Annotated in this window: 165 protein-coding genes, 2 tRNA genes and 1 pseudogene (1 of these 168 only partly in view); 49 read left to right on the plus strand and 119 right to left on the minus strand. The window is 53.7% G+C overall.

What is annotated here, in order from left to right; genetic code table 11:
• A protein-coding gene (yejF, locus tag ABIB59_RS03450; RefSeq protein ID WP_354034019.1) for a microcin C ABC transporter ATP-binding protein YejF crosses the window boundary here: on the plus strand, nt 1-24 show its final stretch. Its footprint begins 1,566 nt before the window's first position; the window shows 24 of its 1,590 coding nt (coding positions 1,567-1,590); its start codon lies off the left edge, out of view; its stop codon occupies nt 22-24.
• Between the two features lie 3 nt (nt 25-27).
• Here yejF and ABIB59_RS03455 read toward each other — a convergent pair whose 3' ends face one another.
• The 3 genes from ABIB59_RS03455 to rsuA all read right to left on the minus strand — a co-directional run bounded on the left by ABIB59_RS03455 (nt 28) and on the right by rsuA (nt 2,626).
• Nucleotides 28-372, minus strand: a complete 345-nt coding sequence (locus ABIB59_RS03455; protein WP_039079943.1) for a YejG family protein — start codon at nt 370-372, stop codon at nt 28-30.
• Between the two features lie 336 nt (nt 373-708).
• Nucleotides 709-1,902 (minus strand): Bcr/CflA family multidrug efflux MFS transporter, encoded by a 1,194-nt coding sequence (locus ABIB59_RS03460; RefSeq protein ID WP_071195672.1) that lies wholly within the window; start codon nt 1,900-1,902, stop codon nt 709-711.
• A gap of 16 nt (nt 1,903-1,918) precedes the next feature.
• Nucleotides 1,919-2,626 carry a 16S rRNA pseudouridine(516) synthase RsuA gene (rsuA, locus tag ABIB59_RS03465; protein WP_039079941.1) on the minus strand — a complete coding sequence of 236 codons (708 nt, stop codon included), beginning with the start codon at nt 2,624-2,626 and terminating at the stop codon, nt 1,919-1,921.
• A 154-nt stretch (nt 2,627-2,780) separates the two neighbouring features.
• On the opposite strand from rsuA, the gene radD reads away from it, so the two are divergent.
• On the plus strand, nt 2,781-4,541 hold the full coding sequence (gene radD, locus ABIB59_RS03470) for a DNA repair helicase RadD (protein WP_108700937.1): 1,761 nt from the start codon (nt 2,781-2,783) through the stop codon (nt 4,539-4,541).
• 127 nt (nt 4,542-4,668) lie between these two features.
• Nucleotides 4,669-4,953, plus strand: coding sequence for a 50S ribosomal protein L25 (rplY, locus tag ABIB59_RS03475; protein WP_039079939.1), 285 nt, complete (start codon nt 4,669-4,671; stop codon nt 4,951-4,953).
• A 266-nt stretch (nt 4,954-5,219) separates the two neighbouring features.
• Here rplY and yejK read toward each other — a convergent pair whose 3' ends face one another.
• Nucleotides 5,220-6,224 (minus strand): nucleoid-associated protein YejK, encoded by a 1,005-nt coding sequence (gene yejK / locus ABIB59_RS03485; protein WP_039079938.1) that lies wholly within the window; start codon nt 6,222-6,224, stop codon nt 5,220-5,222.
• A gap of 132 nt (nt 6,225-6,356) precedes the next feature.
• Here yejK and ABIB59_RS03490 point away from each other — a divergent pair, with 132 nt between their 5' ends.
• From ABIB59_RS03490 to iraP, 4 genes are all read left to right on the plus strand, one after another.
• Nucleotides 6,357-6,584, plus strand: a complete 228-nt coding sequence (locus ABIB59_RS03490) for a YejL family protein (RefSeq protein ID WP_039079937.1) — start codon at nt 6,357-6,359, stop codon at nt 6,582-6,584.
• An 18-nt stretch (nt 6,585-6,602) separates the two neighbouring features.
• Nucleotides 6,603-8,363, plus strand: a complete 1,761-nt coding sequence (yejM, locus tag ABIB59_RS03495) for an LPS biosynthesis-modulating metalloenzyme YejM (protein WP_039079936.1) — start codon at nt 6,603-6,605, stop codon at nt 8,361-8,363.
• 76 nt (nt 8,364-8,439) lie between these two features.
• Nucleotides 8,440-8,516: transfer RNA gene (locus tag ABIB59_RS03500), tRNA-Pro, on the plus strand.
• Nucleotides 8,517-8,842: 326 nt separating this feature from the next.
• Nucleotides 8,843-9,190 (plus strand): anti-adapter protein IraP, encoded by a 348-nt coding sequence (gene iraP, locus ABIB59_RS03505; RefSeq protein WP_079496271.1) that lies wholly within the window; start codon nt 8,843-8,845, stop codon nt 9,188-9,190.
• A 21-nt stretch (nt 9,191-9,211) separates the two neighbouring features.
• Here iraP and ABIB59_RS03510 read toward each other — a convergent pair whose 3' ends face one another.
• The 4 genes from ABIB59_RS03510 to mqo all read right to left on the minus strand — a co-directional run bounded on the left by ABIB59_RS03510 (nt 9,212) and on the right by mqo (nt 13,012).
• Nucleotides 9,212-9,775: a hypothetical protein gene (locus ABIB59_RS03510; RefSeq protein ID WP_071195668.1), complete on the minus strand. Its 564-nt coding sequence runs from the start codon at nt 9,773-9,775 to the stop codon at nt 9,212-9,214.
• The gene (locus ABIB59_RS03515; RefSeq protein ID WP_079496270.1) at nt 9,772-10,173 is read right to left on the minus strand and encodes a septal ring lytic transglycosylase RlpA family protein; all 402 of its coding nucleotides are present in this window, start codon (nt 10,171-10,173) and stop codon (nt 9,772-9,774) included. The genes ABIB59_RS03510 and ABIB59_RS03515 overlap by 4 nt, the downstream gene beginning before the upstream one ends.
• Before the next feature lie 416 nt (nt 10,174-10,589).
• The gene (locus ABIB59_RS03520; protein ID WP_296429407.1) at nt 10,590-11,057 is read right to left on the minus strand and encodes a hypothetical protein; all 468 of its coding nucleotides are present in this window, start codon (nt 11,055-11,057) and stop codon (nt 10,590-10,592) included.
• A gap of 296 nt (nt 11,058-11,353) precedes the next feature.
• A complete protein-coding gene (gene mqo / locus ABIB59_RS03525) occupies nt 11,354-13,012 on the minus strand; it encodes a malate dehydrogenase (quinone) (protein WP_039079932.1) in 1,659 nt (552 codons plus the stop codon).
• Between the two features lie 278 nt (nt 13,013-13,290).
• Between mqo and ABIB59_RS03530 the strand changes: the two genes are divergently transcribed.
• The gene (locus ABIB59_RS03530) at nt 13,291-14,526 is read left to right on the plus strand and encodes a SulP family inorganic anion transporter (protein ID WP_354034024.1); all 1,236 of its coding nucleotides are present in this window, start codon (nt 13,291-13,293) and stop codon (nt 14,524-14,526) included.
• Here ABIB59_RS03530 and mgtE read toward each other — a convergent pair.
• The 6 genes from mgtE to ABIB59_RS03560 form a co-directional block, all read right to left on the minus strand.
• Nucleotides 14,489-15,925 (minus strand): magnesium transporter, encoded by a 1,437-nt coding sequence (mgtE, locus tag ABIB59_RS03535; RefSeq protein ID WP_039079930.1) that lies wholly within the window; start codon nt 15,923-15,925, stop codon nt 14,489-14,491. The genes ABIB59_RS03530 and mgtE overlap by 38 nt on opposite strands.
• A 158-nt stretch (nt 15,926-16,083) precedes the next feature.
• Entirely contained in the window at nt 16,084-17,727 is a 1,644-nt protein-coding gene (locus ABIB59_RS03540) for a multidrug ABC transporter permease/ATP-binding protein (RefSeq protein WP_354034026.1), read from the minus strand.
• Between the two features lie 73 nt (nt 17,728-17,800).
• Nucleotides 17,801-18,451, minus strand: a complete 651-nt coding sequence (gene alkB, locus ABIB59_RS03545) for a DNA oxidative demethylase AlkB (RefSeq protein WP_354034028.1) — start codon at nt 18,449-18,451, stop codon at nt 17,801-17,803.
• Complete coding sequence (gene ada, locus ABIB59_RS03550; RefSeq protein WP_317077051.1) at nt 18,451-19,530, minus strand: bifunctional DNA-binding transcriptional regulator/O6-methylguanine-DNA methyltransferase Ada; 1,080 nt, start codon at nt 19,528-19,530, stop codon at nt 18,451-18,453. Before ada ends, alkB begins: the two co-directional genes overlap by 1 nt.
• Before the next feature lie 72 nt (nt 19,531-19,602).
• Nucleotides 19,603-20,646, minus strand: coding sequence for an FAD:protein FMN transferase ApbE (gene apbE, locus ABIB59_RS03555; RefSeq protein WP_317077052.1), 1,044 nt, complete (start codon nt 20,644-20,646; stop codon nt 19,603-19,605).
• Nucleotides 20,647-20,759: 113 nt separating this feature from the next.
• Nucleotides 20,760-21,881 (minus strand): porin OmpC, encoded by a 1,122-nt coding sequence (locus ABIB59_RS03560; RefSeq protein WP_039079925.1) that lies wholly within the window; start codon nt 21,879-21,881, stop codon nt 20,760-20,762.
• Nucleotides 21,882-22,724: 843 nt separating this feature from the next.
• On the opposite strand from ABIB59_RS03560, the gene rcsD reads away from it, so the two are divergent.
• A complete protein-coding gene (gene rcsD / locus ABIB59_RS03565) occupies nt 22,725-25,394 on the plus strand; it encodes a phosphotransferase RcsD (RefSeq protein WP_079496264.1) in 2,670 nt (889 codons plus the stop codon).
• Between the two features lie 16 nt (nt 25,395-25,410).
• Nucleotides 25,411-26,061 (plus strand): response regulator transcription factor RcsB, encoded by a 651-nt coding sequence (gene rcsB / locus ABIB59_RS03570; RefSeq protein WP_039079923.1) that lies wholly within the window; start codon nt 25,411-25,413, stop codon nt 26,059-26,061.
• A 34-nt stretch (nt 26,062-26,095) separates the two neighbouring features.
• Here rcsB and rcsC read toward each other — a convergent pair whose 3' ends face one another.
• Together rcsC and gyrA are read right to left on the minus strand one after the other, a co-directional pair.
• Complete coding sequence (gene rcsC / locus ABIB59_RS03575) at nt 26,096-28,942, minus strand: two-component system sensor histidine kinase RcsC (protein WP_110294551.1); 2,847 nt, start codon at nt 28,940-28,942, stop codon at nt 26,096-26,098.
• Between the two features lie 113 nt (nt 28,943-29,055).
• Nucleotides 29,056-31,689: a DNA topoisomerase (ATP-hydrolyzing) subunit A gene (gene gyrA / locus ABIB59_RS03580; protein ID WP_079496262.1), complete on the minus strand. Its 2,634-nt coding sequence runs from the start codon at nt 31,687-31,689 to the stop codon at nt 29,056-29,058.
• A 158-nt stretch (nt 31,690-31,847) separates the two neighbouring features.
• On the opposite strand from gyrA, the gene ubiG reads away from it, so the two are divergent.
• The 4 genes from ubiG (at nt 31,848) to yfaE (ending at nt 36,674) form a co-directional block, all read left to right on the plus strand.
• Complete coding sequence (gene ubiG / locus ABIB59_RS03585; RefSeq protein ID WP_039079920.1) at nt 31,848-32,576, plus strand: bifunctional 2-polyprenyl-6-hydroxyphenol methylase/3-demethylubiquinol 3-O-methyltransferase UbiG; 729 nt, start codon at nt 31,848-31,850, stop codon at nt 32,574-32,576.
• Nucleotides 32,577-32,922: 346 nt separating this feature from the next.
• Nucleotides 32,923-35,208 (plus strand): class 1a ribonucleoside-diphosphate reductase subunit alpha, encoded by a 2,286-nt coding sequence (gene nrdA / locus ABIB59_RS03590; RefSeq protein ID WP_071195659.1) that lies wholly within the window; start codon nt 32,923-32,925, stop codon nt 35,206-35,208.
• Nucleotides 35,209-35,289: 81 nt separating this feature from the next.
• Entirely contained in the window at nt 35,290-36,420 is a 1,131-nt protein-coding gene (gene nrdB / locus ABIB59_RS03595; RefSeq protein ID WP_039079918.1) for a class Ia ribonucleoside-diphosphate reductase subunit beta, read from the plus strand.
• Entirely contained in the window at nt 36,420-36,674 is a 255-nt protein-coding gene (yfaE, locus tag ABIB59_RS03600; RefSeq protein WP_039079917.1) for a class I ribonucleotide reductase maintenance protein YfaE, read from the plus strand. Before nrdB ends, yfaE begins: the two co-directional genes overlap by 1 nt.
• Before the next feature lie 29 nt (nt 36,675-36,703).
• On the opposite strand, the gene glpT is transcribed toward yfaE, so the two are convergent.
• Nucleotides 36,704-38,056, minus strand: coding sequence for a glycerol-3-phosphate transporter (glpT, locus tag ABIB59_RS03605; protein ID WP_071195658.1), 1,353 nt, complete (start codon nt 38,054-38,056; stop codon nt 36,704-36,706).
• Between the two features lie 274 nt (nt 38,057-38,330).
• On the opposite strand from glpT, the gene glpA reads away from it, so the two are divergent.
• Genes glpA through glpC form a run of 3 tightly spaced genes read left to right on the plus strand, consistent with a single transcriptional unit; the run spans nt 38,331 to nt 42,385 of the window.
• On the plus strand, nt 38,331-39,953 hold the full coding sequence (gene glpA / locus ABIB59_RS03610) for an anaerobic glycerol-3-phosphate dehydrogenase subunit A (protein ID WP_354034033.1): 1,623 nt from the start codon (nt 38,331-38,333) through the stop codon (nt 39,951-39,953).
• Complete coding sequence (glpB, locus tag ABIB59_RS03615; RefSeq protein ID WP_354034035.1) at nt 39,943-41,193, plus strand: glycerol-3-phosphate dehydrogenase subunit GlpB; 1,251 nt, start codon at nt 39,943-39,945, stop codon at nt 41,191-41,193. Before glpA ends, glpB begins: the two co-directional genes overlap by 11 nt.
• Nucleotide 41,194: 1 nt before the next feature.
• Nucleotides 41,195-42,385, plus strand: a complete 1,191-nt coding sequence (gene glpC / locus ABIB59_RS03620) for an anaerobic glycerol-3-phosphate dehydrogenase subunit GlpC (protein WP_354034037.1) — start codon at nt 41,195-41,197, stop codon at nt 42,383-42,385.
• A gap of 38 nt (nt 42,386-42,423) precedes the next feature.
• On the opposite strand, the gene yfaU is transcribed toward glpC, so the two are convergent.
• The 6 genes from yfaU to ABIB59_RS03650 all read right to left on the minus strand — a co-directional run bounded on the left by yfaU (nt 42,424) and on the right by ABIB59_RS03650 (nt 48,639).
• Nucleotides 42,424-43,230, minus strand: a complete 807-nt coding sequence (gene yfaU / locus ABIB59_RS03625; protein WP_039079978.1) for a 2-keto-3-deoxy-L-rhamnonate aldolase — start codon at nt 43,228-43,230, stop codon at nt 42,424-42,426.
• 21 nt (nt 43,231-43,251) lie between these two features.
• The gene (locus ABIB59_RS03630) at nt 43,252-44,541 is read right to left on the minus strand and encodes an MFS transporter (protein WP_071195656.1); all 1,290 of its coding nucleotides are present in this window, start codon (nt 44,539-44,541) and stop codon (nt 43,252-43,254) included.
• Nucleotides 44,542-44,595: 54 nt separating this feature from the next.
• A complete protein-coding gene (gene rhmD, locus ABIB59_RS03635) occupies nt 44,596-45,801 on the minus strand; it encodes an L-rhamnonate dehydratase (protein ID WP_039079913.1) in 1,206 nt (401 codons plus the stop codon).
• Nucleotides 45,802-45,814: 13 nt separating this feature from the next.
• Nucleotides 45,815-46,597: an IclR family transcriptional regulator gene (locus ABIB59_RS03640; RefSeq protein WP_354034040.1), complete on the minus strand. Its 783-nt coding sequence runs from the start codon at nt 46,595-46,597 to the stop codon at nt 45,815-45,817.
• A 206-nt stretch (nt 46,598-46,803) separates the two neighbouring features.
• A complete protein-coding gene (locus ABIB59_RS03645) occupies nt 46,804-48,003 on the minus strand; it encodes a nicotinamide mononucleotide deamidase-related protein YfaY (protein ID WP_107223779.1) in 1,200 nt (399 codons plus the stop codon).
• Between the two features lie 93 nt (nt 48,004-48,096).
• Complete coding sequence (locus tag ABIB59_RS03650) at nt 48,097-48,639, minus strand: YfaZ family outer membrane protein (protein WP_039079910.1); 543 nt, start codon at nt 48,637-48,639, stop codon at nt 48,097-48,099.
• A 233-nt stretch (nt 48,640-48,872) separates the two neighbouring features.
• On the opposite strand from ABIB59_RS03650, the gene nudI reads away from it, so the two are divergent.
• Nucleotides 48,873-49,298, plus strand: a complete 426-nt coding sequence (gene nudI / locus ABIB59_RS03655; protein WP_039079909.1) for a nucleoside triphosphatase NudI — start codon at nt 48,873-48,875, stop codon at nt 49,296-49,298.
• A gap of 18 nt (nt 49,299-49,316) precedes the next feature.
• On the opposite strand, the gene ABIB59_RS03660 is transcribed toward nudI, so the two are convergent.
• The 9 genes from ABIB59_RS03660 to ABIB59_RS03700 all read right to left on the minus strand — a co-directional run bounded on the left by ABIB59_RS03660 (nt 49,317) and on the right by ABIB59_RS03700 (nt 58,231).
• Nucleotides 49,317-50,243 carry an Rpn family recombination-promoting nuclease/putative transposase gene (locus ABIB59_RS03660; protein ID WP_110294558.1) on the minus strand — a complete coding sequence of 309 codons (927 nt, stop codon included), beginning with the start codon at nt 50,241-50,243 and terminating at the stop codon, nt 49,317-49,319.
• A 98-nt stretch (nt 50,244-50,341) separates the two neighbouring features.
• Nucleotides 50,342-51,697, minus strand: a complete 1,356-nt coding sequence (gene menE, locus ABIB59_RS03665) for an o-succinylbenzoate--CoA ligase (RefSeq protein ID WP_354034043.1) — start codon at nt 51,695-51,697, stop codon at nt 50,342-50,344.
• Nucleotides 51,694-52,659 (minus strand): o-succinylbenzoate synthase, encoded by a 966-nt coding sequence (menC, locus tag ABIB59_RS03670; RefSeq protein ID WP_039079906.1) that lies wholly within the window; start codon nt 52,657-52,659, stop codon nt 51,694-51,696. Before menC ends, menE begins: the two co-directional genes overlap by 4 nt.
• Nucleotides 52,659-53,516 (minus strand): 1,4-dihydroxy-2-naphthoyl-CoA synthase, encoded by an 858-nt coding sequence (gene menB / locus ABIB59_RS03675; RefSeq protein WP_039079905.1) that lies wholly within the window; start codon nt 53,514-53,516, stop codon nt 52,659-52,661. The genes menC and menB overlap by 1 nt, the downstream gene beginning before the upstream one ends.
• Nucleotides 53,513-54,289: a 2-succinyl-6-hydroxy-2,4-cyclohexadiene-1-carboxylate synthase gene (gene menH / locus ABIB59_RS03680; protein ID WP_354034045.1), complete on the minus strand. Its 777-nt coding sequence runs from the start codon at nt 54,287-54,289 to the stop codon at nt 53,513-53,515. The genes menB and menH overlap by 4 nt, the downstream gene beginning before the upstream one ends.
• Nucleotides 54,286-55,956 (minus strand): 2-succinyl-5-enolpyruvyl-6-hydroxy-3-cyclohexene-1-carboxylic-acid synthase, encoded by a 1,671-nt coding sequence (menD, locus tag ABIB59_RS03685; RefSeq protein ID WP_108700924.1) that lies wholly within the window; start codon nt 55,954-55,956, stop codon nt 54,286-54,288. The genes menH and menD overlap by 4 nt, the downstream gene beginning before the upstream one ends.
• Nucleotides 55,957-56,027: 71 nt before the next feature.
• Complete coding sequence (gene menF, locus ABIB59_RS03690; RefSeq protein ID WP_107223775.1) at nt 56,028-57,326, minus strand: isochorismate synthase MenF; 1,299 nt, start codon at nt 57,324-57,326, stop codon at nt 56,028-56,030.
• Nucleotides 57,327-57,410: 84 nt separating this feature from the next.
• A complete protein-coding gene (gene elaB, locus ABIB59_RS03695; protein WP_079496251.1) occupies nt 57,411-57,716 on the minus strand; it encodes a stress response protein ElaB in 306 nt (101 codons plus the stop codon).
• 53 nt (nt 57,717-57,769) lie between these two features.
• Nucleotides 57,770-58,231, minus strand: a complete 462-nt coding sequence (locus tag ABIB59_RS03700) for a GNAT family N-acetyltransferase (RefSeq protein WP_354034048.1) — start codon at nt 58,229-58,231, stop codon at nt 57,770-57,772.
• A 72-nt stretch (nt 58,232-58,303) separates the two neighbouring features.
• Here ABIB59_RS03700 and rbn point away from each other — a divergent pair, with 72 nt between their 5' ends.
• Together rbn and ABIB59_RS03710 are read left to right on the plus strand one after the other, a co-directional pair.
• The gene (rbn, locus tag ABIB59_RS03705; RefSeq protein ID WP_108700922.1) at nt 58,304-59,221 is read left to right on the plus strand and encodes a ribonuclease BN; all 918 of its coding nucleotides are present in this window, start codon (nt 58,304-58,306) and stop codon (nt 59,219-59,221) included.
• Nucleotides 59,222-59,298: 77 nt separating this feature from the next.
• Complete coding sequence (locus tag ABIB59_RS03710; RefSeq protein WP_039079898.1) at nt 59,299-60,324, plus strand: chemotaxis protein; 1,026 nt, start codon at nt 59,299-59,301, stop codon at nt 60,322-60,324.
• Nucleotides 60,325-60,390: 66 nt separating this feature from the next.
• On the opposite strand, the gene nuoN is transcribed toward ABIB59_RS03710, so the two are convergent.
• The 14 genes from nuoN to lrhA all read right to left on the minus strand — a co-directional run bounded on the left by nuoN (nt 60,391) and on the right by lrhA (nt 76,963).
• A complete protein-coding gene (gene nuoN, locus ABIB59_RS03715; protein ID WP_039079890.1) occupies nt 60,391-61,848 on the minus strand; it encodes an NADH-quinone oxidoreductase subunit NuoN in 1,458 nt (485 codons plus the stop codon).
• Nucleotides 61,849-61,855: 7 nt separating this feature from the next.
• Entirely contained in the window at nt 61,856-63,385 is a 1,530-nt protein-coding gene (gene nuoM / locus ABIB59_RS03720) for an NADH-quinone oxidoreductase subunit M (RefSeq protein WP_039079889.1), read from the minus strand.
• Nucleotides 63,386-63,559: 174 nt separating this feature from the next.
• Complete coding sequence (nuoL, locus tag ABIB59_RS03725) at nt 63,560-65,401, minus strand: NADH-quinone oxidoreductase subunit L (RefSeq protein ID WP_354034051.1); 1,842 nt, start codon at nt 65,399-65,401, stop codon at nt 63,560-63,562.
• Complete coding sequence (nuoK, locus tag ABIB59_RS03730) at nt 65,398-65,700, minus strand: NADH-quinone oxidoreductase subunit NuoK (RefSeq protein ID WP_004388260.1); 303 nt, start codon at nt 65,698-65,700, stop codon at nt 65,398-65,400. The genes nuoL and nuoK overlap by 4 nt, the downstream gene beginning before the upstream one ends.
• A complete protein-coding gene (gene nuoJ / locus ABIB59_RS03735; protein ID WP_039079886.1) occupies nt 65,697-66,251 on the minus strand; it encodes an NADH-quinone oxidoreductase subunit J in 555 nt (184 codons plus the stop codon). The genes nuoK and nuoJ overlap by 4 nt, the downstream gene beginning before the upstream one ends.
• Nucleotides 66,252-66,262: 11 nt before the next feature.
• The gene (gene nuoI / locus ABIB59_RS03740) at nt 66,263-66,805 is read right to left on the minus strand and encodes an NADH-quinone oxidoreductase subunit NuoI (protein ID WP_039079885.1); all 543 of its coding nucleotides are present in this window, start codon (nt 66,803-66,805) and stop codon (nt 66,263-66,265) included.
• Between the two features lie 14 nt (nt 66,806-66,819).
• Nucleotides 66,820-67,797, minus strand: a complete 978-nt coding sequence (gene nuoH, locus ABIB59_RS03745) for an NADH-quinone oxidoreductase subunit NuoH (RefSeq protein ID WP_039079884.1) — start codon at nt 67,795-67,797, stop codon at nt 66,820-66,822.
• A complete protein-coding gene (gene nuoG, locus ABIB59_RS03750) occupies nt 67,794-70,520 on the minus strand; it encodes an NADH-quinone oxidoreductase subunit NuoG (protein ID WP_039079883.1) in 2,727 nt (908 codons plus the stop codon). Before nuoG ends, nuoH begins: the two co-directional genes overlap by 4 nt.
• Nucleotides 70,521-70,548: 28 nt before the next feature.
• Nucleotides 70,549-71,886 carry an NADH-quinone oxidoreductase subunit NuoF gene (nuoF, locus tag ABIB59_RS03755; protein WP_354034055.1) on the minus strand — a complete coding sequence of 446 codons (1,338 nt, stop codon included), beginning with the start codon at nt 71,884-71,886 and terminating at the stop codon, nt 70,549-70,551.
• Nucleotides 71,883-72,383: an NADH-quinone oxidoreductase subunit NuoE gene (nuoE, locus tag ABIB59_RS03760; protein WP_039079881.1), complete on the minus strand. Its 501-nt coding sequence runs from the start codon at nt 72,381-72,383 to the stop codon at nt 71,883-71,885. Before nuoE ends, nuoF begins: the two co-directional genes overlap by 4 nt.
• Nucleotides 72,384-72,385: 2 nt before the next feature.
• Nucleotides 72,386-74,188, minus strand: coding sequence for an NADH-quinone oxidoreductase subunit C/D (gene nuoC, locus ABIB59_RS03765; RefSeq protein ID WP_075203679.1), 1,803 nt, complete (start codon nt 74,186-74,188; stop codon nt 72,386-72,388).
• Nucleotides 74,189-74,277: 89 nt separating this feature from the next.
• Nucleotides 74,278-74,940: an NADH-quinone oxidoreductase subunit NuoB gene (nuoB, locus tag ABIB59_RS03770; protein ID WP_039079880.1), complete on the minus strand. Its 663-nt coding sequence runs from the start codon at nt 74,938-74,940 to the stop codon at nt 74,278-74,280.
• A gap of 15 nt (nt 74,941-74,955) precedes the next feature.
• The gene (gene nuoA, locus ABIB59_RS03775) at nt 74,956-75,399 is read right to left on the minus strand and encodes an NADH-quinone oxidoreductase subunit NuoA (protein ID WP_039079879.1); all 444 of its coding nucleotides are present in this window, start codon (nt 75,397-75,399) and stop codon (nt 74,956-74,958) included.
• 625 nt (nt 75,400-76,024) lie between these two features.
• Nucleotides 76,025-76,963 carry a transcriptional regulator LrhA gene (gene lrhA, locus ABIB59_RS03780; RefSeq protein WP_039079878.1) on the minus strand — a complete coding sequence of 313 codons (939 nt, stop codon included), beginning with the start codon at nt 76,961-76,963 and terminating at the stop codon, nt 76,025-76,027.
• A 948-nt stretch (nt 76,964-77,911) separates the two neighbouring features.
• Between lrhA and alaA the strand changes: the two genes are divergently transcribed.
• Nucleotides 77,912-79,126, plus strand: a complete 1,215-nt coding sequence (alaA, locus tag ABIB59_RS03785; RefSeq protein ID WP_039079877.1) for an alanine transaminase AlaA — start codon at nt 77,912-77,914, stop codon at nt 79,124-79,126.
• A gap of 81 nt (nt 79,127-79,207) precedes the next feature.
• Nucleotides 79,208-79,807, plus strand: a complete 600-nt coding sequence (yfbR, locus tag ABIB59_RS03790) for a 5'-deoxynucleotidase (protein ID WP_079496248.1) — start codon at nt 79,208-79,210, stop codon at nt 79,805-79,807.
• A gap of 79 nt (nt 79,808-79,886) precedes the next feature.
• Here yfbR and ABIB59_RS03795 read toward each other — a convergent pair whose 3' ends face one another.
• The 4 genes from ABIB59_RS03795 to yfbV all read right to left on the minus strand — a co-directional run bounded on the left by ABIB59_RS03795 (nt 79,887) and on the right by yfbV (nt 83,509).
• Nucleotides 79,887-81,719 (minus strand): SLC13 family permease, encoded by a 1,833-nt coding sequence (locus ABIB59_RS03795; protein ID WP_079496247.1) that lies wholly within the window; start codon nt 81,717-81,719, stop codon nt 79,887-79,889.
• Between the two features lie 75 nt (nt 81,720-81,794).
• Nucleotides 81,795-82,472 carry a sugar phosphatase gene (locus tag ABIB59_RS03800; protein ID WP_103245446.1) on the minus strand — a complete coding sequence of 226 codons (678 nt, stop codon included), beginning with the start codon at nt 82,470-82,472 and terminating at the stop codon, nt 81,795-81,797.
• Complete coding sequence (locus tag ABIB59_RS03805) at nt 82,465-82,959, minus strand: YfbU family protein (protein WP_039079873.1); 495 nt, start codon at nt 82,957-82,959, stop codon at nt 82,465-82,467. The genes ABIB59_RS03800 and ABIB59_RS03805 overlap by 8 nt, the downstream gene beginning before the upstream one ends.
• 94 nt (nt 82,960-83,053) lie before the next feature.
• Complete coding sequence (yfbV, locus tag ABIB59_RS03810; RefSeq protein WP_039079872.1) at nt 83,054-83,509, minus strand: terminus macrodomain insulation protein YfbV; 456 nt, start codon at nt 83,507-83,509, stop codon at nt 83,054-83,056.
• A gap of 337 nt (nt 83,510-83,846) precedes the next feature.
• Between yfbV and ackA the strand changes: the two genes are divergently transcribed.
• Together ackA and pta are read left to right on the plus strand one after the other, a co-directional pair.
• Nucleotides 83,847-85,049, plus strand: coding sequence for an acetate kinase (gene ackA / locus ABIB59_RS03815; RefSeq protein WP_039079871.1), 1,203 nt, complete (start codon nt 83,847-83,849; stop codon nt 85,047-85,049).
• A 76-nt stretch (nt 85,050-85,125) separates the two neighbouring features.
• Nucleotides 85,126-87,267 carry a phosphate acetyltransferase gene (gene pta / locus ABIB59_RS03820; RefSeq protein ID WP_039079870.1) on the plus strand — a complete coding sequence of 714 codons (2,142 nt, stop codon included), beginning with the start codon at nt 85,126-85,128 and terminating at the stop codon, nt 87,265-87,267.
• Nucleotides 87,268-87,310: 43 nt separating this feature from the next.
• Here pta and ABIB59_RS03825 read toward each other — a convergent pair whose 3' ends face one another.
• The 5 genes from ABIB59_RS03825 to yfcF all read right to left on the minus strand — a co-directional run bounded on the left by ABIB59_RS03825 (nt 87,311) and on the right by yfcF (nt 92,224).
• On the minus strand, nt 87,311-89,113 hold the full coding sequence (locus ABIB59_RS03825; RefSeq protein ID WP_354034061.1) for a vWA domain-containing protein: 1,803 nt from the start codon (nt 89,111-89,113) through the stop codon (nt 87,311-87,313).
• A gap of 5 nt (nt 89,114-89,118) precedes the next feature.
• On the minus strand, nt 89,119-90,177 hold the full coding sequence (locus ABIB59_RS03830; protein ID WP_079496244.1) for an AAA family ATPase: 1,059 nt from the start codon (nt 90,175-90,177) through the stop codon (nt 89,119-89,121).
• 197 nt (nt 90,178-90,374) lie between these two features.
• On the minus strand, nt 90,375-90,920 hold the full coding sequence (gene yfcD, locus ABIB59_RS03835; RefSeq protein WP_039079867.1) for an NUDIX hydrolase YfcD: 546 nt from the start codon (nt 90,918-90,920) through the stop codon (nt 90,375-90,377).
• A gap of 52 nt (nt 90,921-90,972) precedes the next feature.
• Nucleotides 90,973-91,524 (minus strand): phosphodiesterase, encoded by a 552-nt coding sequence (yfcE, locus tag ABIB59_RS03840; protein WP_169039043.1) that lies wholly within the window; start codon nt 91,522-91,524, stop codon nt 90,973-90,975.
• A gap of 55 nt (nt 91,525-91,579) precedes the next feature.
• Nucleotides 91,580-92,224, minus strand: a complete 645-nt coding sequence (yfcF, locus tag ABIB59_RS03845; RefSeq protein WP_169039042.1) for a glutathione transferase — start codon at nt 92,222-92,224, stop codon at nt 91,580-91,582.
• A 128-nt stretch (nt 92,225-92,352) separates the two neighbouring features.
• Here yfcF and ABIB59_RS03850 point away from each other — a divergent pair.
• From ABIB59_RS03850 to ABIB59_RS03865, 4 genes and pseudogenes are all read left to right on the plus strand, one after another.
• A pseudogene (locus ABIB59_RS03850) lies at nt 92,353-92,469 on the plus strand (thioredoxin domain-containing protein); the annotation flags it as partial.
• A gap of 194 nt (nt 92,470-92,663) precedes the next feature.
• The gene (gene folX, locus ABIB59_RS03855; protein WP_039079864.1) at nt 92,664-93,032 is read left to right on the plus strand and encodes a dihydroneopterin triphosphate 2'-epimerase; all 369 of its coding nucleotides are present in this window, start codon (nt 92,664-92,666) and stop codon (nt 93,030-93,032) included.
• Nucleotides 93,033-93,045: 13 nt separating this feature from the next.
• Entirely contained in the window at nt 93,046-93,951 is a 906-nt protein-coding gene (locus ABIB59_RS03860; RefSeq protein WP_169039041.1) for a TIGR01777 family oxidoreductase, read from the plus strand.
• Nucleotides 93,952-94,013: 62 nt separating this feature from the next.
• Nucleotides 94,014-94,514, plus strand: coding sequence for a GNAT family N-acetyltransferase (locus tag ABIB59_RS03865; protein ID WP_169039040.1), 501 nt, complete (start codon nt 94,014-94,016; stop codon nt 94,512-94,514).
• Between the two features lie 29 nt (nt 94,515-94,543).
• Here ABIB59_RS03865 and ABIB59_RS03870 read toward each other — a convergent pair whose 3' ends face one another.
• The 3 genes from ABIB59_RS03870 to dalD all read right to left on the minus strand — a co-directional run bounded on the left by ABIB59_RS03870 (nt 94,544) and on the right by dalD (nt 98,751).
• Nucleotides 94,544-95,818, minus strand: a complete 1,275-nt coding sequence (locus ABIB59_RS03870; RefSeq protein ID WP_039079861.1) for an MFS transporter — start codon at nt 95,816-95,818, stop codon at nt 94,544-94,546.
• Between the two features lie 65 nt (nt 95,819-95,883).
• Nucleotides 95,884-97,344: a xylulokinase gene (gene xylB, locus ABIB59_RS03875; RefSeq protein ID WP_108700913.1), complete on the minus strand. Its 1,461-nt coding sequence runs from the start codon at nt 97,342-97,344 to the stop codon at nt 95,884-95,886.
• A 9-nt stretch (nt 97,345-97,353) separates the two neighbouring features.
• Nucleotides 97,354-98,751, minus strand: coding sequence for a D-arabinitol 4-dehydrogenase (dalD, locus tag ABIB59_RS03880; RefSeq protein WP_354034066.1), 1,398 nt, complete (start codon nt 98,749-98,751; stop codon nt 97,354-97,356).
• Nucleotides 98,752-98,951: 200 nt separating this feature from the next.
• On the opposite strand from dalD, the gene ABIB59_RS03885 reads away from it, so the two are divergent.
• Nucleotides 98,952-99,899: a sugar-binding transcriptional regulator gene (locus ABIB59_RS03885; protein WP_169039039.1), complete on the plus strand. Its 948-nt coding sequence runs from the start codon at nt 98,952-98,954 to the stop codon at nt 99,897-99,899.
• A 32-nt stretch (nt 99,900-99,931) separates the two neighbouring features.
• On the opposite strand, the gene hisP is transcribed toward ABIB59_RS03885, so the two are convergent.
• The 15 genes from hisP to pdxB all read right to left on the minus strand — a co-directional run bounded on the left by hisP (nt 99,932) and on the right by pdxB (nt 114,026).
• Nucleotides 99,932-100,705, minus strand: coding sequence for a histidine ABC transporter ATP-binding protein HisP (hisP, locus tag ABIB59_RS03890; RefSeq protein WP_039079858.1), 774 nt, complete (start codon nt 100,703-100,705; stop codon nt 99,932-99,934).
• Between the two features lie 7 nt (nt 100,706-100,712).
• Complete coding sequence (locus tag ABIB59_RS03895) at nt 100,713-101,429, minus strand: ABC transporter permease (RefSeq protein WP_039079857.1); 717 nt, start codon at nt 101,427-101,429, stop codon at nt 100,713-100,715.
• A complete protein-coding gene (locus ABIB59_RS03900; RefSeq protein WP_039079856.1) occupies nt 101,426-102,112 on the minus strand; it encodes a histidine ABC transporter permease HisQ in 687 nt (228 codons plus the stop codon). The genes ABIB59_RS03895 and ABIB59_RS03900 overlap by 4 nt, the downstream gene beginning before the upstream one ends.
• An 82-nt stretch (nt 102,113-102,194) precedes the next feature.
• A complete protein-coding gene (gene hisJ, locus ABIB59_RS03905) occupies nt 102,195-102,977 on the minus strand; it encodes a histidine ABC transporter substrate-binding protein HisJ (RefSeq protein ID WP_039079855.1) in 783 nt (260 codons plus the stop codon).
• A gap of 251 nt (nt 102,978-103,228) precedes the next feature.
• A complete protein-coding gene (gene argT, locus ABIB59_RS03910; protein WP_039079854.1) occupies nt 103,229-104,011 on the minus strand; it encodes a lysine/arginine/ornithine ABC transporter substrate-binding protein ArgT in 783 nt (260 codons plus the stop codon).
• Between the two features lie 273 nt (nt 104,012-104,284).
• The gene (locus ABIB59_RS03915) at nt 104,285-104,866 is read right to left on the minus strand and encodes a UbiX family flavin prenyltransferase (protein ID WP_165158234.1); all 582 of its coding nucleotides are present in this window, start codon (nt 104,864-104,866) and stop codon (nt 104,285-104,287) included.
• A 102-nt stretch (nt 104,867-104,968) separates the two neighbouring features.
• Complete coding sequence (gene purF, locus ABIB59_RS03920) at nt 104,969-106,486, minus strand: amidophosphoribosyltransferase (RefSeq protein WP_039079852.1); 1,518 nt, start codon at nt 106,484-106,486, stop codon at nt 104,969-104,971.
• Between the two features lie 35 nt (nt 106,487-106,521).
• Nucleotides 106,522-107,010 carry a colicin V production protein gene (cvpA, locus tag ABIB59_RS03925; protein WP_039079851.1) on the minus strand — a complete coding sequence of 163 codons (489 nt, stop codon included), beginning with the start codon at nt 107,008-107,010 and terminating at the stop codon, nt 106,522-106,524.
• 269 nt (nt 107,011-107,279) lie between these two features.
• A complete protein-coding gene (gene dedD / locus ABIB59_RS03930) occupies nt 107,280-107,966 on the minus strand; it encodes a cell division protein DedD (protein ID WP_271850108.1) in 687 nt (228 codons plus the stop codon).
• Nucleotides 107,956-109,224 carry a bifunctional tetrahydrofolate synthase/dihydrofolate synthase gene (folC, locus tag ABIB59_RS03935; protein WP_354034071.1) on the minus strand — a complete coding sequence of 423 codons (1,269 nt, stop codon included), beginning with the start codon at nt 109,222-109,224 and terminating at the stop codon, nt 107,956-107,958. Before folC ends, dedD begins: the two co-directional genes overlap by 11 nt.
• Before the next feature lie 72 nt (nt 109,225-109,296).
• A complete protein-coding gene (gene accD / locus ABIB59_RS03940; RefSeq protein WP_039079848.1) occupies nt 109,297-110,211 on the minus strand; it encodes an acetyl-CoA carboxylase, carboxyltransferase subunit beta in 915 nt (304 codons plus the stop codon).
• 103 nt (nt 110,212-110,314) lie between these two features.
• Nucleotides 110,315-110,974: a DedA family protein gene (locus ABIB59_RS03945; protein ID WP_354034073.1), complete on the minus strand. Its 660-nt coding sequence runs from the start codon at nt 110,972-110,974 to the stop codon at nt 110,315-110,317.
• A 26-nt stretch (nt 110,975-111,000) separates the two neighbouring features.
• Nucleotides 111,001-111,813, minus strand: a complete 813-nt coding sequence (gene truA / locus ABIB59_RS03950) for a tRNA pseudouridine(38-40) synthase TruA (protein WP_039079846.1) — start codon at nt 111,811-111,813, stop codon at nt 111,001-111,003.
• Nucleotides 111,813-112,826: an aspartate-semialdehyde dehydrogenase gene (locus tag ABIB59_RS03955; RefSeq protein ID WP_071196201.1), complete on the minus strand. Its 1,014-nt coding sequence runs from the start codon at nt 112,824-112,826 to the stop codon at nt 111,813-111,815. Before ABIB59_RS03955 ends, truA begins: the two co-directional genes overlap by 1 nt.
• Nucleotides 112,827-112,889: 63 nt before the next feature.
• Nucleotides 112,890-114,026, minus strand: coding sequence for a 4-phosphoerythronate dehydrogenase PdxB (gene pdxB, locus ABIB59_RS03960; protein WP_354034076.1), 1,137 nt, complete (start codon nt 114,024-114,026; stop codon nt 112,890-112,892).
• Nucleotides 114,027-114,139: 113 nt separating this feature from the next.
• Between pdxB and flk the strand changes: the two genes are divergently transcribed.
• The gene (gene flk / locus ABIB59_RS03965) at nt 114,140-115,147 is read left to right on the plus strand and encodes a flagella biosynthesis regulator Flk (RefSeq protein ID WP_039079843.1); all 1,008 of its coding nucleotides are present in this window, start codon (nt 114,140-114,142) and stop codon (nt 115,145-115,147) included.
• A 31-nt stretch (nt 115,148-115,178) separates the two neighbouring features.
• Here flk and ABIB59_RS03970 read toward each other — a convergent pair whose 3' ends face one another.
• The 3 genes from ABIB59_RS03970 to fabB form a co-directional block, all read right to left on the minus strand.
• Entirely contained in the window at nt 115,179-116,609 is a 1,431-nt protein-coding gene (locus ABIB59_RS03970) for a 6-phospho-beta-glucosidase (protein WP_354034078.1), read from the minus strand.
• A gap of 260 nt (nt 116,610-116,869) precedes the next feature.
• Complete coding sequence (locus tag ABIB59_RS03975) at nt 116,870-118,051, minus strand: MFS transporter (RefSeq protein WP_039079841.1); 1,182 nt, start codon at nt 118,049-118,051, stop codon at nt 116,870-116,872.
• A 218-nt stretch (nt 118,052-118,269) separates the two neighbouring features.
• Nucleotides 118,270-119,484 (minus strand): beta-ketoacyl-ACP synthase I, encoded by a 1,215-nt coding sequence (gene fabB / locus ABIB59_RS03980; RefSeq protein WP_039079840.1) that lies wholly within the window; start codon nt 119,482-119,484, stop codon nt 118,270-118,272.
• Nucleotides 119,485-119,643: 159 nt separating this feature from the next.
• On the opposite strand from fabB, the gene mnmC reads away from it, so the two are divergent.
• Nucleotides 119,644-121,644 carry a bifunctional tRNA (5-methylaminomethyl-2-thiouridine)(34)-methyltransferase MnmC2/FAD-dependent 5-carboxymethylaminomethyl-2-thiouridine(34) oxidoreductase MnmC1 gene (mnmC, locus tag ABIB59_RS03985; RefSeq protein WP_317077068.1) on the plus strand — a complete coding sequence of 667 codons (2,001 nt, stop codon included), beginning with the start codon at nt 119,644-119,646 and terminating at the stop codon, nt 121,642-121,644.
• 219 nt (nt 121,645-121,863) lie between these two features.
• On the opposite strand, the gene ABIB59_RS03990 is transcribed toward mnmC, so the two are convergent.
• Genes ABIB59_RS03990 through prmB form a run of 6 tightly spaced genes read right to left on the minus strand, consistent with a single transcriptional unit; the run spans nt 121,864 to nt 126,391 of the window.
• Nucleotides 121,864-122,142 (minus strand): YfcL family protein, encoded by a 279-nt coding sequence (locus ABIB59_RS03990; protein WP_039079838.1) that lies wholly within the window; start codon nt 122,140-122,142, stop codon nt 121,864-121,866.
• A 13-nt stretch (nt 122,143-122,155) separates the two neighbouring features.
• On the minus strand, nt 122,156-122,704 hold the full coding sequence (locus ABIB59_RS03995; protein ID WP_039079837.1) for an elongation factor P hydroxylase: 549 nt from the start codon (nt 122,702-122,704) through the stop codon (nt 122,156-122,158).
• On the minus strand, nt 122,701-123,513 hold the full coding sequence (locus ABIB59_RS04000; protein ID WP_071196195.1) for a sulfite exporter TauE/SafE family protein: 813 nt from the start codon (nt 123,511-123,513) through the stop codon (nt 122,701-122,703). The genes ABIB59_RS03995 and ABIB59_RS04000 overlap by 4 nt, the downstream gene beginning before the upstream one ends.
• Nucleotides 123,513-124,334, minus strand: coding sequence for a penicillin-insensitive murein endopeptidase (gene mepA / locus ABIB59_RS04005; protein WP_071196194.1), 822 nt, complete (start codon nt 124,332-124,334; stop codon nt 123,513-123,515). Before mepA ends, ABIB59_RS04000 begins: the two co-directional genes overlap by 1 nt.
• A 3-nt stretch (nt 124,335-124,337) precedes the next feature.
• The gene (aroC, locus tag ABIB59_RS04010) at nt 124,338-125,423 is read right to left on the minus strand and encodes a chorismate synthase (RefSeq protein ID WP_354034082.1); all 1,086 of its coding nucleotides are present in this window, start codon (nt 125,421-125,423) and stop codon (nt 124,338-124,340) included.
• Between the two features lie 35 nt (nt 125,424-125,458).
• Nucleotides 125,459-126,391 (minus strand): 50S ribosomal protein L3 N(5)-glutamine methyltransferase, encoded by a 933-nt coding sequence (gene prmB, locus ABIB59_RS04015; protein WP_039079833.1) that lies wholly within the window; start codon nt 126,389-126,391, stop codon nt 125,459-125,461.
• Between the two features lie 163 nt (nt 126,392-126,554).
• On the opposite strand from prmB, the gene smrB reads away from it, so the two are divergent.
• The gene (gene smrB, locus ABIB59_RS04020) at nt 126,555-127,106 is read left to right on the plus strand and encodes an endonuclease SmrB (RefSeq protein WP_039079832.1); all 552 of its coding nucleotides are present in this window, start codon (nt 126,555-126,557) and stop codon (nt 127,104-127,106) included.
• Between the two features lie 65 nt (nt 127,107-127,171).
• Here the strand turns inward: smrB and sixA are convergent, their stop codons facing one another.
• The 4 genes from sixA to ABIB59_RS04040 form a co-directional block, all read right to left on the minus strand.
• Nucleotides 127,172-127,657, minus strand: coding sequence for a phosphohistidine phosphatase SixA (gene sixA / locus ABIB59_RS04025; RefSeq protein ID WP_039079831.1), 486 nt, complete (start codon nt 127,655-127,657; stop codon nt 127,172-127,174).
• Between the two features lie 209 nt (nt 127,658-127,866).
• Nucleotides 127,867-130,014, minus strand: coding sequence for a fatty acid oxidation complex subunit alpha FadJ (fadJ, locus tag ABIB59_RS04030; protein WP_354034085.1), 2,148 nt, complete (start codon nt 130,012-130,014; stop codon nt 127,867-127,869).
• Nucleotides 130,014-131,324 (minus strand): acetyl-CoA C-acyltransferase FadI, encoded by a 1,311-nt coding sequence (fadI, locus tag ABIB59_RS04035; protein ID WP_071196191.1) that lies wholly within the window; start codon nt 131,322-131,324, stop codon nt 130,014-130,016. Before fadI ends, fadJ begins: the two co-directional genes overlap by 1 nt.
• A gap of 162 nt (nt 131,325-131,486) precedes the next feature.
• Nucleotides 131,487-131,771, minus strand: coding sequence for a YfcZ/YiiS family protein (locus ABIB59_RS04040; RefSeq protein WP_039079828.1), 285 nt, complete (start codon nt 131,769-131,771; stop codon nt 131,487-131,489).
• 370 nt (nt 131,772-132,141) lie between these two features.
• On the opposite strand from ABIB59_RS04040, the gene fadL reads away from it, so the two are divergent.
• Nucleotides 132,142-133,470: a long-chain fatty acid transporter FadL gene (gene fadL / locus ABIB59_RS04045; protein ID WP_039079827.1), complete on the plus strand. Its 1,329-nt coding sequence runs from the start codon at nt 132,142-132,144 to the stop codon at nt 133,468-133,470.
• Nucleotides 133,471-133,518: 48 nt separating this feature from the next.
• Here the strand turns inward: fadL and mlaA are convergent, their stop codons facing one another.
• Nucleotides 133,519-134,271 (minus strand): phospholipid-binding lipoprotein MlaA, encoded by a 753-nt coding sequence (gene mlaA, locus ABIB59_RS04050; protein ID WP_039079826.1) that lies wholly within the window; start codon nt 134,269-134,271, stop codon nt 133,519-133,521.
• A 309-nt stretch (nt 134,272-134,580) separates the two neighbouring features.
• On the opposite strand from mlaA, the gene ABIB59_RS04055 reads away from it, so the two are divergent.
• From ABIB59_RS04055 to ABIB59_RS04070, 4 genes are all read left to right on the plus strand, one after another.
• Complete coding sequence (locus ABIB59_RS04055) at nt 134,581-135,507, plus strand: formate/nitrite transporter family protein (RefSeq protein WP_079496233.1); 927 nt, start codon at nt 134,581-134,583, stop codon at nt 135,505-135,507.
• Nucleotides 135,508-135,581: 74 nt separating this feature from the next.
• Nucleotides 135,582-135,656: transfer RNA gene (locus ABIB59_RS04060), tRNA-Arg, on the plus strand.
• Between the two features lie 603 nt (nt 135,657-136,259).
• Complete coding sequence (locus ABIB59_RS04065; RefSeq protein WP_039079824.1) at nt 136,260-136,835, plus strand: phage tail protein; 576 nt, start codon at nt 136,260-136,262, stop codon at nt 136,833-136,835.
• Nucleotides 136,836-136,852: 17 nt separating this feature from the next.
• A complete protein-coding gene (locus ABIB59_RS04070) occupies nt 136,853-137,188 on the plus strand; it encodes a hypothetical protein (protein ID WP_039079823.1) in 336 nt (111 codons plus the stop codon).
• 36 nt (nt 137,189-137,224) lie between these two features.
• On the opposite strand, the gene ABIB59_RS04075 is transcribed toward ABIB59_RS04070, so the two are convergent.
• The 9 genes from ABIB59_RS04075 to ttrB form a co-directional block, all read right to left on the minus strand.
• On the minus strand, nt 137,225-137,734 hold the full coding sequence (locus ABIB59_RS04075) for a GNAT family N-acetyltransferase (protein WP_354034089.1): 510 nt from the start codon (nt 137,732-137,734) through the stop codon (nt 137,225-137,227).
• 38 nt (nt 137,735-137,772) lie between these two features.
• Nucleotides 137,773-139,872, minus strand: a complete 2,100-nt coding sequence (locus tag ABIB59_RS04080) for a site-2 protease family protein (protein WP_354034091.1) — start codon at nt 139,870-139,872, stop codon at nt 137,773-137,775.
• Nucleotide 139,873: 1 nt separating this feature from the next.
• A complete protein-coding gene (locus ABIB59_RS04085) occupies nt 139,874-141,199 on the minus strand; it encodes an efflux RND transporter periplasmic adaptor subunit (protein WP_039079822.1) in 1,326 nt (441 codons plus the stop codon).
• Between the two features lie 7 nt (nt 141,200-141,206).
• Nucleotides 141,207-141,968 carry an efflux RND transporter periplasmic adaptor subunit gene (locus ABIB59_RS04090; RefSeq protein WP_039079821.1) on the minus strand — a complete coding sequence of 254 codons (762 nt, stop codon included), beginning with the start codon at nt 141,966-141,968 and terminating at the stop codon, nt 141,207-141,209.
• A complete protein-coding gene (locus ABIB59_RS04095) occupies nt 141,965-143,485 on the minus strand; it encodes a TolC family protein (protein WP_079496230.1) in 1,521 nt (506 codons plus the stop codon). Before ABIB59_RS04095 ends, ABIB59_RS04090 begins: the two co-directional genes overlap by 4 nt.
• Nucleotides 143,486-143,552: 67 nt before the next feature.
• Entirely contained in the window at nt 143,553-149,762 is a 6,210-nt protein-coding gene (locus ABIB59_RS04100) for an Ig-like domain-containing protein (RefSeq protein ID WP_354034094.1), read from the minus strand.
• Nucleotides 149,763-150,126: 364 nt separating this feature from the next.
• Nucleotides 150,127-153,198: a tetrathionate reductase subunit TtrA gene (gene ttrA, locus ABIB59_RS04105; RefSeq protein ID WP_354034096.1), complete on the minus strand. Its 3,072-nt coding sequence runs from the start codon at nt 153,196-153,198 to the stop codon at nt 150,127-150,129.
• Nucleotides 153,191-154,204, minus strand: a complete 1,014-nt coding sequence (ttrC, locus tag ABIB59_RS04110) for a tetrathionate reductase subunit TtrC (RefSeq protein WP_502910476.1) — start codon at nt 154,202-154,204, stop codon at nt 153,191-153,193. The genes ttrA and ttrC overlap by 8 nt, the downstream gene beginning before the upstream one ends.
• The gene (gene ttrB / locus ABIB59_RS04115; RefSeq protein WP_079496228.1) at nt 154,201-154,950 is read right to left on the minus strand and encodes a tetrathionate reductase subunit TtrB; all 750 of its coding nucleotides are present in this window, start codon (nt 154,948-154,950) and stop codon (nt 154,201-154,203) included. The genes ttrC and ttrB overlap by 4 nt, the downstream gene beginning before the upstream one ends.
• 167 nt (nt 154,951-155,117) lie before the next feature.
• Between ttrB and ttrS the strand changes: the two genes are divergently transcribed.
• Together ttrS and ttrR are read left to right on the plus strand one after the other, a co-directional pair.
• Complete coding sequence (ttrS, locus tag ABIB59_RS04120) at nt 155,118-156,842, plus strand: tetrathionate respiration histidine kinase TtrS (protein ID WP_354034098.1); 1,725 nt, start codon at nt 155,118-155,120, stop codon at nt 156,840-156,842.
• 14 nt (nt 156,843-156,856) lie between these two features.
• Nucleotides 156,857-157,462 (plus strand): tetrathionate respiration response regulator TtrR, encoded by a 606-nt coding sequence (gene ttrR, locus ABIB59_RS04125; protein WP_354034100.1) that lies wholly within the window; start codon nt 156,857-156,859, stop codon nt 157,460-157,462.
• A 156-nt stretch (nt 157,463-157,618) separates the two neighbouring features.
• Here ttrR and ABIB59_RS04130 read toward each other — a convergent pair whose 3' ends face one another.
• The 9 genes from ABIB59_RS04130 to ABIB59_RS04170 form a co-directional block, all read right to left on the minus strand.
• A complete protein-coding gene (locus ABIB59_RS04130) occupies nt 157,619-158,005 on the minus strand; it encodes a RidA family protein (protein ID WP_079496225.1) in 387 nt (128 codons plus the stop codon).
• Nucleotides 158,006-158,075: 70 nt separating this feature from the next.
• Nucleotides 158,076-159,281 carry a cystathionine beta-lyase gene (metC, locus tag ABIB59_RS04135; protein WP_125124126.1) on the minus strand — a complete coding sequence of 402 codons (1,206 nt, stop codon included), beginning with the start codon at nt 159,279-159,281 and terminating at the stop codon, nt 158,076-158,078.
• Between the two features lie 286 nt (nt 159,282-159,567).
• Nucleotides 159,568-160,845, minus strand: a complete 1,278-nt coding sequence (locus ABIB59_RS04140; RefSeq protein ID WP_354034102.1) for an amino acid permease — start codon at nt 160,843-160,845, stop codon at nt 159,568-159,570.
• A 372-nt stretch (nt 160,846-161,217) separates the two neighbouring features.
• Entirely contained in the window at nt 161,218-162,153 is a 936-nt protein-coding gene (locus ABIB59_RS04145) for a LysR family transcriptional regulator (protein ID WP_071196184.1), read from the minus strand.
• Nucleotides 162,154-162,423: 270 nt separating this feature from the next.
• Nucleotides 162,424-163,443 carry an alcohol dehydrogenase gene (locus ABIB59_RS04150; RefSeq protein WP_354034105.1) on the minus strand — a complete coding sequence of 340 codons (1,020 nt, stop codon included), beginning with the start codon at nt 163,441-163,443 and terminating at the stop codon, nt 162,424-162,426.
• Nucleotides 163,427-164,554, minus strand: a complete 1,128-nt coding sequence (locus tag ABIB59_RS04155) for a flavin monoamine oxidase family protein (RefSeq protein ID WP_079496221.1) — start codon at nt 164,552-164,554, stop codon at nt 163,427-163,429. Before ABIB59_RS04155 ends, ABIB59_RS04150 begins: the two co-directional genes overlap by 17 nt.
• Entirely contained in the window at nt 164,548-165,225 is a 678-nt protein-coding gene (locus ABIB59_RS04160) for a cupin domain-containing protein (RefSeq protein WP_079496220.1), read from the minus strand. Before ABIB59_RS04160 ends, ABIB59_RS04155 begins: the two co-directional genes overlap by 7 nt.
• Nucleotides 165,226-165,286: 61 nt before the next feature.
• Nucleotides 165,287-165,628 carry a carboxymuconolactone decarboxylase family protein gene (locus tag ABIB59_RS04165; RefSeq protein ID WP_071196180.1) on the minus strand — a complete coding sequence of 114 codons (342 nt, stop codon included), beginning with the start codon at nt 165,626-165,628 and terminating at the stop codon, nt 165,287-165,289.
• Between the two features lie 24 nt (nt 165,629-165,652).
• Entirely contained in the window at nt 165,653-165,934 is a 282-nt protein-coding gene (locus ABIB59_RS04170) for a hypothetical protein (protein WP_071196179.1), read from the minus strand.
• 258 nt (nt 165,935-166,192) lie between these two features.
• On the opposite strand from ABIB59_RS04170, the gene gcvA reads away from it, so the two are divergent.
• A complete protein-coding gene (gcvA, locus tag ABIB59_RS04175; protein ID WP_071196178.1) occupies nt 166,193-167,131 on the plus strand; it encodes a transcriptional regulator GcvA in 939 nt (312 codons plus the stop codon).
• Between the two features lie 154 nt (nt 167,132-167,285).
• On the opposite strand, the gene ABIB59_RS04180 is transcribed toward gcvA, so the two are convergent.
• The 3 genes from ABIB59_RS04180 to ABIB59_RS04190 form a co-directional block, all read right to left on the minus strand.
• Nucleotides 167,286-168,482, minus strand: coding sequence for an MFS transporter (locus ABIB59_RS04180; RefSeq protein WP_108700878.1), 1,197 nt, complete (start codon nt 168,480-168,482; stop codon nt 167,286-167,288).
• Between the two features lie 87 nt (nt 168,483-168,569).
• On the minus strand, nt 168,570-168,857 hold the full coding sequence (locus tag ABIB59_RS04185; RefSeq protein ID WP_354034108.1) for a hypothetical protein: 288 nt from the start codon (nt 168,855-168,857) through the stop codon (nt 168,570-168,572).
• Nucleotides 168,826-169,602 (minus strand): SDR family NAD(P)-dependent oxidoreductase, encoded by a 777-nt coding sequence (locus ABIB59_RS04190; protein WP_354034110.1) that lies wholly within the window; start codon nt 169,600-169,602, stop codon nt 168,826-168,828. The genes ABIB59_RS04185 and ABIB59_RS04190 overlap by 32 nt, the downstream gene beginning before the upstream one ends.
• A 177-nt stretch (nt 169,603-169,779) precedes the next feature.
• Here ABIB59_RS04190 and ABIB59_RS04195 point away from each other — a divergent pair, with 177 nt between their 5' ends.
• A complete protein-coding gene (locus ABIB59_RS04195) occupies nt 169,780-170,694 on the plus strand; it encodes a LysR substrate-binding domain-containing protein (protein WP_125125640.1) in 915 nt (304 codons plus the stop codon).
• An 8-nt stretch (nt 170,695-170,702) separates the two neighbouring features.
• On the opposite strand, the gene ABIB59_RS04200 is transcribed toward ABIB59_RS04195, so the two are convergent.
• From ABIB59_RS04200 to cspE, 3 genes are read right to left on the minus strand one after another with little or no spacing between them, the layout of a single operon-like run.
• On the minus strand, nt 170,703-170,933 hold the full coding sequence (locus tag ABIB59_RS04200; RefSeq protein ID WP_039079816.1) for a hypothetical protein: 231 nt from the start codon (nt 170,931-170,933) through the stop codon (nt 170,703-170,705).
• Nucleotides 170,934-170,973: 40 nt separating this feature from the next.
• The gene (gene ymcF / locus ABIB59_RS04205) at nt 170,974-171,174 is read right to left on the minus strand and encodes a cold shock small protein YmcF (RefSeq protein ID WP_072039759.1); all 201 of its coding nucleotides are present in this window, start codon (nt 171,172-171,174) and stop codon (nt 170,974-170,976) included.
• Nucleotides 171,175-171,187: 13 nt separating this feature from the next.
• Nucleotides 171,188-171,400, minus strand: coding sequence for a transcription antiterminator/RNA stability regulator CspE (gene cspE, locus ABIB59_RS04210; protein WP_039079815.1), 213 nt, complete (start codon nt 171,398-171,400; stop codon nt 171,188-171,190).
• 466 nt (nt 171,401-171,866) lie between these two features.
• Between cspE and ABIB59_RS04215 the strand changes: the two genes are divergently transcribed.
• On the plus strand, nt 171,867-172,037 hold the full coding sequence (locus tag ABIB59_RS04215; RefSeq protein WP_222556294.1) for a YnfU family zinc-binding protein: 171 nt from the start codon (nt 171,867-171,869) through the stop codon (nt 172,035-172,037).
• 285 nt (nt 172,038-172,322) lie between these two features.
• A complete protein-coding gene (locus ABIB59_RS04220; protein WP_039079814.1) occupies nt 172,323-172,589 on the plus strand; it encodes a hypothetical protein in 267 nt (88 codons plus the stop codon).
• 244 nt (nt 172,590-172,833) lie between these two features.
• On the opposite strand, the gene ABIB59_RS04225 is transcribed toward ABIB59_RS04220, so the two are convergent.
• Nucleotides 172,834-173,094, minus strand: coding sequence for a hypothetical protein (locus ABIB59_RS04225; RefSeq protein WP_039079813.1), 261 nt, complete (start codon nt 173,092-173,094; stop codon nt 172,834-172,836).
• A gap of 539 nt (nt 173,095-173,633) precedes the next feature.
• Here ABIB59_RS04225 and ABIB59_RS04230 point away from each other — a divergent pair.
• Entirely contained in the window at nt 173,634-175,538 is a 1,905-nt protein-coding gene (locus ABIB59_RS04230; protein WP_354034114.1) for a methyl-accepting chemotaxis protein, read from the plus strand.
• 73 nt (nt 175,539-175,611) lie between these two features.
• Here ABIB59_RS04230 and manA read toward each other — a convergent pair whose 3' ends face one another.
• The 5 genes from manA to ABIB59_RS04255 form a co-directional block, all read right to left on the minus strand.
• Nucleotides 175,612-176,787 (minus strand): mannose-6-phosphate isomerase, class I, encoded by a 1,176-nt coding sequence (gene manA, locus ABIB59_RS04235; RefSeq protein WP_039079811.1) that lies wholly within the window; start codon nt 176,785-176,787, stop codon nt 175,612-175,614.
• 5 nt (nt 176,788-176,792) lie between these two features.
• Complete coding sequence (locus ABIB59_RS04240) at nt 176,793-178,193, minus strand: glycoside hydrolase family 1 protein (protein ID WP_039079810.1); 1,401 nt, start codon at nt 178,191-178,193, stop codon at nt 176,793-176,795.
• Between the two features lie 51 nt (nt 178,194-178,244).
• Complete coding sequence (locus tag ABIB59_RS04245) at nt 178,245-180,440, minus strand: CBM35 domain-containing protein (RefSeq protein ID WP_354034116.1); 2,196 nt, start codon at nt 180,438-180,440, stop codon at nt 178,245-178,247.
• A 12-nt stretch (nt 180,441-180,452) separates the two neighbouring features.
• Nucleotides 180,453-181,796, minus strand: coding sequence for a maltoporin (locus tag ABIB59_RS04250; protein WP_335257135.1), 1,344 nt, complete (start codon nt 181,794-181,796; stop codon nt 180,453-180,455).
• 233 nt (nt 181,797-182,029) lie between these two features.
• The gene (locus ABIB59_RS04255) at nt 182,030-183,304 is read right to left on the minus strand and encodes a PTS sugar transporter subunit IIC (RefSeq protein ID WP_079496212.1); all 1,275 of its coding nucleotides are present in this window, start codon (nt 183,302-183,304) and stop codon (nt 182,030-182,032) included.
• Between the two features lie 179 nt (nt 183,305-183,483).
• On the opposite strand from ABIB59_RS04255, the gene ABIB59_RS04260 reads away from it, so the two are divergent.
• The 5 genes from ABIB59_RS04260 to ABIB59_RS04280 all read left to right on the plus strand — a co-directional run bounded on the left by ABIB59_RS04260 (nt 183,484) and on the right by ABIB59_RS04280 (nt 187,490).
• Nucleotides 183,484-183,798, plus strand: a complete 315-nt coding sequence (locus ABIB59_RS04260) for a PTS sugar transporter subunit IIB (protein WP_039079806.1) — start codon at nt 183,484-183,486, stop codon at nt 183,796-183,798.
• A 10-nt stretch (nt 183,799-183,808) separates the two neighbouring features.
• Nucleotides 183,809-185,134: a PTS sugar transporter subunit IIC gene (locus tag ABIB59_RS04265; protein WP_354034119.1), complete on the plus strand. Its 1,326-nt coding sequence runs from the start codon at nt 183,809-183,811 to the stop codon at nt 185,132-185,134.
• Between the two features lie 27 nt (nt 185,135-185,161).
• Nucleotides 185,162-185,467, plus strand: a complete 306-nt coding sequence (chbA, locus tag ABIB59_RS04270; protein ID WP_039079804.1) for a PTS N,N'-diacetylchitobiose transporter subunit IIA — start codon at nt 185,162-185,164, stop codon at nt 185,465-185,467.
• A gap of 53 nt (nt 185,468-185,520) precedes the next feature.
• Nucleotides 185,521-186,459 (plus strand): ROK family protein, encoded by a 939-nt coding sequence (locus tag ABIB59_RS04275; protein WP_354034121.1) that lies wholly within the window; start codon nt 185,521-185,523, stop codon nt 186,457-186,459.
• Between the two features lie 62 nt (nt 186,460-186,521).
• Entirely contained in the window at nt 186,522-187,490 is a 969-nt protein-coding gene (locus ABIB59_RS04280; protein ID WP_354034123.1) for a LacI family DNA-binding transcriptional regulator, read from the plus strand.
• A gap of 165 nt (nt 187,491-187,655) precedes the next feature.
• Here the strand turns inward: ABIB59_RS04280 and ABIB59_RS04285 are convergent, their stop codons facing one another.
• Entirely contained in the window at nt 187,656-190,346 is a 2,691-nt protein-coding gene (locus ABIB59_RS04285) for a sulfotransferase (protein ID WP_354034125.1), read from the minus strand.
• The gene (locus ABIB59_RS04290; RefSeq protein ID WP_354034127.1) at nt 190,343-196,525 is read right to left on the minus strand and encodes a cadherin domain-containing protein; all 6,183 of its coding nucleotides are present in this window, start codon (nt 196,523-196,525) and stop codon (nt 190,343-190,345) included. The genes ABIB59_RS04285 and ABIB59_RS04290 overlap by 4 nt, the downstream gene beginning before the upstream one ends.
• Nucleotides 196,526-196,552 lie beyond the last annotated feature (27 nt).

Below are 196,552 nucleotides of genomic sequence, written 5' to 3' on the forward strand. Positions count from 1 at the left end.
CGTCAGCTTTTATCATTAAGCTGACGCTCAGAAAGGGTTCTGAGTGGTGAAGGGTTCAGCGATCGCGACGCCAAAGTTTTTCAGGCGGCAGGTCGCTGCAAACTCATCCTGACAGTTCACGAACAGACAAGGTTCACCTTCGCATTCCACAACGGAACAATCTACTGCGATGTCACTCAGTGCCTGACTCAGCTTGTGCATAACCGGCCAGGCGCTATCGCCATCCGGACTCAATAACTTCAGCGCCACAAGACTCCCTTCCGCGTCATCGTCATTTTGCGGAATCGGTTCAACCCTGGCGCCTGCAAAACCGTCAAGCCAGCGATAGCTCTGGGGTAAACGGTGGATGATGGAGAGTTGTAATGTATTCACTTTCTGTCCCCGGAAGTACCAATTACTTCACAAATATTTCACATTCATATTAACACATTATTGACAAACCGTCTCGTCAGCGACACATAAAACGTAAGACGCCGCGATCTGTGCGGGTTAGCGGTTCATTTATCAGGTTTTTATTGATGAACCCCGGCCCTTTTTTCGGCTATATGTACCCGTTTATGAGATCTAACTCAACTTATTTTACTACAAGGATGTGACTTTTTACACAAACGGATTTTACATAAAATAAACAAACACGTCCGAATGTATGTCAGGTTTGGTTGATGTGCATCAAAAAAGGGAGCGTTTCTGCCCCCTTCTGTTGAAAGGTTACGCCTGTTTTTTGCCGCGACTGGCGTAGAGATAGAAGAGAATGGAACTGGTTGCGCAAAAGGTGATGGACCAAATCATTGGCCATGCGGAGTTGAACGCCGACATAGAAAGCAGCGTGCCGACAATTGCGCCAATACCAAAGCGGAACGTACCGGCCAGCGAGGAGGCGGTGCCTGCCATATGGGGAAACTCATCAAGAATAACCGCCATCGCGTTTGACGACACCAGCGAAACACAGCCGACAAAGGCGGCCACGCCCACCACCAGTGACCAGAAACCTACGCCAAGCAGTGCCGTGATAACCATCCATAGCGCCATCACAAACTGAACCCACAACCCACCACGGAACATCTTTAATGCGCCCACACGGCGGACGAAACGTCCATTGATGATGGTCATCAGGAACAGGAAAACAATATTTAGCGCGAAGTAGTAGCCAAAATCCTGTGGCGAAACATGGTTGATTTCAATATAGACAAACGGCCCGGCGCTTAGAAAAGAGAACATTCCGGCAAAGCTAAAACCGCTTGCCAGCATATAGCTGAGCACGCGTTTATGACGAAACAGAGAGGCAAAATTGCCGACGGTCGTGCGCAGATGGAACGGCTGCCGACGTTCTGGCGGAAGCGTTTCACGTATAAAGAACGCAATCATCACCGAGACCAGCAAGCCCGCTACCGCCAGGATCCAGAAGATCATATGCCAGCTAAACCAAACCAGCACCGCGCCGCCGATCATCGGGGCAAGCAACGGCGCAATGGTGGTCACCAGCATGACAAACGACATCATCCGCGAAAACTCTTCGCGCGGATAAATATCGCGCATCAGGGCATTAATCACCACGCTGGCTGCGGCTGCCGCGAGACCATGAAAGAAGCGCATGGTAATCAGTTGATCGATACTCTGTGCCAGCGCGCAGGCCACGGCCGCCGCGGCGAAAATCAGCGTACCGCCAAGAATAACCGGCTTACGCCCGATGCTGTCCGCCATAGGGCCATAAAGCAGTTGCCCCAACGCAAAGCCCAGAATGTAGGTGCTTAGCGTCATTTGCGCGCTGCCCGCCGGTACGCCAAACTGCCCGGCAATTACCGGGAGCGCGGGCAGATACATATCAATAGATAACGGCATCAACATGGCCAGCAGGCCAAGAATAATCACAATGCTCAGTGATGAGTGTGGCCTGTTGGTCACGAAAAGCTCCTCTACGTTAACGCGCAGGCAAACCGACGCTGGCAATCTCTTCTTCTGTCAGTGCGCGGTACTCTCCCGGCGCCAGATCGTCGTCGAGGGTAATCGCGCCGATACGCTCACGATGCAGCCCGACAACGTGGTTGCCCACGGCGGCAAACATACGTTTTACCTGATGATAGCGCCCCTCGCTGATAGTTAAGCGTACCTGCGTCGGCGTGATCACCTCGAGCTGAGCCGGTTGGGTCAGGTCTTTCTCGTTATGTAACTGGACACCTTTGGCAAAGCGTTCCGCAGTGTCTTGCGCCACTGGCGATTCCAGGTCGACCAGATAGGTTTTCTCGCAGTGATGGCGCGGTGAGGTGATACGGTGCGACCACTGCCCATCGTCGGTCATCAGCACCAGCCCGGTAGTATCGATATCCAGGCGCCCCGCAGCATGGAGTTTGTGCGCTACAGGCTCATCCAGAAAATAGAGTACCGTCGGATGGTCGGGATCGTCCGTTGAGCAAACATAGCCCTGCGGTTTATTGAGCATGAAATAGCGAGGGCCGGTTTGTTGAACCAGCGCGTTGCCCTCATACTCCACCTCGTGTTGCGGGAGCAATTTGAACGCGGCATCTCTGACAATTTCGCCGTCTACGGTAATGTGGCTGGCGCGGATTTGACGTCCGGCAATAGCACGGCTTACGCCGAGTTGCTGAGCGATAAACTTATCAAGTCGCATGAAGTTGTTTTGCCTGTATGGTGCTGGAAGCAGGACTTTCGTCCTTAAGAAGACTCAGGTGATTTACGCCTGTCAGTATAGCGGTCATTCTACGCCGCTCAAGGGAAAGATTCGTGGCATACTTGTGACATGATGTTGTCACACCATGAAGAGCATGACTTTTACCTTACGCCCTTATCAACGCGAAGCGGTAGACGCTACCCTCGCCCACTTTCGCCATCACGATGAACCTGCGGTGATTGTCCTGCCTACAGGCGCAGGCAAAAGCCTGGTCATTGCCGAACTGGCAAGGGTGGCGCGCGGGCGCGTACTGGTGCTCGCACACGTTAAAGAACTGGTCGCGCAAAACCATGCGAAATACCTCGCTCTGGGTCTGGAGGCGGATATCTACGCTGCGGGCCTCAAGAGTAAACAGAGTGAGGGCAAAGTGGTTTTCGGCAGCGTACAGTCCGTTGCCCGTAACCTTGACCATTTTCAGGGTGAGTTTTCACTGCTGATTGTCGATGAGTGCCACCGCATCAGCGACGATGGCGAAAGCCAGTACCAGCAAATTTTACAGCACTTGCGCAAAGTGAATCCCCGCGTACGTTTGCTGGGACTCACCGCGACCCCTTTTCGTCTGGGGAAAGGCTGGATCTACCGTTTTCATTATCACGGTATGGTCCGGGGCGATGAAAAAGCGCTGTTCCGCGACTGCATTTATGAGTTGCCGCTGCGTTACATGATCAAGCATGGCTATCTGACCCCCCCGGAACGGCTGGATATGCCCGTGGTGCAGTACGATTTCAGCCGCCTGCAGGCGCAGAGTAATGGCCTGTTCAGCGAAGCGGATCTGAACCGTGAACTGAAAAAACAGCAGCGCGTCACGCCGCACATCATCAGCCAGATTGTTGAGTTCTCAGAAAGCCGCAAAGGCGTGATGATTTTTGCCGCGACCGTAGAACATGCCCATGAAATTACCGGGCTGTTGCCTGCGGGCGAAGCAGCGCTGATTACCGGCGAAACGCCAGGTCCACAGCGTGATGAGTTGATTGAGGCGTTTAAAGCGCAACGCTTTCGCTACCTGGTGAACGTGTCGGTGCTCACGACTGGCTTTGACGCGCCGCATGTGGATTTGATTGCCATCCTGCGCCCGACGGAATCCGTCAGCCTGTATCAGCAAATCGTCGGGCGCGGCCTGCGGCTGTTTCCCGGCAAGACCGATTGCCTGATCCTCGACTACGCCGGAAATCCGCACGATCTTTACGCGCCGGAGGTCGGTGCGCCGAAAGGAAAAAGCGATAACGTACCTGTGCAGGTGTTTTGCCCGGCCTGCGGCTTTGCCAATACCTTCTGGGGGAAAACCACGGCGGATGGCACCTTAATCGAACATTTTGGCCGCCGCTGTCAGGGCTGGTTTGAGGACGATGACGGCCAGCGGGAACAGTGTGACTATCGTTTCCGTTTTAAAAATTGCCCCCAGTGTAATGCGGAAAACGACATTGCTGCCCGTCGTTGCCGGACCTGCGACACCATTCTGGTCGATCCGGACGATATGCTTAAAGCGGCGCTGAAACTCAAAGACGCGCTGGTCCTTCGCTGTAGCGGAATGGACTTACAGCACGGCGCGGATGACAAAGGCGAGTGGTTAAAAATTACCTACTACGATGAAGATGGCGCAGATGTCAGCGAACGCTACCGCCTGCATACCCCTGCTCAGCGTACCGCTTTTGAGCAGCTCTTTATCCGCCCGCACACCCGTACGCCCGGCGTGCCATTACGCTGGATTGTCGCCGCCGATATCCTCGCCCGGCAGGCGCTGTTACGCCACCCCGATTTTGTCGTGGCGCGCAAAAAAGGCCAGTACTGGCAGGTGCGGGAAAAGGTGTTTGATTATGAAGGGCGCTTTCGCCGCGCCAATGAGTTACGCGGCTAAGCCATAGCGGTCCGACTTGTAACAGAGGGGGGATACGGGTATAATCCGCCCGCTTTTGCATCCGCAAAGCAGATCACTTGCCTGTTGCTGGGTCGCCTGTAGCAGGAACTATTTAAGAGAAATTGACATGTTTACTATCAACGCAGAAGTACGTAAAGAGCAGGGTAAGGGTGCGAGCCGCCGCCTGCGCGCAGCTAACAAATTCCCGGCTATCGTTTACGGTGGGAAAGAAGCTCCGGTTGCTATCGAACTGGACCACGACCAGCTGTGGAACATCCAGTCTAAAGCTGAATTCTATGATGAAGTTCAGACTCTGGTTATCGATGGCAAAGAAGTAAAAGTGAAAGTTCAGGCTGTACAGCGTCACGCTTACAAACCGAAACTGTCTCACATCGACTTCGTTCGCGCGTAATCGCTGACAAGTTGAAAAACCCCGCTCTGCGGGGTTTTTTTATGTCTCAGCAAACTCGATTAACGGTCTACCCGTTCGCGGCAAAATGCGTATCGGGATGATTTGCCCCTCACTCAAGGCATCAAGCACCTTTTCGGTGCTCATCAGATCCGTACCCTGCCTGGTCTGGCCATCAAACTGTAAAGTCGAACCAGCCCTTGAGGCCCGTCGCAGCAATGCAACATCGACGGGGAATTTCTGGCGTATTCCTTTATGCCACAGTGCGGTCAGTTGCCACCGGTTCTGCGTTGCAGTTGATCGCGCAGATTCGGCGGTGTGCCCTTAATGGTCAACGTATCCGTGGCCGGATCCCAAAAAATACGCTCGCCCAACAGCAAGGCATCAAAGTTAATGGTTAACCCGCCGCCGCTACCCGCATATTTAGTTAACTGGCGCAATGTACTGCGATCCGCCGGAAAGCTCTCTTCCAGCTCATAGCCCTGCCCGGCAGTAAACTCTTCAAAGCTCACTTCGCTCACGCCCGCCAGCTCTTTTGAAAGTGACGCCAGTTCAATCTCTTCGCCTGCCTGCAACTGTTCATTACAGTAGGTGTAGACCTGCTGGCGAACATCCTGGCGCTCTGATTTATCGAGCTGCGCCTGGGCGGTAAAGTCATCCACCGCCTGCAACAATCCGCGGTTCTGCGCTTTGGCGTTTAATCCTTCGGTTGCACCGAGGAAATCCATGAAAAAGTCAGAGACCTTACGCCCAACGCGCCCTCTGAGGAAGGTTAAATAACGCGTCGATTCCGGGTTGGTTTCCCACTCGGTTAAATCCACACGCGCCACGATATCCGCATGGTTAATGTCGAGATAATGCGTCGCGCTGATGTCCAGTTGCTCATTAACACGCATACTGCTTAAGTTATTGAGCACCGCGACCAGCAGGTATTCCACTGCCAGATAGCGATAGTGGCAGAACAGCACAATGCCGCCGTCCGCAAAGGGATATTTTGCCAGTTCATCACGTAAGCGCCCCGTTGCCGCACGGCTGAACGCGAGAAAATCTTCCTCGCCCTGACGCTGGAGGCGTAATGCCTGCGCCAGTTCGCTGTCGTCGTTAAACAGGCCGTAGGCTTTACTTTTCGCGCTGTAAACCCGGTGTAACTCGGCGACCATCTCCTCAACGGGAGCAGTCGGTTCCAGCAAAGATTCGCGCAACACCAGCTCAAGGTTTTGCTCATCGCGTTTGATAAGCTGGTGCAGGGCAATCTGGTTGATGTCCAGACTCATGATAAACTCTCCTTTTAGACCGGGCGGTATTCAACCACCACGCAAGCAACTGTGCAACTGCTGATAAAAAAGCAGAAAAAAAGCTGTTGCTACGGTAATATGTTGCCCTTTATGAATAACTGATTTCGATTTATGCCACAAATTTCCCGCTATAGTGATGAACACGTTGAACAACTGCTAAGTGAGCTGGCCAACGTGCTGGAAAAACACAAGTCTCCGACCGACCTTTCCCTGATGGTTCTGGGGAACATGGTGACGAACTTGATCAATACCAGCATCGCCCCTGCTCAACGCCAGGCCATCGCAAAATCTTTCGCCCAGGCATTGCAGTCGTCCGTTAATGACGATAAAGCGCATTAAGGTAAACAGCGACAAGTTATGGTGACTCATCGTCAGCCCTACCGTGAAAAAGTCTCCCAGATGGTAAGCTGGGGGCACTGGTTCGCCCTGTTCAATATTTTATTGTCCATTGTGGTCGGTAGTCGCTACCTGTTTGTCGCCGACTGGCCGACAACGCTTGCCGGGCGGATTTACTCTTACCTGAGCGTGGTCGGTCATTTCAGCTTTCTGGTGTTCGCCACCTACCTGCTGATTTTATTCCCCCTCACCTTTGTGGTGATGTCCCAACGCCTGATGCGGTCTCTGTCCGTTATTCTGGCGACCACGGGCATGACGCTGTTACTTATCGACAGCGAAGTTTTTACCCGTTTTCACCTGCATCTCAATCCCATCGTCTGGGAACTGGTGATCAACCCCGATCAGAATGAGACGGCGCGTGACTGGCAGCTCATGTTTATCGGTGTGCCGGTTATCCTGCTCATTGAGATGCTGTTCGCCACCTGGAGCTGGCAAAAACTTCGCAGTCTGACCCGGCGGCGGCGCTTTGCAAAACCCGTGGCAGGGTTCTTTTTCGTAGCCTTTATTGCCACCCACGTTATGTATATCTGGGCGGATGCCAACTTCTATCGCCCTATCACCATGCAGCGGGCGAACCTGCCTCTCTCCTACCCGATGACGGCACGCCGCTTCCTGGAGAAACATGGCCTGCTGGATGCGCAGGATTATCAGCGTCGCCTGATTGAACAGGGTAGCCCGGAAGCCGTTTCGGTACAGTATCCATTGAGCGATCTGCGCTATCTGGATATGGGGCCCGGGCAAAACGTTCTGCTGATTACCGTTGATGGCCTGAATTATTCAGGTTACGAGAAACAGATGCCGGCACTTGCCGCGTTTGCGCAACAGAACGTGACCTTCACGCAGCACATGAGTTCTGGCAACACGGCGGACAGCGGCTATTTTGGCCTGTTTTACGGTATTTCGCCGAGCTATATGGACGGGGTACTGTCGGCACGCGTTCCTGCTGCGCTGATCTCTGCGCTCAATCAGCAAGGTTATCAGTTAGGTTTGTTCTCTTCCGACGGGTTCAGTAGCGCGTTGTATCGTCAGGCATTGCTTTCGGATTTCTCACTGCCTGCGGCAAAAACGCAGACAGACGCGCAGACCGCCGATCAATGGATTGACTGGCTGGGTCATTATGCTCAGGACGATAACCGCTGGTTCTCCTGGGTGGCGTTGAACGGCACCAACCTGCCAGACAGCAATCAGCAGAATTTTGCCCGTCGCTATGGTCGCGCCGTTACCGATGTCGATACGCAGATCAACCGTTTATTGGATGCGCTGCGCGAATCGGGCAAGCTGGATGATACGGTTGTGATCATCACCGCGGGTCACGGCATGCCTGCCGATCGGTCAGCCACTGACTTTGCCTGGTCGCGCGATAATCTGCATGTGCCGCTGGTGATTCACTGGCCGGGCACACCTGCACAGCGCATCAACAAGCTGACCGACCACAAAGACGTAATGACGACGCTGATGCAGCGCCTGTTGCATGTCAGTACGCCAGCAAACGAGTATTCGCAGGGCCAGGATCTGTTTAACGCAACGCGACGCCATACCTGGGTCACCGCAGCAAGCGGCGATGCGCTGGCGATTACGACGCCACAGATGACGCTGGTGCTCAATCAGAACGGCAGCTATCAGACCTGGAATCCGCAGGGTGAAAAGGTTCAGGATCAGAAACCGCAATTGAGTTTGCTGCTACAGGTCCTGACAGATGAAAAACGGTTTATCGCTAACTGATTGATTATTTATGAATCAGTTAGCTCTCCCCTCACTTGCAATCAGCGGTGAAAAGGGTACTATTATCGCCACAAATCGGCACGTAGCGCAGCCTGGTAGCGCACTGTCATGGGGTGTCAGGGGTCGGAGGTTCAAATCCTCTCGTGCCGACCAAATATTTCACCGGTAAGCTTTTACGCGATCGGTTACCCCTTAAGAACCCGCAATCTCTCTGAGTTTGCGGGTTTTTTAATGCCCGCAATACTCTCACGCCTTTAGCGTGCTCTCCCCTTATCGATGAAAAACAGTGCGGATAACGCGTTTGTGATCAGATGCCAGAGTGGTTTTCGCCTGATTCCTGACACAGATCTTTTCACATCTGTGTCCAGCTCAGCATTTTTCAACGCGTGAAATATCCTAAGCTCATTTAGGCTTACATAACGCCATGCTTACTTCTTGTAGATAGCCAAGACTCATGCGGATCAAAGGCAGGGAATCACATGAAAAACGTCATTATCAGTATGATCGCAAAGATTTCAAAGATGGATGCGGAGGCGAAACAGTTGACTGCTCGCGTAGAGGCACAGTCACTGTTACTTAGCGCCCTGGTGCTGACGTTGGGGAAAAACGGCGGCGTCCGCGAGATTATTGAAAACGTAAAGAAAGCCATCAACACGGCGGTGGATGTCTCCGACACGCCGCTTAAATCCGACGCCGAAATGCTGCTCAGTGAATTTACCGATCTGCTTTCCGTCACCCAGTTGCTGGATGACGCTGAATCAGAAATTGATTTCGAAACACTGAATGATCTTTTATCGAATACCGACGATAACCCCGAGCATAAATGAGTACCGAAAGACCTGTCCCTGTCAATTACAAGACTGAGGCATCAATTTGTTGGTGTTTTCCCGCCAGCCATAACAGCTCGCTTTGAGCGCTGTCGGTTTAGGTTCATAAAGGACTAACAATCGCTGACCGGATTCATTGATTTTCCAACTGACGCTGGCTGCCGTCTTTTCTGCCAGTTTTATTGGTCGGTTTTGTGTATCCAGTCCATACAGTTCAACTTGCCCGGCTGCGGCACCAAATTGAAGCGTCACGGCCACAAGAGCATTTCCTTGCCAGCGCCATTCAGGCAGAGGTTGCAGCGCAGGTGACCAGGCGTCCGGCCAGCTTGTTGACCACACCGATGAGGCAGCCCCTTTATCCTGCTTGAATAACGCCAGGTACGAAACGCTGGAATCTGCCCGCCCTTCCTGCCAGACGACCCAGCGCAATGCCCCCTGAGGATCGGCATCCATGAGACTCAAATTACGTACCGGTTCCGCCATGATGCGATTAATCGCATCAGGCGTTTTGTTTTCCGCTGCCTGCACGGCAACACTGGTGATAAAACCCAGGGCAAAAAAAGGAATAGCAAATAGAGTCTTCATGGGGTTACAGGTCCCTGTAGCGTACTGGCTGGCACAACGATGATGGATTGTAAGGTAATCAAGCCTGCCGTTTTATCGGTAATAGCATTGATCGGCCGGCCACTCAGATAAGCAAACGCAGCTCGACTTAAATCAAGGACACGCGCCATTGAACCATCGCCAGCCCCACGATCATTCACTTTGACGATGACTGACCGCCCCTGGTATGTCAGTTTTAGTTTTGTGCCAAGCGGTACGGCATGCCAGCGTTCACGTGGCAATAAAGCGGCGGTATACGCCGTATGGGTGTAAAGATCGCCGCTCGCAGTCATTTTATTGAGAAAGAAATCTGAATAAGTCGAAGCCACACCAGATACCGGAAGTCCCATTCTTTGCTCCGCAATGATGTTAATAAACATGCGCCCTTATTAAGGAAGAAGCTAATAATAAACCTAACTTTTTAGCCGCGTAACAATAGAAACAAACATTCAGCAATGACTCAGATTAATCTTAACTACATGCCGTTCAGATATTTTATGGCAGAAAAAGAAGGCGGCTGACGCGTTATTTTTGCGCCCGGAAGGTCAGCAAAATATCGACCTATCAACACCGCCATCCGCACACTTAACGACTTCCTTAAAATAACACTCCGCCGAGCGTGGCCAGGCATCGTCGAAAAGATACATCCCATCTGAACCGGATTTAAGGTGGCACGATAACCCGTGATCGCCCCCACTGCTCCAGCGCATGTAAACGACGATGGCAGGATGCTGGCAAATCAGATTATCCACCGATAAGGTATTGGGTATTCCTTTGCCCGGCGCTACTGGCGAAATCAGTAGGTGTTGCACACCGTTTGCCAGCCAATTTTATTGCAGTAGGTGGTTTTCGGCATCGAGTTCTGGAGGGTTTGCAAAGACTGACTGAGCGCCTGTTGTTGCTGTGCGGCAAGCTGTTGCTGCTGATAATTATGCTGTTCTTGCTGCTGACGTTGGACAATGGCGACGGCAAAGCTATCGCACTGTGCTTTTGTAGGTGGCGTTTTTTCTGCCGCTGCTGACATTTCATTGAATGTGGTCTGATAAAACACCGGGTCATAAGTCCAGCTATTTAAATCGCGCGCTGCGTAATTTTTCGCTGCTGCAGCAATCTGATAATCCAGAAAGCCAAGCGAGACACATTTGTTTGCTGCGACATCGGCAAGAGCAATACGTTGGTAATTGACATAAGGGATGGTAGGTTTTGGCGTAGCGCAGCCAACAAGCACAGCGGCAAACGTTGCAGTAAGAAGAAAACGTGTCAAAAGAGGATCCTTAGAGACGAAAAATGATATTTACCGCAAATAAGCATCCTCTACCTATACAAAAAAGTAAATAAATCATGAGGGTGCTAAAGAGGATAAATCGTCTCTAAGAGACCGTTCCGACCCGACGCTACCTAGCGCAACGTGCTACTGCAAGGGCCGCCGTAAGACTGAGGGCAGTTGCCGTGGCAATGAAGAGCGCACCAATGGGCCTTTGAAAAACATCAACGGTAACGAAACACATTTAAGTCGCTTGAACGTTGCGACAAAAAAACCTGCCGAAGCAGGTTTTTCGATTAGAGCGCAATATCCGCCGCGGGTTCATTCTCCGCCGGCACAACATGCGAGGGTTTTCGTACCGGGGGCGTAGCATCCGCCAGCGGCGATTCGTCGCATTTCAGCCCCAGCACGCGACTGGTGTAATGCAACTCTTCATCCGAGGCTTCAACGTTGCCGTCAAGCTTCACGCCGAGGAACGGAATGATCTCTTTGAGTTTCGCCTGCCACTCAGGAGAAGCGACTTTTTCCGGGAAGACCTTCTGCATCAGTTCCAGCATGATCGGCGCGGCGGTGGACGCGCCCGGCGATGCGCCCAACAATGCAGCGATAGTGCCCTCTTTGTCGCTCACCACTTCGGTGCCCAGACGAAGTTCGCCCAATTTCTTCGCATTGCGTTTGATGATCTGCACGCGCTGCCCGGCCTGCCACAAACGCCAGTCCTCTTTTTTAGCCAGCGGATAGTACTCGCACAGGGCATCAAAACGATCGTCGTCGTTTTGCAGCACCTGGTTCATCAGGTATTTCACCAGGCTGAAATTGGTCATCCCGACGCTTAACATAGGCAGGAAGTTAGAACTGTTAGTTGAGCGCAGCAGATCCCACAGCGAGCCATTTTTCAAAAAGCGCGTTGAGAAGGTGGCGAACGGTCCAAACAGCAGCACGCGTTTGCCATCAATGATACGCGTATCGATATGCGGTACCGACATCGGCGGCGCGCCCACTGTCGCCTGACCGTAGACCTTCGCCAGATGGCTATTCACCACGTCAGGGTTTTCGGAGACCAGGAACTGGCCGCCGACCGGGAAGCCCGCGTATTCCGCCGCTTCCGGGATACCGGATTCCTGCAATAGTTTCAGCGCGGCACCACCGGCGCCAATAAAGATAAATTTGGCCTTGATAACCTGATCGACGCCGCTGTTTTTCAGGCTGGCAATGGTCACATTCCAGGTGTTATCCGCATTGCGTTTGATGCTGCGGACTTCACTGCCCAGTTTCAGCGAGAAGTTGTCTTTACGCTGTAAGGAGTGAATCAGTTGGCGGGTAATCTCGCCGAAATTCACATCGGTACCGATTTCCGTCCGCGTCGCCGCCACTTTCTGCTGCGGGTCGCGCCCTTCCATTACCAGCGGCGCCCACGCGCGGATCTGCTCGTGGTTTTCCGTATAGCGCATGCCACGGAATAACGTACTTTGCTGCAACGCTTTGTAGCGGGCACGCAGGAAGTTAACGTTGTCATCGCCCCACACCAGACTCATGTGCGGGACGGTATTAATGAATGAGCGCGGTTCGCTCAGCACACCGGTTTCCACCTGATGCGCCCAGAACTGACGAGAGATACGAAACGCTTCGTTAATCTCAATCGCCTTTTTGATGCTGATTGTTCCATCCTGGTTTTGCGGGGTGTAGTTCAGTTCCATCAAGGCGGCGTGCCCCGTACCGGCATTATTCCAGCCGTTGGAGCTCTCTTGCGCCAGCGCGTCCAGCCGTTCCACCATGGTGATCGACCAGTTGGGCTCCAGCTCCTGGAGGTAGGTTCCCAACGTGGCGCTCATGATCCCACCACCGATTAAAAGCACATCCGTTTCCTGCTCTTTCGATGCGTTAGCTTTTGCTGCCGCGGAGACAGCATTAAGCCCGACAGCCATCGAAAACAGTCTGGCAGTCATTCTTTTCATAATGTTAATGCCTTACTTTTAGTGCTGCTTTATTAGCAGTTATCGCGGGTAACTTCGTTAGCGCATCTAACCTAGCACGGGGGAAAGAGGATTTAAATAATGTTTAAACATTAAATAGTCATTGCATAAATGTTATTAATAAGTTTAATAATTGCATTAAAAATAACCATGTTTACTGGCAACTTTTGCAAAGAAACAGTAGTATTCTTCGCGTTGTCAAACACATGACATCCCATCCATTTATTGATGCCTGTCGTTAATCACCCCTGCAAAAAGTTATGACTGAAAAATTATTCTCCCCAACGGGTCGGGTTAGCCATGTGCTGCGCTCCCCTCAATTGATAACACGCGAAGCGCTGGCGGGTGTGATTACCGCGCTGGCGTTGATTCCGGAGGTGATCTCCTTCTCGGTGATCGCGGGTGTCGATCCCAAAGTCAGCCTGCTGGCCTCCGTGGTGCTGTGCATCAGCATGTCGTTGCTGGGCGGGCGACCGGCGATGGTAACCGCAGCGGCCGGTTCAGTTGCGCTGGTGATTGGCCCGATGGTGCACCAACACGGCGTGGAATACATTCTGCCCGCTGTCGTGCTTGCAGGCGTTATACAAATTATCTTTGGCTTAACGCGAATGGCGCGTCTGATGCGCTTCGTGCCACAAGCAGTGATGACAGGCTTTGTGAATGCGCTGGGTATTTTGATTTTTTTCGCCCAGGTGCCCCATTTCTGGAGCCGCGAACCGCTGATCCTCGCGCTCTTCGTCCTGACAGTGCTGATTGTCCTGTGGTGGCCACGCTGGGTGAAAAGCGTGCCCGCACCGCTGGTGGCCATCGTGGTGCTGACGTTATTTACCGTCCTCACCGGACAAACGCTACCTACCGTGGGCGACGAAGGTCCTATGCAAGGCGGCCTGCCTGGCTTCACCGAATGGCGGGTACCTTTTAACCTCGCCACCCTCGACATTATCTGGCCCTGCGCGCTCAGTATCGCCTTTGTTGGCCTGTTGGAATCATTGTTGACCGCACGTCTGGTGGATGATTTAACCCATACGCCATCCAGCAAAAGCCGGGAAAGCGCCGGGCTGGGGATCGCCAATATCCTCGCGGGTTTTTACGGCGGTATCGCAGGTTGCGCAATGATTGGGCAGACCATCGTCAATGTGGAAATGGGCAAAGGACGCAGCCGCGTATCCACCATCGTGGCGGGGCTGGTGCTCTTATTGCTGGTGACGGCACTGAGCGAGGTAATGGCGGAAATTCCGATGGTGGTCCTGGCGGGCATTATGACCATTGTCGCCTGTAAAACCTTTAGCTGGCATAGCCTCTATCCGGCAACGCTGCAACGCGCGCCGATTGCCGAAACCGTGGTGATGATCGTCACCGTTGCGGCAACCATCAGTACCGGCAATCTGGCGATTGGCGTACTGGCAGGGATGATTGCGATGGCTCTCCTTCCTGCACGTTTACATAACGCGCGTGGCGCTACAGCAGAAAAATCGTCGCCAGCCCAAGAAAAATAAAAAAGCCCCCGGTATCGGTAATCGCCGTGATCATCACGCTCGAGCCGACCGCCGGGTCACGCCCGAAACGCACCATTGTCATTGGGATAAGCACGCCCATCAATGCCGCCATCAGCAAGTTGAGCACCATCGCCAGCGTCATCACGCCACCCAGCGCAGCATCATCATAGAGTAGCCAGGTAACGGCCCCCATGATCCCTCCCCACACCAGACCATTCACCAACGCCACACCCATTTCACGCAAGACTAAAAAGCGAAAATTGCCCGGCTGAATGGTCTGCAACGCCAGGGCGCGAACAATCATTGTGATGGTCTGATTACCGGTGTTTCCGCCGATACCGGCAACAATAGGCATCAACGCGGCCAGCGCTACCAACTGTGAAATGGTGTGTTCAAAACCGTCAATCACCCGTGAAGCAATAAATGCCGTGCACAGATTAATCGCCAGCCATGCCCAGCGGTTTTTCACCGCACGGGTCACCGGCGCAAAGACATCCTCTTCGGCACTCAGACCGCCCATCTGACGCAAATCGTTGTCAGTCTCTTCGTAGACCACATCCACGATGTCGTCGATGGTAAGGCGGCCAATTAATTTGCCGTCGGTATCGGTAACAGCCGCGCTAATTAAGTCATCGCGTTCAAAGGTATGCGCCGCGTCTTGCGCCTGCTCATCAGGCGAAAAGGTGACCGGATCGTCATTCATCACCTCACCTACCCGGCAGGCACTGCCTTTCAGTAAGATGGTTTGCAGCGCCAGCTCGCCAAGCAGTATGCCGTCACGTCCGGTGACAAAGAGTTTGTCGGTGTTTTCCGGCATTTTGCCCAGCCTGCGTAAATAGCGCTGTACGGTGGCCAGCGTCAAATTCGGACGCACGGTGATCACTTCAAATTCCATGATCGCCGCAACGCAGTCTTTGCCGTAGCGCATCACCTGGCGTACCCGGGCGCGATCGGTTGCCGGCAGTGTTGCCAGCAGACGCCCGGTCAGATTACGCGGCAGATGCTGCACCAGCCAGATTTGGTCGTCGATATCCAGCGTTTGCAATGCATCCAGCAACGCTTTATCACTCATTCCATCAATCAGGTCTTCCCAGACGTTTTCCGACGCTTCCAGCAAGACTTTGCCACGTTTGTCATCTTCTACCAGCCGCCACAGGGCAAGACGCCCGTCGATCGGCAACCCTTCGAGGGTATCGGCTAAATCCGGCGCCGGTAAATGCGCCACCAATGCGTTGACCTCAGCCATGTCACTGCTGAGCTTATCGGCGTCAAACTGTTCCGCCAGAGTTAACTCGCCAAGCAACGTTGCGGTGAGTGATTTTTCGGTGGTGAGAAGCCAGATTAAACGCGCACGTTCCTGATCGCGTAATCTGCTACTGCTTTTTTTGCTGACAGACATTGGACGTTCCCTGCGTAGTAACTCACCTTTATGAGATGAAGGCGTACAGGTCTAAGCATAGCGGCAGGTGATGTAAATATTAATAAGCCGCGCGTACAGATGGGTAAAAGAGAGATATTTTGCTGATTTTCCGGGCGTTTCCGCCCGAAAATTAACCATCAAGCCGTGCGGGCAACCGCATCGCGGGAGGCGAGCTCACGCTCCTCCCCGGTCAGTTCGCTTAATTGACCGTTACGCATTTCCAGCAAACGATCGGCATGGATAAAGTAATGATCATCGTGGCTGATGGCGAAAATGGTTTTCCCCATCCCCTGCATCAGCGGTAACAGCACCTGGTAAAACTCGCGACGGAAGTGTGGATCCTGGTCGGCAGCCCACTCATCAAGCAGCAAAATATCGCGCTCTTCCGCCAGTGCCAGCAGTAGCGCAACTCGCTTTTTCTGCCCTTTCGACAGTTTCAGATCGAGGATTTTGCCATCCTTGAGCTCCAGCTTGTGCGCCATTTTCAGCTTTTGCAGCCAGTGGTCCACCAGCGCCGGATCCGCCTGTTGACCATCCGCGCCCAGCAGTTGATCAAAAAGCCAGACATCGGTAAACACGGCGGAAAACAGCTTGCGATAATCCTCCGGCTTTTCCTTCGCAAGTGGCTTACCGTCCAGCAGAATTTCGCCAGAAACCGGTTCATACAACCCGGTTAACAACATCGCCAGCGTCGATTTACCGCTGCCATTGCCGCCAATCAGGAAGACCAGTTCGCCGCGCCTGAGCGTCAGGTTAATCGGCCCCACGGAAAACGTTTTGTCCTGATAGGTAAAAGTAACATCGCGCAATTCCAGCGTTTCCCAGTTCGGGTAAAGCTGCGGTCGCGGGAAGTCAGGCTGATACGGCGCCAGCGAGAACTGCTTAAGTTTATTGAACGCCACCTGCGCGCTCAATAGTGTCGGCAGCGCGCCAATGGCTGAGAGCAGAGGGGTGCGCAGGAACAAAAGTGTCAATGAGTAGGTCGCCGCGACATTGGTATCCGCCCAGCCCAGACTGTTTGCCATCCAGAACACCAGGCCAATCGCCCCCAACATCATGATATTCGACCAGTTCACCGCGCTCAGGTGGAAAGTGTCAGCACGGATAATGTGGTGGCGATATTCTCGGGCATCCGGCAGATACAGATTGTTATAGACATGCCCGGCACGCTCGCGATTAAGGGTCAGCTCTTTGCGCCCTTCCAGTACGGTCTGAAAGTCGTTGTACAGTTTGTCTTCGGTTTCACGCAGCGTCGCCATATGTTTATAGACACGGGAGACCAGAATAAATCCACCCCAGATAGTCAGTGCCATCCACAGCGCGGTGATGACCAGCATTTTACCGGACAACCAGGCCAGATACGCCGAAGAGCCAATCGTCAGAATAATCCCCTGCACCAGTTCCGGCAGACGCACAAACGCAATGGTAATACTACGCACGTCGCTGGTCAGCCCGGCCAGCAGCGTGGCACTGCCAAGCTTTTCAATACGCTCAACAGGGGTGTCGAGTATGCGCTTGATAAACTCACCGCGCAGGCGATAGACAAAATGGTGGCCGAGGGTGGTTAATGCCAGTTGAGACCCCAGCGTCACCGCCATCAGCAACAGAAGTAAGCCCAGGAACTCCGGCAACACGGCCAGCGACATATCCACCGTTTCAATCAGGCGGAGATTGATAAAGGCAATAAGCCCGATGCCCAGCGCGGCGCTAAGCAGCGTTAGCGCGATAACGGCGATAAAAGGCCAGCGGTACTGCCGCCAGACCAGCAGGAGAAGTTCCATCACAAAACCCGGTCAACCAAAACAGCCAGCAGTTTAAACGGCTGATTGTTTACATCAAGAATAATTCTTATTTTTATTCAATCTTTCTTGCCCGCCGAAAAGTGAGGTTAAAACGGCACTCTCCGGTCGCCGGATGATGCCCCGGTTTAAGCGGTAAAATGCCATGATAAAACAGTCGTGACGCCCCACCCCACACCACCACGTCACCGTGCTCAAGCATTAAACGTTGTATGGGGTCATTGCGTTTAAGGCCACCAAACTGGAACACCGCCGGCAGGCCAAGCGAGACAGAGACGATAGGCGCACGTAAATCCGGTTCGTCTTTATCCTGATGCAACGAGAGTTTCGCACCGGGTACATAACGGTTAATCAGGCAGGCATCCGGTCTGAAATCCGCATAGTCTGCCGCCACCGCCGCATCATGGCAAAGCGTCGCAAAAGCATCAGGGATAGCAGGCCAGGGATTGCCCGTTTGTGGATCAATCCCGGAATAGAGATACCCTCTGGCGTCGGTCGTCCAGCCCACTTCGCCGCAGTTGGTCATCGCCACCGACATGGTGTAGCCGCCGGGCGTTACCATATGACGCAGCGGCGATACCTGCGTTACCGCCTCAATGCCCGCCAGTAAAGCCTGTGCATTTGCCAGCGCAAAACGCCGCAGGACCACCGCGCCAGGGGCGAGAGGTTCTTGCCAGGGTTCTTCATCGGCAAATAAATCGAGCATTATGTCTCCTTCGATTCTGATTCCTGCCGCAGAAGGCGGGCTTTACGCGTCGCCCCCCAACGATAACCGGACAGCCCGCCATCTGAGCGAACCACCCGATGACAAGGCACCACAATGGCAAGCTTGTTCGCCGCACAGGCGCGGGCGACGGCACGCACCGCGCCCGGCTTACCAAGGGTGTTTGCCAGCGACTGATAACTGACGGTTTCTCCCACCGGGATGGCGCGCAGCGCGTTCCAGACCTGGAGCTGAAATGCCGTACCGCGCAAGTCCAGAGGCAGCGTAAAAGGTGACGCCGGATTATCAATGCGCCTCACGACCTCCTCAACCTGTTCAACAAACCTTTCATCTGCCTGCTCGCGTCGGGCGCCGGGGAAGATACTTCGCAGTTCCTCCAGCAGTGCGTCCTCGTTATCAGCCAGCAAAATGGCGCAGATCCCGCGTTCACTTTGCGCCACCAGGCAATGCCCTAAAGAACAATGACTCAGGGCATAGCAGACATTCGTATCGTCACCGCCGCGCCGATACTGGCGCGCCGTCATTCCCAGCGCGGCGTCAGCCTGCCGATAGTAGCTGCTGTTATCGGGAAACCCTGCCGCCAGTACCGCATCGGTGATCGTGGCGCTTTCATTAAGCGCGTTGCGCAGACGCTGCGCACGAAAAGCAAGCTGCCAGGCTTTCGGCGTCATGCCGGTTACGGACTTAAACAGCCGGTGGAAATGCCAGGGGCTCATGGCGACGGCATCCGCCAGGGTTTCCAGGGTCACACTCCCCTCCTGTTCCAGCAAGCGACAGGCCTTTTCCACTTTTGCAATCCGTTGCTGCTGCGGGTCCGCTCTTTCAGGCTGACAGCGTTTGCAGGGGCGAAACCCGGCAGCCTGCGCGGTATCGGCATCGGGGTAAAAACCGACATTCTCGCGCAGGGGCCGGCGTGAACGGCAGGAGGGGCGGCAAAAAATGCCGGTGGTTCGTACCGCGAAGACAAATTGCCCGTCGTGGCTGGCATCACGCGCGCAGACAGCCTGCCAGCATTGTTCATCGGTCAACGGTTGTTGATATAACGTCGTGGATGTTTTCATCTCAGGCTCCTCTTTCAAGCATAGCTTCACTGTGCCCGATAGCCCGGACGAAAAAACCCGCATTCTTGCTGTCTAATTTTTCTCGTTGAGCAGAAACGCAGAAAACTGTGGCGACATCCAGGTGGTAAACTTGTCACCTTCCCGCATGATCATATAGACCGCCAGCCCCTCTTTGCGCACGATATCCTGCGCTTTCGCCGTGCCAAGCACCATCAGGCCGGTATCCCAGGCATCAGCTTCCAGTGCGGTGGGGGCAATCACCGTCACCGAGACCAGATTATGCTCAATGGGGCGGCCGGTCTGCGGGTCAATCACGTGGGAAATGCGTTTACCGTCCAGCTCATAGTAGTTGCGATAGCTGCCAGAGGTGCTGATGCCGTGGCCATTAATATCCACCACCGCCTGCACCGCATTTTCCTGGTCGGTCGGCTTTTGTATCGCTACACGCCAGGGTTGCCCCTGCCCGTTCATACCCCGACTGACCAGCGCTCCCCCCACCGACACCAGATAGCGCGAGATCCCTTCACGCTCCATCAGGCGTGCAAGATGATCGGCGGCATACCCTTCGCCAACGGTCGAGAGGTCGACGAAAAGATCCGGCAGATCTTTTTGCAGATACTGCTGTTGCGCCTCGTTAATGACTTTAAGATGTTGTAACCCGGTACGCGCTTTGGCCGCATCGATTTGCGCCTGATCCGGCACTTTGTTGGGCTGCTTGTCCGGCCCAAAGCCCCATAAATTTACCAGCGGTCCAACCGTGATATCCATTGCCCCCTGTGTGTGGGATCCAACGCGCAATGCGGCGGTGACAATATCAGCCATATCGGCGCTCACCGGCCACGGCGCCAGACTGGCAGAATGGTTAAAGCGCATTAGCGCCGAATCGGGTTTCCACGTTGATAGCGCTTGATCGTCGGCATCAAGCTGCGCCTGAATTTTCTGCGTCAGGCTTTTCGCTTTCTCGGGGCTTAACGCGATGGCGCTCACGCGCCAGAAGGTGCCCATCGTTTTGCCTTCAAGCACCGTGGGGGGTTCCACCTGGGAGGCGGGGTTATCGCATCCGTTTAATAATGCGAGCGCAAGCAGCAGGCCTGCACGCAGAAATGTCGTCGCCATCGTCTTTTCCCTATCCGTTTTGCGCCGCCAGAGTACACCAAATTTAACGAGGGTGAGACGGGGTTCAGCCATAAAAAAAGGGGCCAGAGGGCCCCTTTGTCGAGAATTGCTGCTTAGAACTGGTAAACCAGGCCCAGGGCAACAACGTTGTCGGTGCTGATACCAGCCTGACGAGTGAAGGTGTTGTCATCCAGCAGGTTGATTTTGTAATCAACATAGGTGGACATGTTTTTGTTGAAGTAGTAAGTCGCGCCAACATCAACATATTTCAGCAGATCCTGGTCGCCGAAATCGGTCGTACCGTTGGTAACGTCTTTACCTTTAGACTGCAGGTAAGCAACGGACGGACGCAGACCGAAGTCGAACTGGTATTGAGCAACCACTTCAAAGTTTTGCGCTTTGTTCGCAAAACCATAAACGGTGCTGCTGTTCTGAGAGTTACCGAAACGGGTTGCGTTGTAGGTCTGGGTGTACTGCGCCGCCAGATAGATGTTGTTGGCGTCATATTTCAGACCGCCGCTATAAACGTCTGCATTGTCGCCGCTACCATAAACGCCAGCCGCATTCTGGTCAGCGGTACGTTTAGAGGTAGACATTGCAGCGCCTGCGCTAAAGCCAGCACCCAGATCGTAGGTCAGAGACGCGCCGAAGCCGTCGCCGTTCTGTTTCAGCGTGCTACGACCTGTGCTGTTTTCACCGCTGACGCTGCCGTTTTTGCCCTGATACTGCAGAGCAAAGTTCAGGCCATCAACCAGACCGAAGAAGTCGGTGTTACGGTAAGTTGCAACGCCGTTAGCACGGGATTGCATGAAGTTATCAGCGCCGTAGGTATCCCCACCGAATTCCGGCAGGACGTCGGTCCAGGACGTTACGTCATAGATCACGCCGTAGTTACGACCATAGTCGAAAGAACCCGCATCACCGACACGCAGACCAGCGAATGCCAGACGAGTCCAGGCCTGATCGCTTGAACCTTCAGTGTCGTTTGCCTGAACGTTGTATTCCCACTGACCGTAACCCGTGATCTGGTCGTTTACCTGGGTTTCGCCTTTGAAGCCGAAACGTACGTATGTCTGATCGCCATCAGCGCCTTTATCATCGGAGAAATAATGCAGACCGTCGACTTTTCCGTACAAATCTAATTTGTTGCCGTTTTTATTATAAATTTCCGCTGCATTTGCTGCGCCTGCTACCAGCAGTGCTGGTACCAGGAGGGACAGTACTTTAACTTTCATGTTATTAACCCTCGGTTATATGCGTTTTTATAGCCACTGCTCACTGATCAATCCTATTAATCAGCCTGCAAGTTCATTCTCCTTAAAAATACAGAATAATCCAATAAGAATATGATACGAAAACTTTGAAGATGTTTCATATTGCATTATAGATGTTTCAATTTGTAAATTCAGGGGAACTTTTTTTAGCACAAATAGCTAAATAATAAAGCACAAATAATCAAAATATAATTTAAGATACAATAAAAACAACGAGTTAAGTGATTTACATTTTTTTTAGCACTGAATGCAAAACTAATTTATAAATTCGGCACTAATATAATAATCGCTATCATCATTAACTTTATTTATTACCGTCATTCGATTCTGAATGTCTGTTTACCCCTATTAGGACCGAATGCTTGGCATTCGGTTTTTTTTTACCTTTCTTTACGTAAATAAATTCAATTTGTGCTAGATGAAAGAATTTGTAATGACTATTAATTAAACAATATTCGTGCCAGGTACAGTGCAAAAAGATAATCCATTTTTTATTTTCTTGTTATTTAGTGCGATTTTTCCCAACGAAGCGGTAAATATCTGTACAGAATCGCATGAATTGTACATTTTTTAGCATCTGGTTTAGGCGAGCTTTTTTCGTTCGTCTGCAAGACATTTGCCCGAACGAGAGTCTGGAAATTCATTCATTACCCGATATACTGCCTGCTGTACACAGCTCTGCAACATCACGCCGGCAAGACCGCCGTCATTGCTGGCAGGTTCTTACGGCATGGCAGCAACATTGTCTCAACGCGGATACTGAGTAGTAATCTGCAGTGTTGTCATTACGGGTTACACACACGAATGAGTCGATCGGACACCATGACCCCAGGAAAATTTTCTTTGATACCGGGCAACATCACCCGCTTCTTTCTTCTATTGATCATTGTCCTGCTGGTCACGTTGGGCGTAATGATACAAAGCGCCGTTAATGCCTGGCTAAAAGATAAAAGCTATCAGGTTGTCGATATCACTCACGCAATGCACAAGCGCATTGATACCTGGCGCTACGCTACCTGGCAAATCTACGACAACATCGCGGCAGCGACCTCTGGCAGTTCAAGTGATGGTTTACAGGAAACCCGCCTTAAGCAGGACGTTTACTATCTGGAGAAGCCACGGCGTAAAACAGAAGCGCTGATCTTCGGCTCCCATGACAGTTCGACGCTGGAAATGACGCAGCGAATCTCCACCTATCTGGATACCCTGTGGGGCGCGGAGACCGTTCCCTGGTCGATGTACTACCTCAATGGTCAGGACAACAGCATGATCCTGATCTCTACCCTGCCGTTGAAAGATCTCTCCTCCGGGTTTAAAGAGTCCACAATTGGCAGCATCGTCGATTCACGCCGCGCGGAGATGTTGCAACAAGCTAACGCGCTGGACGAACGCGAGAGCTTCTCTGCCCTGCGTCGCCTTTCCTGGCAGAATGGCCACTATTTCACCCTGCGCACCACATTTAACCAGCCCGGTCATCTGGCGACGGTTGTGGCATTTGACCTGCCGATTAACGACCTAATCCCACCGGATATGTCGTTGGACAGCTTCCGTCTCGATACGGATAACGCGCAAAATAATCTGCGTTCCACCGATAAAGAGAGCACCGACAGCGTCACCATCAATTTCAATAGTTCGAAAATCGAGATTGCCTCTTCGCTCAACTCCACCGGCCTGCGCCTGGTCTGGCAGGTGCCGTTTGGTACGCTGCTGCTGGAGACCTTGCAAAATATTCTGTTGCCGCTGTTATTGAACATTGGTCTGCTGGCGCTGGCGCTGTTTGGCTATACCACGTTCCGCCATCAGCCGGGCCGTCAGAGCGATGGGCTGGCCCCTGCGGGAAACAGTAACGAGCTGCGCGTTATGCGCGCCTTTAATGAAGAGATTGTCTCTCTGTTGCCGTTAGGGTTGCTGGTACATGACCAGGAAGCCAACCGCACCGTGTTGAGCAATAAAATCGCCGATCATTTGCTGCCGCATCTCAACTTGCAAAACATCACCTCTATGGCCGATCAGCATCAGGGGGTGATTCAGGCCACAATCAATAACGAATTGTATGAAATTCGCCAGTTCCGCAGCCAGGTGGCGTCGCGCACGCAAATTTTCATCATCCGCGATCAGGACAGAGAAGTACTGGTGAATAAAAAGCTCAAACAGGCGCAGCGCCTGTATGAGAAAAATCAGCAAGGTCGCGCAGCGTTCATGCAAAACATTGCCGAAGCGCTCAAGCAGCCTGTCAAAGCCCTGGCTGGCGAAGCCGCTGCGTTGAGCGATAAAGAGGGCAACCAGCTTGCTGATCATGCCGAAGCGCTGGCGAGACTGGTGGATGAGATCCAACTGGCCAATATGCTGGAAAACGACACATGGAAAGGACAATCCACGCTGTTTTCCATTCAGGATTTAATTGATGAAGTGGTGCCGCAGGTACTGCCTGTGATTAAGCGCAAGGGACTACAACTGCTCATCAATAACCATCTTCATGCTAAAGAAGAGCGCCACGGCGACCGTGATGCCCTGCTACGTATTTTGCTGCTGTTGATCCAGTACGCCGTGACGACAACGCAGATTGGCAAAATCACCCTTGAAGTGAGCATGGACGAATCAGCGGAAGATCGTCTGACCTTCCGTATCCTGGACACCGGCAACGGGGTAAGTAATAGCGAGATCGACAACCTGCACTTCCCGTTCCTCAATACCACTCAGGGCGATCAGTATGGTAAAGCCAATGCCCTCACCTTCTGGCTGTGCGATCAACTGGCCAGAAAACTCGGTGGTCACTTAAATATTAAAGCACGGGAGGAGCTCGGTACCCGTTATTCACTGCACGTGAAAATGGCAGTGCGCGCTCAACATGAGGAAGCCGAGGAGAAATTACTGGACGATGTGGTCGCCATGATTGATATCACCTCCAGCGAAATCCGCAATATTGTGGTTCGACAGCTCGAAAACTGGGGAGCAAGCTGTATCTCTCCGGATGAAAGGCTGTTAAGTCAAGAATATGACCTGTTTTTAACGGATAATCCGTCTAATCTTACATCCTCGGGCTTGCTTTTAAGCGATGATGAGGTCGGCGTGCGGAAAATTGGCCCCGGACAATTGCGCGTCAACTTTAATATGAGCAATGCAATGCAGGAAGCAATATTGCAGCTTATAGAAGAGCAACTGGCACAGGAAGACGTTATGGAGTCGCCTTTGGGGGGCGATGAAAATGCCGAACTCCATGCCAGCGGTTATTATGCGCTGTTTGTCGACACAGTACCGGATGATGTTAAGAGGTTGTATACTGAATCGGCGACAAGCGATTTCGCTGCACTGGCTCAGACAGCACACCGCCTGAAAGGGGTGTTTGCCATGCTTAATCTGGTTCCTGGTAAGCAGTTATGTGAAACGCTGGAGCATTTAATTCGTGAGAAGGATGTTCCAGGCATAGAAAATTACATCAGCGACATTGACGCTTACGTCAAGAGCTTGCTGTAGCAAGGTAGCCCAATACATGAACAATATGAACGTAATTATTGCCGATGACCACCCGATTGTACTGTTCGGTATTCGCAAATCACTTGAACAGATCGAATGGGTGAATGTAGTCGGTGAATTTGAAGACTCTACAGCACTTATCAATAATCTGCCGAAACTTGAGGCCAATGTTCTTATCACCGATCTGTCAATGCCAGGCGATAAATACGGTGATGGCATCACGCTGATTAAATACATCAAACGCCATTTCCCGAACCTGTCCATCATTGTTCTGACAATGAACAACAACCCGGCCATTCTGAGCGCCGTGCTGGATCTGGATATTGAAGGGATCGTGCTGAAACAGGGCGCACCAACCGACCTGCCTAAGGCGCTGGCTGCATTACAGAAAGGCAAGAAATTTACCCCGGAAAGCGTTTCCCGCCTGCTGGAAAAAATCAGCGCCGGTGGTTATGGCGATAAACGTCTGTCACCGAAAGAGAGTGAAGTATTGCGTCTGTTTGCCGAAGGTTTCCTGGTCACCGAAATCGCCAAGAAACTGAACCGCAGTATCAAGACCATCAGTAGCCAGAAGAAATCTGCCATGATGAAACTGGGTGTTGATAATGATATCGCCCTGCTGAATTACCTCTCCTCGGTCACACTGACCCAGACCGAGAAAGAGTAATACCTGCGACCCCGGCCCCCGCCGGGGTTTGTTTTTATCGCCGCTCTTTTCTTACTCGCGCACTGTAAAGCGCCAGCGTCTGTTTCAGCACATCCAGTGTTACCGGCTTCGACAGGCAGCTATCCATGCCCGACTCAAGACAACGCTGTTTCTCTTCGGCCAGCGCATTCGCCGTCACGCCGATAACCGGCAAGGTCATCCCCAATTCACGGATACGTTGCGTCAGGCGATAACCGTCCATGTTCGGCATGTTAACGTCGCTGAGCACAATATCGATGGGGTTTTTACTCAGGACATTCAGGGCATCTACACCATCGTTCGCCGTTTTGCACTGATACCCCAGCGAACCAAGCTGATCCGCCAGCAGACGGCGGTTGATCGGGTGATCGTCGACCACCAGAATCATCATGTCGTCATTTCGCGCCTCGGCCGCGCCCGGTGGCGGCAGCGCGGTAGTGACTTCCGGCACCACCACCTCAACACGGTGAATTCGCCCAAGGATCGCAATCAGATCATGCGGCGACGCCACGCTAACCAGCCACTCATTTGGCGTACGCTCCAATGGGATACCAATATGGCGACGGCAGAACATGACGGCGGCCCGCCCGCTCCAGGACGCTGGCAGTTCATCATCCGTAATAAAAGTGTCGTTTGCTCCCAGTGGGCGACCATCATAGTGCTGGGCCTGAATACCGTTATGCGCCAGCAAGGTTTCCAGGTAACTGCTAAGAAACGCATTACGTACCGCCAGCCAGCAACAGGTATTGGCAAGGCCATCAACATCCGCAGGCGCAAGCTCAACGGCGTCATACAACGGAATACGGATGGTAAACTGGCTGCCCATACCCGGTTCGGTATCGACGCTAATATCGCCATCCATCATGCTGATCAGTTTTTCGCAAATCGCCAGCCCCAGCCCGGTCCCCTGGAAGTTACGCTGCACGCCAGTGCCCACCTGGAAGAAGGGATCGAACAACCGCACCACTTCTTTGCCTGGGATCCCGACGCCGGTATCGCGTACGCGGATACTCAGATAATGTTCATCCCGGCGGACATGAAGAATAATACAGCCAATATCGGTAAACTTAATGGCGTTGCTGAGCAGGTTGGAGATAACCTGCTGCAGACGCATCGGATCGCCATTCAGCGTGGCAGGCACGTCCGGCTCGATAAAACAGTAAAGGCCGAGCTGTTTACGGACCACCAGCGGCGCATAGTTGGCGGTGATATGACTCATCACCTCGCGCGGGGAGAACTCACGCGGCTCAATTTTGAGTTGCTCAGATTCGATTTTCGAGAAATCGAGAATGTCGCTGATAATTTTTAGCAGCAGACTCGACGAGTTATTCATCGCCGTCACCAGACGGTCGACGCCTTTCGGCAGGTCTTTAGTCTGCAGCAGATCGAGGTTACCAATAATGCCGTACAGCGGCGTACGCAGTTCGTGACTGACGGTTGCCAGGAACATCGATTTTGACTGGCTTGCCTGCTCTGCCGCCTGCGCCATCTCCTGCAGCGATTCTTCCATTTTGACGCGCGCAGACACATCCACCAGTACACAAATCGCCACGTTTTCGTTGCGATAACGGGAATGGACAAAGCTTATCTGCAAATTGGTATTGTTGCTGGTCAGTACATCCACAAAGTTCACCTGCTGCCCGCAGATAATTTGCGTCAGACGTTGCCGATCTTCGTGGGTGAGCATATTCAGGTAGTTATGCGCCAGTTCATTACTCAGAATGTTGGTGCCATCCTGGGTACGTAAAATACAGATCCCCACCGGCGCCGAGGCGACGATTTTACGGTTGAACTGCTCGTGTTCTTCCAGACGCTGGGCGTCCGTTTCCGCCGGAATAAAAATTCGCCGTTCATACATACGTGCGAGGGTAAACAGTGCAACCCCCACAAGGATATTAAGCAGCACCGCATTGAGGATCAGCATGCGAATACGCTCAAGCACCAAGTCCACAGGCACCGAGTAGACGATACTCAGCGGCGATGGCGGCAGGCTCTTTTTGAGGATAAGGTCATGAAAGCCGGAGGTGTAACCAAACCAGGATCGTACCTGCAGCCAGCGCGGATCCGCCTCGATACGATTTTCCGCACCGGTCAGGGAAATCAACGCACGTCCGCTTTCATCAAAGATGGTCACACCCATCGGCAAACTGCCGGGGGTGAAGAAGTTCTCCATCCGAATGGATTGTTCCGTTCCCAGCAACGCCTGCAGACGATTGCCCAGATAAACCGGCGTCAACGCATAAAAATAGCCGACTCCCGGACGCGCCCCCTGGCTCATCCAGTACAGGTTGTTGCCACGTTCATCCTGCGGCGCGTTGCGGTATTTCAGAATACGCTCATGCAGACTTTTCAATGTCTCGTCGCGTTCGACCGGCACATCACGCAGGCCAAAATCCGCCACGCAGAGATTCTCACTCCCAATCAGGAATACGCGATTCAGGTCGTAAGCCGCCGAGAAGTTATCCCGCCAGTAGCGCATAAACCAGGCCAGTGACTCCAGAGAACCACGCCAGGCCGTACCCATTTTCGAGCAGTCAGAATCGGGGAACAGCGGCTGAAAATCAGGTACATCAGTTTTCGCATCCAGCCCACGAGAGGCAAGAATACCGTTTTCTGCCGTCAGACGGTTTTCAGCGATGTATTTCAGCTCTTTCATGACGTCGGAGGTGCGCTGAATATACCGCTGTGCCTGATCGGCACTGAGGTTAAATTCCTGGCGTATTTCCGACTCTTTATCACGCAACGCGTTGACGATGTAGAACACCGAAAAGAGAGCAATCAGCAGCCAAAGCACCAGAGCCAGCGCGCGGAAAAGATAGCGCGAGACTTTCAAAGTGCTACGAAAAGAGACGAGGTATTTCAACCTGGGGAAACTCCGCCATGAGGGTGTAAAAGTGACTGAGGTTAAAGTAGCGGTAAAATGCCGGTGCCGCAATGGCAAAGAGAAAGGGCCGGAAAACCGGCCCTCAGCACAGATTACTCGTCGGCGTCGTCGTCAGCCGCGCCATCGTCAACTTCCGGGGCGATTTCATCATCCCCTTCCGCGACGCTGCCATCGATGGAGTCAAGTTCTTCGTCGTCCACCGGTTCGGCTACACGCTGCAGACCGACCACGTTTTCGTCTTCCGCGGTACGAATAAGGATAACACCCTGGGTATTACGCCCTACCACGCTGATTTCCGACACACGCGTACGCACCAGCGTACCGGCATCGGTGATCATCATGATCTGGTCGGTATCAGTAACCTGTACCGCACCCACCACGGAACCGTTACGTTCGGTCACCTTAATGGAGATAACGCCCTGCGTACCACGAGATTTGGTCGGGTACTCGGTTTCAGCCGTACGTTTACCGTAGCCATTCTGCGTCACGGTGAGGATTGCCCCTTCGCCACGTGGAATGATCAGCGAAACGACTTTATCCTCGCCTGCCAGCTTGATACCGCGAACACCTGTTGCGGTACGTCCCATCGCACGAACAGCATCTTCTTTGAAGCGCACCACTTTACCAGCGGCAGAGAACAGCATGACTTCGTCCTGACCAGAGGTCAGATCGACGCCGATCAGTTCGTCGCCTTCATTGAGGTTAACCGCAATGATCCCGGCAGAGCGCGGACGGCTGAACTCGGTCAACGCGGTTTTCTTCACGGTACCGCTGGCGGTCGCCATAAAGACGCTTACGCCCTCTTCATATTCGCGTACCGGCAGAATGGCAGTAATACGTTCATTCGGCTCCAGCGGCAGAAGGTTGACGATCGGACGACCACGCGCGCCACGGCTCGCTTCCGGCAACTGGTAAACTTTCATCCAGTACAGACGACCACGGCTGGAGAAGCAGAGGATCGTGTCGTGGGTGTTGGCCACCAGCAGACGGTCGATAAAGTCTTCTTCTTTAATACGCGCCGCAGACTTGCCTTTACCGCCACGACGTTGCGCTTCGTAGTCGGTAAGCGGCTGGTACTTCACATAGCCCTGATGCGACAGCGTAACCACAACATCTTCTTCGTTGATCAGATCTTCGATGTTGATGTCGGCGGTGTTGGCGGTGATCTCAGTACGACGCTCGTCACCGAACTGCTCACGAACCAGTTCCAGCTCTTCGCGGATAACTTCCATCAGACGATCGGCGCTGCCGAGGATATGCAGCAGCTCGGCAATCTGTTCCAGTAACTCTTTATACTCGTCGAGCAGTTTTTCATGCTCAAGGCCTGTCAGTTTCTGCAAACGCAGATCCAGAATCGCCTGTGCCTGCTGTTCGGTCAGGTAGTATTTGCCGTCACGAATACCGAACTCTGGCTCCAGCCATTCAGGGCGCGCGGCGTTATCGCCCGCACGTTCCAGCATGGCGGAAACGTTGCCCAAATCCCACGGCTGTGCGATAAGACCGGCTTTCGCTTCTGCCGGGGTCGGCGCACGGCGAATCAGTTCGATAATCGGATCGATATTGGCCAGCGCAACGGCCAGCGCTTCAAGGATATGCGCACGGTCGCGCGCTTTACGCAGTTCGAAAATCGTACGACGCGTCACAACTTCGCGGCGGTGACGGACAAACGCGGACAGAATGTCTTTCAGGTTCATGATCTTCGGCTGACCATGGTGCAGTGCCACCATGTTGATACCGAAGGAAACCTGGAGCTGGGTCTGGGAGTACAGGTTATTCAGTACCACCTCACCCACTGCGTCACGTTTGATTTCAATCACGATGCGCATCCCGTCTTTATCAGACTCGTCACGCAGCGCGCTGATACCTTCAACGCGTTTATCTTTAACCAGCTCGGCAATTTTCTCGATCAGGCGTGCTTTGTTCACCTGATACGGAATTTCATGCACGATAATGGTTTCACGACCGGTTTTCGCGTCAGCTTCCACTTCCGCGCGGGCGCGAATATAAATTTTGCCACGCCCGGTACGGTACGCTTCTTCAATACCGCGACGACCATTAATAATGGCGGCGGTCGGGAAGTCCGGCCCAGGGATATGTTCCATCAGCCCTTCAACGCTGATGTCTTCATTATCGATGTACGCCAGGCAACCGTTAATCACTTCCGTCAGGTTATGCGGAGGAATGTTGGTCGCCATCCCGACTGCAATACCGGAAGACCCGTTCACCAGCAGGTTCGGGATCTTGGTAGGCATAACATCAGGGATTTTTTCCGTACCGTCGTAGTTGTCGACGTAATCAACGGTCTCTTTTTCCAGATCGGCCATCAGCTCATGGGCAATTTTCGCCAGACGGATTTCCGTATAACGCATTGCCGCCGCGGAGTCGCCGTCAATCGAACCGAAGTTACCCTGACCATCAACCAGCATGTAGCGCAGTGAAAATGGCTGTGCCATACGCACAATGGTGTCATACACTGCGGAATCACCATGGGGATGGTATTTACCGATTACGTCACCAACGACACGGGCAGATTTTTTGTAGGCTTTGTTCCAGTCATTGCCCAAGACGTTCATGGCGTAAAGTACGCGACGGTGAACCGGCTTTAGACCATCGCGGACATCTGGCAGCGCACGGCCAACAATGACCGACATGGCATAATCCAGATAAGAACTTTTCAGCTCTTCCTCGATGTTGACCGGTGTAATTTCTCTCGCAAGGTCGCTCATCTAACCGCTATCCCTCTACTGTATCCCGGATTCAAAGGTCGCAAATTATAACACAACCGTAATGAATCAGGTAAACGGAAAGACCCCGCAGGGCGCTTTATTAGCGCCAGCAGACTGTTATACTCATCCGTCTTGCTAAATAAGGAGTACGTATCCCCATGAATGCCGAAAAAACGTCGGTTGCTCAAAACGTTGACCAGGCTGAAATTGCCAAATTTGAAGCGGTCGCCTCTCGCTGGTGGGATCTGGAAGGCGAATTCAAACCTCTTCATCGCATCAATCCATTACGTCTGGGCTATATTGCAGAACGTGCTGACGGTCTGTTTGGCAAGAATGTCCTGGATGTCGGCTGTGGTGGCGGCATTCTGGCGGAGAGCATGGCGCGCGAAGGGGCGATAGTCACCGGGCTGGATATGGGCTTTGAACCGCTACAGGTCGCCAGGCTGCATGCTCTGGAGTCCGGCATTCGCGTCGAATACGTGCAAGAGACCGTCGAAGACCACGCCGACAAACATCCGCAGCAATATGATGTTGTCACCTGCATGGAGATGCTGGAACACGTACCGGACCCGCAATCGGTGGTCAACGCCTGCGCGCGGCTGGTCAAACCCGGCGGCCACGTCTTCTTCTCGACGATTAACCGTAACGGCAAAGCGTGGTTAATGGCGGTGGTTGGCGCGGAGTATGTGCTGAAAATGGTGCCGAAAGGAACGCACGACGTGAAGAAATTTATCAAACCGGCAGAACTGCTCGGTTGGGTGAATGAATCCGGGTTAAAGGAGCGTCACATTACGGGCCTGCATTATAACCCGCTGTTAAATGCCTTTAAGCTCGCGCCCGGTGTGGATGTGAATTATATGTTACATACAAAGCCAAAAAACGTCTGACGTCATTCACTATTCTTATAAAGATTGCGCTACATCATGTCGCGCGATCTCCCCTTCCCGATGAAGAAATCAGCGTTTGATCAAATTTTCATTTTTTTTTGCGAAATATTGACATCCCCGCCAGGCCTTATGCGACGTGGACTTAGCCTTTATCACTCTTTTGCAACCTCAATTTAACGTCAAAATCAACTCTTGTACTCAAAAGAATCCTTACTAGAATACTCACCATATAGCGTTTCTCTTATCATATACCCCCAACATATAGTATTTATCCACAGACTTAGTCACAACGTGGTTCTGTGGATAATTGGGGGATATTTTTTATTCACGGACAGGTAAATTTCACATGAATCAGAGTCTGCTGGTGACAAAGCGCGACGGTAGCACCGAGCGCATCAATCTCGACAAAATTCATCGGGTGCTGGATTGGGCGGCAGAGGGGCTGAGTAATGTATCCATCTCCCAGGTGGAACTGCGTTCCCATATTCAGTTCTACGACGGCATCAAAACGTCCGACATTCATGAGACTATTATCAAAGCCGCTGCGGACCTGATCTCCCGTGAAGCGCCAGACTACCAGTACCTCGCCGCGCGCCTGGCCATTTTCCACCTGCGTAAAAAAGCCTATGGTCAGTTCGAGCCGCCAGCGCTGTACGACCATGTGGTAAAAATGGTTGAACTTGGCAAATACGACACGCATCTGCTGGAAGACTACACGGAAGAAGAGTTCAAGCAGATGGACGAGTTTATCGACCACTGGCGCGATATGAATTTCTCCTACGCGGCCGTTAAGCAGCTTGAAGGCAAATACCTGGTTCAGAACCGTGTAACCGGCGAAATCTACGAGAGCGCGCAGTTCCTCTATATCCTGGTGGCTGCCTGCCTGTTCTCAGGGTATCCACGCGAGACGCGTCTGAGCTACGTGAAGCGCTTCTATGATGCGGTCTCTACATTCAAAATTTCTCTGCCGACGCCGATTATGTCCGGCGTACGTACTCCGACCCGTCAGTTCAGCTCTTGCGTGCTGATCGAGTGCGGCGACAGCCTGGACTCTATCAACGCCACTTCCAGCGCAATTGTGAAATACGTTTCCCAGCGTGCCGGTATCGGCATCAACGCGGGTCGTATTCGTGCGCTGGGTAGCCCGATTCGCGGCGGTGAAGCGTTCCATACCGGCTGTATCCCGTTCTACAAACACTTCCAGACCGCGGTAAAATCCTGCTCTCAGGGCGGTGTGCGCGGTGGTGCGGCGACCCTGTTCTATCCGATGTGGCATCTGGAAGTTGAAAGCCTGCTGGTTCTGAAAAACAACCGTGGCGTTGAAGGTAACCGTGTACGTCACATGGACTACGGCGTACAGATCAACAAACTGATGTACACCCGCCTGCTGAAAGGGGAAGAGATCACCCTGTTCAGCCCGTCTGACGTCCCGGGCCTGTATGACGCGTTCTTCGCCGATCAGGATGAATTCGAACGTCTTTACACCAAATATGAGAAAGACGACAGCATCCGCAAACAGCGTGTGAAAGCCGTTGAGCTGTTCTCGCTGATGATGCAGGAACGTGCCTCTACCGGCCGTATCTATATCCAGAACGTTGACCATTGCAATACCCACAGCCCGTTTGACCCGGTGGTTGCGCCAGTGCGCCAGTCTAACCTGTGCCTGGAAATCGCTCTGCCAACCAAACCGCTGGAAGACGTGAACGACGAAAACGGTGAAATCGCGCTCTGCACGCTGTCTGCCTTTAACCTGGGTGCGATTTCTAATCTGGATGAGCTGGAAGAGCTGGCGGTGCTTGCCGTGCGTGCGCTGGATGCCCTGCTGGATTACCAGGACTACCCGATTCCGGCGGCAAAACGCGGTGCAATGGGCCGCCGTACGCTGGGTATTGGCGTGATTAACTTCGCCTACTGGCTGGCGAAAAACGGCAAACGCTACTCCGACGGCAGCGCCAACAACCTGACCCACAAAACGTTCGAAGCAATCCAGTACTACCTGCTGAAAGCATCTAACGAACTGGCGAAAGAGCAAGGCGCATGCCCGTGGTTTAACGAAACCACCTACTCCAAAGGCATTATGCCTATTGATACCTACAAGAAAGACCTGGACGGTATCACCAGCGAGCCGCTGCACTACGACTGGGACGCCCTGCGTGAATCGGTGAAAACTTACGGCCTGCGTAACTCCACGCTGTCTGCGCTGATGCCGTCGGAAACCTCATCGCAGATCTCCAATGCCACCAACGGCATTGAGCCACCGCGCGGCCATGTGAGCATCAAGGCGTCGAAAGACGGTATCCTGCGTCAGGTGGTGCCGGATTATGAGTTGCTGAAAGATAAGTACGAGCTGCTGTGGGAAATGCCGAACAACGACGGCTATCTGCAACTGGTGGGCATCATGCAGAAATTTATCGACCAGTCGATCTCTGCAAATACCAACTATGACCCGACACGTTTCCCGTCCGGAAAAGTGCCGATGCAGCAATTGCTGAAAGACTTGCTCACTGCCTATAAATTTGGCGTGAAGACCCTGTACTATCAAAACACCCGCGACGGTGCGGAAGATGCGCAGGATGATCTGGTGCCGTCCATTCAGGATGATGGCTGCGAAAGCGGCGCATGTAAGATCTAATTTAAATGCCGGGTGACGCTACGCTTACCCGGCCTACGATTTTGTTTGCCCGATCTACAAAATCTCTCACAGGACACACTCATGGCATACACCACCTTTTCACAGACGAAAAACGACCAGCTCAAAGAGCCAATGTTCTTCGGCCAGCCGGTCAACGTGGCACGCTACGATCAGCAAAAATATGACATCTTTGAAAAGCTGATTGAAAAGCAACTCTCCTTCTTCTGGCGTCCGGAAGAAGTTGACGTTTCCCGCGACCGTATTGACTACCAGGCGTTGCCGGAACACGAAAAACACATTTTCATCAGCAACCTGAAATACCAGACGCTGCTGGACTCTATTCAGGGTCGTAGCCCGAACGTGGCGCTGTTGCCGCTGATTTCGATCCCGGAACTTGAAACCTGGGTTGAAACCTGGGCGTTTTCAGAAACGATCCATTCGCGCTCTTACACCCACATCATCCGTAATATCGTGAACGATCCGGCGATTGTGTTTGACGATATCGTCACCAACGAGCAGATCCAGAAACGTGCCGAGGGCATTTCGGCCTATTACGATGAGCTGATTGAGCTAACCAGCTATTGGCATCTGCTTGGCGAAGGTACCCATACCGTTAACGGTAAAACCGTGACCGTGAACCTGCGCGAGCTGAAAAAGAAACTGTATTTGTGTCTGATGAGCGTTAACGCACTGGAAGCTATTCGCTTCTACGTCAGCTTTGCCTGTTCTTTCGCCTTTGCGGAGCGCGAATTGATGGAAGGCAACGCCAAAATCATCCGTCTGATTGCACGCGATGAAGCGCTGCATCTGACCGGGACTCAGCACATGCTGAACCTGCTGCGTTCAGGTAGCGATGACCCGGAAATGGCGGAGATTGCCGAAGAGTGCAAACAGGAGTGCTATGACCTGTTCGTCCAGGCGGCGCAGCAGGAGAAAGAGTGGGCAGAGTATCTGTTCCGCGACGGCTCCATGATCGGTCTGAATAAAGACATCCTGTGGCAGTATATTGAGTACATCACCAATATCCGCATGCAGGCGGTCGGCCTGGACTTGCCGTTCCAGACCCGCTCGAACCCGATTCCGTGGATCAATACCTGGCTGGTCTCTGACAACGTTCAGGTGGCTCCGCAGGAAGTGGAAGTCAGCTCTTATCTGGTTGGCCAGATCGACGCCGAAGTCGATACCGACGACCTGAGTAACTTCCAGCTCTGATGACGCGTGTAACCTTACGTCTGACGGGCACACAGGTGTTGTGCCAGGAAGAACATCCGTCATTGCTGGTGGCGCTGGAATCACACCGCGTGCCGGTGGAATACCAGTGCCGCGAAGGTTACTGCGGCTCCTGTCGCTGTCGCCTGGTCACAGGCCAGGTCGACTGGCTGACCGAGCCGCTGGCCTTTATCCAGCCTGACGAAATATTACCCTGCTGCTGCAAAGCAAAAGGGGATATTGAGATTGAAATGTAAAAGGGCCGCGCGCGGCCCTTTTTATTGCCTTACCGGCGCTTAGCCGCCACTTGTGCATGATGTTTGCGTTCGCCAATCATCACCACAATCAGCAAAAGCACAGCCAGAATGCTGCCGCCAATCATCACCATAAAACCACCGTCCCAGCCAAAGAAATCGACGGTGTAACCCACAATCGCACTGGCCGCCACCGACCCGCCAAGGTAGCCGAATAAACCGGTGAAGCCCGCTGCCGTACCTGCGGCTTTTTTCGGAGCCAGTTCAAGAGCGTGCAAACCAATGAGCATCACCGGGCCGTAGATCAGGAAGCCAATGACAATCATACAGACCATATCTATCGTCGGATTGCCCGCCGGGTTTAACCAGTAGATGATCGTGGCAATGGTGACCAGCGTCATAAAGAAGACGCCTGTTGCACCACGGTTACCTTTGAAGACTTTGTCCGACATCCAGCCGCAAATCAGCGTCCCTGGGATCCCGGCATATTCATAAAAGAAATAGGCCCAGGAAGATTTATCCAGCGCGAAATGTTTCACTTCTTTCAGGTAGGTGGGTGACCAGTCCAGAATGCCGTAGCGCAGCAGATAAACGAAGACGTTGGCGATGGCGATATACCAGAGCAGACGGTTCGGGAAGACGTACTGCATAAAGATTTGCTTCGCCGTCAGTTCCTCTTCTGCCTTTTCGCTGTAATCGTCCGGGTAGTCGTTTTTATACTCTTCAATCGGCGGCAAGCCGCAGGACTGAGGAGTATCGCGCATCATAGCGAACGCGAAGATCGCCACAATGATTGCCCCAAACGCAGGCATATACAGCGCCGCGTGCCAGTCGTTAAACCAGGCCATACCCAACAGGAACAGCAACGGGGGAATACCGCCGCCGACGTTGTGCGCACAGTTCCATACAGACACTATCCTGCCACGCTCTTTTTGCGACCACCAGTGCACCATGGTACGTCCACACGGCGGCCACCCCATTCCCTGGAACCAACCACACAGGAAGAGCAGCACAAACATAATGGCAATGCTCGATGTCGCCCACGGGACAAATCCCATGAACAACATGACTGCCGCGGCCAGAATCAACCCGGCGGGCAGAAAAACGCGCGGATTCGAACGATCCGAGACCGACCCCATAATGAATTTTGAGAAACCATAGGCAATGGAGATCCCCGACAGCGCAAACCCTAAATCACCGCGGGAAAAGCCCTGCTCCACAAGGTAAGGCATGGCCAACGCAAAATTTTTGCGCACCAGATAATAGGCCGCATAGCCGAAGAAAATACCCAGGAAGATCTGCCAGCGCAGACGACGATAAACCGGGTCGATACGATCTTCAGGAAGTCTTTCTCGGTGGGATTCTGGCCGGAAAATACTCAACATATATGCCTCCGTGGCAGGGTTTTATCATTATATGTGACTACTATGAGTGAAAACGAAACCATGATTTCGTTTGTAACGGTTTTACCCGGCAAATTCTAACGACAAAAGGCGATTTGTCGCACCTTATGTTACATATTTATGACAAAGCTCCACTTTCAGACATAAAACCACTCTGGTTATTTTCGTTTTTTGCTCGAATATGCGCGATATCAAACAATCCATAGCAACAGTGTGGCTAAATGTTTCTATGGAATCCCGCTCGGAAGACGAAAATATGGGTAACTCAAACGATTACGATGTCATCATCATCGGCGGTGGCGCGACCGGAGCAGGCATCGCCCGCGACTGTGCATTGCGCGGACTGCGCGTGGTACTGCTTGAACGCCATGACATTGCCACAGGTGCCACCGGCCGCAATCACGGTTTATTGCACAGCGGTGCGCGTTACGCAGTGACCGATAACGAATCCGCCCGGGAATGTATTGCAGAAAACCAAATCCTTAAGCGTATCGCTCGCCACTGTATTGAGCCTACAGACGGTTTATTTATCACCCTGCCGGAAGACGATCTGGCTTATCAGCCTGTCTTTATTGACGCCTGCCAGCGCGCAGGGATTAACGCGCAGGCCATTACGCCAGAAGAAGCGCGGCGCACGGAGCCCAGCGTAAATCCGGCACTGACTAGTGCCGTCCGCGTACCCGATGGCACGGTGGATCCTTTTCGCCTGACGGCCAGCAATATGCTGGATGCGCGTGAACATGGCGCCACTATCCTGACAGGCCACGAAGTCTGCGGATTAATACGCCAGGGCGACAGGGTCACCGGTGTACAACTGATGAACCCGCAAACCCATGAAATTTATCCTCTGCATGCTCCTGTCGTGGTCAATGCCGCCGGGATTTGGGGCCAGCGCATCGCGGAGTATGCGGATTTACGGATTCGCATGTTCCCGGCCAAAGGAGCCCTGCTGATACTCGACCACCGTATCAATCAGCATGTGATAAACCGTTGTCGTAAACCGGCAGATGCCGACATCCTCGTACCCGGCGATACCATTTCCCTGATTGGCACCACCTCGACGCATATTGACTATAAGGATATTGACAACATCCGGGTGACGCCCGAAGAGGTCGATATTCTGCTGCGTGAAGGGGAAAAGCTGGCGCCAGTGATGGCGCAGACCCGTATCCTGCGCGCCTATGCAGGCGTACGTCCTTTGGTTGCCAGCGATGATGACCCGACAGGACGTAACGTAAGCCGCGGCATTGTGCTGCTCGATCACGCTCAACGTGACGGGATGGAAGGCTTTATCACCATTACCGGCGGCAAGCTGATGACCTACCGTCTGATGGCAGAGTGGGCCACAGATGCCGTCTGCCGCAAGCTCGGTCTTAACACCCCTTGTACCACAGCGACAACGCCGTTGCCCGGTTCACAGCAGCCTACCGAACAGGCGCTGAAAAAAATTATCTCACTGCCGGTGCCGCTACGCGGTTCGGCTATTTATCGCCATGGCGATCGCACGCCAGCCTCGCTGGGCAGCGATCGCCACAGTCGTAGCCTGGTGTGCGAATGCGAAGCCGTCACCGCCGGGGAAGTCCAGTATGCCGTTGAAAACTTGAATGTTAACTCTCTGCTGGATCTGCGCCGCCGTACCCGCGTGGGCATGGGCACATGTCAGGGTGAACTGTGCGCCTGTCGCGCAGCCGGCTTACTGCACAGCATGCGGGTGACCAGTGAAACAGAATCTATTAACCAGCTTTGCGCATTTTTGAATGAGCGCTGGAAGGGCATCAAACCTGTCGCCTGGGGGGATGCGCTACGCGAAAGTGAATTTACACGTTGGGTCTATCAAGGACTGTGCGGGCTGGAAAAGGAGCCAACTGATGAAATTTGATACGGTTATTATCGGCGGCGGCCTCGCCGGGTTACTCTGCGGCATTCGGCTGAGCGAAAACGGTCAACGCTGTGCCATTGTCAGCCGCGGTCAGAGCGCACTCAATTTCTCTTCCGGCTCGCTGGACTTACTTTCCCGTCTACCGGATGGGCAACCGGTCACCGACCTCATCGCCGGGGTAGACGCGTTACAGCGTATGCAAAGCGAACATCCTTATGCCTTACTGGGCGCTGAAAGGGTACGCCACTATGCAAAAATGACCCAGACCATGCTGGCAGACTGCGGCCTGGCGCTAAAAGGTGAGGCCGATACGCCGCATATGCGCGTCACCCCACTGGGTACCTTCCGTCAGGCCTGGTTAAGCCCCAATGAAATTCCTCTCCAGCCGACAAAAGATATTGCCATTGGGGTCGTCGGTATTTGTGGGTTTCTCGATTTTCAGCCGCAACTCGCTGCCGCGTCACTGAAAAAACGTGGCATAAATGCCACCGCAGAAGAGATAACGCTGCCGGTGCTGGACCGCGTGCGGGATAACCCGAGTGAATTTCGCGCCGTCAATATCGCCCGTGTACTGGATGTTGCACAGAATTTTGACGAGCTGTACCGCGCCTTGCTGCCGTTAAGCCGTCAGTACGACGAGCTTTACTTCCCGGCCTGTTTCGGCCTGCAGGATAGCGCCGTCTTTACACGACTTAACCAACAACTCTCCTGTCCGCTACGGTTGCTGCCTACCCTGCCGCCATCGGTTCCCGGCACCCGCATGCAATCACGCCTGCAACAGCGTTTTATCCAAAGCGGTGGGACATGGATGCCCGGTGATGAGGTGATCCGTGCCGATGTGGAAAGTGAGCGCGTGACACAACTGTGGACGCGCAAGCATGAGGATATTGCGCTACGTCCACGCCATGTGGTGCTCGCCAGCGGCAGTTTTTTCAGTAACGGTTTGATTGCCGAACGCGATCGCGTACGGGAAACCATTTTTGACCTCGACGTGTTACAAAGCCCCGGACGGGAAAGCTGGTATCGCGACAACGTCTTTGATACCCAGCCATGGCAGCAGTTTGGCGTGATCACTGACGAAACGCTACGCGCTAAGCACCAGGGCACGACGCTGGATAACCTGTATGTGGTGGGCTCCGTTTTGGGTGGCTTTGATGCGGTTGCTCAAGGGTGTGGGGGTGGCGTTTGCGCGGTTACCGCGCTGTATGCCGCAGAACAAATTTGCGCCGGGGGGAGGTAAAATGACCACAACTCAGTTTGAAAGCTGTATCAAATGCACCGTGTGCACCACGGTTTGCCCGGTCAGTGCGGTGAATCCTGCTTACCCTGGCCCGAAACAGGCGGGGCCGGATGGGGAGCGTTTACGTCTAAAAGACCCGGCGTTGTTTGACGAGGCGCTGAAATACTGCACCAACTGTAAACGCTGTGAAACCGCCTGTCCGTCTGGCGTAAAGATTGGCGATATTATTCAGCGCGCGCGTTCGCAATATGCCGTCAATCCACCTTCACTGCGTAATGCCATTCTGAGCCATACGGATTTGATGGGATCGTTATCCACCCCATTCGCGCCGCTGGTCAATACCGCCACGTCTCTCAAACCCATTCGCCAGTTGCTCGATAAAGCGCTGAAAATCGATCATCACCGGACGCTGCCAAAATATTCCCATGGCACTTTCCGCCGCTGGTACCGCTCCGTGGCTGACAAGCAAAAGGCGTTTGATCAGCAGGTGGCGTTTTTCCATGGCTGCTATGTGAATTACAACCATCCGCAACTGGGCAAAGATCTCTTGCAAGTGCTGAACGCGATGGGAATCGGTGTGCAGCTCCTGCGTCAGGAAAAATGTTGCGGGGTGCCGCTGATTGCCAATGGCTATTTTGCGAAAGCGAAAAAGCAGGCGGAATTTAATATTCGGGCATTGCAGCAGAGCATCACAGGAGACGGTATTCCGGTGATTGCCACCTCATCAACCTGTACCTTCACTTTGCGAGATGAATATCCGCATCTGCTGGACGTCGATAACCACCATTTACGTCCGCACATCGACCTGGCTACGCGTTGGATCTGGCGCAAGCTGGAAGAAGGCAATACGCTCAAGCTCAAAGAGTTACCGTTGAAAGTGGTTTATCACACACCGTGCCATATGGAGAAAATGGGCTGGACGCACTATACCCTGGATTTGCTGCGACGTATTCCCGGGCTGGAACTTACCGTACTGGATTCACGTTGTTGCGGGATAGCGGGGACCTACGGCTTTAAGCGCGAAAACTACGCCACAGCGCAGGCGATTGGCGAACCACTGTTCCGCCAGATTGAGGAGAGCGGTGCGGATTTGGTGATCACAGATTGTGAAACCTGTAAGTGGCAGGTGGAAATGTCCACAAGCCTTCGCTGTGAACATCCTATTACACTACTGGCGCAGGCGCTGCGCTAAAAGGTTCGCCCGCCGTAACCCTCCCGGCGGGCGAATAATTAATAACTACCCTTCGTTGCCGATGCCGAAGGTCTGGCCCCTTTAAATATCGCCAGCCGTTCATCTAACGCATTGGTATACAACATGGTGTCCACACCGACCGCCACGAAGTTAGCCCCCCACTCCAGCACTTTTTTTGCCATGAGCGGATCGACCGCCAGAAAACCCGCCGCTTTCCCGGCATCACGTATCTGCTTAATGGCCTGCTCAATGGCGCGTTGCACGTCCGGATGACCACTGTTGTCAGGATAGCCCAACGATGCGGAGAGGTCGGCAGGACCGATAAAGACCCCATCAATACCATCAACATGCAAAATGGCATCAAGGTTATCCAGCGCCGCTTTGCTTTCAACCTGAATCAACAAGCACAACTCTTCATTCGCGCGGGCCATATAATTTTCGACTCGCCCCCAGCGGGCGGCGCGCGCGACACTCGCCCCTACGCCGCGAACACCCTGTGGCGGGTAACGCGTGGCCGCCACCACATCCTGCGCCTGCTCTGCGCTCTCCACCATGGGAATTAACAATGTACGGGCACCAATATCGAGCACCTGTTTGATAAGAACACGGCTCCCCTCAACGGGCCGAATGACGGCCTGGCTGGTGTAAGGCGCAATGGCCTGCAACTGGTGATAGAGATCCTGAATAGTATTCGGCGCATGTTCGCCATCAATCAATAACCAGTCATACCCGGAGGTCGCTGCAATCTCAGCCATATACGACGTAGTGGAACTTAACCACAGGCCAATCTGCGTTTCGCCTTTTAGCAGACCCGCTTTAAACGGGTTGGATAAAATCGGATCCATTGTCATTTCACTTCCTTTTTGTCATGAATGAACGCTGTTCGAGTGAGAGACAGCCTGTCTTACATTCAGTGTTAAAATGATCAGCGCACCGGCAATCGCCACGCCTGCAAGCGTGAGAAGCCCGGCAGCGCCGCTGGCAAACAGGGTTTCGGCTTTGACACGAATGATCGGGGCCAGAAATCCGCCGACCGCGCCAAACAAATTCACAAAGCCAATACCCGCCGCCAGCGCCGTTCCGGACAGAAGCTGCGTTGGCATGGTCCAGAAAACCGGTTGTACGGCAATAAATCCCACCGCCGCGACGCATAAGGCAACAATGGCCAGCACGGGAGAAACCAGGCCAGATACGCCAATACCAATGCCCGCCGCTAACAGCGTCAGTGCAGCAATGTTGCGTCTTTCACCGGTCTTATCGGAATAACGAGGAATAAGCCAGGTACCAAACAGGGCGGCAATCCAGGGGATAGCGGTGACGACAGAGGCGGTGAACCCCACTTTTGTCCCCAGCAATGCGGCCACTTGCGTCGGCAGGAAAAAAATCAATCCATATACCGCGACCTGGATAGTCAGATAAATGATAGCCAGTTGCCATACCCGCCCATTACGCAGCGCATCGGTCAGACGTGACGTCACTTTACTCTCCTCTTCGCTGGCAAGCTGGGCCTCAAGAACGCCCTTCTCTTGCGGCGTGAGGAACCGTGCCTGCGCTGGCGTATCATCCAGCCAGAAGAAAGTAAAGATACCCGCAGAGACAGCCAGCAGGCCTTCAATCAAGAACATCCAGAACCACCCCGGATGCCCCATAAAACCATGCATCTCAAGTAAAGCGCCGGACAGCGGTGAACCCAGCGTCAAAGCTAATGGCGCCCCCATGTAAAAAAGCCCCATAATGCTGGCGCGATTGCGCTGTGGGAACCATTGAGAGGTCAGGTAAATCATGCCAGGGAAGAAGCCAGCTTCCGCGGCGCCAAGAAGCGTGCGGACAAGCAGAAATTTGGCTTCGGTATCAGCCCAGGCCATTGCCGCGGAGAGAAATCCCCATAACAGGGTCGTCCCTCCAATCCAGTAGCGTGCGCCAAACTTACGCATCAACAGATTAGCCGGCACGCCGAGGAAGGCGTACACCACAAAAAAGATCCCCGCCCCCAACGCATAGGCTTCGTTGCTAAGGCCGGTGTCTATCTGATACGTCTCTTTTGCAAAGCCAATATTCGAACGATCAAGAAATGCCAGGACGTATAACATCAACATAAAGGGGATTAAACGGGCGCGGTTTTTCTTTACCACGCTATCCAATAAGCTGGTATTCATCGTAATGACCTCATGTAGGGCTGCGCCGCGTCATGGCGGCGCGACGCGGAGGAATTAATGGTTATACGGGCGCTTTAAATTACAGTTGCGATTAAGCTCAACACCGAAGCCCGGTTTATCCAACACACTCTTATGAATGCGACCATTTACAGGCACCGGTTCATCCACCAGGATGGGATCAAATTGCGGACGCAGCGTAGAGCAGTCGGGGCTGGTCATTAAAAACTCACTAAATGGCGTATTAGTGAAGGTAATAACCGCGTGATGGGAATAAACCGAAGAACCATGTGGCACGACAAGCTGCCCGCGTGCTTTTGCGATCGCGGCGATTTCCACCAGCGTCGTTAAGCCGCCGCACCAGCCGACATCGGGCTGCATGATATCAATCCCGGTTTCCGATAACGTACGGAATGATTGCAGCGTACCGTGATGCTCACCGCTGGTGACCATCATGCCAGCAGGAGCATTACGTTTAAGTTCGCGATAGCCCTCATATTGCTGCGGTGGCAGACACTCCTCGATCCATTTCAGATTATACGGGGCACAGGCATGGGCCAATTTGGTGGCATAATTAACATCCTGGCTCATCCAGCAATCCAGCATCAGCCAGAAATCTTCACCGCATTTCTCGCGATATTCAGCAACCATTGCCGCATCTTTGCGAATACCCGCATCACCATCATGCGGGCCCCAGTGTGTCGGCATTTTGCCGCCAATAAACCCCATCTCTTTAGCCAGGTCTGGGCGCGCGCCGGTCGCATAAAACTGGATTTCGTCACGCACCGCCCCACCGAGCAATTTATAAACGGGTAACCCGACAACCTTGCCAAACAGATCCCACAAGGCCAGATCGACACAGGAAATCGTATTCATAACCAGCCCGCCAGACCCTGCGTAATACAAGGTGGAATTAAGCATTTGATCATGAATAAGCTTGATATCGCTGACGCATTTACCCTCGATAAAGCGGTTTAAATGCTTTTCAACGATAAAGCAGCCCATCTCGCCTGCCGTGGAAACAGCAAAGCCCGTCTGGCCATTTTCAGCTTCCACTTCAACAATTAAGGTTCCCAGCACGTTAATACCGAAAGACTGCCGGGATTGTTCATAGGCCTTGTATTTGCTCATTGGGGTGGCGATATGGTCATCTATCCAGTGATGAGCGCCCTGATCGTGATAATCACCGCCGCCTGCCCCTTTCTCTGCGGTAGCGCCGCCAATGAACCAGGCTCTGACATGTTTAATTTTCGGTAAGGTCATGATGTTCTCCTTTTTATGATGCTTGCTTGTCGAAAGGGCTTTTCCACCCTAAAAGCCGGGAAATATCTTTTGCGCAAGTAATCGCCTTACCTGCGAGGTAATCCCGGTTTTCCTCATTAATTTGCAGTCGGGTTCCCACGACCGAAATGGCTGCCGTTAGCGCATTGCGGGCATCAAAGACGGGGGCAGCGACACATCGGACATCGGGGTAATCTTCACCATTGTCATAGCTCCACCCCCTGGAACGAATCAGCACCAGCTCATCGTGTAATTGTTGGGCATTGGCGATAGTCGACGACGTCGCTTTTTCCCAGTGCAAATGACGGATGATTTCATCGCGCGTCGCGGGCGGCTGCCAGGCCAGCAGACACTTCCCTATGCCGGAGCGATAAAGGGAAAGACTTTTGCCCTCGTGCGAGCGCACGCTGATGGTGGAGGAGGATTCTATTTTGAGAATGTAATAGGCATTTGCGTCATCAATAATGCCGAGATGGCAGAGCAGACCGGTCTCATCCATAAGTTCAGTCAGCCGGGGACGGGCAATCTCGCGCAGATCCATTATTCCCAAAGCATGCCCGGCAAGTTCAACGAGCTTTGTCCATAAGCAGTAGTTGTCATTGCTATCAATACGCAATAACCGCGCTTTCTTTAATTCCGCTAAAATTAAATAGGCGGTGCTTTTGGGAATGCCTGTCTCTTCGATGATTACCGCAGCGCTGCAAGGCCCAATACGAGCGATGAGATTAAGGATTTCAATTGCCCGGCTGAGTGCCGGTACTTTGCTTGATTCCAACATATTGGACTCCAGTCCTGAATATTGGAATCAGTGTTGCGGCTTAGGGGAACCGATTTTGTGAGAACGATCATAAAGCTATGGCGATCCAGCATGCTGGACGTTTCATGACTAGAAAATGTGAAGTATTACGCAGATTTTTTCAGGTGGAGTACAACAGGCTGGACTGAAAAAGCGCCGGAAGGACAATTTCTTCCGGCGTAAAGGGATTACTCAACAAATAAGGATTCGACGACATTGATCCAGCCATGGTCGCTGGCAACGTCCTTGCCATTGAGCCAACGACGCAGAATATTCAGCGCCATCATGGCACAGACTTCCTGACGTACCGTCAGGCTGTGTCGGTTCGTATTAAACTTGACGCGTAAGGCATGTGTACCTTCCGGCGTCGCCAGCGCGAAGTTCAGATGCTCATCTTCGAGTCCCGTGACGGTCAGCGCCAGCCCGGCCAGATGGCGATCGCGCAGCCCCGCAGCCCAACGTGCAGTTTGCACTAACGCTTCATCCTGCGAAGGGATAACTTCGCTGACCAGCAGCGGCGCACCCGCACGCGAAAGTTGCAACGCCACCAGGCCGCCGGTGAACTGTTCACTCAGCGTCAGGCTAAGTTGACGTTCACGCAACCGCCCGGCAAGCAGCGCCGGCAAACCGACTGTGCCTTCGAAAATGAGGCTCTCACCGGCCACCCGCTTCACTTCCGGCCATAACGCTTCCATCGCCTCGCGATGCTCAGCAGGACCGGTAAGTTTCAATTCAATAATGGGCATTGAGGAGCGATAGCCCATCACTACACCCTCAGGTAACGTCAAATGCGACAGGTTTTGCGCCAGATCGCTTTCAGAACGGCCAAAGGTTGTCAGGCGCAGACAAACTGGCGGCTCAGGAAGCGTAAAGCGTGCGCGAATGCGCGGCAGAATTTCATGTTCCACCATCACTTTAAACTCCGAGGGCACTCCGGGCGTAAAGAACATCAGGCAGCGATTAAGCTGTACGGCAAAACCACAGGCGGTACCGACCGGGTTATCCACCAGCTCCGCACTGGCAGGAATTTCCGCCTGCTTGCGGTTGCTGGGCGCCATGACGCGTCCGCGCTCGGAAAAAAAGCGCTCCATCTGCGTCAACCACTCTTCATGCAATACCAGCGCTTCGCCCTTCGCCGTTGCCGCCGCCAGCGCACTGAGGTCATCGCTGGTTGGGCCCAGGCCACCATTAACAATAAGAATATCCGCCTGTTGGCTGCGCTCACGCAGAATGGCCACCAGGTCGTCGAGGTTATCGCCAACGGTATTACGTCGGGTAAGCGGTAGCCCCTGATTAAAGAAAAAATCTGCCAGCCAGGCGGCATTGGTGTCCACGATTTGCCCGTGCAAGACTTCATCGCCGGTTGACAGCATCTCTACGTTTAACATTATTTTCTCCAGCAATAGAGGTTGAAACACTATACCGCATGAAGGGAAGAAAAGAGGTAAGAAACTGGCGCGGACGGACGCCGCGCCGAAGGATCAGAAGCTGGCGTTGACGCCGACATACGGGCCATCCGCCACCGCATTATCGCGGTTGCCTTCTTTACCGGTCAGCTCGACATAACGGTAACCGGCTTCGATACTGAGCGGACGAATTATGGTTAAACGCGCACCGGCATTCGCTTCACGGTAGTCGTTAACCCCGCTGGAGAGGGAATCCGGGGAGTAATAATATTCGCCAAAGAGACGGAAGCTGTCGCTAACCTGCCATGCCAGACCACCACCAACGGCCAGCGCATACCCTTCGCTCCCGGCATTCGGGTTAAGGTAAACGCCTTTACCGCCAACCGTCCCCATAAACGGCCCCAGCGGAATGTTGTAACCCAGGCCCAGACCGGCGATATCGCCATCATCATCGTTATGCGCCCAGTTGCCGCTCAACGCCAGACCACTGGTTTCCGTTCCCATACCCACGCCGAGGTTGGTGTAGTGCTCACCCACCTGGCCGCTCAAGCTCACAGCATTTGCCCCGGCAGACGCCAGCAGAAGGCTGGCAAAACCCAAATATATACTCTTTTTCATTTCTCTTATCCGCGCAACAATAGTCCAATGTTCCAAAGCGGCTGATTGTACGATCATTTTTTTTAAGAATACTGAACTAAAAATGATTTTTTACATCAATCCACGATTTTTACGCGCCCATTTTCATTAAATGCGCCTGCACAGGACAAGTTGCTCTTTTTTGACAGCTTACTGCATCCCCGCAAGGTTGGTGGTATAAACCCTATACCCGTCATAAGGATAAGGACTAAATCATGCGTCAAAGGACAATTGTATGCCCACTGATTCAAAATGAAGGTGATTATTTGCTATGCAAAATGGCGGATGATCGCGGTGTTTTTCCCGGTCAATGGGCACTCAGTGGTGGGGGAGTCGAACCAGGTGAGCGTATTGAAGACGCGTTGCGCCGCGAAATTCGCGAAGAGCTTGGTGAGAAACTGGTGTTGCAGCAGATAACGCCATGGACCTTTAGCGACGATGTGCGCATAAAAACCTACGCCGATGGCAGCAAAGAAGAGATCTACATGATCTACCTGATTTTTGACTGCATCAGCGCGAACCGTGAAGTGGAGATCAATGAGGAATTTCAGGATTACGCCTGGGTTAGCCCGGCGGATCTGACAAAATACGATCTGAATGTCGCCACCCGCCGCACGCTGAGCCTGAAAGGGCTACTTTGAGAAAAGAGCGGCGCAGTCTTAATGTTTGAGCTGCGCCAGTTCAGCTTCACTCAGACCAGTGAAACGCTGCACGACAGCTTTGTCCATCCCACTGCGTAACATTTCACAGGCAATGCGAAGCGCCTCGGCTTTTTGTCCTTCGTGACGTCCTTCATGGCGCCCCTGACGAAAGCCCTTACGCCTGCCGAGTTCTTCCAGTTGTTCAGCAATAGTCATCAACGTCTCCTTATGTTGTGGCGAACGGTGCGCCAGTCGGCGAAGAAAAGCGCCTGGCGCTGGCGTGTTGCCTCTGCTCAGTAGATAGTGCATTGCAGCGCGCAACTGCTGGCGGGTAGTGTATCCCAGCGACAAAGTCGTGACCAGTTTGTCCAGCAAAAGGGTCATATCCCGCAGACGAATGTGCTTTTGTAATAATTCGAGTAAGGCAACACGTCGGTGCGTCATGATCTGCTCATCAGGCACAACGGTAATATCCACCAACGGAAATGGCGTTGTGTACAGTTCATGGGCATATTGTGGCTGGCTGAACATATCCAGCCAGCATAACGAAAAGGGATAAGGGCTAACGCGCCCATGATAAAAAAGCATTGGAATCACCAGGGGCAAGACCGTGTTTCCCGCATCGAGATGCCGCTGCATTGCCGCTACGGCATAACGCATCAAGCGAAAAGCCATAAACCTGTCGGGTGAACTTTGGTGCTCAATGAGTACATAAATATAGCCCTCACCCTGCCGGGTTTTGACCGAGTAGAGCACATCGGAATGGGTTGCGCGCAGTGCCTCGTCAACAAAGCTGCCGGACTCCAGTTTCAGCGTCGCGAGATCGCAAAGCTGGCGTAGCGACGCGGGCAAATGGAGGGTCAGAAAATCGCGCGCCGTCTCTTTATGGGTAAGAAACTGTTTGAAAAGCGCATCATGCGCGGTAGGTGCAGCGGTGTTCTTCATGGCATTCCTTGCCTGAGTAGAGATGTCAGGACACTAACATCCTCCCACCGCCGGTGGGCATTTCCGGCTTGCAAACTGGAAAACGCTACGCAAAAAATCTACCGTTCAGCGACCCATGACTGTAGCGCACGGCGTGATATTTTAATGCCGCCGGACGAAAGATGCGCCGGCAAGCGCAACCACGCAACGGGCTGCTGGAAGCGCGCAAGCTTGTCCTGTACCCAGGTGGTGAGCTGCGAGAGCTCAACGGCGTCATCACACTCCACCACCGCCACAGGTCGGTGGCCAAATTCGCGGTCTTCGCGGGGAACAATAAAAACCTGTTGAACCTGAGGATGTGCCACGATAACACGCTCTACCTCCTCCGGCTGGATACCCTCGCCGCCGCTGAAAAACAGATTATCCAGTCGTCCCAGAATCGTCAGACGGCCATCGTGCAGAACGCCTTTATCACGGGTGGGAAACCAGCCCTCGTCATTGAGCAACGGCAATAATTCCCCGTCTCGCCAGTAACCTGAGGCCATACTTTCCGCCCGCAGCCACACTTCATCGTCAACGATACGCAACGCTCTTCCCGGCAGTAGGCAACCGACATCAGACTGCCCATCAGCCTCTTTCCCGCATACCGTTGAAGCGAACTCCGTCAGGCCATAGCCACACCAGGTACGAATCCCGCGCTCACGCGCATGTTCGGTCAGTTCGACAGGGATCGCCGCGCCGCCCAGCAAAACGGCTTTAAGAGAGACCTCCACCGCATCATTCAGCAATCGCCACAGTTGCGTTGGCACCAGCGACGCATGGGTACACCCCTGCAAAGCCTCTGCCAGACCGTTCTCCGAGACGGTTAAGCGCGCGCCTGCCAGTAACCAGCGCCACAGAATTCCCTGCCCAGAGACGTGATAAAGCGGCAGCGACAACAACCAGTCATCTTCTGGCGCGAAAGGAATCATCGCCAGTACCCCTTGTGCGCTGGCGAGGTGTGCCGCGCAGGTGTGCACCGCCGCCTTAGGTAAACCTGTTGAACCCGAAGTCAGGGTCATCGACGCCAGCCGTTGAGGCTGCCAGTCAATAGCATAAGATTGGGCAACAGGTCGCAGTTCAAGAGGTGTCAGACCGACAAAGTTATTGCTATCAGCCAGATTAACCGCAAAACGCAGCGTCAGGGTTGGCAGCAATGCCTCCAGCAACAGCGCGGGTAATTGAGGATTGACCGGCAATACACGCGCGCCACATTGCAGTAACGCCAGCCACGCTAACAATACCTGAGGTTGGTTTCGCCCACGTAGCATCACACCATCACCCTCGCTCACCCCCTGGTGGGCAAAACCGGCGGCCAGCGCATCAACGCGCGCACAAAGGTCGCGCCAGCTTAAAGTCTCATCCTGCAAGCGAATAGCGGGCTCATCGCCACGCATTTCGCGCCAGTAATGCCAGGGCCAGGTATTGAACGTCATAGCAGTGGTTCCAGCATCTCAACGCTATGGCAGGGTAATGGGCTATCCGGCCAGCGGCGCACAAGCTGAGCCTGCATCAGGTTTAACGTATCGAGACCCGGGATGGTGTCAGGGGTGAGCCATGCGGCAATACGCGCCAGTTGAGTCAGACCAAGGCTGGACTCGATTGATGAACTGATAACCGCTGTCATACCCAGTTGTGTGGCTGCTTTCACCTGCCCCTGAACCTTCTCAAGGCTTCCGGTTAAGGTGGGCTTAATCACCACCGCACGCACGCCCTCTTCACGCTCAAAGGTAAAATCGGCATCGCGCAAACTTTCATCCCAGGCTATCGCTATGCCCGTTTCACGGGCAAAGGCGCGCGAATCATCACGGGTTTTACAGGGCTCTTCCAGAAAAGCAATGCGATCGCGGTATTGCGGATCCACATATTTTGCGAATTGCTGCGCTTTGAGCGGCGTCCAGGCGCGGTTAGCGTCCAGACGCAGGCGCAAGTCAGGCATCGCCTCCAGCAGCAAGTTAGCCACCATACCATCGCGCACCGCTTCATACAGGCCCACTTTCATTTTCGCCACTTTTTCGCCCGGCATAACAGCCAGTGCGGCAAAAAGCTCATCCGGGTCACCCGTGCACAGCGTCGCGGCACGGTAGTCCGCCGCCGCTGGCAACGTGCCGCGCAGTTCCGCCAGCGCACAACTGATACCAAAGTCAACCGACGGCAACCCCGGCAACACGCCGCAATCCCCCGCTCGCCACCCTTGCGCCCAGGCACAGACGGCGGCTGTCGCCTCCTCAAGAGACTCCACGCTAAATCCCGGCAAAGGCGAAATCTCGCCCCAGCCTTCCTGCGCGTCATCCCGCAAATGAATAAACAGCCCGTCACGGGTTTTCAGCCGCCGATCACGCAGCACGACGCCCGCATCCATCGGTATCTGCCAGCGGTAAACCTGCGCGCTGCGCATTACGGATTCCGTTTGAATTTGCTGAAGTCCGGCTGGCGTTTTTCGTTAAACGCGTTGCGGCCTTCCTGACCTTCTTCGGTCATGTAGAACAGCATGGTGGCGTTACCCGCCAGCTCCTGCAGACCTGCCTGACCATCACAGTCGGCGTTGAGTGCCGCTTTCAGGCAACGCAGCGCCATCGGGCTGTTCTGCAACATTTCACGGCACCAGCGTACGGTCTCTCTCTCAAGCTCAGCAACCGGCACCACCGTGTTTACCAGCCCCATATCCAGCGCTTCTTTCGCATTGTACTGACGGCACAGGAACCAGATTTCGCGCGCTTTTTTCTGACCAACGATACGCGCCATATAGGATGCCCCCCAGCCGCCATCAAAGGAGCCCACTTTCGGGCCGGTCTGGCCGAAGATAGCGTTTTCCGCCGCGATCGTGAGATCGCACATCATGTGCAGCACGTGACCGCCGCCAATGGAGTAACCCGCAACGGCCGCAACCACCGGTTTCGGGCAGGTACGGATCTGGCGCTGGAAGTCCAGTACGTTCAGATGGTGCACGCCGGAGTCATCCTGGTATCCACCGTAATCGCCACGGACTTTCTGATCGCCACCCGAACAGAACGCCTTTTCGCCTTCACCGGTCAGAATGATCACGCCGATGTTATCGTCATAGCGCGCATCAGCCAGCGCCTGAATCATCTCTTTGACGGTCAAAGGACGAAATGCGTTGCGCACCTGAGGGCGGTTGATGGTAATTTTGGCAATTCCATCCACCGATTTGTGATACCGAATATCGGTATAGCCTTCAGAGCAGTCTTGCCATTCAATCGGTGCGTACAGCATGGTTTCATCGGGATAGATCATAATATGCCCTTTATATCGAGACGCAGAATTTGCGCCAGGCAGTTAGCCACACTATCGGGGCGTTCCCGATGCGCGTTATGCCCGGCGTCAACAATGACATGACAGTTCGCGCTGACATCAGCCGCCAGCGTGCGAAATTTACTGTCAAACTCACCACATAAATAATGAAATGGAAAAGGCGCGTTACGCAGCGCAGCGCGTAGATCCGGTTGTACAGCGAGCGAAGTCGCCTCCAGCATAGCGGCCAGCGCCGGGCCGTTGTTCTGGCTGCGTAACGCCACCAGACGTTGCCGTTGCTCGTCACTCAACGACGCAAACACCTGCTGTTGATACCAGTCGTTAAAAACGCCGACAAGTGGTTGCGCACGAAATCGCTGCGCCCATTGTCTATCTGATATCAGGCGCTCCTGCCGTGCAGTCGCATCCGTCAGGCCAGGGTGCCCTCCTTCAACGATCACACCCAATAGCCCCTTCGGCTGAGAGCAGGCAAAGTGCATCGCCACCCGTCCGCCCAGCGAGTACCCTATCAACCAGTAACTTAGTATGTTGTAACTACAAAGCATGTCGCACAGCGCATCGTTAAGCTGTTCGAAGGATGTAACCATACTCTCCGCCGAACCTCCGTGGCCCGGCAGGTCAATATAGAGGCGTGAACAGGCCGTAAAGCGTTCGCCGACGGGCAACCATTCGCGGCTGTCACCCGAAAAACCGTGCAGAAAAATTAGCCACGGCTTTTGCGGCTCTCCCGGCATAGCCTGCGCATGCAGGATCACAACTGACTTACCTGCGCGAGCAACTGTTGCAGCGTATGCGCGCCATCAGTGTCTTTCACCACCAGCTCAATCAGCGTTGCCCCCGCTTTACTCCATGCTCCCGCCAGCGCTTGTTCAAGCTCATCCCAGTTTTGGGGATGATGATATTTCAGGCCAAACATCGCCGCCGCATGCTCAAAATGGACATGCTGCGGCATTAAATAAAACTGTTCGCGCTCGCTTTGCGGCGTCGGCAACAGCGAGAAGATCTGCCCGCCGTTGTTATTGACCACAATCAGCACCAGCGGCGCAGAAGCCTGGCGCAGTAATGCCAGTGCATTCAGATCGTACAAGGCAGACAGGTCACCGACGATTGCAAGCGTGGGCCGCGCCGTGCCGCGCTGTACACCTGCGGCAGTAGAAATCAGGCCATCGATACCGCTCGCACCACGGTTGCTGTAAACCGGGTAACCGACAGGTAACTGCCCCAGCGCATCCACCAGGCGGACCACCAGGCTATTGCCGAGGAACAGTTGCCCTTGATCCGGCAGATACTTCGCCAGTCGATGCGCCAGTTGCGCTTCGCCAAAGGTTTCGCGTTGGCTGGCAACCGCCTGCCACGCCTGAGCGGATAATTGTGGAATGTCAGTACACCAGGGCGCGCGTGATTCCGCCGGGTGCAGTTCCAGCCACTCGGCAACACCGGAAACCAGACGGCGGCCACGGTGATGTGAAGGATCAAGCCGCCCGGCAACGGAATCTACCAGCCAGTACTCCTGCGGCTCGCAGGTCGCCTGCCACTGGAGCAACCGCTTACCGGTCAGACTGCTACCCAGTTGAACAACAATTTGTGCCGTTTGCAGTTCACTCACCGCGCGAGCATTGCCCAGCCACAGGTCGGCGCACGGCAGCGGCTGCCCGGTTTGTGAGAGGACATCGCCAATAAGCGGCCAACCGAGCATTTTCGCCCATGCGGCCACCAGCTTGCCTTCCGACGCGCTCATTCGACCCGCCACAACCACGCCGCGTTTCTGCCGCCAGAAAAACCAGTCGCGTTGTTTCGCGCTGCCGCTATGCAAATCTTCACGCAGCCAGGGTTTGTCGTCCTGCCACCAGTCGCCGGGCGCCTGCTGCCAGGCAAGCCCCGTATCATCCATTTCACCGTATAGCGGTTCGGCAAACGGGCAGTTGATGTGCACTGGCCCCGTCTGCGCGGACGCCATTAGATGATCGATAGCAGAGAGCAACCAGCGGGCGGGGATGTCCTGTGATGGACGCGGCAGCGCCAGTGATTGCGCCGGGTGCGATGCAAAGATCCCCGGCTGGCGTATTGCCTGGTTGGCCCCGCAATCAATAAGTTCAGGCGGCCTGTCAGCGGTCAGAAAAATCAATTTTTCCCCGGTGAGGCTGGCTTCGATCAGCGCCGGGTATAAATTCGCCACAGCGGTACCGGAGGTGACAATCACCGCAACCGGAGTGCCGCTTGCTTTTGCCAGACCGAGCGCAAGATGCCCCAAACCGCGTTCATCAAAGTGCGTGTGATGGATAAAGGACGAATTTTCTGCCGCCGCCAGCGTCAGCGGCGTGGAACGGGACCCCGGTGCGATACAAATATGTCGCACGCCGTGGCGCGTTAAAGCTTCAAGGATCACCGCCGCCCAGCGTCGGTTAAAAGCACTCACTGACATAAGTTTGTCCAGTATCAATATTGTGGCTTAGTATAAAGAATCGAAAAAAATAGATTTTTGATATGGGTCGGTTATACGTGTTTCATTATCAAGAGCGAACGCAATCCCGCTGCTTTATTTTCGATTTCCTGCCATTCCATTGTCGGATCGGAACCCGCCACGATCCCGGCTCCCGCGTATAAACGTACGGTTGTACCACTGATTTTTGCACAACGTAATGCAACGCAGAACTCGCTTTGTTTAAGTGACAAATAGCCTGCCGAACCGGCATACCACTCACGCTCAAAGGGTTCATGCTGGGTAATAAACGCACGCGCCGCCAGGCGGGGGAGCCCGGCCACCGCCGCTGTTGGCTGGAGCAGCGTTAAGCACTGTGCATCATCGTTATGATGCATCTCGGTCCAGATACAGCGTCGCAAATGCTGCACTTTACGCAGTCGAACAATTTGCGGTGGCAATACATCCAGCGTAGAGGTTGCATGCTGTAATCTCTGACAAATATCTTCAACGACGAGCATATTCTCGCGCTGGTTTTTATCGTCATTCATTAACCAGTCGCCAAGCTCAGTAGCCCGGGTATCGTCTGTATCATTGGCGACGGTACCGGCCAGGGCTTCGGTACGCAATGAGGTACCCCTTCTGCGCCACAGGCGCTCGGGAGATGACCCCAGAAACGCATTGTGGGGATCGAATGCGATAAAAAAATGAAAGCAATGGTGGTTAAGACGACGGCTCGCCGCCATAACTGCAGCAGCATTAACCGGTTGGGAGAAATGGTAATCCGTGGCACGCGCGAGTACGACTTTATCCATCTCGCCGCGGGTAATCGCCTGCGTGGCCTGCGTGACCAGCGCTTCCCAGCCCGATTGTTGCGGAAAGTGATGCTGCGAGACCAATTCCATCTGCGCATCTGGCAGCGATTTCGCCCGTACCAGGGCATCAATAAATGACCGGGCCTGCGCGACATCGTTTTGTTGCGCGTTGCCATTTAAGACAATAAGGCGTAAGGATGCCCGCCCCCCTTCCCGACGCCATTCGAGACGCGGCAGGAACAGCTCGCCTTGTTGAGGGTCAAAAGCATTCAGCCCCCAGACACGCAAGTCATGTTCGGGATTATCGTTGAGGAAATGCCGGGCTTCTGCCAGTGAGGGAAAACGCAGCACCTGCCCCAGCGCAGCGGCTTCATCTTCACCGCTACGTTGCTGCCAGTAGAATTGGGGGAAACAGGGCTGGCTGGCTAAAAAAGTCAGTGGGTCGAAAGCGTCATTGAGGGCAAAGGCAACGTCAAAAACGTAGAATCCAGGTGAGTTGGCATCAATGCCGGATAACTTCTCGCGTAACTGCTCCAGCGCAACTGAAATCGAAAGCACGCAATCCCCTCCCGCTCAAAAACGCTTAGTATACGGGGTGACTGCGAAAATTAGCAGTACCCCCGTTGAGGGAGGGGATTTTTATTAACGGCGGGCCAGCAGCAAGCCCAGGACAAGACCGACAGAGGCACCTACGCCAATACCGTGCCAGGGGTTTTCGTGCACATAATCATCCGCGCGGTAAACCGCTTTTTTCGCCCGATAGTAATAGGTATCAGACGCGCTACTGACGCGGTTTTTCACGTCATGCAGAGCCTGTTCTGCGCGTGCTTTAAGCTCAATATACTTCTGGTCAGCAGGGTCGCCTGAGGAACGTAACACTTCTTCCAGCGTCTCGCTCAGCAGGGCCAGGTCATCATCGATACGTGAATCATAAAATTGATTAGACATCGGTTTTCTCCATGTTATGTACCTGTCCGCTAACTATAGACAATCACTGACGGTTACGCCTGGCGCACTTCCCGCGCCATACCGATGTGTAAAATGCCATCTTCGTCATAAACATCAGTCACCGGAACAAAACCAAAGCGGGCATAAAAATGCTGCAGATGGGCCTGCGCCCCCAGATACAGCGCGTGCTGCGGCCAGTGTTGCAGGCAGGAAGCTACCGCACGTTCCATCAGTTGGTAACCCAATTTTTCACCGCGAACCTGCTCACTGACAATCACCCGACCTATCACTACAGGCTCCAGATCGTCTTCACTTTTCAGAATCCTCGCATACGTCACCAGCTGATTTTCCTTCCAGCCGAGCAGATGGCGGTTTTGACCAACCAGGTCATCGCCATCGACATCAAGGTACGGGCAGGTTTGTTCAACAATAAAGACTTCACAGCGCAGCTTAAGCAGGGCGTAAAGATCAGCGACGGTCAATTCAGAGTGGTGGAGGTCCTGCCAGCGAATCATGATGTGCTCCTTATTTGGTGTGACCTCGTTATACTAAATGCTTTGCCATTAACGCAAAGGGCGTAATGCATTGTGGAACTGATTTTTCTTGGCACCTCTGCGGGCGTGCCAACCCGCTCGCGTAATGTGACCGCGATATTGCTCAATTTGCAGCACCCAACGCAGGCTGGCCTGTGGTTATTTGACTGCGGCGAAGGGACACAGCATCAACTGCTGCGCACGTCCTTTAATCCCGGCAAGCTGGATCGTATTTTTATCACTCACCTGCATGGTGACCACCTTTTTGGCCTGCCAGGGCTGCTCTGCAGCCGTTCAATGGCGGGCAATGCGCAGCCGCTGACGATTTATGGACCGAAAGGGATTCGCGAATTCGTGGAGACCAGCCTGCGTCTGAGCGGGTCGTGGACCGACTATCCGCTGACGATTGAAGAGGTTAGCGAGGGTCTGGTTGTGGATGATGGTTTACGCCGTGTCACCGCTTTCGCACTGAACCATCCGGTGGAGTGTTATGGCTATCGTATTGAAGAGCATGACAAACCAGGCGCCCTGGATGCCCAGGCATTGATAGCCCAGGGCGTACCGCCCGGCCCGCTTTTCCAGCATCTCAAAAACGGCGAAGCGGTGACGCTGGCAGATGGCCGCATTATTCGCGGTGAGGATTTCCTCGCCCCGGCAACACCGGGGAAAAAACTGGCCATTTTCGGTGATACCGCCCCGTGCCCTGCCGCGCTGCAATTGGCGCAGGGTGTCGACATGATGGTACATGAGGCCACGCTGGAGCATGCCATGGAGGAAAAAGCGAACAGCCGTGGACACAGCTCAACGTATCAGGCGGCGCAACTGGCGCGGGACGCAGGCGTGGGCAGGCTCGTCATTACTCACCTCAGTTCCCGCTATGACGCCGAAGGAAGCCAGCAGTTACTTCACGAATGCCGGACAATATTTGTACAAACCACCCTCGCAAAAGATTTTTATACCATTGCGCTGTGATGTGATATTGCGCACTCTACTTTTTCCGCAAGGTGCCGATAACAGTCTTACCGCAGGTATTTCACATTGAGGGCACCATGGATAATTTCCAGAAAGATATTGATGACAGGGCGAATCTCACCCTGTCTAACCGTTTTGAGCTGTTGCTGTTTCGTCTTGGTGCCTCGATGAAAAACGAGAAATCAGAACTTTTCGGCATTAACGTTTTTAAATTGCGCGAAATCGTTCCGATGCCAACGTTTACCCGTCCTGCCGGAATGAAACCGCCGTTAATGGGGATGGTGAACATTCGCGATCAGGTGATCCCGGTGATTGATCTCTCCGCCGTTGCTGGCTGTAAGCCTGAGACTGGACTCAATATTTTGTTAATTACTGAATATGCCCGCAGCGTACAGGCGTTTGCGGTGGAGTCGGTAGAGAACATTATTCGTCTGGACTGGAAACAGGTTCATACGGCAGAGAAGGCCATCAACGGTCAGTACATCACCAGTATTGCCTGTCTGGACGAAGACAAAGACAGCAACAATCTTGCGATGGTGCTGGATGTTGAGCAGATTCTCTATGATATTTCGCCCGCGGATCACGACCTGCACGGCAACCATCTTCCGGATAAGAAATTCAACATCAAACCCGGTGCCGTCGCGATTGTGGCAGAAGATTCGAAAGTGGCGCGCGCAATGCTGGATAAAGGTCTGCAGGCGATGCAGATCCCCAACACGATGCACATTACAGGTAAAGATGCCTGGGAGCGTATTCAGGTGCTCAGCCAGCAGGCCGATGCCGAAGGCGTCCCTATCAGCGATAAGATTTCAATGGTTCTGACGGACCTGGAAATGCCAGAAATGGACGGTTTCACCCTGACCCGTCTTATCAAGAGCGACCCGCGGCTTAAGCATATTCCGGTAGTGATTCACTCCTCGCTATCCGGTAGCGCTAACGAAGACCACGTGCGTAAAGTGCAGGCCGATGGTTATGTGGCGAAGTTTGAAATTAACGAACTGTCGTCGGTCATTCAGGAAGTGCTTGAACGTTCAGCCAGCCATATCACCGGGCCGCTGGTTAGTGGACAAAAAATCATGTCCAGGCCACTGCTGGCAAAATAAATTCACAACGTTTTTCTGACATAAAAAAACCGCCGATATCGGCGGTTTTTTATTATCTGAAAGGCATTACATCAGCGGTTTCGCCAGTTGTACCAGCGAAATCAGCGGCTGCGGATAGATACCGAGCAGCAGCACCAGCAGTGCAGAGATCAGTACCACAACACCACCGGCGCTATACTGCCAGTTACTCGGTGCATCACGGTTAAGCTGTTGCGGCGCACTCAGATAGAGACTTACCGCGACGCGCAGATAGTAGTAGAGACCGATGGCAGAGCCCAGAACCACGGCCGCCGTCAGCCACCACAGGTGTGCCTGTACGCCCACTGCCAGCACATAGAACTTACCGATAAAGCCCAGCGTCATTGGAATACCCGCCAGCGACAGCATCATAACCGTCATTACCGCCGACAGAATTGGACGGTGCCAGAACAGGCCGCGATAAGAGAACAGGGATTCCGCGTCCGGGCCACGATACGGGCTGGACATCAGGCTCACCACGCCGAACGCGCCAAGGCTGCTGAACAGATAACCCGCCAGGTAGACACCCACCGTTTCCATCGACATTTCACCGCTTTGCAGCGCAATGAGCGCTACCAGCAGATAACCCAGATGGGAAATGGAAGAGTAACCAAGCAGACGTTTAATGTTGGTCTGGCTCAGCGCCATCAGGTTACCGAAGATGATGGAGACAAAGGCGATAATCCCCAGTACGACGCGGATGGCTTCACTTTGGCCTACCGGTGCGTACAGGAACAGACGCATCACGACGCCAAAGATAGCAATCTTGCTCGCCGTTGCCAGGAAGGTTGAAACCGGCGCTGGCGCACCCTGATAAACGTCCGGCGTCCACAGATGGAACGGAACCAGAGAGAGTTTAAAGCCAAGGCCAACAATCATCAGACCCAGACCGGTTAACAGCAGCGGTTCATGCAGTACGTCCCCGGCGATGCTCTTGCCCAGCGCAACAAACGACAGATTGCCGGACTGTGCGTAAACCAGCGCCATACCGAACAGCAGGAAAGAAGAGGCTGCGGCAGACAGAATGGTGTACTTGATACTGGCTTCCAGCGAACGTTTTTGACGGAAAGCGTAACCAATCAGCCCGAACAGCGGTAAAGAGATAAGCTCGATACCGAGGAACAGGGCCGCCATATGGTTGGCGTTCGCCAGCAGAATTCCGCCCAGCGCGGCGATCAACACCAGCAGGTAGAACTCTTCTTTATTGTCGTTGTAGCCTTCAAGCCAGGGATAGGCAAACGTACAGGTTGCGAGGCTCGCCAGTAGCACCAGGCCGGTATACAGCATGGCGTAACCGTCTACGCGCATCAATGGCGTCACGTCCATTGCACCCGCCTGGCCAACAAACCAGAGCGACAGCAGAGCGACGTTCAGACCAATAACCGATAGCGTGGCATTGAAGAAATGGTTGCGTCGCCACGCAATGGAGAGCATCACAACCACCACCGTCAAGCCGACGATCAGCAGCGGCAGCAGCGCAATCAGGTGTTGTGTGGTTAAAGTCATAAGCGCTTTACGGCCTTGTAGTAGAAACAGAATTAACAAACCACTGCTGGATATTACTCATCGCGGAATGCGAGGTATCCAGAATCGGCTGCGGATAGAAGCCAAGCAGTACCAGAAGTACAACCAGCGACAGAATCATCAGCAGCTCGCGCAGTGACATCCCTGGTAACGTTTGACTGGCCAGCTCGCTTTTTGCTTTACCGAAGTAAGCGCGATGCAGCATCGCCAGTGAATAAACAGACGCAAACACCAGACCGAAGGTCGAAATAACGGTAATTACCGGAACGACCTGGTAGCTACCGAACAAAATCATAAATTCGCCAACGAAGTTACCGGTGCCTGGCATACCCAGCGTGGCAACTGCAAAGAACATCGACAGCGCAGGCAGCCATTTAATTTTGCCCCACAAACCGCCCATCATGCGCATATCACGGGTATGCAGGCGTTCGTACAACTGACCACAGAGGATGAAAAGACCGGCGGCGGAAAGACCGTGGGCAATCATCTGGATTACCGCCCCCTGATAGGCCAGTTGGCTGCCGGTGTAGATGGCGATCAGCACGAAGCCCATGTGGGAAACGGAGGTATAGGCGATCAGACGCTTGATATCGTACTGCGTGAAGGCCATCCACGCACCGTAGAAGATACCGATAACGCCCAGCCACATAGCAATCGGCGCAAACTCAGCAGAGGCGTTCGGGAACAGCGGCAGTGCGAAGCGCAGCAGACCGTAGGCCGCCGTTTTCAGCAAGATGCCCGCCAGGTCAACGGAACCCGCCGTCGGTGCCTGGGAGTGCGCATCCGGCAGCCAGCCATGCAACGGAACCACCGGCATTTTCACCGCAAACGCGATAAAGAAGCCCAGCATCAGCAGGTATTCAACACCGTGCGACATCGGGGTTTTCAGGAGATCCTGATAATCGAAGGTCCAGACGCCCGTCGCGTTATGATGCACCAGCACCAGCGCCAGAATCGCAATCAACATCACCAGACCACTTGCCTGGGTATAGATGAAGAATTTGGTCGCGGCGGTGATACGAGTCTTCCCGTCGGAGGCTTTGTGGCCCCAGAGTGCTATCAGGAAGTACATCGGCACCAGCATCATTTCCCAGAAGAAGAAGAACAGGAACATGTCGATGGCCAGGAACACGCCGATAACGCCGCCCAGGATCCACATCAGGTTCAGGTGGAAAAAGCCCTGATATTTTTCGATTTCACGCCAGGAGCAGAGTACCGCCAGTACGCCGAGAAAACCGGTCAGCACCACCATCAGCAGGGACAGGCCGTCCAGTGCCAGATGGATATTGATGCCAAAACGCGGGATCCAGGGGAGTAAGAACTCCGATTGCCACTGCGGAATGCCAGCGGATTGCGTCAGTGAATAGCCGCCCTGCAACCAGAGTTGCAGGCCAAGCGCCAGCGTCAGTCCCATGGTGACCAGTGCGATCCAGCGCGGAACACGGACGCCAAAGCGTTCGGTCTGCCAGCACAGGAAACCACCGATGAAGGGAATTAATATTAGCCAGGGTAATAACATGGCGATTTTTATTCCTTGTTAAAGTCCCTAAGGGACCGATTTTCAACGAATTCGACAACATTCACGATTGGGTGCTGTTTCTTGTGCCGGGTGGCGCTAACGCTTAGCCGACCTACGGTCTCGTAGGCCCGGTAAGCGCAGCGTCACCGGGTAAAACCGCACCTCAAATCAAACTCAATGCAATACCATCAGCAACGCCAGAATCACCACTGCACCGATGCTCATCGACGCCACATACCAGCGCAGATAGCCGTTCTCACTTAGCAGCAGACCTTTGCCTGCAAAGCGGGACAGAATCGCCGGAATGTTCATCAGTGCATTCAGTGGATCGCGTTTCAACAGCCATGCCACACCGAGGAATGGTTTGACGAAGACGCGATCATACAGCCAGTCAAAGCCCCACGCGTTGTACCACCAGGTACCCAGCAGACGGCCCGGTGCGCTGTTGGCAATAGATGTCACCAGGGTACGTTTACCCAGCCACAGCCAGGCAGCCAGCAGGATCCCGACGATAGCCACAACACCCGAAGCCACTTCCAGCATGACCACGCTACCGTGTTCAAGCTCGGTGGTTTCCGGCAGTACGCCATGCAGCGGCGGAACAATCATTGCGCCGACAAACGTGGACAGTACCAGCAGTACAATCAGCGGCAGATGATGGGTAATCCCCTTCCCTGCATGTGCATGAATTTTTTCTTTGCCATGGAAGACGATGAAAATCATACGGAACGTATACAGCGAGGTCATAAACGCGCCGACCAGGCCCGCTACCATCAGGTTGATATGACCGTTAGCCACGGCACCCGCAAGAATTTCGTCCTTACTAAAGAAGCCCGCAGTCACCATCGGCAATGCTGACAGCGCCGCACCACCCACAAGGAAGCAGGCATAAACCAGCGGAATAGACTTACGCAGACCGCCCATTTTGAAGATGTTCTGCTCGTGATGGCAGGCCAGAATCACCGAACCGGACGAGAGGAACAGCAGCGCTTTAAAGAACGCGTGCGTCATCAGATGGAAAATCGCCGCATCCCACGCCTGCACGCCCAGCGCCAGGAACATATAGCCAATCTGGCTCATGGTGGAGTAGGCGAGAACACGTTTGATGTCGGTCTGTACCAGCGCGGCAAAACCCGCCAGCAACAGGGTTACTGCCCCGACAATCCCCACCAGATGCAGAATTTCCGGCGTTAACAGGAACAGGCCATGCGTACGCGCAATCAGGTAGACACCCGCGGTCACCATCGTTGCGGCGTGGATCAGCGCGGAGACAGGCGTCGGGCCTGCCATCGCATCAGCCAGCCACGTTTGCAACGGAAGCTGTGCAGATTTACCGACCGCACCACCCAGCAGCATCAGTGTCGCCCACTGCAGCATGGTGCTGCCATTGGCGAAATGCTGCGGTGCCAATTCAACCATTTCGCGGAAGTTCAGGGTACCCAGTTCGTTATAAAGAATGAACAGCGCAAAGGCGAGGAAGACGTCACCCACGCGGGTTACGACAAACGCTTTCATTGCGGCTGCGCCATTCTTCGGATCGGTGTAGTAGAAACCGATCAGCAGATAAGAACAGAGGCCCACGCCTTCCCAGCCGAGGTACATCAACAGCAGGTTATCCGCCAGTACCAGAATCACCATGCTGGCGATAAACAGGTTGGTGTAGGCGAAGAAGCGGGAGTAACCCTCTTCGCCGCGCATATACCAGGAGGCGAACATATGGATCAGGAAGCCAACACCGGTCACCACAGAGAGCATGGTCAGCGACAGACCATCCAGCACCAGACTAAAGCTGATGTTGAAGTTGCCAACAGACATCCACGTCCACAGTGGTTGGGTAAAACCCTGATGACCGTTATTGATGAAATCCAGTCCGACAATCGCCGTTACCAGTGCAGATAAACCGATAGAGCCGATACCCACGGTGGCAGACAGATTTTCCGACCAGCGCCCACGTGAAAAAGAGAGCAGCAAAAAGCCAATCAGAGGAAAAATAATGGTTAAGGCGAGCATGTTCATCCACGCATCTCACTTACTGAATCGATATTCAGATTCTGACGGCGACGATGGAGTTGCAGCAGCAACGCCAGGCCAATACTCGCTTCCGCAGCCGCGAGGCTAATGGCGAGGATGTACATTATCTGACCGTCGGTCTGCCCCCAGTAGCTGCCTGCCACCACAAAAGCCAGCGCGGCGGCATTGATCATGATCTCAAGCCCGATCAGCATAAACAGCAGGTTGCGACGAATCACCAGACCAGTTAAGCCCAGCACGAATAATATCGCCGCGAGGATCAGTCCATGTTGTAAAGGGATCATGCGCGCTCCTCCGTTTTTCTTTTCGCGCGATCGTCCGCCCGATTGCTCAGCACTTCGCCCATACGGTCTTCACGACCGACATGGAAGGCGACCACCAGGCCTGCCAGCAGCAGCATAGAAGCCAGTTCAACCGCCAGCACATATGCACCGAACAGGTCCTTACCCACCGCTTTGGCGCTGATCGGCGTACCATCAATACCCTGATCGTTAACGCCAGTAATGGCGTAAATCATCACGCCCAGCAGCACAGCAGACAACAGTGCCGGGCCAACCCACACTTGCGGTCGCAGCCACTGACGCTCCTGTTCGATTTCGCTGCCGCCCAGATTGAGCATCATCACCACAAACACGAACAGCACCATAATCGCGCCCGCGTAAACGATGATTTCCAGCGCACCGGCAAAATAGGCGCCAAGCGAGAAGAAGACACCTGCAATCGCCAGCAGCGACACAATCAGGTACAGCAACGCATGCACCGGATTAGTATGGGTAATAACCCGTAGTGTCGCGAGGATGGCTACCAGGCCACAGATATAAAAAGCGAACTCCATTGCCCCTCTCCTTACGGTAACAGGCTCTTGACGTCGATAGGTTTGGCTTCGTTCTGCGCCTCGCCCTTATCTTTTCCGTCGATTGCCATACCTGCCATCCGGTAGAAGTTATATTCCGGATATTTACCCGGACCGGAGATCAGCAGATCCTCTTTTTCGTACACCAGGTCCTGGCGCTTGTACTCACCCAGTTCGAAGTCCGGGGTTAGCTGGATTGCAGTGGTTGGGCACGCCTCTTCACACAGACCGCAGAAAATGCAGCGCGAGAAGTTAATGCGGAAAAACTCCGGATACCAACGGCCATCTACCGTCTCTGCTTTTTGCAAAGAGATACAGCCTACCGGGCACGCTACCGCACACAGGTTACAGGCAACACAGCGCTCGGCGCCGTCCGGGTCACGCGTCAGGACGATGCGTCCACGGTAGCGCGGCGGCAAATATACCGGCTCTTCCGGGTACATCCGAGTTTCGCGTTTCGCAAACGCATGCAGGCCGATCATCCAGATACTACGCACCTGGGTGCCGAAGCCCACGAGTAATTCTTTTAAAGTCATGGTCTTTTCACCCCTTATTGCGCTTGCCAGAGAATGACAGCCGCCGTACCCAACAGATTGAGAAGCGTCAGCGGCAGACATACTTTCCAGCCGAAGGACATTACCTGGTCATAACGCGGACGGGGTAACGCTGCGCGAATCAAAATGAACATCATCATAAAGAACGCGGTTTTAATCGCGAACCAGATGAATGGCGGTAAGAACGGGCCATGCCAGCCACCGAAGAACAACGTCACCATCAGTGCAGAGATGGTCACGATACCGATGTATTCCCCCACAAAGAACAGACCGAACTTCATACCGGAATATTCAATGTGGTAACCATCGGCCAGTTCCTGCTCGGCTTCCGGCTGGTCAAACGGGTGACGGTGACACACCGCCACGCCCGCGATAGCGAAGGTAATAAAACCAAAGAACTGCGGGATAACGTTCCAGATATCAGCCTGGTTATTGACGATGTCGGTCATGTTGAATGAACCGGCCTGTGCCACCACGCCCATCAGCGAAAGCCCGAGAAAGACTTCGTAGCTCAGCGTCTGCGCAGAAGCACGCATCGCGCCGAGCAGGGAGTATTTGTTGTTACTCGACCAGCCAGCGAACAGCACCGCGTAGACCGCAAGACCTGCCATCATCAGGAAGAACAAAATCCCGATGTTCAGGTCCGCTACCACCCAGCCAGGACTCACCGGGACAATGGCGAAGGCCAGCAGCAGCGAGGTAAAAGCGATCATCGGTGCGAGGGTGAAGATAACCCGGTCAGTGAATTTCGGGATCCAGTCCTCTTTAAAGAACATCTTGATCATGTCCGCGACGATCTGGAGTGAACCACCCCAGCCTACGCGGTTCGGTCCGTAGCGGTTCTGGAACAGCCCCAGCAGTCGACGTTCGCCAAAACTCATGAGCGCGCCGCAGGTGACAACCACCAGCAGGATCACGACAGCCTTGATGATACCTAACAGAATGTCGATAACATCCGGTGTTAACCAACTCATGCTTGCGCCTCCTGCAGATTTTCAAGACGTGCGCCGGCCAGTACCGGGGCAATGCCCGGCATGCCCATCGGCAAACCAACCTGCCCTGCCGTCAGCCCTTCGGAAAGCTGCAGCGGCAGGCTTAACGTCTGACCGTCGTAGCTGAACGAAATATGCGCGCCCGCATTCACACCCAACTTCGCGGCGTCAGCCGGGTTGAGTTTGATATACGGCTCAGGCATACGGCTCTGGAAGACCGGAGAACGCTGAGACAGTTCATCACTGCCGAACAGATGATAGTAAGGCGCAATACGCCACTGACCGTCCTGCGGTTCAAAGCCCGCCGGAACAGAAGTGAAGTAATCCAGACCGGTCGCCGAGGCTTCGATCAGCCGCACGCCCGGATCGCCGTGGCGCAGTGAACCGCCCACCTCAGCCTGGAATTTGTTCCATGCTTGCGGGGAGTTCCAGCCCGGAGCCCATGCGAACGGAATTTGTGAACGCGGTGCGGACGGCTGGTTGTTCCCTTCCATTGAGAAAGCGAACATGGTGTCTTTATCCTGCGGCTGACGCGGTTCGTGAACGCTGATATTGGCGCGCATGGCCGTACGACCACTGTAGCGGTGCGGTTCACGTGCCAGTTTCTGGCCACGGATACGGAAGCTGGCATCCGGCGCAGCGTCTTTGATACCGGCGAACTGCGGCATTTTTTCAACCACAGCGTCGATAACATGGTCAAGCTGCGTCCAGTCCACTTCACGGCTCTGTACGGTGCTGTGCAGGGAGTGCAGCCAACGCCAGCTTTCCAGCATAATCGTTTTGCTGTCGTAGTAGGCCGGGTCATACACCTGGAAGAAGCGCTGCGCGCGTCCTTCATTGTTGATAACCGTACCATCGCTTTCCGCGAAGCTCGCCGCAGACAGCACCAGATGCGCATGGTCCATGATCGCCGTGCGCTGATGGTCAATAACCAACACCAGCGGCGCTTTATCCAGCGCGGCATTTACGCGACTGGCCGCAGCGTGACGGTGCAGATCGTTTTCCAGCACGATAACCGCATCAGCGGCACCGGTTTCCAGTTCGGTTAACGCGTCATCCAGCGAACCACCGCCCATCAGACCCAGACCGACGCTGTTGGTCGAACGGGCAATCATGGTAATGCCAACATCGGCACCGCGGCCTTTCAGCGCCTTCGCCACGTTTGCGGCGGCCTGAATCACAGCCGTGCTGCCAGTGTTGGTACCGGAGATGATCAGCGGTTTTTTGGCGCCAGCCAGCGCCTGAACGATAACATCAACCTTGCCACGCAAGTCGCTGCTTAACCCCTCGACCGCCGGAGAAGCGTCATCCAGCGCATGAGCGATGGCGAAGCCTAAACGGGCCTGATCTTCTACCGGTGCGCGGTAGGTCCACGCGGCGATATCGTCCAGACGGGTATCGTCCACGTTGGTGACAAACAACGGGTGTTTGGCGCGCTGGCCAATATTGAGGATCGCCGCAATCTGCCAGTCGGCCACTTTCTGCGCCGCTGCCATCTCACGTGCTTTCCCTTTCACGGCCTGACGGACCGCCAGTGCGACACGTGCGCCCGTCTGGGTAATGTCTTCGCCCAGAACCAGAACCGCATCGTAAGATTCAATTTCGCGCAGCGCCGGGGTACGAATACCGCCCTCACGCAGCACTTTTAGCATTAATTGCAGACGTTCCTGCTCGCCGCTGGCGATGCCGGTATAGAAGTTTTCTGCTCCAACCAACTCACGCAGCGCGAAGTTGCTTTCGACGCTGGCGCGCGGGGAGCCGATACCGATCACTTTCTTCGACTGGCGCAGAATATCTGCCGCGCCCTGCATCGCCTGCTCGGCGTTAAGGGTGATCAGGTCATTGCCACGGCGCTGAACCGGCTGACGCGGACGGTCTTTCAGGTTGACATAGCCATAGCCGAAACGACCACGGTCGCAGAGGAAGTAGTGGTTAACGGTACCGTTGTAGCGGTTTTCGATACGACGCAGTTCACCGTAACGTTCACCCGGGCTGGTGTTACAGCCCAGTGAGCACTGCTGGCAGATGCTCGGTGCAAACTGCATGTCCCACTTACGGTTGTAACGCTCGGAGTGGGTTTTATCGGTGAAGACGCCGGTCGGGCAGATTTCCACTAGGTTACCGGAGAATTCGCTTTCAAGCGTACCGTCTTCCGGGCGACCAAAGTAGACGTTGTCGTGTGCGCCATAAACGCCAAGATCCGCGCCGTCTGCGTAGTCTTTGTAGTAACGCACGCAGCGATAGCAGGCGATGCAACGGTTCATTTCGTGAGAGATGAACGGCCCCAGGTCCTGGTTGCGGTGCGTACGTTTGGTGAAACGGTAGCGACGGAAGCTATGACCCGTCATCACGGTCATATCCTGCAGGTGGCAGTTGCCGCCCTCTTCACAGACCGGACAGTCGTGCGGGTGGTTGGTCATCAGCCACTCTACAACGCTTTCACGGAACTGCTTCGCTTCTTCATCGTCGATAGAAATAAAGGTGCCATCGGATGCCGGGGTCATACAGGACATGACCAGGCGACCACGCGTGTCTTCCGCGTTTTGATATTGCTTCACCGCACACTGGCGGCACGCACCCACGCTTCCCAGCGCCGGATGCCAGCAAAAATAAGGAATATCAAGGCCCATAGAGAGACATGCCTGTAGCAGGTTGTCCGCTCCGTTAACCTCGTATTCTTTGCCGTCTACATGAATCGTAGCCATTAGCGTGCTTCCAAATTAGAAATTTAACTCACCAGCGCGTTTTAAGCAGGTTCGGCTGAATCCCATGAATAGCCCGGGTATTGCTGAACTGTTGCTTAATGCCTGCCTCGAATTCTTCGCGGAAGTATTTTATTGCGCTCTGCAGCGGTTCTACCGCACCTGGCGCATGCGCGCAGAAGGTTTTACCCGGCCCGAGGAAACGACACAGTTGCTCAAGTGTCTCAATATCCCCAGGCTGGCCTTCGCCGCGCTCTAACGCGCGCAGAATTTTCACGCTCCACGGCAAACCGTCACGGCAAGGCGTACACCAGCCGCAGGATTCACGGGCGAAAAACTCTTCCAGATTACGGACCAGCGAAACCATACCAATTTCGTGGTCTACCGCCATGGCAAGCGCCGTACCCAGACGGCTGCCCGCTTTACCGATGCTTTCGAATTCCATCGGCAGATCAAGGTGCGCTTCGGTCAGGAAGTCAGTCCCTGCCCCGCCCGGCTGCCAGGCTTTGAATTTCAGGCCATCACGCATACCGCCCGCGTAATCCTCAAGAATTTCGCGAGCCGTGGTGCCAAACGGCAGCTCCCACAGTCCCGGATTCTTCACGCGACCTGAGAAGCCCATCAGTTTGGTGCCAGCGTCTTTGCTCTTCGAAATGTTCTGGTACCACTCAACGCCGTTAGCGAGGATTGCCGGGACGTTACACAGGGTTTCGACGTTGTTTACACAGGTCGGTTTCCCCCACACGCCGGAGCTCGCCGGGAATGGCGGTTTGGAGCGCGGGTTGGCGCGACGACCTTCAAGGGAGTTAATCAGCGCGGTCTCTTCACCGCAGATGTAGCGCCCGGCACCGGTATGCACGAACAGTTCGAAATCGAAACCAGAACCGAGGATGTTTTTCCCCAGCAGACCCGCTTCAGTCGCTTCGGCAATCGCACGGCGCAAATGCACCGCCGCTTCAATGTATTCGCCACGCAGGAAGATGTAGCCACGGTACGCTTTCAGCGCAAATGCGGAGATGAGCATGCCTTCCACCAGAAGGTGCGGCAGTTGCTCCATCAGTAAACGGTCTTTGTAGGTGCCCGGCTCCATTTCATCAGCGTTACACAGCAGGTAACGGATGTTCATGGATTCGTCTTTCGGCATCAGGCTCCATTTCAGACCTGTGGAGAAGCCAGCGCCGCCACGGCCTTTCAGACCAGAGTCTTTGACCGCATTGACGATGTCATCCGGCGCCATACCGGTCAGCGCGCGACGCGCACCGGCATAGCCGTTTTTGCTCTGATATTCATCCAGCCACACGGGCTGCTTGTCATCACGCAGACGCCAGGTCAGCGGATGCGTTTCGGGAGTACGGTTAACGGTTTTCATTTATACCGCTCCAGTAATTCGGGAATGCCTTCCGGGGTCAGATGCGCATGAGTATCCTCATCAATCATCATGTTCGGCCCCTTATCGCAGTTACCCAGACAGCAGGTCGGCAGCAGCGTAAAGCGACCGTCGAAGGTGGTCTGGCCCGGCTTGATCTTCAGGTGGCTTTCAATCGCAGACTGAATACCCTGGTAACCGGTGATATGGCACACCACGCTGTCGCAATAACGGATAACGTGACGGCCCACCGGCTGGCGGAATATCTGGCTATAGAATGTCGCCACCCCTTCCACATCGCTCGCCGGGATACCCAGCACATCAGCGATGGCGTAAATCGCGCCGTCCGGCACCCAACCACGCTGTTTCTGAACGATTTTCAGCGCTTCAATGGACGCAGCACGCGGATCTTCGTAGTGGTGCATCTCGTGCTCAATAGCTTCACGCTCTGCCGCACTCAGCTCAAAAGCCTCGGTTTCTGGTAATTGATTCTCGTGCATAATTAGCGGTCCACATCTGACATAACAAAATCGATACTACCCAGATACACAATCAGGTCAGAGACCAGACTGCCGCGGATGGCGGACGGGATCTGCTGCAGGTGCGCAAAGCTTGGCGTACGTACACGAGTACGGTAGCTCATGGTGCTGCCATCACTGGTCAGGTAGTAACTGTTAATACCCTTGGTCGCTTCAATCATCTGGAAGGACTCCTGCGCCGGCATGACCGGGCCCCAGGAAACCTGCAGGAAGTGGGTGATCAGGGTTTCGATATGTTGCAGCGTGCGCTCTTTCGGCGGCGGCGTGGTCAGCGGGTGATCCGCTTTGAACGGGCCTTCCGGCATATTGTTGAGGCACTGCTCAAGGATGCGCAGACTCTGACGCAGCTCTTCCACTTTCAGCATCACGCGGGTATAGCAGTCGGAAACACCGCCGCCAACCGGGACTTCAAAGTCGAAGTTTTCATAGCCAGAGTACGGACGCGCCTTACGCACGTCGAAGTCAATCCCGGTGGCGCGCAGACCCGCGCCCGTGGTGCCCCACTCCAGCGCTTCTTTCGCGCCATAGGCAGCCACACCCTGAGAACGACCTTTCAGAATGGTATTACGCAGCGCGGCCTTCTCGTACGAGGCCAGACGCTTTGGCATCCAGTCGAGGAATTCGCGCAGCAGACGATCCCAGCCACGCGGCAGATCGTGAGCCACCCCGCCGATACGGAACCAGGCCGGATGCATACGGAAACCGGTGATCGCTTCCACCAGATCGTAGATTTTCTGACGATCGGTAAAGGCGAAGAAGACCGGGGTCATCGCGCCCACGTCCTGAATGAACGTGGAGATGTACAGCAGGTGGCTGTTGATACGGAATAGCTCGGAGAGCATCACGCGAATCACATTCACGCGGTCCGGCACGGTAATACCCGCCAGTTTTTCCACCGCCAGTACGTACGGCATTTCATTGACGCAACCGCCGAGGTACTCGATACGGTCGGTATACGGGATGTAGCTGTGCCAGGACTGACGCTCGCCCATCTTCTCGGCACCACGGTGGTGGTAACCGATATCCGGTACGCAGTCGACAATCTCTTCGCCATCAAGCTGGAGGATAATACGGAATGCACCGTGCGCAGACGGGTGGTTCGGACCGAGGTTAAGGAACATAAAGTCCTCATTGTCGGTACCACGCTTCATGCCCCAGTCTTCCGGTTTGAATTTCAGTGCTTCCATCTCCAGATCCTGTTTCGCTTTTGTCAGCTCAAACGGATCGAATTCGGTCGCACGCGCCGGATAGTCTTTACGCAGCGGATGGCCTGTCCACGTCTGCGGCATCATAATGCGCGTCAGGTGCGGGTGGCCTTCGATATCAATACCGAACATTTCCCATGTTTCGCGCTCATACCAGTTGGCGTTCGGGAAAAGTTTGGTGAAAGTCGGTACACGCAGATCGTTTTCAGATAACGCCACCTTGAGCATGATATCGCGATTGCGTTCAATGGAAATCAGGTGATAGAAAACGGAAAAATCCGCGGCAGGCAAACCCGCGCGGTGCGTACGGAGACGTTCGTCCATGCCGTGTAAATCAAACAGCATGACGTAAGGTTTTGGCAGTTTCTTGAGGAAATCACCTACTTCCAGTAACTGTTCGCGCTTCACCCAAACAACGGGTACCCCGGTGCGGGTAGCCTGAACGGTAAAGGCATCCGGCCCAAAACGGTTGCGCAGCTCGCCAATGACCGGATCATCAAGGTGATCGCGGGTCTGCCATGTGGCTTCTTGCGCAGTTAAGTCAGTCATATTGTTCACCATTGCAAAAGGTCCGTGGTGACTGTCAGGTAAGGCTCCGCGTTAGTTGATTATTAAAATGCGAAGTGTTTGCCATTACCTACAGGCGCAAATTAAATCTCGTCAGGTGTACGCAGATTCGTGACGGCAATACGTTCGCCGCGTTTACGCTCGCGCTCTGATTGCATATTGGCGCGATACACGCCTTGATCGCCAACAACCCACGACAGCGGGCGGCGTTCTTTACCAATGGATTCCTGCAACAGCATCAGGGCCTGCATATAGGCTTCCGGACGCGGCGGGCAGCCGGGGATGTATACGTCCACCGGGATGAATTTATCAACGCCCTGTACGACAGAGTAAATATCGTACATACCGCCGGAGTTGGCACATGCGCCCATGGAAATAACCCATTTTGGCTCAAGCATCTGGTCATACAGACGCTGGATTACCGGCGCCATTTTGGTGAACGGCGTGCCCGCGATAACCATCAGGTCGGCCTGACGCGGTGAAGCACGTAACACCTCAGCCCCGAAACGCGCAACGTCATGCACCGCAGTGAATGACGTTACCATCTCAACGTAGCAGCAGGAGAGGCCAAAGTTATAAGGCCAGATTGAGTTTTTACGGCCCCAGTTAACCAGGTCATGGAGTTTGCCCATGAACACCGTTTTATTCACTTCCTGCTCAAGAGGGTCGGTTACGATCTCCTGTTTTTGCAGGGGGTAACGGTCATTCTCACCGTTGGGATCTATGCGGGTGAGCGTATAATCCATCTTATTGCCTCGCGGTTAGCGTTGACGATTAGTGTAGCTGTCGGTTTCCGGATTGAGTCGTTCGCGGCGTGAACGCGCAGGCGTCCAGTCCAGCGCACCGATACGCACCAGGTAAACAAGACCTGCCAGCAGCACTAAAATGAAAATTGCAGCTTCGACAAAACCAACCCAACCACTCTCACGAATGGAGGTTGACCATGCATATAAATAGAGCGCTTCAACGTCGAAGATGACGAAGAACATGGCCACCAGGTAGAACTTGGCAGACAGACGAAGGCGAGCTGAGCCTACCGAATCGATACCGGACTCGAACGGGACGTTTTTGTGTCTTGCACGCGCCCGACCACCGAGGAACCGGCCACCGACGAGCATCAGGCAGCACAGGCCAATAGCGACAATAAGAAAGATAGCGAATGCCCAATGATGAGCGATGATTTCAGTGGATGTTGACATACGCATTGCTTAACTCAAAAGGTAGCGCTTAATACCTCTGCTCTTCTCGGCAGATGGCGCCACATCGATTCATGGGGAGGAATAAAACCACACGTTCAGTGCGAATTTGACAAAGTCGGTCAAACGATGTGGGTTTTTACTCCTTTCTATAACCTTTTGTCAACTTTAACAAAAGCTTCCTCACATTAGTTTACATCGACAGCAATTCATTAACATTTAATGCCGTTTTCTTCTTCAACCTCAAATAAAGCCCGCAAACAATCAGGGTGTTGAATCGTGTCCGTTGTGAGGTTTTACAAATATTACCCTCTTATTTTGACAGGAATTTGCCTGGATTCCTCCCCCTCTATGGGAGTATTTTCTTGATCTGAGACACGCTTTTGTTAATTCATTCCTAAAAACGGCAACAAAATGGCTAGTTTTTTAACATGAATAGCCATTACCAAAAACTATAGAACAAAAGGGATGAGATGACAGGCGGGATAATTAACAAGTTGATTTATTTACTTATTTAGTGCATTTATGTTTCCTAAAGCACTAAATTGTGCAAAAAACAAACCGATGACAGCATTTTTGCTGCCAGCGGTCTATTTTTACACTTACATTTTGTTACCAGTTTTTGATGCCGTTGTTACCCAAAATCGCCCTCAATCACCAGAGAATCCCCTCCTCCTTCGGTGGCACTACTGCCGTAATGCCATGGATTCTGATAGTGCTCCATTGCCTCGAAAATCACCTGCGCCAGTTCATTTTGACTTAGCGGGTTATAGCAAAGGAGATATTCAGTCTCAGGAAGGAGCGGCAGGCCATCTGATTTACCCAATACCCGTAAATCAGGACTCATCATTTCAACGGGGCGGGCGGTGATCCCAAGCCCGGCTTTTACCGCCGCTTTTACCGCTGAAAGCGTGGACGCGACATAAGCAATACGCCAGGGAATATTCGCCTCATTAAGGGTGTTAATCACGATATCGCGAAAAGGGCTTGGTTCATCTAACAGGACCAATGGTACCGCCTCACCTTTTTGCAACACGAATTCCGCAGAGCAGTACCAGTGCGTGGGCGAAGTCCGTAGCGTCAGACAATCGTATTCACCAGGCCGATTAGTGGTCACGACAAGATCGACATCATCTTCTTTCAGTCTATCCCCGGCAAAAGGATTACGTTTGACACGCACATCCAGGGCGAGCTTTGGATAAACAGAACTAATACGATTAAGCAGGAACGGCAAGATAGTGTCGGCAGATTCATCCGAAGCGCCGATCGTTAACGCTCCCTGTAAATTGCTAAACATTAACGATGTACATGCTTCATCATTGAAACGTAAGATCTTTCTTGCATAGCCCAGTAACTGAATGCCGTGCTCAGTTAACAGCTTATTTCGACCATGACGGGCAAAAAGCTCTTTCCCTACTAACTGCTCCAGTCTTTGCATTTGCTGACTTACCGCTGACTGGGTGCGACAAACTGCGGCGGCGGCCGCAGCGAACGTGTTCAAATCAGCGACCGCAACGAAGGTTCTCAGCAGATCGAGGTCGAGATTCAGTATCGGACGATTTGCATTTATCATAATTTTTCACTTACGGGTTCCCCACTCGGAGTTACCCGGGTTTATGCTGTGCGCGTAAGATTTAAGCAATTCCCTTTTTAATGTGCATCCAGCAGAGTTATCACCCTGGTCAACTTGACAAAAAGTTCAGGTGTTTTTAGTTCACAGTCTGGAGCAAGACAAACTCAACATCTTTATTCTGCATACTCCCTTCCCTATTGAATATATAAACCATGCGAATACTTGTTAATCCTTTTAAGGAAAAAACATTTTTTTGCAACATTCTTAGCCGTACATGGCGAGCACGTCATATACAGCCAATTCATATGGCCGTTCGGGAGTAGAAAACGAGTAATAACAGCTAACTAATAATAAAAAATAGCCCATACAGAAAGCATGGCTTTCCTGACATAACCATTTCCGGGCATCATTTTAACCTAAAACCATTATATTTATAAGCATTATTGCGATTAATCTGATCGCCAAAAATCATCTCGCGAACGATTTAGTTTTATTAATATTAAAAGGGTCCACCCTCTCCATTCGCAATATTAAATAAACGTGAAAAATGAATCACCTTATCTATTAATAATACTTAACATTATCTTCACAGATTAGCCGTTTCTCGGCCGTGTGTTACTTTCAACATTTATCATTTCAATGAACTGAGAATGATTATGAGACGAAATCATTCTTCTTCATTGGTGCGCACACTGCATAACCTTTCTTTTTTAGCAGAAAAATCGCCAAAAAACAGCACAAGAAGAACCATAAACCACAAACAATATCTTTAACACTGGTATATAGAGATTTAACCAATAATGGTAGTTTAAAAAACGTTAATTGTGATGTGGTTAAGGCAAAATCTTCTTCTGTCCACCCTTCAAAACCTGCGCCCGTGGGAGTACATTGTTCGGTGCTGACTTCCACGGCAGGAAGTGGCACTCACAGCTAAAAGGTCAAAGATTCATGTCCTCCATCGAAAAATCCAGCAAATTAGATAACGTCTGTTATGACATACGCGGCCCGGTTCTCAAAGAGGCGAAACGCCTGGAAGAAGAAGGCAACAAAGTTCTTAAACTAAACATCGGCAACCCGGCGCCTTTCGGCTTTGAGGCGCCAGATGAAATTCTGGTCGACGTCATTCGAAACCTGCCCACCGCGCAAGGTTATTGTGACTCAAAAGGGCTGTACTCAGCGCGTAAAGCCATTATGCAGCACTATCAGGCACGCGGCATGCGCGATGTTACCGTTGAAGATATCTATATCGGTAATGGCGTTTCAGAACTGATCGTCCAATCGATGCAGGCCCTGTTGAACAGCGGGGACGAAATGCTGGTCCCGGCGCCGGACTATCCTTTATGGACAGCGGCAGTGTCGCTTTCGAGCGGTAAAGCTGTGCACTATCTGTGTGATGAATCCTCTGACTGGTTCCCGGATCTTGATGATATCCGCGCGAAAATAACGCCGCGCACCCGTGGGATCGTCATCATTAACCCGAATAACCCCACTGGGGCGGTTTATTCGAAAGAGTTGTTGATGGAAATTGTCGAGATTGCACGACAGCATAACCTCATTATTTTCGCCGACGAGATCTACGACAAAATCCTCTATGACGATGCCGAGCACCACTCTATTGCTGCGATGGCGCCGGACGTGTTTACCATTACCTTTAATGGCCTTTCCAAGACCTACCGCGTTGCCGGGTTCCGTCAGGGCTGGATGGTACTGAGCGGACCGCAAAAACACGCCAAAGGTTACATTGAAGGGCTGGAAATGCTGGCCTCTATGCGTCTTTGCGCGAACGTCCCCGCACAGCATGCGATTCAGACCGCGCTTGGCGGCTACCAGAGCATCAGTGAATTTATCGTGCCTGGCGGGCGTCTTTACGAACAACGCAATCGCGCGTGGGAACTGATTAACGAAATCCCGGGCGTGTCCTGCGTGAAACCGAAGGGGGCACTCTATATGTTCCCGAAAATTGACGCTAAGCGCTTCAATATTCATGACGATCAGAAAATGGTGCTTGATTTCCTGTTGCAGGAAAAAGTGCTGCTTGTTCAGGGAACGGCCTTCAACTGGCCCTGGCCGGATCATGTGCGCATCGTCACACTGCCGCGCATGGACGACCTGGAAATGTCCATCACCCGTTTTGGCCGCTTCTTGTCCGGTTACCACCAATAATTGCGTTGGGGGGAGGATTTGCATCTTCCCCCACTCTCTGCGCACAATGGCTCATCGTCGCAGTTACAGACAAGGTTTACTATGAGTCAAAGCCACTTCTTCGCGCACCTCTCCCGTCTTAAATTAATCAACCGTTGGCCACTGATGCGCAATGTGCGTACCGAGAACGTCTCGGAGCACAGCCTGCAGGTTGCCATGGTGGCACATGCACTGGCGGCGATTAAAAATCGCAAATTCGGCGGCCAGGTTAATGCGGAGCGAATCGCGCTGTTAGCGATGTATCATGATGCCTCGGAAGTATTGACCGGTGATTTACCCACCCCGGTTAAATACTTCAACTCGCAAATCGCCCAGGAATATAAAGCCATCGAAAAAATTGCCCAGCAGAAGCTGGTCGAGATGGTGCCGGAAGAGCTACGCGATATATTCTCTGAGCTGATCGATGAGCATTATTACAGCGCTGATGAAAAATTGATCGTTAAACAGGCAGATGCGCTCTGTGCATATCTGAAGTGTCTTGAAGAATTGTCTGCCGGAAATAACGAATTTATGCTGGCAAAATCGCGTCTGGAGAAAACCCTGGATGCCCGACGCAGTCCGGAAATGGATTACTTCATGCAAGTTTTTGTACCAAGCTTCCATTTATCGCTTGATGAAATAAGCCAGGACTCACCGCTTTAATACGCTTCTTTCCGCTTACGGCGTTACCCTCCGTCTGAAAAAGTTTACCCCAGCGCCCGCACTGCCGCCGGGGTAGCCTTTAAAACGGAAACAGAACAGGGATCAACACGACGCACACCGCCATGACGAGCAGAGTAAACGGCACGCCGATTTTAACAAAATCGCTGAATTGATAATTACCCGGCCCCAGAACCAGCGTATTTACCGGTGATGATACCGGCGTCATAAAGGCTGCCGATGCGGCCATCGCGACAACCATCGCGAAAGGATAAGGAGAGACCCCCATCGATTTTGCCGTCGCCAACGCGATAGGCGCCATTAAGACAGCCGTCGCGGTATTGGAGATAAATAGCCCGATAGTGGCGCACAACACAAACAGGCATACCAGCATCATATAGGGCCCATAGCTGCCACCGAAATCGAGTAAAGCTTTAACGACCAGATCTACCCCACCCGTTTTTTGCAGCGCCAGCGCAAAGGGCATCATCCCGACGATCAAAATAAGGCTTGGCCAGTGAATGGCTTTATAGGCGCTCTCAGCATCAATACAGCGGAATTTCCCCATCAGCAGGCAGGCCGTGATTGCCGCCACCGGATTGGGGATTTCATCTGTCAGCATCAGCGCAACCATCAGCACCAGACAGAATATCGCATGAGGCGCCTGGTTATGGGCAGGAGAGACGGCGCTCTCTTCCACGGGCATATTGAGAACCAGAAACTCTCGTCCTTTCTGGCCCAACTGGCTAATTAACTTCCAGTTACCCACCACTAATAAAATATCTCCGAGTTGCAGGGGTTCATCGACAACAACGCCGGGCATTGCCTCACCGTCACGTTTAAGCCCAACCACGTTTAAGCCATAACGGGTACGAAAGCCAATTTCACGTACGGTTTTACCTAATAACTCGGTCTCTGGTATCGGCGAAACTTCCGCCATCCCCACATCCAGAGCCTGGTCGGAAAAGTATTCACCGCGTAAAATCATCGGCTCCAGCAGTTGTTCGGCGCAGAATTCGCGTAAATCGACATCCGCCGCCGACATATCAATGAGTAAAACATCGCGGGCGCGAAATTCCGATACCCCATTAACGTTAACAATCACACGGCGGAAACGTCGCCAGCGTTCAACACCAATAACATTCGCGCCATAGCGTTCACGCAGTTTCAGATCGTCCAGCCGCTGGCCAATTAAGGGGGAGCCCGGGCGAATTGCCAGGCGCCTGGCGCGCCCTGTCAGCCGGTACTCTTTTATCAAGTCGCGGAAGGTACGCCGTTTCCAGCCGTCACGCTGGCTGTCGTCTTTGTCGCTCTTAAGCATAAAGCGCATCAGCAGCATATAGACAATGCCCATCAGCAAAATCACCAGCCCCAGCGGGGTAACGCTAAAAAAACTGAACCCGGCCAACCCCTCACGTAGCAGTTCGCTGTTGACCACCAGATTTGGCGGTGTCGCCACCAGCGTCATCATGCCGCTGATAAGCCCGGCAAAGCTGAGCGGCATCATTAAACGAGAGGGAGAGATTTGCATACGCATCGAGACGCTGAGCACCACCGGAATAAAAATCGCCACTACGCCTGTGGAACTCATAAAGGCACCAAGCCCTGCGACGGTGAGCATCAGCAGAACCAGCATTTTAATTTCGCTGCTGCCGGCCATTTTTACCAGCCATGACCCCATGCTGGTCGCCACGCCGGTCCGTACCAGTCCGTCACCAATAATGAAAAGCGCGGCGATCAGGACAACGTTGGGATCGCTAAAACCCGACAACGCCTCGGTCATCGTCAACGTCCCGCTAAGAATAAACGCCACAATGACCAGCAACGCCACCGCATCCATGCGCACTTTACCCGTCGCAAAGAGGACGACAGCTATCATCAACAGGCATAACACCCAGATAAGCTCACCGTTCACAACATGTCCTTGTTTAAAATGGGGTGATTCATCTTGCCATAAAAAAGCCCCGGCGGTGCGGGGCTACATCATGACTCAGGCTTTTCGTCTGACAACGACATGACCATCAGGCTGCTTTGTCACGACCACTTCATCCAGACGAGCAAGCACAAAGTCCGCCTCATCCAGACGCGGCGAATCGGCAGGCACATTCACCGCGATTACATGGCAGTTCGCTGCAAGGCCAGAAAGCACACCGGCCCCTGCGTCTTCCACCACCACACACTCTTGCGGCGGCAAACCCAGCAGTTTTGCCCCAAGCAGGTACGGGTCCGGCTCAGGCTTGCCGCGCTTAACCTGCTCCGCCGTGACAAATACATCCGGCATCGGCAAACCCGCCGCCCGGTGGCGGGCATGAGCAACAGGGATGGAGCCCGACGTCACGATGCCCCACGGGATATGGGATTCAGTGAGATGGTTCAGTAACTCGAGCGCGCCGGGCAAGGCCACGACACCTTCGGTATCCGTCGCTTCAATCTCCTCCAGCCAGGTAAACTCCGCTGCGATATCCTCTTCGGAGCGACCGGCCATAAAGTGACGTAACGAAGTAATGGCCTGTTTGCCATGGATAAAATTCAGCACTTCGTCATGATCGATGCCGAAGCGGTCGGCCCAACGGCACCATGACCGCTCCACGACGGGCAACGAATTCACCAGGGTGCCATCCAGGTCAAACAGAAATCCTTTGCACTGCACGCGAGCCTCCTCAGGCATTAATAATTTGGTTAATTTCATTCGCGCTCAGATGATACTGGCGCGGGCAGGAGTGCCATACATTCAACATACGCTGGTATTTTTCCCACATTGGCGTCTGGGCATTAAAGCCGTGTGTACCGGCATCGAAATGGGTATAACGCCCTTCAATATTGACCATAAAGCGTACATAGCCGAGATAACGCGCTTCGGTGGCGGCATCAAAACCCAAGAAGGTGACGCGGCGTTCATCAATAGATTGCGCGTCTTTCAGATTGGCCCAGGAGACATGTAACGCGTGGTACATCTCCATAATGTCGATAACAGTACGGCAGGTTTCTTCTTTAAGTTCACCGAATTCACGATCCAGCTCACGCATTTGCAGACCATAGCCGCGCTCGATAATGGTCTGCAGGCGACGATAGCGCTCGGCATTAGCAGGATCCATCATGGTCATCATTTTATACTGATTAGACAAAATCAGTCGTTGGGCATTGGTCATTTCCATCTTACGACTCCTGTGCGCGTTGAAGATTAAAAAAAAGACACGGTAACTATTAATGGTTACTGTGCCTTTTTTTACTGACCGTTTCGATGATCAATCACAAGTCATCAAGGAAAGTTTTATCGAGTTGTTTGAAGGCGCGCTTAAGCGTGTCAGCTAATGCCTGATAATCCGGCTTACCTTCGACAGGCGCCAGCGCCTGCCCCGCCTCCTGCAATTTACCGCGGACTTCATAAAACCAATGCAGAATTGATGGGGGCAACGGCGTAACAGAGCGCTTACCAAGCCACCACAGCCCTTGCATAGGCAGGCTCAGGGCAAACAGCGCCGTAGCGACAGCCGGGCCTAACTGCCCGCCAAGAGCGATTTGCCAGCACAGCGTAAACACAGCAACGGGCGGCATAAAGCGAATGGCATAACGGGTGGCGCGTATCGTCCGATTCTCAATAAATAGCGGGGCGAGGCTTTTTTCCATGGGCCAGGTCTTCGCATAGTGCTGCCCCCGGCGAAACAATCCAAAAAAATTGACGGGGCGATTTTCTGAAGTGGACATGGCGTTACCTCAACTTCACATATAAAAATTAAAATAATTGTGCAAAACAACAACTGTGCATGACAACGTTAAAATTTTTTGTCAATTGCGCACGGTATCAGGTATCCTGTGCCTGCCTTAACAGGCCGTAGACGAAGTGTGGTCGCTCGTCAACTTTGAAGTCCATTATGCCACTGTCTGAAATTTGCGCAAAATGGCATAAAATCTTAAGTATTCTTTCCATCATGCCAGAAAATTAATCAGGCATGATGTTAATCATAAATGTCAGCGTCATCATCCGTTATTCTGTGAGACTCACTGACGTTTTTTTAGCCACGTATCATAAATAGGTACTTCCATGTCGAGTAAGTTAGTACTGGTTCTGAACTGCGGTAGCTCCTCACTGAAATTCGCGATCATCGATGCAGCCAACGGTGAAGAGTACCTTTCTGGTTTAGCCGAATGTTTCCATCTTCCTGAAGCACGTATCAAATGGAAAATTGACGGTGGTAAACAAGAAGCGGCTTTAGGTGCAGGTGCCGCTCACAGTGAAGCGCTGAACTTTATCGTTAACACTATTCTGGCACAAAAACCAGAACTGTCCGCACAACTGACAGCGATCGGTCACCGTATCGTGCACGGTGGCGAAAAATACACCAGCTCCGTGGTTATCGATGAGTCCGTTATTCAGGGCATTAAAGATGCAGCCTCATTTGCACCGCTGCACAACCCGGCTCACCTGATCGGCATCGCGGAAGCACTGAAATCTTTCCCGAGCCTGAAAGACAAAAACGTTGCCGTTTTCGACACCGCATTCCACACCACGATGCCGGAAGAGTCTTACCTCTATGCTCTGCCGTACAAATTATACAAAGAGCACGGCGTTCGTCGTTACGGCGCGCACGGCACCAGCCACTACTATGTGACCCAGGAAGCCGCTAAAGTTCTGAACAAACCGGTTGAAGAACTGAACATCATCACCTGCCACCTGGGCAACGGTGGTTCTGTATCCGCCATCCGCAACGGCAAATGCGTTGACACCTCCATGGGTCTGACCCCGCTGGAAGGTCTGGTGATGGGTACCCGTTCTGGTGATATCGACCCGGCTATCATTTTCCACCTGCATGACACCCTGGGCATGAGCGTTGAAGCTATCAACAAAATGCTGACCAAAGAGTCCGGCCTGCTGGGCCTGACCGAAGTCACCAGCGACTGCCGTTATGTAGAAGATAACTACAAAGATAAAGAAGACGCAAAACGTGCCATGGACGTTTACTGCCACCGTCTGGCGAAATACATCGGCTCCTACACTGCGCTGATGGATGGTCGTCTGGATGCAGTTGTGTTCACTGGTGGTATCGGTGAAAACGCAGCAATGGTGCGCGAGCTGTCCCTGGGCAAACTGGGCGTTCTGGGCTTCGAAGTTGATCACGAGCGTAACCTGGCTGCCCGTTTCGGTAAGTCTGGCTTCATCAACAAAGAAGGCACTCGTCCGGCTGTTGTTATCCCGACAAACGAAGAGCTGGTTATCGCGCAAGACGCGAGCCGTCTGACTGCCTGATTTCACACCGCCAGCTTAGCTGGCGGTGCTGTTTTGTAACCCGTCAGAAATGACGGTAACGAAAAGAGGATTAACCGTGTCCCGTATTATCATGCTGATCCCTACCGGAACCAGCGTCGGCCTGACCAGCGTCAGCCTGGGCGTGATCCGTGCTATGGAACGCAAAGGCGTTCGTCTGAGCGTCTTTAAACCTATCGCCCAGCCACGCGCTGGCGGCGATGCGCCAGACCAGACCACCACCATCGTACGCACCAACTCCGGTCTGCCAGCGGCAGAACCGTTGAAGATGAGCTACGTTGAGTCCCTGCTCTCCAGCAACCAGAAAGACGTGCTGATGGAAGAAATCGTCGCACGCTATCACGAGAACAGCAAAGACGCTGAGGTTGTGCTGGTTGAAGGTCTGGTCCCGACCCGCAAACACCAGTTTGCTCAGTCTCTGAACTTTGAAATCGCGAAAACCCTGAACGCGGAAATCGTGTTCGTGATGTCTCAGGGCACCGATACTCAGGAACAACTGAAAGAGCGTATCGAACTGACCCGCAGCAGCTTCGGCGGCGCGAAAAACACCAACATCACCGGCGTTATCGTTAATAAACTGAACGCACCGGTTGACGATCAGGGCCGTACTCGCCCGGATCTGTCTGAAATCTTTGATGACTCCTCTAAAGCGAAAGTGATCAAAGTTGACCCGGCAAGCCTGGCGGCTTCCAGCCCGCTGCCTGTACTCGGCGCAGTACCATGGAGCTTCGACCTGATTGCGACCCGCGCAATCGACATGGCGCGTCACCTGAATGCGACCATCGTTAACGAAGGTGAAATCAGCACCCGTCGCGTGAAATCTGTGACCTTCTGTGCGCGTAGTATCCCGCACATGCTGGAACACTTCCGCGCAGGTTCTCTGCTGGTGACTTCCGCAGACCGTCCTGACGTGCTGGTTGCCGCATGTCTGGCCGCGATGAACGGCGTTGAAATCGGCGCGATCCTGCTGACTGGTGCCTACGAAATGGACCCGCGTGTCAGCAAACTGTGCGAACGCGCATTCGAAACCGGCCTGCCGGTATTCATGGTTGAAACCAACACCTGGCAGACCTCTCTGAGCCTGCAGAGCTTCAACCTGGAAGTGCCGGTTGATGACCATCAGCGTATCGAGAAAGTTCAGGAATACGTTGCCAGCTACATCAATGCAGACTGGATCGAGTCTCTGACCGCCACGTCTGAACGTAGCCGTCGCCTCTCTCCGCCTGCCTTCCGTTATCAGTTGACCGAACTGGCACGTAAAGCCGGTAAACGCGTTGTACTGCCAGAAGGCGACGAACCGCGTACCGTTAAAGCAGCGGCTATCTGTGCTGAACGCGGTATCGCAACCTGCGTACTGCTGGGTAACCCGGAAGAGATCAACCGTGTTGCTGCGGCGCAAGGCGTTGAACTGGGTACGGGCATCGAAATTGTTGATCCGGAAGTGGTACGTGAAAGCTACGTGGCACGCCTGGTTGAACTGCGTAAGAGCAAGGGTATGACCGAAGCGGTTGCCCGCGAACAACTGGAAGACAACGTTGTTCTGGGTACCCTGATGCTGGAGCAGGACGAAGTTGACGGTCTGGTTTCCGGTGCGGTTCACACCACGGCGAACACCATTCGTCCGCCGCTGCAGTTGATCAAAACAGCACCGGGCAGTTCTCTGGTCTCTTCCGTGTTCTTTATGCTGCTGCCGGAACAGGTTTACGTTTACGGTGACTGTGCAATCAACCCGGATCCGACCGCTGAGCAACTGGCAGAAATCGCGATTCAGTCCGCTGATTCCGCTGCTGCCTTTGGCATCGAACCGCGCGTGGCAATGCTCTCCTACTCTACCGGTAACTCCGGTGCGGGTAGCGATGTTGAGAAAGTCCGCGAAGCAACTCGCCTGGCGCAGGAAAAACGCCCGGATCTGGTTATCGACGGTCCGCTGCAGTACGACGCCGCCGTTATGGCCGACGTTGCGAAATCCAAAGCACCGAACTCCCCGGTTGCAGGTCGCGCTACCGTGTTCATCTTCCCGGATCTGAACACCGGTAACACCACCTACAAAGCGGTACAGCGTTCTGCTGACCTGATCTCCATCGGGCCGATGCTGCAGGGTATGCGCAAACCGGTTAACGACCTGTCACGTGGCGCACTGGTTGACGATATCGTCTACACCATCGCACTGACTGCAATTCAGTCTGCTCAGCAGAAATAATTGCCGTTAACTGAAAAAAGCTCCTGCATGCAGGAGCTTTTTTTTAGCTTAGCGAAAACACTTTTCCTCGCGGGACAAAGGGCAGCCGACGATTCTGTGGCAATAACCAGGCATGCTCCATTTTCACCGAGACATTATTCTCGCAAAACCCGTCGGTAATGATCAGTAATGGCCCTCCACGTGGAAAATCTCCGCACAACGCCAGGCTATCCAGTAATTCAATACCCGGCTGCAAGACGGTACCGCCTCTCCCTTGCAACGTAAAATGGTGAAGGAGTTGTTCAGGCTGGACCCACCCGCGATCGTAAGCTTTTGCATCACAACAAATAAAGCGCACGGCAAACACCTCGCGCGCCAGTGAATAACTGGCGATGGCACCAAGCGCCTTGCCCAGCAACAGAGGATCCATCGATCCGGACGTATCCAGAACGACGCCAAAAACGCGCGAATGCCTTTCTTCTTCGCTCGGGGCTTGAATAGCTGGCCGGGGGATATCCGGTGTCGCACTCTGACGGCGAGACGGACGCGCATAGGTACGACGTCGCTCGGGCGGCGGGAAATGCTCATCGAACCACTCAGCCAGGGCGACATCCCAGGGGACAGGCGGTTGCGCCAGGCTGCGGATTTCTTCAATCAATCCCGCAGGCAGCGCCCCCCGGCTCTGACCATACAGACAACGCTCCATCCCCTGATACAAGGCCCGACGACAATAGGCCTCGGCATTCGTAAATCGCGGATCGCCATCCTCGCCCAGGATATCGCCCCCCGCCCTGCCCCTGAGGGTGATAAGTTTACGTGACCGGCGCATATCCATAGCGAGCGAGTCATAAATTTCTTCTGCCGACATCCCCCTAAACTGGGCGTCATAGAGCAATCCCAGCTCCGGCGGCGCGCCAATCTGCATCTCAATAAGCCAGTCGTTGATGATAAAATCGCAGGCCACATTCCACAGTTCCGCGTCGCGTCCGCGGCGCCGGGATGCATGGTTCAACCCTGCATGTAACAACTCGTGGGCAAAAACAAAGAGCATCTCAGCCTGATTTAAGCGGGCCGTCGGGTTGATCCAAATTTTGCCAATACCGACGTCAATCGCTGCCACCGCGATATCATACTGGCTGCATAACTTCGCATCTTCTTCAATGTCGAATCCTGCCGCCAGCGCGCCCAGCAAGGGATAAAGGGTCATTATCTGTTGTCGGGCTTTCTGCGCTAACGTCAGCTTATATTTCTGCCCCTGTTGCGGCTGGTACCCCCCGACCTGTTCGAGTGCCTGGCTGACGCTATTGCTCAGGCCATCCGCCAGCAGTTCCTGCCAGTTGACGGAATGGTAGCGCGATGATTTTTCAACGTGGACAAAATGACGTTGCTCGCCGCAATAGATGGTCTGCCAGCGGGCAAGCGATTCAGAAATACCCTCTTCCTGCAACTGGCGAAACAGAAGCTCCGCGTCGCTGTGTATGTCCTGGGGGAAAAGGTAAGACTGCAACTCTTCTGGCAATGGGCCGATTTTAAGGCCTTCGCAAAAATGCATTGTAGAAATCAGTACTGCCAGCTCCCAGGTAGCCGCAGGCGTCCGGGGGGTGATATAACCAAACCCCAGCGCCGCCAGCGCCTGGGCAACCATCCGCGCCCATTGTTCTGGCCGGGCATGGCGCTTTGCATTAAGCCACAAATAGCCATCATTGCTGATTGCCAGCCAGTTTTTCGCACTCACCTGCGCGTGCGTATGGTCAAAACGCACATAGATGTGAGCGAAAATGGGCGAGAACAACGGATGCCATGCAATAATCTGCAACCCTGCCTGACAAGCATCGAGCGCAGGGTTGCGCTCCGTTTTGCGTTTCATTGTCCTTAGTTCCTTACCGCCAGGCGAGGAAGATCGCGTGCAACCTCCAGTAAAAACCAGGCCGGAAGCTTTTTGCCATTTTCGTCTTCACTCATCACGGATTGCGCAATCTCGACGCTGATTCGCGCCAGCGTTTTCAGACAGTCTTTCGCTCGCATCGCAAGCTGCTTGTGCTCATTACGCAATGCCTTGTCCGTTTCGGGCAGCTCTTTATAAAGATGGGTACGGAAAGATTGGGCAAGGAAATAGAGAATGTCGCGATCGGCAGGATCGTCCGGCCAGTTCGCATCGCCTTTAAGAATAGAGGAAACGGTATGTTTTTGGCGAATCTGTTTGATAAACCCTTTAAAACTCGCCGCATGTGCAGGCGATAAAAGACCATAAATCAAGGCTTCCAGCATCTCATCACTGATAGCCTCACCAAATGATTTAAGGGCATCAGAAAGCATGTGCCAACTGCGTGGCGTCGAAAAAGGTTCTTCATGCTTCGGTGGCTCATTCCAGAGTTGATCCGGACGTAGCTGAATGTACTCCACAACCCAGGGGTGAATGGAGGATTCATTGATAGCCCAGTGCAGCCACTGACGATGGTCGGCGCGCAGATGGACATGCACCATGCGGTTGATCAACGCCGAGGGCATCGGTTTCACGATGGCCGCATCTTTAGCACGGTTCCCAGCACCAATGACGACGGTGCCCTCCGGCAGCCGATACTCACCAATACGCTGCTCCAGAATTAACGAATAAAAAGCTTTCTGAATTTCATGGGAGGAGGCGTTCAGCTCATCCAGGAATAAAACGAAGGGTTTGTCACGGACAATATTTGCCGGGGGATAAAATCGCGAACACTGCCCGTCAATTTGTGGAATACCCAGCAGGTCTTCTGGCGCAAGCTGGCTACCCAGTAGCGAGACGCACTCCATTCCGACCTCATCAGCAAAACGTCGCACCAGGGCACTTTTACCAATCCCCGGCGCCCCCCATAAAAAGACAGGGCGGGTAATGGCAACATTCAGGAGAAATTCAAAGGTCTGATCGGGTGTCAGTTGAATAGCTGAAAGCATATAAAAATTCCTTTTTCATTATATTTTTCGCAACCTTTCAAGGTAATACAAAAGCGAAAACCCGTCACCTTAAATTTTCCGCTCCTCTTTTTACGCGACTTTTCCGTGCGTAAAAAAGCCACGCTGATTATTCATCAGCGTGGCTCATTCACATGTTCAGTTCACCGCGTGTTCAGGCCAGGCTTTTCGCCGTAACCTTATTCTGTTTCTTCGGCTTTTTCGACAGAGTTGCTGGCGTTACGGCTCATCCACAGCGCCAGCGCTTTTAACGAATCCTGGGTGAATTCATCGCAGCGGGCGGTGATCTCTTCCGGCGTCATCCACCAGACTTCGCTCACTTCCTCTTCCTGCAGGGCAAACGGGCCATGAGAGACACAGCTAAACAATCCGCCCCACACCCGGCAGTGTTCGTCTTCAAAATAAAATGTGCCATGTTCAGCAAACGGGACACCGGCAATACCAAGCTCTTCTTCGGCTTCGCGGCGAGCGGAATCCAGCAACACTTCATCAGCCTGCACAACGCCGCCTGCGGTGGCGTCCAGCATACCCGGCATAAAATCTTTGGTTTCCGTACGGCGCTGAACCAGGATCTTGCCCATCCCATCATGGACGACAATATAGGTCGCGCGGTGGCGCAAACATTGCGCGCGCATTTGCTCGCGACTCGCCTGGGCGATGACTTCGTTGTCCTCGCTGACAATATCCACCCACTCCGTGCCTGTAAAATGATTCGGTTCCACCATCAGAAATGTCTCGTCATTGCGCTCTTATGGCGCGTTTTAGTTGAAGGGTAACTTACGGATTAATCGCGACCTGTGCAATAAGCCGCTTATCATTCAGTGCCATTACGCGCAAAACACCCTCTTCCAGCATGCCGTAACTGGCGTCGAATCCCCCTTTGGGAATACTCACCGAGCCCGGATTAAAGTGAAAAATGTCACCCTGCCGCTGCGCCACCGGTAGATGAGTATGACCATAGACCAGCACATCACCCTGCGCCAGCGGCGGTAAATTATCCGGCCCGAACAGGTGACCGTGGGTCAAAAACAGCCGCTGGTCAGGCAATAATACTTGCTGCCAGGAGGCCGTAATGGGGAAATTGAGCAGCATCTGATCGACTTCGCTGTCACAGTTGCCACGTACCGCAATAATACGCGACGCGTGTTCATTCAGCAGCTCCGCCACCTGCGCGGGCGCGTACCCTTGCGGCAGCGCGTTTCTTGGCCCGTGATTCAGCACATCACCCAAAATCACTAACCACTGCGCCCCGCTTTCAGCAAATAGCGCCAGTACGCGTTCGGTGGCAGGCAGCGAGCCATGAATATCGGATGCGAACATCAGTTTCATCACTACACCTCAGGTTAAAGAGAATGCCGTATCATACCGCAAGTGCGGCCAGGTCTCAGCCCGCACGCTTCGCCGACAGTGCGACATAGCGTTGTATTGAGGAGCGCTGCCACTGGAAGGTGGCGTAATCCACCAGACGCTCCGGCACATCATCGCCATTCATCACCAGCCGGTTAATCATCAGGGCCAGATCGGCATCGGCGATACACCACTCGCCAAACAGATTCGGTTTACCGTGCGCCAGTAATTCCCCAGCAAGGGCAAAGAGTTTGGCGGCACTCTGCTGGCCTGCAGCGCTGAGTGGCGCTTTCTTCGCTCCGGCGAAAATCACGTCGGTGCTGCGCTCTTCGCGAATCGGCATCAAATCGCTGCGGATCCACGCCTGCACCTGACGGGCACGGGCGCGTTTTTGTAAGTCGTGAGGGTAGATACGTTCATATTCCGGCGGTGCAAAGCGCTCTTCAAGATACTCATCAATTGCCGAGGATTCGCTGAGCTCGAAACCGTCAATTTCCAGCACCGGCACGCGGCGAGTAAGGTGATAGCCAGTCCATCCCGTCTTCTGCTGCTCGCCGTGTTCCAAATCAATGGTTTTCAGGCTAAAGGGCAACGCTTTTTCCTGCAGCGCAACATAAGCAGACATGACATAAGGGGAGAAAAAATCCGCATCTGACCACAACGTGATTGTCGACTCGCTCATAACATCCTCTCAACGATTAGGTTTTTCATCAAAATATAACGTCTTGTTAAGAGTGTCACTTGATCAAAACTCAAGGCCGATAAGTAACGCTTATACTCATTAAAACCCCTATTGCGCCAGGGGAAAAAATGAGTGTTCTCTTTTACGCTGCAACCTCTTGCGGGCAAAAAATCACGCTTTTTCTTGAAGAAGCGGAGCTTGCCAGGCGGCTTATTCGGGTGGATATCAGCAAAGGCGAGCATTACAGGATGGGTCATGGCTAATGCCCACCAGCGGCAGCGAATCGTACTGGATAATGACCCGGCGGTGAATAACAGATTTGAGCGTATTCGCACCCGGCCTGTGGCGATACTCGCGCTGGCGAAAGCGCAGTAAATCTAAATGGCAGCAATGTTTTCCTTGTGTATGATGAGACTGTTATTACTGAGGGAAGCCTGCAATGTCACAACCAGACGCCATTATTCGGATTAAAAATCTGCGCCTGCGCACATTTATCGGTATCAAAGAAGAAGAGGTCATCAACCGTCAGGATATCATTATCAATGTCATCATCCATTACCCGGCCGATAAGGCCCGCGCCAGCGAAGATATCAATGACGCGCTAAACTACCGCACGATAACTAAAAGCATAATTCACCATGTCGAGAGTAACCGCTTCTCGTTATTGGAAAAATTAACTCAGGATGTGCTGAATATCGCACGCGAACATCACTGGGTCACTTATGCTGAGGTTGAGATCGATAAACTTCACGCATTGCGTTACGCCGACTCTGTGTCCATGACCATGAGCTGGCGTCGTCAAGCGTAGCCCTGGAGGTTGCATGAAGATTCTGATTACCGGTGGTACAGGCCTGATTGGTCGTTTTTTGATTCCTCGTTTACAAGAGCTGGACCATTCCATCACCGTGGTGACACGCGACCCCGCCAAAGCGCAACAAACGCTTGGCGATAAGGTGGCGCTGCTACCAGGTCTGGACGATCTCACTGACCTCAATGATTTCGACGCCGTCATCAATCTGGCGGGCGAACCGATTGCCGAAAAGCGCTGGAGCGATGAGCAAAAACAGCGCCTGTGTGAAAGCCGCTGGAAAATAACCCAGAGGCTGGTCGATCTCACCCTCGCCAGCGCGAATCCACCGGAAGTATTTATCTCCGGCTCTGCTGTCGGTTATTACGGCGATACGGGAGATGCGGTGATCACGGAAGACGAGACGCCGCATAACGAATTTACCCACGAACTGTGCGCCCGCTGGGAGCAAATCGCCAGCGGTGCGGAAAGTGAACGCACCCGCGTCTGTTTACTGCGCACCGGCGTTGTGATTGCGCGCAAAGGCGGGGCAATTGCCAAATTGCTGCCACTCTTTCGCGTCGGGCTTGGCGGCCCGGTCGGTACCGGTCACCAGTACATGTCCTGGATTCATATCGACGATATGGCTAACGGCATCATCTGGCTGCTCAATAACGACCTGCGCGGCCCGTTCAATATGGTTTCGCCCTACCCCGCACGTAACGAACAATTCGCTCACGCGCTGGGACATGCGCTTAACCGCCCGGCGGTTATGCACGCCCCGGCCGCCACCGTGCGCCTGATGATGGGAGAGTCCGCCGTGCTGGTCCTTGGTGGCCAGCGCGCGCTGCCAAAACGACTTGAAGCCTCCGGGTTCGCGTTTCGCTGGTTCGATTTAGAAGAAGCGCTCAAGGATGTGGTGACACCCCCACCATTATAAGGCGTTTACCTGCGCCATTCCGGTGTTAAGCTAAGACGCTTTGCTACCGGAATGGCGAAACCATGATATTGACCACCGAGCGCCTGACGCTCTCTGCGTTTACCGAGGCCGACTGGTCTTTTTTCCTCGCCCTACGCCAAAGCCCGGATGTCATGCGCTTTATGGGCGCCATTGCCTGTGAAGACGATATCCGCACCCTGTTTATCTCCCGCCTGAACGATAATCACGCTCGGGTGATTCGCGACAGAAATGGCGAACCGCTGGGTGATATTGGGCTGCATATCAGTACGCACTATCCGCAGGAAGCCGATATCGGCTACGCCATTGCCCCTTTCGCACAAGGGAAAGGTGTTGCCAGTGAAGCGCTGAAAGCCATGCGGGATTATGCCTTTACGCAGACCCACGTCACCGCGCTGAATGCCTGGGTGCTGGCGGCGAATCAGGGGTCGGTGCGGCTACTGGAGAAACTGGGATTTACGCGTACGCAGGTGCTGGAAAAGGGCTATACGATTAACGGCGTGGATTATGATGACTGGGCTTACCGCCTGGAAAAAACGCGATAAGGCGCAGGGACACTGCGCCTTATGCCTGTTTACACGCTCTGTTCCACCTCTTCCGCTGAACGTCCCTGGCGCACGCGTTTGGGCTGCGGCACTTTGATGATAAAGGTCAGCACACCGGCGAAGATATAGAGCCCGGTGTAGGCCCATACCACGCCTACGATATCGAAAAACGGTAGCAGTGCGGAGGCAATCGCCGGGGCGACAAAGTTGCTCATCCCGGCTGAGAGGTTGTAGATGGAGACCGCCGCGCCTTTGTGATGCGGTTCCAGCGTCGGGAAGACCGCCGTCATCGGCACGAAAGCCGCAACAAAAATCCCCAGCATGATTGCCGGAATCAGCGCCACCGCGAAGTTATGCCCGGCATAGACCGGCAGGTAGTAAAACGTCAGGCTGGAGATGGCCATGCCCAGGCAGCCGAACCAGCGCACCTGGCGGATCCAGCCAATGTATTCCCCGGTGATCCCCCAGAAAATATTGGTGAAAATGGTGACGAAGAAGAACACCGCCCAGATTTGCAGCCATTCAGAGATGCTAAAGCCCAGCCGATCAACAAACAGCAGCGGCATCACAATCGCAAAACCAAACAGCGACAGCGTATTGATGATACGGATCAGACAGGCATAGAAGATATCGCGGTTAGTAAACAGAATGGTCGCCGCGCGGGAAAGCTCGGTCATTTTGTCGCGCAGCGGCAAATTCACCCGCGAACGGTCCACTGGCACATTGCGCAGGCTAAAGAACGCCACCAGGCCACCACAGCCGACCCAGACGATGGCAAACCACAGCGTCCCCGTTTCGCCAAACATCGGAATGGTCAGGCTTGGCAGGTAACTGCCCACCACGCCAATGCCGATGGAATACATGGCCCAGAACCAGCCTGTCGCCGCCGCCAGATTCGGGCGCGGCAGCACCTGAACCAGCATCAACATGAAAGAGTAGATAAACATCGGATAGGCCAGGCCGCGAATACCATAGAACAGCAGCATCAGCGGGTAGTTACGCATCCCCAGTCCCATCGACATAAACAGGGCATGCATAATGACCCACAGGACACAGCCAATGGTCATAGCGCGTTGCGGGGTGATGAGTTCTGCCACCACGCCGGATGCCCAGGCCGCCAGCGCTGCCGCCAGGCCGTAAATCGTAAAGACGACAGCCGACTGCGCAGGCGAGAAGCCCATATCGGTTATGTGTTTTGATAAGAATGCCATTTCAAAGCCATCGCCAGCCATAAAAATCGCGATAGCCACAAATCCCCAGAGCAGTTTTTTCGGTAAGCCAAACCAGTATTCATTAGATTGCATAACAATCTTCCTTTATAAGCCGGGAGATATGCCCCGGCGAGGGTACAGAGGCCGGGGCTAGAGGTTTAAGGCAGTAACGTGCGGGCGACCTGTTGCTGCTGATAGAGCAGCCGGAACAGCGCCAGCCGTTTCGCCAGCCATTGGCCGCGTTCAGGCTGCGGCGTAAAACGGGTGACCACCGGGGGTTTCAGACAGACTTTCGCCTCATCGCCGCCATCTGCCAGCCAGGCCAGACGCGCAGCACCCAGCGCACCGGAAGAACTTGCCGGATGCGTGACCATCGGAATGTTCAGCACATCGGCAATCAGTTGCGCCCACAGCGGGCTTCTCGCCCCACCGCCCGTCAGGCTGCACTGGCAAATCGAGGCGTTACCCAGCACATTCAGTCCATCGGCCAGCCCGAAGGTGACGCCTTCAATCACCGCGTAACCCAACAGCGCACGGCTGGTTTCATGGCGCAGATTGAAAAAACTCCCTGCCGCCAGCGGATCGTTATGCGGTGTGCGCTCCCCCGACAGATAAGGCAGGAATACTGGCGCGCGTTTCAGTTCCTCTTCCGTCAGTTGGGCAATCTCGTCCATCAACTGGCTTTCGGTGACCGAAAGCAGATTACAGATCCATCGCAGACAACTGGCGGCGCTCAGCATCACGCTCATCTGGTGCCAGCGTCCGGGGAGCGCATGGCAGAAGGCATGTACGCCAGAGTCCGGGTCTGCCTGCAGCGCATCGTTGACCACGAAAATCACCCCGGACGTCCCCAGAGAGATAAACGCGTCGCCCGGCGCCACCGCGCCGACGCCCACGGCAGAGGTGGCGTTATCCCCCCCGCCCCCGGCGACCACCACCGAGGAGCTTAAGCCCCACTCGGTAGCCAGCGCGGCACGCAACGTCCCGCTGGGCGCGCTGCCTTCCACCAGCGACGGCATCTGGCTGCGGTTGAGGTCAGTCATGGCAAGCAGTTCGTCTGACCAGTCGCGTTTTTCCACATCCAGCCACAGGGTGCCTGCCGCGTCGGACGGGTCGCTGACAAACTCACCGGTTAAACGCCAGCGCAGGTAATCTTTTGGCAGCAGTACTTTTGCCACCCGGCTGAACACGTTCGGCTCGTGACGGGCCACCCACACCAGCTTCGGCGCGGTAAACCCCGGCATAATCATGTTGCCGCTGATAGTCATCATTTCCGGATGATGCTCACTCAGCCATGCGCACTCGTCGGCGCTGCGGGTGTCATTCCATAAAATGCAAGGACGTAGCACGTTGCCATCGTTATCAAGCAGTACCGCACCGTGCATCTGCCCCGACAGACCGATGGCGCGAATAGCCGCCCACTGCTGCGGATGCTGCTGGCGCAGTTCGGTGACCACCCGACCACAGGCCTGCCACCAGGCCTGTGGATCCTGTTCCGCCCAGTGCGGATGCGGACGTTGCACCGTCAGCGCGGCATGCGCCGAGGCGACAATCTCACCGTCGCCGTCAATGAGCAGCGCTTTTAATTCTGAGGTGCCAATATCAATGCCTAGGTACATAGCGCCCCCTTACACTGCCGCCAGTTGTGATTCAGGTTGTTTTATCCACTGCTCCAACTCCGCGACGGTACGACGCAGCAGGGTTAAGAACTCTGCGGATGTCGCAAGGCCAGCAAACAGCGCGTCGTCCGCCGCCCACACCGCCAGCGGATCAGGCGCGTTGAAAACGGCGCGTACGGCATCGGGTTGCATCACGCCATCCTGATAGGTATAGGGCAAAGAACCGTCGGCCCAGCGTTTCAGGAACAGGAAGAACAGTGCAGGCAGCACAGCGGTCGCAGAGGGGACATCGCCGCGTTTGTAGCATTCGATAAGCGTCGGCGTGACCATTCCAGGAATTTTGGACAGACCGTCGGCGGCGACGCGCTGGTTAGTGTCTTTGATGTAGGGGTTGCTAAAGCGCGCCAGTACCACATCGCGATACTTCGCCAGATCGAGCGGACTTGGCGTCAGTGAGGGAATGACATCGCGTGAGACATACTCCCAGGCCATCTGACGAATGGCGCTCTGGCGGGTGCTGTCATCAATAAAGCTCAGACCAATCAACGTTCCCGCCCACGCGATGCAGCTATGGGTAGCGTTCAGAATGCGGATTTTCGCCTCTTCCCAGGGCAGTACGGATTCCACCAGTTCCACCCCTACCTTTTCGAGCGCCGGGCGGCCATTAATAAAATCATCTTCAATTACCCACTGAATAAAAGATTCGCCCATTACCGGCACCGCGTCTTTAATGCCGGTTGCCGCCAGTACCCGCTCGGCCACATCCGGTGTCGGGCGAGGAGTGATGCGGTCGACCATGGTATTGGGTGACGTGGTGTTGCTCTCTACCCACTGACGTAGTTCGGTTTCGCCCTTCGCCTGCAAGAAGGAGAGAAAGCCGTGGCGAAAGCGCTCGCCGTTATGGCGCAGGTTGTCGCAGTTCAGCAAGGTAACGGGGTTGCCATGTTGCGCAATACGCTGTTTCAGGATACGGGTCAGCGCGCCGTAAAGTGTGCGGATCCCGCCGTTCAGGTCGGCCTGAATGTCGGCCTGCTGCTGATCCAGCTCATGCTCGGGCGTCAGGTAGTAACCGCTTTCGGTAACCGTAAAGGCGATGACGCGCGTTTCGGCATCGGCACCCTGTTTCACCAGTGCGCTAATTTCGCTATCCCAGGGCAACACTTTGCGAATTGAGGTGATGGTTTCGTACTGCCGTTCGCCCTCCGGCGACACGGTTTCCAGCACATATTCACCGTTTTGCGCGGCGAGATGGCCCAGCAGCACACGGGCGTCATCGCGAATATTTCCCAACGCGATACTCCAGCGGTCATCCCCCTGCTCCATCAGTTTGTGCAGATACCACGCCTGATGAGCACGATGAAACGACCCGGCACCAATATGCATCCACACCGCTTTTTTCTCGGACATAATCATCACCTCAATTTTGAGCATTTGACAGTTTTACGGGCTTATGCCCGTTTGTTGTATGTATGTTAGTAGTGAGATGCGAAGGTTTTCTGCGAGGAAACTCACGAAAATAGCTTTTGCTCTTTAAAATGACATTTGCCCATTTTTGTTAAGCTGACCATTGCGCGTACAATGGCGGCAGGAAATTAGGGGAATGTGTGATGAACAAAGAAGAGAAAAAACAGGAACTCGCCGCCCGTGCCGCATGGATGTATTACGTGGCGGGATTAACACAACAGGATATTGCCTCGGCGCTGGGCCTGTCGCGCCAGGTAGCACAACGGCTCATTTCCGGCGCCCGCGAAACCGGGATGGTTACCGTCAATATCAGCCATCCGGTAACCCGTTGTCTGAAACTGGCGCATGACCTGCAAGAAAAATATGCCCTCAACCTGTGTCGCGTTGTGCCATCTGCCGGGCTGGAAGATGATGCCATTCAGCAGATGCTGGCCGTTGAAGGGGCACAGGTGATGGCACAATTTATCTGTGAAGAGAAACCGCAGGTCTTTGGTGTCGGCTCCGGTAAAACGCTGCGCGCCGTGATTGACGCCCTGCCGTCGCTGGAGCGACCGCAACATCAGTGCGTGTCGATGATCGGCGCCATCGCACGGGATGACTCCGGTACCCGTTACGATGTGCCGCTGAAAATGGCGGAAAAAATGCAGGGTAAGTATTTTTTCATTCCGGCGCCGCTCTATGCCGATAGCCCGGAAGATAAAAACAGTTGGTGCCAGCATCAGATCTACCAGCGCGTGGCGGCAAGAGCGCTTAACGCGGATGTCACTTTCCTTGGCATTGGCGAGGTGAAATTGGGTTGCCCGCTGAACACCGAGGGGTTTATTACCGACGCCCAGGTCAAAGATCTGGAGACGCAGCATGTCGCAGGCGAGATGCTTGGCCATTTCTTTAACCATCAGGGTGTACGCCTGGATTCCGAACTGGATGCAATGCTGACCAGTGTGCCGCTCACCAGCCACACGCAACGAAAAGTGGTCGGGTTTGCCGGAGGGGAACGTAAACTTGCCGCCATTCGCGCAGCCCTGGTCGGTGGCTGGGTCAATGGGCTGGTGACGGACGAAGATACCGCGCTGCAACTGCTGGCGGAATAAGCGGCTACCGGCGAGCGCCGGTAGCCCGAGGATTACTTAAGTGAACCTTTGAGGAACTGCTGCAGACGTGGGCTTTTCGGATTGCCAAACAGCTCATCCGGCGCGCCCTCTTCTTCAATTTTGCCCTGATGCAGGAAAATCACATGGGTGGACACATGGCGGGCAAAGCCCATTTCATGCGTCACCACCACCATGGTTTTTCCCTCTTCCGCCAGTTGCTGCATGATGCGCAGCACTTCGCCCACCAGCTCCGGGTCCAGCGCGGAAGTGGGTTCGTCAAACAGCAAGACTTCCGGTTCCATTGCCAGCGCACGGGCAATAGAGACGCGCTGCTGCTGACCGCCAGAGAGATGCACCGGGTATTTCGCCTGCTGAACACCATCAATACCCACTTTTGCCAGGTATTTCACCGCACGCTCGCGGGCCTCCTGTTTGCTCAGCCCCAGCACCTGGATTGGCGCTTCCATGACGTTTTCCAGAACCGTCATGTGGCTCCACAGGTTGAAATGCTGAAACACCATTGTCAGGCGGGTACGCAACAAACGCAGTTGCTGTTTATCCGCCACCCGCAATTGACCGTCTTTATCGCGCACCAGGTTGATGTTCTCGCCATTGACGATGATCGTTCCTTCACTTGGCTTCTCAAGAAAGTTTATGCAGCGCAGAAAGGTACTTTTACCGGAGCCGGACGAGCCAATAATGCTAATCACATCCCCGGCGTTAGCCTGCAGCGACACCCCTTTCAACACCTCATGCTCGCCGTAGCGTTTATGTAAATCGATAACGTTTAATTTATTGTCAGACATGATGTTCTCAGTGCGTCGAAGAAGGTTTTATATGCTGCAGCCAGCGTTTTTCCGCCTTGCGGAACAGGCTAATCAGCACATAAGAGATGATCAAATACAGTACTGCCGCCATACCAAACGCGGTGAACGGCTGGTAGGTCGCGGAGTTAATATCACGGGCGATTTTGAGCAGATCCGGCACCGTCGCGGTAAAAGCCAGCGCGGTAGAGTGGAGCATCAAAATCACTTCGTTGCTGTAGGCAGGCAGCGCAATGCGCAGCGCCGACGGCAGGATAATGCAGCGATACATTTTCACCGACGAGAAACCATAGGCGCGGGCGGCTTCAATTTCCCCGGCCGGTACCGAACGGATCGCCCCGGCGAAAATCTCGGTGGTGTAAGCACAGGTATTGAGCGTTAACGCCAGCACCGTACAATTGAGGCCGCTGCGGAAAAACGCGTTGAGCAGTTCCGTTCCCTTCACGATTTCCAGCGTGTACATGCCTGAGTAAAACACCAGCAACTGCACATAGAGCGGCGTACCGCGAAAAATATACGTGAACAGCCAGATGGGAAATTGAATGTATTTGTTGCTGGAGACGCGACCAATGGCCAAAAATACCGCCATGACGCCGCCCATCACCACCGAAGAGATCAACAGCCACAGGGTAATAGCCACCCCGGTGAAGCGGTATCCATCGGTCCACAACAGCGATTTCCAGTACTCCTGAATAATCTCGATCACAGGTCAGCCCTCTTCACACCTACGGAGTAGCGACGTTCGAGAAGAAGCAGTACGCCATTAGAAACGGTGGTAAACACCAGATAAATCAGGCCGCATACAACGGCAAAGTAGAACGGCTCCCAGGTACTTTTCCCGGCGAGCTGCGTGGCTTTCACCACATCTTCCAGCCCCAATAACGACACTAACGCCGTCGCTTTGAGAATAACCTGCCAGTTGTTGCCAATTCCCGGCAATGCGAAGCGCATCATGGCCGGAAACAAAATACGGCGAAAGGTCTGTGAGTTGGTGAAACCAAACGCGGTGGCAGCCTCGATATGCCCTTTCGGCACCGCCATATAAGCGCCACGGAAGGTTTCGGTGAAATAGGCACCATAAATAAACCCCAGGGTGATAATACCCGCCACCATAGGATCAATATCGAGTTGCTCCATACCCATCGCATCGGTCAGCGTGTTGAGGGCTATTTGCAATCCGTAAAAAATCAGCAGCATCAGCACCAGATCGGGCACGCCGCGAATCAATGTGGTGTAGCCTTCAAAAACCAGCGCTAACGGACGGTTTTTAGAGAGTTTTGCGCCCGCACCGGCCAGGCCAATCAGTACCGCCAGCACCACGGAACTGATAGCCAGTTCCAGCGTGACAAGGGCACCATGAAAGATAACTTGAGAAAAACCATACAGCATGCAGCCTGTCCTGTCGTATTCGTGTCTGCCGCGTCTCTTCCCCTTCCGGGCGGAAGGGGTCGCACGTTAAACACGCGTGGAATTAACCACCATAAACATCAAAATCAAAGTACTTTTTCGCCAGTTTTTCGTAAGTTCCGTCTGCACGCATTTCCGCGAAGGCTTTATTCAGCGCTTCACGCAGTTCGTTATCGTCTTTACGAATCCCCATACCGGTGCCGACGCCAAACAGCTTCTCGTCTTTAATGGACGGACCGCCAAATTTGTAGTCTTTACCCATCGCCGTTTTCAGGAAACCTTCGCTGGCGGCCACTTCATCCTGAAACGCAGCATCAATACGGCCTGCGGTCAGGTCAGAGTAGATATTGTCCTGTCCCTGGTAGGAGACGATTTCAATACCCTGCGGTGCCCAGTGAACATTACCGTACGTTTCCTGCGTGGTGCCCTGCAAAACGCCAATGCGTTTGCCTTTCAGCTTCGCGAGATCGGGAACGATGTCGGAGTCTTTCGCCACAACCAGACGAGAATCCGCTGCATACAGCTTGTCGGTGAACGAAATTTCCTGTTGGCGTTTTTCAGTAATTGAGAGAGATGACATGATGGCGTCGATTTTTTTCGCTTTAAGCGAAGGAATCAGCGCGTCCAGTGGGTTTTCAATAAAGACACACTGGGTTTTGATACGCGTACACAGCTCTTTCGCCAGATCGATGTCAAAACCAACCAATTCGCCCTGCGAATTCTTTGATTCGAAAGGAGCATAAGTTGGGTCAGTACCGATGCGGAGTTTTTGCGGAATGGCTGCGAATGCGCTAGAAACGCTGGAGATAGCGAGCACCAGAGAAAGTGATAACACCAATTTTTTCATAATTATCCTCAACAGACTGTCTTTCCTAAGGGATTTATTAGAAGAATACGGTGTCGCTATCGTGCCATTATATGGCACGGCAAGGCAAAGCATTCTGCCCGCCTGCCGGCTTTTTTTGCATGGTTTTTGCTTAACTATGCAGCGTTGCGCCATTTCGGTGCATCAGACGCACCAACTTTAAACATCACACGTATTTATGCACCATCCTGGAAAACCAAAATGGCGCATCGTTTGTCCCAAAAACAGCTGCTTTACTCGCCGTAGACGTTAAAGTCGAAATATTTCTTCGCGAGCTTATCGTAGGTACCGTCTTTACGAATTTCAGCAAAGGCTTTGTCGAAGGCCGCTTTCAGCTCGGTATCGTCTTTACGCAGACCGATCCCGGTGCCATCACCAAAGTATTTTTTATCTTTAACGGACGGACCGGCGAACGCAAAATCTTTACCGGCAGGCTGTTTCAGGAAGCCTTCGCTGGCAGCCACTTCGTCCTGGAATGCAGCATCCAGACGGCCTGCGGCGAGATCAGAGTAGATCAGATCCTGGTTCTGGTAGGCCACCACATCGATACCCTTAGTGCGCCAGTTGTCATTCGCATAACCTTCTTGCGTAGACCCCTGCAGAACCCCTACGTGTTTGCCTTTCAGAGAGTCCAGCGTCGGCACGATCGGCGAGCCTTTTTTGGCGATCAGACGGGAATCAGCAGCATAGAGTTTGTCGGAGAAAGCAATCTCCTGCTGACGTTTTTCGGTAATAGAGAGAGAGGAGATAATCGCATCGATTTTCTTCGCTTTCAGAGACGGGATGAGCGCGTCAAAATCGCTGCCAACCCAGGTACATTTGACCTTGATGCGGGTACACATTTCATTACCGAGATCGATGTCAAAACCGACAAAATTCCCTTTCGCATCTTTGGAAGAGAAAGGTGCGTATGTCGCATCAGTACCGATGCGTACAGTCTGGGGAAGCGCTGCGTAAACACTGGATGCCGCGGACAGGCCCAGCAGTAAAGACAGAGCAATAACCGTCTTCTTCATACATTACCCTCAAGTATTCTGATTTTATTTTGTGCTGCGTTGTGTTGTGTGTTGCTGCGAGTTTACTTGCACGTCTTATGCCAGATTTTTAGCGCTGAAAAACAACAGCGTTAAATTTGTTAATGAAACGTTGCAAATTGACCTTAATGGTGAAAGATAGCAGGTCCGCCGAACGAACCGGAGTGTTAACAGGGGAAAAAAGGAATTAAATGTTGAGGATATGATCGCGATTGCAAAAATGCCCTAAAAAAGGGCATCGGGCAATGATGCGCACTATCTGGAGGCATTTCCCCCCTGCCAGCGGCTGAACAGATCTTCCGGCAGAGCGATATCAAATTGATCCAGAACGCGGTTCACGGTCTGGTTAATAATGTCATCCAGCGTTTTCGGCGCATGGTAAAACGCGGGGACCGGCGGCATGATAACAGCCCCCAGTTCTGCGGCCTGCGTCATCAAACGCAGATGGCCTAAATGCAACGGTGTTTCACGCACGCAAAGCACCAGCGGGCGACGCTCTTTTAACACCACATCCGCCGCACGCGTCAGCAGGCCGTCTGTATAGCTGTGCACAATGCCAGAGAGCGTTTTTATCGAACAGGGCAATACGACCATGCCTGCGGTCTTAAATGAGCCGGAAGAGATGTTAGCAGCGATATCGCGGGCGTCATGCACTACATCCGCCATAGCCTGAACATCACGCAGAGAAAAATCGGTTTCGAGAGAGAGGGTCTGGCGCGCGGCCGGGCTCATCACCAGATGGGTTTCAATGTCCGCCACGTCGCGTAATACCTGCAACAAGCGCACGCCGTAAATCGCGCCGCTGGCCCCTGAGATCCCCACAATGAGTCGTTTCATATCCGTCGCCTTTATCTACACTGAGGCAGACTTTGCCGGATTATGCCAACAGTTGCAACTGATGAGCGCCCCCTCCGGGCGGAGAGGGCGAAAACGGGTCGATTACCCTTCGTTGTGCATCTCTAAGCTTTCGAGATCGTTCTGCATCTGCACGGCTTTCGCATCGTCGTTACGCAGCGAGTCGAGGTAGTCGAGATACCCCTGATCCACGTCTTTGGTGACATAGATGCCATTAAAGACTGAGCACTCGAACTGCTGGATATCCGGGTTTTCCGCGCGCACAGCGTCGATCAGATCGGTCAGATCCTGGAAAATCAGGCCATCAGCGCCGATGATCTGGCGAATCTCATCCACTTCACGACCATGTGCAATCAGTTCGTTCGCGGTCGGCATATCGATACCGTAGACGTTCGGGAAACGAATTTCCGGCGCCGCAGAGGCGAGGTACACTTTCTTCGCCCCGGCTTCACGGGCCATCTCAATAATCTGCTCAGAAGTGGTACCACGTACGATGGAGTCATCCACCAGCAGCACGTTTTTATCGCGGAACTCAGCGCGGTTCGCGTTCAGCTTACGGCGGACGGATTTACGACGCAGTTGCTGACCCGGCATAATAAAGGTACGGCCAACGTAGCGGTTTTTCACAAAACCCTGACGGTACGGCTTGCCAAGAATGCGGGCGATTTCCAGCGCGATATCGCAGGAGGTTTCCGGGATGGGAATAACCACGTCGATATCCAGATCTTCCCATTCACGCGCAATCTTCTCGCCAAGCTTGGTGCCCATATTGACACGCGCGCTGTAGACGGAGATTTTGTCGATGAAGGAGTCCGGACGCGCAAAATAGACGTATTCGAACAGGCACGGGTTGCTGACCGGATTATCCGCACACTGGCGGGTAAACAACTGACCTTTTTCGGTGATGTAGACGGCTTCGCCCGGCGCGATATCGCGCAGGAATTCAAAGCCCAGCGTATCGAGCGCCACGCTTTCTGACGCCACCATGTACTCAGTGCGACCGTCACCAATATCGCGTTTACCCAGTACCAGAGGACGAATACCGTTCGGGTCGCGGAAAGCAACCATACCGTGGCCGATGATCATCGCAACACATGCATACGCGCCACGGATCTGGCGGTTGGTCGCGGCGACAGCGGCGAAAATGTTGTCTGCTTCCAGCGGATAATGGCGGAAATTATCCAGCTCGCTGGCGAAAATATTCAGCAGGATTTCGGAATCAGACGTGGTGTTGATGTGGCGGCGTTTTTCTTCAAACAGCTTTTTACGCAGCTCATGAGCATTGGTCAGGTTGCCGTTATGGGCAAGCGTGATGCCGTAAGGGGAGTTAACGTAAAAAGGCTGAGCCTCGGAGGCGCTGGAGCTGCCAGCGGTTGGGTAACGCACATGGCCGATACCCATGTTGCCCTGAAGACGCTGCATATGGCGGGCTTCGAAAACATCGTTGACCAGACCATTTGCTTTGCGCAGACGGAAACAATTATTTGCATCGATCGTGATGATGCCAGCGGCATCCTGACCACGGTGCTGAAGCACCGTTAACGCGTCATAAATCGACTGGTTGACCGGCATAACACCGGCGATACCGACAATACCGCACATACGTCTTTTCCTCGTTAAGCCACATCTCAGAGCGATTACGCTCTGGGCAAGAAACTTGACGAACTTTGCAGATAGTCAAAGAACCATCTGATGATGAAACTGAATTGCGGGATAAGCTGCGACTTCTGCCAGTCTTCGCTTTTTGACAGGCCCGTAAAGGTATCGAGAAAGAACAGAATGGCGGCGACAATTAGCACCCCGCGTAGCGCGCCAAAACAGATCCCCAACACCCTGTCTGTACCCGACAGGCCGGTTTTCTCCACAAGTTGACCTATCACGTAATTGACGATAGCGCCAACAATCAGCGTCGCGATGAACAGGATGGCGATGGATATCCCATTGCGTACCAGTTCGTCTTCAAAGCCCGTAAACCAGACTGACAGGTAAGTGTAGTAATGACTGGCAACAAAGAAAGCACAACCCCATGTCACCAGTGATAACGCTTCACGAACAAAGCCGCGGATGAGGCTAACCAGACAGGAAAAACCAATCACCGCGATGATGGCGTAATCAATCCAGACCATATGTGTCCCACGATTTACGCCCTGTCATCCAGTTCGGGGCGCATTCTAACAGAAAAAGAAAACGTTTGCGTAGGGATTTCCTTCCCGCGCGTAAATAAAAATGGCGCTGAAAAAATATTCAACGCCATCGGATCTTTAGCCTCTTCGGGCGTGTTTTTGAATTCGTATTTACACCCTCACCCCGGCCCTCTCCCTCAAGGGAGAGGGAGCAAACCATCCCCTCGCCCCCTTTGGGGAGAGGGTTAGGGTGAGGGGGAACAAAACGCACGCTAGTTCGCGCTATACCCCATTACCACACCGCTCAAGCCTGACAGTTGCTTAAGCTCCTCAAGCGACCCCTTGAGTTTATCTTTTGATGCATCCGGACCGACCAGGATGCGGGTGATTTTACCCTGTACTGGCGTGGTGGGCGCAGTATAAACGCGATAACCTGCACCGCGCAGTTTACCGACAATTTCATTAACTTTGTCAGCGTTCTTAAGCGCACCCAGTTGTACCACCCAGGCTTTACCCACTGGCGCAGACTTATCCGCCGCGGGCGGCTGATCCGCAGGCGGCGTTGCCGCCACCTGTTCTGCGGGTTTCTGTGGCTGTGGCTTGGGCTTCTCAACCGGTTTTGGCTGTTCAACCTGCTTCGGCGCGACGGGTTGCATCGTGACATCCGGCGTCGTCGCCCCACTGACAGCCCGCCGGGAGGCATCCAGCGACGGCGCTGCCGCCTCGCCAGCCTGGACCTCTTCCGCTGCCCCTTCCGGCGGCTGAGCTGGGAGCGCCTGCGTGGCCGCTGGCATCATATCCGGCTCATCACGATCGCCGGGTTTGGGTACCAGAGGAATGGCGGCGAACTCATCCTGATAATGCTTTTTTTGCCCGTCCAGCAGCCCGGGCAGAATAATCACCCCGAGCGCAACCAGCACAATGGTTCCCATCAAACGGTTCTGAAACTTACTTGCCACCGGTTCTCCCCGCTTCCATCGCTTCCATGACATGTGCCACCGTATGGAATGAACCACACACCAGCACGGTATCTTCTGCTGTGGCCTCCGCCATCGCTGCCTGCCAGGCCTGCGCAACGTGTTGATACGCCTTCCCTTGCGGTAAGTGCGCCATCAACTGTTCTGCCGTCGCACCGCGTGGCCCCTCCAGAGGGGCACAATACCAGCTATCGACCACAGGCTCCAGACAGGCGAGCGTTCCGGCGATGTCTTTATCATGCAGCATGCCGATGACCGCCAGCACGCGACCGCGCTTAGGCTCTGCCGCCAGCCGCCCGGCAAGGTAAGCCGCCGCATGAGGATTATGCGCCACATCCAGAATAAGACGTGGGTTTTCAGCCACAATCTGAAAGCGACCAGGCAAAATTGCGCTGGCGATACCGTCACGAATAGCCTGCTCGCTCACCGCCAGCCCACTGGCCCGCAGTGCTGCAAGCGCCGTTGCGGCATTTGGCTGCGGCACCTGCGGCAGCGGTAAACCGCTCAACTCGCCCTGGCCGTCGCGAAAACGCCACTGGCCCTGCTCTACTTCATACTGCCAGTCTACGCCCCGGCGCATCAGCAGAGCGCCTTTTTCCACAGCCACCTCGCCGATGGTATACGGCATATCGCTTTCGCCGACTACCGCCGGTTTACCGCCCCGGAAGACGCCCGCTTTTTCGCGACCGATACTTTCTCTGTCTGGCCCCAGCCAGTCGGTATGATCAAGCGCAATGCTGGTTACCACGGCGACATCCGCATCGACCATATTGGTGGCGTCAAGACGCCCGCCCAGACCCACTTCGAGGATAACAACGTCCAGCTTCGCCTGTTTAAACAGCCACAGCGCCGACAGCGTACCGTATTCAAAATAGGTTAATGATGTTTCACCGCGCACCGCTTCAATTTCGGCAAAAGAACGGGTGTGCTCGAGTTCCGTCAGCTCCTCGCCCTGTACGCGGACGCGCTCGGTATAACGGATAAGATGCGGCGAACTGTAGACGCCCACACGATATCCGGCCGCCAGGAGAATGGATTCGAGAGTACGGCAAGTCGTGCCTTTACCATTGGTTCCCGCAACGGTAAAGACAAACGGCGCCGGTCGCAAAACATCAAGACGCGCTGCAACCTGGCTTACGCGCTCAAGTCCCAGGTCAATGGTTTTGCTGTGCAGGTTTTCCAGATAAGAAAGCCACGCGGCCAGGGGCGACGTGGCTTGCAAAATGCGTTTATTTTCCATGATGCCCGTAGGATGTTTGACGATGTAAAAAGCAAAAGGGCAGCGCCGTGATGGCCCTGCCCTTCGGTATTATCAGGCCTCGGCTTCCTGATCGGGCACCGGGGGCACCACCACGCTTTCACGCGGCGCATCCGGGCTCGGTGCTGGCTGATTGGTCAGCTTCGCCAGGATGCTGGCCAGTTTCAGGCGCATTTCCGGACGACGAACGATCATGTCGATCGCCCCTTTTTCAATCAGGAATTCACTGCGCTGGAATCCCGGCGGCAGTTTTTCACGTACGGTCTGCTCAATAACGCGCGGGCCGGCAAAACCAATGAGCGCTTTCGGCTCGGCAATATTCAGATCGCCCAGCATCGCGAAACTCGCGGAAACGCCACCCATGGTTGGGTCAGTCAGTACAGAGATATACGGCAGGCCGCGCTCTTGCATCTTCGCCAGCGCTGCGGAGGTTTTCGCCATCTGCATCAGCGACATCAGCGCTTCCTGCATACGTGCGCCACCCGAGGCGGAGAAACAGATCAACGGGCAGTTATCTTCCAGTGCCTGCTCAACGGCGCGAACAAAACGCGCACCCACGACAGAGCCCATTGAGCCGCCCATAAAGGCGAATTCAAACGCTGCCGCGACAACCGGCATACCATGCAGCGTGCCTTTCATTACCACCAGCGCATCTTTTTCGCCGGTCTCTTTCTGTGCCGTCGCCAGACGGTCTTTGTATTTTTTGGAGTCACGGAACTTGAGCACGTCTTTCGGCTCGAGTTCGCTACCCAGTTCCACCAGTGAACCTTCGTCCAGCAATGTATGCAGGCGGTTACGCGCAGTCATGCGCATATGGTGGTCACACTTCGGGCAGACCTCAAGGTTACGCTCCAGCTCGGCACGATACAGTACCTGGCCGCAGCTATCGCATTTCGTCCACACGCCCTCAGGGATGCTCGCCTTACGGGTGGGGGTAATATTGCTTTTGATTCGTTCAATCCAGCTCATTGATAACCTTTATACATGAACCTGGTAGCCCATAAATGGGGCACATTAAAACATAACAGTTCGCAACTTGGGATAAAAAAGTGGTCGAACCGCCATAGACATCTTATTTTGCCTGTCGCGCTGCCGCTCGACGGTGGCGAATGATCTCAATCACCCCAGGAAGTATAGACACCACGATGATCGCGACAATCAGTAACTTAAGATTTTCCTGCACCATCGGCAGCGTACCGAAGAAGTAGCCAGCATAAGTAAACAGTAGCACCCAGAACAGCGCCCCGATCACGTTGAACGCCGCGAAATGACGGTAGGACATATGCCCCATCCCGGCGACGAAAGGCGCGAACGTCCGCACAATGGGGATAAAGCGGGCAAGAATAATGGTTTTGCCACCGTGTTTCTCATAAAACTGATGGGTTTTATCGAGATAGCTGCGACGGAACACTTTCGAGTTCGGGTTGCTAAATAGCTTGTCGCCGAACAGGCGCCCTATCGTGTAATTCACCGCATCGCCGAGAATGGCCGCAACAAGCATCAGCATCACCATAACGTGAACGTTGATATCGTTAGTGGGCAGTGAGGCCAGCGCGCCCGCGACGAACAGCAGCGAATCCCCCGGTAAAAACGGCGTAACCACCAGCCCGGTTTCGCAAAACAAAATCAGAAACAGGATCGCGTATACCCAGATACCGTATTGCGCGACCAGCTCCGCCAGATGAACATCAATGTGCAGAATGAAATCAATAAGAAAGCGAATTACGTCCATATTGTCTATGCCTTGGTTGATTGCGACTAGTCCGCGAGAAACAGCGGACCCATTGGCGGGCGGGGTAAGTTGAAACGGTCCGGGTAATCGACCGACACCAGATACAACCCTTCTGCTCTCGCCGTTGCTGCCGCCAGCGTTCTGTCCTTAGCCGCCAGTAGCTCTGCTATCCAGCTCTCCGGCTGGTTGTTGGCACCCACTTCCATCAGGCTACCGACAATGTTTCTCACCATATGATGTACAAAGGCATTCGCTTTGATATCCACCACCACATATGCACCATAACGCTGAACGTTAATGTGCATCATGTTGCGCCACGGCGTGCGTGACTGGCACTGTACCGCGCGAAACGAGGTAAAATCATTTTCACCCAGCAGACATTGCGCCGCACGCTGCATGCGTTCCGCATCAAGGGGCAGGTGATAATGCGTCACCCCCTGGTTCAGTACCGCCGGGCGTAAACGATGATTGTAGATAACGTAGCGATAACGACGCGCTGTCGCGCTAAACCGCGCGTGGAAATCATCGGGCACATCTTTCACCCAACGTACCGCGATGTCTCCAGGTAAATTCGCATTTACGCCCAGGGTCCAGGCCGCGTCTTTACGTACCGCGCGAGTCTCAAAATGGACCACCTGCCCTGTGGCATGCACACCGGCATCGGTACGCCCGGCACAAAAAACCGTCACCGGCTCATTGGCGACCTGCGACAACGCTTTTTCCAGTTTTTCCTGCACGCTGCGTACTTCTTGCTGACGCTGCCAGCCGTAATACTTACTGCCGTCGTACTCAATACCGAGCGCAATTTTCAACAGTGGTTGTTCAACAACGTCTGACATTAGTACAGGTACTCCTGTACCAGTTTCTCAGCGATTTTCACCGCCATCAGCGCCCCACCAAAACGTACGTTATCTGCCACCGACCAGAACTGAATCTGTTCAGGCAGGCCATAATCGTTACGTACGCAACTGACAGAGAGATGAGCGCTACCGGAAGCATCGCCAACCTGGGTCGGGAATTCATTCTCTTCGGACAGCACAATATCTTCACCGCGGGCAAACGCATCACGGGCCTCTTCTGCCGCCAGTGGACGCAGCGCTTCGAAGCTGACCATCTGCGCGTGGCCATAAAAGACCGGCGCGCGGACGCAGTTCGCGGATATCATCAGCCCGTCGTCCTGCAGAATTTTACGCACCTGGTCCACCAGACGACGCTCTTCCAGAACCGCACCTTCACGGTCCGGCAGAATAGGCAGCATATTGAACGCCAGTTGCCGGCCAAAGAAGTCGTCCTCATCGATCGGAATGCCGTTGAGCAACTTCGCACTTTGCCCGGCAAGGGCATCCACCGCCGGTTTGCCCTGCGCCGACACGGAGAGCAGACTGGTCACGCCAATACGTGACAGGCCACCTTCGTCGATCAGCGGTTTCAGCGCGATCAGCAACTGGCTGGTCAGGCTATCCGGCACGGCAATGAGATTACGATTGCGGTAATCGGCCAGGACAAACGGGTTCACCTCTGGCACAACCAGCGGCACATCCGGCTCCAGCGCGAACAGACCGCTGGTGTCAATCACCAGACAACCGGCGTTGGTGGCTTCTTCAATATTCTCAGCCGTCGCCTGAGCACCGGCGACAAAGAACGCCAGTTGCGCTTGCGTCCAGTCAAATTCCGCAACATCCTGAACGCGTACGGTTTTTCCGCCAAAACGCAGCGTCTCACCGGCGCTTTCATTACGCGCCAGCGCATACAAATCGCCCACCGGGAACTCACGCTCCGCAAGCGTTTCGAGTAAGGCTTCTCCGACAGCGCCTGTCGCGCCCAGTACGGCAATATTCCAGCCTTCAGACATGGTGATTTACTCCAGAAAAAAGCGTACCCGCCGGAGTATCCGGCAGGTAGCATTAAGATGACATTAACGAATTGGGTGATGGACAGCGTTGAAACCCAGCTTTTGCAGCAGTGTAGCCGCCTGGTCGTCATCACACTGCACATATAGCGATGACCATTCCCGACGCTCAAGATAATTTTTACGCAGCTTGTCGAACTCACCCGGGATGCCCGCCACTTTTCGCAGCAGTGCATCGTCGCGGCGCACATCATACACCAAATGAATGAGTCTTTTTAGGATCGACTGATCGAGCGGGCCGTGCAGCGTAATGCGACCGAACTCCGGCGCAGGCAGCAGCGTATCCAGCGCAACCTGCTGACGTTTGCCGATAAAATCGCTAAACGCTTCGAACACCTGTGTTGTGCCACGTGCTTTCCCTTCCAGCGTGTAGCCAGCGATATGCGCAGTACCGATATCCACTTTTGCCAGCAGCGCCACGTCGAGATCCGGCTCCGGTTCCCAGACGTCAAGGATAACGCTCAGCGGCTGACCTGCCTCCAGACGACGCAACAGGGCGGCGTTATCCACCACCGGGCCCCGGCAGGCATTAATCAGAATAGCGCCAGGTTTCAGGCGGCTAATTACCTCTTCATCCACCAGATGCCAGCTTTTGTACGGCCCGTCTTTAAACAGCGGCGTGTGGAAGGTCAGCACATCAGCTTCGCGTACCAGGGCGTCGAGCGGCAGAAAATCACCCTCATCGCCACGGTCGGCACGCGGCGGATCGCACAGCAATGTGCGTACCCCCCAGGCTTCCAGGCGCGCCTGCAGACGACCGCCGACATTACCCACTCCGACAATCCCGACGGTGCGGTCGCGCAGATCGAAACCGTCACGTTCGGCCAACAGCATCAGGGATGAGAAAACATATTCCACAACCGCAATGGCATTACACCCCGGAGCGGCAGAAAAACCGATCCCCGCCTGCTGCAACCATTGCTCGTCAACGTGATCGGTACCCGCCGTTGCCGTACCCACGAATTTAATCGGCGTACCGCTGAGCAGCGCTTCATTCACCTTCGTCACGGAACGCACCATCAGCGCATCCGCATCCGCCAATTCCGCAGCCGGAATGGGACGACCAGGCACAGCTTTTACCTCACCCAGACGACGGAACAAATCGCCGGCGTAGGGCATATTTTCATCAACAAGGATTTTCACGTTACAGTACCGGTTAGAGAACGGGAGTTAAGCTTTTAAGTGTGCCATAATCTCGCTGCCAGGCATACCTGCAATGCCGCTACACGACGTGCGAGACCCAGAGGATTTCCATGATGCAACCCATTCAGGGCACCCCCGCGCGCCCTCCGGGGCAAGACCCTACGCCCCCTACTTTGGCCGCCGGAGAGCAGCCGTTATCGACAATCCAGCGCACTGTGCTGGAGCGGTTGATTATTCGCCTGGTGGCGCTCACGCAACAGCAGAGCGCCGAAGTCTGGGCCGGGGTTAAACATGATTTGGGTTTGAAGAATGACGCGCCGCTGCTGTCACGCCATTTCCCGGCGGCAGAGCAGAATCTCAACCAGCGTCTGGATACCGCCACGCAGAATCACACCACCCGCCAGGTTATCTCGCAACTGACGGAATTGCTCGGTCAGGGTAATAACCGCCAGGCGGTTAGCGACTTTATTCGCCAGCAGTTTGGTCAGACGGCGCTGAGCCAGCTTACGCCAGAGCAGCTTAAAACGGTGCTGACGCTGCTGCAGAACAACCAGATTTCGGTACCTCAGCCCTTGCAACGCCCGGCGACAGACCGCCCGCTGTTGCCCGCTGAGCACAATTCGCTCAACCAGGCGGTGACCAAACTGGCCGCTGCGACGGGTGAATCCGGTAAATTGATTTGGCAATCTATGATGGAATTATCCGGCGTGAAAACCGGAGAGCTCATCCCGGCAAAACATTTTACCCACTTAATGACCTGGCTGCAGGCGCGTCAGACATTAAGCACCCAGACTTCCCCGACACTGCAAAGCGTGCAAACCGCACTTAAGCAGCCGCTGGATAATGTTGAGTGGCAAACTATCACCGATTATGCCCGTCAGAACTGGCAGGCCACGCCGCAGACAGTACTGACAACGGCGCAAGTGCAGGACATTCTCAATCAGGTTTTTTTACATCGCGCAGAACGAACATCGGGTGTGCTGGAAGCACGAAATATTCAGCCGATCTACAGCCCGCTTTTCGCGCCGATCATCGAAAGCGTCAAAAACCTCTCAACCCGGCCTGGTCTGTTCCTGGTCGCGTTGCTTATTGCCTTCGCCCTTATCTGGCTGGTTATCTAAAAAAAATCCCCTCCGCTGGAGGGGATCGTCGTTAAAGGTTTTCGCCGTTACTTTTAATTGTCTGCTGGTACCACCAGAACGATTTCTTACGGCTGCGTTCAAGTGTCCCGTTGCCTTCGTTATCTTTATCGACATAGATAAAGCCGTAGCGTTTTTTCATTTCGCCCGTACCCGCAGAAACCAGGTCAATACAGCCCCACGGGGTGTAACCCATCAGATCCACGCCATCTTCCACCACCGCCTTTTTCATTTCGCGCAGGTGGCTTTGCAGGTATTCGATGCGGTACTGATCGTTTACCGAGCCGTCACTTTCTTTCTGATCGATAGCGCCGAAGCCGTTCTCCACGATAAACAGCGGCAGTTGATAAAGATCGTAAAAATAGTTCAGTGAAAAACGCAGCCCCACCGGATCGATCTGCCATCCCCAGTCCGATGCTTTCACATACGGGTTTTTCACCAGACTCTTCGTTTCGTCATAGTCCAGTTGCGGGTTATCCGCAGTGGCTTTGGTGGCAAACGACATGTAATAGCTAAAGCCGATATAATCTACACAGCCCCGTTTCAGGATGTGCAAATCTTCGTCGGTAATATCAAGCTTAAAGCCTTTACGGGCGAAGTAATTTAGCAGATGGCGCGGGTAATAACCGCGAACGTGCACATCGGTAAACCAGTAACGGCGGTGCATCGCCGAGACGGACATCATCATGTCGTCCGGGTTACAGGTGAGCGGATAGACCGGGCACATGGCAATCATGCAGCCAATCTGGAAATCAGGGTTAATCGCATGCCCGGCTTCCACCGCCAGCGCACTGGCGACAAGCTCATAGTGCGCCGCCTGGTACATTACCGGCTCACGATCCTCACCTTCTTTGTATTTAAGGCCCGAGTTGGTAAACGGCGCGAAATCTTCGTGATAATTGGCCTGGTTGTTGATTTCGTTAAACGTCATCCAGTATTTCACTTTGCCTTTGTAGCGGGTAAATACCGTTTTGGCGAAGCGCACAAAGAAATCAATAAGCTTACGGTTACGCCAGCCACCGTATTCAGTGACCAGGTAATAAGGCATTTCGAAATGCGAGAGGGTAATGACCGGTTCAATATTGTATTTCAGACATTCATCGAAGAGATCGTCATAAAACTGCAGGCCGGCTTCATTTGGTTCTAATTCATCACCTTTCGGGAAAATACGTGTCCAGGCAATTGACGTACGGAAACATTTAAACCCCATTTCCGCAAAGAGTTTGATGTCATCTTTATAGCGGTGATAAAAGTCGATGGCATCATGGTTTGGGTAGTTTTTTCCCGGCAAGACGCCATCGGTAATTTCGCGCGGAACGCCGTGCGCCCCGGCGGTCATCACATCAGCGACACTGACGCCTTTACCGCCTTCCTGCCAGCCGCCTTCAAGCTGATGCGCCGCCACCGCGCCACCCCACAGAAAATCTGCTTTAAACCCAGGCATACGTCTCTCCTTTCTCTAAAAAAGTAGTAAAAGAATAAGTTACGTACGAAGATAGCCTGACTATAGCAGCAATATAACTACCTGAGAATATTGCATAAAATTATATGAATGGAATATGTTACACCAATAAAACAATATGTTTTTTCTGTGGTCTGGCGCGTATTTTTAATTATTTCCTGACGACAAAAATAGTGTTCAGAATTATGAGAGGTTGCGCTTTTATTATTTCCGGCCCTCATCATGAAGGCCGGAAAAGACGATTATTTTCGAAATGAAATCAGCGTCACCACAATGCCAGTTACCGCCGCAATTGCTGCGGCCAGGAATACCGACGGGTAACCCAGCGAGGTCGCCAGCAGGCCGGTAAGTGGACCGCTGATACCGTTCGCGATGTCCTGAAATGCCGCATACCCGCCCAGTGCAGTACCGCGAACCTGCGGGGCAACGCGTTTCACCACTTCAACGCCCAACGCCGGGAAAATCAACGAACAGCCACAGCCGGTCAATGCCGCACCGGCCATCGCCACCCAGGCGTTCGGCGCCTGCCAGAGCAATAACAGGCCCACCGTTTCCACCATCAACGAAACAGTTGCCACCCGCACGCCGCCAAAGCGATCCGGCATCCAGCCAAACAGCAGACGCATCAGAACAAAGGCACCGCCAAATGCCGTCAGCGTAAACCCGGCCATTGCCCAGCCGTTACTGGCAAAGTAGAGCGAAACGAAGGTACCGATAACCGCGAAACCTACACCCTGTAGCGCAAGGCCAAGGCCCGGCTGCCAGATTTGACCGACCACGCCCCACAGGGAGGGACGTTCCCCCGAATGAGCAGGCGTTTTCTGTACGCCGCCATTAAATGCCCACGCCAGCAGTGGTAAAACCATCGTGATCGCCGCCAGGGTGGCAAAACCAAAACGACTGTGAATGAGCAGACCGAGCGGCGCGCCGACGGCCAGCGCACCGTAAATTGCCATACCGTTCCAGGACATCACTTTGCCCGAGCGTTTAGGCCCCACCAGCCCCATCCCCCAGGCGAGTGTTCCTGTGAGCAACTGGCTTTCACCAAAGCCCAGAATTAAACGCCCGACAATCAGCAAGCCGAATTTTGCCAGTGCGCTTACCGGTAGCCAGGCCGCCAGCAACCAGGCGACGCCAGCCAGCCCGCAGGCCAACATCCCCTGCAGCGCCGAGCGCTTTGCGCCAAACTGATCGGCCAGACGCCCGGCATAGCCTCGCGTCAGGACGGTCGCCAGAAACTGGATACCGACGGCGATGCCCACCATGGTATTGCCGTAACCGAGTTCGTTGTGCACAAAGAGCGGGATGACGGGCAACGGTAACCCGATGGTCATATAGGTCAAAAAAACGGCAATCACCAGCCGCAGCAACGCATTCGTGCCCGTGCCGGATGAGGAAGAAAGTGTTTGAGTCTCTACAGACATGCATTACTCCGTACCGCAGAGTAAGGCGAGGAAAAAAAGCCACGCCCCCTCCACCTGATGTTCAGGATTAAGGTGCGTTGGATAACGTTAAACGCTTACGCATTATCAGGGGGATAATGTTGCGGGTGAAGTTTGCCTGCCCATGCAGCGGCTTGTCAATGCATAAAAAACCGCATAAAAAAGGGAGCTCGTTGGCTCCCTTTTCGAAATTCAAAGGCTTACTTGAGCTTACGCATCACCAGCGTGGCATTAGTACCGCCGAAACCGAAGCTGTTGGACATGACGGTATTCAGCGTCGCGTCAGTCGGTTTGGTGACGATGTTCAGGCCAGCAGCCTGCTCATCCATCTCGTCGATATTGATGCTCGGGGCGATAAAGCCGTGCTCCAGCATCAGCAGTGAGTAGATTGCTTCCTGCACGCCAGCCGCCCCCAGAGAGTGACCGGTCATGGCTTTGGTCGCAGAGATAGCCGGGCTGTTGTCGCCGAACACTTCGCGAATCGCACCCAGTTCTTTCACATCACCGACCGGTGTAGACGTACCGTGGGAGTTCAGGTAGTCGATCGGGGTATCAACACCGTGCATTGCCATCTTCATGCAGCGCACTGCGCCTTCACCTGACGGCGCAACCATGTCAGCGCCATCAGACGTTGCGCCATAGCCCACGATTTCAGCATAGATGTGCGCGCCACGTGCCAGCGCATGTTCCAGTTCTTCAACCACAACCATACCGCCGCCGCCTGCGATGATGAAGCCATCACGGTGGGCGTCATAGGTACGGGACGCTTTTTCCGGGGTTTCGTTGTATTTGGTCGACAACGCGCCCATGGCGTCGAACTCACAGGCCATTTCCCAGCCCAGCTCTTCGCCGCCGCCAGCAAAAACGATGTCCTGTTTGCCCAGTTGGATCTGCTCAACCGCGTTACCGATGCAGTGTGCGGAAGTGGCACAGGCGGAGCTGATGGAGTAGTTCACACCGTGAATTTTAAACGGCGTTGCGAGGCACGCGGAAACCGCAGAGCCCATTGCTTTGGTCACGACATACGGTCCCACTGCTTTCAGGCCGCGCGGGCTACGCATTGCGTCCGCACCGAAGACCTGCGCTTTTGAAGAGCCGCCGGAACCGGCAATCAGGCCAACACGCGGGTTGTTCTGATAAACCTCTGCGCTCAGGCCAGCATCCGCAATGGCTTCTTGCATGGAGAGAAAAGCATAGATAGAGGCATCGTTCATGAAACGAACCACTTTACGGTCAATCAAACCGGTTGTATCCAGTTTGACGTTACCCCATACGTGGCTGCGCATTCCGGAATCTTTGAATTCCTGAGAGAAAGTGATCCCTGAGCGTCCTTCACGCAGAGAGGCCAGGACTTCCTGCTGGTTATTACCGATGCTGGAAACGATGCCCAGGCCAGTAATCACTGCACGTTTCATTCAATACCCCTGTAAGTCGCACTAATTTAAGTTTTCGTGTCGCAAGATAGCGTACAGTTGTACGCCGAACAAGTCCGATCAGACAATTAATGGGTAAATTTGCGCCCTGGGGCGCACATCGTTAAGATCATGGCACTGCCTGTCCGACGAGTAACTTACGTGAAACAAACCGCTATACAATCTGCCAACCTCGAATTCAACGCTGAGGGTACACCTGTTTCCCGAGATTTTGATGACGTCTATTTCTCTAACGATAACGGACTCGAAGAGACCCGTTATGTTTTCCTTGGCGGCAACGGTATACCAGAGCGTTTTGTCGGACATCCCCGCCCGCTGTTTGTCGTCGCGGAAAGCGGCTTTGGTACGGGTCTCAATTTCCTGACTCTGTGGCAGGCGTTCGATGCCTTTCGCCGCGCCAGTCCGCAGGCTACCCTGGAAAGATTACATTTCATCAGTTTCGAAAAATTCCCCTTAACGAAAGACGATCTGCGTCTGGCGCACCAGCACTGGCCGGAACTGGCCCCCTGGGCAGAGCAGTTACAGCAGCAGTGGCCGCTGCCCTTTGCCGGTTGCCATCGACTGTTACTGGACGGTGGCCGCGTGACGCTGGATGTCTGGTTTGGCGATATCAATGAACTGACCGAAACCTTAGATGATTCACTACAACAGCAGGTTGATGCCTGGTTTCTCGACGGTTTTGCGCCGGCGAAAAACCCGGACATGTGGACACAGGGCCTGTTTAACGCAATGGCGAGACTGGCGCGTCCCGGCGCGACGCTGGCCACTTTCACCTCTGCTGGTTTCGTTCGCCGTGGGTTGCAGGACGCAGGCTTCACCATGCGCAAAAGCAAAGGGTTCGGCCGCAAGCGGGAAATGCTCACCGGGGTAATGGAAAGCACCACCCTGCCCGTGCTGCGTGCGCCGTGGTTTGCCCGCACTGGCACGGAAAAACGCGCTACTGCGATTGTCGGCGGCGGTATCGCCAGTGCGCTGCTATCGCTGGCCTTGTTGCGTCGCGGCTGGCAGGTGACGCTCTACTGCGCCGATGACGAACCGGCACAGGGGGCATCCGGCAATCGGCAAGGCGCGCTGTATCCGCTGCTCAGTGCACACGACCCGGCGTTGGCCCACTTTTTCCCCGCCGCGTTTACCTTCGCCCGTCGACTGTATGACGCCCTGCCCGTCGATTTCGATCATGACTGGTGCGGGGTCACCCAACTGGGGTACGACGAGAAAAGTCAGCAAAAAATTAGCCAGATGCTGACGCTGGGCCTGCCGGATGCTATTGCCCATGCGGTCAGCACCGAAGCGGTCGCGCAAAGGGCGGGCGTAGAGACCGGATGCGGCGGCATTCATTATCCGGCTGGCGGCTGGCTGTGTCCGGCACAATTGACGGCGGCGGTGTTGGTATTAGCACAGCGTCAGGGATTATGCGTGCACTTCAACCACCCGGTGACAAGCCTGGTTCAGCAGGTTGGCGAATGGCGGCTGGAGTTTGCCGATGGCGGCCAGCGCGCTCACGCCTGCGTCGTGCTGGCGAACGGGCACCGCATCAGCCATTTCGCCCAGACCGAAAAGCTGCCGGTTTACCCGGTTGGCGGGCAGGTCAGCCATATCCCCACGACGGCGAAACTGGGCGAACTGCGTCAGGTACTCTGCTATGACGGTTATCTGACACCGCAAAACCCGCACAATCAGCATCACTGTATTGGCGCAAGCTACCACCGTGGGCAGGAGGAGACCGCTTATAGCGAGGAGGATCAGCAACAAAACCGCCAGCGTTTGTTGAACTGCTTCCCACAGGCACAGTGGGCGAAAGACGTTGATGTCAGCGGCGGTGAAGCGCGCTGCGGTGTGCGCTGTGCAACCCGGGATCATTTGCCGTTAGTGGGTAATGTGGCGGATTACGCCGCGACACTGAATGCATATGCCCATCTTGCAGAAGAGAGAACGGATGCGGTGAGCGCACCGGTTTATGACGGGTTGTTTATGCTTGGCGCGCTCGGTTCACGCGGATTGTGCAGTGCGCCGCTGGCGGCGGAGATTCTGGCCTCGCAGATGAGTGAGGAGCCATTGCCGCTGGATGGTGACACGCTGGCCGCGCTGAATCCTAATCGTCTGTGGGTGAGAAAATTGTTGAAGGGGAAACAGGTTAAGTGAGTGCAGGCTGATGCCCTCTCCCACGGGGAGAGGGAGAAAAACCTGCTCGATCTGTCTCCTCTATCTTGAGGAGTGAGGAATCCCCACAAAAATGCGAGCACGAACGGTCCCCTCTCCCTTGAGGGAGAGGGTTAGGGTGAGGGGGAAACCCGCGCACCCATGCTACACCGGGAATATTCCCCGCTGGCGCTACGCTTAGCGGGCTACAAGCAAGCTCGATTACTGTGCCTGCGCCTTCTGGAACAGCGTGTCCCACATCCCCATCACCAGCGCCTGATCAGGCGGAGACAGCTCACCCGCCTGAATGGCTTTTTCCAGGCTCGCCGACACCCGGGCGTGCAGCGCTGCGGATGAATGATCCTCCCCCGCTTCCAGTTCTGCCACCGCCAGCGTCAGATGCCCACGCAGATAACCGCCAGCAAACAGCTCATCGTCACTGGCGTGCTCTACCATGTCATCAATTAACGCCAGAATGCGCGATTCAAATTCTGCGATCATCTTCTTTCCTCAGTTATAAATCTTCCGGCCAGGGGAAGTGTTCCGCCTTTAGCTCAGGCGTGTGGTAATAATCTTGCAGCGCCTTAATAAAACGCGCCGGACGTTCCGGGATCCCTTTGTCGAGATACTCCATTACCTGCGCATGCACGCGGCGCTGGAATACAACGCGATCCGGTTCAAAATCCCCTTCCAGGTTGTCACAACTGACGTTAAACGGATAACCCGCCGCCACGCAGAACAACCAGTCAAAAGCCTGCGGTTTAACCTCTACGTCTTCAAACTGACACTGGGTCGCCGCATCACGACCATCCGGGCAATACCAGTAACCAAAATCCACCAGCTCGCGACGGGCTTTCCCGGCGATACACCAGTGGGAGATCTCATGCAACGCGCTGGCATAGAACCCGTGAGCGAAGACGATCCGGTTATAAGGCACTTCTTCATCAGCAGGAAGATAGATCGGTTCGTCGTCGCCTTTAATCAGACGGGTATTAAAATCGTCGGCAAAGCAGCCGTCAAAAAGGGTAATTAATTGTTCGTAGTGATGTGTTGTGGTGTTCATGCACTCACCCCCAGAAACTGGAGGATCTCCTGCCCATGGCTGTCATAAAGTAATTTTGCGCTCATTACTGCCGAGACGATAACAATCATCGGACGAATGAGTTTTTGCCCTTTGCTGAGCACCAGACGTGAGCCCATACGCGCCCCCAGGAACTGGCCCGCCAGCATCACAAAGCCCGTTGCCCAGATCACCTTGCCGCCAATGATAAACAGCAACAGCCCGCCGATATTAGAGGTGGCATTAAGCACCTTGGCGTGCGCGGTAGATTTGGCGAGGTTAAAACCGGCCAGCGTTACAAACGCCAGCGCATAAAATGACCCGGCACCGGGGCCAAAAAAGCCGTCATAGAACCCCACACAGCCGCCCGCAACCAGCGCGAAAGGCAGGCCATGCAGCCGACGCTGGCGATCCTCTTCACCCAGTTTTGGCATCAACAAAAAGTAGAGACCAATACAGATGATAAGAACCGGCAAAATCTGGCGCAAAATATCAGACTGAACATGCTGAACCAGCAGCGCACCCGACGTTGAACCAATAAAGGTCATCAGAATATTGAGTTTCTGATCGGCAAGACTCACCACTTTACGGCGCAAAAAATAGAGCGTGGAAGAGATGGAGCCACCGCAGGCCTGCAGTTTATTGGTGGCCAGCGCCTGCGCCGGGGTCATCCCGGCGGCCAGCAATGCAGGTACGGTCAGTAAACCGCCGCCACCGGCTAACGCATCAATGAATCCCGCCAGCGTGGCGACCACAAAAAGCACCACCAGAAGCAGTGGCGACACCATAAATATCTCTTGAAATGCATCCATTACAATACGTGCTCATCCAGTAATGCCTGACAGGAAGCAGGCAGCGGCGGTGGTGTCGTCTTCTCAGGAGTCGTAGAAGGTTTGGCCGGTTTGAACCAGCTTTGCAATTCCGCGCCACAGCCGTCGCCATCCGGCGGCAAAGGCTGATCCTGGCACTCAAGGCTATCTGCCGGGCAGCGCAAACGGACATGCATATGCGCGCGATGCTGGAACCAGGGACGCACTTTCCGCAGCCAGTCACGGTCTGTACCGGCGTCCAGGCATAACTGCTGCTTAATGGCCGGGTTGACGAAAATGCGCGTGACGTCGTTATCCTTCGCCGCCAGCTTAATCAGGCTGGTAATTTCAGGTTTCCATAATGACGACACCACCTGCTTGCCATCGCTGGAAACCAAATCCAGCGCCTGCGGTTTTAACAATTGCGCTGAGCTCCAGCGTGCTTTCGGCAGTTGCAGGAAAATGTCCACATCCAGCCCCGTCTGGTGGCTAGCGTGACCGCCGTTAAAGCGCCCGCCGGCTGGCATACCCATATCCCCCACCAGCACCGTCCCCAGCCCCAGGTTATGCACCTGATTACCCAGACGCTGAATAAACAGAATCAGGTCCGGATGACCAAAGTAGCGTCGCTGATCGGTACGCATGACCTGGTAGGTGTCGGATTGCAGCGGCAGTTCATGCGCGCCAACAATACAGCCATTCGAGAAAGCACCGATCGATTGCGGTGTGCCCGCAACCGGATGGGTAATTTTCTGCCAGGGCGTTGCCGCCTGGCAGGTCAGCGTTGCGCAAAACGCCAGTAGCGCAATTGCAATTCGTTTCATTGTTTACCAGCGAGGAATAGTGGTCGTCACATCGCCATTCTGCGCGCGCTGACGCATAAAATGGTCCATCAGCACAATGGCCAGCATCGCTTCGGCGATCGGCACCGCGCGAATACCGACACACGGGTCGTGACGCCCTTTGGTAATCATCTCTACTTCTTCGCCAAAGCGATTAATCGTGCGTCCCGAAACGGTAATACTTGAGGTCGGTTTCAGCGCGATATGGGTAACGATTTGCTGCCCACTGCTGATACCGCCCAGAATGCCGCCCGCGTGGTTGCTCTGAAAACCGTCTTTCGTGATTTCATCGCGATTCTGGCTGCCGCGCAGGTTGATCACACCAAAGCCGTCGCCAATCTCCACGCCTTTAACCGCGTTGATGCTCATCATCGCATGGGCGATATCGGCATCCAGACGATCAAAGACCGGCTCGCCGAGGCCCGCCGGAACACCGTCCGCCACAACGGTAACTTTCGCACCGATGGAGTCGCCCTCTTTTTTGAGCCCACGCATCAGTTCGTCCAGCGCGTCGATTTTGTCCGGGTCGGGGCAGAAAAACGGATTTTGTTCGACCTGATCCCAGTCTTTCATCGCCAGTGGAATGTCGCCCATCTGGGTCAGACAACCATGGATCACGATGCCAAATTTATGGGCGAGAAATTTCTTGGCAATCGCCCCTGCCGCTACACGCATTGCGGTTTCACGCGCCGAGGAGCGGCCACCGCCACGATAGTCGCGCAGGCCATATTTTTGCTCGTAGGTGTAATCAGCGTGGCCCGGACGGAAGACGTCTTTGATTGCGCTGTAATCCTGAGAGCGCTGATCGGTATTTTCAATCAGCAGGCCGATGCTGGTGCCGGTGGTCACCCCCTCAAACACGCCGGAGAGAATTTTCACCTGATCCGGTTCGCGGCGTTGGGTGGTATAGCGCGAGGTGCCGGGGCGGCGTCGGTCCAGGTCATGCTGGAGGTCGGCTTCGGTCAGTGGAATGCCCGGCGGTACGCCATCGACGATGCAGCCCAGCGCAATGCCGTGCGATTCGCCGAAGGTCGTTACGCGAAAGAGTTGTCCAATAGTGTTTCCTGCCATTACGGCTCCGTTGTCGTCGTTATGTTGTTAGCGTTTTAATCTTTATAGATGCTGAAATGTTCCTGCGCGGCCAGCAACTGCGCTTTGGTCAGCATGAAGACACCGTCACCGCCATTATCAAATTCAAGCCAGGTGAACGGTACATCCGGATATTGTTCCATCAGATGTACCATGCTGTTGCCCACTTCACAAATCAGCACACCATTGTCGGTGAGGTAATCTGGGGCGCAGGCCAGAATGCGACGCGTCAGTTTCAGGCCATCGCTACCAGACGCCAGCCCAAGTTCCGGCTCATGGCGATACTCTGATGGCAGATCAGACATATCCTCTTCATCAACGTACGGCGGGTTGGTCACAATCAGGTCGTACTGCACTTTTGGCAGGTCGCGGAAGAGGTCGGAACGAATCGGCGTGACGTGATGAATCAGGCCGTGGTCTTCAATGTTGTGTTCTGTTACCGCCAGCGCATCCGGGGAGATGTCTACCGCGTCCACTTCCGCTTCCGGGAAGGCGTAAGCGCAGGCTATGGCGATACAGCCGCTACCGGTACACATATCCAGAATGTGCTGCGGCTGTGCGTCGATAAGCCCGGCGAAGTGGTTATTGATTAGCTCACCAATCGGTGAACGCGGCACCAGAACGCGTTCATCAACGTAAAACTCGTGGCCGCAGAACCAGGCTTTATTGGTGAGGTAGGCAACCGGGATACGTTCATTGACGCGACGAATGACTCGCTCAACGATACGGTGACGCTCGCTGGAGGTCAGCCGCGCATTGCGCATCTCTTCCGGGATATCCAGCGGCAGGTAAAGGGTAGGCAACACCAGTTGTACGGCTTCATCCCACGGGTTATCGGTGCCGTGGCCGTACCAGATGTTTGCCGCGCTAAATCGGCTTACCGACCAGCGCAACATGTCCTGAATGGTATGCAGTTCACTTACTGCCTCATCAACGAAAATTTTATCCATCTTATCCTCCAGGACACGCTCGCAAGAAATTCGGCGGCTAGTTTGCCATGAAGACGGCGATAAATCAGCATTGTCGCTTCGCGTCGCGGCCTAAAAATGCATTTTGCTGAACAGCAGGGAGCGAGTCGGGTACACTAAAAGAAATAAAAGATGAGATGCGCAGATGAAAAAGAAACCATCGCTTAGCGAGGAGGAGCAGACGCTGTTCCGACAATTAATGACCGGCACGCGTCAAATAAAGCAGGATACGGTAGTCCACCGCCCGACACGTAAAAAAATCAGTGAAGTCCCGGTGAAGCGCCTGTTGTCGGAGCAGGCGGATAACAGCCACTATTTCTCTGATGAATTTCAGCCATTGCTGAACACCGAAGGGCCGGTGAAGTATGTGCGCGACGATGTCAGCCATTTTGAACTAAAGAAGATCCGCCGCGGTGACTATTCCCCGGATCTGTTCCTCGACCTGCACGGCTTAACGCAGCTACAGGCTAAGCAGGAGCTGGGGGCGCTGATCGCCGCCTGCCGACGCGAACACGTCTTTTGTGCCTGCGTCATGCACGGGCACGGTAAACATATTCTCAAGCAGCAGACACCGCTCTGGCTGGCACAACATCCGCATGTTATGGCGTTTCACCAGGCACCCAAAGAGTACGGTGGCGATGCGGCAATACTGGTGTTGATTGAAGTCGAAGAGTGGCAGCCGCCTGAGCTTCCCTGAACGCAACGGACGCGCAGAAACGTAAAAAGCCGCACAAGTGCGGCTTTTTTTCACGGTCCGGCGAATCAGATTGCTTTTGGCATTCTCAGGTTGCAGGGACTCATTTGCCAGTTGTAAACGCCTTTACCGCTCTCATCCAGCGTCACGCTGGCAATCGCGGAGGTAGTGAACATTGGCGGTGTTTCACCCGGGCAAAGCTCGGACACCAGATACCCCACCAACGGCAGGTGAGAAATCACCAGCACAGAGGAAGTACCTTCGTTTGCCAACGCCTGGAGATAGGCGCTGACCAGACCAACATCACCACAAGGGGTCAGTTCGGGCAGGACATCCACGTTGTCGGGCAGGTTCATGCATTCACCCACCTCGTTTAGCGTCTGTTCAGCACGAAGAAACGGGCTGACCAGAACACGTTCGACATCCACTTTTTGACCTTTCAGCCAGGTTGCCATCTGACGAGATTCATCACAACCACAAGGGGTTAGAGGACGAACTGAGTCGCTGGCTGCATCGAGGGCTGCATCGCCGTGACGCATGATAAAAACTTGCATATTGCACCGCTTTTGTTAACCAGAAGCATTAACACTCCCCGCGTGAACAGTTCCATTACGACAGGAAATATCAATGGCCGGGCATTGTGCCTGATCCATTCGATGAATGAAACGCTGTTTTTTACCTCAATGGCGTAAGTATAGTCAATGACTGTTTACAAAATAACCATTGCCGCTTCATTCAACGCCGGATTTACCCTTTTTTGACCTTAACTTACAAAATCAGTTTCCTGCTTGTCCCAAAACTTTTCGCCCTGCTCAGCCATTTGTAACAAAAGCTGACAAGGTGCAAAACGTTCCCCATAAAGCGAAGCCAGGCGCTGCAGAGTTGCGACAATATCACCCGCGCCAAGGGTATCCATATAGCGGAACGGGCCGCCCAGGAAAGGCGGAAAACCGATGCCAAACACCGCGCCAATATCACCATCTCGCGGGCTGCGAATCACCTTCTCGGCGAAACAGCGTGCGGCCTCGTTAAGCATCATCATGACGCATCGTTCGGCAATCTGTTCTGCCGATAATTTGCCTGTGCCAGATGCCCCCACAAGCGGGTAAATTGCCGGGTCAGGCTGTTTGTTGCTTTTACGCCCTTTCTTACCGTAAAGATAGAAACCGCGCTCATTTTTTCTGCCTTTGCGATCGTCATTCAATATTGCAGAAACGACGCTTGCAGGGGCACTAAAACGATCACCATAAGCAGCCTCCAGTACAGGGATAATTTTAGTCCCGGTGTCGATGCCCACTTCATCCAAAAGTTGGATTGGGCCGACAGGAAAGCCAAATTTTACCAGCGCCTTATCGATATTCTCGATACGTTCCCCTTCGCTCAGGAGCCGCATCGCTTCGCTCATATAAGGCGCCAGAATGCGGTTCACGTAAAAACCCGCTTTGTCCGCCACGACGATCGGCGTTTTGCCCTGCTTCTTCGCCAGTTTCACCACTGTTGAAATGGTTTGTTCGTCGGTACCGGCATGGGGAATGACTTCCACCAATGGCATCTTCTCAACCGGGCTAAAAAAATGTAATCCGATAATATTGCCAGGACGTGCAGCCCTGGCCGCAATATCACCAATCGGCAATGACGACGTATTGGAGGCAAAAATGGTCTGCGGCGCACACTGCGCTTCAATCTCCGCCACCATCTGTTGCTTAAGAGTCAAATCTTCGAATACGGCCTCTATCACCACATCCCGATGGGAAAAACCGCTGTAGTCCGTAGTACCGGAAATGCGCGCCATTTGCGCATCACGCTCAGCAGATTTGAGATGGCGGCGACGCACCTTTTTATCAAGCTGTTCCCAGCTATATTTCAGCGCGTGGTTAATGCCTTTCGGATTAATATCTTTTATGCGAACCGGGAGATTACCCTTCACTGCTGTCACGTAGGCGATCCCGCCGCCCATTAACCCACCGCCGAGAACACCAACAGAGCGCAGCGGACCGGCGGCAACCGGGCTGCCGGGGTCTTTTTTCACCTCAGTGCTGGCAAAGAAAATATGCCGCAGCGCCTGCGATTGCGGGGTCATAGCCAGTTGACCAAACGCGCGTGCCTCGGCGTCATAACCACTGCTACTGCCCTGGCTTAAGCCCGTTTCGATAACATTCAGAATACGGGTCGTCGCGGGGTAGTTGCCCTGGGTTTTTTGCTCGGTTTTTTTCGCGACCATGCGGAATAACAGCGCGCGGACCAGCGGCCCGGCCAGCAGACGTTCACGTACCGGGAGGTTGCGGCTGGCAGGACGGCCCTGCGCGGCAAGCTCTGCGGCAGCATCCAGCAAAATGGACACCGGCACGACATCATCCACCAGCCCGGCTTTTAACGCCTGGCGCGCGCGCAGTTGTTTACCGGTCAGGATCATATCCAGTGCAGTGCTTACTCCGACCAGACGCGGCAACCGCTGGGTGCCACCGGAACCAGGCAGCAGACCAAGCTGCACTTCGGGCAGCCCCAGGACCGTCTTCACATCATCCGTACAAATTCGGCGATGGCAGGCTAATGCCAGTTCCAGACCGCCGCCAAGGCATGGGCCATGGATGGCGGCGATCACCGGGATCGACAGCGCGTGGATCTCGGCCATGATCTGCTGCCCCTGGCGCGCCAGATCTTCGGCCTCTTTGGCCGTTTTGCAGCGATCGATCATGTTGATATCCGCCCCGGCGATAAAATTATCCGGTTTTGCGGAAATGAACACCACGCCGCGAATCTGTTTGTTTTCACGAATTTGTTTAAGGATGGCGCGTACCTGGCTGCCAAACTCCGCCTTTAGCGTGTTCATCTTTTCGCCGGGAACATCAATACTGACAACGGCAACATTGTCCGGGCGTACAACGAGGGTAAATGCTGAGGTCATGTCCATTATTCGGCCTCCAGAACCATAGCTGCGCCAAGCCCGCCTGCGGCACAGGCGGTGACAAGGCCAAATCCGCCGCCGCGTCTGCGCAGTTCATGCAAGGTTTGGGTGATCATTCGCGCGCCGGTTGCCGCAAACGGATGCCCGTAAGCAATTGATCCCCCCAGCACGTTGAATTTGCTGTCATCCACCTCACCCGTTGCCTGCGACCGGCCCAATACATCGCGGGCAAAACGCTCGCTGGCCATCAGTTTCAGGTTGGTCAGGGTTTGCGACGCAAAAGCTTCGTGCATATCCAGTAAGGTTAAATCCGCCATCGTCAGCCCTGCTCTGTCGAGCGCCAGCGGCGTCGCCCAGGCGGGTCCCAGCAGCATGTCCTGCTGCACGTCAATGGCGGTGAAAGCGTAGCTTCGCAGGTATCCCAGAGGCTGCAAACCCAGCTCTTTCGCCCGCGATTCAGTCATCAGGATCACCGCTGCCGCGCCATCGGTAAGGGGAGTACTGTTCGCCGCGGTCACGGTGCCGTGTCGACGATCAAAGGCCGGACGCAGTTTGGCGTAATCCGCGAGGCTGGAATTTTGCCGTACATTATTGTCCTGGGTTATCGGATCGCGAAAAGGTGGCGCATAGGCGGTCATCACTTCATCCGCCAGCTTTCCTTCAGCCCAGGCCTGCGCCGCAAACTGGTGAGAACGGTGGGCCAGCGCATCCTGTTCTTGACGCGTGATGCCATAGGTTTTCGCCATCTGCTCGGCGGTATCGCCCATGCGTAAACCGGTAGAATATTCAGCTACCGCAGGCGGCACCGGCAGCAAATCACGCAGCCGTAAACGGGAGAAAAGCTTTAATTTTTGCCCCGTGCTGCGCGCTTTGTTGGCATCAACCAGCACGCGAGCCAGTTTTTTGCTCACACCGATGGGCAACACTGATGAGGAGTCAGCACCACCCGCGATACCTGCACGAATCGTCCCCGCCATCAGGCTTTCGGCAACGTTTGCCACCGCCTGAAAACTGGTGGCACAGGCGCGGCTGACGCTGTAGGCATCGGTGTGCACACTCATGCCCGTTCCCAGCACGATTTCTCGCGCGATATTCGGCGCTTCCGGCATTTGCACCACCTGGCCAAAGACCAATTGCTCTATGATTTCCGGCGGGATTTCGCTACGGGCAAGGAGTTCGCCCACCACCATTTTGCCGAGATCGATAGCCGGGACACCGTGGAATACCGTTGCCTGACGGGCAAATGGCGTACGTAATCCACTGACAATGGCGATGCGGTCGCCCTGACGGGTGACAAGCGGTAATGCCTGACTCATAACACTCCCCTGTTAACAGCATGATGCACTAGTGGTCGGACCTGATAACAGTCTTAACTAATTATTTACATTTAGCCAATGGGGGAAAGAAAAAAGTGGGAGGTAAAACACAGAGATGATTGAAAAAACGCTCCCGCAGGTGCAGGAGCGCAGGCAGAAAGATTAACGCAGACCCAACTGGAAAATCAGGGTTTCCGCTTCGCAAGCGAAAACAAAATCGATATCCAGACGCACGCCGCCATCAACCTCAGTGAACGTTGAGGTGATCTGGCAAGGATCTGACTCCACGCCACGCGCGCGCGCCGTCAGCGCAGCCAGCGTCTCTTCTGCATCGGTGCGGTTTGTGAACACACGGCTATACGAGGCGGTGCAATCGGAGTTGTCCATGATGGTACCAACATCCATACAGCAGCAAACCGGGGTTTCATCAGCACTGCATTTACTCATTGTGATTTCCTCTGAATTCGCACCCAAGGTGCCAAATAAACGTTGTGCATATTTTACCCCCCTCAATAACGCGTCTCCAGTTGATAATTTGAGGAAGCGCCCTAAGTGACCGAAATCACACTTAAAAATGATCCAGAACAAAAACCACCCATTATCATTAGCGGCGCTGGCCACAATTTTGCCACGCAGATCCCGTTTCGAAGATCACAATTGAAAAATTTTATATACAAGCTTGCAACATTTGCTCTGGTCCGACCTATACTCTCGCCACTGGTCTGATTTCTATGAAGTACCGCAGACCCTACACTTCGCGCTCCTGTTACACCACGTAACATAGTTTAAATAAAAATAACCGGATGAGGTTTTGGTCATGAGCCATAAAAACCTGTTTACCAAATCTGCACTCGCAGTTGCAGTGGCAATCGTCTCCACCCAGGCCTGGTCCGCAGGCTTCCAACTCAACGAGTTTTCTTCTTCTGGTCTTGGCCGCGCCTATTCCGGCGAAGGCGCTATTGCAGATGACGCGGGCAACGTCAGCCGCAACCCGGCGCTGATCATGATGTTTGACCGTCCGACTTTCTCCGCGGGTGCTATTTTCGTTGACCCGGATGTTGATATTTCAGGCACGTCACCGACAGGTGCCAGCCTCGATTCGAAGAATATTGCGCCAACAGCATGGGTTCCAAACCTCCATTTCGTCGCGCCAATTAATGATCAGTTTGGCTGGGGCGCGTCGGTTACCTCTAATTACGGTTTAGCAACCGAGTTTAATAACAGTTATGCCGCAGGCGCATACGGCGGTAAGACAGATCTGGAAACCCTGAACCTGAACCTGAGCGGTGCTTATCGTCTGAATAACCACTGGAGTTTCGGTCTGGGCTTTGATGCGGTATATGCCAAAGCGAAGATCGAGCGCTACGCAGGTGACCTGGGCAAAGTCGTTGCTGGCTCAGGCGCGTTACCACCGATCCCAGGCCTTGCACAGCAGGTTGCAGGTATCCCGGCAAATACTCAGATAGCTTATCTGAAAGGTGATGAGTGGGGCTTCGGCTGGAACGCCGGTATCCTTTATGAACTCGATAAAAACAACCGTTACGGCTTAACCTACCGTTCTGAGGTGAAAGTCGACTTTGATGGCGATTACAAGAGCAGTCTGCCTTCAGCCTATAACCAGATCCTCGGCAACTTCGGTCTGCCAATGGGCACCAATGGCAGCACCACTGGCGGTTCTCTGACCCTCAACCTGCCGGAAATGTGGGAAATCTCAGGCTATAACCGCGTTGCGCCGCAATGGGCTATCCACTACAGCATGGCCTATACCAGTTGGAGTCAGTTCCAGGAGCTGAAAGCGACAAACAGCAACGGTCAGACTCTGTTCTATAAAGATGAAAGCTTTAAAGATTCTTACCGTATCGCGCTGGGTACCACCTACTATATGGACGATAACTGGACCTTCCGTACCGGTATCGCCTTTGATGACAGCCCGGTTCCGGCCGACAAACGCTCTATCTCTATTCCGGACCAGGACCGTTTCTGGCTGAGCGCAGGTACCACTTATGCGTTTAATAAAGATGCGTCTGTGGATGTCGGCGTGTCTTATATGCACGGTCAGAAAGTGAGCTTCCAGGAAGGCCCGTACAAGTTCACATCAGAAGGTCGTGCGTGGCTGTACGGCGCGAACTTTAACTACGCGTTCTGATTTATTGCAGACGTAAAAAAGGTGAGCTTCGCGCTCACCTTTTTTCGTTTATTCGGAGTCGATATCCTTGAGGTCACCCTGAATCGCCTGGGCGTTCGGGTTTTCCTGCGGTTTGAGCTTACCGCCGTTGGCGATAAAGTCATGACGCTGGAAGTAGGCTTCACGCACCATGATGTAAGGATCGGAAGACTGACGCAGCAGGCCGTCGGAATCGAGCAACTGCGCGCGGGTTTCAATACCTTCCACCGTCCATTTACCAACCGACAGCGGCCAGGTCAGCCAGGACAGCACCGGATAGAGCGTATCCGCCATGTCGCCGCCATCTTCACGAAGCGTAAAGCTGCCGTAGAATGGCAACTGCATGTACGGCCCGTAGCCAACGCCATAATGCCCCAGCGTGCTACCAAAACGGTGCGGTTCAACGCGCTGCAGTTTCGGGTTCGACATCCCTGCAACATCCATCAGGCCACCCATACCCAGCAAGGTGTTGAGGAAGAAGCGCGTAAAATGAACCATACCCTGATAGGGATCGCCCTGCAGGAAGTAGTTCACCATGATGGCCGGTTCTTCAAGGTTGCTGGTGAAATTGCTCAGGCCGTTACGCGCGGGCTGCGGCACATAATCACGCCATGCCACCGCAACGGGACGCACAACATACGGGTCCAGGACATTAAAGTTGAAGTTGTACATGGTGCGGTTAAATCCTTCCAGTGGATCTGAACGCCCCTGCGTGTCTCCTGAACTGGCGCAGCCCGCCAACAGTGTGGTTGCCAGCGCAATCGCCGACACACGAAATTTCATAGGTGTCTCCCTGAAGAAAATGGCTTTCGCTCAGTGCCATCCAGAAGGGCACAAACGCAATCTGCCTCGGTTCGCGTCATAAACATGCAAGGCATTGTATCAGCACACCTTGTGTTGTCTACGCAACGCGCGAATCTCATATTGAGCATAGTCGCAGTTTGTCCCCTCGTTTCGTTACAATTTTATCTCATCTTCGCCAAAGTCATATCACCATAGCTGCCATCTCCACCAAATTAGGAGGAAGCCCTCCAGACCTTCTAAAAAAAGCCGCTACGCTTAGACCATGGGCCACAAGTAGACAGAGGCAATATGGACGGCATCAAAGACGAGAAAATCGACAAACACAGCGACGGAATAGATGTGGAAAGCGAAGAGAAAATAGGTGGCGAGCAAATTGAAGTAGATGAAGAGCGCCTCCCCTCCCGCGCGATGGCTATCCATGAGCATATCCGTCAGGACGGCGAAAAAGAGCTGGAACGCGATGCCATGGCGCTGTTTTGGTCCGCCATCGCCGCCGGGCTGTCGATGGGTGCCTCGCTGCTGGCAAAGGGGATTTTTCACGTTCAGCTCGCAGGCGTACCGGCCGTCTTTATTCTGGAGAACCTCGGCTATACCTTCGGCTTTATTATTGTGATTATGGCCCGCCAGCAACTTTTTACTGAAAACACCGTTACCGCTGTACTTCCGGTGATGCAAAAGCCCTCATGGGTCAATTTTGGCCTGATGATGCGCCTGTGGAGCGTTGTACTGCTGGGGAATCTCATTGGTACGGGTATCGCGGCGTGGGCCTTTGAATATATGCCGATTTTTGATGAGCCGACGCGCGACGCGTTCGTTAAAATTGGTATGGATGTAATGAAGAATACGCCGATGGAGATGTTTTCCAACGCCATTATTTCCGGCTGGATTATTGCCACCATGGTCTGGATGTTCCCGTCTGCGGGTGCTGCGAAAATCGTGGTTATTATTCTGATGACCTGGCTTATCGCTCTGGCCGACACCACCCATATCGTGGTAGGCGCGGTGGAGATTTTTTATCTCATCTTTAATGGCAATATCCACTGGAGCGAATTTTTCTGGCCGTTTGCGCTTCCGACGCTTGCCGGAAATATCTGCGGCGGTACGTTTATCTTCGCGCTACTGAGCCACGCGCAAATTCGCAATGACATGATTAACAAACGCAAAGCTGAGGCAAAAGCCAAAGCAAAACAGGAAACAGCCGAAAACAGGGGCTGACTGGCGACACTTTAACCACTCGGGCGCAGGACACTTAACGCAAAGGCGAAATGACGGTATACTCCTGCCGCCTCGTCCCCTTAGTTAAATGGATATAACGAGCCCCTCCTAAGGGCTAGTTGCAGGTTCGATTCCTGCAGGGGACACCATACACACCTCTCCTGATCTCTGGCGAAACCGCTCTTCCCGACGTATGCCCATATGCCATGCCACCATTCGAGGGTCATCGTGTTCTTCATTTCCTGGTTTACCTTTTAACTAACTAAAGACAAATTTATCTGATATCGGCTAAATCAGTACTGATAAGCCCTTGTTGTTATGATAGCTACACCGACCTGCTTATCATTATCGGATATCGCCGGAACAACGCATTGCGATTCAGGCCCGCTATGACCTGAGCGGTTAATATACGCAAGGCGGCAGACATTCTCAGGCATACATCCATGTAAAGCCATCCGGATGAGATCAACGTCAATATTTTCTATTTATCAGGATAAGCATCCGCTAAAAAATGCTTTCCCCGAATCATTATTTTAATCTGACACTCTTACTTAATACAACAACTCCCGGAATAGCCCAAATCGTATGTAAATAACCAGACCCACTTTTTTAATGTAGCAACAGTACAATATTCATAAAGCAGTGCTTTAGCGTAAATTATTCGACAAATGGCAATAACCAGCCACACTTTTAATGTTGTTTTCTCGCATCTTTCCAGCTCTGCACATTTCAACATCAATAAGGAGTTAGTTATGGACTGTTATATGGGAACAATTCTTCCTTTTGCTTTTAACTACGCACCAAGCTATTTTGATTTCTGCAATGGGCAACAATATAGAGTTTCGCAATATCAGGCGCTTTTCGCTTTGTTGGGCAAATTTTACGGTGGTGATGGCGCAACAACGTTTAACCTGCCTAATCTCCAGGGGCGAATGCCTATTGGTTTCGGTCAGCTACAAACGGTTATTCATAACATGGGCGATACTGGTGGCACTGCCAATGTTCAGTTGTCTACGGCAAATATGCCGGCACACACACATACCCCCGCTTTACAGGTAAAATTACAGGCCAGCGGCACTGCCAACCCCACAACACCGGCCAGTATCCCCTCAGCACAGGCGCCGTTCATTGGTGCATCCGGCGGCGGCACGGGGCTGGCAACCATCTGGTCAACCACACTAAAAGATCCTGTAGACGTCGGCGGTACCAGTATTACGGGTCAACTGAACCCTACAGGCGGGAATGTCCCTGTATCTGTCATGAACCCATTTCTGGCGATTAACTTCTGTATCGCAGTCACCGGAATATTTCCCATGCGCAATGATTAACATATCCAGAGGGTCTTATGCTGGAAGAAATTAACAGCCACTTATTTACATCTTTTATTGGGAAAACCTGTACGATGGATGCTGATAATGGTATGGCATTAACTTTATCAGTGCAGTCCGTCACATTGCTACCAAGAGCACAAATGCCTACGAAGCGGAATATATCACGTACTCCGTTTATTGTAGAACTGCAGGCCACGGCAAATACACCGTTGGTGAATGTCTATGGCATCTTACGATTACCTGAAACCACTGAACATCAGGAGTTAAAAATAGAAGGCGTCAATATCAACCGTACTCTGGAAATGGGAAGAGATCCTGCTTACAGTTATTTCCAGCTCATTTTTAATTAACGCCCTGGCGCAGAAAAAATTTCTGCGCCAATATAATTAGCTGTCTGAGGGATACCACACCCATTTATCCGCAACTGCACCTTGTTCCTCACACCGAAATCCCAGCGCCAGATATAACCGTTGGGCATCGTGATTCATTCGCCAGACGGTAGCACTGAGCGGGCAGCCGACTTTACGGGCAGCAACCTGTAGTTGCTGTAATATCAGGCGTCCGTAACCTTGTCCACGCGCTTGCGGCAACATAGCAATGAATATCACCCTTGCCTCATTAAGACCAAAATCGACCATCACGGTGCCGACATTCGAACCTGCACGCTCCACCATAAAATGCATGGCATCAGGGTGCTGTTCACCGCTGGATTGCTGCATCATATACCACTGTTGCTCTCGTACGGTCTCTATAAGCGCCTGTTCACCATCAATCCATTGCAAATCAGGTCTGGCACTCTGATAAATTTGCTCAATCAATGGCATATCCGATGTGCGTGCAGGCCGCAAAGATAAGACATCTATAGACTTCGAAACCACGGGCTTAGACACCATCATGACTCCTTTATGAAAGGTAAATCCTGCCTCCAGACGGATTACAACCCCGCCTCCCGACCCAGACTGACCACCAGCCACTGCCAGGCACGTTGTAAAAAACTATGATGCTCACTCTGTAACACCACTTTTCCGGCCATCTCACGTTCTGGCGAAAGGCGTGTTTCGCAGGCGTCCAGACGAACGCGGAAAATGGTGTTGATGGGCACCAGACGCTCATTGATGATCTGCACCGGAATGCCACCTCCGTACACCGATGCCAGCAACGGTTGGTCAAGCGTCGTTTGGTTAAGCCTGTCAACCTGACCGACTTTACAGCGAATAGCCCTTGTTTCACCGCTGTCCGGCACAAAGAATGCAGCATCGCCAGGGCGCAGGGTCGTGACCGTAGCTTCATCCACCCAACCTTCACCACGCATACCCTCTTTACCCAGAACTTGCATCAACCGTTCGCCCTGAACCACTACGGTGCCAGGCTTTAACGTATCGCTGGCATCCGCTATGCGTCCGGCGAAAGGGGCGGTTAATGTCAGTCGCGCTTGCTGACGTAATAAACTTTCGATTTGCTGCTGAGCGGCCAGCGCCAGCTTTTTCAGTGCCGCACCTTGTTCATCAAGCCCCTTTGAAAAAGGCTGCTGAGCAACCTGCCAGGCCAGATTCGCAGCGATAACCTTAGCCTGCGCTATCTGGTAATCAAGGCTGTCCGACGTCAATACCGCCAGTACCTGCCCTTGTTGCACCCAGTCGCCATCATGCACATTCACCTGCCCGACTAACGCATCCTCTGGCACATAAATAGCCTGAGATTGTCCCGCGTCCATCACGGCGGGTGCCGAAACGCCCCGCTGCCATGGCACGGCCAAAAAAAGCACTATCACAGTCAGGAAAAACAACGTGCGCCAGGTTCTGAATCCCCAGCGTAAATCATGGCGCCGCCGCCACCAAACCTGTAATTCATTAACAAAGGGTCGCACCACAAACCACCCCAGTTCCACCATCAGTAATATTATCCCCAGCGTTTTAAAAAAAAGGTGATAAACCAAAAACGCGATGGAGGTGAAAATGACCAGGCGGTATAACCAGGTCAGCCAGGCAAAAATAAGTAAACCACGTCGCCGTGAAGCAGAGAAATGCTCTGGCTCGGGATCATCAAGCCCCAACAACACTCGTCTCAAGTGCCAGCGTGCCAGCGCGAAGGACCTGGCGTGTAGATTTGGCATCTGCAGCAGGTCCGATAACAGAAAATAGCCGTCGAACCGCATAAAGGGGCTGGCATTAATAGCCAGCGTCGCCAGCCAGGTTGTGCTGGCTAAGAGAAAAATACCGGCGCGAAACGGGCTATCGGGTAAGAAACACCAAAGTAACGTCGCGCAGGAGGCCAGCGTCAGTTCAGCCATCATTCCGGCGCCGCCAATCAATAATCGTTGCCGACGCGACGGTAATTTCCACGCATCATTGGTATCGGTATACAGCACCGGGACCATCACCAAAAAAGCGATTCCCATGGCGGGCACCCGGCACCCAAAATGGCGGGCGGTAAACGCATGTCCCAGTTCGTGAACCACTTTAGCGACACTCAGGGCCACCGCAATCCCTACCGCCGCCATCCAGCCGCCATAACTTGAAAACGTATGCGTGAAGGCATCCCACTGCTGAGACACCATAAACAAGCCGCTCAGGGTTATCAGCGCCATTAGCCACCAGAATCCCGGGCGAAAAACCCAACTGATCCAGGGTAACAAGCGAGCCAGAAGCGCATCCGGGCGAACCAGAGGAATACGGAAAAACAGATAATGGCTGAGCAGCCAGGATAAATAACCGCGATGGCGATGCTGATGCAAACGCCACAGCTCTTCACTCGACTCTGTTTGCAATAACTGATTTTCGCGCAGAAATTGCACCAGGTGGTGGATATCGTGCATATCCAGCGTCAATGTGGTTTGCGTATTGACGGCCTTCATCAGGCGCCCGGCATCCCGTGCTCCCCAGCGTGACAGCATCTCAAAACTGGCCCACCCCAGCAGGAAAAAACGGTTTGCCGCCGGGTCGTGCAGCACCCAACCTGGCGAGCCATCCTGCTGATCCGGCCCGGCATGCAGGGTCAGTTCCTGACGCAGTGGAGGAAGCAGGAAATTATCCATGCTACCACCCAAGCCACTGTCGGGCGGCGGTCAAAGGACGCCGCAGAGCATAGTAGCCCAAAGGAACCCAGTCGCCATAAATACGCGCGGTGCCCATCTGCCCAATCATGGGTGTCTGTTTTGGCGCAAGGAATTTGGCCTGCAGGCGATAGCTCAGCACGTTGCCATCACTGACCTCTGCTTTATACGCTATTCTTACCAGGGTCGCGTCAAAGGCGCTAAAGGGCGATGCGTTTGGGTAAAGAGTGACTTTCGCCCCCGGTTGCAAATGAATAGCATCTGCCGCGGGTAACCAAGCCGCCAGCTCCACATGTTCCGGATCGGCCAGGGTCATCACTTTCTCACCAACGTTAACTGCTTTTCCCTGCCATTCCTCAGCATCGGAAAACACCACCACGCCGCTGCCCGGCGCCGTCACGTTAAGTTTATCCAGCGCCTTTCCGGCATAGTCGGCCGAGATGTCTTTTGCCGCCAGACGAGATTTATCCTCAGCCAGTTCCAGCTTATTCTTGTCGCTGGTCACCGCCATCTGCGCACTGATCCGAAAGCGCTCTTTTGCCGCCAGCGCCTCCTGTTTTGCCAGGGCGAACTGCCCGGCCAGTACCGTTGCGTCCAGGGCGAAAAGCGCCGTTCCCTTCTGCACCACCTGATTCGGCTGTACCAACACTTTATCGATAACCCCAACTACGGGGGCACGAATTAGCTCGGGATCCGATGGCACCACCTCTGCCCGCGCAAGCACACTCATCCGCACGGGTATACATAACAGGAGCAGCGGCGCCAGCAGCCACCATTTACGACGCGGCGACGCTTTCAACCAGGCCTGAAATTTCTGACGGCTATTCAGGTGAGGCAAATGCTGAACCAGCGCAAAACGGTAGCCGTGGATCAGTTCCTGGGCCAGATGGAGGGTTTCGTCATCCCAGGGCTCATCGCTGGCAAACAGTAATGCCCCCGCAGATCCCAACGGGAACCAGACGGCATGGGCGGGTAGCCACTGAGACCAGTCCGCAGCCAGAGACTCAGGTAAAGCCGCAGCCGTTAACGCCACATAAGGCGGCAATTCAGGGTGGTGTTGATAAAGAAATCGAAAAACGCCGCTTAACCACTGTAAATAGGGTGACGTGGCGTCAGCTTCCGCAAGCCCGGAGACGGCAACAACCTGACGGCGCAGCCCCTCCTGCCAGAACGCCGCCTGGCGATAAACCAACAACTGGCGGGACTCATTCACCATAATGAATCCCAGACGTAGCGGACTTTGCGCCTCTCGCGCCAGATGAAGAAGATGCAGCAGTACCGCCAGCCCGTTATGTTGCGCTTGTTCCATATCAACCTTAATTAAAGTTTGCCCACCCACTCATACCGGGTAACAAATTCTCCGCATTCCCGGTGATAACGCCAATCACCGGAATGGTCTGGCTGACAGGGTCGATTTGCGCACCTGTACGCTTGATTTTTGCCGGGAAGGTCTGCCCCAACTCATCAATCGTCACCTGGAATGTGGCACCGGCGTTTAAGCGCGGTAGCCATTTTGACGGCACCAGCATACGTAACTCCAAATCCTGGGTTGCCACAATATCGAGTACCGGTGCGCCTGGGGTCATATACTGCCAGGCGGCGGCATGTCGTTTTGAAACACGCCCATCAAAAGGTGCTGTGATCGTGCATTTTGAGACCAGCGTTTGCATATAGCTGACATCCGCCGCCGCCTCATCAAGCTTTCCTTTTGCCTGGGTCAATTCCAGGGTGCCGACAGAATTGTATTTCGCCAGTTGATTGTTCACTTTCAGCAACTGGCTGGCGGCCTCCTGCACGGCCTGCGCCTTACGCAGTTGCGCGCGATAGGTCGCACAATCGAACTCAATCAGTGTCTGGCCCTGTCGAAAGCTGTCGCCTTCCGATACTTTAAGTGCGGCAATGCGCGCCGCGACTTCGCCGGAGAGCGTTACCGCATGAGGAGAGAGCAGTTCAACACGAATCCCGCCATCACTACTGCCTGACGGCGTGCTCTCCGGCGTCGGCGATGAGCCGGTCGTTGCGCCAACCGCGCTGGCGCTCAGGACGCCCGCCATCAACCACAGCGCGTATTTTTTCATTGTTTATCGCCTGCCATTTGCTTATTTACGCGGGCTGTAACGCCTTTAAAGGCTTGATCCAATGAGGCAATATCATATCCACGCGTATCTTCCGGCAAAGGATCAAGCCCAAGGCTGGCCCCCATTTGTCCGTAGGCGTTTTGTAATGCGCCATAGGACTGATAGAGCCGTAATGATGAATAGACCGCGTTAGCATCAGCCAGAATACCCTGCAAACGTGCCGATGCGCCGCTCTCTACCGCATGGCGTGTCTGCTCGTAAATCGTTTGATCAACCGTATTCAACTGGCGTTCCAGTTCAAACTGTTTGGTTTTACCTTCATAATCCAGCCAGGCGATATTCACCTGAGTCAGCACCGCCATGCTCAACGCCAGGCGCTGGGCATCGTTGACTTGTTTTTCCGCCTCAGCCGCTTTGGTAATCGGCCCGGCATTAAACAGATTGAGCAGGTTCCAGCTCACACGTAACCCGGCATATCCCCAGGCATTGTTTGTCAGGAATTTATTGCTGTCATAGCTTTGCCCAACGCTTAACTCAATACCCGGTAATAGTTTGGCGATCGCTTTACGGGTTTCCAGTGCACTGATGCGCTGGCTGTAATTCGCTTCCACCATTTCAGGACGGTTAAGCAGAGCGATATCTTCCATCTTATCGACGGGGATACCCAACTTAGGTACTGGCATATCATCAGATACCGCGACACTGAAATCGAGCCCAGGGGAAATGTTCATTAATGCTGCCAGCCGCGGTTTTGCCTGAGCCAGCGCGCTGCGCACCGCCGTTAGCTGGCGAATAACATCCAATAACTGACGCTGATAATTCAGGGCTTCCAGCGGGGAACGCAGTTTTAAGCTTTCGACCTCCCTGGCATCTTCCAGCGCGGACTGGGCCTGAGCAAGAAGGGTATCGATTCGCCCTTGTAACTGCTGCGCGCCTGCGGCCTGCCACCATGCTTCGCGCACTTGCTGAACCAACTGTTGCCCTACCCGGCGTTTACGTTGTTCCAGAATCAAAACGCGATCAGCCTGTTGCTGCGCGGTGTAATAACTCACGCCAAAATCCAGCACGTTCCAGCTCAGGCTTAAATCCGCCATGCGGTCCTGTTTTTCGGTTGAGATAGACGGAGCAAGGGATTGTTCGCCAGTGGCGATATTTTGCGATGAAGAGGCGTTGTCTTTATCCCTGGCGGTATAACCGGCAGAGGCGGCAAGTTTGGGCAACATATCCAGATTCGCCACATCCAACTGACGTTGTCCCATGGCCTCTTCCATGAGCTTGACGCGGTAATCCATATTGTATTTCAGCGCCCGGGCCATGGCATTTTCCAGAGTGACCGGCGCTGATATTTTTTCCTGGCTGCCAAACAGCGTTTGTTTATCGGCGGCGGCGGTGGCCTGCCGCTCTTGCAGGCTCACAGGATGCGGTTTGACCATACACCCTGACAGCAGTAGAGCGACCGCGACAGGGAGAAGGACAAACCGGCCTGGATGACGTTGTGCGGATAACGTACCTTGCATGCTACCATCCTTAATATATCAATTGATTTTAGTTATAAAAAACAGCGCATTAGATATTGGGTAAACATTACACCTGTTTTTCAGGCGTCATCAGTCGCCCTGCAAAAACGGTCTTTTGAGCAGCGATTTGTTGATCCAGACCGGGCTTGCCCGGTGATGCCTGAAGACTTGCCGAAGGGGTGGCTTCCCGCGGCCCGGCGACTTTCAGCTCCAGATGGCTGGTGCCTGAATACCCTTGTTTATCCACCACCCGAATTTCAATAGAGACGGGTTGCTTCCATCCGGCGGGTGGCTGTCCGGAAAAACGCCCGGTTGCTGGATCGAATTTAATCCATGAAGGCAGCGGCATACCGTTACTTTGGCGCACAGTTACCGATAAGTTCGCCATAGATTCACGGGTTAAAATCGTGCCTGCCGGGAGTGAAACGCTAAAGCTTTGGCCGGATACGACCCCTACACTGCCCACATCCGCCCGCACTTCAAGGGCTGCCGTCGGGCTACTGGTAATAGAGCCAATATAAGAAGGCGATGCCGAACCGCCCGGAACCGCAAACTCACCAAAGGCTGGGGTAACGGAGAGGGTTAACGGTAAGGTTGCGTTTCCTGTTGCCAGCAAACCATCCCCGGTCAAACTTAACGCTGGCGTAGTGATGCCGTTGAGCGCTGTTAAAACAATATTGGGCGCGATGGGAGAAGGAGCAGCCTCCTGAAACAGGCCTTTCATTGAACCGCTGAGCGGCGACTGCAGTGCTATCGCTGGCACCGAACTCCCCGGCACCACTGGCGATACGGTAGACGGTGTTGTCGGCGTCACAGGTGTAACAGCAGGCGCGACCTGATACACCGGAACGCTGGCCTGCGAGCCTGACAACGTGTTCCCCGCGATGTCTTTAATAGTGCTATCTACAAAACCCAGGGTGACGGTGCCAGTGCCCTGGACACTTAATACAGCCTGCCATGTCGTGGCGTTGACCTGAGTAACCGAAACGATATTCGCCTGGACATTGCCCGTGACCAGCGCCTGCAACTCACTCGCGGATAAAGTCTGAACCGGTTTCGTGAAGGAGATGTTATACCCGACCTGCCCCTGAGCCCCTGTAAGCGTATTCTGCGCGGTAACTGCCTGCACCTGAGGTGCGGCGGTGTCCACCGTAAAGCTCCGGGGGGTCGCCGTGGCACTGACGTTACCGGCGGTATCTGTCGCGGTGGCGCTGACCGTATGCGCGCCGTCGATCAGCGGAGTCGCGACGTTGTACTGCCAGACGCCGTTGCCGTCCGCGGTGGTGGTACCGACAGCCGTTCCGTCGATATAAACCGTCACCAGGCTGCCCGCGGTGGCTGCCCCCGTGAGGGTCGGCTGGTTATTAGCGGTCACCCCGTCACTGGCGCTGGCGCCGGTATCGGTGGCTGCGGTCAGCGTAATCCCTGTCGGGACTGCCGGGGCGGCGGTGTCCACCGTAAAGCTCCGGGGCGTTGCCGCGGCACTGACGTTACCGGCGGTGTCTGTCGCGGTGGCGCTGACCGTATGCGCGCCGTCGATCAGCGGAGCCGCAACGTTGTACTGCCAGACTCCGCTGCCGTCCGCGGTGGTGGTACCGACCGCCGTTCCGTCGATATAGACCGTCACCAGGCTGCCCGCGGTGGCTGCCCCCGTGAGGGTCGGCTGGTTATTAGCGGTCACCCCGTCGCTGGCGCTCGCCCCGGTATCGGTGGCTGCGGTCAGCGCAATACCAGTCGGGACTGCCGGGGCGGCGGTGTCCACCGTAAAGAGCCAGGGCGTGGTCGCGGCACTGACGTTACCGGCTGTATCTGTCGCCGTAACGCGTACCGTATGTGGACCGTCCGGCAATAACCCAGCGACGTTATACTGCCAGACCCCGCTGCCGTCCGCGGTGGTGCTGCCAACAGCAGAACCATCGATATAGACCGTCACCAGGCTGCCTGCGGTGGCTGCCCCCGTGAGGGTCGGCTGGGGATTACTGGTCACCCCGTCGCTGGCGCTCACGCCGGTATCGGTGGCTGCGGTCAGCGCAATCCCAGTCGGGATCGCCGGGGCGGTGGTGTCAATCACTACCGATGCATTAGCGGAAACCACACTGTTCACGCTACCGAGCGTAGCCATCGCGCTAACCGCATGGCTGCCTTCACTCAACGCACTGGAAGGGGTAAATGACCAGGCGCCACTGCCATCCGCCGTTGTGGTGCCCACTGAAACAGCATCGACATACACAGTCACGGTACTTCCCGCCTGGGCCGTGCCGATAAACGTTGGCTGTGCATTGCGGGTTATGCCATCGGAAGCGCTGCTCCCCGTATCGCTGGCGGCCGTGATCCCAGTGACAGAGGGTACGGGAATGGACATAGCGATGGAGCGCGTTACGGTCGCACTGTTTTTGATTCCGTCGTTCACCGTGATACTGATAACCCGGGTTGCTGTATTGGGCGTTGTGGCCCCATCAGCCCAGGTCACCGCCCGTAATGCCGACTGCCACTGGCTCAGGGTCGCGGTAGCGCCAGCAGACGTCAGCGTTAATACTCCCGTGCCGCCATTATAACTGGCAACGATATTGCCAAATGTCGCGCTGTTGGTATTGGTAAAGGCCAATACATCCTCTGCGGAGTGGAAGTTGCCGGTAATGGCGACGGTAGCGCTGGAAAACGTGGCGTTATCCAGGTCTGATAATGTCAGGCCGCTGTCCACCGCAATGGGCGTACCAGGGGTTCCCAACGGATACGTGGTGCCAGGGCCAGATGTTGTTGCGATAGGGCTTTGATCCGTACTGGCAACCGTCACGTTTCGTGTCGCTGCGGTACTGGTTTTCGTGCCATCGTTGACGCTAAAGCTGATGGTTCTTGTCGCGGTATTAGGGGTGATTGCCGTATCCGTCCAGGTCACGGACCGTAACGCAGCCTGCCACTGGCTCAGGGTCGCGGTAGCGCCAGCAGAGGTCAGCGTTAATACCCCCGTGCCGCTATTATAACTGGCGACGATATTGCCAAATGTCGTGCCGCTGGTATTGGTAAAGGCCAATACATCCTCTGCGGAGTGGAAGTTGCCGGTAATGGCGACGGTAGCGCTGGCAAGTGTGGTGTTATCGATATCGGAGATCGTGAGAGCGCTGTCGATGACAACGGGCGTCGAGGGGGTGTTATCGCCAGCGGTAAACGCAACACTGCCGCCACTGGTCGTCAGTATCGGCGTCTGATCTGTCGCGGTAACGGTTATCTGCCGTGTCGCTACAGCGCTGTTTTTCGTCCCGTCATTAACGGTAAAGCCCACCGTCCGGGTCGCCGTGTTCGGTGTCACCGCTAAATCTGTCCAGGTGACCGCCCGTAATGCCGCCTGCCACTGGGCAACTGTTGCCGTCGCCCCGCTTGACGATAAGGTCAATATACCGGTCGCGCTATTATAACTGCCGACAATATTGCCATATGTCCCGGCATTGTTATTGGTGAATGCGAGTGCATCCTCACCGCTATGGAAATTGCCGGTAATAGCCACGGTTGCCGAAGCGAATGTCGTATTGTCCAGGTCTGCTAAGGTCAGGCCGTTATCAACAACCACTGGCGTCGGCGCGGTATTATCACCAGCGATAAAGGCTGTGCTGCCGCCGCTGGTGCTCACTATCGGTGTCTGATCGACAGCCGTTACCGTGACCGTCCGGGTGGCGACCGGGCTGCTGTTGCTGTTGCCATCGGTGACCTGAAAACTGATAGTACGGGTGGCTGAATTGGGCGTCACGGCGGTATCCGTCCAGGTGACCGCCCGCATCGCCGCCTGCCACTGCGCAATCGTCGCCGTCGCGCCACTGGAGGTCAGTGTCAAAACACCGGTTGCAGCATTATAGGAAGCGACGATATTGCCATAGGTTGTCGTGTTGGTATTGGTGAATGCCAGAACGTCTTCGCCACTATGAAAATTCGAGGTAATGGATACCGTGCCGGACGCCAGCGTGCTGCTGGCATGATCAACAATACTCAGCCCACTATCGATAACCACAGGTGTTGAAACACTATTATCCCCGGAGGTAAAAGCGGCACTGCCGCCGCTGGTGGTAACCAGAGCATTATTGTTCATGGCAATGGTGACACTGGATGCACTGCTGGTCTGCCCGCGACCATCATTCACCACCACTTGTATTGTACGGTTTCCTGTTGTCGGCGTGGTGGCGCTATTGTAATAGGTCAGGGCATCAACCAGTGTCGAGACACGGCTGGCTGTCGCATTCGCGTTAAAGGTAATACTCAGATTATCGCCGTTTATCCCATCACCGTTGGTGGCAATACTCCCGATAGCGACGCCGCCAACAGAGATAACACTGCCTGCGGTCGTGCCATTACTGGCGGTCACCGTACCACTGGTATCGATACCCAGAACATCTTCTGCGCTATGGCCGTTAGCGGTGATTTGTACTGTCAGGTTTCCGCCATTGAAACTGGTCGTATCGCTATCGGTGACCGTTGCAGCGGTTCCGCTGTCCAGATGCACTGCCGTCCCGCCTGCATAAAATGTCCCGCTATCGCCATTAAGATTGCTGATAACAGGCGCGACATCCGCAGCAACGGTGACAATACGCGTTACGGTGCTACTGGTATTACTGGAAGCATCGGTAATGGTAAAAGAGAGTGTTCGGGAACTGGTATTTGGCGACAGAGAGCTGTCCTGATAAGTCACCGCTTTCAGCGCTGCCTGCCACTGCGCTGTCGTAGCCGTGCTGCCAGAAGAGGTTAATGTCAGCAGGCCCGTTGCACTGTTATAAGAACCGATAATATTGCCGTACGTCGTGGTATTAGTATTACTAAAGGCCAGCACATCTTCGCCACTGTGAAAGTTTCCGGTGATGGCGATTGTCGCGCTGGTCAGCGTAGAGGCGGCGGTATCGGTTAGCGTGATACCGCTATCGATGGCAACAGCGTTTCCAGTACCGCTGCTGTATGCTGTGCTACCACCACTTGTCGTTAATACCGGGCCGGGGAAATGGAAGTTAGTGGCATTAATCGCGCCAATACCAATTAAGCCTGTAATAGTATGACCATTTGCCGCCGTAACGCGAAAGGAATCAATGTCCTGAAAAGCAGAATTAGATGAGACATTAAATGTGACAAGATTGCCACTGTTGTATATGTCATTAACATTCAATGTTAACGAGGCGCCGCTGACCGCAGAACCATTCAAATAGCCGGTTAATGTAACCGTTCCCCCGCTAAAACCGGAATCATAGCCATTAACCACCACGCCAATAGAGTTCAGCGTAAACAAAGAACCATCATTGGATTTTACCGAAAAATAGGTGATTTGCTTTAAGCCATCGCTCAAAGCATCGACGGTTTCCACTGTACTGGAACCATCTTTTTCCACAATAATCATTTCGTTCTGACCATCAGATGGTGAATTCATCTGCATGGTAAAGTCCCACCCCATGTAATTAGGCGCCGTTATCGATGACTGGCCATTGGGGATGACCGTTAAAGAGCCATCGAGGGAATCAAAGAACGTTGTTCCTGACGTAGGACGAGTAAGGAGGCCGTCATAGCCCACTAAATCCAGGGCCGCGACATGTAACTTATCGGTGCTGTATTCGAGGGTCCAGTTACCGCCCAATGCTGCGGCACCAGTGGGATCCGTAGAACCCGCGACGGCATGTTGTGTGTCCTTAGCCAAAGCGCCAATCAATGCGGCACCGTCACTGCCCTGCGCAATACTACAGCCATACAATAAAATATCGCCATCGGCGCTCAGTGCCTGGCCCATGGTCGCCAGTTCACTTTCGTAATTCGCTATATTGGCGCTGTTCAGCGCTACCGTTCCCAGCATCAGGTCATTCTTTTCACCATGTGAAAGAATATGCATCGCACTGTAACCACTATGGGTACTGGCCCAGGCGGCGATTTGCGCCAGACCATCTTTTGAACTGTCCAGCACGACCACTTCATAACCGGACGGTAATTGATTGATCAGAGATTGATAATCCTTCACATCCGACTCCACAAATACGACCTGTGGCCCGCTGGCACTGCTCGTGCCGGATACAACGCTGGCAGCAGAGGTTTTACTGGTGTCCTGTGTTGTTGTGTTGGATGCAGAAGACGTTGAACTGGATGTTACGGCAGTGGTGCCAGATGTGGTTTTGCTGGTTTCGGCTGTTGTGGTCGCCGCCGCCGTGGTGGTGTCCGTATGCGCCACACTCACGGATGCCGTGGTATGCGATGCCGTATCGGCGTGAGTGGCATCCGCGGTCGCGGTAGTTGCGCTGACGGCAACACCATCAAACATCATTCTGGGCTCCAGCGCCTGAAGCAACAAGCGCCGGGGTTCAGGGGCTGCCGTTGAATTAATTATCGTTTTTTTTCCAGAAAAGACTTTCCACCACGACATAATCACTCCCCTTAGGCCCGAAGGTATTTGTCTTAAAAACCCGCAACACGATCCTATCGGCAGCTAAAAAATTTACTTTACTCTTACATTTTTTTACCAATCGGCAGAAAAGCACATAAAAATAGTGGGAATCAGGTGGTTAGCTTTCTTAAAAAAAATTAAAAGAGAGAAATCCGTCACATATTTCTTTCAATGTAACGACTGTGTTACGAGGGGAGTGTCTACAACACGCTAAACGCTGGCCCCGCACCGGGGCCAGCTTCCATCACACTTTTTCAATACAAGCTGGTAGTCCCTGACGCACGGACGACCCGGTTACCCAGTCAAGCCAGGGGCCGGGCACCTTGCGGGTGGGATCGGCAAAGCCCAAATCGTTGAGATTGACGCCGGATGCTATCTGGCTTTTATGCGCCAGCGGTTCACCGTCAAGCCAGTGCTGACGCGCCCCCATCTCCGTATGCCCATACCCATGTTCCATAGCAATCACACCCGGCATCACGCCTGAGAGCAAACTCACCCGCGCCTCCACACTGCCTCCCGGCGTCGTTATCTTTGCCTTGTCGCCATGCTGTAACCCAAAGCGTTTGCCATCGTCGGGGTGAATAGCCACCAGCCCCATCGGCTTAACGTGATGCAGCCGCTCAACAACTGTCGTGGAGCTACTCATCAGGTTTGATTTAAAAGACATCAGTTTCATCGGCCATGTTGTCTGCGGGAATACCTCATCCAGCGCCCGCCCATCGGACAACCGCGCGGGATACCAGGTCGGGCAGCCGCTGAATCGCTCGCCGGTCATGGCATATTTAAAGGCCGCCACCTGGGCGTTCCAGATCTGCAGCGGCCTGGCCCATTCACCGCCGACCATCCCCTCTTTACGTCCTGAGGCATCGGGCGCAAAACGCCCTCCCCGGCTGTAGAGAAAGGCAACGGGTAGTGCCTCTTCTGATTTCAACGTACGCTTTATTGCCGGAAATATGCGCTCAACGCCGGACAGCGCCACATCCTGCTCGCCAGCCGGCGGCAGCGGTTTCTGCCCGGCAAAAGCAATATTGGCCGCCACGCGCAGGTAGTAATCCTCCGCGCGGTTCAGGTCATGCATCGCCCCTTGCGCATCCGGTATCGCTTTCTCGCCAAATCCCGGCAACTGCATCCGTTTAGCCACCGCAATACAGAAGGATTCCATGGATACCGGGTCACCCTGTAGCGTCCTGGCGGTCGCGGGAGCGACAACAGGCCAGCGCGCCGTTGCGGTTTTACTCGCCACGCCCCCCCAGGGAGCGCTGAATCCCCAGCTTTCAAAGTTATGGGTATCCGGCACGATATAATCCGCCAGCGCAGTGGTCTCATTCATAAAAGCATCGATGGCGATAAACAGCGGCAGACGTTGCGGATCTTTTAGCCGCTCTTCAATGACCGTGCGCAGACCGGGCACGCCGTACAGCGGATTGGTCATATTCGAAATCCACGCTTTTAATGGATAGGGATAGCCCTCCAGCGCGGAGGGTAAAAGTTCCGTCAGTTGCCCGGCAACAAACGGGTACCACGGCGCATTGGCGGGCCACGGCGACTGACCGACGGCCACTTTTGCCTGATACTCATCGGATTTGGCGTAGTCGGCTTTACTGCGAGCGATATTGAGCCCTTTGGGCGCGATCTTGCCGGGAAATTGTTCAATGTTGTAGCACGGCCCGTTAATCTCGCCGTTGAATTTACCCCCGCCGACAAATACGCCGCCGCTCAGACTCATATTGCCCAGCAGCACATTGAGCATCATCACCGCCCAGGCATTATAAAAACCGTTGCCGGACATCATCCCGCCATGGGTCACCACCGCTGCCTTACGCCCGTGATCGGTAAACGCTTTCGCCAGCGCATGAATCTGTTTAACCGGCACGCCGCATTCCATGCTGTATTGCTCCAGCGTGAAACGGTGGGCCGATTCAGTCAGGCATTGAAAGCTACTTTTCACCGTAACCGTAGCGCCATCGTGCAGCGTGACCGCCTGCGATACCCGTAACGTCCCGCGATCGCACTGGCTGACAGGCACCAGATCTCCCGCCTCGTTCACCACCAGCGGTTCATCTGCCTGCCCGTCGCCGCCATTGAGATGGGATACGCTCAGGTGCTGTCCGCTCAGCGGATGGTTTTCATCGGTAATAACCAGCCAGGTGGCATTGCTCCAGCTTTTTTCTCCGGCACGCGTCATCGCTTCCCGGCTGGTCAGCATCAGGTACGCGGCCACGTAGCGTTCGTTATCAATAATCCAGCGGATCATAGCCATCGCCAGCGCAGAATCCGTTCCCGGTTTTATCGGCAACCAGTGGCCATGGTCATCAGCCAGTACCGTGGTCAGGGGCAGCGCGGGAGACACCACAACGTAGTTAAAGCTTTTACGCAAGCGGGCGCTGGCAAGCTGTCTCGCCTGGCGTTTGAAGGGATTGCCGGATTGTGCGGGAGATGTCCCCATAAACAGCGCAAACTCGACGTTTTCCCAATCGGGTTTAACGTGGGGATTTTTATCCAGATCGCCCATCAGCGCACCGGAACCGGCGCGATAAGAGAGTCCACAGTAGGCACCGTGCGCGCCAAAGTTTTTTGAGCCAAAACTGTTCAGCGCAAAACGGCGCAGGAAGCCATCCCTGCCTTCATCGCTGGTATTGGTAACCAGCAACTGGTTGGCCTTCGGGCCATAGGCGGGATGTTTCGCATCAACAGGCGTGTTGAGATCGCGAATGGTACGCAGCCCGTCGACGTGGCCTTCGCCAAACAGGTTACCGCCCTCCACCACCTCTTTAATCAGTTGCTCAAAGCTGATGCGCTGCCACTTGCCTTCCCCGCGCTTTCCGGCGCGTTTCATCGGCGTAAAGATACGCAGCGGGCTGTGCAGGCTCTCCAACAGAGTGGCGCCGCGCGCGCAGGCGGTAGAGCGGGATTCAAGCCCGCTTTCCCCCGCCATCTTTTGCAGCGCTTCGGAAAACGGCATCATGCTGTCAAAAGGCTTCTCGTGTGACAGCGGGTGCCATGGGTTTCCGGCGATGCGTAAGACTTTATTCTCTGCTCTGTTCACACGCACGCGAATGCCGCATAGCGTCCAGCATCCAAAACACTGGGTCATGGAGACCGCCTGATCGGGGTTACTCTGCCAGCCGCCGTGCGCGCTACCTTCCGGAACAAGAGCGTTACCGAGGATCCTGTCCCGCGTCACCTTCCCGGACGTGCCATTGACCAGCCCGTCCACGGCCCGTTTTGCAACATCACGATAGCTCAAACCGAACGCGGCAAAGCCCCCTACAGCTACCCCAATTTTTAGCCATCGACGGCGGGATAATTCAGACATGACGGAACCTCCTTGAAAGCCAGTTGACGCATTCCCTGATGGTTATCATGAGGGCGAACCACAGCCCGAAGGTGCCGATAATGGCCAGCAGACCGTCGGTCCCAGGGGGAAGGTGGTAGTCGTTAATCAGGGCGTTGTATTTCGGGACCGTTTGCCCGCCAATCAGCAGCGCCCAGCGCAACGTCCAGCACAGTGCCGCCACCAGCAGCGTGCTCGCCAGTGTCAGCGATAACGGAAAGTCGTAGCGGTTCGCAGCGAGCGCCAGTACCAGCACGACGCTCCATAACGTCACCATCACCAGCATGTAAAAACGGATATCCGTAGCAAGCCGCCACTGCTGGCGCAGGGCCTCGCCCGACAACGTATCCCCCAGCAGCCATACCAGCGCCACGGCCCCGAGCAGCAGTAGCGTTACCACCTGCCCTTTCGCCAGCAATTTGCCGCAATAGCGATGCTTATGCAGGGCCAGGCTGAGGAGTGCCAGTAGCGCACTTATCGCACTTATAAACATCACCAGCGGATACCCATAGCTGAACCATATCGGTCTGGCCTGCACGACCGAAACTTCGCGTCCGGTATAGAGCAGCAAGCCGACCGCCGTCAGCGCCGCGGCGAGAGCAATCCAGCGCATCAACGGTGTAAAGCGTTCCGTGACCACGCGCAGATGGAAAAGCAAAAACCACAGCCCAACAAACACGGTAAACAGCGGCAAAAACAGCGCGCCCCAGGGCATCCATGACCAGGGCGTCGGCCAGGCATAAAAGTGCCAGAAGCGGGCGGTCTGATGCAGATCGGCAGTTAACGCCAGCGGCGCGGCAATCCCGCAGGTTAAAGCGAGGAACAGGCAAATTCGCTCGAACGCTTCGCGATACCGATGCTGAGACCAGCGTGCCGCGCAGGCCAGCAGCACCGCGCACGAGGCGATACCGATAAAGAAAAAATACTGAACGGCCCAGGGAAGCCAGGTAATGTCCTGCGGCTGAGCCAGCACCTCATCAATGATCATGGGTGACATATTTCCACCTCCTGCCAGAGCGCGGGCTGCGCACGCCCCTGCAACGGGGAGACAAAGGCGTCGTCGAGCCCCAGATAAAAGACATGCGGGTGGGTGTTATTCTCCGGCTTGAGGACTTTTATCTCGTCCCGGTGCGCCGCCAGCAGCGTGCTGATCGTACTGTTGGGATCGTGTAAATCGCCAATAATCCGCGCGCCACCCACGCAGGATTCCACACAGGCAGGGAGCAGCCCGACCTCCAGTCGGTGTGCGCAAAAGGTGCATTTATCCGCCGTTTGGGTCGTGTGATTAATAAAGCGGGCATCATACGGGCAGGCCTGCACACAGTAGGCACATCCCACGCAGCGGGTGTTGTCGATAACCACAATCCCGTCCTTGCGTTGAAAGGTGGCCTGCACCGGGCAAACCGGCACACAGGGCGGATCGTCACAGTGGTTACACAAACGCGGCAGCAACACGTTGGTCACCTCGTCGCTGTCGGCGAGCTTCACCTGATACTGGTTCACCGTGGTGCGGAAAGCCCCCTGCGGGGTCTGGTTTTCTATGGTGCAGCTCACCGTGCAGGACTGGCAGCCAATGCAACGGCGCAAATCAATAAGCATGGCGTAACGCTGCTTCTCGGAGCCTTCGTGCCGTTCAGGCTTTAATGAGAGACTCGCCTGCGCCAGCGGTATCAGTGATGCCCCGGCGGTGACAACACCCAATTGCTGCAAAAAATGTCGCTTACTGATGTCCATAGTGACCTCCAGTCAGTGCGCGGCTAAGGAAAAGATTAGGGATGGAATTACCTAACCAAATGTGATTAGTTACAGTCTAAAAATCCCGCCAGGTCGCCCTCTATTGTGGTTAACCACATAAACGAAGCGGGCTTGATCTACCGCAAACGAAAAGGGGCATTTGTCGCATGGATCGCATCGCAAAAATCCTGTTGTGCCTGTTCATCGTCGGGTTTAGCTCCCCTCTTCTCGCCGCTGACTGGACCATCGGCATCCTGGCATTGCGCGGTGAAGCGGCAACTCAACGTCACTGGCAGCCGCTAATCGACTCGCTTAACGACACCGTACCGGATGCCCATTTTCGGCTGATCCCCCTTGATCTCAACGCGATGCGCGAGGCGGTAAACGCAGGAAGCGTCCAGTTTGTCATCACCAATCAGGCGCAGTTTGTGCAGCTAAATAGCCACTATCATTTGCGCTGGCTGGCATCGCTACGATCCGGGAAAGGGGCCGCCGGAGAGAGCATGGCCACCGGCAGCGCTATTCTGGTTCGCCGTGATAGCCCCATCACCCTCGCGCGGGATCTGGCCGGACAAACCCTGGGCGCAGTCGATGTGCAGGCCTTTGGCGGCTATCTGCTGGGCTACCGTGAACTGCTGGATGCGGGGTTACGGGTGGACGACCAGGTGAAGGTGAGATTTTTGGGCTTTCCGGCTGATGCGCTGCTCTATTTGCTGCGCGAAGATGCCATTCAGGCTGCCATCGTTCCCGTGTGCCTGTTGGAAGACATGGACGCGGAAGGTCTTATTGCGAAAAACGCCTTTCGGGTTCTGCTTCAAAAACCGTCCGCATCTCCCTGCCTGACCAGTACCGCACTCTATCCTGACTGGTCGTTCGCTGCCCTGCCCGGCGTGGGTGACCGGGTTGCCGATGCCGTCGCAAAGGCGTTGCTAACGGCACCCCAGAGCGGTAGCTGGCACTGGGGCGCACCCGCCTCAACCAGCGATACCGAAGCCCTGCTTCGCGAACTTAACCGCCACCCGGAGCAGCAGCGGATCGGGCAAACCCTGCTTGCCTGGCTGAGCCAGCACAGGCTAATGATTGGGCTGATCCTTGTGCTGGGCGTGCTGTTCGTTGCCAATTATGGTTGGGTGATGGTGCTGGTAAACCGGCGCGGTAAAGCGCTGGAGCAGGCAAACGCCCGGCTGCGCGCCCAACAGCAGACGCTGGAGCAGGCCCGACAGATGAGCGTACTGGGTGAGATGGCCTCCGGTTTTGCGCACGAGCTTAACCAGCCGCTAGCGGCAATCCGCATGTATGCGCAGGGAGGGCTTAATTATCTCCCGCAGCCGGAAAAGAGAGAATCCATAGAAGAGGCGCTACACAACATCGATGCTCAGGCCGAACGCTGTGGACTTATCATCAGACATCTACGGGAATGGGCGAGTCCGCAGCAGCAAAGTGAAAATGCGCCCTGTGATGTCGCAGATACGCTCCGACACGTGCTCAGGCTTTTGCAGCTTGATAAAGCGTCACCCGACCTGCTTGTTGAGGTAAACATCAAGCGCCCCATGCCGCTTTCTCTGCCACCGGTCCTGCTGGAGCAGGTACTGGCAAATATCATTTTGAATGCGGTCCAGGCAGGCGCCACACGCCTTTGGGTAACGGAGGAACGTGTTGGTCAACAGCAGCAGATTTCGCTACTGGACAACGCGGGCGGCCTGTCAGCGGAACAGCTTTCGGCGCTGTTTCGCCCTTTTCACTCCACCAAAAAAGGGGGTATGGGGCTGGGACTCGTTATTTGCCAGCGCCTTCTGCGCAGCGTCAATGGTGAGATTAGTGTGAATAATCACAGCGCCCCGGATGGGCGTTATGGTTTACTCGTGACCCTGACCTTTCCGACGGACCAATAACACAGAAGATTTAAATGATTCATTTAGTGGATGATGACGAAGCGGTGACCCGCTCATGCTCTTTTTTACTGGAAAGCCTGGGATACACCGTTCAGTGCTGGAACGAAAGTGAGCGCTTTCTGCACGAAGCAGCGCTTAAAGATACGGGCGTCGTGCTGTTGGATATGCGGATGCCGGGTATGGACGGGCATCGCCTGTTTCAGGCCATGCGTCACGATAACAGCACCCTTGCCGTTATTTTCCTGACAGGCCATGGCGATATCCCGATGGCGGTAAAAGAGATCCAGTCGGGTGCCGTCGATTTTTTACAAAAACCTGTCGCGCTTGATGCCCTAAAAGAGGCCATCAGTAAAGGCTACGAACACTCTGAGCGGCTGGCGAAAATACAGGTGCTTAAACAGCGTTACGGCCAACTGACACCCAAAGAAAAAGCCGTGGCGCATTATGTAGCCGCAGGCATGATGAATAAGGATATCGCCTCGCAGATGAATATTGCATTGCGCACGGTGGAAGTTCACCGCTCACGAGTTATGGAAAAAATGGACGCCAGAACGATGGCAGAACTGATCATGCAAATGAATAGCATTGATCTGTCAGGTGAGAATTTAATTAAGCAATAAACCGACGCATTTGCTTCACCACAAAAAATAAAAAGGGGAATGAGATAAAAAGAAAACGCCATCTGTCGTCGGAAATGAACGGACTTTGAACAACTCAAAAAGCAGAGCAATAGCGTAACAGCGCTGATGGATTATTACGCTATGCTCTCCAGCGCTTTATTTTTTAACGTATGCAACAGCTTCGATTTCTACCAAAGCATCTTTCGGCAGCTTTCCTGCCTGAATACAAGAGCGCGCTGGCGCGCCAACATCGCCAAAGAATTCAGTATATACCTCATTAAACGCGGCAAAATCTTCCATTCTGCCCAGGAAACAGGTGGTTTTAATCACCGTATCCAGAGATGCCCCCGCTTGTTCAAGCACCGCTTTAACGTTGAGCAGGGACTGCCGTGTTTGTGCTTTTACGTCATCCGCAGGAAATGCCATTGTTACCGGATCAAGCGGCAACTGCCCGGAAGTAAATACCAGATCACCAAACGAAATGGCCTGAGAATAAGGCCCGATCGCAGCGGGTGCAGATGCAGTATTAATAATCAATTTCATTATTTTCTCCTGTAAATAAATAATGCTATGTTTGCGCCAGCGCAGGCTGACACAATCACGCTGATATTAATTAACCTTCCAGATGACGCAGCGCCTGATCGAGATCTTTGACCAAATCAATCGGATCCTCTAAACCAATCTGCAGACGGAATGCCTCGCCTTCATACGGCCAGTGATATTCAGGACGGTCTTTACGCGGATTGAACGGGGTTGCCAGGCTTTCAAAGCCGCCCCAGGAAAAACCAATGCCGAAGTATTCCAGGCTATCGATAAATTTCTCCACAGACGCTTTTGAATACTGAGGCTTCAATACCACGCTAAACAGACCGCTTGAGCCGGTAAAATCGCGTTTCCAGAGTTCATGGCCCGGACATGACGGCAGTGCCGGGTGCAACACTTGTTCAACTTCCGGACGTTCCTCAAACCATTTCGCAATCTTAAGGGCTGAGGCCTGGTGGCGCTCCAGACGCAGTGACATGGTACGCAGACCACGCTGGGCAAGGTAGACATCATCCGGGGCTGCATGCAGGCCAAACAGATAGACGAAACGGCGAATCGCCAGCCATGTCTCTTTATTCGCGGTAATCAGCCCCATTTGCGCATCAGAGTGGCCGACGATGTATTTCGTGGCAGCATGGACTGACACGTCGACCCCGTGATCAAAGGGTTTAAAGAACAGTGGTGTCGCCCAGGTGTTGTCAATAATCACTTTGGCATTGCGCTCATGAGCGATTTTGGTAATGGCCGGAATATCCTGAATATCAAAGGTCTGTGACCCCGGAGATTCAGTAAATACTACCGTCGTGTTTTCTTTAAAGAGATCGACAATACCGCTGCCGATTGTCGGATCAAAGAACGTGGTCGAGACCCCCATTTTCGCCAGGACATTGTTTACGAAACCGCGCGTTGGTCCATAAACGCTGCCGCTGACAAGAATATGGTCGCCCGCTTTAACCAGCGCCAGCAATGCACTTGTGCAAGCGGCAAGACCTGTCGGCACTAGCAATGAGCGATAGCCACCTTCCAACTCAGCCAGCGCTTTTTGCACAGCAAAGGTCGTCGGCGTACCGAAGCGTCCGTAATACATGATTTCATCTTCAGCATCTTCAAACAGCGCCTGATGACGCTCACTAAGCTCTTTGCAGTTCTTAAAGATAACGGTAGATGCATGGTAGACCGGCGGGTTAACTACGCCACCGAAGACTTCCGGATCAAACGGACCGTGACAAAGATACGTATCTGCTGACACCTGGTTATCAAAATTGTGATTCGACATTTTTCCCTTCCTCTTCTTACTACACTTACTTAATTTATCTGCCCTTTTCCCTAACGGATTAATAGGGCAACACATATCGATAATATTCATCTCACATTTGAGATTTATCTAAATAAGCACTCTAACTTTTCAACTGAACTAGCCAGGATTTGACACCGTTTAGAAAACATGGGCATATCAGCATTTTTAATATCAAAAAAACCTGTTATGAAATTATGGTTAATTTGTAAAATCGCAATGCTATCTAAACATGTCAGGTATAAACCTATGCGTCATGTAATAACTCTTATGAGAACAGCATGACAAATGGCCCGATGCACATCAGCATACCAATCAAAATAACGTAATAGACAGACGCACCGCGTAAATCAACGAATTTATCATTTCTGAGGATAATTACCCCGGGAACGATACAGCTAATAAGCCCATAGGTTACACCACCAAATACAAAGACTTTCAGAATCGGGAAGTTCGTTAACACAATCAACCACAACACCAGCACAACCATAAAGAAAGCGGTAACGGTATTGAATTTCTCACTGTTATTTTTCTGCCGGAATACTTTCTGAGCAGCCACTTTGATTAACCCAACGAAGGACTCATGCACGGCCAGATAGAGAGCCAGGAATGCCGTCACAATAGAGAATACGTTGAGGATCACGCTCATGTATTTTACTGTCGCACCGGGAATCACTTTTGCCGCCAGAGCAAGCGCCGAGATATTATCCTGGTAAGCGCGTAATGCATCGGCTTCGCTGATAGACAAAACGATAGAAACAACGAATAACAAAACTGTTGCGACCAGAATGACGTAGGCCACTTTGTGTACGCGCAGCACTTTGTATTTCGCAACTTCTTTATCTTCTTCACGCTTTTTATACGCAATATTCATTGGGTTCAGAATACCGACAAACATAATCGAGAAGATGGCAAAAGGCAGCGTCGGGAAGGTGCCGACGACCAGATGGCTAACACTTGGAAAATCACCAATGTTATTTAAGTCCCAAAAAGGTACTACCACGAACCCAATAGCGACAATAATCACCAGTTTCACGGCAATCATACTGCCTGAGACTTTAAACAACAGCTTCTCACCTTTGGAGGCAACCAACGAGAGTCCTGCAATTAATAATAACGACCACCACCAGTGCTCAGACAGCGTCTGGGTCGTCAGACCAAATGTTTTCAGATAAGAAGCGCTATCGTTCGTTATTGCAAGTGCATATTCCACCATCGATTTCAACATGGTGATGGAATAGAGTGCGCCCAGAAATACGCCCCAACGACTGCCGACGTAGCTGGTGATAATGCTAAGGTATGAGTCATGTTCATCGCTACGCGCCATGGTTTCAATGAACAACTTTTGCATATAGTAAACTGCCGGATATCCAAGAATAACGGCCAGGGCAAATACCCAGACACCTTTCAGACCAACCTGTAAAGGAAAAAAGACAATTCCGGAGCCAATGGCTGCGCCGATACACAGTACCACCCATCCCAGATCATACATGGTAAAAGGTATATTCTTTTTAGTAATCACTTCGTTATTAATTCCTACACTCATAGGAGTCCCCAATCAACTAAAAATAATCAACCGACCTGAACATGGCTTCAAAATATGTTCTTACATTTTGACGAACTTGCATGGGAAAGTTTCACTGCGTTCTTTTCCGATTATTTCAATCAAATAACCATATTGATACTAATGATTGAATGAAGAAAGCTTTACACAGCAAAAAACGGATGGCGAATGAATATTAGAGAAAACAGTTTCCACTTTTATTCACATCCGATTATTTAAAAAACTCATGATCAACCACACATTTATTTATTTTTTGCGATCAACAAATGTGATCTAAACGCTAGATTTTTATATTTATACTTTTCACTACTCGACTTTAAAAACGTGACCTGTGTCGCATTTGATTGTTTTCTGTTAAGACAGTGCTTCAATATCTTTTTCCCAGGCGTTCCACGGTTGTTTCTCTTCAATCAGGAAATCAATAAAAGAACGCACTTTGGGGTTGCGAAACTTACTGGGAAAATAGAGTGCATACAAGCTGTGTGTGGGATAGGCGTATTTTCCATCAAGCTTCAGCGCGACCAGTTCTTCGCTGGCGATATGCTTATTGATAAGATAAGAGGGTAACCAGGCAATCCCCTGCCCTGCAAGCGCCGCTTTCAGGAGTATCAAGCTACTGTTAGCCTGCACCGGTGTCTTCGCTTTGATATCACAGTGAGAGTGCTGCGGCATATCTGTAAAACGTAATGGCGGCGTCAATCCCGGGTAGACCAGGCATTCATGGCTGGTCAGTTCTACGCGTTTTGTTGGCGTCCCCATCCGTTGCAGATAGGCTGGAGAAGCACAATACATCCAGCTAATTTTGGAGAGCTTGCGGGCGGCATAATTCTGCGGTGGCGTTGCGGTAATCCGTAGCGCAATGTCTACATTGTTTTCATTGAGATTAATAAGGTGATCGTCAAGGTCCAGAATGAGTTCGACATCATGATTCTTTTGTCGGTACTCTTCAAAAATATCAATCAAATGCGCATAGCCAAATGCGACAGAACAGGTAATTTTTAATGCACCATGGGGGTGATTAAAATAACCGCAGGTTGTATTAACAATATCATCAAATTCTTTTAATAATTCACTGGCTCGTGAAACAAAATATTCACCTGCCTCGGTCAACTGAAACGTCCGCGTGGTTCGTTGAATAAGCGGAACACCCAGGTTTTCCTCCATGACCGCAAGACCTTTACTGATCGCAGAGGGTGAAAGATTGAGAAGTCGGGCCGCTTCCGAGAGCCCTTTCCCCTCGCTTATTTTAACCAGCATTTCTATCTGTTTGATTGTCAGTGGGATTGTCATATCGTCTACTATTACGGAGTGCTCTCAAAGATTGAGATAAAGAGAGCACTTGTCATCTGATAGCAGAAGTATGAGTTGAAAAAAATTCACAACCAAAGCAGATTAACTTTCAATTACAGATAGTTTTTCTTTCCAGACTACGCCAGAATCCCCGAAAATCTATTAAAATCGCGAGCTTTGCGTCCAGGGCACCCCGCTAAAATTCTTCGACTGACAGCGCGTTAATTATCATACTCTTTTCCTCTTATCTTTTTATTCCTGATCGTTTTATTAATTAACGGTGAGTACCATACGGAATTTAGCTTTCCCTGAGCGCATTTTTTCCCAGGCCTGCCGGGCGTTTTCCAGTGGCAGGGTTTCAATCATGGCGCGCACATCGGCCAACAGACTAAAATCCAGCGCTTTTTCTAATTCGACAGGTGTACCGGTAATGGCACCCTGTACAGAAATTTCCCTGCCGACTATCAAGCCTGGCATCAGTGACAGGTTCTCTTTTCCAACCCCTAACACCATCAATTTTCCCTGTGGGGCGAGTGCAGGTATAAGCGCGGAGACGGCAATACTATCAGTGATGGTCGACAAGATAGCCTGCGCCCCTCCCAGCCCTTTAATGATTTCTACTGCATCTTGTTTATTGGTATCGATATAGACATGCGCCCCAAGGGCTTTTACGTCGTGCGCGATATCATTGCCCCGCCCCACTGCAACCACACGAAAACCCATTTTTCGGGCATATTGCAGGGCAAGATGGCCCAGCCCACCCACGCCCTGAATGACCACAGTATCCCCCGCCTGCGCGCGGGATTTTTTTAACGCATTGAAGGTGGCGATACCCGCACAGAGTAAAGGTGCGGCGTCGACGGAAGAGAGATCGTCCGGGATAGCCGCCAGCCCCGTAGCCCGGGCAAGCATATACTCCGCATAGCCGCCGTCGCGAGAGCTGCCGGTGACAGGCTGATTCTGGCAAAGATTAAAGTGACCAAGACGACATTGCTCACACGCATTACAGTGCCCGCCCAGACGACCAACACCGACACGCTGCCCGACTTTTAAATACGCAGGCACCTGTTCCGGCAATTTCGCGATGGTGCCTACCACTTCGTGGCCGGGTACCCGAGGATATTCCACCCCTTTCTCATGTCCTTCAATTGCCCCCGTGTCGGCACCACAAATACCGCAGGCTTCCACTTTTATTAACACCTCGCCCGGGCCGGGAACCGGTAACGGACGTTCGACCATGTCCAGTTGACCTGGCGCGGTGACTTGCATGGCTTTATAGGTCGTTTTCATCTTTTCGCTCCGTATCATGCCCTTCGGTTCGGGTTTTTGAGGCCATTTTTACCGTCAGCCGGTTAACCCCTTCACGCGCTGCTTCGATAGCCCCCGCCAGATAGCCGGGAACCGTCGGAGACCATTCACTGGCGATACCGGTCAGGCAATGCGCCCACACGCCCTCAGAAGGAAAGGCAGGCGGAAAATGATGAGCGGCCTGCACCACTAAATCGTGCGGCGCGGCGGTGAAGGGATCAGCAGACCAGTCTTTAAGAAATTCCGCAGAGGGAAACGCGGCTTTCTCACCAAATAACCTGACCATCTGCGCGCGGCACAGTGAAAGCAGCCTCTCTTCCCCAAGCGAGTGACGGGATGAGGCAGGTATGCCGAGGAAACCAAACAGGGCATTGACCCCGCCAGGCACGGAGACGTCATGCAGCTCAACTAACGGACCGACCATACTTCGCCCTTCCCCGGACAATCCTTCTGCCGTCCAGAAAGGGTCATCATAAAGCGCCACATATTTCGCCTGGGGCGCCATCCAGGTGCCGGTATTTCCCCACTCATCCGTCAGACGCCTGGGTAGCGCAGGCGTAAACCGAATCGAATTGACCAGCATGGGGGGCAGCGCCAGCAACAGATGTTCAGCTTGTACAACAACCTCTTCGCCACACACAGTGACGCCCCGTAACCTGATCTCCTCGCCCGTGTGTTCGGCATGGGTGATGCGCAATCCAGTGAGAGTATTCTTCGCTGGCAGCCGTTGATACAGTTTTTCTGTCACCTGAGACATCCCGTCACGCACACGCATGGCAGCAGGAGTTGAGACGTAACCAGGATAACGAGAGAGTGACCCCATTGCGCGTTCATAAATGAGATCACCCGTCTCATTCTGCGGGATAAGTGCAACGCCCAGACCCGAGAGCACCCTGACTATTTCAGGCTGAACAGCAGGCCAGATCCAGGTGGCCCCCAAATCCACCCCGGTATTGCCCGCCTGCTGGATGCGACCACCAACAAACGCCCTGCCTTCCAGCAAGAGATAATTGATATTGGCTTGCTCCAGCAGACTGGCGGCATATAAACCACTTAATCCCGCGCCGACAATAGCCACCTGTGTTTTTAACATTGTGCGGTTTCCTGCATGGCTAAGAGATGCCCTTTTTTTATGTACAACAACGTATCGTCCGAACCGGCACTGCACACCAGTGGCTGCGTGACGGGAACACGTAGCCAGCTTCCTTCCCCATGGATACCATTTCCCTCAATGAGTGAGCCTCCCAGCACGAACAACTCAACGCCGCCGCTAAGCGCTGGTTCAAACAATAGCGTCCCGGTCGTCAGGCGCAGCAGACGGGTGTTTTCATGTTCGTTTTCAAACAGAGGGCACACCATTATTCCGTCCTTCTCATGCCAGTTCGCTGCATCACGGGTATTTATCCGAACGCGCGGCTGAACACCTGAGTTCATTTGTCCCAGTTTGACAAAAATTAGGGTGCCATTTTGGCTATGCGGTTGATGAGAGGAGCCCGGCGGGTTTCGTAAATACCATCCAGCAGGATAATCATTATCCCCCTCAGAAAACTGACCGGCTAAAACCAGAATTTCTTCACCGCCAGGATGGCGATGGAACGGGAATGGCGTCTCAGGAAGATAGCGGACAACACTGGTTGCGCGCGCAACCTCTTCACCAAGACGATCCAACATCACACGATCAACTCCCGCTTGTGGAGAGTTCACCCATTCATACTCTTCCCTGGCTATCGTGACGCGTCGGTTAAAATCATGATTAATCAACATCCTGAAATCCAGCGGTAGCAATAAAAAGCGACTCTCCCGCAGGAGAGTCACTGAGAGAAGATTATTTTGGCAATGCATCAAACGCATCAAGCGCACGGCTTGAGTAAACTAACGCCGCCCCCGTATTCAGGGTAATAGCGACAGCTAACGCCTCGGCAATCTCTTCACGCGTTGCGCCATGCTTTGCAGCGGCTTCGGCATGAACAGACAGGCAACCATCGCAGCGCGTGGTGATTGCAACCGCCAGCGCAATCAATTCATGGGTTTTGGCGTCCAGATGCCCGGATGCAGCAGCACCTTTTTCCATCTTGTCGATACCCTGCATAAACTCAGGCTGCAGGCCCGCAAATTTACCGACGGCAGAGCGTAACTCTTTACGCAGTTCAGTCCAGTCCAGATACATGTAAGCCTCTATAAGCGTTGGGGGTTACGCAACTGTGTAGATACGTACATCGGGTGCGCTGTTCAGATATGGTTTCAACGCTTCAACCACATCGTCGGTAAAGAGCTGAGAGCTTAAATAAGCCTGCGCTTGTTGTTCAGTTTTAAAACCATGCAAAACCTGAACATCTTCTTTACGTACCAGCAGTTCTTTTGATACCGCGCCGTCAATGTTGCTGAGGAACGGGGCTTTATACTTTTGGTACACCGCCGCTGCCGCAGCACGGTTTTGCTCACTGATATCCAACGTAATTTGTAAATAAGCCATGGTTAGCTCCTGGATTTGATTAATTACCGGTCGGTCTTTAACACGGCCGATCGCGTCCCACATGTTTTACGGTGCCAGGCTCGACAAGCTCTCCCCCAGCAAATACAGAAAGAAAATCTTTTTGATTTACTTTAAGCAATAGCTGCGCCGGTTGAGAGTTTTGTTATGATCCCCCTCACCGTTTCTGCATTATGTTAATGATTCCCATCAGGAACAAATGAGATAATCTTGGCTCTATAAATAGTTTTTCTATCTAATATGAAGATACCTGTTCATCTCAATGCATTACGGGCCTTTGAAGCCAGCGCCCGTCACCAAAGCTTCTCCCTGGCAGCCGAAGAGCTGAACGTTACCCCTGCTGCCGTCGGCCAGTTGGTACGTTCCCTGGAAGATGTAGTGGGCTACCCGCTATTCCATCGCAGCAATAATCGACGTGCCGCCCTGGTGCTCACCGAGCCTGCGCTGCGCGCGTTACCCGATATCCGCGCCGGGTTTCAAAGCCTGAATTTAGGGATGACGCTTCTGCGTGAAGGGGCGACAAATGGCATTCTCAATGTCACCATCAGTCCAGCATTTGCGGCGAAATGGCTGCTGCCGCGCATTGAAGATTTTCAGAGTCGCTGGCCGGATATTGATGTCCGTCTTGAAACCAGCCTTAAAATCCTTGATTTCACGGCGCAGGGTATTGATGTAGGGATTCGCTACGGGTTGGGTCAGTGGGAGGGATTACAGGCTGAACTGCTGATGTCTGAGGAGGTGTTCCCGGTTTGCGCGCCGTCATTGATGGCCTTAAACCCGACCCTGAATTGCCTGACTGGCGTACCGGAACAGACGCTTATCCACGACCTGTCTATGGAGCATCACAAAGACTTTATTACCTGGGAGCAGTGGCTTAAGCGTTTTAACGTCCAGGCTATAGCCCGTAAACCTGGTCTCAGGATCAATAACTCAGCGGCAGTGTTACAGGCTGCAATTGACGGACATGGTATTGCGCTGGCGCGTAGCATTATGGTTGAAGACGATCTGAAAAGCGGACGCCTGGTCCGGCTTTGTCCTGAATTGTCTCTGCAAAGCCCACTGGCCTATTACCTTGTTTATCGCCCTGGGTGCGACAGCCTTCCTAAGATTGCCTGGTTCCGTGAATGGGTGATTCAACAAGCGGCATTTGTTAATCAGGCGCTGATGAGCAGTCATTGAGGTGTATATCAGGGGGAGGTTTACAAACCGGGGTGAATGTCGAAGAAGCTGTGCTAAAAATACAAAACCTGCCTATCCACGCTCAAACCAAAGCGGGCTTACACCTTGCAAAGCCATATGTAAAATGGCGCGTGAAAGCCCGGCTTAACAGCGATTAACCCTGCACTTTCACCGTCACGCTGTTTTTAATAATGGAGAGAAACGCAATGCCTACCGGGACAAGCGATCCCCACAATACCGCGTTCCAGCCAAAAAGATTGAGCAGTGCCCCCGATGAAAATGAGCCCACGATCATCACACCAAACACCACAAAATCATTGAGCGACTGCACCTGCGTCTTTTCCTCCGGACGATGATAATCAATGATTTTTGCTGACGCGCCGATAAAACCAAAATTCCAGCCAATACCCAGCAAAATTAGTGATAACCAGTAATGGAAGATGTCGGTTCCGCTTAACCCGGCCACCACGGATCCGGCAGTAATCAGTAGCCCGACCGCCGCAATACGCATAGCGCCAAAGCGCCCGATGAGTTTGCCTGTAAAGAAACCCGGCCCGTACATCGCAATAACATGCCATTGGATCCCAAGATTAGAGGCCTCCTGCGACAGGCCATGCATATGCATTGAAAGCGGGGCCGCTGTCATCAGGAAATTCATCACCATATAGGTGACTGCACCGCTAAATACCGTGTTAATAAAGCCAGGCTGGCGCACAATTTCAGCCAGTGGTCGCCCTGCGGCTTTCGCCACAATCATTGGTTCTACGGATTTTACCCCTTTCAGCACCAGTGCGGAGAAAGCAGCCACAAGCGATTGCGCGATAAAGGTCATCGCAAACGTGTGAGGCGGCCAGAGATGCATGGTGCCAGTTACCAGCATGGGGCCGATCACGCCCGCCGCCACGCCGCCGCCCATCACCAACGACAATGCGCGTGCACGACGCTCTGGGGTGACGCCATCCGTTGCAGCAAAGCGGAAACTTAGCGCAACGGCCGCATAAGCGCCGCCAAGAAAGGCCGCGATACAGAACAGCAGAAATGAGCCCAGCACCACCGCGAGCGCAGCCGTAAGTCCCGTAATGACCCCCGTCCCGGTTCCGGTCATAAAAGCCGTTTTACGCCCATAGTTTCGCGCAAGCGCTCCCAATGGGAGAATGCAGGCCGCCATGCCCAGCACAAACATGGTGATAGGCAGCGTCGCCAGCGAGCTACTCGGCGCGATGGCATTTCCCACAATCGCCCCGGTGGCATAGAAGACCACTGAGTTAGCCCCGGCTAATGCCTGGGCCAATGCCAGGCGGGTAATATTATTATTCTGCTCAGCGACAGACAGCATACGTTCTTCGGTCATCGGATAAATGTTCCTGATTTTTTGTGCGTCGCAATGAGCAACATAGTTCTATTATCGTTAGCCATTCAGGTCACGACTAAATTACCTTCAATCGTCATGTTCTGTGACAACAACCAGCGGTTCCTGAGGATTTGCTGCCCGTCCTTTACCACCCAGCGCTTCTGGCTCATCAGCATGGATCACCTGTCCGTGTGAAGGCTGCAGGATCTCCCCGACAATGCAGGAGTGGCAGCATGTCTGGCTCGCCATGCCGCCTCGCCATGTTGTCACGATGTCATACTTCGCAACGTCGCTTTCCATTTTCTCTCCTGCGCCGAGCGCTTTTACCCGCACGGCATAGTCATCAGGTGTTACGGCCCGCCATGACGCCACCATCGATATCCCAGATGGCACCGGTCACCCATTCAGTCTTCTCTGACAGCAGGAATACAACGCTTTCAGCAATATCCACAGGTGCCCCCACACGTCCAATAGGATGGAAGCTGTCGAAGCTGTTCATCACCTCTTTTACATCGTCTTTCGGAATAAAACCTTCATAAATTGGCGTGTGCACCACGGCCGGAGAGACCGCGTTAACCCGAATGCCTCTACCACCAAGCTCAATAGCCATGTTTTTGGTTAACGCGTGCAGGCCCGCTTTTGCCATTGAATATGCCGAAGATGGCGTTGCGCCGATGGCCTGCTGCGCCCACATAGATCCGACATTGACAATAGCCCCTTTCATGCCAGCTTCAATCATGTTGCGTACCACATCGCGGGTAATAAAGAAGATGGCGCGGTTAATACTCATATACATGTCGTAATCCGACGTTTCGTGTTCAGTAAAGGCTTTCGGGAAGAACACACCCGCCGCATTCACCAGCAGGCTGATGTCTTTATGTTCGGTATTAATAGCGTCTATAACGTTTTGCATGCCCTTTTCTGTCATGAGATCCGCAACGATAACAGAAACCTGTCCGTCAACAGCCAGCGTCTGCCGCGCCTGTTCCGCTTTATCCTGACGGTTGCCCACCAGCACAACACTCCCCCCCTTTTTCAGGACGAGTTTTGCCGTTTCAAACCCCATTCCGCTCGTACCACCCACTACCAACAGCTTTTTACCGACAAAAGATGTGTTCATCGCTAACCTATTGAGATTCTTTGAATTATTAAAATGAGCTGGTTTTATACTCATCGTGTGAAAAAAGAATGCCATGGCTGCATAAGGCGGACGAATGAGAAGAAATTGCGATACGAGAAAGAAAATCTATCCCGGTGACATATACTGATGGGCATCAATGAAAATCAGGTTGCAGGAATGCGTTCGCTTAATCGATTGAAATGGTTGCATGCTTTTGAAGCAACGGCCCGTCATGCCAGCTTTACTGGTGCAGCGCAGGAACTGGGAGTGACTCCGGCAGCGGTAGGTCAGCTTGTCCGCGCACTGGAAGACTGGGTGGGTCATCCGCTTCTTCACCGAACGCGTTCGGGCAAAGAGCGTCTGACGCTGGTTGAAGAAGCGCAGGACGCGCTTGAGGACATTACAGAAGGGCTGGATAAACTCGAAACGGGTCTTAATAAGCTGCGCGGTCGACGGGCTCGGTCCGTTGTGGTGATCACCGCTTCTCAGGTACTGATGATGAACTGGCTAATGGAGCGTCTGAATCGGTTTTCCGAAACCCATGAGAATATCGACCTGCGTCTGAACGTAACCGAGAAAATAATGGATGTCTCCCACGGCGAAGCGGATATCGGGATTCGCTGCGGACAAGGAGACTGGCAGGGCGTTAACAAAACCTGGCTGATGGATGAAGAAGCCGTGCTGGTCTGTAGCCCCCGGCTTGTACCACCGGTAAAAATCAGTTGCGGTGAGTGGCTCGCCACACAAAAATTGATTTACGATGACACGCCGCACCCGGGGGCCAATTTTCCAACGTGGGAAAATGTTCTCAGAACAGTAGGTGCACCCGAAGCACGCGAAAGTGGACTGCACATTAACTCCACCTCAGCCGTCATTTTGTCTGCACTGAGCGGCCGGGGAATAGCCATCGTTCGTTATGCGCTGGTAAAGCAACTGATTGCTACCAACCAGCTTGTGCAACTGCATTCCGAATATCGCTGGCCATTAAAATGGTCTTATTACCTGGTGACGCCACAACAGAAAGTTGTGCGCAAGGAAGTCAAAGTGTTTCACGACTGGCTTCTTGAGGATGTTATTTCTGAAACCCCGTGATAACCCGTTTAGATAAATTTCTGGGCCGCGGTCATAATGTCATCCGATGAAAGCTGTCGGTCAGTAGCGACACGAATCTCCAGATGATCACCGGTGAGTGAGTGAACGCCTGCGTGCATAATATTTAGGGTCGCTTTCTCGCCGTTAGGGTATTCACAATCAACGGTCTTATCGCTGGCATTTCTGTCAACAGCTTTGACTGGCTGAGAGTTGAAAAAAACCAAAACTTTTGATGTCATAAGTCGGTCCTTAATTGATTACGTGAGGCAGGCGAAATATCTATGCGATATGCGTTGCTGTGATATTTCTGACAAATGGCACAGGATGCATTGTCGCTAAATTGTAACGTTCATTGGTTACCATTACGGTTTTGCAAAAAATACATTTTGCGCCATATGGATTAGTTTCTGTTACATCAAAATGCGAAACACGATATTGCGAGCCGTGACATTTTGGACAACGAAGATGAATATTAGAAATAGTGAAAGTGTCCTTAAAGTACTACTACATTAACAGCGGAAGGGCCTTTCGGACCGTTTTCGACTGAGAATTCAACCTCTTGATTTTCTTCAAGCGTTTTAAATTCATTGCTTTGAATAGCAGAAAAATGCACGAATACATCTTTGCTACCATCTTTTGGAGTGATAAAACCAAAACCTTTTTCAGGGTTGAACCACTTTACGTTACCTGTCGTTTTTGAAGACATAATTTTTTACCTATATAAATGTAAGCCTTTCGGCATGCAGGGTCCGATTACAGAATAATCGCATAACTTTCAATGAAGACTCAAAAAGAGATATCTAAGGATACTTAAAATGAGGGCTAAAAATGGAATGCTTTGGACTGGTCTGTGTATCAAACCGACAACTCATTAAGGCATGTCATATCCTATTATGCAAGTTTTATTTTCCTGGTCCATTCACCCCCGTTACGTTCGCAAGCATTCGTTTAATGTTGAAATCGCCAGCGACGCGTTTCTGATGCAGGGACTAATCATGCCTTTTAACGTAAAGAACTGCTACAAAACAGGCCAGGCCCGGCGATGACCTTTTTAACAAAGCGCCCTGACCAGCATGGATAATATCCCTGCTTAAATGGGAGCGAAAAAATGAGTATGGGCAATGCGCGCAGGGATAGTGTATGGTTACAGCCCATTTATCAGGAAAGACCCTATGCCACAACGCAAAGATTCAAAAAATAATCGCAACTATCTCGTCAAATGCACCTGCCCTCACTGCACCAAACAGTCAGAACATAGCTTTACACGAGTCCAGAAAGGCTTGTCATTGATGTGCCCTCATTGCAGTAAACTTTATAATCAAGACAAAACAGCCTTTGCTTAAGTCCGGTGTTTTTCCCGGAAATACATCACGGGTCAGAAGATCGTATAATACTTAAGTATTAATTTCATACGAAACCCTCCCGTCTGGCTTTTTCACACAGACGGGTACCACAAAGCTATATGCTCTGAACTCTATAACAAATCTACTTGTTCGCCTCCTTTCCAGAGGAATTATCTTAATTTATTTCACGTACAAACTGTAACAAAATAAGCGCAACAGCTAACCAGCAAATGCTATAAATATTATCAGGATGGAAAATACAGAGTGCGGAAATAAGGAGTAAATATGAAAGTTAAACTAACAGCCCGATTTATGGCCAGAGTGCATTTATTTTTGGCGTTAATTTGGGCAGTGCTGACAATCCCAACATTGCTGTGGTGGAAAAATAGCATACTCTGGGTTTCGCTGATGAGTATTTACGCCATCGTCATTTCGCATCTGGCAGCCTATAGTGCCGCACACGCCGAAAAAGCCGCCAGTCAGGCACTGAATGAAAGTGGCGAAGCGAATAAAAAAATACATGCGAAAAATACAGAGGCCGCAAAACAATAATTACCCGGAATTCACCTCGCCTGCTTTGCAGGTGAGGTCAGATTAACCGGGCGCAGTAATGTAGGGTTTCGATTCAATCTGACATAGCATCAAAAAAACGCATCGCAGGAAAGAACGTATATTCTATTTCGTCACCCTGTCGCAGTAACGTCACTCTTCTGATAATACCCCACCCGGTCGGCTTCCCAACCAGAATCAGGCGACACAGTTTTTTAGAGATGTATTTACTCAGAAAATCAACGTATTACTCATCCTTTTTTTTGAGAAGAGGTACTCTATTCATACTGATAATGCTGTGAAGGCGGGATGCCATTTTATTTTTCTCTTCTTGCGAAACTTCGGTGCAACACTCCGCCAGTTCCTGCCAGAGGAACAGCGCCCCCTCTGCCATCGTGTACCATGTAGCAGCCACCCGACCATACTCGGGGTCACATTCACGGATGGCCTTGTCCATCATAAGATTCAACACACTTTCGGTATGATCAGTTATCACATCAAGCCGCATAATTTATCTCTCCACGATACATTATGTATGGGATAGCGTAACGGTATAAGATTGTTAAAATTATTTATATACTACTGAATAATATATTTTCGGAATAAGCTTAAATTCTGATTTTTGAGACGAAGTGCAAAGGAATACTATACCGCATTTGCTGCCAAATTAACTCAAGCAAAACATAGTGGTGGTGAAGATACCAGGCAAAAGGAGTGTGAGCCTCACTGTGTCGACCGAAAAAAGATTCCCCTTCACAATTGAAGCAGCACTGCATAAAAATTAATAAATACTTAAACCGCATCTTTCCGCCAGCACGAAAGCATAGAGAAAAAAGCTGTTCTAATAACGTCAAAAACACACATGCAGCGAAGAGCAGGCAGAATACATACCTGAAACCTATGACGCCTCTTATGCATTCATTCTTTACCATCGCCTTCTTCTATGAATAACAATTCACTTTTTCATAATAATAAAGTTGTAAAGGTTAGCCAGAAATGTGCCGATAGCACTTATAAGACAACACAGCAAATAAGGAAAATAACGATATGTCATGGATTTATCGTATTTCTATGAGAATGAAGTTATTTATCGCGTTATTCCCTCTGCTACTTGCGCTGATATGGTTTGCCGGTTCAGGCATGCTCAGCCGCATCGGTACCGAACGACAGATGGACACTATCGGTCAGTTAACAACGCTTGCCCGCAGCACGGGAGACGTTGTTCATCAACTGCAACGTGAACGTGGAATGAGCGCCGGTTTTATCGGTGCGCGTGGGCAGCAGTTCCGCGATGAAATCCTCGTGCAGCGGAAATTAACTGATGACGCACTGGTAAAGTTAAACCAGGCGTTAGCCCGGACGGATACGAATTTAATACAGGGCAATATTGCCGCCACACTGAAAATGTTTAAAGACAATATTCAGTCCCTCGACGCCACCCGTAATGCGATAAGCGCGCTGAATATAGAGGCGTCAAAGTCGACGCAGTTCTATACGCAGACCATCTCCGGGTTGCTGAGTTTCGTTGGTGGTATAGGTCAGTTAAGCGCCTCCGGCCCAATGGTGAATGAGCTGGCAGCCTTCTATAGCCTGCTGAATTTAAAGGAGCAGGCCGGGATCGAGCGCGCACTGCTCACCAATGTCTTCTCTGTTGATCGCTTTAGCGACGGTCAATTCCGTATGCTCAGTGATGTGGTGGGTAAACAAGAAGCCTGGCTGACCGCCACCCGCCGCTTTAGTAGCGAAGCTCAGGCTGCAGAGCTGGATAAAGCCCTTGCGTCGGCCGAAGTCACCCGCGCTCTTGAGCTGAGAACGATTGCCTTGAATAAAGCGCAGGAAGGTGGATTTGGCGTTAAACCGACGGACTGGTTTACTGCCCAGACCAAACGCATTGAGATACTTCGCCAGGTAGAAACCCAGGCGGCGGATGCCCTGCTCGCACATTCGGCGGCACTGGCCCACAACGCACGTGTTGACTGGCAATCCTTTCTGGCGATCAGTCTGATTGCCCTGCTCATTGCTATTGCCTTTGCCATGATAGTGGTGCGCAGTATTCAACAACAACTAACCAACACACTGAAAACCATCAATGAGATGGACGGCGATTTGACCCGCCGCCTCGATGTACCGGGTAGCGACGAGCTCTCTGCTCTTAATCGCGCCTACAATCAGGCAATCGAAAACATTCAGCATATCGTGCAGGAAATTAAATCGGGCGCGCTGATACTCAGCAACGCCAGCAGTGATATTACCGACGGTAACCAGGATTTGGCTCAGCGTACCGATGAGCAGGCTGCATCCATCGTTGAAACCGCCGCCAGTATGGAACAGATATCGACGGCCATCTCCCAGACCGCCCATAACGCCAGCGAGGCGGAACGACTAACCCAATTGATGGCAAACGACGTGCTGGATGCGACCCGCGTTTCCAACGAGGCCAGCCAGAGCATGGCGGCTATCCGTTCGTCCAGCGACAATATTTTCCAGATTGTGGCGTCAATCGATGAGATCTCGTTTCAAACCAACTTACTGGCGCTAAACGCCGCAGTTGAAGCCGCCCGCGCGGGGGAACTGGGCAAAGGTTTCGCCGTTGTGGCCGCAGAGGTGCGCCATCTTTCCCAACGCTGTGCCAGAGAGGCCAGCCTGATTCGGGAGTTGGTTAATCAGAACATGGATAACATTGGCGAAGGGGTGCAACGAGTTTCGGCGTCCGAGGCGGCACTGAAAGCGGCAGCGGATACAACCGGGCGGATGAAGCAATATGTCAGTGATATCGCCCGCGCAGCCAATGAACAATCGCTTGGCGTAACACAAGTGCATCAGGCACTGAATCAACTGGAGCAGGTCACTCAGCAAAACGCGGCGCTGGTTTCCCAGATGGCAACCGCCAGTCAAATGCTTGACGCACAGTCAAAATCGATGTCCACGCTTGTTGACCGCTTTGTATCCTGAGATAACGGAAAGCAGACATCTGGTCTATCCGGGTGTCTGCCGCCCTCTCAGGACTCAACAACGCTTAATTATATTAACCGTAAACGCGACATAACGTCCCGGTTATACTCAACGTCCAGTCACCGGTCACTGCCGGAATAAACACCGATTGCCCCTCCTTGAGTGTCGCCGTTTCTCCACAAGGATGATGCAATAACGCCTGCCCATCGATCACTAAAACAATCTCTGCACTCGTAGTCTGTATAGCAACATCTTTCACATCGCTATAGACATCAAAGCAAAAATCCTCCACCGGAATCGGATAATGGCGTTTTCCTGCTTCACTTATCGGCCGCATGCGTAATTGCGCCGCATAAATCGGTTCAAATACCGTGCAAGCCATAAGCTCCTTCAGGTTAATTTTTTTCGGCGTTAACCCGGCTCGCAAAACATTATCGGAGCTGGCCATCACTTCCACGGCGACGCCATGAACATACGCATGTAACGTACCGGGTGAAAGAAACATCGCCTCCCCTGGCTGCAATGTCAGGCAATTGAGAAACAGCGGCGCGAACAGGCCAATATCGTCAGGATAATATTGATGCAGGCGTAATATAAACGTCGCCAGATTATCGTCATACCAGTCCCTGGCATTATCAATAAGCCGTTTTAATGCCTGCTGTTTTTCATCCTGTGGTAGCTGCATCACCAGGAGGAAAAATGCCTGCAGTGTTTCTGCGCAGGGGGAGACGGCTAATTGTGTTAACGCATCACTGAGTGACGGAATATTAAGTGGCGTAAAGTTACCCACAATGTCAGCGGGGTTACGAAAGCCGTTCATCGCCATAAACGGCGTCAGCGCATAAACCAGCTCTGGCTTATGGTTATCATCGTTGTAATCAGGCGGGTTATCCGGATTTTGTTGTTGGCGCTGAAACCCCGCCTGCGCCTGCGCTTTTTGCGGATGAACCTGAATCGACAGCGCACTTTCGGCGGCAAGGATCTTTAACAGATACGGTAGCTCACCGAATTGCCCGGCAATTTTACTGCCGAGCATGGCCTGCTTATCAGTAGCAATCAGTTCCGTCAAAGAACAGGTGCCGTCTTCACAGACAACCTGAGAAATCCCCGCCGGATGCACGCCCATCCATAATTCTGCCTGCGGTTGGTCATCAGGATTCGGAATATGAAAACGTGCGTTGAGCGCAGAGCGACTCCCCCACGGATAATTCTTCACCACATTTACGAGTGGATAGAAACAGTGACTCACGTCGATTACTCCTCGTCAGTGAACTGGTTGGTTTGGGCAAGCGTCTTAAACCATACCCCGTTGCGCTTTATATGCCGCTCCCCTGTTTCAATATCGAGACGATAAAAGCCATAGCGACGTTTGAAGGAATTAATCCACGACCAGTTATCAATGAAGGTCCACTGGTGAACACCAAAACAGTTCGCCCCATCCGCAATAGCCCGATGTAGCTGAATTAAATGCTCCTTCATCAGACCGATACGGAAACTGTCATCAATCATGCCATCAGCCTGAACCGGTCCCTCAGATTCGAGATCCATGGCAATACCAATCTCCGCCAGATACCATTTAATATTGCCGTAGTTGTCGCGGATATTTGCGGCGATGTCGTAAATCGCCTGCGGCAAAATTTCGTTATTATCCCGGTATGGGTTAAAGCGCCCGTGCGGATTCACATAATTTTCGAAATAAAATTCTGGGGTGAAATAATCGAGGGTGTAGGCGGACTCCCGTGCTTTTACACGTCGGGGGACATAATAATTGACGCCAAGAAAATCGATATGCGATGAAGTAATCAGGTCAACGTCGGCTTTCGCCACCTCCGGCAGGGACTTATTCGCGACGAGGATTTCGCATAACTCTTTCGGGAACTGATGTTTCACCAGCGGATCGAGAAAACTGCGGTTGAACAGTAAATCAGCATACGCGGCGGCTTTTTTATCTTCAACAGAATCATTGCGGGTGTAGGACGGCGTCAGGTTCAACACCACACCAATCTCGCCGTCCAGCGCCAGTTGTCGATAGACCTGAACCGCCTTTGCATGCGCCAGCATAATATTGAATGCCACCTGCGCCGCCAGCTTGCCATCTTTTTTGCATGGATAGTGGAAGTCATACAGATAGCCCCCTTCAACCGGCACAATCGGCTCGTTGAAGGTTATCCAGTATTTCACTTTATGGCCGAACAGGGTGAACGCGGTCTGTGCAAAACGGGCGAACAGGTCGGTGACTTTCGCTGATTCAAAACCGCCATATTTTTTCTGCAGCACTTCGGGCATATCAAAGTGGTAAAGGTTGATCATCGGCTCAATGCCGTTGGCGATCATCTCGTCCAGATATGCATGGTAGAAACGCACCGCGTCGGCATCGGGCTCACCCGTTTCAAAGTCGGCAATCAGCCGCGACCACTGAATCGAAGTGCGAAAAGAGTTGAAGTTCAACCCTTTCATTAACGCCACATCGTCTTTGTATTTGGTGTAGGTTTCACATACCTTTTGCGGCCCCATTTGCTGATAAAACCGCTCAGGGTGTTCAGCAAACCAACTGTCCCAAATGGAACGATGGGCTTTCCCTTCTACACCTTCGGTTTGTGGGCCAGATGCTGCTGCACCCCAGAAAAATCCGTCCGGGAATTGATACCGGGTCATAACGCCTCCTCAGATAAAAAAGGCTGCGCCCAACGGACGCAGCCAATGTCACTACTCTGCAGTCACTTCAATGGATTTAATAAACATGTAGCCCCAGTCGCCCGGGAACTTGCCGAAACTAATGGTATTTGTGCCCGCGTTTAGCGTCACAGGCACAACCATTTGCTGACCTTTTTCATCGGTCTGCGGGAATTCAACCTCGACTGGCGCCCCCTCGTTCACAACAAACGAATTCTTTTTACCACCCCATTTGCCGTTGAAGGTCACGTGTAACGCGAAGCGCCCCTCCCAGGGAACCTCCACCTGCCAGGTAACCTTATCGCCTTCACTGGCGAACGGGCCGAGAAAACCGTCATCGCCAATGGCAAGCTGGTTTTCACTGGCTTTCACCACATTCAGTTTGCCTTTACTGACGTCCAGCACGCCGCCGCCAAAAGTACAGTAATCAGCGGGTGATTTACCGACGGCCTCTTTCACCGTGACGTTGACGGTTTTGCTCGTACTCAGCAGGCCGTCGTCAGCCGTAAACGTCAGGGCATAAGTACCCGGCGCGGAGAACCAGGCACGCGTGTCGGCTTTACTGCTGTCGCACAGATGCACCTTGTCATTGCCGTTATTGCTCCAGCTCAGCGCCAGTTTGCGGTCAGGCAGATTGTCGTCTGTCGCGGTGGCTTTCAGCGCCACGCCTTTATCCTGTGTTGTCGCCAGGGAAGCGGTCAGCGCAACGGTCGGGGCTTTATTCTCCTGAGTATGTTTCACGCTGATCACGTTCGATGGTGCTGATGCCCCGCTCTCGTTTTTGGCTATCACGCGGTAGTAATAGGTTTTTCCCAACTGTAAGTTGCGGTAGTCGTCGCGGAACAAGGCCATCGTTGCCGGGTTCCACTCGTTCACCCCATCAGAGATATCTTTGCTGACCACCTGCCAGGGGCCGGTTGCCGAGGCGGCACGCTCAACATCGTAATTGCGCCCAACGGCGGCCCCCATCCAGTTAATGGCAAAAGGTGAATTGGTTTCACGCAGACGCGGCGCATCCGGTACGGGGAGCGCAGGTGCTTTATCTAAACCAGCAAGCTGCGCTGAGGCCCTGCGCACCAGATTCACCACCTCCATTTCCTGATTCGCTTTACCTTCTAGCGGGAATCCTGGCAGGTGGTAGCTGTAGTGGCCGGTGTACTCTTTGTGCCAGTAAAAACCGCCGTCATGGCGATGGCCGCGAAAGCCCCAGATAAAGCCGCCGACGGCCTGCGCGCCGTTGACCTCGCTGTGCACAATCGATTGCATAATGTCATTGAGCTGCGCGTGGCCAAGCAGGCCAAATTCGCCGACCAGATAGGCTTTTTTACCGCCGATGGCCTGCAGATCTTTGCTGACCTGATCGGGGTGGTTATTCCCGGCATTGGTGTAGTAGTGGTTGCTGACGATATCGATATTCGGATCGGTCAGGGCAAACGCATTTATCTTTTTATAGGTGCCGTCGACGATGAGCTGATGCGGTGCCCACTTACGGATCCATGCCGCCGTTTGTTTGAGGAAATCGGCATTGGTGTCTTCCAGCTCATTGCCCGTTTCCCAGGCCATGATTGCTTTTTCATCGAAGTAGGCTCGCCCGGTTACCGTATTGGTACGAGTAATCACCTGACGAATAACGTCCAGATAGGCTTTAAAGGTTTTACTGTCAGTACGGTAAAAATCCTCGGGTTTTTCATGATAGAACGCGGCCAGTTGTTCACGGCCGCCCCACCACCACCAGTGATCGATAAAGGGCAGGATTAAACGCAGTCCTTGTTTATCGGCTTGCGCAATCATGTTGTCGTAAACTTTCATCGCCTCTTCATTCAGACGCGGCATGCCATCCGGCGTTTCAGGCGCGAGAATATGCGTTGCGCGCCCGCAGGCTACATCGTTTTCCTGTTGAACAGAGAGCACATAGACACGCTGCGCTTTGGCGCCGGTTTGCACTATCGCGCGGATCCAGTTTTCCTGTTCTTCTGCGGTTGGCCATTTGAAGTACTGCCCCCAACCGCGTGGATCGGCTTTGCAAACTCCACGCGCGTCATCCTCAATGCGATGCAACTCCGGCGCGTGGATACCGGCAAAGCGAAAGACGTTGTTGCCGTCTTTCAACTGCGCGCCATCACGGGTGATAAAGTTTTCGAAATGCGACTGTTCTGCGGCCATGGCCCCTGCGCTTCCCAACACCGAAAGCATCGACACCAGCAGCCATTTGCGTAAAGGTTTAGACATGTTCATCTCTCCTTAGAACCACACTTCAGCCTGGACGCCAAAGTTTACGGTATCCGTACTGCCGCTGCGGCTGTACCCCCCGGCGGAGATGGTGTTGGTGCTCCAGTCATAGTTGCCGTCCAGGGCATCAGATACGCCTTTATCCCATTTGGCGTACGTTACAAAGAAGCGCAACTGCGGGCGACTCCAGTAACCCGAGTCGAACGTCAGGGTTGGCGCGACGGTCACTTTCGTCAGCCCCCCTTTACCTTTGCCATTCACACCTTTGTAGTTTTCATCATCCAGATACTCGTAGCCCACTTCATACTGCATGGCGAAATTCTTAGTTATCTGGTGATACGGACGAACCCCGGCAACCCAGCGCGTGCGGCCCCAGCCGTCGGCATCGCTGCTCCACCAGCGGTAATTTTTATCCTTCTGGTAATAAGCGAAGGTCGAGATATCAACGTTATTCACTGACGCCATGCTATCCAGTATGACGCGCCACGACTGGGTATCGTCCAGGTTGGCCCAACCCCAGCCATTTTTACCCAGCGAATCCCCCGCCCCCAGGCCGCGTCCATACTGCATAACCAGTTTTGAATAGCCGCCGGTCAGTCCCCAGAAACCATCAAAATTGTAAACCCCGGTGATGCCATAGCCTTTTTCAGCAGACGTTGGATGGTTTTCGTTGCGGTTCATGTGATGACCGACGAATTCAAGATCCAGGCCGGTGCCGCCGATTTTCTTCAACCACACGTTGAGGGAATAGTCATCCGGATACCCCTGATCGCCCTTATCAACAGGATAGGCTTTGGTTTCATCGGTCGGAGAGAAGGCGTAGACACCGGCATCCAGGCTCGCAAAACCGAGATCCATATGATCGAAACCGCCACCGGTACCGTTGTACTGAATGTATTCCCAGTCGTACTGATGACTTGAGGTATTGGAACTGCTGTAGCGCTTGCCGCCCCAGAAGGTGATGTCCGGGGCAAAGTCGAGGTTGCTTAATTCAACAAACCCTTCGCGGAATTGCGCGTCATGGCCATCGTCGTCCCGGCAGTTCCAGTCAGCGGTACATTTGCTCTGATGGGTAATATTGGCCTGAATTTTTGCCACCGCGCCTGATGTTGATTTCAGCGTAACCTGTGGAATTAATTCGATTTTGGTGTCTTCTTCGTTCCCCAGACGCCATTTTCCATCGGGCATCAATCCTACGGAGTCGACGCGGTTGCCATCGGAATTCGCCAGAATGCCGGAACGAATATAGCCGTGAAGCGTGAAGTCATATGACTTGACCTCCTCAGCCTGGGCGTTCGCGCAGAGTGCAGCGTTAATGAGTAAGGCCAGAGGTATTAATCGGTTCAACCTGTTCATGATTTTCCTTTTTCTTTTTCTGAGTGAAAGAGCGTCTTATTGGCGCAAAGGGAAATTTACGGATCAAAAAAGGAAAAGTACATCCAGATATGGAAAGCGCTTTCCATAATTGCCGGATCAAATCACAAAATCGAGAATAATGGCAATGATAACGTGATGAAAATCACATAAATGGGTGTGAGTTATAAAAAAGCCAGCGCGGTCATCGCGCTGGCCGGGAAACGGCGGCAGGTTTACTTACTCTCTGCATCCAATAACTGGCGTTCATACACCCTAAAAAATGGCCGGTAGATCATCCAGGAGTTGAACAACGCAAACAGGCACATAAACATGTTTTTCCAACTGCCGTTTGCTGACCAGGCAGCGCCGAGCGGCGATGGCATTGACCAGGGCAACATCGCCACGGCGCGGTCCAGTACGCCAAGGTGTGTGAGATACCAGGCAATACAGGCATTGATGACAGGAACGAAAATAAAAGGGATTAAAAATATGGGGTTAAGGATAACCGGAAAGCCAAACAGAATAGGTTCGTTGATATTAAACAGCGAGGGAATAAAGCCAAGTTTCCCGACGCTTTTCAACTGCCGGGAACGGCTGCGTAACGCCATAAAGATCAGTGGTAAGGTGGAGCCTATTCCGCCAATCAGCAGATAGAAATCCCAGAAACCCTGCAGATAAATATGGGGAAGCTGTGCCTGCCCGCTTGCCAGCGCCTGCTGGTTTTCAAACAGATAAGTCATCCAGAAGGGATTCATGATGCCGGTCACAATTAAGGCGCCATGGATGCCGACAAACCATAATAAATTGCAAATAATCAAAGAGATAAGAATAGCCGTCAGCGTATCAGAAGCGATAATTAACGGGCGAAAGGCTTCGCTTATCAGACCCGGCAGGATCATGCCGGTGGTCAGCTTTAACGTCATATTTACCGCCGTGACAGACAGCATCACCACCAGCAACGGCACAAGGAGCTGGAAACCATTGCGCGTCATCACCGGCACCTCATCCGGCAGGCGTATACACCAGCCTTTATTGTAAAAAAACCTAATAACTTCAATACTATAAAAGCTTGATATCAACGCGCTAAATATCCCTAACCCTCCTAAATAAACATTGCTCCCATCCGTGGTTTTAAAGCCAATAAAGAGCAGAAAACTTATGCACCCTGTCAGGCCCGATAACCTTTCCGGCAACTGGTATTGCTTGGCAAGACTGGCGCTGGCCCCAAAGGCAATGATTAACGCCACCAGACCAATCGTCAGTTCAAAGGTGGGTAAAAGCATCGGGCGAACAAACTGGTAGTAACCGCCAAACCACGAGAAAGGGTTAATGGAAACAGGCGGAAAGATCAACGGCACCATCAGGCTACCGACGATAACAAAAGGCATTGCCAGCGCAAAACTGTCGCGCATGGCGGTGATGTGCTGGCTGCGGGTGAGCATATTGGCAAAAGGGGTAATCCGTTGCTCGATCAGCACAACAACAACATTCATAAACTGAATGTTCATGATGGAACCTATTTAATCCACGAAGTCGCGGGATCATCGCTTACATCGATCCAAAGTGAAAGTCTCAAACTGGTGATCGTGCTCACATTTAATGCATCCATCTATGGAAAGCGCTTTCCGTTCTGAATCCAAAAAGTCTATAGTGCGCCCATTCTCGTCACACAGTCAGGAGTCTTTTCATGAAAAAAATCATGCTTTGTTGTTCCGCTGGCATGTCGACCAGCTTGCTGGTGAAAAAAATGGTGGAAGAGGCGGAAAAGCGCGGTCTGGACGTTGATATCAAAGCCTTTGGTGTCGCGGAATTTGAACAACAAGTGGGGCATTACGAGGTCGTTCTTCTTGGCCCGCAAGTGAAGTACATGCAGAAGGATCTGCAACACAAAGCGAATGCCTACGGTATTCGCGTTGAGCCCATCAACATGATGGATTACGGGATGCAGAAGGGTGCAGCAGTTTTAGATTTTGCCCTTTCATTAATCGACAATAAAAAATAAGGGACACGCCATGAGTTCTCTGTACTCGAAATTAATCGCGGTGATTGAGCAAAAAATCACGCCGCTGGCCGGCGCCGTCGGCCAGCAAAAATACGTTACCTCTATTCGTGACGGTTTCATCCTTGCGCTGCCGTTTATGATTGTCGGCTCTTTTATGCTGGTGTTTATTTTTCCGCCCTTTTCCCCCGACACCACCTGGGGATTCGCGCGCGCCTGGCTGCAATTCTCGCTCGATAATCGCGCCAACCTGATGCTGCCGTACTATTTCAGCATGGGCATCATGACGATATTTATTTCTGTCGGGGTTGCCGCCAGTCTCGCCCGCCATCATGAACTGGATCCACTGACGTCAGGCATGCTCTCGCTGATGGGCTTTTTGCTTATCGCCGCGCCGCTTAAAGATGGGCAAATTTCGACGGCGTATTTCTCCGGCCAGGGGATTTTCACCGCCCTGCTAGTCGCCATCTATACCACGGAGCTGTACGCCTTCCTGCGTCGGAACAACATCACCATCCGCCTGCCGCCTGAAGTCCCGACCGGGGTGGCACGTTCGTTCGAAATCCTCATCCCGGTTCTTGCCGTGGTGCTGACGCTGCATCCGCTGAATCTGGTTATTGAAGCCCAATTTGGCATGATCATCCCGGAAGCGATCATGTCGCTGGTTAAACCGCTGGTCGCCGCGTCGGACACCTTACCGGCTATTTTGCTCTCTGTGCTGGTGTGCCAGATCCTGTGGTTTGCCGGGATCCATGGCGCGCTGATCGTCACCGGCATTATGAACCCTTTCTGGATGGCGAACCTGTCCGTCAACCAGGCGGCCATTGCCGCAGGCACCGCCATTCCCCACATTTATGTGCAGGGTTTTTGGGATCACTATCTGCTGATCGGCGGCGTGGGTTCAACCTTACCGCTGGCGCTGCTGTTGATTCGCAGCAAAGCCGTGCACCTGCGCACTATCGGCCGTATGGGTATCGTTCCTGGTATGTTCAACATCAATGAACCCATTCTGTTTGGTGCACCGATCATTATGAACCCGCTGTTCTTCCTTCCGTTTGTGCTTGTGCCGATGGTCAATGCGACACTGGCCTACCTGGCACTCGACTTTGGCCTGGTCGCCCGTGTGGTCTCGATGACCCCGTGGACCACGCCGGCGCCGATCGGCGCCTCCTGGGCGGCAAACTGGGCTTTTAGCCCTGTCATTATGTGTCTCATTTGTATGGTCACTGCCACCGCCATGTATTTTCCGTTCTTTAAAGCCTACGAAAAACAGCTACTTGCACAAGATACCGCTGAAAATCAGCCATCCGGTGCTACAGGCCAGTCAGAAACCGCATAACTGCAATAACCGAACTCAGAGGATGTTATGGAATTAGAAGAGCAAGTCATGGGCATTATCATCAATGCCGGACAATCACGCAGCCTGTGCTATGAAGCATTGCAGAGCGCCAAAGAAGGCAATTTTGCCGATGCTGATGAAAAAATGCAGCAGGCGCAACACTTTGCCCGTGAAGCGCATTTAGTCCAGACCCAGCTTATTGAAGCCGATGAAGGCGAAGGAAAAACCAAAATGACGCTGGTGATGGTGCATGCCCAGGACCACCTGATGACCTCCATCCTTGCGAAAGAGTTAGTGACGGAACTTATCGAGATTTACCGCACGCGCCATTAATTGCACGACACCGAAGAGAGGCGCAGCCTCTCTTCTTTTACTGGAGGATGACAATGCTTCACCTTGGCCTTGATATTGGCGGTACAAAAATGGAAGCGGTACTGCTGGACCAAAACGGCACCGTTCGTTTTCGTGAGCGGCGTCCAACGTATAAAGCCGACTACGCCGGATTTCTTCATCATCTCGTCGGGATGGTGGAATACATCAAAACCGAACAGAAGCAGGAATTTACCATCGGGATTGGGCTGCCGGGCGCGATAGACCCGGAAACCGATCTTATCAAGAATTGTAATTGTCTGGTGCTGAATGGCGAAAATTTAGCAAAAGATCTGGCCTGTCGCCTGGAACAACCGGTTTTTCTGGCCAACGATGCCGACTGTTTTACCCTCTCCGAGGCCATCGACGGTGCGGGCCAGGGTTATGGGACAGTGTTTGGCGTTATTATCGGCACCGGATGCGGCGGCGGCGTGGTGGTGAATGGACAGTTACTCAGCGGCCCCAACGCCATTGCAGGCGAATGGGGACACAATCCACTGCCAGGCTGGACAGCAGAAAAAGATGGCCCGGTTCAGCACTGCTATTGTCTGCATGAGAACTGTATTGAAAGCTATATTTCCGGCACCGGATTTAGCCGTCGTTTCAATGAGAAACAGGAAAGCCAGCTAAGCACGGAGTCGATCATTGCCGCAGCCGAAGCAGGCGATCCGCTGGCGTTCGCTCATTATCAGCACTTTATCGACGCTTTTGCGCGCAGCATCGCCGGGGTTATCAATACGCTCGATCCGCATGTCATTGTCATTGGCGGCGGCCTTTCTAACGTTGCATCGATCTATCGCGACCTTCCACCAGCTATCAAGAGGTACATTTTTTCATCCTCTTGTCACACTGCTATTGTGAAAGCCAGGTTCGGTGACGCCAGCGGGGTTCGCGGCGCTGCATGGCTGCCCACGCTTCATTCGCACCAAACTGATACGGCGCGCCGTACGGCGTAAGTGACTAAAACTGGTCTGCATTTATGGTATTATTGGGAGAAAATCGCCATACAGAAAACACCATGCCTACTATTGATGATGTTGCAAAATTAGCCAATGTTTCCCGCGCCACGGTTTCACGCGTGCTGACCGGCACACGTGGCGTGCGCGACGATAGCCGTGAAGCGGTGTTAAAAGCCGTTGAAGTGCTCGACTATCGTCCCAGTTTTGCGGCGCAGACGCTGGCCAGTAATACATCAGGTTATATCGGTATGGTGTTGCCCGCTCATGAAGCCAGTTTCAGCGCGACGCTTTTGCCTCGCCTGTCGCTTGCGGTGAAAGCGCTCAATAAATCATTACTGATTCAGTACGTTAATGATGAACATGAGCAAAAAGCCGCCATACACAGTCTGCATCATCAATGCGCGGCGGTGGTGACCTTAAGTCATGCCAGTAGCGATATGCCAGCCAATGTCATCGCCTTTGACGCCTTTTCCACTAAAGGAAGCGCCAACCAGGGCTATAACTATGCTTTCGCGGCAGAAAGCGCCTGTCGTTATGTGCTCGGGAAAGGGCACCGCAATATTGCCTTGCTCGTTGATAATGAAGACGACGTTGCCAGTAAGCAGATGCTGGAAGGGTATCGCAGCGTTTTGCAGAATTACTCGCTACCGTTTAACCGCCAGTTGCTGGTTATGGCCAACAACAATATCGAACAGGCATTGTTAAAACTCATAAACAGTTTTACAAAATACACGGCAATCATTGCCAAACGCGACAGCTACGCCGCCGAGGCCATGCGTTTATTGCGTGAATTTAATATCGCCGTACCGCAAGAAGTCTCTATCGTCAGCCTTGAGGATTCCCCGCTTGCCGCGTTGCTTTATCCTCCGCTGACCTGCATCGCTTACCCTGTCGATCAATTGCTGGAACAATGTATACAACGTATTCAGTCATTGATTGATGGGCACCCTGTCTTTGTGGAAGAGGGCAAATCGATTACCGGACGCCTGGTGGCACGCGCATCGGTAACCGATATTAACGCGATGTGAAATTCCCTTTCGCGTAAATGGGCGCAGCGGGAAAACCTCGACATAAGGAGCACGATTCTGTCGCTGTAGATGACCTTGCCTGCCCTTATCCTTCTGCCCTGCCCCGTTTACGCCGTCAGCGCGCGACACTCCGCCATAAGATATTCGCGCTACTGCCACAGCTCACTAAAACGGCCGCGTCGCGGAGGTGCGAATGGAGAAATCCAGAGAAACAGCGTCATCCTGGTCAACGTCTATTACGCTCATCACACGGTCATCCGTGCTGACGTGGCGCGACCTTAACGCCTGTGCTTTTTCCGGTTGCCCCGCCAATTCGTAGGCCTGTGCCAGATCGCGTCGCCAGTTGGCATTCCATGGGCAGGCCTGGAGTCCCTTTTCCATGTGCCCGATGCCATCGGCCAGGTGCCCTTTGCGAACATAAATCAGGCCTACCATGAAATGCGCGGTAGCGTGTTCGGGCAGATGGTGCAACAGGCGTCTGAAAAGCATCTCGGCTTCATCAAGTTTTCCCTGACGATAGTAGACAATACCCTCGGTCTGCATTCCCGGCACCGGCAGGCTTACCATCTCAATAGGCTCATGCACGATCTTCGCATTGGTTCCCGCGGTAAGCGGCGCCAGAAAGTCCGCGTAACGCCGCCAGCGTTCGCGCGCGGTCTGATAGATAGGCTGACGCACCTGCCACACACTGGCGGTCTTGACCGGCCTGTCCAGTTCAGACGTGTCGAGCACCTGTGGCTCCCACTGCACGCCCAGATAAGCGAGCATGCGGCGCGCCTCACGCTCCGGGTCAGAGACGACATCCTCGTAGCGCACCTCAAGAATTTCGCCGGGGAATAGCTGGTTCCAGTGGTGCATCAACAGATTGTGGTCGGCCAGTTGTTCACCAATCCATTGCAAATCATAGGCGAAGCCCATACCGCCATGTTTGGCTGCGTAGTCGGTGAAGTAGTTGGAGATAGCGATATCACGCGGGTCGCGTCGCACTGAGATTATCCGCGCGTTCGGGAACAGCAGCTTGATAAGACCAATGTTCTCGAAATTGTGCGGCAGCTTGTCCACCACATGCCGAACCTCAGAAGCGTTTTCTGGCACGGTTTCCCGCAGTTCCTTGAGCAGGCTGGCGGTGATACCCGCCACGACATCGGCCGACAGATCGTCCACACAATCCGGGTAATGGTGTCCTGACCCCGTATGACGCTCCCAGCGCTCCAGCCTGGCGATCGTGCTGGGAATCACCCCCAGTTCGCCCGCGCCGTGGATTTGGCTGTGCCCCGCCAGAATCTGTTCAATCAGCGTCGTACCGGAACGCGGCATACCCAGTACGAATACCGGCAGCGTTGAATCGTTGCCGATGTGGCGTCGGTGCTCGTAGAGCGAACGGCTGAATGCGTGGCGGATACGCGCGCAGCTTTGTCGGTGTGCAACCGGATCGTAACGTAGAAGTGCGCGGTGGGCGGCATTGGCTTCGTTGGCCAGGGTGAAGGCTCTGGCGTACTCTTTGCGTTTTTCCCAGGCAGCAGCCAGTTGCAGCAGCAATCCAGGCTGCACCGGGCCGGACAAGCCAGGCCGACGCGCCAGATTTTCCAGGCGAATCAATGTCTCTTCATCTTGCGGAAAACGACGGGCATTGATCAGCGCCGCATGACCGCGTGCCGGGTCGATCGCCAAAATTTGCTCGAACAGCGCAACAGCCTCGTCGATACGCCCCAATTGCATATATAACTGTCCCAGCCCTTGCAGTGCCGGGAGCAGTTGCGGATGTGCCTGTAGCACGTCGATGTATCGCGCCTCTGCCCCGGCGTACCGCTGTTCCTGCGCGTCTGCACCGGCCAGTGCTACTTGCGCCTGCGCCAGCCAGTGACCGATTTGCGCGGCGTCCATATCGGGTGAAGGCGTCAGCGCCCCGGCCTCCTCAAGAGCCTGTTCAGCCATTGTACGCGCCAACGCCGGATGCCCCTGGGTAGCGACGCTGGCAAGCTTGAGGCGCAGAGGAAGCGTTATTTTTTGCTGCTGCCCGGCCAGATTAATGGCACGGTGCAACAAGGCAATGGCATGCGGTATGCGCCCCTGCAACTCAGCCAGTTCAGCGTGCTGTAGGTACAGGTCCGGATGTTCCGGGTAATGACGCAGACCATGGCGCAGCGCATCCTCGGCCTGGGCATGGCGTCCTCGCTCGGCCAGACGCTGAACATAACCGGTCAGCAGGCCGCAGTAATCGTCCTCAGCCAATTCAGCATGGCGTGCGTCCAGCCAGGCATCAGCGCGGGCGAAGTCGCCACGGGCCAGCCACAGCTCCAGACGCAGACCGCGCAGTTGCTGATCGTGCAGCGCCACCTGCTGTGCGGGCCAGTGCTCCCGCTCGCCTGCCCAGAAGCGGTCTGCGGCGGCCAGCGTCTCTTCGGCCTGATGCAACGCCTCACTTTGCAGGTAGAGACGCAGCAGTTGCTGATAGACGTCGATACGTGGTTGCAGGCGCAGACTGCACTCATACAGGGGGATAGCCTCCTCCTCCCGTTGATGCTGCACATAACAGGCAGCCAGACGCGCCAGCAGAAGCGAGTGGTCTGGTGCCTCGGTGCGGGTGGCTTCCAGCATCGCCTGCGCCGTGGCAGATTCCCCAAGAAGCAGATGCACGGCAGCCAGGTCGACACGGGCATCGACCTCCAGTTCAGCCGGGATCAGCACCCCCAGCGTCTGGCGGGCCGCCTCTGGCTGGCCCAAATGGGCCTGAGCCAGGGCCAAAAGCACCTGTTCTGCTGATGAGAGCGCCGGCAGGCTAAAGACAGCCTCCTGCAGCGCCTCGAATTGCCGCATTTCGACCAGACGGCGTAGCAGAATCAGTGAACCTGTCATGGTATCGCCAGCCCTTGCGAGGTGAGGACGCCAGCAGGCATCGCCTGCAGATACGCCTGAGCAAACGAATTATCCGCATTCGGGTTTGCGGCCCAGGTGCCGTTCCAAAGATCCGCGTTATTCCCACCACGAGCGAATTGGCCATTTGCGGCAACGCCGGCGACATTAGAAAGCGTAGAAGAGAACCCCGCCACCCAGTTAACGGAATTGCCGCCGTGATTCATCGCCACTACTGCCTCGCCATGGCTTCCCTTAACATCACTCCCCGTGCCCACCAGCACAATCTTGTCGTCCGTGCCCAGATTCTGCGCGCCCGACCACATTTCGTTGCTATCCAGACCAACCAGCGGGCTGTAAGTGCTGTTGACCTTGATATAGATGGTGTACGCGGTATTGGCGTCAAAGACACGCCCGTTATGCTCGGAACTTTGTCCCGTCGTCAGGTCGAACACCACGATGGAAGGATCCCCGACCGAGGCGGAAGCGGTCGTGAAATTCAACCCCGTTGACGTGCTGATACCTGCATAGTTATTCCCCGCCGCGTCGTGCAGCGCGGTACTGTCGATTTGGACATGGTAGTTTGCGCCAGCCGCCAGATCCGTTGTCGGGTTGACCGTCACCGTGTGACCGCTGATAGAGACCTGCGAACTGTCGGTGATGTCGATGACCTTGTTCAGACTGCTGTTGCCGTCGTTAACGAGGGTGATATGGCCGCTGCCGGCCTGCACGTTCTCGCTGAAGGTCAGTGTCAGGTTAGAGCCCGTGGCAACGCTGCCGCCGTTATCCTGCGGCGTGCTGCTGGAGAGCACAGGCGCTGTGCTGTCTACCGTAAGACCGGTGCTGTCCGCCGCAGTGGCCGAGGTGTGGCTCGCCGTAGTGGCCGTAACAGAGACGTTGAGACCATGAACGTTGTTAATGGAGCCGGCGGCGATAGTGTATTGGGCCGTATACTTGCCATCGCCAGCGGTGACATCGCCGTGGGTACCATCGTCCCAGGCCGTCACCGGCGTGCTGGCGCCAAACTGGCTGAAATCCATGGTGACGCCGGTCACTGTGCTGGTATTGGCGTCGCCACTGGCAGAGTTATCCCACACGGCGGTGACGGTGTCGCCAATCTTGTAGGTACTGCCGTCTGCGCCACCTGGCGTGGAGGTGATGGCGATATGGGCATCGGTCACTATCGGTAACGCGGGAGCAGGACCTGCGTTCAGGCCAATCTGATAGATATCGCCGACAGCATAGCCAGCCTTACCGCCATCGCTTGTGTCGCTATCAAACAGCACAGAGTAGGTGATGTCATGGCCGCCCGCGCCATCGGAGACGATCCGCACGTTGTACAACTGCCCGCCCTGGGGCACCGTGATACCGGTGTCCGTCACCGCACTGGTCAGCTCGCCGGTGGTTTTGGAGATACTGACCTGGCTCAGGCCGCCGTTTCCGTCAGGGAACACGAACACCAGATCCGTACCGTTGTCGTACACCGTGGCTGATGCCGCCAGGTAGCCGGCGGTGCTGTACTGCAACTCATCATGGGTCACCTTGTCCATCGCACCAACGTCCACGGCGTGATAGCTCTGGGTCCCCATGTTATAAACGGTGTTGCTCTGGACGTTGGTGGTGATGAGCGTGCCGTTGTTGTTATAGAGCGTGACCTGCCAGGTCGCAGTGCGATATTCCTGACTAAAGACAGCAAAACCCCCATCGAAAGCAATGGCGTTAGTCGGCGAACCCTGCTCGTCATTCCAGTTAACACGCTGCCAGGTCTTGCCGCTGTCGAAGTTGGCCAGCGAACCGGAGGCGTCGAGCTTGAAGATGAAGGCGCCGATAGGCGTGCTTGTCGCCGACTGACCAGGCGTGCCTATCCAGTCGTAGACCTCGGACGCCAGCACATAGCTGCCATCGCTCAGTGCCGTCAGCACACCCGGCGTCAACTGGAATTTCATCAACTGGACTGCCGGGCTGGCGACGCCGCCGAAATTGGCGCTCGAGCTGTTGCCGCCAATCAAGGTCTGCGCGCCCTGGGTGAAGTTGAGTCCGCTGCCGTTGTAGTGGAAGACAGAGATAGCTTCCTGCTGATCGGTCCCGGTCCCCATCGTCTGGTAGGCGATCGCGAAATCACCGCCATTCGCGCTGCTCTGCGCCGCGATGGTGACCCCGGTACCAGGGGCTGCCAGGGTGTTGCTGGATTGCAGATTGCCGCTGTTGTCATAGATCGCATAGTGGACGCTGTAATCTGAGTAATTAGCGGTATCCACCTGCGACCAGGCCACGACGAAACCGCCGTTGGCCAGCGCCTTGATCTGTGTATCCATCATGGTGTAGCCATTGGGGATACTGATGTCGACGGTCTTGATGACGTTATTGCCCGCGTCCAGCACCTTAATAACGCCAGCGTAAAGCGGGCCGGTCGGATCCCAGGAAATATTGTCGCCGCCGGTCTGCTTCATGTACTCCAGCACCGTGTAGCCGTTACTCAGTTTCTCCAGACCGACGTTGATGTTCATCTCGGTGGATGTGTCGGTGGTACTGCCCGAGACCAACGCGCTGCCATTAAGGCCAGCACTGACGTTAAGGGTGACAGTCTGGCTACTGTGGTTGCCAGCGGCATCGGTCGCGGTAACGATGAAGTTATAGCTGCCCTCGATAGCGGCGTTGTTCAATGTGACGACGCCGGTGGTGGGGTTGATGGAGAAATTGGCGAGGCTGTCCGCGTCCAGGCTATAGGTGATGGCATGGGCGTCCGTGGCGTTGGCATCGTACACCTGGGTGCCAGCCGCCGTGCCGCCAACAATGGTGGCGCCGGTAGCGGTGGCGCCGCCTGCGATAACGGGCGCGGTGTTGTCCACAATCACGCTGCTGCCGGAAATGATGGAAAGATTGCCTGCCGCATCAACGGCATAAGCGTGGTAAGTGCCTTCGGCAAGGCCAGTCAGCGCCAGCGTGGTGCCAGCGTTCGCCGCGACGGCGACGCTGTTCACCAGGTTGTCGGCGGCGGCGGTGAGGCTGCTCAGATTCGTCACCGTCACGCTGTCGCTGACCAGATATACCGTGCCGGCCTCGGTGCTCTGCACGGTGACCGTCTGGCTGCTGTTCTCCACGCCATCCACGTCGCGGGTGAGCGTGACGGCAGGCGGCGTGGTGTCGACGACGTTGTAGGTGACGGTATGCGTGGTCTGGTTGCCAGCGGCGTCGGTGGCGGTGACGGTGAATTGCGCACCGGTGGCCTTAGCCGGGCTGGAGAGCAGCGTCACGACGCCAGTGCTGGCGTTAATATGGAAGTGCCCGGTGTCGCTCAGGCTGTAAGTGACGCCGTGCGCATCGGTGGCGGCAGCGGTGTAGACAGTATCGCCGACGGCAGTGCTATCGGTAATATCGGCGGCGGTGGCAGCGCTGGTGAAGACAGGCGCGGTGTTGTCCACAATCACGCTGCTACCCGAGATGGCGGAGACATTGCCGGACGCGTCCACAGCATAAGCGTGGTAGGTGCCTTCGGCAAGGCCGGTCAGCGCCAGCGTGGTGCCAGCGTTCGCCGCGACGGCGACGCTGTTCACCAGGTTGTCGGCGGCGGCGGTGAGGCTGCCCAGATTCGTCACTGTCACGCTGTCGCTGACCAGGTATACCGTGCCGGCCTCGGTGCTCTGCACGGTGACCGTCTGGCTGCTGTTCTCCACACCATCCACGTCGCGGGTGAGCGTGACGGCAGGCGGCGTGGTGTCGACGACGTTGTAGGTGACGGTATGCGTGGTCTGGTTGCCAGCGGCGTCGGTGGCGGTAACAGTGAATTGTGCGCCAGTGGCGCTGGCCGGGCTGGAGAGCAGCGTTACGACGCCGGTACTGGTGTTGATGCGGAAGTGCTGGGTGTCGCTCAGGCTGTAGGTCACGCCGTGCGCATCGGTGGCGGCAGCGGTGTAGACAGTATCGCCGACGGCAGTGCTATCGGTAATATCGGCGGCGGTGGCAGCGCTGGTGAAGACAGGTACGGTGTTGTCCACCAACACACTGCGGCCGGAAATAACAGAAAGATTGCCTGCCGCATCGACGGCATAAGCATGGTAGGTACCTTCTGCGAGATTTGCGGCAGAGATAGTTGCGCTGGTATTGGCTGTGACAGTCGTGCTGGCCCACTGGTTGCTGGCGGCGCCCGTAATGTCGCTAAGCTGACTGACCACGACATTGTCGTTGACGAGATAGATGGTGCCGCTTTCGGTACTTTGCACGGTGGCATGGCCATCGTGGTTGAGCACGACGAGGTTTTCGTGGGTGCTGCCGTCTGCGTTAAATTTCTGCACAAAGAGGTGATAGCCTGAAATGCCGCTGGCATAACCGTACCAGGTCACCATGTATTCGCCGTTTGTACCAACGGCGGTGACTTGTGGATAGAGGTCGGTCGCGCCGCTGGAAGCTTGCAGTTGTACGACACCGCCCACCAGGCCGCCACTGGCATCGAATTTCTGCACATTGACGTCCCAATTCGAGCTGCCCAAACTCATCCAGGTAACGACATAGCCGCCATCGCCCAGCGCCGTGATGCGCGGTAATTCGTCGTAGTTATTGCTCGTATTGTTGTGTGATGCGTCCAGTTGCACGGTAGCGCCCACTTTGCTGCCGCCAGCAGAGAACTGTTGAACAAAGACAGTGTAATCGTCGGAGCCGTTTGTATCGGTATATTCCATCCATGTGATGGCGTAGCCACCGCCGGTCAGCGCTGCAACGTACGGGTAGGTATATTCGCTACCGAAATTAGCGTTACTCGCGCCGTTCAGTTCGACGATGCTGCCAACCCTGGCGCCGTTGGCATCGAATTGCTGCACATAGGTGCTGCTGTTGTAGTTCGAGTTGCTGTAGTTGTAGCCGGACCAGGTAACGACATAGCCGCCGTTAGCCAGCGCCGTGATCTGCGGCAGGGTTTCGTAGTTAGTACTGTTTCCCGTCGAGGCGTCGAGCACCACTTGGGTGGATGGGGTGCCGGTAGCGTCGAACTGCTGCACGTAGATGTGGTAGTCGCCGGAGGTTTGGCCCTGCCAGGTCACCACGTAGCTACCGCTGTCCAGCACGGTCACCTGCGGGCTGGCGTTGTTAGAGGAGCCTTGCGCAATCAGTGGCACGGTGTTGCCAACTGCGACACCCGCGTCATCAAAGCGCTGCACGTAGACACCGCCGCCGTTGATGTACCAGGTCACGATATAGCTGCCATCGGTAAGCGTCGCGATCTGCGGGGCGATATCCTGCGCAGAAGCGGCCCCATCAAGTTTCACGGCTGCGGATATTGGGCTACCGTCAGCGTTGAACAACTGCGTATAGATGCTGCTGTCAGTGCTGGCGCTATTCTTGCCGGTCCAGGCAACGGCATACGCCCCTGCGTCGTTAATGGCCGTCACACTGATAACACTGTCCAACGCGTTGGAGTAAGTGTTGGTCGCGCCTGATGCAAGCTGTACGGGATCACCCATCGCCACACCCTGAGCGCTCAGGCGCTGCGCATAGATCCCGTAGCTGCCATTGTTGTTGCCAGCCCATGTCATCAGGAAGCTACCGTCGCCCAGCGCGGTTGTGTCAAAACCGTTGGGGTAAATGTAGCCCGTCGCCGGGCTCAGCATCACGGGCCCCGTCGAGCTGCCGTCGAGTGTGACAGTCGGTGCGATTTCGTCCACATCGGTGACATTAACGGTGACGGTCTGCGTGGTCACATGGCCTGCCGCATCAGTGGCGGCGACGATAAAGGTGTATGCAGGCGCGTGGGTGCCTTCAAAATCAGGGCTAGCTTTGAAAGTGACCGCACCCGTTGCCGCATCGATAGTGAAATACTGGGCGTCTGCGCCATTATCCGCATCGATCAAGCTGTAGGTGACGTGCTCGCCACCATCGGCGGCGTCATTGTCAAAGGCCTGCGCGGTGTAGATGGCGGTGCTGGTGGCGGTATTCTCGGCAACGCTCACCGTGGCGGTGGCGAAGCTGTCGCTGCTGTTGCCCGTGGTGAAGCTGGGGGCGACCTCATCGAGGTTATTGATGCCCAGGGTGACCGTCCGGTCGCTGGCATTGCCTGCCGCATCGGTGGCAACAACGGTGAAGCTGTAGCTGGATTTGCTTTCAAAATCCGGGTTGCCGGTCAGCGTGACCGCACCGGTGGTCGGGTTGATGGTCAGACCCGCGTCGCTGCCCGCTTTGAGCGAGAAGGTCACCCCACCGCTGATATCGCCGCTGTCGGT

It is taken from the genome of Citrobacter sp. UYEF32, from assembly GCF_040546205.1.
In the GTDB taxonomy this organism is placed as follows: Bacteria; Pseudomonadota; Gammaproteobacteria; order Enterobacterales; family Enterobacteriaceae; genus Phytobacter; species Phytobacter diazotrophicus.

Bases quoted from the DNA above. Each gene is read 5' to 3' on its own strand.
- rsuA (WP_039079941.1), bottom strand. From the start codon at position 2,626: ATGCGACTTGATAAGTTTATCGCTCAGCAACTCGGCGTAAGCCGTGCT.
- radD (WP_108700937.1), top strand. From the start codon at position 2,781: ATGACTTTTACCTTACGCCCTTATCAACGCGAAGCGGTAGACGCTACC.
- rplY (WP_039079939.1), top strand. From the start codon at position 4,669: ATGTTTACTATCAACGCAGAAGTACGTAAAGAGCAGGGTAAGGGTGCG.
- yejK (WP_039079938.1), bottom strand. From the start codon at position 6,224: ATGAGTCTGGACATCAACCAGATTGCCCTGCACCAGCTTATCAAACGC.
- ABIB59_RS03490 (WP_039079937.1), top strand. From the start codon at position 6,357: ATGCCACAAATTTCCCGCTATAGTGATGAACACGTTGAACAACTGCTA.
- yejM (WP_039079936.1), top strand. From the start codon at position 6,603: ATGGTGACTCATCGTCAGCCCTACCGTGAAAAAGTCTCCCAGATGGTA.
- iraP (WP_079496271.1), top strand. From the start codon at position 8,843: ATGAAAAACGTCATTATCAGTATGATCGCAAAGATTTCAAAGATGGAT.
- ABIB59_RS03510 (WP_071195668.1), bottom strand. From the start codon at position 9,775: ATGAAGACTCTATTTGCTATTCCTTTTTTTGCCCTGGGTTTTATCACC.
- ABIB59_RS03515 (WP_079496270.1), bottom strand. From the start codon at position 10,173: ATGTTTATTAACATCATTGCGGAGCAAAGAATGGGACTTCCGGTATCT.
- mqo (WP_039079932.1), bottom strand. From the start codon at position 13,012: ATGAAAAGAATGACTGCCAGACTGTTTTCGATGGCTGTCGGGCTTAAT.
- ABIB59_RS03530 (WP_354034024.1), top strand. From the start codon at position 13,291: ATGACTGAAAAATTATTCTCCCCAACGGGTCGGGTTAGCCATGTGCTG.
- mgtE (WP_039079930.1), bottom strand. From the start codon at position 15,925: ATGTCTGTCAGCAAAAAAAGCAGTAGCAGATTACGCGATCAGGAACGT.
- ABIB59_RS03540 (WP_354034026.1), bottom strand. From the start codon at position 17,727: ATGGAACTTCTCCTGCTGGTCTGGCGGCAGTACCGCTGGCCTTTTATC.
- alkB (WP_354034028.1), bottom strand. From the start codon at position 18,451: ATGCTCGATTTATTTGCCGATGAAGAACCCTGGCAAGAACCTCTCGCC.
- ada (WP_317077051.1), bottom strand. From the start codon at position 19,530: ATGAAAACATCCACGACGTTATATCAACAACCGTTGACCGATGAACAA.
- apbE (WP_317077052.1), bottom strand. From the start codon at position 20,646: ATGGCGACGACATTTCTGCGTGCAGGCCTGCTGCTTGCGCTCGCATTA.
- ABIB59_RS03560 (WP_039079925.1), bottom strand. From the start codon at position 21,881: ATGAAAGTTAAAGTACTGTCCCTCCTGGTACCAGCACTGCTGGTAGCA.
- rcsD (WP_079496264.1), top strand. From the start codon at position 22,725: ATGAGTCGATCGGACACCATGACCCCAGGAAAATTTTCTTTGATACCG.
- rcsB (WP_039079923.1), top strand. From the start codon at position 25,411: ATGAACAATATGAACGTAATTATTGCCGATGACCACCCGATTGTACTG.
- gyrA (WP_079496262.1), bottom strand. From the start codon at position 31,689: ATGAGCGACCTTGCGAGAGAAATTACACCGGTCAACATCGAGGAAGAG.
- ubiG (WP_039079920.1), top strand. From the start codon at position 31,848: ATGAATGCCGAAAAAACGTCGGTTGCTCAAAACGTTGACCAGGCTGAA.
- nrdA (WP_071195659.1), top strand. From the start codon at position 32,923: ATGAATCAGAGTCTGCTGGTGACAAAGCGCGACGGTAGCACCGAGCGC.
- nrdB (WP_039079918.1), top strand. From the start codon at position 35,290: ATGGCATACACCACCTTTTCACAGACGAAAAACGACCAGCTCAAAGAG.
- yfaE (WP_039079917.1), top strand. From the start codon at position 36,420: ATGACGCGTGTAACCTTACGTCTGACGGGCACACAGGTGTTGTGCCAG.
- glpT (WP_071195658.1), bottom strand. From the start codon at position 38,056: ATGTTGAGTATTTTCCGGCCAGAATCCCACCGAGAAAGACTTCCTGAA.
- glpA (WP_354034033.1), top strand. From the start codon at position 38,331: ATGGGTAACTCAAACGATTACGATGTCATCATCATCGGCGGTGGCGCG.
- glpB (WP_354034035.1), top strand. From the start codon at position 39,943: ATGAAATTTGATACGGTTATTATCGGCGGCGGCCTCGCCGGGTTACTC.
- glpC (WP_354034037.1), top strand. From the start codon at position 41,195: ATGACCACAACTCAGTTTGAAAGCTGTATCAAATGCACCGTGTGCACC.
- yfaU (WP_039079978.1), bottom strand. From the start codon at position 43,230: ATGGATCCGATTTTATCCAACCCGTTTAAAGCGGGTCTGCTAAAAGGC.
- ABIB59_RS03630 (WP_071195656.1), bottom strand. From the start codon at position 44,541: ATGAATACCAGCTTATTGGATAGCGTGGTAAAGAAAAACCGCGCCCGT.
- rhmD (WP_039079913.1), bottom strand. From the start codon at position 45,801: ATGACCTTACCGAAAATTAAACATGTCAGAGCCTGGTTCATTGGCGGC.
- ABIB59_RS03640 (WP_354034040.1), bottom strand. From the start codon at position 46,597: ATGTTGGAATCAAGCAAAGTACCGGCACTCAGCCGGGCAATTGAAATC.
- ABIB59_RS03645 (WP_107223779.1), bottom strand. From the start codon at position 48,003: ATGTTAAACGTAGAGATGCTGTCAACCGGCGATGAAGTCTTGCACGGG.
- ABIB59_RS03650 (WP_039079910.1), bottom strand. From the start codon at position 48,639: ATGAAAAAGAGTATATATTTGGGTTTTGCCAGCCTTCTGCTGGCGTCT.
- nudI (WP_039079909.1), top strand. From the start codon at position 48,873: ATGCGTCAAAGGACAATTGTATGCCCACTGATTCAAAATGAAGGTGAT.
- ABIB59_RS03660 (WP_110294558.1), bottom strand. From the start codon at position 50,243: ATGAAGAACACCGCTGCACCTACCGCGCATGATGCGCTTTTCAAACAG.
- menE (WP_354034043.1), bottom strand. From the start codon at position 51,697: ATGACGTTCAATACCTGGCCCTGGCATTACTGGCGCGAAATGCGTGGC.
- menC (WP_039079906.1), bottom strand. From the start codon at position 52,659: ATGCGCAGCGCGCAGGTTTACCGCTGGCAGATACCGATGGATGCGGGC.
- menB (WP_039079905.1), bottom strand. From the start codon at position 53,516: ATGATCTATCCCGATGAAACCATGCTGTACGCACCGATTGAATGGCAA.
- menD (WP_108700924.1), bottom strand. From the start codon at position 55,956: ATGTCAGTGAGTGCTTTTAACCGACGCTGGGCGGCGGTGATCCTTGAA.
- elaB (WP_079496251.1), bottom strand. From the start codon at position 57,716: ATGTCTAATCAATTTTATGATTCACGTATCGATGATGACCTGGCCCTG.
- ABIB59_RS03700 (WP_354034048.1), bottom strand. From the start codon at position 58,231: ATGATTCGCTGGCAGGACCTCCACCACTCTGAATTGACCGTCGCTGAT.
- ABIB59_RS03710 (WP_039079898.1), top strand. From the start codon at position 59,299: ATGGATAATTTCCAGAAAGATATTGATGACAGGGCGAATCTCACCCTG.
- nuoN (WP_039079890.1), bottom strand. From the start codon at position 61,848: ATGACTTTAACCACACAACACCTGATTGCGCTGCTGCCGCTGCTGATC.
- nuoM (WP_039079889.1), bottom strand. From the start codon at position 63,385: ATGTTATTACCCTGGCTAATATTAATTCCCTTCATCGGTGGTTTCCTG.
- nuoL (WP_354034051.1), bottom strand. From the start codon at position 65,401: ATGAACATGCTCGCCTTAACCATTATTTTTCCTCTGATTGGCTTTTTG.
- nuoK (WP_004388260.1), bottom strand. From the start codon at position 65,700: ATGATCCCTTTACAACATGGACTGATCCTCGCGGCGATATTATTCGTG.
- nuoJ (WP_039079886.1), bottom strand. From the start codon at position 66,251: ATGGAGTTCGCTTTTTATATCTGTGGCCTGGTAGCCATCCTCGCGACA.
- nuoI (WP_039079885.1), bottom strand. From the start codon at position 66,805: ATGACTTTAAAAGAATTACTCGTGGGCTTCGGCACCCAGGTGCGTAGT.
- nuoH (WP_039079884.1), bottom strand. From the start codon at position 67,797: ATGAGTTGGTTAACACCGGATGTTATCGACATTCTGTTAGGTATCATC.
- nuoG (WP_039079883.1), bottom strand. From the start codon at position 70,520: ATGGCTACGATTCATGTAGACGGCAAAGAATACGAGGTTAACGGAGCG.
- nuoF (WP_354034055.1), bottom strand. From the start codon at position 71,886: ATGAAAACCGTTAACCGTACTCCCGAAACGCATCCGCTGACCTGGCGT.
- nuoE (WP_039079881.1), bottom strand. From the start codon at position 72,383: ATGCACGAGAATCAATTACCAGAAACCGAGGCTTTTGAGCTGAGTGCG.
- nuoC (WP_075203679.1), bottom strand. From the start codon at position 74,188: ATGGTGAACAATATGACTGACTTAACTGCGCAAGAAGCCACATGGCAG.
- nuoB (WP_039079880.1), bottom strand. From the start codon at position 74,940: ATGGATTATACGCTCACCCGCATAGATCCCAACGGTGAGAATGACCGT.
- nuoA (WP_039079879.1), bottom strand. From the start codon at position 75,399: ATGCGTATGTCAACATCCACTGAAATCATCGCTCATCATTGGGCATTC.
- lrhA (WP_039079878.1), bottom strand. From the start codon at position 76,963: ATGATAAATGCAAATCGTCCGATACTGAATCTCGACCTCGATCTGCTG.
- alaA (WP_039079877.1), top strand. From the start codon at position 77,912: ATGTCCTCCATCGAAAAATCCAGCAAATTAGATAACGTCTGTTATGAC.
- yfbR (WP_079496248.1), top strand. From the start codon at position 79,208: ATGAGTCAAAGCCACTTCTTCGCGCACCTCTCCCGTCTTAAATTAATC.
- ABIB59_RS03800 (WP_103245446.1), bottom strand. From the start codon at position 82,472: ATGCCTGAGGAGGCTCGCGTGCAGTGCAAAGGATTTCTGTTTGACCTG.
- ABIB59_RS03805 (WP_039079873.1), bottom strand. From the start codon at position 82,959: ATGGAAATGACCAATGCCCAACGACTGATTTTGTCTAATCAGTATAAA.
- yfbV (WP_039079872.1), bottom strand. From the start codon at position 83,509: ATGTCCACTTCAGAAAATCGCCCCGTCAATTTTTTTGGATTGTTTCGC.
- ackA (WP_039079871.1), top strand. From the start codon at position 83,847: ATGTCGAGTAAGTTAGTACTGGTTCTGAACTGCGGTAGCTCCTCACTG.
- ABIB59_RS03825 (WP_354034061.1), bottom strand. From the start codon at position 89,113: ATGAAACGCAAAACGGAGCGCAACCCTGCGCTCGATGCTTGTCAGGCA.
- ABIB59_RS03830 (WP_079496244.1), bottom strand. From the start codon at position 90,177: ATGCTTTCAGCTATTCAACTGACACCCGATCAGACCTTTGAATTTCTC.
- yfcD (WP_039079867.1), bottom strand. From the start codon at position 90,920: ATGGTGGAACCGAATCATTTTACAGGCACGGAGTGGGTGGATATTGTC.
- yfcE (WP_169039043.1), bottom strand. From the start codon at position 91,524: ATGAAACTGATGTTCGCATCCGATATTCATGGCTCGCTGCCTGCCACC.
- yfcF (WP_169039042.1), bottom strand. From the start codon at position 92,224: ATGAGCGAGTCGACAATCACGTTGTGGTCAGATGCGGATTTTTTCTCC.
- folX (WP_039079864.1), top strand. From the start codon at position 92,664: ATGTCACAACCAGACGCCATTATTCGGATTAAAAATCTGCGCCTGCGC.
- ABIB59_RS03860 (WP_169039041.1), top strand. From the start codon at position 93,046: ATGAAGATTCTGATTACCGGTGGTACAGGCCTGATTGGTCGTTTTTTG.
- ABIB59_RS03865 (WP_169039040.1), top strand. From the start codon at position 94,014: ATGATATTGACCACCGAGCGCCTGACGCTCTCTGCGTTTACCGAGGCC.
- ABIB59_RS03870 (WP_039079861.1), bottom strand. From the start codon at position 95,818: ATGCAATCTAATGAATACTGGTTTGGCTTACCGAAAAAACTGCTCTGG.
- xylB (WP_108700913.1), bottom strand. From the start codon at position 97,344: ATGTACCTAGGCATTGATATTGGCACCTCAGAATTAAAAGCGCTGCTC.
- dalD (WP_354034066.1), bottom strand. From the start codon at position 98,751: ATGTCCGAGAAAAAAGCGGTGTGGATGCATATTGGTGCCGGGTCGTTT.
- ABIB59_RS03885 (WP_169039039.1), top strand. From the start codon at position 98,952: ATGAACAAAGAAGAGAAAAAACAGGAACTCGCCGCCCGTGCCGCATGG.
- hisP (WP_039079858.1), bottom strand. From the start codon at position 100,705: ATGTCTGACAATAAATTAAACGTTATCGATTTACATAAACGCTACGGC.
- ABIB59_RS03900 (WP_039079856.1), bottom strand. From the start codon at position 102,112: ATGCTGTATGGTTTTTCTCAAGTTATCTTTCATGGTGCCCTTGTCACG.
- hisJ (WP_039079855.1), bottom strand. From the start codon at position 102,977: ATGAAAAAATTGGTGTTATCACTTTCTCTGGTGCTCGCTATCTCCAGC.
- argT (WP_039079854.1), bottom strand. From the start codon at position 104,011: ATGAAGAAGACGGTTATTGCTCTGTCTTTACTGCTGGGCCTGTCCGCG.
- ABIB59_RS03915 (WP_165158234.1), bottom strand. From the start codon at position 104,866: ATGAAACGACTCATTGTGGGGATCTCAGGGGCCAGCGGCGCGATTTAC.
- purF (WP_039079852.1), bottom strand. From the start codon at position 106,486: ATGTGCGGTATTGTCGGTATCGCCGGTGTTATGCCGGTCAACCAGTCG.
- cvpA (WP_039079851.1), bottom strand. From the start codon at position 107,010: ATGGTCTGGATTGATTACGCCATCATCGCGGTGATTGGTTTTTCCTGT.
- folC (WP_354034071.1), bottom strand. From the start codon at position 109,224: ATGGAAAATAAACGCATTTTGCAAGCCACGTCGCCCCTGGCCGCGTGG.
- accD (WP_039079848.1), bottom strand. From the start codon at position 110,211: ATGAGCTGGATTGAACGAATCAAAAGCAATATTACCCCCACCCGTAAG.
- ABIB59_RS03945 (WP_354034073.1), bottom strand. From the start codon at position 110,974: ATGGACGTAATTCGCTTTCTTATTGATTTCATTCTGCACATTGATGTT.
- truA (WP_039079846.1), bottom strand. From the start codon at position 111,813: ATGTCAGACGTTGTTGAACAACCACTGTTGAAAATTGCGCTCGGTATT.
- ABIB59_RS03955 (WP_071196201.1), bottom strand. From the start codon at position 112,826: ATGTCTGAAGGCTGGAATATTGCCGTACTGGGCGCGACAGGCGCTGTC.
- flk (WP_039079843.1), top strand. From the start codon at position 114,140: ATGCAACCCATTCAGGGCACCCCCGCGCGCCCTCCGGGGCAAGACCCT.
- ABIB59_RS03970 (WP_354034078.1), bottom strand. From the start codon at position 116,609: ATGCCTGGGTTTAAAGCAGATTTTCTGTGGGGTGGCGCGGTGGCGGCG.
- ABIB59_RS03975 (WP_039079841.1), bottom strand. From the start codon at position 118,051: ATGTCTGTAGAGACTCAAACACTTTCTTCCTCATCCGGCACGGGCACG.
- fabB (WP_039079840.1), bottom strand. From the start codon at position 119,484: ATGAAACGTGCAGTGATTACTGGCCTGGGCATCGTTTCCAGCATCGGT.
- ABIB59_RS03990 (WP_039079838.1), bottom strand. From the start codon at position 122,142: ATGATCGCAGAATTTGAATCGCGCATTCTGGCGTTAATTGATGACATG.
- ABIB59_RS03995 (WP_039079837.1), bottom strand. From the start codon at position 122,704: ATGAACACCACAACACATCACTACGAACAATTAATTACCCTTTTTGAC.
- ABIB59_RS04000 (WP_071196195.1), bottom strand. From the start codon at position 123,513: ATGGATGCATTTCAAGAGATATTTATGGTGTCGCCACTGCTTCTGGTG.
- mepA (WP_071196194.1), bottom strand. From the start codon at position 124,334: ATGAAACGAATTGCAATTGCGCTACTGGCGTTTTGCGCAACGCTGACC.
- aroC (WP_354034082.1), bottom strand. From the start codon at position 125,423: ATGGCAGGAAACACTATTGGACAACTCTTTCGCGTAACGACCTTCGGC.
- prmB (WP_039079833.1), bottom strand. From the start codon at position 126,391: ATGGATAAAATTTTCGTTGATGAGGCAGTAAGTGAACTGCATACCATT.
- smrB (WP_039079832.1), top strand. From the start codon at position 126,555: ATGAAAAAGAAACCATCGCTTAGCGAGGAGGAGCAGACGCTGTTCCGA.
- sixA (WP_039079831.1), bottom strand. From the start codon at position 127,657: ATGCAAGTTTTTATCATGCGTCACGGCGATGCAGCCCTCGATGCAGCC.
- fadJ (WP_354034085.1), bottom strand. From the start codon at position 130,014: ATGGACATGACCTCAGCATTTACCCTCGTTGTACGCCCGGACAATGTT.
- fadI (WP_071196191.1), bottom strand. From the start codon at position 131,324: ATGAGTCAGGCATTACCGCTTGTCACCCGTCAGGGCGACCGCATCGCC.
- ABIB59_RS04040 (WP_039079828.1), bottom strand. From the start codon at position 131,771: ATGAGTAAATGCAGTGCTGATGAAACCCCGGTTTGCTGCTGTATGGAT.
- fadL (WP_039079827.1), top strand. From the start codon at position 132,142: ATGAGCCATAAAAACCTGTTTACCAAATCTGCACTCGCAGTTGCAGTG.
- mlaA (WP_039079826.1), bottom strand. From the start codon at position 134,271: ATGAAATTTCGTGTGTCGGCGATTGCGCTGGCAACCACACTGTTGGCG.
- ABIB59_RS04055 (WP_079496233.1), top strand. From the start codon at position 134,581: ATGGACGGCATCAAAGACGAGAAAATCGACAAACACAGCGACGGAATA.
- ABIB59_RS04065 (WP_039079824.1), top strand. From the start codon at position 136,260: ATGGACTGTTATATGGGAACAATTCTTCCTTTTGCTTTTAACTACGCA.
- ABIB59_RS04070 (WP_039079823.1), top strand. From the start codon at position 136,853: ATGCTGGAAGAAATTAACAGCCACTTATTTACATCTTTTATTGGGAAA.
- ABIB59_RS04075 (WP_354034089.1), bottom strand. From the start codon at position 137,734: ATGATGGTGTCTAAGCCCGTGGTTTCGAAGTCTATAGATGTCTTATCT.
- ABIB59_RS04080 (WP_354034091.1), bottom strand. From the start codon at position 139,872: ATGGATAATTTCCTGCTTCCTCCACTGCGTCAGGAACTGACCCTGCAT.
- ABIB59_RS04085 (WP_039079822.1), bottom strand. From the start codon at position 141,199: ATGGAACAAGCGCAACATAACGGGCTGGCGGTACTGCTGCATCTTCTT.
- ABIB59_RS04090 (WP_039079821.1), bottom strand. From the start codon at position 141,968: ATGAAAAAATACGCGCTGTGGTTGATGGCGGGCGTCCTGAGCGCCAGC.
- ABIB59_RS04095 (WP_079496230.1), bottom strand. From the start codon at position 143,485: ATGCAAGGTACGTTATCCGCACAACGTCATCCAGGCCGGTTTGTCCTT.
- ABIB59_RS04100 (WP_354034094.1), bottom strand. From the start codon at position 149,762: ATGATGTTTGATGGTGTTGCCGTCAGCGCAACTACCGCGACCGCGGAT.
- ttrA (WP_354034096.1), bottom strand. From the start codon at position 153,198: ATGTCTGAATTATCCCGCCGTCGATGGCTAAAAATTGGGGTAGCTGTA.
- ttrC (WP_502910476.1), bottom strand. From the start codon at position 154,204: ATGATCATTGATGAGGTGCTGGCTCAGCCGCAGGACATTACCTGGCTT.
- ttrB (WP_079496228.1), bottom strand. From the start codon at position 154,950: ATGGACATCAGTAAGCGACATTTTTTGCAGCAATTGGGTGTTGTCACC.
- ttrS (WP_354034098.1), top strand. From the start codon at position 155,118: ATGGATCGCATCGCAAAAATCCTGTTGTGCCTGTTCATCGTCGGGTTT.
- ttrR (WP_354034100.1), top strand. From the start codon at position 156,857: ATGATTCATTTAGTGGATGATGACGAAGCGGTGACCCGCTCATGCTCT.
- ABIB59_RS04130 (WP_079496225.1), bottom strand. From the start codon at position 158,005: ATGAAATTGATTATTAATACTGCATCTGCACCCGCTGCGATCGGGCCT.
- metC (WP_125124126.1), bottom strand. From the start codon at position 159,281: ATGTCGAATCACAATTTTGATAACCAGGTGTCAGCAGATACGTATCTT.
- ABIB59_RS04140 (WP_354034102.1), bottom strand. From the start codon at position 160,845: ATGAGTGTAGGAATTAATAACGAAGTGATTACTAAAAAGAATATACCT.
- ABIB59_RS04145 (WP_071196184.1), bottom strand. From the start codon at position 162,153: ATGACAATCCCACTGACAATCAAACAGATAGAAATGCTGGTTAAAATA.
- ABIB59_RS04150 (WP_354034105.1), bottom strand. From the start codon at position 163,443: ATGAAAACGACCTATAAAGCCATGCAAGTCACCGCGCCAGGTCAACTG.
- ABIB59_RS04155 (WP_079496221.1), bottom strand. From the start codon at position 164,554: ATGTTAAAAACACAGGTGGCTATTGTCGGCGCGGGATTAAGTGGTTTA.
- ABIB59_RS04160 (WP_079496220.1), bottom strand. From the start codon at position 165,225: ATGTTGATTAATCATGATTTTAACCGACGCGTCACGATAGCCAGGGAA.
- ABIB59_RS04165 (WP_071196180.1), bottom strand. From the start codon at position 165,628: ATGTATCTGGACTGGACTGAACTGCGTAAAGAGTTACGCTCTGCCGTC.
- ABIB59_RS04170 (WP_071196179.1), bottom strand. From the start codon at position 165,934: ATGGCTTATTTACAAATTACGTTGGATATCAGTGAGCAAAACCGTGCT.
- gcvA (WP_071196178.1), top strand. From the start codon at position 166,193: ATGAAGATACCTGTTCATCTCAATGCATTACGGGCCTTTGAAGCCAGC.
- ABIB59_RS04180 (WP_108700878.1), bottom strand. From the start codon at position 168,482: ATGACCGAAGAACGTATGCTGTCTGTCGCTGAGCAGAATAATAATATT.
- ABIB59_RS04185 (WP_354034108.1), bottom strand. From the start codon at position 168,857: ATGGTGGCGTCATGGCGGGCCGTAACACCTGATGACTATGCCGTGCGG.
- ABIB59_RS04190 (WP_354034110.1), bottom strand. From the start codon at position 169,602: ATGAACACATCTTTTGTCGGTAAAAAGCTGTTGGTAGTGGGTGGTACG.
- ABIB59_RS04195 (WP_125125640.1), top strand. From the start codon at position 169,780: ATGCGTTCGCTTAATCGATTGAAATGGTTGCATGCTTTTGAAGCAACG.
- ABIB59_RS04200 (WP_039079816.1), bottom strand. From the start codon at position 170,933: ATGACATCAAAAGTTTTGGTTTTTTTCAACTCTCAGCCAGTCAAAGCT.
- cspE (WP_039079815.1), bottom strand. From the start codon at position 171,400: ATGTCTTCAAAAACGACAGGTAACGTAAAGTGGTTCAACCCTGAAAAA.
- ABIB59_RS04215 (WP_222556294.1), top strand. From the start codon at position 171,867: ATGCCACAACGCAAAGATTCAAAAAATAATCGCAACTATCTCGTCAAA.
- ABIB59_RS04220 (WP_039079814.1), top strand. From the start codon at position 172,323: ATGAAAGTTAAACTAACAGCCCGATTTATGGCCAGAGTGCATTTATTT.
- ABIB59_RS04225 (WP_039079813.1), bottom strand. From the start codon at position 173,094: ATGCGGCTTGATGTGATAACTGATCATACCGAAAGTGTGTTGAATCTT.
- ABIB59_RS04230 (WP_354034114.1), top strand. From the start codon at position 173,634: ATGTCATGGATTTATCGTATTTCTATGAGAATGAAGTTATTTATCGCG.
- ABIB59_RS04240 (WP_039079810.1), bottom strand. From the start codon at position 178,193: ATGACCCGGTATCAATTCCCGGACGGATTTTTCTGGGGTGCAGCAGCA.
- ABIB59_RS04245 (WP_354034116.1), bottom strand. From the start codon at position 180,440: ATGTCTAAACCTTTACGCAAATGGCTGCTGGTGTCGATGCTTTCGGTG.
- ABIB59_RS04250 (WP_335257135.1), bottom strand. From the start codon at position 181,796: ATGAACAGGTTGAACCGATTAATACCTCTGGCCTTACTCATTAACGCT.
- ABIB59_RS04255 (WP_079496212.1), bottom strand. From the start codon at position 183,304: ATGAACATTCAGTTTATGAATGTTGTTGTTGTGCTGATCGAGCAACGG.
- ABIB59_RS04260 (WP_039079806.1), top strand. From the start codon at position 183,484: ATGAAAAAAATCATGCTTTGTTGTTCCGCTGGCATGTCGACCAGCTTG.
- ABIB59_RS04265 (WP_354034119.1), top strand. From the start codon at position 183,809: ATGAGTTCTCTGTACTCGAAATTAATCGCGGTGATTGAGCAAAAAATC.
- chbA (WP_039079804.1), top strand. From the start codon at position 185,162: ATGGAATTAGAAGAGCAAGTCATGGGCATTATCATCAATGCCGGACAA.
- ABIB59_RS04275 (WP_354034121.1), top strand. From the start codon at position 185,521: ATGCTTCACCTTGGCCTTGATATTGGCGGTACAAAAATGGAAGCGGTA.
- ABIB59_RS04280 (WP_354034123.1), top strand. From the start codon at position 186,522: ATGCCTACTATTGATGATGTTGCAAAATTAGCCAATGTTTCCCGCGCC.
- ABIB59_RS04285 (WP_354034125.1), bottom strand. From the start codon at position 190,346: ATGACAGGTTCACTGATTCTGCTACGCCGTCTGGTCGAAATGCGGCAA.